Origin of the sequence: Streptomyces albiaxialis (assembly GCF_039530985.1) — a bacterium.
GTDB classification, from domain to species: Bacteria; Actinomycetota; Actinomycetes; order Streptomycetales; family Streptomycetaceae; genus Streptomyces; species Streptomyces albiaxialis.
Window position 1 is genome coordinate 1 of sequence record NZ_BAAAPE010000028.1, and the last position, 226103, is coordinate 226103.

A 226103-nucleotide genomic window follows, 5' to 3' on the forward strand; every position below is an offset into this window, starting at 1 on the left:
CCGGCCCGCCGACGCCGACGAGGCCCTCACCCGCGTCCAGGCCCTCATCGACGGCACACCAGAACCCGAACCGGCGAAGCAGGAGCCCGAGCCGGAATCCAAGGCGGTCGCCGCGAAGTCCGACGCGGACGAGAAGCCCGCACCGGTGGCGCGGAAGGCCACGACCCCCGCCTCCTCCCCGTACGCGCCCCAGCCGCGCCCGGCACTGGCCCCCATCAACCCGCCGCCGCCGATCCCCGACCAGCCGCGTCCGAACCGGGGCAAGGTGCTGTTCGGCGGCGCGCTCGCCGGGGTCGTCCTGGTCGGCGGCATAGGCGTCGCGCAGATAGACGGCGATCCCGAGCCACGCCCCGCGCCGCACCCGCTCCCCACCTCCTCGACCGGCTCGCCGACGCCCCCGTACAACGGCTACACGATCGCCGTCGCGTACGAGGAGGACGCCACCGGCACCGAGGTCGGCGGCGAGCAGCGGGCCCGCGTCGTCCGCGCGGCCCTCAAGGAGGCCACGAAGGACGAGAAGAAGAAGCTCCCCGTGCGGGTGGTGCCGGTCAAGACCGGTTACTCGGGCACCACGGCCAGTTCGCTGCCGGACGGCACCATCGCGGTCGTCGGCGCGGCGAGCGACCTCGACCTGTCCCTGAGCACGAGCGACCCCGGCCGGGAGATGGCGTCCCTCGACACCTGTTCCGCCTCGCGCTACAGCAACGACGACTTCTCGACCCTCGCCGGGGCCCGCGAGCTGGGCAAGCAGGAGGGGCGCTACCTGAAGCAGGTGAAGGGCGTCTCCCGGGTGCTCGTCGGCGCCGAGGACGACACGGAGATCGACGACGGCGAGGGCACCACCGCGGGCCTCAAGGACGGCGGCATCACCTACCGCGAACCGAGCGGCGAGGGCGGTGAGATGGAGGCGGACGCGGTCGCGCAGGACCTGCGCGACAAGCGGGCCGAGGCCGCCACGCTCCCGGTCTCCTCCGACACCTGGGTCGAGGCGCTGAAGAAGGAGGACCGGCTGGCCGTGGTCGAGCCCGCGCTCGGCGACCTGTGCGATCCGGCGGAGCAGCGCATCACGGGCGAGGACGCGGCACGCGACCTGCCGGAGGGCTCGCTCCGCTTCCGCCAGTACCGGGACGAGACGCAGAAGCCCGACTGCGAGCGGATGCCCAAGCTGTGCGCGGTCCCGGCCGACGTCAAGCCGCTGCTGCGGCACCGAGGCGCGGCCGAGCTGTACGACGCGACACTCGTCCTCGCCCAGCGCCTCCCGGCCGTACTCAAGGGCGAAACGAGCGTCGGCGCCGTCCAGCGCACCCTCCGCGCCGAGTTGGAGGGCAGCACCACGAACGGGCTCCTCGGCCGCTACGAGTTCCGCAACCACCGCGCCCAGGACCGCCCGGTCTGGGTCGACGAACGCCGCGACGGCAAGTGGAAGGAACTCGGCACGGTCCAGGGCATCCTGGGCGATTAGGCCCGGGACGATCGATTCCTGTCGGTCTTGTGCGGCGATCCGATCATCTAAGGTGACCGCATGTCGCTGGTGGGGAGAGATGTCGAGCTGGCGCGGATCCGGCGCCTGCTGACGGACGCGCGCGACGCCCGCAGCGGTGTGCTGGCGCTGCGGGGCGCGGCGGGCATCGGGAAATCGGTCCTCCTCGACCACGCGGTGGCGGCCGCCGGGGCCGAGGGCGGCATGCGCGTGGTGCGCGGGGCGGGGGTCGAGTCCGACTCCGAGCTGGCGTACGGCGGTCTGCACCAGCTCCTGTTCCCGCACCTGGGCCGGCTGGACGCCCTGCCCGCTCCGCAGGCCACGGCGCTGCGGTGCGCCTTCGGCCTGGCCGAGGGGGACGAGGCCAACCGGTTCCTGATCTCCGCCGGCACCCTGTCGCTGCTCGCCGACCTGGCCGAGGAAGCGCCGCTGCTGTGCGTGGTCGACGACCTGCAATGGCTCGACCAGGGCTCCGTGGAAGCGCTGTTGTTCGCGGCCCGCCGCTTCGTGGCCGACCCGATCGCGATGCTGTTCGCGGTGCGCGAGACGTCGGCGCCGCTCGACATCGCGGGCGTCGAGGCCGTGGACCTGTCCGGCCTCGCCGCGCCCGATGCCGCCCGGGTGCTGGACGACCACGCGCCGGAACTCGTCGAACCGGTGCGGGCCCGGGTCCTCGCGGAGTCCGGCGGCAACCCCCTGGCGCTCATCGAGCTGGGGTCGTCGCGGCTCGCGGCACGCGATGCCGACGAGCCCGACCCGGCCGAGCAGGTCGGCCCGCTGCCGGTGACCCGCCGCGTGCAGGAGGCGTTCCGCCGCCAGATCGTCGAGCTTCCCGAACCCACCCAGCGCGCGCTGCTGGCGGCGGCTGCCGACACGGCGGCGCCGCTCGCGACGATCCTGCACGTGATCGAAGCCCTCGGCGGCGCTCCGGACGACCTGGCGCCCGCCGAACGCGACCGGCTGCTCCGGATCGACAGCCGGATCACGTTCCGCCACCCCCTGGTGCGGGCGGCCGCCTACCAGGACGCGCCGCTGCACCGCCGGATCGAGGTACATCGCGCGTACGCCGACGCGCTGGCCGCGGAGGCCGAAGCGGACCGCCGGGCCTGGCACCTCGCCGCCGCCACGACCACCCCCGACGAGGCGGTGGCCGCCGAACTCGAAGACGCGGCGGAGCGGGCCTGGCACCGGGGCGGCGCGATGGCGGTGTCCGCCGCCTACGACCGCGCGGGGCGGCTCAGTACCGACCGGGAACGCAAGGCCCGGCGTATCGCCCGGGCCAGCCAGGCCGCGTTCGACGCGGGCAAGGCCGACCGCGCCGCCCGGCTCGCGGCCGAGGCGCTCTCGCTGACCACCGACCCCGGCGTCCGGACCGACGCCATCTATACGCGCAGTGCCGTGGAGTACGAACGCACCTCCCCGCGGGCCGACGCGGAGCTGGCGGTCGAGGCCGCCGCGCTGGTGCGCGACAGCGATCCGGAGCGCACCGCGCTCACGTTGTTCGAGGCCGCGCACGCCGCCCGGCACGGAGCGGCGCACGACCTGTTCCAGCGTGCGGCGGAGCTGATGCGCGGGTTCACCCCGCCGGAGGACTGGGCACCGGTTGTCGCCGCCCTTCTCGGGTGGGCGGAGCTGTTCGACGGGCGCCCGGAGCTGGCCGTCGGCCCGATGCGCGCCCTCCGTACCGCCGTCCGCACCGCCCCGCGCGGCGGCGGGAACGACCTGATGCACCGCATCACGCTCGGGTTCGGCGGGCTCATGATCGCGGACGACGACGGCGTCGTCGCCGGGATGGAGGACATGCTGGCCGAGGTGCGGGCCACCGGAGCGCTGGGGTGGGTCCCGTACACCCTGAACGTGCTCGCCGTGGCGCGGATGTTCCGCGGCGAGTTCGCGGACGCCCGCGCGTGCGTGGCGGAGGGCGCGTCCGTGAGCGCCGAACTCGGGAACACCACCGAGCACTTGGCGCACCGGTCGGTGGAGGTGTGGCTGCACGCCGTGTCGGGCGACGAGCCGCGCTGCCGGGCCCTGGCCGAGGAGGTGCTCCCCCGGGTCCGCGCCCGGCACCACGTCAACGCCGAGATCGCGGACTGGGGGCTCGGCATGCTCGACCTGTCCGCCCGGCGATTCGGCGAGGCGTGCGACCGGCTCGAAGGAGTGTGCCGGGGACCCGCGAGCCGCGACCTGCTGGTCCGGGCGGTGCCGGACCTGGTGGAGGCCGCCGTGCGCGGCGGCGAGCCGGACCGCGCCCACGGACCGCTGGCGGCGTTCCGGCACTGGGCCGAGCCCGTCGACCGCCCGGTCGCCGCCGGGCTCGCCCTGCGCTGCCGGGCGCTGCTGGCCGACGACGGCGACGCCGACGCGCTGTACGCCGAGGCGCTGCGGCTCCAGGAGCGGCACGGCGGCCCCTACGAGCGTGCCCGTACGCAACTGGTCTACGGCGAGTGGCTGCGCCGCCAGCGCCGCCGTACCGAGGCCCGCGCCCATCTCGCGGCGGCCGTCTCCGCGTTCGAGGGCATCGGCGCGGAGCTGTGGGCCGCGCGGGCGCGCGGCGAGCTGGCCGCCTTCGGCGAGCGGAGCGACGAGCCCCGGAGCAGCGGCCCGCTCACCCTGCTGACCCCGCAGGAGCTGCAGGTCGTACGGCTGGCGGCCACCGGTCACACGAACAAGGAGATCGCCGCGCAGCTCTTCCTCAGCCCGCGGACCGTCGGCCACCACCTCTACAAGGCGTATCCGAAACTCGGCGTCACCGCTCGCGCCGAGCTGGCCGGCCTCGTCTGACGGCCGACGCCAGTCATCGGTGACCGGACACCGGTCACGATGACCGATACGCCGTGGGGGAGCCCCCGCATAGCGTTTCCGTCATCGAGAGCAACACCGATGACGAGGAGACGACGATGCCGAAGTACTTTCTGAGCCTTCCCCACGACGCCGCCGACGAGCCGACGATGGAGGACATGGACCCCGCGGAGCTGCAGAAGCTGATGGCCGAGGTCGGCGCGTTCAACACCGCCGTCCAGGAGGCGGGCGCGTTCGTGTCCGCCGGCGGTCTGCAGCCGCCGTCGACCGCGACCACGGTGGACTACTCCGGCGACAGCCCCGTCGTCACCCCCGGCCCGTTCGTCGAGGCCAAGGAATACCTCGGCGGCTTCTGGATCATCGAGGCCGAGAACGACGACGTCGCGCTCGAATGGACCAAGCAGGCCTCGCGCGCGCTGCGGAGCAGGGTCGAGGTCCGTGCGCTGCAGGAAGAGCCGCAGGGCTGAACGGCACACCGGCCCTCCTCAGGGGCGGGGGAAGCGGGCGCGCGGGGCGTCGACGCAGGTGTCCCGGGACGTGGGGCCGCCGAAGCGGAGGCGGTCGTACCCGGTGAACTCCGGTACCAGGGCGTCGAGTTCGTCGACCAGGGCGTGCAGGCGCTCCAGTCGGCGGGCCGAACCCGCGTCCGCCTCGTCCACCGCCGCGCCGATCGCGGCCGTCAGGTGGTCCTTGCGCCGGATGGCGGCGGGGGTCACCGAGCGCAGGCACACGTACCGCCCGCTGAGGTACGCGTTCCACTCCGCCTTTCCGGCGGCCGGGTCGGCCCAGTGCGCGGTGAACCACGCTTCGAGCCGCTCCACCCCGCCGGCCTCCTCGGCGAGGGCGAACAGGTCGGCCGGCACCATCTCCGCGCCGTCGGAGCGCAGATAGCCCGGGAGCGGGAGCCGGTGTCCCAGCATCAGCTCGCGGACCGCGTCGGCGTCGCGGCCGTGCTCCGCGCACAGGTCCTCCAGGACGGCGTACTGTGCGCTGACGTACGCGTCGTCGGCGTCCGTCATCGGATGGTCGCCGTTGACCTCGCGGAACCGCTCCGCGAGCTGCCGCCTCAGGGCCGTGTCCGTGTCCGGCATGCGGGCCGCCTCCCGTGTCACCGGCGCGGGCACCTCCCGCGCGGGAACCGGCACGCTACCGACCGGACGGTTCGGCGCCCGCCGAACCGAGCGCGCCGCCACCGCCTCCCACGGGTCTTGACAGCGGTCGCCCCGCGACGGTCGCCTGTCCCTCTGCGGAGGAGGTGGGCCATGCTGCGGGTGTACTTCACGGCCGAGGACCTGGCGCGGGTGCGGGTCGCCGCCGGGCCGGATCACCTGTGGGAGATCAGCAACAGCGTGCAGACGCTGCAACGCACGGACGGTACGCGGGTGTTCGGCGAGTGGCGCCGCTGGGCGCGGCCCCGGCTGCCGGAGAGCTGCCGCCTCCTCTCGCCCCTCCTGCCGCCGCACGGCTGCTCGCCGGACTTCCTGACGCCCGCGCACGGCGAGCGCCGGTCGCTCCAGGCGGCCGTGGAGGCGCTCGTCCGTACGCCCCGGCCCCGGCTGCGTGCCGACCTGTCGCGGGTGGCGGCCTCGCGGCGGCTCCCGGGGTGGACCTCGGCCCTGGCCGACGGGGACGGCGCCGCGCTGCGGCGGCTGGGGGAGGTGCTGGGCGCGTACCACCGCCAGGTGCTGGCGCCCTTCTGGCCGCGCGTGCGCGCGCACATCGACGCCGACCGCGCCCTGCGGGCGCACGGCCTCCTCGACGGCGCCGTCGAGGGGCTGCTGGCCGGGCTCGGCCCCCGGTTCCGCTGGCGGCCCCCGGTGCTGGAGGCCGACTATCCCGTCGAGCACGACCTGCGGCTGAACGGGCGGGGGCTCCTGCTCCAGCCCTCGTTCTTCTGCTGGCCCACGCCCATCACGCTCGCGGACGGCGCGCTGCCGCCCGTGCTGGTGTACCCGATCGACCACGCGCGGGACTGGTCCCGGCCGGGGCTTCCGGGAGCCCCGGCAGCCCCGGCAGCCCCGGGCCGTACGGACGGGGGCGGGGCCCTCGGGCAGCTCATCGGGCACACCCGCGCCGCGGTCCTGCGGGCGGCCCGTACCGGCGCCTCCACGGTGGAGCTGGCCCGGCTGCTGGGGGTCACGCATCCGGCCGTGAGCCAGCACGTGAAGGTGCTGCGCGCCGCGGGCCTGGTCACGACGGTGCGCCGGGGCGGACGGGCCCTGCATCTGGCGACCGCCGAGGGGCGGGCGCTGCTGCGGAGCGGCGAGCGCGGCGGGGGAGCGGTGTAAGCCTGGGCTTTCGGGCGTTGCCTCTGTCATGCCCATGCGAGGAGCCTGTTCGGGCCGTCGTGCACCCCACCCACGACCCCCACGAAGGAGCTGGCGTGCGCACCCACCTCACCCGCCCCGCCGTCCTGGCCGTCTCGCTCGTCGCCGCGGGGACGCTGCTCGCCGCGCCGGGCACGGCCCAGGCGTCGTCCGCCTCCCCCTCGGCCGCGCAGGAGTCCGCCCGGGAGGGCGGCCACGGCCTGAAGAAGTTCCAGGAACGGCACGGCCTGCCCCGTACCGGCACCGTCGACAGGGACACCGCCAAGGCCCTCGACCGGGCCTCCGACGCCGAGCTGCGCCGGACCTTCCGCACCGCCGCCGACCTCGGCCCCGAGGAACTGGCCAACGCGCGCACCGTCATCGGCGTCGGCAAGGGCGCGGGCATCCCCGAACAGGGCCAGGTCATCGCGCTGATGACGGCCATGCAGGAGTCGAAGTTCGTCAACTACCTCACGCCCGTCGACCACGACTCCCTCGGCATCTTCCAGCAGCGCCCCAGCACCGGATGGGGCACGCCCGAGCAGATCACCGACGTGCCCACCTCGTCGAAGTCCTTCTACGGGGTGGCCGACTTCGGCAGCAACCCCGGGCTGATCCAGATCGCCGGCTGGGAGACCATGCCGCCCGGCGAGGTCTGCCAGGCCGTGCAGGTCTCGGCCTACCCCGACCGGTACGCCCAGTGGGAGCAGTTCGCGCGCGACCTGCTCGCGCAGGAGGGCCCGACGGTCCCGCCGATCCCCTGACCCGCGTGCTCCCCAGACAACGAGTTTCCCCCCACCCCTTGTCCTCCCCTCCAGGAGTCCGTATGCGCAAGAGACTCGTCTCGACGGCCGTCGCCGTCGCCGCCGCGGGTGTCCTCGTCACCCCCGCCGTCGCCCAGGCGGACAGCGGGCCGGCCGCCGCCCCCGCCCCGGCCCCCGTGCAGGTGCTCGGCGGCGGTACGGAGTCCGGCACCGCCGTCGTCAGCGGGCGGAACGGGCCGGGGACCCGGCTGAGCGTCGAGGGCGCGCGCACGAAGAGCGCCCACACCCTGAAGGTCGACTACCAGGTCCAGGAGACCGGTTACTGGTGCGGTCCCGCCGCCACCCGTATCGCGCTCTCCGCGCGCGTCGCGCCGCCCAGCCAGGGGGACCTCGCCGCGCAGCTCGGCACCCACGAGGGCGGCACGGACCACATCGGCCAGGTGACCGGCGTCCTCAACAACAACCTCGGCACCGGCTGGTACGAGACCAAGGAGATGCCGGACGACCCGCCCACGCAGGCCCAGAAGGACCTGCTGTGGAACGACATCGTCAAGGACGTCGACAACAACTACCCGATCGTCGCGAACATCGTCGCCCCGCCCGGCAACCAGCCGCCCGGCTATCCCGGCGACCAGACGATCTACCACTACTTCACGGTGATCGGCTACGACGACGCCAACCGCACCGTCCTCATCGCCGACCCCGCCTCCTTCGGCGGCAACCAGATCTACTGGCTCTCCTTCGACCAGTTGGCCAGCCTGATCCCGCCGAAGGGCTATGCCGCCTGACCGACCGGCCGGCTCACCGGGCCCGGCGGCCGCCATCCCCCTCGGCGGCCGTCACCACCGCGGCCCCCGATACGTCCTGCCGCCCCTCCTGGGGAGCTTGGCCGGGACGTCGTCGGGGGTCGCGAGGGTCTCCGCCGCGAGATGCAGTTCCGCCCTGACCGTGGGCGAGGACAGATCGAGGTCCAGGAGACGGCCGCACTTGGCGAGCCAGGCGGTCAGCGTCTCGCGGTGCACGCCGAGTTCGGCCGCCGCGGGCGCCGTACGGCCACGGTGCCGGAGCCAGCAGCGCACGGCGATCCGGAGCTGCGTGTCCAGCGGCGACAGCAGCGTGGTCGCCCAGCGCGCGGCCTCCTCGGGGCTCAGGAGCCCGGCGGGGAGCGGTGGTTCGGGTGCCGGGCGCACGGTCGGCGCCGACGGGGCCGCCGGTGCGCGCAGGGCCAGCAGGAGCTGGGCCTGCACGGTGGGGTGGTCCAGGTCGGCCGCGAGCAGTGAGGCGATCACGGGCAGCCGGGCGCGGACCGTGCCCTCGGAGACGCCGAGCACGGGCGCGGCGGCGTGGGCCGAGCCCGCCCTGAGCCAGGCCTCCAGCGTCCGGCGCTGCTCGCGGTGGAGGGGCATGAGCACGGCGCCCGACCACGCGGCGAGCCGGTCCGCGGGGACGACGTGCAGCAGTTCGTGAGCGCCCAGGCTCGTCGTGAGGCAGCCCACGGCGGCGCTGTCGCGCGCGGTCCCGGCCTCCGCCCACGCCGTGCCGATCATGTCGAGCGGCGCCGGGTCGGACACGCCGCCGGTCAGCTCGTGCCGGTCGGCGGCGCGGGCCATGAGCGAGAGCATGGCGTGCTGTTCGTCGTGCGCCCCGTGGAGCGCGACGACGACCAGTTCGTCCGTGCCGTACCGGCAGACCAGCGCCGGTACGGGGCCCGTGCTCGCGCCCGTGCCCGCGCCCGGCAGTGCCTCGCGCCACAGCTCCCGGTGCGCGGCCCGCACGGCGTCGCCGGTCAGCCGGTAGACCGTGGCGTGCGTCGCGCTCGTACCGCCCAGCAGCTCGGCGGCCAACTGCCGCTGGCCGCGCAGCAGGAGGCGCAGTACCGCCGAGTGCAGCCGCTGCTCGGCGTCGTCCGCGCGCCGCGAACGTACGCGCAGCAGGTCGGCCGCCGTGTCCGCGACGAGCGCGGCGTCCGCGGGGTCCGAGGCGTGCGGGACATGCGCGGAGTGCGAGGCGTGCGCCGTGGCGCCGGGGCCGAGCACGAGGACGGCCCCGGCCACCTGGCGGGTGAGCAGCCGCGGGTAGGCGTGCGGACGCGTGGCGGCGCCCACGGCGGCGGGGCCCGCGCCGCGCGGGGAGCTGTGCACGGTGCCGTGCAGGGGGTTCACGACGGCCGCCCAGCCGTCGACCAGCGCGGCGGCCTCCGCGAGCAGCGCGTCCTGGGACTCGGCCGCCGCCCGCGTGAGCCGCCGCACGACGCCGAACCCGCCGTCCCCGGGGGCCGCCGGGGACGGCGCCGTCGCGGCGGAGGCGGACGCCGGCTCCGCACGCCGCGCGGAGGACGCGCGCTGCGTACGGCGCCGCGCGTCGCTCGTCACGGGATCCGTGCGACCGCGCCCCACCCCGCACGCTCGGTGGTGCGGCCCGTGGTCGGGTCCGGGCGCCAGTTGGGCCACGACACCATGCCGGGCTCGACCAGTTCGAGGCCGTCGAAGAACGCCTTCGTGACCTCCGGCTCCCGGAAGATGTACGGGATCGCGCCCGAGCTGTTGTACTCCTCCTGTACCGCGCGGTGCTCCTCGTCCGAGGCCGTCGAGTGGCTCAGCGACAGATAGCTGCCCGAGGGCAGCCGGTCCGTCAGCCGCCGCACCAGGGACAGCGCGTCCTCCCAGTCCACGATGTGCCCCAGCACGTCGTTGATCACGAGGGCGACCGGGCGGTCCATGTCCAGCGTCTTCGCGGCGCCCTCCAGGACGGCGTCCGTGTCGCGCATGTCCGCCTCGACGTAGGCGCTGGCGCCCTCGGGGGTGCTGGTGAGCAGCGCGTGGACGTGGAGCAGGACGAGCGGGTCGTGGTCGACGTACACCACGCGGGACTCGGGGGCGATGCGCTGGGCGACCTCGTGGGTGTTGTTGCTGGTCGGTAATCCGGCGCCCAGGTCGAGGAACTGCCGGACCCCGGCGTCCCGCGCCAGATAGCTGACGGTGCGCCGCAGGAAGTCCCGCGACTCCTGGGCGAACTGGGTGATCAGCGGGTACTTGCTGGCGTACGCGTCGCCCGCGGACTTGTCGGCGGGGAAGAAGTCCTTGCCGCCGAGCCAGTAGTTCCACACCCGGGCGCTGTGCGCCACGGTCGTGTCGATCTGGTGGGGCTGGTCCGGGGATTGCCGCTCGGTCATTCGAGAGCCTCTTTCGACGTGTCGGGATGGGGTGCGCGCGTGCTGGAGGAGTCCATCAGCAGGCGGTAGTTGGTGACGGTGGTCGCCGCCGTGTCCGTGTCCCAGACGTCGGCGGTGCCGACGGGCCCCGCCTCCCGCACCATGCGGTCGGGGATCTCCGGCGACTCGACCCGGTAGAGCGTCAGCGCCGGGATGCCGGTCAGGGCGTGCGGGGGACCCGTCAGGGGGTGGATCTGCAAGGTGAGCCCGGGCCGTTCGGCCTCGGCGCGGAGGACCTTGCGCTGCTCGGCCATGACCTCCTCGCCGCCGACCCGGGTGTGCAGCGCGGAGGCCGACATGAGCGCCCAGATACGGGTCCGCTGCGCCCGTAACCGCTCCTGCCGCGCCATCAGCAGCTCGGTCCGCTGCTCCATCTCGGCAGGGGCGAGATCCGGCCGTAGCGCCTCGTCGAGGGCGCGGGCGTACGCCGGGGTCCGTAACAGCGCAGGTACGAGGGCCGGTTCCCAGATGCGGATGATGCGCGCGGCGGACTCCACGCTCATCAGGTCCCGCTGCCAGGTGTCCATGACGGCGCGCCACGGGTGCCACCAGCCCGGCAGGCTGGCGGCGGAGAGCTTCCCGAGGAAGTCCTCGATCTCCTCTGCCCCCGCGCCGTACGCCGTCAGCAGCGTGTGCACCTGCCCCGCGTCCAGCGACGTCTTGGCCTGCTCGATACGGCGGACGGTGTCCCCGTGGGCACCGAGCGCGTCGGCCGCCTGCTGGGGCGAGAGACCCGCCGCCTTACGGAGGATCCGCAGCCGCGTGGCCAGAACGACGTGCGCGAAGTTCGGGCCGGACCGTTCGCGGGCCAAGCGCACCTCCCTCTGGCTGTTTCCGTCCGACTTTGGCCGGACCTCCTCCGGCATTGTCCGCAGGTTGCGGATCATGCACACCTTGCTGCTTGCATTCGCTGCGGGCGACCCGTTGAGTATGTTCCGTCACGCAGAAGTGAGCAAGCCGTTCCCGACCGTTACGGGGGGATGGTCGGTACGGCTGCCGGGCGTGCGCGGCACGCCCGGCTCGGCGTGTGGATCCCTTGGCACCTGACCTGCGATAACGCGTCCGGGCACGGGGGTTCCGCGCACCCCGCGGGCAGTGGAGAAGGGGGAGTTGTCGTGTGGCGCCGTCGAGACCCCGGCCGGGAACCGCGTACGCCGCGCGGCCGGCGGGCCGTCCGCCTCCCGGCTCCCCGGCGCCCGGTCGGGGACACCGTCCGGGACGCCCTCGGTGACCAGGGCCGCACGGCGGCGCCCGTCACGGACGAGGGCCCGCGGCACCGGCGTTCGGTCCTGGTCACCGAGGGCGACACCGGCATCGGACTGGCCGTCGCGCGCCATCTCCAGGCGGCGGGCGACCGGGTGGCCGCGACCTACCGCGGAGTGCCGCCCGACGGCGAGGAGTTCCTCGCACTCCGGTGCGACGTGACCGACGCCCGCCAGGTCCGGGGGACCTGGCGGGCGGTCGAGGAACGGCACGGCCCGGTCGAGGTCCTCGTCGCCAACCCGGGCACGGGCGACACCCTGCTGCGCGACGACGGAACGTTTCCCTCGTCCGTCGTACGGGAGTCCCTGTACGGCATGCTGCGGGGCGAGTTCGGCCGCATCATCCTCATGGGCGGCGCCGTCGCGGGCTCCGCCGAGGGCGACTCCGTCCACCGCGCCACGTCCAAGTCGGCCCTGCTCGACCTGGCCCGCAGGCTCACCGTGGTCTACGGCTCGCACGGCATCACCGCCAACGTCGTCGCCCCCGGCCTGCCCCTCGCCCACGCCACCGCCCGCCTCACCGCCGACGAGCGCGCGGTCCTGACCCAGCAGATCCCTCTCGGCCCCCTCGCCCGGCCGGAGGACATCGCCCACGCCGTCCACTGGATCTCCACCACGGACGCCGTCTCCGGCGCGGTGATCCCGGTGGAGGGCCCGGTGGAGGGCCCGGTGGACGGCCACGGCCTGGAGCACTGACCGGACGCCCGGTGTCGCCCGGCGCCCCCGGGTGTCAGCCTGGACGCATGACGGCGAAGCCGAACGCGGCGCGGCGGAAGGCACCTCCGGTCCGGCTGACGGCCGGCGCGCCGTCGTGACCGGGCCCACGGTGGGGCTGGAGGAGGAGTACCTGCTCGTCGACCCGGTGACGCGCCGTGTGGAGCCGCGCGGGCAGGACGTCGCGGCCATGGCCGCCTCGGACGGGCTCGGGGACCGCGCCGTACCGGAGCTGACGCGCTATCAGGTCGAGGCGCGCACCGTGCCGCACACCGCCGTACGGGAGCTGGGCGAGGAGGTCCGCGACCTGCGGGTCGGCGTCGCGCGGGCGGCGGCCCGCCGGGGCCTGTGCATCGTCTCCAGCGGCTCCCCGGTCCTGGGCCAGACCGTGCCGCCGCCGATCTCGGAGGGCGCCCGGTACGCGCGGAGCGTCGCGACGTTCCGCGCCCTGGACGACGAGCAGACCGCCTGCGGCTGCCACATCCACGTCGGCATCCCCGACCCGGCCCGCGCCCTCCGGGTCAGCAACCATCTGCGCTGCTGGATCCCGGCGCTCATCGCGCTGTCGGCCAACTCGCCGTACTGGCAGGCGACGGACACCGGGTACGCCAGTTGGCGCACGATGACCCTGGCCCGCTGGCCGGTCGCGGGTCCGCCGCCGTACCTGGAGTCCCCCGCGCACTACGAGGAACTCGTGGGCCGTCTCGTCGAGACCGGGGCGCTCATGGACCGGGGCGGCGTGTACTGGGACATCCGGCCCTCCAGCCATGTGCCGACCCTGGAGTTCCGGGCCCCCGACGCCCTGGCCACCGCCGAGGAGGCCACGCTGCTGGCCGCGCTCGTCAAGGCGATGGCGGCGACCGCGCTCGCCGCCGTGGCGGCGGGGGAGCCCGCGCCGCGCCCGCAGCAGGAACTGCTGCGCGCGGCCTGCTGGCGGGCGGCGAGGGACGGCCTGTCCGGGCAGAGCGTCGACCTGCCCGCCAGCAGGCTCGTACCCACGGCCGTACGGCTCGACCGGCTCCTGAACTGGGTCGCGCCCGCGCTGCGCGCGCACGGGGACCTGGACCTGGTGTGCGGGGCCTGGACGCGGCTGCGCCTCGGCGGGAACGGGGCCGACCGGCAGCGGGCCGCCTACCGGCGCGGCACCCGCCTGCCCGGCGTGGTCGACCACCTCATCGAGGCGGCCACCCCCGCCAACCGGCGGGTGGACGAGCACTGAGCGAGAGGCCCCACGGGGGCGAGGGCCCCTCGCTCGGTACGTGTTCACGCTACGGCCGCGGGGACCGGCACGGCGTCGGTCCACAGGCTGATCACCCTCTCTAACCAGAGATAGAGCCCCGCCCCGTCCCCCACACCGGCCCCACTCCCGTCCCCAACTCCCGCCCCACGCACAACCATTCGCACGCCTGAACGGTCTGAATCCCGGCACCACCACCCACCCGGCTCACCCGTCTCACAGAGAGCGAAGAGGATCCGTATGCGCATTCGTACGTTCGTCACCGCGGCGACCCTGACGGCCCTCGCCGCCACCGGTCTCGGGGTTCCCCTCGCGACCGCGGGACCGGCGGCGGCCGCGCCCTCGGGGCAGCGCGAGGACTTCAACGGCGACGGCTACACCGACGTGGCCGTCGGCGTGCCGAAGGCCGGCGGGAAGACCGGAGCCGTCGTCGTGACGTACGGCTCGGCGTCCGGCGTCTCCCCGTCCCGCTCGGTGCGGATCACCCAGGACAGCGCGGGCGTGCCCGGGAAGGCCGAGGCGGGCGACCAGTTCGGCGAGAACGTCACCAGCGGCGACGTTGACCACGACGGCTACGCGGACCTCATCGTCGGCTCCCCGTACGAGAAGGTGGACGGGAAGCCCGACGGCAGCGTCACCGTCCTGTGGGGCGGCGCGAAGGGGCTGACCAAGGGCGGCATCGCGCTCGACGCCCCCACCGCCGGGGACCGGAACTTCGGCCAGGGCGCCTCCTTCAGCGACCTCGACGGGGACGGCACCCCGCAGCTCCAGATCGTCAGCGGCCGTCACTTCTGGTGGTACTCGGAGGCGGTGCCCAAGGGTGACGGCACCGATGTCGCGCTCGGCCTGGAGGACGACTTCCTCCCCGAGGACGTCCAGCTCGACGGCGTCGCCGCCGGGAACTTCACCGGCGGCCCGGCGGGCGACTTCGTGGTCTACGGGCAGCGCGGGGACGGCGACGGCGACTACCTGGCGACCTTCCGCGGCGGGCCCGGCGACATCGGCTACCAGCACACCGTCCTGTCCGACGGCGGCACCGAGCTGCGCTCCGTCGCGACCGGCGACATCGACAAGGACGGCAGGGACGACCTGGTCACCGGCGAGCCCGTGGGCGGCCGCGAGGCGGGCTCCGTCACCGTGCGGTGGGGCGCCCGGGGCGGCCTCGGCACCGGCAAGGAGACCGTCGTCCTCGACCAGAACAGCCCCGGCGTGCCCGGCACCGGCGAGACCGGCGACAGCTTCGGCGCCGATGTCTCCGTGCGGGACGTGACGGGCGACGGCCACGCGGACATCGCCGTCGGCGTCCCCCACGAGGTCGTACGCGGCACCGACGCCGGAACCGTCGTCCTCCTCAAGGGCTCGGCGAACGGCGTCGCCGCCACCGGCGCGCAGACCTTCCACCAGGAGACGACCGGCGTCCCCGGCGTCGGCGAGTCCGGCGACCGCTTCGGCTCCGCCGTGCACCTCGCGGACATCGACAAGAATGGCAAGGCCGACCTGTTCGCCGCCGCCGACGGCGAGGACATCGGCACGGTGCCGGACGCGGGCGCGGTCTGGGTGCTGCGCGGCGCGTCCTCGGGCCTGACGACGGACGGCGTCACCTCGTTCAACCCGGCCGACTTCGGCTTCACCGACACCGCGGGCCTCACCTTCGGCGAGGTCTTCGACCACTGACCGGCGGCAACCGCCGCGAGGTCAGCGCGGGCATCCCTCCGGCAGCACGTGCCCTTCGGCATGCAGGTGCCGGAGGGCGGCGGCGAAGGAGTGGCAGTCGAAGAGCGCCGAGTGCTCGCTCCCCGCCATGGGCCGCGGCAGTCCGAGCGCCTGCCACAGGCGGCCCGAGTCCGCCGTCGCCGTGTCCGGCGCGACCGCGTTGAGCCAGGGGCGGATGTTGAGGAAGGCCGCGTCGAGGAAGCTGTGCTTGAGCTGTTCGCCACGGGAGCGGACCCAGCCCATGTTCTCGCCGAGCACGACCATGTCGTTCCCGTACGAGAGGACCGTCTGGTCGCGGCAGAAGCCCAGGAACTCGCCCAGCGCCTCGGCGGGGCAGGCCCCGTCCCGGTCCACGGCCTCCTGGCCGATCCCGGTCAGCCCGGTGAAGTACGGCGACAGCTCCGGGTTCACGACCGGCCGGACCAGCGTCTCGAACTCCTCGACGACCGCGCACTCCGCCGTCAGCCGCAGGGCGCCGATCTGCACGATCTCGCGGAACTGGCCCGGCTCGCCCCAGTCCCGCTCAAGTGCCTCCGGCCACGAGGTGAATTCCAGGTCGAAGACCACGAAGGTGGACAAGATCCGCACGCTCCTTGCCTCGCGGGGAGGGGAGTGGAGTCTACCGAGCCGCGCCCCGGGCGGCCCGCCCGGCGGCCTGGCATAGGCTCGCGCCAGGAGCACCGGAGGAGAACGCGTGACCGAACGAGACGCCCGCCGTGAGCGCTACGCGAGGGCGCTGTACGCGACGCTCGGCTTCAGCGCCGAGCGCCACCCCTGGGAGGGCCTGGCACCGGCCAGACGGGAGGTCTGGTACGCCCGCGCCGACGCGGCGATGGGCGTGGCGGACGAGGAGATCGCGGAGGCGCTGCGGGCGGCGCGCGGCTGAACCGGTGCGTCCGGCCCCGGCGTTCAGCGGTCGGCCCCGCTCCGGCCCAGGCCCCGGCGCAGGGCGCGGACGCACCAGTGGATGAGGGCGGCGTTCACCAGCGCGCCGAGGCCGACGGCGAGGTAGAGCGCGGACGCGTGGTCCGGCAGCACGAGGAAGACCAGGCTCGCCGGTGCGGTCGCGAGCACCGGGATCACCCCGGCGAACGACGCGTCGGGGTTGTCGCCGTTGCTCACCACGACGGCCCAGATGAGCAAGGCGGCGCAGACGACGAGATAGCCGCCGGCCAGCGCCGAGCCGAGCGCGTCACGGCTGTCCCGGCTGTCGCGGACCTCGCGCCCGTCGCGGGCCTCGCGGACCCCGCGCCCGTCGTTCCCGCCCCCGGAGCGCCGGAGGCGCGGGAACGGGCGGGCGGAGCCGGAGCGGGCCATGAAGTCGGCGTCCTCGTGCGCGGTGCTCATGATGGGGGGTTCCTCTCGACGGCGTCGGACGGCGCGGGCGGCGGTGCGTTCGCCCACGTACTCAGGCTAGGAACCCACCGGCCCCCTCAGCATCGGGCGTGAGAGCGAACGGCGTCTCCAACCAGAGATAGAGAACCGGAACCCCTGCCATAAGGTCATGCGCATGCTGAACGGGATCGACGCGCTGGACTGGGCCGCACTGGAACACGCGTACGGTCCGGCCGACGACATCCCCGCCCTGCTGCGGGCGGCCGCCGGGCCGGATGTGGCCGCCGAGGTCCGGGACGAGGCGCTGGACGAGCTGTTCTCCTCGCTCTGCCACCAGGGCTCGGTCTACTCCGCGACGGCCGCGGCCGTGCCGTTCGTCGCCCGGCTCGCGCGGGACGCCGGGCCCGGCGTCCGGCTGCCCCTGCTGTGGCTGCTGCACGGCGCGGCCGACGGCACCGGCCCCGAACGCCCGCGGGTGCGCCGCGCCGTGGCCGGGGCGCTCCCGGGCCTGCTGGACCTGGCGGCGGACCAGGACCCGTCCGTGCGGAGCGCGTTCGTCCGGACCGTCGCCGCCTGCGAGGAGGCGTCCCTGCCGCTGCTCCCGCTGCTGCGCGCCCGCTTCGACGAGGAGGACGACACCGGGGTACGGGCCGACCTCGTCACCGCGCTCGGCCTGCTCGACGTCTCGCCGGACGCCGCGCGGGCCCGCAACCGCGCCCTGCTGTCGGCGCCGCCCGAGGTGCGCAGGGCCGCGGCGGCCGAACTGCTGCGCACGGCCCCGCTCCCGCTGCCCGCCGACCTGGTGGAGGAGGCGCTCGACGCGCACGAGGCGGCGCCCGGGGACGACACGGACCACCCGTGGCCCGCCGCCCATGTGCCGCTCACCGAGCGGCTGATGGACGACCCCGAAGCGGCGCTGCGCGCCGTGACGCGCGGACTGCCGCTCGCCCGGGAGCTGACCGAGACCTGGCGCGACCGCGAGCAGGACGTCCTGCCGTGGCTCGCGGCGGAGGCCGCGGACGCGGAGGACCTGTGCGGGGTGGCGCGCGTGGGCGCCGCACTGGAGGGCGGCGAGCCCGCGCCGTGGCTCGCCCCGCACCTGGCCTCCGAGGACCCGGCCGTACGGGTGGCGGCCACGCACTGCGCCGTACGGCTGCGCGTACCGGGTGCCGTCGGGCTCGTCCTGCGGCTGATGGACGAGCTGCCGGAGGAGGCGCGCACGCTCGGGCCGACGCCGTTCGCCGGGCCCGGCCTCGCCGTGACCGCGGCGGTGGAGGTGTTCGGCACGGCGGCCGAGCCGGTGGCCCGGCGCGTGGCCGAAGACCCGTGCGCCGCGTGGCTGGAGGCGCTGACGCCCTTTCCCGCCCTCGCGGCGGCCCGCGTGGCCGAACTGGTGGACCTCCTGCCCGCCTCGGCCGGAGCGCTGGCCGCCCTCGGCGGGGCCGCGGGTCCCGTCGCGGCACGGGCCCTGCGCGTACGGGCGGGCGCGGGCGACCTCGCGGCAGCGGCGGCGCTGGCGCGCGTCACGGGCGAGACGGGGCCCGCGCTGGACGCCGTACGGGCGGCATGGGGCGACGTCGCGCGGCGCGGGGAGGCCGTACGGGTGGCGGGCGGGCTCGGGCCTGCCGCCGCGCCGCTGCTGCCCCTGCTGGAGGAGCGGCTGCGGGCACCGGCCCGCGAGAGCCGCGCGGACGCGGCCGCCGCGATCTGGCGCGTCACGGGCCGCGAGCGGGACACGGCGCCGGTGATCGCCGATCAGCTCGCCCGCGCGGGCGACGTGCACGAGCCGTACCCCGGCGCGCTGCGCGCCCTGGCCGCCATGGGACGGCTCCCGGCGGCGGCACGCCCGGCGGTCGAGCGCTGCGCCACGTCCCCGCGCCGCGTCGTCTCCGGCTTCCCGTGCGACGGCACGCCGCACCCGGACCTGGAGGTGAGGAGGCTGGCACGCGCCCTGCTGGCGGTGGCCGGCTGAGGAGGGGGCTGAGGGACGCTCAGGCGGCAGGCGGCGCCTGGATCCCCCGGAGCAGCAGCTCGATCAGGCGCCGGGGGTCGTAGCGGGGGTCGGTGTCGCCTCCGACGCAGAGATTGCCGATGCCGCGCATCAGCTCGTAGGGCTGCGTGCCGGGCCGGACCTCGCCCGCGTCCACGGCGGCGCCGAGCAACTGTTCGGCCACGGGCAGCAGACGGTCGAGGAAGTAGGCGTGCAGCGAGGCGAAGCCCTCGGCCTCCGAGTGCAGCGCCTCGGCGAGCCCGTGCTTGGTGACCAGGAGGTCGACGAAGAGGCCGATCCAGCGGCGCAGCGCGGCGAACGGCGAGTCCTCCTCGGCCAGCAGCCGCGGACCGGCCTCCGCGCACTCCTCGACCTGGTGCCGGAAGACGGCGATGACGAGGTCGGCGCGCGTGGGGAAGTGGCGGTAGATCGTGCCCATGCCCACGCCCGCCCGGGACGCGATCTCGCGGATCGGCGCGTCGACGCCGGAGCTGACGAAGACCTCGGCGGCCGCGTCCAGCAGCTTCTGCTGATTGCGCCGTGCGTCGGCCCGCTTGGCCCGCGCGGGCGTCTGTGGGGACTGCTCCACCCCGGCCACCCCGTCTCCCTCCGCGTCTCCCGGCATCCGAACGGAGCGCCGCTCCGCTTTCCCAGCCTAGCGGAGGGGCGGCCCGGCCCGGCACGCGGAAGGCCCCGCTCCACGGGGAAGCGGGGCCTTCGTGCGGTGCCGGAGCGCCGGGCTCAGTTGCTGCAGACGCCCTTGCCCAGCAGGCCGATGCCGCACAGGACATTGAGCCCGATGCCCGTCGGGCCGTCGTCGGTCACGGTCACCGGACGGTGCTTGACGAAGTTCTCCGGGCCGTCGGCCGCCACCGCGGCGGAACCGGCACTGAGCACCAGGGCGCTCGCCGCCACAGCCGCGGCAATTCCGGTACGGATACGCATTGCGCCTCCAAGGGAAGGTTGTGCTGACAGTAAAACGATCACGGCCGTCCCCGGAGCGCGCGATTTGTGATGCTCCGATCGAGCCATCGACGGAAACAGGACCAGAGCGCCCGCCCCGTCGCGTCGTCCCGCGCACTCCTCCTCCGGCTCCCGGACACCGGGGGCTCAACCCAGTGGAGCGGGGTCGGGCCACCGTGTGATGAGGGCGCGGGCCTTGTGGAGGGTGGCGCTCTTGTCGAAGCCGGCGGGGGCGTCGGAGCGGGGCGTGTGCCAGGTGGTGGCGCGCAGGGTGCCGCGGTCGCGGTACGCGCGCATGATCCGCCGGTGGTCGGGGCGCGCCACGAAGCGCCGCAGGTCCTCCTCGTCGTGCCAGAGGGAGACCGACCCGGTGCGCGGGCGCAGCAGCCCGGGGACGGTCCAGAGCCAGAGGCCTATCGCGCCCTCGACGTCCGGCCAGGCGCGGCGCAGGGCGAGCCCGGCCCTGGTGACGCCGACCGCGTGCCAGGGCCGGTGCGGGGCGAACTCGGTGAGGCTGACGACGAGGGGACCGGGCCCGTCGTGAGCCGCGGCGGGCCCGGGCTTCCACGCGGCGAACCGGACTGCGGGGGACGGCATGGCACTCTCCTCGTTCTCTCAAACAATATGCACGACCGTTCGGTTAAATGTAGCAGGGCGGCGGCGTGCACCGGGTCGAGTAACCTCGTCGGCGCCAGGAGGACGGCCCAGGAGAGCGGGTGGACGAGGGCGTGGCAGGCACAAAAGGCGAAGGGCGGGTCGACGGGCGGGTCGCACGGGGGAACGAGACGCGGGCGCTGATCCTCAAGCGCGCCGTGGACCTCGCCTCCGTCGAGGGCCTCGAAGGGCTCTCCCTCGGACGGCTCGCGGGCGAGCTGAAGCTCAGCAAGAGCGGCGTCTTCGCGCTGTTCGGCTCGAAGGAGGACCTCCAGCTCGCCACCGTCCGCGCGGCCGTCGAGGTCTACGTACGCCATGTGGTCCGGCCCGCCGCCGAACTCCCGCCCGGCGTCGGCCGCCTGTGGCACCTGTGCCTCAACTGGCTGGCGTACTCCCGCGACCGCGTCTTCCCCGGCGGCTGTTTCTTCTACGGGGCCGCCGCCGAGTTCGACGCCCGCGAGGGCAAGGTCCACGACGCCCTGGCCGCCGCCCGCGCCGACTGGCGCGCGTACGTCGAGGAGACGGTGCGCGAGGGCCAGGCGGCCGGTGAGATCGACGCGGGGACCGACGCCGCCCAGCTCGGGTTCGAGCTGCTCGCCTTCCTGGAGATGGCCAACGCCGAATCGGTCCTCCACGACGAGTCCGGCAGCTACGACCGCGCGGCCACGGCCCTCCTCACCCGCCTCCGCGCGGCCACCACGGACCCCTCCCTCCTCCCGGACGCCCCGTGAGCCCGTTGAGGGGCCTGACGGAACTGTGGGAGGACCGGTGGGGGGAGTGCGCGCCCGTGGCGCATCTGCTGCGGGGGCCGTACCGGGACGTGTGGGTACGGTTCCACTCCCTGCCGGGCTCGAAGCGGTACCCGGAGGACGAGCGTGAGTACGGGATCGCGCTGGACCGCTACAACACGGTGCTGGACGAGCTGTTCGCCGGGCAGGACGTGTACGTGATCGCGCCGGTGTGGACCGACGGCCCGCGCGTCCCGCACGGCGGTCAGGGCGGCGGCCCGGGCGGCGTCCCCGGTGCCGTCCACTGGCGGAGCCTCCCCTTCACCGACGACCCCGACCCCGAATTCCACGTCCACTGCCACCTCTTCGCCGCCCGGCGCCCCTGGCGGCGCGGCTGCGTGGACGGGCTGCTGCGGGACGTCGCCGACGACCGTACGGCGGACGTCATGATCGCCGACACCGGACTGCGGCGCGTCCACCACCCGTACGACGGCGGCGCGGACGTCTTCCTCGCCTCGGCCGGGGAGCGGGACCGGATGCGGGAGCGGCACGCGGAGTGGCTCTCCTCGCACCCGGCAGGCCTCTGAGCGAGCCGATGCCGAAGGAGAAGCCGACGTAGAAGACGCTCAGCCCGGCGACCGCGAGGTAGCCGGTCGCGGTGGTCTGGTCGGGCTGCGCGAGGACCAGCGCCATCGTCAGATGGCCGACGACCATGGCCGTGGTGCCGAGCAGCAGGGGACGGCGCCGCCCCCCCAGCGGTCCACGACGAGCATGGACAGCACGACGCCCAGCGCGGCCACGGCCTGGACGAGGGCGGAGACGAGGAGGGAGTCGGACTCGCCGCTGATGCCCGCTGTCCTGAAGATCGTGGGGCCGTAGAACAGCACGGTGTTGTTGCCGGTGATCTGGACGAAGAAGCCGAAGGCGATGACGAAGAACGTGGCGCGGGCGTAGCGCCTGGTGAACATCTCCCGGAAGCGGCCCTGTTCGCCCCCGGCCAGGTCCGCCTCGATGGCGTCGAGCCGGGCGCGCGCGTCGCCCCGGGGATCGACGCGGCGCAGGGTGGCCGGCGCCTCGTCGTACCGGCCCTTCGGGACCGCCGCTTTCCCGGCCGCCGCGCAGGCTCCGTCCAGGGCATCGGCTCGGTCCCGGGCCCCGGGCCCGTAGATCACCAGATCTCGACGAGCCAGCCCAGGAAGAAGACGGCGAAGCAGACGACGATCACGGCGATCAGGGCGACCGGTGCCTTGCTCCAGCCCTTGGCCGGGTTGTGGGACTCGTCGGGGCCCGCGTCCGGGGTGCTGCCCTCCGCCGGGGGCGTCTCCCCCGGGGGCACCTGGCCGCCGCGCTCCAGACCGGGGGTCCGGTCGGGGTCCGGGTCCGCTTGTCGGGGTGTCATGCCCGACGGGTGGACCCCCACACGCCGCGCAAACGTCCGTACGGAACGCCTGTACGGGACGTTCCGTAACGGTGCCGCCGCGTCACGTTTCGCCTCCGTGCCGTGGGCACCCGGCGGGACGGATCCTGGATGGTCCACCGGGGACGAGGCGCCGGGCCGGCGGTCACCGCATGTCAGCGGTCCGTGGGTCGGGCGCCTCGACGCGGGTGTGACGGGAGCGCACGGTGGTACTCGCCTTCATCCGGATCCGCGAGATGCTGATGCGCTCGCGATCGCCCACGATGGGAGGAGCGATCGATTCCGCACGTTGACGAGCGCGCTCCGCGAGGCCCGCAGCACGGCGTTCCACGGCGAGCGCCCTTCCGCAACCGGCCCCGAACGAGGAGGTGAGCGCTGTGACCTGCACTTCCCAGCCCCCGTTGTCCGGTCGACGCCCCCACCCCGACACCCCCGACACCTCCGCCGAGTTCGCCGAGCTGGCCCGGCTCGGTGACGGGCCGGCCAAGCGCACCCTCCAGGACGAGGTGGTGGCCGCGTGGCTGCCGCTGGCGCACCGGCTGGCCCGCAGATTCCGCAATCGCGGCGAGTCGCTGGAGGACCTGGAGCAGGTCGCGGCGCTCGCCCTGGTGAAATCCGTCGAGCGTTACGACCCGGAGCAGGGGACCGGCTTCCTGTCCTTCGCGCTCCCCACCATCCGGGGCGAGCTGAAGCGGCACTTCCGGGACTACATGTGGGAGGTCCACGTCCCGCGCCGCGTCCAGAACCTGCGCAACCGGGTCCGCAACAGCATCCGCGAACTGGAGGCGGCCACCTCCCGTCCACCCACGGTGCGCGAGGTCGCCGAGCACAGCGGCCTCCCCGAGGACGACGTACGCGCCGGTATGGAGGCCCTGCACAGCTTCACCTCGCTCTCCCTGGACGCGTCCGCGGCGACGGGCGACGAACCCGGGGGCCGGGAGGGGCAGTTGACCGAAATCCTGGGCGAGGAGGACCCCGGCTACGACACCGCGGTGGACCGCGAGGCGGCCAGAACGTATCTGAGCTGTCTGCCCGAGCGCGAGCAGCGCATCCTCTACCTGCGCTTCTTCCAGGGCCTCTACCAGCACGAGATCGCCGAGATCCTCGGCATCTCCCAGATGCACGTCTCCCGCCTCATCACCGGCGCCTGCCGCCAGGTCCGCGAGGCCGTCGACAACGACGAGCCCGCGACGCGGTAGGGGGCGGCCGGGCCGACGTCACAGTGGTTCGACGAGCCCGTGCGGGGTTGTCCACAGGGCTACCGGGCTCGGCCGCGCGGCCATACCGTCGTGCTGGACGGGAAGACAACGGGGACAAACGGGGGTAGTCATGCACGGAGTGGTGATGGACGACAAGGCGGCCCAGGTCCTGGCCGGACTGCCCGACGACGCCGCGTGGCACGAGGTCGCCGAGCTGTTGGCCGACGTGAGGGCCCGGCCCAGGGCCCATCCCGATGTGCGGGAGATCGTGGGCGCCGAGGTGCGGGAGGCGTTCTCCGCCTTCGGCTGGGTGCAGTACGCGGTGCGGGACGGCGCCGTCGCGGTGCGCGACATCGGCTGGACCGGCTGAGAGCCGGAGAGCCGGAGAGCCCGGAGTTGACCTTGACACGGTGACAAGGTCTTCACTGCGTGCCGAGGAGGTGGTCGTCGTGACGGTCACGGGACAGGGCACGCGGGCGGAAAGGGCGCTCCGGGGGCTGGAGGACGAGCGGGCGTCCGTGAGGCTGAGCGCCGCGCTGGCGGTCGGATCGGCACCCGACGGGCGTTACGTGGAGGTGCTGGTCGAGCGCTGCGCGGTCGAGCCCGAATTCTTCGTGCGGGACATGCTGACCTGGGCGCTCACCCGGCACCCCGTGTCCCTGACGCTTCCGGCGCTGCTCCGCGAGGTCCGTTCGGAGCGCACGCAGGCGCGGAGCCAGGCGTTGCACACGCTGTCCAAGCTCGGGGACCGACGGGCGTGGCCCGCGCTCACGCCGGAGCTGCTGTGCGACGCCGAGGACGAGGTGGCCCGGAGCGCGTGGCGGGCCGCGGCCGTGCTCGTACCGGACGGTGAGGAGACCGCGCTGGCCACGGTGCTGGCGACGCAGCTCGGCCGGGGCGGCCAGGAGACACAGCGCAGCCTGAGCCGGGCCCTCGTCGCCCTGGGCGAACCCATCGAGCCCGTCCTCCACGCCGTGATGACAACGAAGACGCCGCCGCCACCCCCGGACTCGGGCCCAGGCTCGGATGCCGGGTCCGGTTCGGGCCCCGGCCCCGGCCCGAACCCAGCCCCCGGCTCGGGCGTCGGCCCCGGCCCCGGCTCGGGCCCCGGCTCTGGTTCTGGCGCGGACCCCGACTCCGGACCGTGCCTCGGGGCACCCGCGTACGCGGGTGCGTACGCGCATGCGCTCGCCACGCGGCGGCTGCTGCGCGACCCTGACATCGGGTTCGCGTTCGCGATCGAGGAGGCGAAGCGCGTGGTGGCCCTCGGGGGGTCGGGTCGGGGGGAAGATTAGGGCGTGTTGATCGGTGAGGTGGCGCGGCGGTCCGGGGTCAGCGCGCGGATGCTGCGGCACTACGAGTCGCTCGGCCTGGTGCGCCCCTCGGGGCGCACCGGTTCCGGGTACCGGGCGTACGCGCCGGAGGACATCCGGCGGATCTTCCACATCGAGAGCCTGCGCTCGCTCGGGCTGCCGCTGCGGGAGATCGGCCGCGCGCTCGACGAGCCCGGATTCGAGCCCTCCGCGCTCGTCGGCGACCTCATCCGGCAGACGCGCGAGCGGATCGCCGCGGAGACCGAGCTGCTCACCCGGCTGCGCCGGATCGACGCCGCGGGCCCCTCGGGCTGGGAGGACGTCCTCCAGGTCGTCGCGCTGCTCCAGGCGCTCCAGTCGAAGAGCGCCGGTACGCGCCAGCGCGCGGCTCTCTCCTCCGCCGACGAGGCCCCGGTCCCGGTGGAGGCCCTGGCCGAGGCGGCACTGAGGGAGACGGACGCGAACGTCGCCGGGGCCCTGCGCTGGGCCCTGGCCCGGGCGGGCGACGGCGCCGCGAAGCCGCTGGCCGAGGGGCTCGGCTCGCCGGTCGCCGCGGTGCGGGTGCGCGCCGTGCGGTCCCTCGCCGAGATCCCCGGCGAGGAGGCCGCCGCGCGGCTGCGGGAGGCCCTCGCGCACCCCGACCGCGCGGTCCGCGGATACGCGGCGCTGGCCCTCGGGGCGCAGGGCGAGGCCGCGTCGGTGCCGCCGCTCGTCGAGATGATCGTGGACGGCATGAACGACACGGACGCCGCTGACGCGCTGAGCGTGCTGGCCGGCGACGCGGCGACGGCGGACCGGATCGCGGGCATGCTCGTCGACCGCCTCGCCCTCGACGGCACGGAGGCGCCCGCGCGCGGCCGCCTGACCCAGGCGCTCGCGGGCATCCCGGGAACGCGGGCGTCACATGCCCTGGCGGAGCTGGCCCAGGACCGGGACCGCGCGGTCGCGCTCACCGCCACGTATCTGCTGCGGCTGCGCGACGACGCGCCGGGGACGTGACGTCCCCACACCGACGGCCCCGGCCCGCCCCGCCCCGGCCCGCCCCGCTCAGGCCCGGTCCGCTCAGGCCCGGTCCGCTCGCGCGCGGAGGCCTGCCAGGACGGTGTCGAGCATGCGGTCGAACTCGGCCCGCGAGCCGAAGCCGCCCAGGCGGTGGGCGAGGGAGGCCAGCGTCGGGTGCGTGCCCGCGTCGATCGTGGGCACCGCGTCCGGCCCGGTCTCCCCGCCGCTGGTGCGGGCCAGCAGGAGACCGTTGAGGAAGCTGATCAGCACCATGGGCGCGTCCGCGGCCAGTTCTTCGTCCAGCCCGGCGTCCCGCATCGCGGTGAGCAGCCGTTCCAGGGCGGAGACGAGCGCGGGGGAGGTCTCCGAGAGCGCCGCGGGTGAGGTCTGGGCGTGCGTGAGGAGGAGCGGGAAGATCCGCGGATGGCGGAGGGCCATCTCCCGGTAGCTGTAGGCGAGCCGACGGGCCAGTTCCTCCCAGCCCTCCGGCGCCCCCGTCCCCGCCCCCGTCCCTGTCCTCGTCTCCGGGCTCTCGCCGCCGTCCGCGATGCCGACCTCGGCGAGCACCGCCTCGCAGACGGCGTCGAGCAGCGCCGCCTTGCCCTTGATGTGGTGGTAGATCGACATCGGGTCGACCCCCAGCTCGTCCGCCAGCCGCCGTACCCCGAACCGTTCCGGGCCGTCGCGGTCGATGAGCGCGACCGCGGCCTCCGCGATGCGTGTGCGGTCGAGCCCCGCCGAGGTGCCTCGTGCCCGTCGTGCCACGTCCACGTCCTTTCCGTCCCGCGTCCGCCCGCGTTCCCGCTTGCCAAACCTACGACGTAGAACTTACCGTGCAAGCGAAACCTACGCCGTAGGTTTGACACGGAGGGGAGGAGGTGGGGTGCGGTGAAGGAGCTGGTGCGGCCGTATCTGCCGGGGTTCGCGGGCGTGGTCGTCCTCCAGGTGGCGGGCGCCCTCGCGGGGCTGGCGCCGCTGCTCGCCGTCGTCGAGCTGGGCCGCACGCTGCTGGCGCCCGGGCCCGCCGACCGAGGGCACGTCTGGACGGTCGTCGCGCTCGGCGCGGCCGGCCTGTTCGTACGGCTCGGGTGCACGGCGGCGTCGTCCGGGGTGGCGCATCTGCTCGACGGGCGGGTGCAGTTGGCGCTGCGGCGGCGGCTGGCGGCGAAGCTGGCGCGGGTGCCGCTCGGCTGGCTGGCCGGGCGGCGGACCGGCGAGCTGAACAAGGTGGTGGGCGAGGACGTGGGCGCCGTGCACCCGTTCCTCGCGCACGCGCCGGGCGAGCTGGCCGCCGCGTTCGTGGTGCCGCTGGTCTCGGCGGTGTACCTGTTCACCGTCGACTGGCGGATGACGCTGATCACCCTCGTCCCGGTCGTGCTGGCGCTGGCCCTCGTGCCGCTGATGACGACCTCGGCCCGGCAGCGCGAGCAGCGCGATTTCGACGCGGCCATGGCCCGGATCGCCGATACGGCCGTCGAGTTCGTACGGGGCATCGCGGTGATCAAGGCGTTCGGCGGGGGAGAGCGCGCCCACCGCGCGTTCCTCACGGCGACGGGCCGCTTCGCGGACGTCTTCGGCCGCTGGGTGCGCGGCATCTCCGCCCCCGCCGCGGGCATGCAGCTCGTGCTCTCCCCGCCGTTCGTCCTGCTGGTGGTCGTCACCGGAGGCGCGGCCCTGATCACCGGCGGCTCGCTGGCCCCGGCCGATCTGCTGCCCTTCCTGCTCCTCGGCCTCGGACTGACCGCCCCCGTCGCCGCGCTCGGGCACGGCTTCGACGATCTGCAGGCGGCCTGGCGGGCGCTCGGCCGGATCCGCGAGGTGCTCGCGGTGCCGCCGCTGCCCGAACCCGCGCACCCCGCCACGCTCCCGGCCGCGCCCCGGGGGCCCCGGGGGCATCGGGCCCACCGGGTGGAGCTGAGCGGCGTCCACCACGGCTACGAGCCCGGGCACGAGGTGCTGCGCGGCGTCGATCTCACCCTGGAGCCGGGCACGTTCACCGCGCTCGTCGGCCCCTCGGGCAGCGGGAAGTCCACACTCGTCCAGTTGCTGCCGCGGTTCTTCGACCCGACGCACGGCACGGTCTCCCTGGGCGGCGTCGATCTGCGCGAGCTGAGCAGCCGCGAGCTGTACCGGCACGTCGCCTTCGTCTTCCAGGACGTACGGCTGCTGCGCGCCCCGGTCGCCGACAACATCGCCCTGGCCGTGCCCGACGCCGGACGCGAGGCCGTCGAACGGGCCGCCCGGCAGGCGGGCATCCACGAGCGGATCCTCGAACTGGAGCGCGGTTACGACACCGTGCTCGGCGAGGAGGCCGCCCTCTCCGGCGGCGAGGCCCAACGCCTCGCGCTGGCCCGCGCGCTGCTCACCGAGGCACCGGTGCTCGTGCTGGACGAGGCGACCGCGTTCGCCGACCCGCTGACCGAACGCGCCGTGCGCGAGGCCCTGTCCGCGCTGCGCGGCACACGCACCCTGCTGGTCATCGCCCACCGCCTGGAGACCATCGCCGACGCCGACACGGTCCTCGTCCTGGAGGACGGCGTGATCACCGAGCGCGGCCGCCCCGCCGAACTCCTCGCCCGAGGCGGCCCGTTCGCCGCCCTCTGGCAGGCCCACCGGTCGGCGGCGACGGACACGGGAGAGGCGGCGCAGACCCTGACCGCCGCCCCCGGAAGCACATCCGACGAGATCCCGCACGCCGTACGGCAAGGAGGCGAGCCGCGATGATCCGCACGCTGCTGCGCGTACTCGGCCCCGAGTACACCCGCCCGGTGCGCCGCACCGTGGCCCTCATGACCGCCGCCGCCCTCGCCGAGGGGCTGTCCTGCGCGCTGCTGGTGCCGGTGCTGCGGGCCCTGTTCGGGTCCGAACCCGGGGACGTATGGCCGTGGCTGGCGGCGTTCGGCGCTGCCGTCGCGGGCTGTGCGGCGCTGCGGTACGTCGCCGACCTGTCCGGGTTCCGCGTGGGGACGACGATGCTGCGCGGCATGTACCACCGGCTCGGCGACCATCTGGCCCGGCTGCCTCTCGGCTGGTACGGCGCGGGCCGTATCGGCGAGGTCTCGGTGCTGGCCAGCCAGGGCGTGCTCCGGGCGATGAGCGTGCTCGCTCACGTGCTGGGCCCGTTCCTGTCCGCCTGTGTGACCCCGCTGACACTCGTCGCCGTGTTGCTCGGGTTCGACTGGCGGATGGGGCTCGCGGCGCTGGTGGCCGTGCCGCTGGTGGCCGCGGTCCAGGCGTGGTCCGGCCGTGCGACGGGCGAGGCCGACGCGCGGCGCGCCGCGCACGAGCGGCAGGCCACCGCGCGCGTGCTCGAATATCTCGGGGCGCAGCCCGTCCTCCGGGCCGGGGGCCGCGCCGACGAGCGCTTCGAGCTTCTCGACGCGGCGCTGCGGGACATCGAGCACACCTCGCGCCGCCTCACGCGCGCCACGCTGCCGGGGGTCCTGGGCCTGACGCTCACCGTGCAGGCCGTCTTCACGGCCCTGCTCGCCCTGGGCGCGTTCCTCGCACTCGGCGGAGACCTCGGTACCGCGGACGTGCTGGCCCTGCTGGTGCTGGCCGCGCGCTGCGCCGACCCGCTGCTGTCCCTGGCCGACATCGGGGGCCGGATCCGCGCCGTCCGCGCGGAACTGGGCCGGCTCGACACGGTGCTGCGCACCGAGCCGCTGCCCGAGCCGTCCGACCCGGTACGGCCGGCGGGCCACGGCCTGGAGTTCGACGCCGTCACCTTCCGGCACGGCGACGGCCGTACGGTGCTCGACGGCGTGTCCCTGACCGTCCCCGAGGGGCAGCGGCTCGCCGTCGTCGGCTCCTCGGGCGCGGGCAAGAGCACCCTGCTCCAGCTCCTCGCGCGCTTCCACGACCTGGAACCCGGCTCCGGCGCGGTGCGTATCGGCGGCGCCGACGTGCGGACGGTCGCCTCCGACGACCTGATGGCGCGGATCGCCCTGGTCTTCCAGGACGTCTACCTCTTCGACGGCACCATCGAGGAGAACGTACGCCTGGGCCGCCCCGAGGCCACCGGGGCGCAGGTGCGGGAGGCGGCGGCCGCGGCGCGGCTGGACGAGGTCGTCGCGCGCCTCCCGGACGGCTGGGCCACCGGCGTCGGCGAGGGCGGGGCCCTCCTGTCCGGCGGCGAACGCCAGCGCGTCTCGATCGCCCGGGCCCTCCTCAAGGACGCCCCCGTCGTGCTGCTGGACGAGGTGACGTCCGCACTCGATCCGGTGAACGAGGCAGCCGTCCACGAGGGCATCGAGCGCCTCATGGCGGGCCGGACCGTCGTGATGGTCGCCCACCGCATGCGCACCGTCCACCGCGCCGACACCGTCGCCTTCCTGGACGGCGGCCGGGTGGCCGAGCAGGGCACACACGAGGCCCTGCTCGAACGGGACGGCCGCTACGCCGAGTTCTGGCGCCTGTCCCGGGAGGAACCCCGCCCGTACGTGTGAGCGGCGGCGGCCAGCACCTCCAGCGTCTCCGTCCGCTCCTCGCCCCACGGGACCGCGATGAGATCGGTCGCGCCCGCGTCCCCGTACCGTTCGAGCGCGCGGAGCACCTCGGACTCCGAGCCCACGACCGCCGTCTCCGCGACGTTCGTCAGCCCGTCGCGCTCCAGGACCGCGCGGTACGCGGGCATGGCCGCGGCGCCCCCGAACGCCGCGGCCAGCTCGTCCCGCACCCGGTCCGGCTCGGCGGTGACCGCGACGAAGGCCGAGACCACGACGCGCGGCGCGACACCCGGCGCGGCCCCCGCCCCGACTCCGGGCACCAGATGACGGGCGATCAGGCCCGGCCGTACCCAGGTCGCGAGCGTGCCGTCCGCCAGCTCGCCCGCCAGCCGCAGCATCCTCGGGCCGAGCGCGGAGAGCAGCACGCCGGGCGCCCGCGCGGGGGGCACGCCGGAGCCGCCGCCCGGCACGTCGAGGCGCGTGACCGCCGTGAGCCGTTCGCCCCGGTGCTCGACGGCCTCGCCGCGCAGCAGGGGCCGCAGGATCTCCAGATACTCCCGGGTGTGCGCGACCGGCGCCTCGTACGGGATGCCCCACTGGCCCTCGACGATGCCGGGATGGCTGGGTCCGATGCCGAGGGTGAGCCGCCCGCCCGTGAGCGACTGCACGGTCAGCGCGGCGGCGGCCAGGTTCACCGGGTGCCGGGGGTACGTCGGCACGATCGCCGTCCCCAGCTCGACGTCCGGCGGGCCCGCCGCGCCGACCGCCGCCAGCACGCCCAGCGGATCGTGGCCCGTGGGCCCCTGGTTGACCCAGGCGTGCGCGAAGCCGCCCTCGGCGGTACGGCGCACGGCAGCGACCGCCTCGGGGGCGCTCAGTCCCGTGTCCATGGTGTGGATTCCGACTCGCATGGTGACGAGTCAAGCCCGGGAATGCGGGCCGAACCAGACGCGTTCGCCCTGCGCAGTCATCACGTCCCGTGATGAGTGAGGGAGGGGTCGGTCGCCCATGGAGCTGCGCGCGCTGCGCTATTTCGTCGTCGTCGCCGAAGAGCTGCACTTCGGGCGGGCCGCCGAGCGGCTGCACATCGTCCAGCCCGCCGTCAGCCAGCGCGTCGCCCGGCTCGAACGGGAGCTGGGCGTCGGCCTCTTCGACCGCTCGACCCGGCACGTCCGGCTGACCGACGCCGGGCACCGGCTCCTCCCGCACGCCCGCGAAGCGCTCGCCGCCGCCGAACGCGTCCGCGCCACGGCGGCCGAACTCGCCTCGGAGCAGTGCGGCGTGATGCGCATCGGCACGGGTTCCGGTTTCGGCGCCCGCCTGGCCCACGGCGTACGCGCGCTGCGGCACGCCCACCCCGCGGTCGAACCCGTGCTCGTCGACCGCCCCGTGGCCGCCCGCCTCGACGGCGTACGCCGCGGCGAGCTGGACTTCGCGCTGGCTCTGGGCGTACGGGAGGGCACGGGAGAGACGCGCGGGCTGCGCGTCCTGCCGGTGTGGAGCGAGCCGCTCCACGCGGTGCTGCCCGCCGGGCACCCGCTGACCGCCGAGCGCGCGCTGCCTCTCGCCCGGCTCGCCGCGCTGCCGTTCCGCTTCCCCTCGCGGGAGCGGGACGCGCCGCTCCACGCCATCGCCACCCGCGCCTTCCACGCCGCGGGCGTCCACCCGACGCTGGGCCGCCCGGCCGGAACGGTCCAGGACACCCTCCTGGAGATCGGCACCAGCGCCGACACCTGGACCCTGGCGACCCCGGGCATGCTCGCCTCGGCCCCGTTCCCCGCCGCGTCCCAGGTGACCGGTGTCCCCCTCACCTCCCCGCCGGAGGTACCGGGCACCCTGGTCGCCCCCGGACAGCTCACCGAACCCTGCGCCCGCGCACTGGTCCGCGCCTTCTCCGGCCGGGGCGGAGCCGGGGCCGGGCCCGGGGGCGCGGGGGCTGCCGGGGTCAGCCCTGAAGACGGGCGCCGATCCTGAGGAAGGCCTGGACGAGAGGGGCCTGGGGGAGGGACGGGGAGACGATCTGCGAGGCGTAGTGGACGACGACCAGGTCGAGGGCGGGGGAGACGAAGAGCCGCTGGCCGTGGATGCCGCTGGCCATGAAGGAGCCGTACGGATCGTTCGGGACCCACCACAGGTCGTGGTAGGAGAGGGTGGCGGGCGCGTCGGGCGGGGCCGCGGGGAAGCGGACGCGGCGCGGGTAGCCGTCGGGCACGCCGGAGACGATCGTGGAGGCGACGGCCTCGGGGACGATCTGGCGGTCGCCGAGCGCGCCGCCCAGCCGGACCATCTCGCCGAACCGCGCCAGATCGCGGGCGGTGGCGCTGAATCCGCCGCAGGCGGCCTCGGTACCTTCCCCGTCGAGCACGTAGTAGGCGTCCTCCTCGGCGCCGATCCGGGACCAGATCATCTCGGAGAGCAGCGCAGAGGTGGTGGTGCCGGTGACGCGCCGCAGCACTTCGGCGAGGGCCTCGACGTTGCCGTTCTCGTAGCGGAACTCGACGCCCGGCACGCCCGTCGCGCGCGCCGTGGCGAGGTGTTCGCGGATGGTGGCGGGGCCGGTGTAGCCGTACGGGCGCAACCGGGGCGCGAGCACGGCGAAGTAGCGCTGGGCCTCCAGCGCCTTGTCGTACGGGCGGCCCGCGTAGCTCATCCGGGTGCCCATGTGGAGCAGGTGGTCGACGCGTGCCTCGCCGAAGGCGGTGCCGGCGAGTTCGGGGACGTACTTGGTGACCTCCGCGTCCCGGTCGAGCGCGCCCTCGTGGGCGAGGACCGCGGCGACGAGGCCCAGATAGGACTTCGCGGCCGAGGCGTTGAAGTGCGGTACGTGCGGCTCGTACCCGTGCAGGTACCGCTCGTGGACGAGCGTCCCGCGGTGCAGGACGAGCAGGGCGTCGGTCTCGGCGCCCGCGAGCAGCTCCGCGAGGGAGAGCGAACGGCCGTGCGGGCCCTCGAAGTCCAGGCCGTCGAGCGCGTCGGGTGCCTCGGGAGAGCCCGCCTCCTGCCGCCCGCGCGATGACGGCGACGGCACCGGCGACGGTGACGGCAACGGCTCCGGCGTCCCGGAGCCCCGCCAGACACGGCAGCTCGGCAGCAGCTCCCGGCCCGAGGTCGTGTGCCATCGGGCCCAGGCCGGGTCGGTGTATCCCCGCGCCCAGGCGAGGTCGGCCAGGGGAGGCGTACCGGTCATGCGTGCGCTCCGCTCGTGATCGTCGGCCATCGCCGTCGTCCGTCGCTGAGCTCGTTACCGTACATTGTGTTCGGTAACTCGACCAGAGTGCACCCTCAGGGCGTGAGGTCGAGGGCCCCGGGGGCGTCGGAGGGGGTGAGTCCGGTGGCCCAGACGCGGCCGTAGACGGACAGGTCGCGCAGGTGGGCGGTGATCTCGGCGGCGCTGTACCCCGTGTCGTTCTCGACCCACCAGGTGAGCAGGCCGATGAGTTCGCCGGTCCACGCGCGGGCGACGACGTCGAGGGGGATCCGCGGCACGACGCCCAGTTCCTCGGTGCGCGCGCGGAACGCGGACTCGGCGTGCGCGCAGATCAGGTCGGTGAACTCACGCAGGGCGCGCCCGTCGCCCTCGCCGCGCAGCACGACCCGGTAGACGGCCTTCTCCTGCTCGGCGTGTTCGAAGACGTACTTCACCGGCAGGCCCGTGAAGCCCTCGGCGTGCGCCTGCCGCACGGCCGGCAGGAGGCGTTCGCGGTCCTCGGCGAGGTCCCGGACGATGCCGACGAGCAGGTCCTCCTTGTCGCGGTAGTGCGCGTAGAAGGTGGCGCGGCCGACGTCGGCGCGTTCGGTGATCTCCTCGACCGTGATCGCCTGGAACCCCCTGTCCAGGACCAGTTCGACCAGGGCCTGGCGCAGTGCGGCGCGCGTCCTGCGGACGCGGCGGTCTCCCGCGGGCTTCGTGTCCACTTCGCTTCCTTCGTCTCCGGGTCCCCGTCCTCCGGACCGTTGACCTGACCCTAACGCTGGCCTTACGTTGCCGCACACCAAGCTAGTTACTGGACATGTTGTTCAGGAACGAAGGAGTGTCGCCATGAATCTCGGGCGGTACGTGCGCCGGTCTGCCGGTCACCACCCCGATGCCGAAGCCGTGGTCTGCGGCCCCGTACGGCTGACCTACGCGGAGCTGGACGAGAGCAGCGACCGGCTGGCCGTCGCGCTGCGCGGCCTGGGACTGGGCCGGGGCGACCGCGTGGCCACCCTCGCCGCCAACCGCGCGGAGCTGGTCGTCACCGAAGTCGCCCTCTACAAGGCGGGGCTGGCCCGCGCGCCGATCAACGCCCGGCTCGGCACCGCGGAAGTCACCCACCTGCTCACGGAGTCGGACGCCCGGGTCCTGCTCGTCGACGCCGCCCACCTGGAGGCCGCCCGCGCCGCGGTCCCCGGCACCGGCGTGAAGACGGTGCTGGGCTACGACGGCGCGAGCGACCTCGGCCCCGGATACGCGGAGACGCTCGCCGCCACCGCCCCTGAGCCCGTCGAGGCGGACTGCTCCGAGGACGACATCGCGGTCCTGCACTTCACGTCCGGCTCCACCGGCAAGCTCAAGGCGGCGGTCCAGACGTACGGCAACCGGCTCGCGCTGCTGCGCAAGTCGGTGATGAGCGCCGCCACCCGCGTCGGCCCCGGCGACCGGCAGATCCTCGCGGGCCCCGTCACGCACGCCTCGGGCATGCCGCTGCTGGGCATCTTCTTCGCGGGCGGCTGCGCGGTCGTCCTGCCGCGCTGGGACGCCGAGGAGTTCCTCGCGACCGTCCAGCGCGAGCGCGCCACCCACGCCTTCGTCGTGCCCACGATGGTCAACACGCTCCTCGCGCTCCCGGCCGCGCGGGACTACGACGTCTCCAGCCTGCGCCAGCTCATCTACGGCGCCGCGCCCATGTCACCGGCCCGCATCCGCGCGGCCTGGGACCTGTTCGGGCCCGTGCTCTCGCAGGGCTTCGGCTGCGGGGAGACCACCTCGGGCGTGCTCTTCCTCACCACCGAGGACCACCGGCGCGCGATCGAGGACGGGGACGAGGAGCTGCTCCTGTCCTGCGGACGGCCGCTGGCCGAGGCGGAGGTGCGGATCGTCGACGAGAGCGGGACGCCCGTTCCCGACGGGGAGATCGGCGAGATCGCCGTCCGCGGCCCCGACGTCGTCCCCGGCTACCACAACGCGCCGGACCTCACCGCCGAGTCCTTCCACGACGGCTGGTTCCGCACCGGGGACCTCGCCCGCCGCCGTTCCGACGGATACGTGTTCATCGTCGACCGCAAGAAGGACATGATCATCTCCGGTGGCTTCAACATCTACGCCGTGGAGGTCGAGTCCGTCCTGCACCAGCACCCGGGGGTGTACGAGGCCGCCGTCGTCGGCGTCCCCGACGCGCGCTGGGGCGAGGCCGTCCACGCCGTCGTCGTGCCGCGCGACGACGCGCCCCTCGACGGGCCCGCGCTGATCGACTTCTGCGCCGGACGCCTCGCCCGGATGAAGAAGCCCCGCTCCGTCGACGTCGTGGACGCCCTGCCCCACAACCCCAACGGCAAGATCGACCGCCGCGCGATCCGCGAGCGCTACTGGGCGGGCACCGAGCGCCGCGTCCACTGACCCCCGCACAGGCACAGAGAAGGAATCCCGCCATGCCCTACACCCTCGAACCCTCCTACGACGACAACCCCCGCCTCCAGGACCTCGTCGAACGGCTGCGCGCGTACCTGACCGGCGAACTCCTCCCGTACGAGCAGGCGCACGGCATCACCGCCGAGAGCGCGCTCGACCGCCCCACGCTGGAGCACGTCTGGAAGCGCAGCGCGGAACTCGGCTTCTACGGCATCAGCCTGCCGCCCGAACTCGGCGGCCAGGGCCTGAGCTTCACCGAGCTGTGCGCGCTGAAGGAGGAGCTGACCGCCTCCGGGGCCGCCCTGTCCCACTCGGTGCTGGGCGACATGGGAGGACCGCTGCGCGTCGGCGCGCTCATGAAGTACGCGACCGAGCACCAGCTCGACCGCTACCTGATGCCCGTCGTCCGCGGCGAACTCGCCTGCTGCTTCTCGATCACCGAGCAGGACGCGGGCTCCGACGTACGCAGGATGCGTACGACCGCGACGCCGGACGGCGACGACACATACGTGCTGGACGGGCACAAGGTCTTCTCCTCCGCCGCGCCCTTCGCGGACTTCGCGATCGTCGTCGCGCGCATGGCCGGTGCGGAGGAGGAGTACAGCGCGTTCCTCGTCGACCTCGACACCCCCGGCTGCCGGGTGCTGGAGGGCGAAGTGCCCATGTCGGGCCAGCGGATGGAGGGCGACCTGGTCTTCGAGGGCTGCCGGATCCCCGCCGCGAACCTCCTCGGCGAGATCGGCCAGGGGCTGCGCATCGGCATCGGGCGCATCACCCTCAACCGGCTGCTGCACTGCCCCTCCCTGATCGGCGCCGCCCGGCGGGCCTGGGACCTGTCCGTGGCGTACTCCAAGAGCCGCGTCGCCTTCGGGCAGCCGCTGCTCGCCCTCCAGTCCGTGCAGCACAAGCTCGCCGACATGGCCACCGAGCTGTACGCGGCCCGTTCCATGGTCATGGCCGCCGCCGCGCGCGCCGACGGCGGCGAGAACATCGCGGTCGAGGCCAACATGTGCAAGCTCTTCACCTCCGAGGCCTGCTTCCGCGTCGCCGACCAGGCCGTACAGCTCCACGGCAAGGCGGGTCTGACCCGCGGCCACGAGGTCGAGCGGATCTTCCGCACCCTGCGGATGTTCCGGATCGTCACCGGCACCACCGAGATCCACAAGAACGCCATCGCCAAGGCCCTCGTCTGAGCCAGGCCCGCGTGCGGCGTGCGTCAGCCCCGTACGGAGCCGGGCCCTACCCGCAGGAGTCACCCATGGCTTCCCAGCCCTCCGCGCCGCCCACCGGCCTCCCCGCCGCAGAGACGGCCGCCCCTCCGCCGTACGACCGGGTACGGGCCTGGCTCGTCACCGCCATGATCGTCACCTTCATGGTCGTCAACTTCGCCGACAAGGCCGTCCTCGGCCTCGCCGCCGTGCCGATCATGGACGAACTCCACATCAGCCACGGCACGTACGGGCTGATATCCAGCTCCTTCTTCCTGCTGTTCAGCCTCGCCGGGCTCGTCGTCGGCTTCGTCTCCTCCCGCGTGTCCAGCCGGACGCTGCTCTTCGTCATGACGCTGACCTGGGCCGTCGCCCAACTGCCCGTCCTCGTCGTGGCGGCCGTGCCCACGCTGGTCGCGGGCCGCGTCCTCCTCGGCGCCGCCGAGGGTCCGGCCGCCTCGATGTCCATGCACGCCCTCTACAAGTGGTTCCCTCCGCACCGCCGCGGGCTCCCCTCCGCGCTGCAGATCAGCGGCGCCGCGCTCGGCACGCTCGTCTCCGCGCCCGTCCTCACCTGGCTCATCACGGCCCACGGCTGGCGTTCCGCGTATGTCGCGCTCGCCGTGGTCAGCGCGACCTGGGCGCTGGTCTGGTGGCACGTCGGCCACGACGGCCCCTTCGACGACGCCCGCCCGGCGCGCGCGGCACGACGACGGGACGTGCCGGACGTGCCGGACGTGCCGACCTCGCCGGACGTACCGGACGCGCCGAAGGCGGCCGCGCGCGTGCCGTACCGCAGGCTGCTGCTCACCGGCACCGTCCTGGGCAGCGTCTCCAGCGCCTTCGGCGCCTCCTGGGCGCTCTCCCTCAGCCAGGCCTGGCTGCCGTCCTACCTCCGCACCGAGAGGGACATGACCCCCGGCGCCGCCGCGAGCACCATCAGTGCCATCGCGGCCTTCAGCCTCGTCCTGCTGCTGACGGTGTCCCCGCTGATGGACGTGCTCAAGGCACGAGGCGTCACCAGCCGCTGGTCCAGCGGCGCCACGCAGGGCATCGCGGTCTGCGTCGCGGGCTGCGCGATGGCCGCGTTCCCCTTCACCGACGCGCCCCTCGTCCAGCACCTGCTGATCGGGCTGGCCTTCGGCACCGGCGCGGTCGCCGTCCCCCTCCACTACATGACCGCCGCCGAGGTCGTCCCCGCGGCCCAGCGCGGCGCGCTCTTCGGCATCGTCGCCGCCACCGGCACCCTCCCCGGACTCGTCGCGCCCGCCCTCACGGGCCACCTCATCGACGCGGCGGACACCACGGCCTCCGGCTACACGTACGCCTTCCTCATCAGCGCCGCCGTCATGCTCCTCACCGGCCTGCTCGCGGTGGCCTGTATCCGGCCGGAGCGCGACGCGGCACGCCTGGCCCCGTACGTCTGAGGCTCAGGCCGCGGTGACGACGAGGGAGACGTTCTGGCCGCCGAAGCCGAACGAGTTGCTGAGCACGGCCTCCTGGGGGACGTCCCGCCGCTCCGTGACGACGTCGAGGGCGATGCCGGGATCGACCCCGGCCGCGGCGAGGTTACGGGTCGGCGGAACGACCCCGTGCTCCACGCTGAGGACGGCCACGAGCGCCTCGATCGCACCGGCGGCGCCGAAGAGATGGCCCAGCGACGCCTTGGGGGCCGTCACGGTGGCGCGGCCGAACAACTCGCCGACCGCGTGCGCCTCGGCGGCGTCACCGACCGGGGTCCCGGTGGCGTGGGCGTTGATGTGGCCGACGCGCGCGGGGTCCAGCTCCGCCTGGGCGAGCGCCTTCCGCATGGCCGCGAGCTGACCGGCGCCGTCCGGCGCGGGTGCCGTGATGTCGTGGGCGTCGGCGGCGATACCGGTGCCCGCGAGCACGGCGTGGACCCGGGCACGCCGTGCGGCGGCGTGCCCGGCGCTCTCGAGCACCACGACGGCGGCGCCCTCGCTCAGCACGAACCCGCTGCGGTCGGCGGCGAACGGCCGTGACGCCGAAGCGGGTTCGGCCGTGTGCCGCGACAGCGCCCGCGCCTGGGCGAACCCGGCGACGGTGATCGGAGTGATCGCGGCCTCGGTCCCGCCCGCGATGACCACGTCCGCCTCCCCGGCACGGATGAGCCTGGCCCCGAGGGCGAGCGCCTCGGCGCCCGAGGAGCAGGCCGAGACGGGGGTGTAGGACCCGGCCCGTGCGCCGTACTCGATGCTGATCAGCGCCGCGGCGGCGTTCGGCATGAGCATCGGGACCGTGCGCGGCGAGACCCGCCGGGCCGTCCCGGCCGCCTCCAGCGCGTCGTCCTCCTTCAGCAGCGTACGGACGCCTCCGATGCCCGTGCCGATCGCCGAGGCGAGCCGGTCCGGGTCCACCTCCGGGGCACCGGCGTCCGCCCAGGCCTCGGCCGCCGCGGTGAGCGCCGCCTGCTGCGCGCGGTCGAGCCGCCTGGCCCGCACCGGCGGCAGCGCACCGGCGGGGTCGGCCGCCATCGTCCCGGCGACGGTCCCGGGGAGTCCGGCGTCCCTGATGCCGGACTCGCCCGCGAGCAGGGCGTCCCAGGTGGACTTCACGTCCCCGCCGAGCGGCGTGATCGCGCCCAGTCCGGTCACGACGACTTCTGTCCGGTGCATGTGTTCCGCCCCTTCTTGTATGCGATACAAGCGAACGGCTTTGTTGTATCACATACAATTCCGGTGTGAGGAACGAGGAGAGCGCGAGCGGGGCGAGCGCGACAGAGGAGAGCAGGAACGAGGAGAGCCGGAGGGCGGACGCCGCGCCCCCGGCCCCGCCCGCGCCGCCCGCGCCGCCCGGGCGTGGGCACGCGACGAAGCGGCGGCTCGTCGAGGCCACCGCCCGGCTCTGCGAGAAGCACCCCGGGGGGCAGGTGAGCGTCGCGGAGATCGCGAAGGAGGCCGGGGTCTTCCCCAACCAGGTCACGTACCACTTCGGATCCAAGGACTCGCTGCTCGTGCACGCGGCCTTCCTCGGCCTGCTGCACGACACCCGGCGCATCGAGCGCATCGGCCGCCAGGCCCCCGACGCGGCGGCCTTCCGGCGCAACATCGCCCGGGCCGTCCTGGCCCTGCCCTCGCTCCCGTCGGTCGCGCACGCCCTCGCGACCGGAATCTCCAAGCCCGAGCTGGCCCCCGTGGTCGACCAGCACCTCCAACTGCTCTTCCGGCAGTCCGAGCGGTTCGTGAGCCGCCTCGTCGAGGCCCGTGGCTGGCACGCCCGCAGACCTCTCGCCGTCGAGGTCCGTACGTTCTGGAGCACCGCGCTCGGTGCGGTGCTGCTCGTCCGCGCCGGGGCCCACGGCACGGGCGCCGACCTCGACCTCGCCGGATCGCTGACGATCCACGACGACGGCCCCTGATTCCCCGCTGGTTCCCTTACGCGAACGGCGGGGTACGCCGCGCTCCGGTGCGCGCGGCGTACCCCGCCGTGGCCGGTCCGGTCCGCGTCAGGCGGCCGGCGCGTCAGTCGCCCGGCAGGTCGGGCTGGACGTCGACGCAGTTCAGGGCCACGTAACCCTTCTTGCCCTTGTACGAGACCTTGACCCACTTGCGGGAGTTGATGGTGCCCTTGCTGCCGCAGTGGTTGTGCGTGCCGCCCTTGTAGACCCGCATGTTGTCGGAGCCGGACCAGTTGGCGGCCTTGCCCATCGCCTTCTTCGGGAAGAGACCGACGGCTGTGCTGCTGAGCTTCGTGCTGGTCCGGAGCTTCACCGACTCCGTGGCCTTGACCGGGGTGGTCCCGGCGGCGGAGGCCCCAGGGGCCTGCACCAGGGCGAAGGACGCGGCGGCGGCGACTCCGACCCCGACAAACGTGGCGATCCTGCTCTTGCGCACTCGTGCTCCATGAGATGTGTGTGACGTGCGTGCCGGCCGGAGCCGGTCTCGGTCAGTGGCGCTCCGCGCGCGGGGACGTGCGCCGCGGCGTCGGGCGTTGGCGCGTGGCGCTCGGCGCGCGAGGCGAACCGCTCACGATTCTGCACACGGTTCGCCGCGCCTCCGGCCCTGTCGCCCTTCAGGAACGTGCAGTGCAGGAATACGCAAGCGGGGCACAGGAGGGGCGTCGCGGGGGGGATTCATCAACCCCACTCACCTCACTGGCCACACGTGGCACGATCCCCCCTGCACAACAAGCCTGCACAACAAGCCTGCACAACAAGGAAGCCAGGAACGGAAGTTGAGAACGGGGAACGCCATGCGCGTTTGCAGGACGGCGGCCTGCCTGGCCGCCGCGGCGGCACTGATGGCCGGACTGACCGGCTGCTCGGACGACGGCGGCTCGGGCGGCGGGAAGAAGTCGCGGGGCGCCGGGAGCGAATCGGGCACTGACACCGGGGACGGGGCGGACGGGAAGATCACCGTCGAGTTCCAGCTCACCGGCGACTCGCCGACCAGCGTCTACATCCCGGGCATCGTCTACAAGAACGGCCAGTTCGAGGATTACGACGTCGAGAAGGTCAAGACGCCCTGGAAGAAGAAGTTCAAGGTCGACCCGGGCAGAACCCTGTCCATCCAGTCCGGGCCCGAGAACCCGAAGCGGTCCATCGGCTGCAAGGTCATCGTGAACGGCGAGGTCAAGGACCAGGAAACGCGGCGGTACAAGGAGGGCTCCACCCTCACCACCGGCTGCACGACGTCCTCCTAGGCGGGCGTCCCGCTGCTGAGCGGGCCCCCGAGAGCGCGCGGTCCGGCCCCGGGGCATGCGCCCTCGGGGCCGCGACGGCTCACCTCGCGGACGTGCGGGAGGGGCGGCCTCGTCGGCGTGCGGGACGGTTGCGCCGTGCCTGTTGCGAGGGGCCGGTGCGCTGGGGCGGCTGGGTGTCGGCGGCGGTGAGGGGGATGCCCGAGGGCGCCTGAGCTCCGGTGATCCGGTTCAGTTCGGCCTCACCGGGGTGGATCCGGGTGTGCTGGGCGGTGATGGCGGCGTTCGCCATCAGGCGGTTCATGTCGCGGCGTTGACCGGGGAGGACGAGCGTGGCGACGGTGCCGGACTCGCCGGCACGGGCGGTGCGCCCTCCGCGGTGGAGGTAGTCCTTGTGGTCGGTGGGCGGGTCGACGTTGACCACGAGGTCGAGATTGTCGACGTGGATGCCGCGGGCCGCGACGTTGGTGGCCACCAGAACGTTGGTGTGGCCGGACTTGAACGCCGTGAGGGTGCGAGTGCGCTGGGACTGCGACTTCCCGCCGTGCAGGGCCGAGGCCCGTACGCCGCTCCTCAGGAGGTCGGCCGTCAGCCGGTCCACCGCGTGCTTGGTGTCCAGGAACATGATCACCCGCCCCTCGCGGGCGGCGATCTCGGTGGTCGCCGCGCGCTTGTCGTCGGCGCCGTTCACGTGCAGCAGGTGGTGCTCCATCGAGGTCACCGCGCCTGCGGAGGGGTCGACGGAGTGGACCACCGGGTCGGTCAGATAGCGGCGTACGAGCAAGTCGACGTTGCGGTCCAGGGTGGCGGAGAACAGCAGCCGCTGTCCCCCGGGGCGCACCTGGTCGAGCAGATGGGTCACCTGGGGCATGAAGCCCATGTCGGCCATCTGGTCGGCCTCGTCGAGGACCGTGACGGCCACCTGGTCCAGACGGCAGTCGCCGCGTTCGACGAGGTCCTTGAGGCGGCCCGGCGTGGCGACCACGACCTCGCTGCCGGATTGCAGGTCACGGGCCTGGCGGGCGATCGACAGGCCGCCGACGACCGTGGCGAGTCGCAGCTTCAGCGCGCGGGCGTAGGGGGTGAGCGCGGCCGTCACCTGCTGGGCCAGCTCCCGGGTGGGGACCAGGACGAGGGCCAGCGGTTGCCTCGGCTGGGCGTGCTGCCCCGCGGTACGGGCCAGCAGCGCGAGGCCGAAGGCGAGGGTCTTGCCGGAGCCCGTACGGCCGCGCCCCAGGACGTCCCGGCCGGCCAGCGCGTTGGGCAGCGTCGCGGCCTGGATCGGGAACGGCGCGCTCATGCCCTGGGCGCGGAGTGTGGTCTTCAGCCGGTCGGGCATGTCGAGCCCGTCGAATGTCTCGACCGGCGGCAGCGGAGGAGTGCGGCTGACCGGCACGGCGAACTCCCTCGGAGCGCCCGCGCCCCCGCCTCCGCCGCGCCTCTGCCCCTGCGGCGGGCGCGTGGCCGTACGGGATGTTCCGCCGCGGCGGTTGGTCTGGGGGTGACGGCGGCGGCCGGAGCCGTGGTCGGCGTTGCCTGCGGTGGCGGGAGCGGTGCGAGTGGTGCGGTTCATACAGAACCTCCTTGATGCGGCATGTGCCGAGGAATTCGCCGTCGCGCGGCATTGAGCCGCACGCGAATTCACAGGACTGAGCCGAAGGAAAATACGAAGCAAAACCGGGGGTCATTTATGACCGACGGAGCTTCACGAAAACGCACCAGGCTGCCGCCCACGGAGACCGGGGCCGAGACAGGGGTGCGGGGGAGCCGTGGAGACGGGCGGGGAACAGCGAAACGAGCTGGGGCCCGCACGCCGTGCGTGCCCCAGCTCGTCGAACGCGTCAGCGTCAGGCGGGAACGATGTTCTCCGCCTGCGGGCCCTTCTGGCCCTGCGTGACATCGAAGCTTACCTTCTGGCCTTCGAGCAGCTCACGGAATCCGGAGGCGTTGATGTTCGAGTAGTGGGCGAACACGTCTGCGCCGCCGCCATCCTGCTCGATGAAGCCGAAACCCTTTTCCGCGTTGAACCACTTGACGGTACCAGTAGCCAAAATACATCTCCTTCAGGGGCGGTACCCGGCATCCGCACTGCGCGGGCGCCGGAGCTGCCGCGATGATCGCCCTCCGGAAACACCGAAATACACAAGAATCCCCCGCTGGGAAGCGGAGGGAGCTCTTGAAGTCTGGGGAACCACAACTGCAACTGGCGTAACCGTAACACGGAAATTTCCGAGCGGGCGACCGTTCCGCTGTTCCGGTACGGGCGGGAGAAAACTTCTTACCGCGCATTGCTCGTATTTCTGTGGCGGCGAAAAGAGATTTCCCTGCCTCTGGGCAGCACTCTCGGACCCGGCCGGCACCGGTCAGGTGTCGGCGGGCGGCTCCGGGGGCACCCCCGTCTTGCGGAGCTGCTCGTTGATGCGCTTGGCCTCTTCGAGCTGGTCTTCCAGGATGATGATGCGGCAGGCGGCCTCGACGGGCGTGCCCTGGTCGACCAGTTCCCTGGCCCGGGCGGCGAGCCGGAGCTGGTAGCGGGAGTACCGGCGGTGCCCGCCTTCGGAGCGCAGCGGCACGATCAGGCGCGCCTCGCCGATGGCCCGCAGGAAAGCGGGCGTGGTGCCGATCATCTCGGCGGCCCGCCCCATGGTGTAGGCGGGGTAATCGTCGTCGTCGAGATTGCTCGACAGGGTGGACGGGTTGTCTGCGGCCACTGGCACCTCTCGGGAAACGCGTCGAGGGGCCCTGGTGCCGCACGGCACCAGGGCCCCGAAGGGGTCAACACCATCTACCGGCTATCTGTGCCGGTTTCCTCTTTCGCACCACCGCCTGGGAAGACGGGTGCGGGGATCGCAGTTGCGTGACCGGGGACCACCTTCCAATCCGGGGTCTGCGGTACCCGAGCGGAGCGTTCCCGCCCGGGCGATCCTGATGGCGTCTTCCTCCTTCTCCTCTTCTTCTCTACTGCTCTGTCATGCACTGCTCGACCTGCGGGGCCACGTGCGCCCCTCGGGGCGCACGGCCCGCGAGGCAGTTCGTCATCTGCCTCGCCCTCTTGATCTCTGCGAGTACGAGAAAAACGGTACTCCCGGCAAGCCCCAATGTCTACTCCGGCGATGACAGATTTTCTCCGTGGGGCAGGGCCGCCTGGACAGTGAGGTGCTGGGCGGAGCGGCGGATCCCGTTGCCGGGGCGGTTCGGTGACGGCGCCGCCGGGCTTCAGCCCTTGTGCGCACGGGAGAGGCGCTTGCGCAGACGTGAGTCGTCCTCCAGCGCGGAAGGGACTTCGCTCGTGTGGTCGAGGCGCGCTTCGAGGAGCTGCTCCACGCTCACCCGGGCCGGCTGTTCGGGTGCCGGGGCCTTCGTGCCGGAGCCGTCGTTCTTGTCGTCGTCCTTCGGGGGGCGGCACGCAGCCGGGCGCCGCGCAGGTCCGCGCCCTTCAGATCGGCGTCGGTGAGTCCGGCGCCGCGCGAGCGTCTCGAACGCCGCCTGCACATCCGGCGCCGGGCGCCCCGAGGCGTCCCGCTTTGGCCTTGCCGCCCCGGCGGCGGGCGCGTGCGTGCGGACGTACGCCGAGAGGACGTCGACGACGGCGGGCTGGTCGCGGGGCGAGTCCTCCATGATCCGGCGCAGGGCGAAGATCCCCCCGAGCCGGACTTCGTCCGCCTTGTCGCCGAGGTTGTCGACCGCGTTGTTGAAACGGTCGGTGATCTGCCCCTGCCGGGTCACGTCCACTTCCTTGCGGTTCTGCCGGTCCTGCACCTGGAGCGCGACCACGGCGGCGACGGCGGAGAAGAGCGTCGCCATGCCCGCGGGCACCGCCCCCGTGACCTCGGTCCGCCGAGTCCAGTCGGGACGCGGCTCGGTGGCAGCCGCGCCGCCCGAACTCCCCGTGCCCTCGTCGGCCGGTGACGCCTCCGCGCCCGTCGGATACGCGGAGGTGGGGGACGCGGTGCGGGCCCTCTACACCGACGGCATCACGGCCCGCCGGGGCGCCTTCGCCCCGGAATGGGCGGACCGGGTCCGCGAGGACATCGAGCAGGCCTTCGAGGAAGCGCGGCAGCGGCCGGGCGGCGCGGTGGGGCGGGGCCCGAACCGTTACTACGTGGAGATCCATCCGGAGCAGCTCCGGGGCTTCGTCGACCTCGTCGACCATCCCTGGGTACGTGCCGTCAGCGAGGCGGTCCTCGGGCCGGACTACCGCATCGTCGAGCTGGGCTTCGACATTCCGTTCGCCGGAGCGGTCAACCAGCCCTGGCACCGCGACTTCCCGCCTGGAAGCCGGGCCAGCACTGTGGGGCACCGCACCGAGGGGTGACACCCCCTTGCCGAGGTGCGGCTGACGCGAAGCACGAGGCCCGGCAGCGCGGCAGCGCTGGTGAAGCATGCCCGTGAACACGTACGGACACCGTGTGCGGACAATTGTTCGGCGCTGGAAGAGGCAGTGCTCGGCCGGATGACGCGAAGGGACGACCGTTACGACGCGGCGCCTGCGATCAGGGGAGTGCGTTCGAGGCCTGCGTCGAGGTCTGGACGAACCGTGCGCGCCAAGCATTGGCAGACCTGAGTGACTGCCCGCTGGAGCCGTGCTGCGGGTGAGCCGTCACGAAGCAGTTCTTGCCCACTGTTGGCCGTGGGCTGCGTTCGACCAGAGCGCAGGCCGGTTGGTGTCTTACTCGACCACGAGGTGGAAATTTCCGAATCCTCGTTAGTTGCTCAGAACGGCTTCCCGGCGTGGTAAACCACCAGGTCAGCGAGACTGCTCCCCGCGCACGCGGGGTGGGCCCGATTACCGACTTACTGTGGCGGTCGCGTCCTCTTCTCTCCGCGTGCCGAGAGCGCGGAGCGGCATGTTGCTGTGCCGGCCCGTTCGATGTTCTGCCCCTGCTCGTGTGGAGATCAGCCTCCATCGAGGCGTGGAGAGGGACGGGAGCGGGATGGCTGATCGGCGAGTGAGGGAAGGGCGGTCGGAGGGCGAGGCGGGAGTCAGCGGTTGATGGACTGGACTTCCTGGACGGTGACGGGCTGTTCGTTGCCGAAGGTGCCGTCCGGGAGGGTGTCGCTGGTTCCGTCGGACCCTTTCCAGGCCGCTTCCCAGACAACGGAGGCCTGAAGGGTGTAGGTCTCGCCCTTGGGGGTGGAGCGCAGGTAGGTCAGGCCGCAGGGCGGGGTCTTCTTGGCGTTTCCCTTGGTGTAGGGGGTGCCGATGGTGCCGCTCTCTTTCGCCGGGCACTTCCCGGAGGCGGGGTGGAGCTTCGCGTCCTCGGTGCCGGGGTCGAGGTTGAGGGCGCCGGGTTTGGCGGTGGTGGTGGCGGAGAGCTCCTCGCCGCCGCCGAGGTCGACGGAGGCGGTCACCGAGACGGGCTTGAAGGTGGCTTTGTCGAGCCAGGTCCAAGTGGGCAGGCGGACGGTCTGCTTGTTCTTGGGGTTCAGCTCGACTTCGGTGTCGGGGACCTCGATGGCCTGGTAGGCAAGCGCTGCGAGGATCTTGGTGTCGATGGCGCCGGGCACGTCAGGCTGTTCGCCGTTCTTCACCCAGAAGGGCAGCTCGGTGCAGGACTGGGCCTTGGCCTTGTCGGGCTCGTTGGGATTGGGGACGGCGGCCCAGAACATGCCGTCGCCCTGCTTTTTGAGGTTGAAGTTCTTGTAGTCGCCCTTCGTGTACTTGTCGCGGATGGAGCCGTCGACGTCTTCCTTCTTCCGTCCGTTGTCGGGCCGCTGTCCGGTCAGTTCGTAGGGGGAGGCGTCGACTTCCTTCTTGAGTTCCTTGGGGGTGTATTTGGGGGCGTACCAGCAGGGCGGGGGCTCCCAGTTCGCGGCGGGGACGGAGAGGTTGCCGCCGCCTCTCGCCGAGCCCTCTTGGCCTTGGGCGTCGCCCTTGAGGGAGACCTGGCCGGCGGAGGCGGAATACCGCTTGCCGTCCTTCTGGCCTGACGCCTGGTCTGAAGCCTCTTGGACCGCGCCCCAGCCTGACGGGTCCTCGTCCGCCAGTGCCGGCGAACCAAGAGCGACCAAGGCCAGGGCCGGGGCGGTGGAGACGATCGTGCACCGTGCGGCTACTTTGCGCATTCCTTCACCGCCTTCGTCGTCAACTCGATGGTCTTCGCACGCCAGATGCTCTTCTCGTCCGTTCCCTTCTGCATGACCAGCGAGAAGTGAAGGTATCGGCCGGGTCCGGGCTTGGTGCGCAGGATCTTTCCGCTCTCGACGTCCTTGCTGAAGTACCTGGACTGGTCCGCGCAGAAGGAGACTTCGGCCAGATTTCCTTTCACCACATCACCCACGTTGGCGCGGTAGTGGTGGAAGGTGCCCGTCACCGTCTTCTTGGACTTCATCCCTGCACGGGCCTTGGCGGATGCTGCCGCCTGAGCGCTCTGCAGAGGTACGGAGTGCTTGGCGATCAACGGGTCCTTGGGGTCCAGCGTGGCGCTGCTGTGCATCATGGCTCGCACGTAGTCAGCGGCTCCATCCAGCGCCGCGGCCTTGGCCGGGTCCGATGGCTTGTCCCAGTCGTAAGTGAGCTTGAGGTCCTTCGGCAGCTTGATGTCGGCCGTGCCGAAGTTGTCCGCTGCGCTCGCCCGTTCACCCGTTGAGGACGAAGGGGAAGCCTTCTTCCCGTTCCCGGCTCCCTGGATCTTGTCACTCTTACCGTCGCCTCCACCCCCGCCGTCCCCGCCGCCGCACCCGGCGAGTACGAGCGCCGATGCGGTGGCGAGTGCGGCCAACGAGACAGCGATACGGCGGCGTTGCATGGTGGGTGCTCCCTGTGGGGCGGGGGTGACGGGCGTGGAACTTGACGCGTACCCGACCGTAGCAACTGTAGTGAAGGGATCACAGTCAGTTCCGATAAGGGGCGTGGGAGCGCTACCCGACTACCTCTTGCGATCTGACGGTCGCGTAGAGATACGGTACTCGCTCACCGAGACGAGGGAGGGAGAGGCGGACTCGTGGGTGACGCGGGCGACTTGCAGGTGGACGAGTCCACGGTCAGGACGCTCACCAAGGGCATCAACTCCGCGCTGGACGAGCTGCGTGAGGTCGGCACGGCCACGGACGCCGCACAGGGCAGCGGGTTCGAGGAGATGAAGCTGACGAAGAAGCAGGCGGGGGACAAGGCGCTGTCCGACGCCTTCGAGGGCTTCTGCGAGGAGTGGGAGTGGGGCGTGCGCGGCCTGATGGCGGACGCGGACGAGATCGCACAGGCCCTCGGGCTGGGCGCGGGGATGACGTGGGAGGAGGACCGCTACCGCTCGACGACGATCAAGCAGGCCGCACAGGCGCTCTCTCCCGCGGCCAACCCGCACACCACCGAGGACGAGCTGGCCGAGCAGGGGTACGGGGACGCGGCGTTCGGCCTCTTCGACTGAGACGGCTGAGACGGCTGATGGGACAACGGCCGCAGGGGCGGCCGGGGGGTTGACGGGTGGGTTGGAAGGACAAGCTCGGCGACGGCCTGGGCAAGCTGGGCGACGGCGCGAAGGACCTGTACAACGACACCGCGCCCGACTGGGTCAAGGATCCGGTCGAGGGAGCCGTCGAGGCCGGTGGGGAGCAGCTGCGTAAGGGTACGGACGCGGCGGCCGGTCAGATGGATGAGTGGGGCTGGCACAAGGCCGCGGATGTCACGCGGGGGTTCGGCGAGGGCGTCAACAACCGCACCGGCGGCGACGTGCCGGAGCGGGAGCTGGGCGAGTCGGAGTCGGCGAAGGACCTGATCCACGGCAGCCCGTCAAAGCTGCGCTCCACCGCCCGTTATCTGAAGGATTTCGAGAAGGCGTTCAACGCGGTCGGGCGCGGGATGCGCGGCCTGGACTCGCGCCATTTGAGGGGTGAGGCGGCCAACGCGTTCCGGGAGAAGGCGGATGTCCAGCCCCGGCGTTGGTTCAAGGCGGCGGACGCGTGTGAGAAGGCGGGCAAGGCGCTGGACGACTTCGCCGGGACGGTGGAGTGGGCGCAGCGGCAGGCAGGCGACGCGATCCGGGCGTACCGCAAGGGGCAGTCGGCCTCGGCGGCGCACGGGCGGGCGGCGAAGTTCTACGCGGACGCGCTGGCGGCGTACAAGGAGCTGCCGAAGAAGGACCGTAAGAAGGGGATGCTGCCGGACAAGCCGTCGGCCGAGGACCCGGGCGAGGCGGGGATGGCCGAGGCCCGCGAGACGCTGGCCGAGGCGCGTCGGCAGCGTGACGAGGCGGCCCGCGTGGCGACGGCGGCGGTGGAAGCGGCGCGGGAGGCGGCCCCGCCCAGGCCCTCGTATCTGGCTCGGGCACGCAGCGGCGTGAAGGGCTGGGCCCTGAACGCGGAGCATGGGATGGCCGGGGCGGTGAAGGCCGGCTCGGGCATGGTGAATTACGGCAAGCAGACCAGCCTGGTCAATCCGTACAACCTCACGCACCCGGACGAGTACGCCACCCGCCTCAACGGCATGGCGAGCGGCATGCTCGCCTCCGCGCAGGACCCAATCGGCATGGCGAAGGGCGAGTGGCGCTCGTTCATCAAGGACCCGCAGGAGTACCTGGGCACCTTCTCCGTCGACGCGCTCATGGGCGGTGCGGGCAAGGCGGGCGGCACGGCGAGCAAGGCGGCCCGCGGCGCGGAGCGGGCGGAGGGCGGAGCCGCGCGGCGGGCCGGGCGCGAAGCGGCGGAGAAGGAGCCGCACAACGGGAGCAGGCCCGAGGAGTCCAAACAGGTCGGTGAGGATCCAGTCGACTTCGCCACCGGCCGGATGCTGATGCCGCAGACGGACTTGACCCTTCCGGGCGTACTGCCGCTGCTGGTACGACGGCAGTTCGAGTCCTCCTATCGGGCGGGGCGGTGGTTCGGTCCGACCTGGTCCAGCACCTTGGACCAGCGCCTGGAGATCGACGCGGAGGGCGTCGTCCTGCACGGGGAGGCGAACCTCCTCCTCGCCTTCCCGCACCCGGCACCGGGCGTGCCGGTCCTCGCCCGGACGGGGCCCTGCTGGGAACTCGCCCGTACGGCCGATGGCGACTACACGGTCACCGAACCGGACTCCGGCCGTGTCCTGCACTTCACGGGCCCCGCCGGGGATCCGGCCTGCGACGGGGTCGCGCTGCTCGCCGAGATCTCGGACCGGAACGGCAACGAGATCACGTTCGAATACGACGGGGACGGCGCCCCGCGTGCCCTCGTCCACTCCGGCGGCTATCACGTGAAGGTGGCGACGGCGGACGGCCGCATCACCTCCCTGTCGCTGGCGGGCGCGGCGAAGGACGGCAGCGATCAGCCGGTCGTCCACTACGGCTACGACGCGGCCGGGAACCTGGCCGAGATCACGAAATCCTCCGGCCTCCCCCTGCGCTTCGGCTACGACGCGCAGGGCCGCATCACGTCCTGGACCGACACCAACAACTCCCACTACCGGTACGCCTACGACGAGCACGACCGCTGCGTATGGCAGTCCGGCGAAGAGGGCCACATGCAGGCCACCTTCACCTACGACCAGCGGGACGCCGCAACAGGGCACCGGGTCACGACGGTCACCAACTCCCTCGGGGCGCGGACGCGGTACCTGGTCAACGACCGCAATCAGATCGCCACCGTCATCGACCCGACGGGCGCGATCACCCGCACCGAACACGACGCCCATCACCGAGTGCTCGCGCGCACCGACGCGCTCGGCCACACGACGCGTGTGGAACGCGACGCGGAGGGCCGCCCGACCGCCAAGACCGCGCCGGACGGCACACGGACGAGGGTGACGTACAACGCCCTGGGGCTCCCGATGGAAGTGACGGGCCCGGACGGCGCGGTCTGGCTCCATACGTATGACGAGCGCGGCAACCGCACGGCGACCACGGATCCGGTCGGCCACACGACGCGCTACGCGTACACGCCGGAGGGCCACCTGACCGCGGTCACGGACCCGCTGGGGCACACGACACAGGTGCGGTGCGACGCCGCCGGCCTGCCGGTCGAGATCACAGATCCGCTGGGCGGACGCACGACGTACCGCCGCGACGCCTTCGGCAACCCGACCGCGATCGTCAACCCGCTCGGCGATACGACCCGCCTGACCTGGACGGTCGAGGGCAAGCTCGCGCGCCGCGTCGGCCCGGACGGCGCGGAGGAGCGCTGGGAGTACGACGGCGAGGGCAACTGCACCCGTCACATCGACCCGGTCGGCGGCGCAACAACGTACGAGTACACCCACTTCGACCTGCTCACCGCCCGCACGGGACCCGACGGTGTCCGCTACACGTTCGCGCACGACTCCCGGCTGAGACTCACACAGGTCCGCAACCCCCAGGGACTGACGTGGAGCTACTCCTACGACGACGCGGACCGGCTCGTGGGAGAGACCGACTTCGACGGACGCACCCGGCGCTACGACCTGGACCCGACAGGCCGCCTGTCTGCCACGACGACCGCGCTGGGCGAGCGGATCACGTACGAGCGGGACGCGGCGGGCCGTCTCATACGCAAGGACGCGGCGGGCGCGATCACGACGTACGCCTACGACCCGGCGGGCCGCCTGACCCAGGCGACCTGCCCCGACACCGACCTGATCCTGCAACGCGACCGCATGGGCCGCGTGAAGACGGAACTGATCGACGGCAGGGCCACGACCTTTGTGTACGACGCACTGGGCCGCGCAAGGCGTCGTGAGACGCCCACGGGCGCGCAGACGACTTACGCATACGACGCGGCTGGCAACCGCACTAGTCTCACTACACAGGGCCGTACGCTCACCTCGGTGTACGACGCGGCGGGTCGCGAGCGAGACCGCCGAATGGAGGGTTCGCCTCTGCTGTCCCAACGCTGGGACCCGACAGGTCGCCTCACACATCAGAACGTGGCCGACATCCAGCAGCGGACCTACTCCTATGGGCCGGACGGCAATCTGTTGGAGGTCCGGGACAGCCTGAACGGAACGCGCCGCTACGAGCTGGACAGTGCAGGCCGTGTCACAACAGTGCGGGCGCGTGACTGGGCGGAACGCTATGCGTACGACGAGGCAGGGAACCAGACAGAGGCAGTCTGGCCGTCAGGACTGGCCCCTGCGCAAGCCGCGGGAGCCCGAACCCACACCGGCACGAGAATTCAATCGGCGGGTCGTATCCACTACGAACACGATGGCGCGGGCCGCTTGGTCCTTCGCCGGAAACGCCGACTTTCGAAGAAGCCGGAAACGTGGCGTTACGAATGGGATGCGGAAGACCGGCTCCGGCGAGTCGTGACCCCGGGCGGCACAGAGTGGACGTACCGCTACGACCCGTTGGGCCGCCGGATATCCAAGGAATCTGGTCGGGAACGCGTTGACTTCACGTGGCATGGAGCCACACTCATCGAACAGACCACCATGGGCCCGAACCCGAACCCGGTCACGCTCACATGGGACCACCAAGGCTTCACGCCCGTCGCACAAACAGAACGCGTCACCCGCGACTCCTCCCAGTCCGAGATCGACTCCCGATTCTTCGCCATCGTCACGGATCTGATCGGCACACCAACGGAGTTGATCTCAGAAAGAGGGGACCTGGCCTGGCACGCCCGAACGACTCTGTGGGGCACGACGACGTGGAACGCCGACGCCACGGCGTACACACCCCTGCGCTTTCCGGGCCAATACGCTGACCCGGAGACGGGGCTGCACTACAACTGCTTCCGCTACTACGATCCGGAGACGGCGCGCTACGCATCTCCCGATCCCCTGGGCCTGGCCCCTGCTCCGAACAGCGCGAGCTATGTTCACAACCCGCATACCTGGGCCGACCCTCTTGGGCTGGGGCCGTATCGCGACTTCGCCCACGGCACCACGCTGGCGCACGCGGAGAGCATCGTCAGAGACGGCCTGAATACGGACGCGGCCCGGGCTGCCACCAATGGAGGCTCACTGAGCAGGCCAGGTCACTTCTCTGTGCACGAAGTGGCGGGTCCACAGTCACCGGGGTTCCAGGCGGCCTACGAATGGGGGCTCCGAGTGGACAACCATGCGCCATCAAGCGTTGTCATTGCGCGCATACCGGAAGAGGTGTATGAAAAGCTGGTGAATGAAGGGAAGGTGGCGACAAGGGAGGTGGGTGAAGATGTGCCGACGGAAATAATATTCCATCCGGATTCCTTCGAAGAAATAAACAGGGTTGTGAAATGGATCGGTCCGATAACTCCATGAGTGAAGCGCCGGACGAATATTCGGTGTCGTACCTCCGGAAGACGAAGTGGGGTGACGTCAGAAAGCTGGAGGATGGCTCGTGGGAGACCACTTGGAGCCTCACCCTCAAACAAGCTGACGCTCAGGTGTGCGAATCCGTCGTCCTCAGTGACCCCAGGATCGGTTTTGAATCGCATCTCGCGGTGGTGAGCCCCCAGGATGTCAGGCTGGTAGTGATCACCAGTGAGCACGCGATGTCAGCAGTGAATTATCAGCCCACGTACTCTTCGCTGCGTATCGTGAACGACGATATTGCTGAAATCGAGTCCATCCAGGGCCTGCCGAAGAATTGGTACGCGCCCTTTCGGTAAGCGGATCCCGACGGGCGCGGAGCCGTCGACTCTTCGGTATCCTCCAACCCGCCCGTGACGGGTTGGCGAGGGGGCGAGAAATTCGATGCCGGCGGCCTGACACGGAGGTCTTCGGCGAGGACTTTGCGGGACAACCCTGCAGGCGCGGAGAACACGTTCGCCACGAGACCACCGACCTCCCGGCCGTCGCCCGGTGGAGCAACGAGGTGCAGACCGAGCCCGCTGTCACCCAGGCGTGGTTTGCCTCTGTGGAGGCGGCGTCCGCTCGTCGAATCATCAATGGGTGAGCTCCGGAGCCTCGTCGAGGTTTGGGTAGCGGCGGTGGGTGCGTATTCCTCGTACGTGTATCGGCAGGGGTTCGCATTGCGGGGTGGGGCGGAGCCGGCCGGCGAGCGCGTCGTGGTGGCCGTTGGTGGCGGACTGGCCTCCGGTGGCGCTGCCGCTGGCGGTTGAGCTGCTCGTCCACCGCGCTCGGGCCCCATGCGAGGGGGCTTTGGCTCTGGGGGACGTGGGAGGCGGGGACGGATGGTCGGGTGAGGGTGATCCCTCGCTGGGGGAGGCGCTGGCGAGGGATTCGCGGCACCGTGAGGTGCACCAACGTCCTGTCTCCGCGGAGACTCTGCGGAGGGACCTGCATATCGGTGCCCGTCGGGCCCGTGAACTCGTGGCGGCTGTGCGAGTCGACGATCCGCGGTTGCCGTGAGGGCATGGAGGCGTTGGGGTGCGTGCCAAGCGTCAGCCGGTCTGGACGGGTTGCTCTTCTGGAGCTGGGTTGTGGTTGCGGCTGAGTCGGGAGGGCTTATGGCTCGGGGCGTCTCGGTGCTCCTCACGGCCGGAATCTGCTCCCCGCGCACGCGGGGATGGACCCGACTCCGGATTCTGGGACTCCTGGCGCACCGACTGCTCCCCGCGCACGCGGGGATGGACCCACGGGGAGAGGTGCTGCCGCCCTCTTACGTGCTACTGCCGCACAGTGGATACGACACGCTCCCGGAAACGAATGAAGGGCAGCGCCACAGTCGTTCGTGGCGGTTGCGCGCCATACGGCACGGACGACGTGAGCGATGACGTCACGCAGGACTCGGCGCTCATCTTCGCAAAGCGACTGCGCGTGATCATGAGCACGTGCGATGTCGCCGCTGTCTGGGTGGAGTCAGGAGAGCCGTGCGCGTGGCAGTACGTCAAGCGCAACGGGGAAACCCCTGTAGTGGATCGCCGGACGATGCATCACTGAGCTGTTTGCGACGCGGCGGCCCGTAACAGCTACCGGCTGGACGTGCGCCCCGACGAGACGGACAGCACACCAGGGGCGCAGTTCGTAGGCGGGATTCCCCACGCGGACAGCTTGGCCACCCTCGCGGTCGTTCCATATCTGAACGGAAACAGCGAAGCGATCTTCCGGTCCGCCTCGGGCGACGGCTCGGAGTACCCAACGCTTCGGGGTCTCCGTGCCATCGGCGACCAAGCAGGTGATCTTGGGCGTGAAGGCGTCAGTAGCCGCCAACCTCCTCCTCCACCAGCTCCACGACCACCTCACGGCCCTACCCCGCACCCTCCGCGCAACCCCTGACCCGCACCGGCCCGCCCTCTACGCTCCCTGTACAAGGACACCCTGGACCGGCAGCCAGAGGGGGGAGCCGTGCACACCGCAAGCCCCGAGACAGGTCCGGCACGATGACCCCGGAGACCGAGGAACTGCTGCTCGACGTCTCCGCCCGCCTGGAGTGGGCCGTCACCGCCCGCGACTGCCCAGCCATCGTCTCCATCCGCGGCACTCGCCAGTGGACCATGTCCGATTACGACTACCTGCGCGACGACGCCACCGCAGCGGCCTTCGAGCAACACGCGGCCCACAAGGCCCGCACCGTCGAGGCCAGAGTCTGGGTGTTCATGGTGTCCATGGTGGTGGTCTTCCAGGACGACTGCGTTCTCGGCCGCCCCGTGGCCAACCTCCCGCTGCGCGAAGGCGAGCAGGAAGCCCTCATGTGGACCAGCTACCACGCCACCGACGGCATCGACTTCGGCATGGTCCCCTACACCCGCTGCCCCAGCGGCGAACCCGTCTACGACGACCCGGAAGTCTTCGAAGACCCGATCCGGGCGGAAGACGCCGACCCAGGGCGGCTCATGCGGGCCACCTTCCTGGCCGGGGAGCCGGAGGCGTAACACAGTCTGAATTCACCGGGGTTGCTGTCTTGACGGGATCGACACAGGTGCTCGACCTGGTCCTCTGTCTTGAGGGCGGGGGCCCGCTGTTTCGGACTGTGACTAGACGGTCACGGATCCTCTTGTGTCGTCAGTTGCGGGCTCATAGGGTCGTGTTCCGCTATGGGATTGTTGCGTCTGTTGTTCAAGCGAAGCTATGCGAAACGACCTCCCGAGGGCGTTGATCCATGTTCTTCGGAGGAGGTACGAGCTGCTCTGCTCGGCCTCAACGGTCCGGACGTCCCCTGGGCCGTGCGCGACGGTACCCCGGAGGGCGCCGACCTTGTGGCGGAGTGGCGTCTCGCGGAGCCGGCAGGGCGGAACTTCTTCATCCGGCATCAGCTCGACCGTACGCTCACGATCCGGATGCGCTTGTCTGCCGAGGAGCGCGAGGTGCATGCCATTGAGGAGCAGCGGGAGGTCACCTGGGCCGGGGACCCGCCCAGGGCGCAGGTAGGACGTCAGTGGAGCCGGGGGCCGGCGAGGACGGTTTCCAAGAAGTGGGCTATCGAGCGGGGGCCCGATGGTCGTCGGCGCCTCCGGGAGTCGTTCAGCTTTGACAGCGCGGATATGAAACAGCCCGTGCAGGATGTGGTCCTCAAGGCGGGATGGGCCTGGCGCAGCGTAGTACCGAAGGATTTCTGACCGGGTGAGCTGTTTCCGGCCCTGGTCAGATTGATGGGTGCAGGGGGGAATATATGTCATCGGATGCGGGCTCGCCCCACTTTCAGCAGAACCGGCCGCCTTACCCGCCTGGGGGCGGTGGTCAAGGTCCCGTCAGCATGGCGTCGTTGGAGAGTTCCAAGAGGCGGGCGGCGAAGTATCTCGAAGAACATCTGGCTCCCGATACGAAGAGGGTCGGCGGGCATGCCGACCTTGAGACGTCCGGCGTCATCGGTGCGTCGCAGGGGCAGGGGGTACCGATGAGCCCTTCGGGTACTACCGGTGACAGCGTGTTCACGGGCGGCCAGTTTCAGGGGTGGGAGATATCGAAGGGGTTGTCCGACGCGCATACGGTGTGGGAGCGGCAAGTGAAAAACCTGCTGGACCGGCTCACTTCGGAGAGGGATGCCCTGCGCGGAGCGAAAAAGCTGATTCATGGGAATGATGCCGGTACGGAGCGGAAGATTCGGTCGGTAGCGCCGGAACCCTCCCCCTACAGCAAGATTAACAATCTCTGAGGCATGCCGACGGGGACGTCATGACGCTCACTTACCACGACATCATGCACGTGAACCTGTCCTCCCTGTTGGATGCCTCGCGGGCATGGAAGAGGATGGGGGACAAGTTCCGCGAGCTGCAGGGCCGATACAGCGACCATGTGCGCGGTCTGTCGGACGACTCCTGGCGGGGAGCGGCCTTCGAACTCTACGGATCGGCTTCGGACAACACTCATTCCGAGTTCGGTGCGGCGAAGAACGAGGCTCACGCCATATCCAAGATTCTGCGCGACGCCCATGCGCAACTGACGGATTCGAAAGGGGCACTGTCCGACTACATTGAGGATCTGCGCACCAGGGGCTACACGGTGAGTTCCCAAGGGGAGGTCTTCTTTGAGCCTGACGGTCCGGAGGAGAAGCGGTCACTGGTGCAGTCGGGCAGTTGGCAGGCCGTCATGGACGAAGTCGCCGACGCCAACGCCGAGATCAAGAAGTACGTCAAGAGCATCAATGAATTCGACGTGGGGGTCAAGACCGCGCTCGAAGCGGCCGTTGTGGAGAAGGAGGACAAAGGCGCGCCCGGGGGGTTCAACGCTGACGCCAAGGACGTGATCCCGGAACCGGCGGCACAGAATGGTGGAAATAAGAAGGACAAGACGTCCACGACTTCCGGTGGGTGGCACGCAGAGGGCAGTCTCAAGGGGAACGGGCTGGACGCTGGTCGCTCTGCCAGCGGCGTTGGTTACGGCCGGCAGGGGATGGCCAAGGCGTACATCGACCTGGCCCATACTACTGCGGAAGGGTCCGTGTCCAACGGCGACGTGAAGCTCTCCGGACTCGCCGACGGCTATGTGGGCGGAAAGACCTCCGCGAACTTCGGGGTCACCGAATCGGGAATTGACGCCGAAGCCGAGGCGTCCGGGGGTGTACGAGGGCTGGCCGAGGGGCGCATGGAGGCCGGATATTTCGGTGCCTACGGTCGCGGCGGCTACTTCGCCGGCGCGGAGGCCAAGGGCACCGCCGCCGTCGGCGCGCCGCAGACCGGACTCGGCGGGAAGGCGTTCGCCGGGGAGAAGCAGACCGCGGCGGGCGGCGTGGAGGCGGGAGGCATCGGGATCGGCGGGACGGCCGAGACCTGGGAAGGCGAGGGGGTGGAAGCTTTCATTGGAGTGGAAAAAGACGACAACGGCACGTGGCACGTCGGAGGCAGAGCGGGGGCAACTCCCGTGCTCCCCGTTGGTGGCCTGGTGGGCCTTGAGATAACCGTCGACCCCGGCAAGGTGGCCGACACCGCGAAGGATTGGGGCGGGGCTGTGGCCAGCGGAGCCGGAAAACTCAAGGACGGAGTCACGGGCGCGTTCTGAAGATCTGTTCTGAGGTGATGCCCCGGAAGGAGGGCGTGAGATGCCCACGACACTGCCGGTTCCCGTCGTGTTCCGGCTGCCGGAGGGGTGGAGCCCCGCGGACCCTGACAAGGTCGGTGCGCCCGGCGTGGCCTTCGCCGCGTTGTACCCGGAGCTTGACGACGGCTTCAGGGCCAGCATCACTATCGATGGTGAGTACCGGCCGGACGTGGCGTCGCTGGCCGAAATCGCCGATGAGTCAGTACAGCGGATGCGTGAACTCGCCGATTCGGTCGAGGTGGTCGACCGTGCGGAGGTCGGATCCCCTGACGCCCCTGGTCTGACACAGGTGATGAGATTCTCGGCTCAGGCAGGGGGCGCGCGTCGCGACCTTGTCCAGGTCCAGGCATACCTGGCCATGCTCGACGTCAACACCCCCAACAAACGAGCGGTGATCCGCGTGGCCCTGACCGCCACTGCGGCCCAGACGGACGCTGTCATCGGCGACTTCCAGGAGTTTCTGGGTACCGTTCGCCCGGACACCGGAGCCGAGTCCTAGCGTTGGCAGCAGGAACGGCTGTCCTCGTCCTCGGTACGGTGAACTCATCGCCTGCCAGCCGCGACACTCTCCGGCCCTGCTCAACGCCCCGGCCACGAAGGTCCGTGGTGATGTCGCTGCTGCGGTTTCACTGCGGCTTTTCGTCGACCTTGATGTCGAAGTTCGCTTTCTTGCCGCTCTGCACGCTGCTAACCGTGACGGTGACCCCATAGCGGGGCCCTTCCGGGGTGGTGAGCGTGCACCGGGTCTCTGCGCCCTTCTCAGCCTCTAGCTCGTCGGGACAGTCGACCTTCTTCGGAGACTGGCCGACCTTCTGGGTCAGCGCCTGATTCACCTGCTTCTCCAACTCCGGTGTCGCTACGGAGGAGTTGGATGACCCGGAACCCACACTACAGGCGGTCAAGGCCAGGGCGGTGACACTCAATGCCACTGGTATCCGGATGAAGCTGCGCATAAGTCCCCTGCCATCAGTTGCCTCGATCATCACTGCGCGGCGCTGGCAATGCACGCCCATTCCAGGCCCGCGTATCCGGTCAATTCGACGAGCGAGCCCTCGGGCGCGGCACCACGCGACCGTACCAGTGGGCGGACGCCGTGCCGTCATGCGATGGCGAAACCGCACGGCATAGCCGAGGACGCGTGATCTTGCCCTGGGATCCAGGTTGACCCTTTGGCTCGCACCCAGGATTCCCGTAGACGGCCCGCTGGCCGCCGGACCACCCTCAAGCTGGTCAGGGCGTCTTCCGGCTGCTCCGCCAGGGCGACCCCGAGTGGGCTCTTGCAGCGATCACGGGGAGTCGTCACTAGGAGCCGTCCCGGCCGGTGAGGATGCTGTCCGATGAGAGGTGAGGGCGATCGGTGGGGCGGGTGGTTCCCCAGTACCGGGTTCTTGGTAGTGCTCGGTCCGGATGGTGGCGCCTGGCTTCGGGGCGTGGATCATCTGGCCGCCCCCGGTGTAGAGGCCGACGTGGTGGATGGTGCCGGGGTGTCCGTAGAAGACGAGGTCTCCGGGGCGCAGGGGGTCTGCGGCGGGGACTTCGGTGGTGGCGGGGTATTGGTCCTCGGCTACACGGGGCAGGGGGATTCCTGTGGCGGCGTAGGCGGCTTGGGGCAGGCCGGAGCAGTCGAAGCCGCCGTCGGCGGGGCCGTTGCCGCCCCAGCGGTAGGGCTGGCCGAGGTGCGCGCGGGCGAACGCGATGGCGCGCGCGGCCCTCGGGTTGGAGGCGCGGGCGGGTGCGTGGCGGTAGCGGCGGGCGGTGGCCAGCACCTCGCGGACGTAGGTGGGGGAGTGGTTGTAGGCGTAGAGCGCTTTGCGGAGGTTGTGCTTGTCGCGGGCGCCGCTGCTGCACAGGTAGGCGGCTGCGGCCGGGATGGCGTCGGCCGGGTCGTCGGGGGAGAGGGACCCGCTCTCGCGCAGGGTGGGGCGGTTCGCGACGACGGTGTCGAAGGTGGGCTGCAGGAACTGCATGGGCCCTTGACTCCGGCGGAGTTCGTACCGGAGCGGACGCCGGGGAGGCGGCTGTGGCCGTGGTTCGATTCGATCTTTCCGACGGCGGCGAGGACACTCCAGTCCAGGCCGGGGCAGGTGCGGGCGGCCTGCTGGTAGAGGGTCAGGTACCGGGGCGGATGTCCGTGCGTGCGTGGCTGCTGGGGCGGGTGCTGCTTGTGCCGGTGAGCGCTGAGGGGGCGCCGCCCGTGCTCGCGGCGAGGAGCACCAGGACCAGGAGGAGCGCGGCGAGCCCGGCGCCGATCACAGCCATGGGTCACCCCCTGCTGATGAACGGGTCCGCAGTCAACCGGCACCGCAGCGGTATCGCCTGGTCCAAGAGCGCGATCCGCGTGATCCTCACCAACCCGCGCTACACCGGGCACCAGGTCTGGAACCGGCAGCGCAGGCAGGAATCCCTCATCGACGTGGAGAACGTCGCCCTCGGCCACCAGAGCAAGCAGTTCTGGAACGCCAAGGAGGCGTGGATCCGCTCCGAGTACCCCGCCCACACCGCATTGATCAGCCAGGACATCTTCCAGCAGGTCCAGGACCGCATGGCCTCCCGTTGCCCCGCGTCCACCGGACGGGAAGTCGTACGCACCCGGCATCCCCGCGTCTTCAAGGGAATGATCATCCGCGAGTTCTGCCAGCGGCGGATGCAGGGCAACTGGAGCGGGGGAGTCACCCGCTACCGGTGCCGTTTCCCCGAGGAGTATGCCTTGGCCAACCGTATCGACCGCCCACTGAGCGTCTCGCTGCGCGAGGACGTCCTGGTCGGACCGGTGGACGCCTGGCTGGCTGGTGCCTTCGCCCCGTCCTCGATCGAGCACTCCCTGGCTGCGTTGGAAGAGGCCCAGCCGGACACCAGCCCTACGGCGGAGAGCGCCCGGCAGGCGCTCAAGGAGTGCGATCGGAAGCTCGGGCGCTACCGCGCGGCTCTGGCGGCGGGGGCCGACCCGGCGCTGATCGCCGAGTGGAGCGGGGGGCCCAGGCGGCCCGTGCCGCCGCGACGGAGCGCTTGAGGGAGCTCACTTCTCCGAAGGGACCGAGCCCACGGATGGGCCGGAGTGATCTTCGTGCCCTCATCGACTCACTCGGTGGCCTGCTCTCCGCCCTCCGCCGGGCTGACCCCGACGACAAAGCCGAGGTCTACGCCAGGCTCGGGCTCCGCCTCACCTACGAGCCCGCACAACAACTAGTGCGGGCCGAGACTCATCTCGACCCGCACACGTCGGGATTACCGTCTGTGTCGGGAGGGGGACTTGAACCCCCACGCCCTGTAAAGGGCACTAGCACCTCAAGCTAGCGCGTCTGCCATTCCGCCACCCCGACTGGTGGGCCGCCCGGCGCCGTGGCCGTTGCGACGGGGTAAACCTTAGCACTGGTTCGGGGTGTGGATCACCCGGCTCTTGGGGCGGGGGACGGGGAGCGGGAGGATGGGGGCGAACCCGCGAGACGAGGAGGCAGTGTGAGCGCCGAGAGCAGCCCCCAGGGCAGCGCCGAGAGCGAGGTCGTCGAGCTGTGCCGCGATCTGATCAGGATCGACACCAGTAATTACGGCGGCAATGAGGGACCGGGGGAGCGCGCCGCCGCCGAGTACGTGGCGGAGAAGCTCGCCGAGGTGGGGCTGGAGCCGCAGATCATCGAGTCGCGCCCCGGGCGGGCCTCGACGATCGCGCGGATCGAGGGGGAGGACACGTCCCGGCCCGCGCTGCTGATCCACGGGCACACGGACGTCGTGCCCGCGAATGCCGACGACTGGACGCACCACCCGTTCTCCGGCGAGATCGCCGACGGGTGCGTGTGGGGCCGGGGCGCCGTCGACATGAAGGACATGGACGCCATGACCCTCGCGGTCGTACGCGAGCGGCTCCGGAGCGGGCGTAAGCCGCCGCGGGACGTCGTACTGGCGTTCCTCGCGGACGAGGAGGCCGGCGGGGTCTACGGGGCGCGGCACCTGGTCGACAACCACGCGGACCTCTTCGAGGGCGTGACCGAGGCGATCGGCGAGGTCGGCGGCTTCTCGTTCACCGTGAACGAGGACCTGCGGCTCTATCTGATCGAGACCGCCCAGAAGGGCATGCACTGGATGCGGCTCACCGTGGACGGCACGGCCGGGCACGGGTCCATGACCAACAACGACAACGCGATCACCGAGCTGTGCGAGGCCGTCGGCCGGCTGGGCCGGCACAAGTTCCCGGTGCGGGTGACCAAGACCGTACGGTCGTTCCTGGACGAGCTGTCGGACGCGCTCGGCGTCGAGCTGGACCCCGAGGACATGGAGGAGACCCTCGCCCGGCTCGGCGGCATCGCGAAGATCATCGGGGCGACGCTCCAGAACACCGCGGCGCCCACGCAGCTCGGTGCCGGGTACAAGGTCAACGTGATCCCCGGGCAGGCGACCGCGCACGTGGACGGAAGGTTCCTGCCGGGGCACGAGGACGAGTTCCTCGCGGACCTCGACCGGATCCTCGGGCCGCGCGTACGGCGCGAGGACGTGCACGCGGACAAGGCGCTGGAGACGTCGTTCGACGGCGCGCTCGTCGAGGCCATGCAGTCCTCGCTGAAGGCCGAGGACCCGATCGCGCGGGCCGTGCCGTACATGCTGTCCGGTGGTACGGACGCGAAATCGTTCGATGATCTGGGTATTCGCTGCTTCGGGTTCGCGCCCCTCAAGCTTCCCCCGGAGCTGGATTTCGCGGGAATGTTCCACGGGGTGGACGAGAGGGTGCCGGTCGACGGACTTCAGTTCGGGGTCCGCGTGCTGGACCGATTCCTGGACCAGTGCTGACGCCCCTCGGGTGCCTTCCGGGGGCCTGTTGGAAGCCTTTCGGGTGTCCCTCCGCGTCGACCGCGGAAACGGAACTTCACTATTCGCCAGGGTGTGCCCATTCGACTGAGAAGAGTGAATGATTCCATAGTCTCGTAGCCCAATTCCTCCGTCCTCGTTACAGGTGATGCGGTCCCCGTTGGGGGGCCGCATTGCCTACTAGGAGGAACAATGCTCAAGAAGGTCGTCGCCGCTGCGGCCGCCACCGGCGGTCTGGTGCTCGCGGGCGCGGGTGTGGCCGTTGCCGATTCCGGTGCGCAGGGTGCTGCCGTCGGTTCCCCGGGCGTCCTGTCCGGCAACAACATCCAGGCGCCGATCCACATCCCGGTCAACGCCTGCGGCAACACCGTTTCCATCGTCGGTCTGCTGAACCCCAGCTTCGGCAACACCTGCGTCAACTCGTGATGTCGCGCATCGCATAGAGGTCCGATGCGACTGATGAGGATGTGAAGCCCGAGCGGCCCCGGAGCGCGTGCCATGCGCTCCGGGGCCGTCGGGTCTTCGAGGGGGCGGGAGTGCGAACAGGGCCTCCCCCTGAGAATTCGTACGGCACATCGCGAGGCAATCGCGGGGCAGGGGAACCAAGCATGCGACAGGTCACCAAGAAGGGCCTGATCACGGTGGCGGCGGCGAGCGGGGTGCTCGCCATGACGAGCGGTACGGCGTTCGCGGACTCGGACGCGCGGGGCGGGAGCGAACGGTCGCCCGGGGTGCTGTCCGGCAACTCGGTGGAGCTGCCGGTGAACGCGCCGGTCAACGTCTGCGGCAACTCCGCCGACGTCGCCGGGGTGCTCAACCCGGCGGCGGGCAACGGCTGCGCCAACGGCGGCGGCCAGGACTCCGGCGGGAGCGACGCCCACGCGCACGGCGGCACCTCGGACTCGCCGGGCGTCGGCTCCGGTAACGACGTCCAGGTCCCGATCGACCTGCCGGTCAACGTCTGCGGGAACAGCGTCGACGTGGTCGGCATCGGCAGCCCGGCGACGGGCAACGGGTGCGGAAACGAGGAATCCCCGGGAGGGGGCGGGGAGAGTCCGGGTGAGCCTGGCGGGCCGGGTGGGCCCGGTGGGCCTGGCGGGCCGGGTGGGCCCGGTGACTCGGATACGCCCGGCGGGCCTGGCGGTCCCGGCGGTCCCGGTGGGCCCGGCGAGCCGCACTCGCCGGAGCAGCCCGGCAGCCCCGGCAGTCCCGGCACTCCCGGCCAGCCTCACGATCCGCCCCGCGGGCAGACGCCCGGTTCGCCCGGCGGGCCGGAGCAGCCGCTGCCCTGGGAGACGCCGGGCGACGACGACGTGGTCCGCGGCTCCTCGCAGCCCGAGGCACCGGCGCGCGCCGCGTCCGCCACGCACGTCGTGGACGCCGACGGCGCCGCCCCCGAGGCCCGGGCCGCCGCGCCGCGCGGCGAGCTGGCGCAGACCGGCTCCGGCCCGGAGCTGGGGGTCGTCGCTCCGTTCGGCGCCGGGCTGGTGCTCGGCGGCTACGTGCTCTACCGGCGCTCGCGGCCCGCCGCGCGCCGCTGAGCCACGGCACGCGACCCCGCCGCGCCCCGTACGCGGAACGGAGCGGGCCCCGTGCACAGCGCACGGGGCCCGCTCCGTCGTACATCGGCCCGCAAGGCGGTCCGGAAGGTCACCAGGTGGCCCGGAGCTGGCGGATGATCCGGCGGCGCAGCCGCACGCGTCGGCTGCCGTCGGGGTACAGCCGGGTACGGGCCAACTCCCACTGCCCGTACTCGGCATGGTCGGTCAACAGTCGCGTCGCGGCCTTGCGGGAGACACCGCGAGGGACATACACATCGCGAAATTCGTATTCCGGCATCTCATCTATTGTGCGGGCAGTGCCCGTCTGCGGATAGCGTCTGCACTATGTCTGATGCTGCGCAGCCCACCGCTGCCGACGTACGCGCCGCCGCCGAGGCGGTCAAAGCCGCGCTGGACCGGCACCTCGAAGCGGTCGAGCGACGGGCGGGGGAGTCCGGCGACGCCGAACAGCGGGAGGCCGCCGCGCTCGACTCCGCCGTCTACGCCGCGTTCGACGAACTGGCCGCCGCGGGCGAGGCGTACGACGAGCTGCTCTACGAGGTCTACGACGAGGTCACCCCCTTCGAGATCCCCAGCAGCGACACCCTGCCCGCCTATTCCGGGCCCGAGTCGCCGAGCGCGCTCAGCGTGCTGCTGCGGCGGGACTACACCGTCTCGGAGCCGCACCGGCTCCTCGCCCAGGCCCAGCGGGTCGCCGACCTCGACCCGGAGTCGGCGGACGACGACGGGGGTGAGGGGCCCTCGGCCGGGAGCAGCGTGCACGCGGCGCTCGGCGTGCTCTTCGGTGAGTACGAGGCGGACGAGATCGCCACGCGGCACAAGGAGTTCGGCCTGGAGGAGGGCGACTCCACGCTGTGGGTGCTGGCGGGCGACGAGCCCAGCGAGCCGGGGGAGTGGCTCTCCGCGCCCTTCGAGCAGGTCGATCCCCAGCGCGTGGTGTGCCGCTTCGACGTCAGCTCGGTCTTCGACGAGGGAGACCTCGGGCCCGACACGGGGCTGGACCTCGACGACGAGCCCGTGGACGAGGACGGCGAGGACGAGGACGTCGACGAAGAGGTCGAGGACGAGCTGGAGGAGGTCGTCCTCGACGACGACCGGGACCGCTAGCCGCTAGCCGCTGGTCCCGTCGGCCTGCCCGCAGGCCCGGCTCCGCCCCGGCCCCGCTAGCTCTCCGTCGGGGTGTCGTCCTGCTCGCGGGCCGACGCGGCCGCCGCCTGCTCCGCCTCCTCGCGGAGCGCCGCCTCCAGCAGCGTGCGCAGGCGGGTGGTGCGCTCGGGGGCGTGCACGGAGGCGACGGCGCGGGGGAGGGCCTCGCCCGCGCCGTGGACGACCGACAGATGGCGCTCGCCGCGGCCGAACGCGGTGTAGACCCACTCGCGGGTGAGCGCCCCCGTCGCGTCGCCCGGGAGCACGACGACGGCCGCGGGCCAGCGCATGCCCGCCGCCTGGTGCGCGGTGACCGCCCAGCCGTGCCGCACCGTCTCGGCGACCCGCTCACGGGGCACCGTGACGGTCTGCCCGGCGCAGTCCAGGTGAAGGCCGGCCTCGTCGGCGGAGACCACCGCCCCCATCGTCGTACGCCCCGGGGAGGGGGAGTGGGCGACGCGATCGCCGGGGTCGAAGCCGCCGAAGCGGCCGGGGCCCGGGTTGAGCCGCTCCTTCGCCGCCGCGTTGAGCGCGCGGGTGCCCGCCGCGCCGCCGTGGCCCGGGGTGATCACCTGCGTGTGCTCGGCGGGCACGCCGATCGCGCGGGGCACGGAGTCGGCGAGGAGCTGCACCGTGCGGTGCACGGCCTCTCCCGCGTCCCGCACGGGGACGATCACGACCTCCTTGCCGGGGGCCTCGACCTGGTTCAGCTCGCCGATACCGATGCCCGAGACCAGCTCGCCGACGGGCCCCGGATCCGGCGTACGGGAGACGACCTGGGCGCAGAAGCGGGCGGCGAGCAGGTCCTTGAAGACCTGCCCGGGACCGGCGGAGCCGAGCTGCGCCGGGTCCCCGCTGAGGACCAGCCGGGATCCGTCCCGGAGGGACTCGACCAGCATCGCCGCCGTCTCGGTGTCGAGCTGCGGGGCATCGCAGACGACGAGCAGGTCGAGGTCCCAGGCGCCGTCCTCGTCCCTCCCCGGCCCCTCGCGCCCGGCCAGCAGTCCGGCCACGGTCACGACATCCGAGCCCGCACCGACGTTCTCGGCGCCCGTTCCGGCCCCGTCGTCTTCGGGAGCGGGCTCCCGAGGCGTCAGCTCCTCCAAGCGCGCGCGCCCGTTCTCCGTGTGCGCCGCCCCGTACGCCCGTACGCCCAGGGCACGGGCCGCGGTGAGCAGCGCGGCGGGCTCGGCGCGGGCCGCCTCGCCGCCGGTGTGTGCGACGAGGCCGTGGCGGGCGGCGGCCGTGATCAGCTCGGCGGCGGAGGGCGAGGGGGCGGAGCGCGCGGCCTCGGCCCAGCCCTCGTCCTCCTCGGCGGAGGGCGCGAAGGTGCTGGTCAGACGGGCGAGGCCGTCGGCGAGGCTCTCCTCCGCCAGTGCGTACCTGTCCAGGCCCACCAGCATCCTGACCGGGGTCTCCGGCTCGCCCTCCCCGTCCTCGCCCTCCTGCGGGGCCGGGGGTGCGGGGACGGGGCCCGCGTCCAGCGCGTCCTCGAAGACGAGCACCGCGCCCGCCTCGATGGCGCCGCGCACCGCCTCGTCCGGCTCCGGGACCGCGTGCTGCGCGAGGCCCTTGGCGAGGGCGTCGGGCTCCAGCGCCGTGTGTCCGGAGAGGGCGGCGCGCTCCAGGAGATGGACGACGAGGGCCTCGGCGCGGCGCGGGTCCCCGGGACTGCAGTCCTCGCCCAGCAGGGCGCGCGCGAAGCCGTCCGCCTGCTCGGGGCGCACGCCCGCGACGGCCAGCAACTGCCAGGGGTCGGCCCGCAGCAGCTCGGCCGCGCCCTCGCCCAGGGCCTCCGCGACCCGGCGGCCCAGCGCCTCGGGCGCGCCGCCCTCGGTGAGCACCGCGCGCACCTCGTCGGGCACGGTGACGGTACCGGCCGCGGCGGCCCCCGGGCCGCCCGGCGGCGGGACCGCGGGGCGTGCCGACGGCGCCGCGGGGCGGCCGGGGCGCTCGGTTCCGGGGCGCTCGGGGCGCGACGGCTTGGGCTCGGCGAAGAACGAGGCGGCGGAGCGCTCGCCGCTCTCCACCGCCCGGACCGCCGCGAGGAGTTCCGCTGCCTTGTCGTTCGTCACAGCTCGCTCCAGTCGTGGTCGGGGTAGCGGTGCACGGGCGCCGACACGTCGTCCAGCGCCTGGCAGATTTCTTCAGGAAGACTAAGACCCTCCACTGACAATGCCGCCGCGAGCTGCTGCGACGTCCGCGCGCCGACGAGCGGCGCGGCGACCCCCGGGCGGTCCCTGACCCAGGCGAGCGCCACCTGGAGCGGGGGCAGCGCGAGGCCGTCCGCCGCTATCATCACCGCGTCCACGATCCGCCCGGCCGTCTCGTCGAGGTACGGCTCGACGAACGGCGCGAGGTGCTCCGAGGCCCCGCGCGAGCCCGCGGGCGGCGGGCCCGCCTGGCGGTACTTGCCGGTGAGCACGCCCCGTCCGAGCGGCGAGGACGGCAGCAGCCCCACGCCCAGGTCCAGCGCGGCGGGCAGCACCTCGCGCTCGATGCCGCGCTGGAGCAGGCTGTACTCCATCTGCGTGCTGGCCAGCCGGGTGCGCGTGCCCGGCACCGCGAGCTGCCAGGCCGCCGCCTTCGCGAGCTGCCAGCCGGAGAAGTTGGAGACCCCCGCGTAACGGGCGCGGCCGCTGCTCACCGCGATGTCGAGGGCCTGGAGCGTCTCGTCCAGCGGCGTGACGGGGTCGAAGGCGTGCACCTGCCACAGGTCCACGTGGTCGGTGCCCAGGCGGTCCAGCGAGGCGTCGAGCGCGGCGAGGAGATGGCCGCGCGAGCCGTCGAAGCGGCGGTCGGGGTCGGGCACGCTGCCCGCCTTGGTCGCGATCACCAGGTCGCGGCGGGGCACCAAGTCGTGCAGGAGCCGTCCGAGCAGGTATTCGGCGCCGCCGTCCGCGTAGACGTCGGCGGTGTCGACGAGGGTGCCGCCCGCCTCCCAGAACGTCTTGAGCTGGTCGGCGGCGTTCTGCTCGGCCGAGGTGTGGTCGCCCGTGCCGCGCGCCCAGTTGAGAGTGCCGAGTCCGATCCGGGATACGCGCAGGCCAGTGCGGCCGAGGTGCCTTAGCTCCATGGGCGTTGAGCGTACTTGCGGCGGGCGCTAGAGTCCGAGGGGTCAGGGACATTACTGATCAGTAAGGGGAGCCGGATGCAGATGCGGCTGGGCATCAACCTGGGCTACTGGGGCGCGGGCATGGACGCCGACAATCTCGCCGTCGCGCAGGAGGCGGACCGGCTCGGCTACTCGGTCTGCTGGGCCGCCGAGGCGTACGGCTCGGACGCGGCCACCGTCCTCACCTGGGTCGCGGCGCACACCGAGAACATCGACATCGCGTCCGGCATCTTCCAGATCCCCGCGCGCACCCCCGCGATGACGGCCATGACGGCCGCCACGCTCGACTCGCTCTCCAAGGGCCGCTTCCGGCTCGGTCTGGGCGTGTCGGGGCCGCAGGTGTCCGAGGGCTGGTACGGCGTGAAGTTCGACAAGCCCCTGGCCCGCACCCGGGAGTACGTCGAGATCATCCGCAAGGCCATGTCCCGCGAGCGCCTCAGCTACGAGGGCGAGCACTGGACGCTCCCGCTGCCGGACGGGCCGGGCAAGCCGATCAAGCTGACGGTGCACCCGGAGCGCGAGGAGATCCCGCTCTACATCGCCGCGATCGGGCCGAAGAACCTGGAGCAGACCGGCGAGATCGCCAACGGCGTGCTGCTGGTCTTCTTCTCGCCCGAGCACGCCGAGGAGACCACCCTCAAGCACCTGCGCGCCGGGCGCGCCTCCGCGGGGAAGACCATGGAGGGCTTCGACGTCTGCCCGACCGTCCCGCTGGCCGTGGGCGACGACATCGACGCGCTGGCCGACCTCTTCCGCCCGTACACCGCGCTGTACGTCGGCGGCATGGGCAGCCGGAAGCAGAACTTCTACAACAAGCTCGCGCAGCGCATGGGCTACGAGAAGGCCGCCGCCGAGATCCAGGACAAGTACCTGGCGGGCGACAAGGAGGGCGCCGCGGCCGCCGTGCCGCAGGAGCTGATCGACTCCACCACGTTGCTGGGTCCGGTCGAGCGGCTCTCGGACCGGATGCGCGCGTACGCCGAGGCCGGGGTGACCACGCTGTCGCTGGCCCCGGCGGGCTTCTCGCTGGACGAGCGGCTCGCCTCGCTCCGCGCCGGGATGGAGGCCCTGGAGCGCGCCGGGCTGGCCTGATCCCCGCTTCGAGGGGCCCCGGGCGCGCCCCGGACATGCCTGCGGCCGTGGTGGGGGCTCGGGGGTCTTCCCCGCCACGGCCGTCACCGAACACAACGCGCGGCGGCCGCCCGGGGTTACGCGCCCGTCGGCACCTGCCCGGTCCTTCTTTCGGCGCAGATCCGCGCCCTAGCTGTTGCCGGAACGCGTGTCCCGCATTTGACTCGTTCTTTGCGGATGTCGTGTACGGAGGTGGCAGTGATGCTCTCGGCGAAGAGTCTGTTCCAGGAGATCCACGACAACGACGAGTCGTTCCGGCTCTTCTGTTCCATCGCGGCCAGCGGTGAGGCGCAGGGTGGCTGGGAGAACGGCCGCATCGCGGCCCTCATCCCGGACAGCCGGCGGCACCTCGCGCCCAAGGTCGTGCGGCACGGTGCCGACGAGGACAAGCACGGCCGTATCTTCACGGCCCTGCTGCGCAAGCGCGGCCTGGAGCCCTCCGAAGTGCCGGAGGACACCGACTACACGATGCTGCTGGAGGGCCTCGGCATCGGCCTGGCCCACGAGAAGCTGCGGGCCGACGAGTCGCTCTCGGAGCGCGACATCATCACGTACCTCGCGCACAGCCGCGTCACCGAGCAGCGGGCCTCCGAGGAGATGGTCATGCTGCTGAAGGTCTTCGGGGACCACCCCGAGATCGGCCGCGCGGTCCGGATGATCTCGAACGACGAGGACAACCATCTCGCGTACTGCCACGAGGAGTTGCTGCGCCTCGCCCGCGAGGGACACGGCCGTACCATCCAGGCGCTGCTGCGCGAGTGCGCCCTCGCGGAGATCAGGGTCTACCGCGACGTGAGCCTCGCCGTGATGGGCCGTATGGGCACCATCCTCGGCTGGTCCCGGCTCAGGGCGGGCCTGCTGGCCCTCGGCATCCACGGCCGGTACGTGTACGAGCGGCTGGGCGGCTGGCGCCGCATGGTCAGCCTCAAGATGCCCGAGCGGCGCGACGCGCTCGGCGGCCGTACGGGAGGACCGGCGCCGGAATTCGCGTGACCGCCGCCCACGGGGACGTACGCCTCAGATCCAGCCGCGCCGTTTGAACACCCGGTACAGCACGAAACAGACCGACACGATCAGCAGCAGCACGGCCGGATAGCTCCACGTCCAGTGGAGTTCCGGCATGTGGTCGAAGTTCATCCCGTAGATCCCGGCGATGGCGGTGGGCACCGCGAACATCGCGGCCCAGGCCGAGATCTTGCGCATGTCGTCGTTCTGGCGCACCCCCATCTGCGCCAGATACGCCGACAGGACGTCCGACAGCAGCCGGTCGATGTTCTCCACCTGGTCGTTGACCCGCGTCAGATGGTCGCTCACGTCCCGGAAGAACGGCCGCGAGCTCTCGTGCACATACGGCACCCCGCCGCCCGCCAGGCGCGCCATGGGCTCGCTCAACGGGCCCGTGGCGCGGCGGAATTCCAGGGCCTGCCGCTTGAACGCGTAGATACGGCTGGCCGTTCCGGCGTCCACGCGGCGCTGCTGCGGCGCGAACACGTCCTCCTCCAGGCCGTCCAGGTCGTCGTGGAAGGCCGCGGCGACCTCCAGGTAGTTGTCCACCACCGCGTCGCTGACCGCGTACATCACGGCCGTCGGCCCGTGCTGGAGGACGTCCGGGTCCTCCTCCAGCCGCTTGCGCACCTCGCCCAGCGGATTGGCCTCGCCGTGCCGCACGGTCACCACGAACGAGTCGCCGACGAACAGCATCAGCTCGCCGGCCGAGACGGCCTCCTCGCTCTCCTCGTACGCGACCGGCTTGAGGACGAGGAAGAGGGAGTCCGCGTACACCTCCAGCTTGGGCCGCTGGTGCGCGGAGAGCGCGTCCTCGACGGCCAGCGGGTGCAGGCCGAAGTCGCGGGTGACCCGGGCGAACTCCTCCTCCGTCGGCTCGTAGAGCCCGATCCACAGGAAGGCGCCGGGCCGGGCGCGCGCCGACTCCAGCGCCGCGGAGTAGTCGCTGGGGCGCTCCGTGCGGTGCCCGTCACGGTAGAGGGCACAATCGACGATCACCCTCGCCATTGTCGTACGCCCGCGCCGGGGCACAAGTGGACGAACGGCACCACAGGTCCCGCCTCGCTTAGGGTGGCAGCCATGCCCACGCTGATCCTCGTACGGCACGGCCGCTCCACGGCGAACACCTCCGGGGTGCTCGCGGGCCGCACGCCCGGTGTCGCCCTGGACGAACACGGCCAGGAGCAGGCCGCCGCGCTGCCCGCCAGGCTCGACGGGCTGCCCCTCGCGGCGGCCGTCAGCAGCCCCCTCCAGCGCTGCCAGGAGACGCTGGCCCCGCTGCTCCGCACGCGCCCGGACCTCCCGGCGCACACCGAGGAGCGGATCACCGAGTGCGACTACGGAGAGTGGAGCGGGCGCAAGCTCGCCGAGCTGAACGACGAGCCGCTGATGACGACCGTGCAGCAGCACCCCTCGGCCGCCGCGTTCCCCGGCGGCGAGTCCCTGCGCGCGATGCAGAACCGCTCGGTGGAGGCCGTACGGGACTGGAACGCGCGGATCGAGGCGGAGCACGGGCCCGACGCGCTCTACCTGATGTGTGCGCACGGCGACATCATCAAGTCCGTCGTGGCCGACGCGCTCGGCATGCACCTCGACCTCTTCCAGCGGATATCCGCAGGGCCCTGCTCGCTCACCGTCATCGCCTACACCCCGCTGCGCCCCTTCCTGCTGCGGCTGGGCGACACCGGAGAGCTGCGCTCGCTGGCCCCGCCCGTCGAGCGGGGCGACGCCGACGGCACCGCGGGGACCACCGACGCCGAGCGGGGCACCGCCGCCGTGGGGGGCGGAGCGTAGGCGTGATGATCGTCGCGCAGTAGGGTGCCAGTGTCCGGATCCCCAAGCACCACTCATCGTCGACTTCAACGGAGCAGGACGTGTCCCGTCAGGTGTTCCTGTACGACCCGCCCGACCGGTTCATCGCCGGCACGGTCGGGTTGCCTGGCCGCCGCACCTTCTTCCTCCAGGCCAGCGCGGGCGGCCGCACCACGAGCGTGGCACTGGAGAAGGCACAGGTCGAGGCGCTCGCCGAGCGGATCGACGAACTTCTCGACGAGGTGGTGCGCCGATCCGGCGGCAACGCCCCGGTCCCGGCCGTGGCGCCCGCCGAGGTGGACGACACGGAGCCGCTGGAGACCCCCGTCGAGGAGGAGTTCCGGGTCGGCACCATGGCCCTGGCCTGGGACGGCGAGGGCGAGCGGATGGTCGTGGAGGCCCAGGCCATCGTCGAGCTGGAGCCCGACGCCGACGAGGACCTCGCGGACGCGGAGGAGCGGCTGCTCCAGGACGACGAGAACGGGCCGCCGATGCTCCGCGTCCGCATCAGCGGCAGCATGGCCCGCTCGTTCGCCAAGCGGGCCCTGGAGGTCGTGAACGCGGGACGTCCCCCGTGCCCGCTGTGCAGCCTGCCGCTCGACCCGGAGGGACACGTATGCCCGCGCCAGAACGGATACCGCCGCAGCGAATGAGCGGCGGGGGAGCGGTCGGCATATGAGCGGGGGCGGCGGAGCGGAGCCGGCGGGGGAGGCCACGCGGACCTTCCTCGCCGAGGGCACGCTCACGGTGCGCGGCCGTATCAGGGACGCCTCGAACGCGGTCCTGTACGGCGTGGTCGAGCGCGGCGGCGAGAGCCTGCCGTGCGTCTACAAGCCGGTGCGCGGCGAGCGCCCGCTCTGGGACTTCCCCGACGGCAATCTGGCGATGCGCGAGGTCGCCGCGTACGAGGTCTCCCGCGCGACCGGCTGGGACCTGATCCCCGCGACGGTGCTGCGCGACGGGCCGTACGGCGAGGGCATGTGCCAGGTGTGGGTCGGGGCCCTGCCGGACGCGGAGCCGGGGGACGCGGAGCCCGGGGACGGCGAGGAAGGCGGGGACGGCGAGGCGGGCGACGGCGAGGCGGGCGACGGCGAGGACGAGGAGGAGCCGCTGCTCGCGCTCGTCGAGGCCGAGGAGCCCGAGGAGGGCTGGAAGGCCGTCGGCTTCGCGGACGTCGGCGGTGGCAGGACGGCGCTGCTGGTGCACGCCGACGACGCGCGGCTGCGCCGCCTCGCGGTCCTCGACGCCGTCCTCAACAACGGCGACCGCAAGGGCGGCCACCTGCTCCGCCCGCCCGGCGGGCGGCTCTACGCGATCGACCACGGCGTCACCTTCCACGTCGACGACAAGCTGCGCACCCTGCTGTGGGGCTGGGCGGGGGAGGAACTCACGGCCGAGGCCGTCGAGGTGCTCCGCGGGCTGTCCGGCGCGCTCGCCGAGGGCGCCCCGCTCGCCACCCGGCTGGCGGAACTGCTCACCGGGCCCGAGGTCGACGCCGTACGCAAGAGGACCGAGGCCATGCTCAGCTCCGGGCGGCACCCGCTGCCCAGCGGGGACTGGCCCGCCATCCCCTGGCCGCCGGTGTGAGCACGGCCGGACGGCGATGAAACCCCGAACGGGGCACGTGTAGATCACACACATCCGGCCCGTATACAGAACAGCCGTCCGGGTTAGGCTCATGACATGCATGCCTGGCCCGCTTCCGAGGTCCCCGTCCTGCCTGGCCAGGGCCGCGACCTCGACATCTTCGACACCGCGACCGGCGGACGGGTGACCCTCGCCCCCGGTCCTGTCGCCCGTATCTACGTCTGCGGCATCACGCCGTACGACGCGACCCATCTGGGGCACGCGGCGACCTACAACGCGTTCGACCTCGTGCAGCGCGTGTGGCTCGACAACAAGCGGCAGGTTCACTACATACAGAACGTCACCGACATCGACGATCCGCTCCTGGAGCGCGCCGTCGCCAACGGTGACGACTGGACCGACCTGGCCGAGCGCGAAACGGCCCTGTTCCGCGAGGACATGACGGCCCTTCGGATGCTGCCGCCGCGCGCGTTCGTGGGCGCCGTCGAGTCCATCCCGAAGATCGTGCCGCTGGTCGAGCGGCTGCGCGACATGGGCGCGGCCTACGAACTGGAAGGCGACGTCTATTTCTCCGTCGAGGCCGACGCCCACTTCGGCGAGGTCTCGCACTACGACGCCGAGACGATGCGGCTGCTCTCCGCCGAGCGCGGCGGCGACCCCGAGCGGCCCGGCAAGAAGAACCCCCTCGACCCGATGCTGTGGATGGCCGCGCGCGAGGGCGAGCCCTCGTGGGACGGCGCCTCGCTGGGGCCCGGGCGGCCCGGCTGGCACATCGAGTGCGTCGCCATCGCCCTCGGCCATCTCGGCATGGGCTTCGACGTCCAGGGCGGCGGCTCCGACCTGGTCTTCCCGCACCACGAGATGGGCGCCTCGCACGCGCAGGCGCTCACCGGGGAGTTCCCCTTCGCCCAGACGTACGTGCACGCGGGCATGGTCGCCCTGGACGGCGAGAAGATGTCGAAGTCCAAGGGCAACCTGGTCTTCGTCTCCGGGCTGCGGCGCGAGGGCGTGGACCCCGCCGCGATCCGCCTCGTGCTGCTCGCGCACCACTACCGGGCGGACTGGGAGTACACGGACGCGCTGCTGGAGGAGGCCACCGCGCGGCTCGCCCGCTGGCGCGCCGCCGTCTCGCGGCCGGATGGTCCGGCCGCGGAGGGTCTGTTGGAAGAGGTCCGGGCGGCCCTCGCGGATGACCTCGACACGGCTTCCGCTCTCGCGGCGGTCGACCGCTGGGCGGCCTCGCAGGAGCGGAGCGGCGGCGACGACGAGGGAGCGCCGGGTCTGGTGTCCCGGACCGTGGACGCGCTGCTGGGCGTGGCGCTGTAGCCCTCCGCAGCCGGGGAAGCCTCTGCTCTGTCTTTGCTGCTGAGCAGAGGCCCCTCACCCCTGACGGGGCACTTTCGCTTTTCCCTGCTGTGCTTGCCGCTGAGCAGGGGCTGCCCCGCGCTGTGCTTCGCAGGCCGCGCCGCCGTCGTGGCCGGTCGCGCGGTTCCCCGCGCCCCTGACGGGCAAGCCCCGACGCCTAATCGTCCCCGTCGTCGGATTCGTCGGGTGACTCGGGGCCCAGCTCGGGTTTAGGGGGCTCACCGGACGGTTTGGGGGAGCCGTCGCGGCGGCGGAGGTAGCGTTCGAACTCCTTCGCGATGGCCTCGCCGGACGCCTCCGGGAGTTCGGCCGTGTCCCGGGCCTCCTCCAGCGACTGCACGTACTCGGCGACCTCGCTGTCCTCGGCGGCCAGTTGGTCCACGCCGAGCTGCCAGGCCCGGGCGTCCTCGGGCAGCTCGCCCATGGGGACGCGGATGCCGAGCAGGTCCTCCAGCCGGTTGAGCAGGGCGAGCGTCGCCTTCGGGTTCGGCGGCTGCGAGACGTAGTGCGGCACGGAGGCCCAGAGGCTGGCCGCGGGGACGCCCGCGTGGGTGCACGCCTCCTGGAGGATGCCGACGATGCCCGTCGGGCCCTCGTAACGGGACTCCTCCAGGCTCATCGTGCGGGCCAGGTCGGGATCGGAGGTCACGGCCGTCACCGGCACCGGACGGGTGTGCGGGGTGTCGCCGAGCAGCGCGCCCATGACCACGACCATCTCGACGCCCAGTTCGTGCGCGAAGCCCAGGATCTCGTTGCAGAACGAGCGCCAGCGCATGCTCGGTTCGATGCCCTTCACCAGCACCAGGTCGCGCTGGCGGCCCTGGCCGTCCGCGTCGTCCACGCGGACGACGGAGAGCCGCGTCGTGGGCCATGTGACCTTGCGGACGCCGCCGTCCAGCCAGACCTGCGGGCGGTTGACCTGGAAGTCGTAGTAGTCCTCCGCGTCGAGCGCGGCGAAGACCTCACCCTTCCATTCGCGTTCCAGATGGCTGACCGCGGTGGAGGCGGCGTCACCGGCGTCGTTCCAGCCTTCGAACGCGGCCACCATGACTGGGTCGACCAGCTCGGGAACCCCCTCCAGCTCGATCACCCAGCGCCTCCTTCCGGCCGGAGGAGAGCCCCTCGCTCCGCCCCCGGCAGCCGTTCTCAGTTCCTGCTGACCTACGCGGTCGTTCCGTGCGGGCCCAGCCTACGGCGTGACCGTGCCCCCGCCGCAGCCCCCGCACGCGTCCCGATTCCTGTTGCACACCCCTGGACGCCGTGGAGGTGACGCGGCTATACATCGGACCTATGAACAGAGGTCCGATGTATCGCGTCACCGGGGTCGAGGTCCACGACATTCGTTTCCCCACCTCGGAGCAGCTCGACGGCTCGGACGCCATGAACCCCGATCCCGACTACTCCGCCGCCTATGTGGTCCTGCGCACCGACGCGCCGGACGGCCACGAAGGGCACGGGTTCTGCTTCACCATCGGCCGCGGCAACGATGTCGTCGTCGCCGCCATCGACGCGCTGCGGCCGTACGTCGAGGGGCGCGCGCTGGACGCCGTCACCGGCGATCTCGGCGGCCTGCACCGGGAGTTGACCCACGACTCGCAGTTGCGCTGGCTCGGGCCCGAGAAGGGCGTGATGCACATGGCGGCCGGCGCGGTCGTGAACGCCGCGTGGGACCTCGCCGCCAAGCGCGCCGGGCAGCCGCTGTGGGCGTACCTCGCCTCGCTCAGCCCCGAGGAGCTCGTCGGCCTCGTCGACTTCCGCCACCTCACCGACGCGCTCACGCCCGAGGAGGCGCTGGAGCTGCTGCGCGCCGCCGAGCCCGGCAGGGCGGAGCGCGCCGCCGCGCTGCGCGCGCACGGCTACCCGGCCTACACCACCTCGCCCGGCTGGCTCGGCTACTCGGACGAGAAGCTCGTCAAGCTCGCCCACCAGGCCGTCGCCGACGGCTTCACCCAGATCAAGCTCAAGGTCGGCGCCGACCTCGACCACGACATCCACCGGATGCGGCTCGCGCGCGAGGCCGTCGGGCCCGGCGTCCGTATCGCCGTGGACGCCAACCAGCGCTGGGACAGGGACGAGGCCGTGCGCTGGATGAGCGCGCTGGCCGCGCACGACCCGTACTGGATCGAGGAGCCCACCAGCCCCGACGACATCCTCGGCCACGCCGCCGTGCGCGCGGGGCAGCCCGTGAAGGTCGCGACCGGCGAGCACGTGGCCAACCGGATCGTGTTCAAGCAGCTCCTCCAGGCGGGCGCCGTGGACTTCGTCCAGATCGACGCGGCCCGCGTCGCCGGGGTCAACGAGAACCTCGCGATCCTGCTGCTCGCCGCGAAGTTCGGCGTGCCCGTCTGCCCGCACGCGGGCGGCGTCGGCCTGTGCGAACTGGTCCAGCACCTCGCGATGTTCGACTACGTCGCCGTCTCGGGCACGACCGAGAACAGGGTCATCGAGTACGTCGACCATCTGCACGAGCACTTCACCGACCCGGCCGTCGTACGGGACGGGTGCTACCAGGCGCCCTCCGCGCCCGGGTTCTCCGCGCGGATGCGGCCCGCATCGGTCGAGGCCCACCGCTATCCCGACGGCGCGGTCTGGCGCGAGCGCGCCCGGAGCGGCCGGCACGGCGGGCACACCCAGCACGACGAACCGGAGGTACGCCGATGACGCCGACGAACCAGCACCAGCACCCGCACTCGCACGCCGCCCAGGACTTCGACGGTGTCCCCGCGCTCGTCACCGGCGGCGCCTCCGGCATCGGGGCCGCCGTCGCCGCGCTGCTGCGCGACCGGGGCGCGCGCGTCGCCGTGCTCGACAGGGAGCCGTCCGGGGCACCCGGGGGCACCCTCGCGCTCAAGGCGGACGTCACCGACGACGCGGCCGTACGCGCCGCCGTGGACCGCGCGGCGGCCGAGCTGGGCGGCCTGCACGTGGTGGTGGGCAACGCGGGCATCGGCGCCGTCGGCACCGTCGCCGACAACGACGACGCCGAGTGGCAGCGCGTCCTCGACATCAACCTGATGGGCCTGGTCCGTACGGACCGCGCCGCGCTGCCCCATCTGCGCCGCGCCGCCGCGGAACGGCCGGGGCGCGTCTCGATCACGCACACCTGCTCGATCGCGGCCACGGCCGGGCTGCCGCAGCGCGCGCTGTACTCCGCGAGCAAGGGCGCCGTCCTCTCGCTGACCCTCGCCATGGCCGCCGACCACGTGCGCGAGGGCATCCGCGTGAACTGCGTGAACCCCGGCACCGTCGACACCCCCTGGATCGGACGGCTGCTCGACCAGGCCGACGACCCGGCCGCCGAGCGCGCCGCGCTGGAGGCCCGCCAGCCCACCGGGCGGCTGGTCGGCGCCGACGAGATCGCCGACGCCGTCGCGTATCTGGCGAGCCCCCGCTCGGCGGCCGTGACCGGCACCGCGCTCGCCGTGGACGGCGGCATGCAGGGGCTGCGGCTGCGCCCGGCCGGGCCGGACAACTGACAGACAGCACCACGCGACACCCCCCCCGAGGACCCCGAGGACAGGACGACCTCATGCGACCGCACACGCGCACCCCTCGTACCGCCCGTACGACGCGCACCCTCCGCACCACCGGCGCCGTCTCCTGCGCCGTGCTCCTGGCCGCCGCCGCGCTCGCGGGCTGCAACCGGGGCAGCGAAGGCGGAGCCGCCGCCAAGGGCAAGGTCGGCATCGACATGCCGCGCACCGACACCGACTTCTGGACCGCCTACCAGGGCTACGTCAAGAAGGGCGTCGGCAAGGGCACCGTCGACGCGCTGCCGCTGTCCAACTCGCAGAACGACGTCTCCAAGCTCGTCACCAACGTCCAGGCGTTCAGCGACCAGGGCGCCAAGGCCGTCGTGATGGCGCCCCAGGACACCGGCGCGATCTCCTCCACCCTGGAGAACCTGGAGGAGAAGGACATCCCCGTCGTCAGCGTCGACACCCGCCCCGACAAGGGCAAGGTCTACATGGTCGTGCGCGCCGACAATCGCGCGTACGGGCGGAAGTCCTGCGAGTACCTGGGCGAGAAGCTGGGCGGCAAGGGCCGCGTGGCCGAACTCCAGGGCGACCTCAGCTCGATCAACGGGCGCGACAGGTCGCAGGCCTTCGCGTCCTGCATGAAGAAGAAGTACCCGAAGATCAAGGTGCACGAGCTGCCGACCAACTGGGACGGCAAGGAGGCCTCCGGCAAGCTCCAGAGCCTGCTCGCCCAGCACCGCGACCTGGACGGCATCTACATGCAGGCGGGCGGCGCCTTCCTCCAGCCCACCCTCGCGCTCCTGGAGCAGAAGAAGCTCCTCAAGAAGGCGGGCGACAAGGGCCACATCACGATCATCTCCAACGACGGCATCCCCGAAGAGCTGGACGCCATCCGCGAGGGGAAGATCGACGCGACCCTCTCGCAGCCCGCCGACCTCTACGCCAAGTACGCCCTGGAGTACGCCAGGGACGCGCTGGACGGCAAGAAGTTCAAGCCCGGCCCGACCGACCACAAGTCGAAGATCATCAAGCTGGAGAACGGCCTGGAGGACCAGCTTCCCGCGCCCCTCGTGACCAAGGAGAACGTCGACGACAAGGGGCTGTGGGCCAACCAGTTGGAGAAGAAGAAGTGACCGGGCCCGGCTCCCGGACGGAGGGCACGCCCCCGGCCGTGCACGCCGAGGGCATCGTCAAGCGGTACGGCGCGACGCTCGCCCTCGACGGCGTGGGCCTGACCGTACGGCCCGGCGAGGCGCACGCCCTGGTGGGACGGAACGGGGCGGGCAAGTCCACTCTCGTCTCCGTCCTCACCGGCATGAACCGCCCCGACGAGGGACGGATCACCTTCCACGGCGAACCGGCCCCGCACCACGGGGACACCGAGGCGTGGCGCTCCCGCGTCGCCTGCGTCTACCAGCGCTCCATGGTCGTCCCCGAACTGACCGTCGCCGAGAACCTCTTCCTCAACCGCTTCCCCGGCGGTCCCCGCATCCGCTGGCCCGAGCTGCGCGCGCGGGCCCGGGAGCTGCTGGGGGAGTACGGCGTGGAGGTGGACCCGGCCGCGCGCACCAAGGACCTCGGCGTCGAGCAGCGGCAGTTCGTGGAGATCGCGCGTGCCCTCTCCTTCGGCGCCCGTACGGTCATCCTGGACGAGCCGACCGCGCAGCTCGACGCGGGCGGCATCGAACGGCTCTTCGCCAAGCTGCGGGAACTGCGCGAGCAGGGCGTCGCGTTCCTGTTCATCTCGCACCACCTCCAGGAGGTCTACGAGCTGTGCGACACGGTGACCGTCTACCGTGACGCCCGCCATGTGCTGACCGCACCCGTGGCCGAGCTGCCCCGCCGCGACCTGGTCGCCGCGATGACGGCCGAGGAGGCCGAGGAGGGCGAGGAGACCGAGGAGGCCGACGGCGCCCCCGGGCGCGCGGGAGGCGCCCCGCGCGCGGAGGGCGGCGCCGTGGCGCCCACCTTCCAGGCCGAGGGCGTCTCCGCCGACGGCGGCCCCGTGCTGCGCACCCGAGGGCTCGCCCTGGAGGGCGAGTTCGAGCCCGTGGACCTGACCGTCCGCGCGGGCGAGGTCCTGGGCCTCGCCGGGGCCACCGCGAGCGGCAACACCGCGATCGGCGAGACCTTGGCCGGGCTGCGCCGCCAGAGCCGCGGGACGGTGACCGTACGGGACCGCGCCGTACGGCCCGGGAGCGTGCCGCACGCGCTCGACGCGGGCATCGGCTACGTCCCCGAGGACCGGCACATCCAGGGCCTCGTCCCGCAGCGCAGCGTGGCCGAGAACGCGACGCTGACCGTCGCCGACCAGCTCGGGAAGTGGGGCGCCGTACTGCCGTCCCGTACGCGGGAGTTCGCCCGCAAGATGATCACGTCCCTGGACATCAAGACGTCGGGGCCCTCGCAGCCCGTCTCGGGACTCTCCGGCGGCAACCAGCAGAAGGTCGTCATCGCCCGCGCGCTCGCCCGCGACCCGCGCGTCCTGGTCGCCGTCCGGCCGACCGCCGGGGTGGACGTGAAGTCCAAGGACGCGCTCCTCGGCGTCGTCCGCGAGGTCGCCGACCAGGGGCGCGCCGCGCTCATCGTCTCCGACGAACTGGACGACCTGCGGGTGTGCGACCGGGTGCTCGCCCTCTTCCACGGGCGGGTCGTCGCGGAGTACGGCACCGGATGGAGCGACCAGGAGCTGGTCGCGGCGATGGAAGGCATGACGGAACAGCAGGAACGGCGAGAGCCGCGAGAGGGTCAAGAGGGGAACGCATCATGACCGACACCGCCCAGCCGTCGGCCCGCGAGCTGGCGGACGGCCTCGACAGAGCACAGGAGGAACGTGCCCGGCCGAAGCTCGACTTCGCCCGGTGGCGCGACCTGTCCCTGGTGCCGGTCATCCTCGTCCTCGGACTGATCGGCTTCATCGTCTCGCCCGCCTTCCTCACGACCGACAACCTCGTCGGCGTCGTCCAGCAGTCCACCGAACTGGGCCTGCTCGTCCTCGGGCTCGCCCTGGTCCTGATATGCGGCCGCATGGACCTCTCGCTGGAGTCCACCCTCGGTGTCGCGCCGGTCGTCGCCATGTGGCTGGTGCTGCCCGCGGAGGGCAACAGGTTCCACGGGCTCGGCCTGTTCCCGACGTGGATGGCGATCCCGCTCTGTCTCGCCGTGGGCGCGCTGATCGGAGGCACCAACGGCTTCCTGATGCTGAAGCTGCGCGTCAACGGGTTCATCGCGACCCTCGGCATGCTGACCATGCTGCGCGGGCTGCACGTCGGCATCTCCGAGGGACAGTCGATCGTCAACGTGCCCGACTCGTTCCGCTACCTCGGGAAGGCCGACTGGCTGGGCGTACCGGCGGCCGTATGGCTGTGCCTGCTGCTGTACGCGGCGGCCGGGCTCTTCCTGGCGTACATGCGGCACGGGCGCGCCCTCTACGCGATCGGCGGCAACCCGGAGGCCGCCCGCGCGGCGGGCATCCGTACGGACCGCATCACCTGGATCGTGCTCGCCCTGGCGGGCGTCCTGGCCGCCTTCGCCGGGATCCTCTACACGGGCCACTACGGCTCGGTCTCCGCGAGCCAGGGCGACGGCTGGATCTTCCAGGTGTTCGCCGCCGCCGTCATCGGCGGCATCGGGCTGCGCGGCGGCCGGGGCACGGTCTTCGGCGCGCTGACGGGCGTGCTCACCCTGCAGCTCGTCGTCAACGTGATGACGCTCGGCGGGGTGCCGCCGCTGTGGAACCAGTTCCTCAACGGCATGATCATCATCGTCGCGCTGATCATCTCCCGGTTCGCCAGCGGCGAGCGGCAGGAGTGAGCGGCCGATGGCGAACCCTCCGGTGACCCCGCCCGGCACGCCGTCCGGCGCCCAGCTCGGCTCCCCGCTCGGCACCCCACGCCTGGGCCTCGGCTGCGCTCAGCTCGGCAACCTCGCCGCGCCGATGCCGGACGAACGGGCGGAGGCGATCGTGCACACCGCGCTGGAGCTGGGCTGCACGTACCTCGACACCGCGCCGCACTACGGCGTGGGCCTGTCCGAGGAGCGTCTGGGCCGGGCCCTGGCCGGTGTGCCCCGCGACACGTACACGCTCTCGACGAAGGTCGGCCGCCGGCTGCGCCCCCTCTCTCCGGGGGAACGGCCGCCCGCCGAGGGCTTCGTGGACACCCCCGCGCGCGCCCGCGAGTGGGACTTCACCGCCGACGGCATCCGCCGCACCCTGGAGTCCTCCCTCGAACGCCTCGGCACGGACCATGTCGACATCGTCTATCTGCACGACGTCGAGAACCATCTGCCCGAGGTGTACGGGACCGGGTTCCCCGCGCTCGCCGCGCTGCGCGACCAGGGCGTGGTGCGGCACATCGGCTTCGGCATGAACTTCAGCGACGTCCTGGCCCGCCTGGTCGCCGACCTGGACGTGGACGCCGTGCTGTGCGCGGGCCGCTGGACGCTGCTCGACCGCCGCGCGTACGACGACCTGCTGCCCGTGTGCGCGCGGCGCGGCACGGCCGTCGTGGCGGGCGGCGTCTACAACTCCGGGCTGCTCGCCGACCCGCGCCCCGGAGCGCACTACGACTACGCCCCGGCCGCCGCACCGCTGGTGGACCGGGCGGCGCGGACGGCCGAGGTCTGCGCCCGCCACGGCGTGCCCCTGCGCGCCGCCGCGCTGCGCTTCCCCTTCGCGCACGCGGCGGTGGCCTCGGCCGTGGTGGGCGCCTCGACGCCGGACGAGGTGCGTGACAACGTGCGCCTGTCGGGGCTGACCGTTCCGCACGCGCTGTGGCGGGACCTGGTCGCCGAGGGCCTGCTGGACGACGATCTGCCGCTGCCGGGGGAGGCTCCGCTGACATGAAGGACCTGCTCACATGATCCGTATCGACGCGCACCACCACCTGTGGGACGTCGACCGCCGCCCGCTGCCCTGGATGGACGGCCCCTGGGCCGACCCGGTCAACCGCACCTGGACGGAGGAGGACCTCGCGCCCCATCTCGACACGTACGGGATCGACGCCACGGTCGTCGTCCAGGCCTGCCACTCGGTGGAGGAGACCCGCGAACTCCTCGCCCTCAAGGAGCGCTCCGAACGGGTGGCGGCCGTCGTCGGGTGGGCCGACCTGACGGCACCGAACGGTCTCGAACTGCCGCCGGGCCTCGCCGGGATACGTCACCAGACCGAGGGACTTGACGATCCGGACTGGCTCGGCAGGGCGGACGTGCGCGAAGGTCTCGCCCGTCTGGCCCGCGAGGGCCTGGTGTACGACCTTCTGGTGACGCCAAGGGAGCTACCGTCGGCCGTGGCGGCCGTACGCGCCCTTCCGGAACTGGAGTTCGTCCTCGACCACGCGGCCAAACCGCGTGTCGCGAGGGGGGAGTGGCAGCCCTGGGCGGACCTGCTCGCCGAGCTGGCCGGGCTGCCCAATGTGAGCTGCAAGCTCTCCGGGCTGGTGACCGAGGCCGACTGGAAGACCTGGACGCGCACGGAGATCCTCCCGTACGCGCGCCACGTCCTGGAGACGTTCGGGCCCGACCGTGTCCTGTTCGGCTCGGACTGGCCGGTGTGCACCCTGGCCGCGAGCTACGACGAGGTGGCTGTCCTGGCGGAGGAGGCCACCGCGGACCTCACCGCGCGGGAGAGGGAGGCCGTCTTCGGCGGCAACGCGGCCCGCGTGTACGGCATCCCCGTGTAGGCATCCCTGTGGACGGGATCCCCATGACCCGGCCCTCCGGGGACCGTTCCTAGGCCACGTACGAGTCCAGCACCCGCCGCAGCGCCCGGTCGAATCCCGCCTCCAGGTCGATCGGGCCGTTGTCCTCCGCCAACGCCGCCGACATCCGGGGGTGTTCGCCCCCGGCGAGCTGGCGGATGAGGTAGGCGCCGCGCACGGCCTGCTCCTGCTCCTCGCTCCAGGGGAGGGAGCGGGTCCGTTCGGCCGTGGCCAGCTCGTTGGAGACGAACGTGGTGACCATCCCGTTGAGCATGGCGAGCAGCTCCAGCTTCGCTCCGTAGGTCACCTCCAGGCTGTCCATGCAGCTCAGGGCGTGCTCCAGATACCGCAGCCCGTTCGGGCTGAAGCCGTGGACCGGCGACATCATGCGCGGCAGCCAGGGGTGGCGGTGCATCAGCGCGCGCGTGCGGTAGGCCATGTCGAGCAGGTCGGCCCGCCAGTCGCCCGAGGGCTCCCGCGAGAGGTCGTACTCGCCGATGACGGCGTCGGCCATCAGCTCGTGCAGGTCCTCCTTGCGCGGCACGTAGTTGTAGAGCGACATCGTGCCGCAGCCCAGCTCCGCCGCGACGCGGCGCATCGAGACCGCGTCGAGACCGTCCGCGTCGGCGATCCGGACGGCTGCCCCGGCGATGTCCTTCCGCGAATACGCGGGCCGGGGCCCGCGGCCCGTCCGCTCGGGACGGGACCAGATCACACCGGGCTCGGCGGTACGCCCTGACATTGCTCATCACCTCGGGACCATCCTAGTTACGTACACCGTACGTAGTGCGCTATGGTGAGCGCATGTCTACTACGTACGCCGTACTTAGTGACGGCCTGGAGAAGCGCTTCGGGGCCGTGCGCGCGCTGCGCGGCCTCGACCTGGCCGTGCCGGAGGGGACCGTCCACGGCCTCCTCGGCCACAACGGGGCCGGGAAGACCACCGCCGTCCGCCTGCTCACCACCCTGCTCGCCCCCGACGCGGGCACCGCGCGCGTCGCCGGGCACGACGTCGTCCGCGCGCCCCACGCCGTCCGCGCGCACATCGGGGTCACCGGACAGGACGCCTCGCTCGACGTCGACCTGACGGGCCGCGAGAACCTGCGGCTCTTCGCCCGTCTGCGCCGCCTCCCGGGCACCGAACGGCGCCGCCGCGCCGACGAGCTGCTGGAGCGCTTCGAGCTGACCGACGCCGCCGACCGGCCCGTCGGCACCTGGTCCGGCGGGATGCGCCGCCGCCTCGACCTCGCGGCGAGTCTCGTCACCCGGCCCCGGGTCCTCTTCCTCGACGAGCCGACCACGGGCCTCGACCCCGCGAGCCGCCTGCGCATCTGGGACGCCGTCGCCGAACTCGCGGAGCGCGGCACCACCGTGCTGCTCACCACCCAGTACCTGGAGGAGGCGGACCGGCTGGCCCACAGCGTCACCCTGGTCGACCAGGGACGCGCCACGGTGACCGGTACGCCCGCCGAGCTGAAGGCCCGCGTCGGCAGCTACGCGGAGGTCGTCGTCCCCGACGGCGCCTCGCTCGGGCCCGCCGCGCACACCCTCGCCTGCCTCACGGGCAGCACGCCCGTACGGGACGAGGAGAGCCGGACCGTGCGGGCCCGGCTCGCGGACCGGCGGAGCGAACTCACCCTCCCCGGACTGGTCCGCGAACTCGACGCCGCCGGAGTCCCGGTGAGCGACGCGGGCCTGCGGGCGCCCAGCCTGGACGAGGTCTTCCTGCGCCTGACGGGCGCCGAGGAAGGGGACGACGAGACGAAGGAGCGAGCGGCATGAGCGCGACCGACGCGGCGGCGGCGACCGAGGGACGCGGCCCGTTCGCGGCCGTCGCCGACGGCTGGGCCATGCTCGGACGGCAGCTCCAGCGCGTCCGGCACAACCCCGGGCTCCAGATCCTCTCCCAGACCATGCCGATCACGATGCTGCTCTTCTTCGGGTACGTGTTCGGCAGCGCCGTCGCCATGCCCGGCCAGGAGTACCGCGCGTATCTGGTGCCGGGGCTGCTGTCGGCCACCGCGCTCGGCGGCATCATGACGGGGATGTTCCAGGCCGCGCAGGACACCCACCGCGGCGTGACGGACCGCTTCCGTACGCTGCCGATCAGCCGCTCGGCCGTCCCCGTGGGGCAGACCGCCGCCGACCTGGTCACCTCCGCCGTGGGCCTCGTCCCGCTCGTGCTGGTCGGCCTCGCCGTCGGCTGGCGGATCGAGGGCGGCGCCGGGGAGGCCGCGGGCGCGTTCGCGCTGCTGCTCCTCTTCCGGCACGCGGCGACCTGGACGGGCACGTATCTGGGGCTGCTGACGCGGAACGAGGAGGCGGCGGGCCAGTTGGGCGGCGTGACGTTCATCCTGCCGCTGCTGTCGAACGCGTACATCCCCTCCGAGGGCCTGCCCGGCGGCCTGCGCACGGTCGCCGAGTGGAACCCGGTGAGCGCGGTGACGGCGGCCCTGCGCGACCTGTTCGGCAACGCGCCCGCACCCGCGGACGCGGCCTGGCCCGTCGCCCACCCCGTCGCGGGCAGCCTGGCCTGGTCGGCGCTGCTGCTCGCGGTCTTCGTCCCCCTGGCCGTACGGCGCTACGCGCACGGCGGACGGTGACCGGGCCCGCCCGCCCCGGTGCTCACAGCGTCGAGCGCAGCCACTGCTCCACGCTCGCGATGTGCACCGTCGACCACGAGCGGGCGGCCTCCGTGTCGCGGGCCCGCAGGGCGCCGAGGATCTGGCGGTGCTCGTAGAGGGTCCTGCTGACCGCGTCCTCCTGGGTCAGGCCGCGCCACACCCGGGCCCGCGTCGTCGGCCCGGAGAGGCCGTCGAGGAGGGAGCACAGCACGGAGTTGCCCGAGGCGGCCACGATGCGGCGGTGGAACTCCAGGTCGGCGGCGACCAGTTCCTCCACGGACGGCTGCTCGCCCAGCGCGTCGAGCTGCGCCTCCAGCTCCTCCAGCTCGGCCTCCGGGATCCTGGACCCCGCCATCGCGGTCGCGGCGGGCTCCAGGATGCGGCGCACCGCGAGGAACTCCAGGACGGTGTCGTCGCGGTGGAAGTCCACGACGAAGCTCATGGCCTCCAGCAGCAACTGCGGGTCCAGGCTCGTGACGTACGTGCCGTCGCCCTGGCGCACGTCGAGGATCCGGATCAGGGAGAGGGCGCGCACCGCCTCCCGCAGGGAGTTGCGGGACAGGCCCAGTTCGGTGGCCAGCTCGCTCTCCTTCGGCAGCCGGTCGCCGGGGCCCAGCGCGCCCGAGACGATCATTCCCTTGATCTTCTCGATCGCCTCGTCGGTAACCGCCACTGTGCCTCCCTGGCCCGCAATCCCTGATCCCTGACGCCGCAGACATCCGATGTCTGCGTCCACATTATGACCCGGAACCCCCGGACCAGCCCCTCCGGTACGCCTCCCAGTCGCCGTCGGCCGCCGCGAAGTCGGCATACAGGGCGAGGCCGGACGGCCGTCGCTCCCGGCCCTCACCGGCCGGCCCGCCGTACAGGCTCTCCAGGGGCAGCGCCGTGTCGTACGACATCACCGCGACCTGGTCGACGCGCCGCGCGACCTCGCCGGAATACCGCTGCGACCACCACGTGGGCCGCCCCGTCAGGGCGCCCGCCGCCGAGTGCGGCCCCGGCAGCGGGTCGATCTGGTGCGTCGCGACCGACAGTACCCCGCCCTCCCGGTGGACGGCGGGCCGCAGCCGGTCCAGCGGGCGCAGACAGTCCCAGGCCGGCACGCGGACGCCCGGCAGCTCCCGCTCCACCGCGCGCAGCGTGCCGTCGTGCTCCAGCGGCCCGGCGTGGACGTAGAGGTCGCGTATCCCGGTCCCGGCCAGCTTCCGCTTGAGCGCCGCCCGGATTGTTGTCCGTACCGTCGCCCGTAACGCCCCCGTGCGCCCCTCAGCGCCGGGAGCACCCCCGTTCCTCATGGGAGAGGAGGATGCCACGCGCCGGAGTCTCCCGCGTCGGCAGGGAGCGGCGCCTGCGGACCGGCGAGAGGAACACCGGCAGGAACGCCAGCGCCATGCAGCAGCCGCCCACCCAGAGCGCGGGCCGGAGCCCCGCGAACTCGCCCAGTACGCCCGCCGCCGCGGACCCGAGCGCCACCGCGCCGGTGAGCATGAAACGGAACGTGGCGTTCATACGGCCGAGCAGCGGCCCGGGCGTCAGCCGCTGGCGCAGCGTCACGCCCAGCACGTTGTCGATGCCCATCTTCGCGGCGACCAGCAGCCATCCGGCGCCCGCCAGCCACAGCCAGCCGCCCCGGCCGATCAGCGGCACCAGCAGAGCGGCGGGCGCCACGCACAGGCCCGCGAGGCCCAGCGTCCGCCCGAAGCCGAGCCGCCCGGCGAGGGGCTGGGCGGTCCGTGCCCCCAGGAAGATCCCGGCGCCGCCCACGGCCCAGTAGAGACCCAGGACCCCGGCGGACAGGCCGAGTTCGCGGGTGAAGAGCACGGGGAGCAGCGTATTGACGATCTGCGAGCCGAAGTTGGTGAGCGAGGCCGTGAAGGCGAGGGCACGCAGCTCCGCGTCCCCGAGCACATGCCGCAGCCCCTCGCCGATCCGCGCCCACAGGCCCGGTTCCGCCCGCCCGTCGGCCCCGCCTGTCCCCTTTTCCGCATTCGAGGCCGAGGCCGAGTCCGAGTCCGATTCCGCGGTCCGGCCCCGGGCCCGTATGCCGAGCAGGCGCATCGCCGACGCCAGATAGAGCACGCCCACGCCGATCACGGCGACGGGCGCCGTCAGGAGCTGCACGAAGCCGCCGCCCGCGCCCCGGCCCGCGACGTTGCCCGCCGCCTGGAGGCTCACCACGGCGGCGTTGGCGCGCACGAGCCCCTCCCGGCCGGCCAGCGTCGGCAGGAAGCTCTGCGAGCCCACGTCGAAGAAGACCGTCGCACAGCCGTTCAGCAGGACGACCGCGTAGAGCTGCCCGAGCGTCAGCGCGTCCAGCGCCCAGGCCACCGGGACGGAGGCGAAGAGCGCGGCCCGCGCCGCGTCCGCCGCGATCAGCACCCGGCGGTGGCGCATCCGGTCCACCCACGCCCCGGCGGGCAGCCCGATGACGAGGAACGCCAGCGTGCTCAGCGTGGCCAGCAGCCCGACCTGCCCCGCGCTCGCGTCGAGCGAGGAGACGGCGACCAGCGGAACGGCCACGTAGCCGACGTTGGTGGCGAGCTGGCTGAGCGCCGAGGCGGTGAAGAGCGTACGGAAGTCGCGTACGCGCCAGGGACTTGTGGCCGATCTTGTCGCGGGCATGGCCGGTACGGTGCCGCCCCGCGCACGGCGGGACCAATGATTTAGCCTCAGCCGAATGGTGCGCCGTGAGCAGTCAGGGAATCCATTGGAGATCGCGTTCTCGGCGGAGGACATGGCCCGTACGCGCTTCGCGGTCTCCCCGCTGTGGGAGGTCGTGGCCAGCGTGCGGGTCCTCAAGGGCGCGGATCCGGGCGGGCTGCACCGCCGCTGGACCGAGCGCGTACGGCCAGCGCTGGCCGCCGCGAAGCTCGACCTCGCGCCCCTGTTCGACCTGATCGCCGTGCCGACGCGCGGCATCCCCGGCTTCCTCGTCCCGCCCCCGACCACGCCGCAGCCGTCCCTGGAGGTCGAGCTGACGACGCTGCGCGCCACCCCAGAGGCCGAGCTGCGCCGCACCACCACCAAGGCGGCGCTGCCCCGCGTCGAGGCGCTGTGCGCCGACCCCGACCGGGAGCTGGGCCGCCTCGCCGAGGCGGTCGCCGCGTACTGGGAGGTGGCGCTCGCGCCGCACTGGGCCCGTATCCGCGCGCTGTGCGAGGGCGACATCCTGTACCGCGCCACACGCTTCGCCGACGGCGGCGCGCGCCGCCTCTTCGCCGACCTGAGCCCCCAGACCGCCTGGGACTCCGGCACGCTCCGCCTGGAGCACCGCTTCCTGAGCGGCCGACGGGACCTCGCGGGCCGGGGGCTGCTGCTCTGCCCGTCCGTGTTCGTCTGGCCCCGGATCTTCGTCACGCTGGAGGACCACGAGCCCCAGCCCGCCCTGCGCTATCCGCCGCGCGGTGTCGGCACCCTGTGGGAGCCGCGCCCCTGCCGCAGCACCCGGGTCCTGGCCGCGGTCCTCGGGCGGACACGGGCGCTGCTGCTGGCCGAGCTGGCCGAGCCCGCGTCCACGACCGACCTCGCGCACCGCATGGGCCTCTCGCCCGGCGCCGTCTCCCAGCATTTGACGGCCCTGCGCGACGCGGGGCTGGTCAGCGCCCACCGCACGGGCCGCGTGGTGCTCTACGCCCGTACGCGCGTGGCCGAGGCGCTCGTGGAGGGCGAGCGGCGCTGAATCCGGCCCGCGACGGCGAGCACGACGGGCGCCGCGAGCCAGGACAGATACGCGCCGGTGCTCGTGGTCAGGAACGCGACGGGGACGGACAGCGCGAACACCGAGGCCAGGCAGAGGCTGCGCACCCGGTTCTGGGCGAACGCCCGGGGCGGGACGTCGGCGCGGTACAGGTGCGCCCGCCGGACCTCCCGGATGATCAGCGCGAACGTCGCCGACGCCAGGACCTGCGTGAGCGCGTACAGGCTGAACCGGGGCGGGAAGGCGCCCTCGGCGGTGATCACCCGGGTCGCGAAGGGCATCAGGACCTGTATGAACAGCCAGGCCAGGGTGAGGCTGGTCAGGCGGCTGCTCAGCGCGCGGACGTGCTGGAAGATCTCGTGGTGGGCCCGCCAGTGGGCGGCGATCACCACGAAGCTGACGGCGAAGGCCAGGTACTCCCTGCCGTGGTCGGACACCGAACGCAGCATGGCGTCGGTGCTGTCGCCGGAGGGGACGGGGAGGTCCAGCGCCAGCAGGGTGAGCGCGATCGCGACGGCCGCGTCCACGAACGCGGTGAGCCGCGCGGTGGCGGCCGCCCGCACTTCCTCGGTCCCGTCGTCGGGCGTGTGGCCGTGAGGAGTCGTCATGGTGAGGATCAGCTCCAGCGGTGTCAGGCGGCGATTTCCGCGGCGGGCCGGGGCGCGGGCCCCAGGCGCCGGGAGCGCACGGCCAGGATGATCATGACTGCGGGGAGCAGCAGGTCGGTGACGAGGACTCCGCCGGTGTTGCCGGGGGCGTGGTCGCCGCCCGCGAACCACTGGTAGACGTGGCCGACCAGGGCTCCCCAGAGGAACATCCCGCCGCCGAGCCCGATGGTGATGCGCTCGCGGGCGGACGCCGAGGCCGCCCGGAAGCCCATGACGGCCAGCCCGAGATTGGCGAAGGCGATCTCGAACATGAAGGGCGTCCGGTCGAAGCCGATCGCTGTGGACATGACGTCCGGGGCGGCGAGGAACGCGACGGTCATCCACAGGCTTCCGCAGCCGAAGGCGCCGATGGCCCACCAGCGTTGCCAGGTCTCCAGGGCCTGCTGGGGCGACTCGGCGCCGCGGGTCCTCAGGAAGGCCCCGAGGGCCGGGACCACGATCCAGACCAGCGGGGAGATCTGCTGCACCGCGTGATGATGCTGATGGGCGAGGCGGCCCGACGGCGCACCGACGACAACGACGGCCTGACCTACAGCCAGATACGGCTTCTGGGCACGCTCGAAGAGATCGAGCCCGTGACGCAGCACGGGCTCGCACAGGCGCTGTCGGTGTCCGACCCGGCGATCAGCCGGGCGCTGGGACCGCTCAAGGCGGACGGCCTGGTGCGGGTCACCGTCGATCCCGAACACGCGCGGCGGCGGCTGGTCCGCCTCACCGAGGCGGGCCGCACGTCCTTCCACGCCACGGGAAAGCCGCTCGACGAGGAGTTCCGGACCGCGCTCCTCGCGGCCGGTTTCCCCTACGACCGCTACCTCGAGGACACCCTCCGGCTGGCCGAAATCCTCGCGTCCGACGAAGGCCCCGGGGCGTCCGACGAAGGCCCCCGGCCGGCGGAGGCGGGCTGAGAACGGGAACCGCGGGCCGAGAAACGGGAACGGCCCGCCCGCCCCGGGGGAGCGGGGCGGACGGGCCGTGTGCGCGGCGGCGGGAGGGTCAGCCCCGCCGCTCCGAGAGGATCTTCTCCACGCGCTCGCGGACCTCGGGTGTGTCCAGGCCGCGGATGGTGAGCGTCATGCGGCGCCGGGCCACGTCGTCGACCGTCTCGGCCCACTCGTGGTCACGGGCGTAGACGACCTGGGCCCAGATCTCCGGGCCGTCCGGGTGAACGCGCTCGCCCAGCGAGGGGTCCTCGTTCACCAGACGGGCGATGTCGAAGGAGAGCGAGCCGTAGTGCGTCGCGAGCTGGCGGGCCGTCAGCGGGTCCATGCGGACGCCCGGCTCGCGGTCGACCAGCAGCCGGTGCGCGACCGCGTTCGGGTTCGAGATGCCGGGCAGCGGGGTGCGCCGCACCAGCTCCTTGACCGGCACCGAGTCCTCGGCGAGACCGCCGCCGGGCAGCTTCTCCAGCTTGTTCATGACGGTGCGGCCGATGTGCCGGTACGTCGTCCACTTGCCGCCCGCGACCGAGAGCATCCCGCCCCGGCCCTCGGTGACGACCGTCTCGCGCTTGGCGGACTCGACGCCGCCGGGGCCGCCCGGCAGCACGCGCAGCCCGGCGAAGGCGTACGTCATCAGGGAGCGGTCGAGATCCGCGTCCTGCACGGAGAACGCCGCCTCGTCCAGTATCTGCTGGATGTCGGCCTCGGTCGCCCGTACGTCCGCCGGGTCGCCCGTGTACTCCTCGTCGGTGGTGCCCAGCAGGAGCTGGTCCTCCCACGGCAGCGCGAACGTGATGCGGTACTTGTCGATCGGGGTCGCCATCGCGGCGCGCCACGGCGACTTCCGCTTGAGCACGATGTGCGCGCCCTTGGACAGCCGGATGGACTGGGCGGCGCCGCCGTCCTCCATCCTCCGCAGGTGGTCGACCCAGGGGCCCGTCGCGTTGAGCACCAGGCGCGCGTTCACGCCGAACTCGGTGCCGTCCGTACGGTCCTTCAGCTCCGCGCCCGTCACCCGGCCGCGGGTGAAGCGCAGCCCGGTGACCTCGGCGTGGTTGAGGACGACCGCGCCCGACTCGACGGCCGCGCGGACCGTCATGACGGCCATCCGGGAGTCGTTCATCTGGTGGTCGCCGTAGACCGCGACCGCCTTCAGGTTGTCCGTCCGCAGCGCCGGGTTGTCGGCGGCGGCCTTCGCGGGGGAGATGACCCGGCCCACGCCGTCGCCGAAGGCGGACAGCGCGGAGTACGCGAAGACGCCCGCGCCCAGCTTGGCGGCGCCGTGCGGGCCGCCCTTGTAGACGGGCAGGTAGAAGGTGAGCGGGTTCACCAGGTGGGGCGCCACGTCCTTGGCCAGCACCCGCCGCTCGTGGTGGTTCTCCGCGACCAGCTTGACCGCGCCGGTCTGCAGGTAACGCAGGCCGCCGTGCACCAGCTTGGAGGAAGCGGAGGAGGTGGCGCCGGCGAAGTCGCCGGCGTCCACCATCGCCACCCGCAGTCCCGACTGCGCCGCATGCCAGGCCACCGAGGTGCCCAGGATGCCGCCGCCGATCACCAGCAGGTCGTACGTCGCGTTCGCGAGCAGCTCTCTGGTCTCGGCGCGGCCAGGGTTGCTGCCGGCAGCCGGGTGCGTCCCGAGGGTGGGGACGCTCTGCAGGGTGTTCATCTCTATCAGTTCTCCTCTTCGATCCAGCCCATGGTCCGCTCGACGGCCTTGAGCCAGCTCTTGTATTCCCGCTCGCGGGTCTCCGCGTCCATGCGGGGGGTCCATTCGGCGGCGCGCTTCCAGTTGGCGCGCAGCTCGTCGGTGTCCGACCAGAAGCCGACGGCGAGACCGGCGGCGTAGGCGGCACCCAGGCAGGTGGTCTCGGCGACCATCGGGCGGACGACCGGGGCGTCCAGCACGTCCGAGATCGTCTGCATCAGGAGGTTGTTGGCCGTCATGCCGCCGTCGACCTTGAGGGCCGTCAGCTCGACCTCGGAGTCCTTCTGCATGGCGTCGACGATCTCGCGCGTCTGCCACGCGGTGGCTTCCAGAACCGCACGGGCGAGATGCGCCTTGGTGACGTAACGGGTGAGACCCGCGATCACACCCCGCGCGTCCGAGCGCCAGTACGGCGCGAAGAGCCCGGAGAACGCCGGCACGAAGTACGCGCCGCCGTTGTCCTCCACGGAGCTGGCCAGCGTCTCGATCTCGGCGGCGCTGTTGATCAGGCCCATCTGGTCGCGCATCCACTGGACGAGCGAGCCCGTGACGGCGATCGAGCCCTCCAGCGCGAACACCGGCTCCTGGTCGCCGATGCGGTAGCCGACGGTGGTGAGCAGGCCGTTGTACGAGTTCACGGGCTCGTGCCCGGTGTTCATCAGCAGGAAGGTGCCGGTGCCGTAGGTCGACTTGGCCTCACCGGTGGCGAAACAGGTCTGGCCGAAGAGCGCGGCCTGCTGGTCGCCCAGGGCCGAGGCGACGGGCAGCCCCTCCAGGCCCTCGCCGACGGCCTCGCCGTACACCTCGGCGGAGGAACGGATCTCCGGCAGGACCTCCATCGGGATGCCGATGGACTGGCAGATCTTCTCGTCCCACTGCATGGTGTGCAGGTTCATCAGCAGCGTGCGGGAGGCGTTGGTGACGTCGGTGACGTGCCGGCCGCCGTTCGGGCCGCCGGTCAGGTTCCAGATCACCCACGAGTCCATCGTGCCGAAGAGGATCTCGCCGTTCTCGGCGCGCTGCCGCAGGCCGTCGACGTTGTCGAGCAGCCAGCGGATCTTCGGGCCCGCGAAGTACGAGGCGAGGGGGAGGCCCGTCTCGCGGCGGAAGCGGTCCTGGCCGACGTTGCGGCCCAGCTCCTTGCAGAGGGCGTCGGTGCGGGTGTCCTGCCAGACGAGGGCGTTGTGCACCGGCTTGCCGGTGGACTTCTCCCACATGACCGTGGTCTCGCGCTGGTTGGTGATGCCGAGCGCCAGGACGTCCTTCTTGGTGATCCCGGCCTTCTCCATCGCACCGGTGACGACCTGCTGGACGTTGGTCCAGATCTCCGTGGCGTCGTGCTCGACCCAGCCCGGCTTCGGGAGGATCTGCTCGTGCTCCTTCTGGTCGACCGAGACGATGCGGCCGTCCTTGTCGAAGACGATGCAGCGGCTGGACGTGGTGCCCTGGTCGATGGCCGCGATGAACGGTCCGCCGCCGTGCGCGGAGGCCGTGGTGGTGTGTGCGTCGCTCATGCTGTGCTCCTGCTCCGATGGTCCGTAGGGTCGGTCGGCCGTGCTGCTGCGCTCATCCCCAGGCGAGGTTGTAGACCCCGCCGGCGATCGCGGCCCCGAGGAGGGGACCGACGACCGGGACCCAGGCGTAGGTCCAGTCGCTGCCGCCCTTGTTGGGCAGCGGCAGCAGTGCGTGGACGATACGCGGTCCGAGGTCGCGAACGGGGTTGATCGCGTAACCCGTCGGGCCACCCAGGGAGAGGCCGATGCCGACGACGACCAGCGCGGTGATGAGCGCGCCCATCTTGCCGAGGCCGACGGTGCCGTCGGCGTCCTTGACCAGACCCTGCGTGAGGATCGCGATGATCAGCACGAAGGTCGCGATGACCTCGGTGAGCAGGTTGAGGAACGGCTTGCGGACCTCGGGGGAGGTGAAGAAGACGCCGTGCACCTGGCCCGGGTTCGCGGCCTTCTGCTCAGCCGCCTCCGGCGTCTTGAGCGTGGCCTCGAACTGAGCGTAGTAGGTGATCCACACGAGGATCGCACCGGCCATGGCGCCGAGGATCTGCGCCCCGACGTAGACCGGGACGTCGCTCCAGTCCGTGTCGCCCTTGATGGCGATGCCGAGCGTGACCGCCGGGTTCAGGTGCGCGCCGGAGGTCTGGGAGATGTACGCGCCGGTGAGCACCGCGAAACCCCAGCCGAAGGCGACGGCGACCCATCCGGCTTCGAAAGCCTTCGACCGCTTGAGATTGACGGCGGCGCACACGCCACCGCCGAGGAGCACCAGCACCATCGTGCCGATGAACTCGCTCGTGAAGATGTCGGAGCTGGACACCCGCGACTCCTTTGTCCTTTTGCCCAGATGGATAGGCGGGCCGGGTAACGTCCGGTGTTCGACATTGTCGACCGCCGAACGGCAGTTTTCTCCCTGGTAGAGATCTCGTCAAGGGGTTGTGACGGATGACTCCTGGGAGCCCATCCTGGTATCAAGTGGCCCAGTTGGCACGTTGGCGGCTTTTCACACCGTTCGCCCCTGGCCACAGGCGGGCCGGGGGGGGGGCCAGGGGCGGCGCGGGCGGCCCTCAGAAGCGGCGCAGCGCCCCGAGGTCGCGCGAGACGGCGCGGGCACAGTCCCGTACGGCCGCCACGAGCCGCGGATGCAGCTCGCCGTCGGCGCACACACGCTCGACAGCGCCGGTAATGCCGACCGCGCCCACCGGCATCCTCCGGCGGTCGTAGATGGGGGCCGCGACGGACGCGAGCCCGTTCCAGGTCTCCTCGACGTCCGCGGCCCAGCCCCGGGCCCGGACCAGCTCCAGCAGCTCCTCGAACGAGCGGCCCTCGGTGACCGTCCGCTCCGTGAATGCCTGCCGCTCGCCGTCCACCGCCTCACTGTGCGCCACCGGGTCGTAGGACGCCAGCACCTTGCCCAGCGCCGTGCTGTGCAGCGGCTGCATGGCGCCGACCTCCAGCACCTGGCGGCTGTCGTCGGGCCGGAAGACGTGGTGGACGATCAGGACGCCCTGCTGGTGCAGCACGCCGAGGTAGACGCTCTCGCCGCTGGAGCGCGCCAGGTCGTCCGTCCAGACGAGGGCGCGGGCCCGCAGCTCGTGCACGTCCAGATAGCTGTTGCCCAGCCGCAGCAGCTCGGCGCCGAGCTGGTACTTGCCCGTGGCCGCGTCCTGCTCGACGAATCCCTCCTGCTGGAGTGTCCGGATCAGCCCGTGCGCCGTACCCTTGGCGAGATCGAGTGCCGTGGCGATCTCGGAGAGTCCGAGCCGCCGCTCACCACCCGCCAGCAGCCGCAGCACCGCGGCGGCGCGCTCCAGCGACTGGATGGACCGGGCCATCAGTACCTCCGTGCTCTGCAGTCCTGAGGTGTTCTTTCCGTGTTCGACAATGCCGAACGGTATCGCTTCATGCCGACCACGCGGTAGTCGGGTTTGAGCCGGGAGCTGTCCATCCAGCGGAATGTCGACGGGCGCTCTTGCGCAGGCCCTATACGCTGACCGGGTGCGCTGTCTCCGAGAGGGCGGCGCAAAGCCGACAGCCGTCGCATCCCAGGGAGCTCTTCCATGGCCTCGTCGCCGAGCAGTACGTCCGTACCCACGAACCCCACCCGGGCCGACGCCCTCCGGCAGGCGCTCGCGGAGCGAGTGGTCGTCGCCGATGGGGCGATGGGGACGATGATTCAGGCGCAGGACCCCACTCTCGATGACTTCCAGCAGCTCGAAGGCTGCAACGAGATTCTGAACGTGACGCGTCCGGACATTATCCGCTCCGTCCACGAGGAGTATTTCGCCGCGGGTGTGGACTGCGTCGAGACCAACACCTTCGGCGCGAACCACGCCGCGCTCGGCGAGTACGAGATCACCGAGCGGATCCACGAGCTGTCCGAGAAGGGCGTGGCCATCGCCCGCGAGGTCGCCGACGAGTTCGGCGCCAAGGACGGCCGCCAGCGCTGGGTCCTCGGCTCCATGGGCCCCGGCACCAAGCTGCCCACGCTCGGCCACGCCCCGTACGCCACGCTGCGTGACGCCTACCAGCAGAACGCCGAGGGCATGATCACGGGCGGCGCCGACGCGCTGCTGGTCGAGACGACCCAGGACCTCCTCCAGACGAAGGCCTCGCTCATCGGCGCCCGCCGCGCCATGGAGGCCCTCGGCGTCGATCTGCCGCTCATCTGCTCGGTGACCGTCGAGACCACCGGCACGATGCTCCTCGGCTCGGAGATCGGCGCCGCGCTCACCGCGCTGGAGCCGCTCGGCATCGACATGATCGGCCTGAACTGCGCCACGGGCCCGGCCGAGATGAGCGAGCACCTGCGCTATCTGGCCCAGCACTCGCGCATCCCCCTGTCGTGCATGCCGAACGCCGGTCTCCCGGTCCTCGGCAAGGACGGGGCGCACTACCCGCTCACCCCCGGCGAGCTGGCCGACGCCCACGAGGGCTTCGTACGGGACTACGGGCTCTCCCTGGTCGGCGGCTGCTGCGGCACCACCCCCGAGCACCTGCGGCAGCTCGTGGAGCGCGTCAGGGACGCCGAGCCCACCCCGCGCGATCCGCGCCCCGAGCCCGGCGCTGCCTCGCTCTACCAGACGGTGCCGTTCCGCCAGGACACCTCGTACCTCGCCATCGGCGAGCGGACGAACGCGAACGGGTCCAAGAAGTTCCGCGAGGCCATGCTGGAGGGTCGCTGGGACGACTGCGTGGAGATGGCCCGCGACCAGATCCGCGAGGGCGCCCACATGCTCGACCTGTGCGTCGACTATGTCGGCCGGGACGGCGTCGCCGACATGGAGGAGCTGGCCGGACGCTTCGCCACCGCCTCCACCCTCCCGATCGTGCTGGACTCCACCGAGGTCCCCGTCATCCAGGCGGGCCTGGAGAAGCTCGGCGGCCGCGCGGTCATCAACTCGGTCAACTACGAGGACGGCGACGGCCCCGAGTCCCGCTTCGCCAAGGTCACCTCGCTGGCCAGGGAGCACGGCGCGGCCCTGATCGCCCTCACGATCGACGAGGAGGGCCAGGCCCGTACGGTCGAGCACAAGGTCGCCATCGCCGAACGCATCATCGACGACCTGACCGGCAACTACGGCATCCGCGAATCGGACATCCTCATCGACACCCTGACCTTCACCATCTGCACCGGTCAGGAGGAGTCCCGCAAGGACGGCATCAACACGATCGGGGCCATCCGGGAGCTGAAGAAGCGCCACCCGGACGTCCAGACCACCCTGGGTCTCTCCAACATCTCCTTCGGCCTCAACCCGGCCGCGCGCATCGTCCTGAACTCCGTCTTCCTCGACGAGTGCGTCAAGGCGGGCCTCGACTCGGCCATCGTCCACGCGAGCAAGATCTTCCCCATCGCCCGGCTGGAGGAGGAGCAGGTCACCACCGCGCTCGACCTGATCTACGACCGCCGCAGCGAGGGCTACGACCCGCTGCAGAAGCTCATGGAGCTGTTCGAGGGCGCCACCGCGAAGTCCATGAAGGCCGGCAAGGCCGAGGAGCTCGCGGCCCTCCCGCTGGACGAGCGGCTCCAGCGCCGCATCATCGACGGCGAGCGCAACGGCCTGGAGGCCGACCTCGACGAGGCGCTGACCGAGCGCCCCGCGCTGGCGATCGTCAACGACACGCTGCTGGCCGGGATGAAGGTCGTCGGCGAGCTGTTCGGCTCCGGCCAGATGCAGCTCCCGTTCGTCCTCCAGTCCGCCGAGGTCATGAAGACGGCGGTCGCCCATCTCGAACCGCACATGGAGAAGTCGGACGACGAGGGCAAGGGCACGATCGTGCTCGCCACGGTCCGCGGCGACGTCCACGACATCGGCAAGAACCTGGTGGACATCATCCTGTCCAACAACGGCTACCAGGTCGTGAACCTGGGCATCAAGCAGCCCGTCGCCGCCATCCTCGACGCCGCCGAGGAGCACAGCGCCGACGTCATCGGGATGTCCGGGCTGCTGGTGAAGTCCACGGTGATCATGAAGGAGAACCTGGAGGAGCTGAACGCCCGCAAGATGGCGGACGACTACCCCGTGATCCTCGGCGGCGCCGCCCTCACCCGCGCCTACGTCGAGCAGGACCTCCACGAGGTCTACGAGGGCGAGGTGCGCTACGCGAAGGACGCCTTCGAGGGCCTGTCCCTGATGGACGCCCTGATGGACGTCAAGCGCGGCGTGCCCGGCGCGACCCTGCCCGAGCTGAAGAAGCGCCGGGTGCCCAAGCGGGAGCTGGACATCCCGGAGCCCGAGGTCAACGACGGTTCCGTACGCTCCGATGTCGCGGTCGACAATCCCGTCCCCGAGCCGCCGTTCTGGGGCACCCGGGTGGTCAAGGGCATCCCGCTCAAGGACTACGCGTCCTGGATCGACGAGGGCGCGCTCTTCAAGGGCCAGTGGGGCCTGAAGGAGGCCCGCAAGGGCGACGGGCCCTCGTACGAGGAACTCGTCGACACCGAGGGCAGGCCCCGGCTGCGCGGCTGGCTCGACAAGCTGCACACCGAGGGCCTCCTGGAGGCCGCCGTCGTCCACGGCTACTTCCCGTGCGTCTCCAAGGGCGACGACCTGATCCTCCTGGACGAGCAGGGCAACGAGCGCACGCGCTTCACCTTCCCGCGCCAGCGCCGCGGACGGCGGCTGTGCCTGGCGGACTTCTTCCGCCCGGAGGAGAGCGGTGAGACCGACGTCGTCGGCCTCCAGGTCGTCACCGTCGGCTCGAAGATCGGTGAGAAGACGGCCGAGCTGTTCGCCGCCGACGCCTACCGCGACTACCTCGAACTGCACGGCCTGTCCGTCCAGTTGGCCGAGGCGCTGGCCGAGTTCTGGCACGCGCGCGTCCGCTCGGAGCTGGGCTTCTCCGGCGAGGACCCGGAGCAGATGCAGGGCATGTTCGACCTGAAGTACCGCGGCGCCCGCTTCTCGCTGGGCTACGGGGCCTGCCCGAACCTGGAGGACCGGGCGAAGATCGCCGAGCTGCTGGAGCCCGAGCGGATCGGCGTCCAGCTCTCCGAGGAGTTCCAGCTCCACCCGGAGCAGTCCACCGACGCGATCGTCCTTCACCACCCCGAGGCCAAATACTTCAACGCCCGCTAAGCGAGCGTCGTACACTATTCGGTCCGGTACAGGCCGGTCGTCCCTTCCCGCCGGGAATGGGCGACCGGCCTTCTTGTCCCTGAAGGAGGTGTGCGGATGACCAGCTCTCTACCCGCCGTCGGCACTCTTACGGCCGAGGGCTCAGCTCTCCAGGGTGTGCTGCTCGACATGGACGGCACCCTGGTCGACACCGAGGACTTCTGGTGGGACGCCGAGGTGGAGGCCTTCGCGGAGCTGGGGCACGAGCTGCGCGACGAGTGGCGCCACGTGGTCGTGGGCGGTCCCATGTCCCGCAGCGCCGGATTCCTCATCGAGGCGACCTCGGCGGACATCGCGCTGGACGAGCTGAGCGTGCTGCTGAACCGCAAATTCGTGGAGCGGCTGGAGCGGGGCGTCGCGCTGATGCCCGGGGCCCGGCGGCTCCTCACCGAGCTGGCCGCGCACGGGGTGCCGGCGGCGCTCGTCTCGGCCTCGCACCGCGTCGTGGTCGACCGGATGCTCGTCTCGCTGGGCCGGGAGAACTTCGCCTTCACCCTCGCGGGTGACGAGCTGCCGCGGACCAAGCCGCACCCGGACCCGTACCTGACCGCCGCGAGGCGCCTGGGGGCCTCTCCTGAGCGCTGTGCGGTCCTGGAGGACACGGCGACGGGGGTGGCCTCCGCCGAGGCCGCGGGATGCCCCGTGGTGGCCGTCCCGTCGCTCGCCCCGATCGAGCCCGCGCGGGGGCGTACGGTCGTCGGCTCGCTCGAAGAAGTCGATCTCTCATTTCTCCGTTCCCTGATCTTGGTTTCCCGGTGAGAGCGGCCCCGCCGCAAAGATCATCCCCACCGGTAATAAAGAACGGGGACGCAGGGCGTCGGAGCGCTCATTTTCCGTGACCGCGCGGGCCGCCGAGAACCCCAATTCCGGTGTCCGGTCCGCGAATTGACGGCGTGACGTTCGTCACGCGCGCCGGGGTCGACAGAACCTCCGGGGTGTGGTGGAGCGGTGGCTCCGGCGTGGCTTCATGTTCCTTTGTGTCCGCATTGATTGAGGGAAGTGTCGTACGTTCCCCCGTCCGGATAGCGGACAGCATGCCTCTGGTTTCTGTGTGTGAAAGGGAGAGCCCGGAGGCCCCTCGGGAATGACGGTTCGGGACGATTAATGTCTGTGCACCGGCCATCTGACCTTCCGCAACAAACCCGGCCGGATGAGGAGACCGTCGACCATGAACCGTAGAACTGTGGTGCTGCCCGCGCTGGCAGGGCTGCTCGCTCCCGTACTCGCCGCATGCGGGTCGGACGCCTCGGGCGGCGGCGACGGTGATCCCATCGTCGTCGGCACGACGGACCACTTCGTGGCCAACAAGGACACGCCGGCCCCCTTCGACCCGGCCGCCGCCTACGACGTCGCCGCCTGGAACGTCATGCGGAACACCTTCCAGACCCTCGTGCGCCTGCCCCGCACCGGCACCGAGCCCGAGATGGACGCGGCCCGCAAGTGCGGCTTCACGGACGCGCAGAACGAGCAGTACCGCTGCACCCTCCGCGAGGACCTCGCCTTCTCCAACGGGGACGAAGTCGACGCGAAGGACGTGGAGTTCTCCATCAAGCGCGTCATCGGCATCAAGCACCCCGGCGGCCCCTCGTCCCTCTTCGCCAACGTGGACCAGGTCGAGGCCATGGGCAAGCGCGAGATCGTCTTCCACCTCAAGTCGCCCGACGCCACGTTCCCGTACAAGCTGAGCACCCCCGCCGCCGCGATCGTCGACAGCGAGGTCTACCCGAAGAACCGTCTCGCCAAGGGCTTCAAGGTCACCGGCTCCGGCCCGTACGCGCTGGACGAGTTCCGCAACGGCTCCAAGAAGGCCGTCCTCACCAAGAACTCGCACTACGGGGGCGGCCTGGAGATACGCAACGACAAGATCGAGATGCGCTTCTTCGACACCCCGGCCGGCATGGAGAAGGCCCTCCGGTCGAAGAAGATCGACGTCATGGGCCGTACGATCTCGCCCGGCCAGGTCCAGAAGCTCGACCTCGCCACGGACAAGGGCATCAAGCTCGTCGAGCAGCCCGGCCAGGAGATCCGCTACCTCGCCTTCAACACCGAGCACCCTGTCGCGGGCAAGCAGGCGGTGCGCCAGGCCATGGCGGAGCTGGTCGACCGCAAGAAGATCGTCACCGACGTCTACTCCGGCAGCGCCGAGCCGCTCTACAGCCTGGTCCCCGGCGGCCTCCCCGGCCACCGCAACTCCTTCTTCAGCCGCTACGGCGAGCCCGACGAGGCCTCCGCCAAGCGCACCCTCGCCAAGGCGGGCATCAGCACGCCGGTGAAGCTCACGCTCACCTACACCAAGGACCACTACGGCGAGGCCACCGCCAAGGAGTTCGCGGCCCTCCAGCGGCAGCTCAACGACAGCGGGCTGTTCGAGGTGAAGACCCAGGGCAAGATGTGGGACAAGTACCGCCCGGCCGCGACCAGCGGCAAGTACGCGGTCTACGGCTACGGCTGGTACCCGGACTTCCCCGACGCCGACAATTTCATCGCCCCCTTCTTCCAGGACGAGAACTTCCTCGGCACGCCGTACCGGAACAAGGAGATCGACAAGATCGTCCCGCAGACGCGGCGGCAGACCGAACGTTCCCGCACCGCCACCGCCTTCGGCCGCGCGCAGGACATCGTCGCCCGCGACGTCCCCGTCCTCCCGCTGTGGCAGGGCAAGCAGTACATCGCGGCGCGCGACGACATCACCGGCGTCGAATGGGCGCTCAACTCGGCCTCCGTGCTCCAGTTCTGGGAGCTGGGCCGCGGCGCCAGCGACTGACGCCTCCGCCTCACACGCCTGAGCGCCCGTACGTCACGGTGACGTACGGGCGCTCACGCGTACGGGGCCCGCAGGCCCGGCACACCGTGCGCGGGTGCGCGTCACGGATTCCCGGGCCTGACCAGTCCGCTCTCGTACGCGTACACCGCGGCCTGGACGCGGTCGCGCAGGCCCAGCTTGGTCAGCACATGCCCGACGTGCGTCTTGACCGTCGTCTCGCTGACGAAGAGGTCGGCGGCGATCTCCGCGTTCGACAGGCCCCGGGCCACCAGTTTCAGCACCTCGACCTCGCGCTCGGTGAGCTGGTGCAGCGTGTCCGGCACGGGATCCTCGCCCGAGGGCAGCTTCCCCGCGTACTTGTCCAGCAGACGGCGCGTGATGCTCGGGGCCAGCATCGCCTCGCCCGCCGCGACCACGCGGATGGCCTGCACCAGCTCGCCCGCGGGCGCGTCCTTGAGCAGGAAGCCGCTGGCCCCGGCGCGGAGCGCCTCGACCACGTACTCGTCCAGGTCGAACGTCGTGAGGACCAGCACCTTCGCCGGGCCGTCCTTCGCGGGGCCCGTGATCCGGCGGGTCGCCTCCACGCCGTCCATCCGCGGCATGCGGATGTCCATCAGCACCACGTCGGGCTGGAGCGCCCGCACCTGGTCGAGCGCCTGGAGGCCGTCCCCGGCCTCGCCCACCACCGCTATGTCCTGCTCGGCCTCCAGGATCATCCGGAAGCCGGTGCGCAGCAGAGGCTGGTCGTCGACCAGCAGTACGCGGATTGCCACGGAAATTCCTCCAGAGGGGCGCCGGCGGGTGCACCCTCCCGGCCCGCACCGGGAAGGGTGGGCCCCATTCTTGCCTAAGCCACCGGACCGGACCCGGCGGGCCCTCCGGACCCGGCGGCGTCGGCCGTATCCGCGTGGGCCGTATCGGTGTCGGCCGCACCCGCCTCGTCCGTGCCCGCCTCGTCCGTGCCCGCCTCGTCCGTGCCCGCCTCGTCCGGCACCCTCGGCTCCGGCAGCCGCGGCTGGATGGTCAGCGGATACGGCGGGGGAGTGCCCCCGAACTCCGGACAGTGCGCCTGATGGTCGCACCAGTCGCACAGCCTGCTGCGCTTGGGCCGCCAGTCCCCGGACTCCGTCGCCCGGCTGATCGCGTCCCACAGCGCGAGCAGCTTCCGCTCGACGCCGCGCAGGTCGCCCTCGTCCGGGTCGTACGTCAGGACGTCGCCGCTGCCGAGGAAGACGAGCTGGAGCCGCCGGGGCACCACCCCGCGCAGCCGCCACAGCACCAGGGCGTAGAACTTCATCTGGAAGAGCGGGCCGTCCGCGAACTCGGGCCGCGGGGCCTTCCCCGTCTTGTAGTCCACGATGCGGACCTCGCCCGTCGGGGCGATGTCCACTCGGTCGATGATCCCGCGCACCCGGAGACCGGACTCCAGCCGCGCCTCGACGAACAGCTCGCGCTCCGCGGGCTCCAGCCGCGTCGGGTCCTCCAGCGAGAACCACCGCTCGACCAGCGCCTCGGCCTCCGCCAGCCAGCGCGCCAGCTCGGCCCCGTCCTCGGTGTCCTCGGCGAAGAGCTCGGCCAGCTCCGGGCGCTTCGCCAGCAGCCGCTCCCACTCGCCTGCGACCATGGAACGGGCACGCGGCGCACTGCGCTCACCCGCCGGTGAGTCGAAGAGTCTTTCCAGCACCGCGTGCACCACCGTGCCCCGGGTGGCGGCGGCGGAGGGCTTCTCCGGCAGTTTGTCGATCACCCGGAAGCGGTAGAGCAGCGGGCACTGCATGAAGTCGCTTGCCCGGGACGGCGACAGCGAGGTCGGCGGTGTGGCCGCGCGCGTTCTCATGGGGTAAGACCCTACGGCCCACCACTGACAACGGACACTTACCATCGACGGCAGACGCTCCCGCATCGCATGATCACCGGAACCGCGCGGGACGCGGGGTGCGAGGGCAGCAGCAGAGGGGAACCCGTGGCGGACACGGACAACGACGGGAAGCCGCGGACCGACGGCTCGGACGAGGACAGCGGCGAGAGCCGCCCCGCGCCCGCGCCCGCACCCGCGGACGAGCCGGGGCCCGACGCCGGGAAGGACGGCGCCACGGAGAAGCGGGACGCGCGCGACGACCGGGACGAGCGCGACGAGCGCGACGCGGCGGAATCGGATGCGGATGCGGATACGGATGGCGACGCGGTCGCGGACACAGGCCCCGACAGCGGCGACGCCGAGCACCCCGAACGTACGACCGACGCCCCGCGCCGGGCCCCGGACCCCTCGGACGCGCCCGTAGAGCTGCGCAAGGCCGACGAAGCGCCCCGTAAGGCCGCCGACGACACGCCTCCGCCCCCGGCCCCCGCCTCCCCCCAGGAGAAGACCAGGAGCGGCGACGCGGCCAAGGACACCGAGCGCGCCAAGCCCGTCGGCGGCGGCATCCTCATGGGCCGCCCCTTCGGCGTGCCCGTCTATGTCGCGCCCTCCTGGTTCCTCGTCGCCGCGCTCATCACCTGGGTCTTCGGCGGCCAGCTCGACCGCGTCCTGCCCCACCTCGGCGGCGCCCGCTACCTCATCGCGCTCTTCTTCGCCGTCGCTTTCTACGCCTCCGTGCTGGTGCACGAGCTGGCCCACGTCGTCGCCGCGCTCCGCTTCAAGCTGCCGGTGCGCCGCATCCAGCTCCAGTTCTTCGGCGGCGTCTCCGAGATCGAGAAGGAGTCGGAGACCCCCGGCAGGGAATTCGTCCTCGCCTTCGTGGGCCCGCTCTTCTCGCTCGTCCTCGCCGGGGTCTTCTTCGTCGGGATGCGCGCCGTCGAGCCCGGCACCGTGCCCGGCGTGCTGCTCGCGGGCCTGATGATCTCCAACCTGATCGTGGCCGTCTTCAACCTGCTCCCCGGCCTGCCCCTGGACGGCGGACGCATGCTCCGCGCCGTCGTCTGGAAGATCAGCGGCAAGCCCATGACCGGCACGATCGCCGCCGCCTGGACGGGCCGCGCGCTCGCCATCGCCGTCCTGATCGGTCTGCCCCTGGCCACCCACGCCGGCGGGGTCAACCGCGACGGCCTCAGCGGCATGGACTCGCTCACCGACGCCCTGCTCGCCGCGATCCTCGCCGCCATCATCTGGACGGGCGCCGGGAACAGCCTCAGGATGGCCCGGCTGCGCGAGCACCTGCCCGAGCTGCGCGCCCGCGCACTCACCCGCAGGGCCGTCCCCGTGGAGACGGACACGCCCCTCTCCGAGGCCCTGCGCCGGGCCAACGAGGCGGGGGCCCGCGCCCTCGTCGTCGTGGACGCCAAGGGCGAGCCGCTCTCGCTCGTCCGCGAGGCCGCCATCGTCGGCGTCCCCGAGCACCGCCGCCCCTGGGTCGCGGTCAGCACCCTCGCCCAGGACCTCAAGGAGGGCATGCGCGTCCCCGCCGAGCTGGCCGGCGAGGACCTCCTCGACCACCTCCGCGCCACCCCCGCCACCGAGTACCTGGTGGTCGAGGACACCGGCGAGATCTACGGCGTGCTCTCCACCGGCGACGTCGAGCGCGCCTTCGTCGCGGCCATGGCGAAGCCCTCGGCGTAATCCGGACCCCGCGAACCCGCTAGGCTGTGCGTATGTCCGAACCGACCGGTGCCGCCCGCCGTCGCGGGCCCTTCAAGGTCGGGGACCAGGTCCAGCTCACCGATCCCAAGGGACGCCACTACACGATCACCCTCGAAGAGGGAAAGAGCTTCCACACCCACAAGGGAGCCTTCCCCCACGACGAGCTGATCGGAGCTCCCGAGGGCAGTGTCGTCCGTACCACGGGAAACGTCGCCTACCTCGCGCTGCGCCCCCTGCTCCCCGACTATGTCCTGTCCATGCCGCGAGGCGCGGCCGTCGTCTATCCCAAGGACGCGGGCCAGGTCCTCGCGATGGCCGACATCTTCCCCGGCGCCCGCGTCGTCGAGGCGGGGGTCGGCTCCGGCTCGCTGAGCACCTTCCTGCTCCGCGCCATCGGCGACCAGGGCATGCTGCACTCCTACGAGCGCCGTGCCGACTTCGCCGAGATCGCCCAGCAGAACGTCGAGCGGTACTTCGGCAGCCCGCACCCCGCCTGGACGCTCACTGTCGGTGACCTCCAGGACAACCTGTCCGACACGGACGTCGACCGCGTCATCCTGGACATGCTCGCCCCCTGGGAGTGCCTGGAGGCCGTCTCCAAGGCCCTCGTGCCCGGCGGCATCCTCTGCGCGTACGTCGCCACCACCACGCAGATGGCCCGCACGGTCGAGTCCATCCGCGAGTTCGGCACGTTCAACGAGCCGCAGGCGTGGGAGACGATGGTGCGCAACTGGCACGTCGAGGGCCTCGCCGTCCGCCCCGACCACCGCATGATCGGCCACACCGGCTTCCTGCTCACCGCGCGTCGTCTCGCCGACGGCGTCGAGCCGCCCCTGCGCCGCCGCCGCCCCGCCAAGGGCGCCTACGGCGAGGACTACACCGGCCCCGGCAGCCAGTCCGGCGGCAAGGCCTAGCCCCGGCCGACCGCCCGACGTCGCACGATCCCGTACGGCCCCGCCGTCCCGTTCGCCCCGCGCGAACCGGACAGCGGGGCCTTCGTGTTGAAGCGGCCCTGGACAGGGCCCCGGCGTTCCGCGCCGGTGTGACGTATGGCACGATGCTGGGCACCTCACCTTGCCACCGCTCTCACAGGAGTCGCCCGGCGTGACGGAACTGCCGCACACCCGCACCCGCACGGTCCACTGGGTCGCCACGGCGGCCGCCCTCGCCGCCCTCCTCGGTGCCTCCGCCCTGATTCAGCCATCCGACGCCACCGCGAACCCCACCGCCACCCGGGCCCCCGCGAGCACCGCGCCCGATGCCGCCCGGGCCGAGTACCCCATGCGGTGCGCCCCCGGCGGCCCGGCGAAGGCCCAGGGCAAGCAGGTGCAGGTCGTCGACAAGGGAACGGCGGACTTCGACGGGGACGGCACCGCCGAGACGGTCGCCGTGGTGCGCTGCCGGGCCGAGGGCGGCACCCCGCCCAGCGCGGTCTTCGTCCTGACGGCACCGGAGGACCGCGGCGGGCGCCCCGACGTCGCCGCGACCCTCGTGCGGCAGAAGGAGGGCATGACGGTGAAGGGGCTCAAGGTCTCCGGCCGCACGATCTCCGCGACCCTCGTCGGCTACTCCTCGCCCGACGTCCCGCGCTGCTGCCCGGACAAGCAGCGCAAGGTCAAATGGGAATGGAAAGACGGGAAGTTCGCCCTCACACCGGGCCCCGTCGCGGGCAGCGCCAGCGTCTGACCTTGGCCGAAACCCGATGCCCTGAATCGCGCGTCCCCGGGCACACGCTCGTGGCGGAATAGGGCACGCCTCGAAGGGTGTTGGACGTACGGGTAGAGCAACCGGTCGCTTTCAGATGGTGATGGGTGGGTATTCCCCAGTCGTGAGGGAGTGCGCAAGGGTGAAGATCGGACACACCCCGACCGTCTTTGTGATCTAGGGGTTTCAACCTGCACCGGCCCAGGTAGGGTCGAAGCGTCCAGCTCCCCCTGGAGGAGGTGAGGACCGTGGCAGCCCACGACGACGACATGAACCGCGGCATCCGGCCCGGTCGGGGTTCCGACGACCCGTCCGGCCAGATCGCCTATCTAGAGCAGGAAATCGCCGTCCTGCGCCGGAAGCTCGCCGATTCTCCGCGGCACACTCGAATTCTTGAGGAGCGGATCGTCGAGCTGCAGACCAACCTGGCCGGAGTCTCAGCGCAGAACGAGCGGCTCTCCAACACTCTCCGTGAGGCCCGCGACCAGATCGTGGCCCTCAAGGAGGAGGTCGACCGGCTGGCTCAGCCCCCCGCGGGCTTCGGAGTCTTCCTGCAGGCCAATGAGGACGGCACGGCCGACATCTTCACCGGCGGCCGCAAGCTCCGGGTGAACGTCAGCCCCAATGTGGAACTCGACGAGCTCCAGCGCGGCCAGGAGCTGATGCTCAACGAGGCGCTGAACGTGGTCGAGGCCATGGAGTTCGAGCGCGCCGGTGACATCGTCACCCTCAAGGAGGTCCTGGAGGACGGCGAGCGCGCCCTGGTGGTCGGCCACACGGACGAGGAGCGCGTGGTCCGGCTTGCCGAGCCGCTCCTGAGCACCACGCTCCGCGCGGGCGACGCCCTCCTCCTGGAAGGCCGCTCCGGGTATGTGTACGAGGTCGTGCCCAAGAGCGAGGTCGAGGAGCTGGTCCTCGAAGAGGTCCCCGACATCGACTACACCAAGATCGGCGGCCTGACCGGCCAGATCGAGCAGATCAGGGACGCGGTCGAGCTGCCGTACCTCTACCCCGACCTGTTCCGCGAGCACGAACTGCGGCCCCCGAAGGGCGTGCTGCTCTACGGCCCGCCCGGCTGCGGCAAGACGCTCATCGCCAAGGCCGTGGCCAACTCGCTGGCCAAGAAGGTCGCCGAGGTCACCGGCAAGCCCCAGGGGAAGAGCTACTTCCTCAACATCAAGGGCCCCGAGCTGCTGAACAAGTACGTCGGCGAGACCGAGCGGCACATCCGCCTGGTCTTCCAGCGGGCCCGCGAGAAGGCCGGCGAGGGCACCCCGGTCATCGTCTTCTTCGACGAGATGGACTCCCTCTTCCGCACCCGCGGATCCGGAGTCAGCTCGGACGTGGAGAACACCATCGTCCCGCAGCTCCTCTCCGAGATCGACGGCGTGGAGGGCCTGGAGAACGTCATCGTCATCGGCGCCTCCAACCGCGAGGACATGATCGACCCCGCGATCCTCCGCCCCGGCCGGCTCGACGTGAAGATCAAGATCGAGCGCCCGGACGCCGAGGCCGCGAAGGACATCTTCTCGAAGTACCTCACCGCGAACCTCCCGCTGCACTCCGACGACGTCTCCGAGCACGGCGGCAGCACGGACGCCGCCGTCGAGGCGATGATCCAGTCCGTCGTCGAGCAGATGTACGCGGAGTCCGAGGAGAACCGCTTCCTGGAGGTCACCTACGCCAACGGTGACAAGGAAGTCCTCTACTTCAAGGACTTCAACTCCGGCGCCATGATCGAGAACATCGTCGGCCGCGCCAAGAAGATGGCCATCAAGGCGTTCCTCGACCACAACCAGAAGGGCCTGCGCGTCTCCCACCTCCTCGCCGCCTGCGTGGACGAGTTCAAGGAGAACGAGGACCTGCCGAACACGACCAACCCGGATGACTGGGCCCGGATCTCCGGCAAGAAGGGCGAGCGGATCGTGTACATCCGTACGCTCGTCACCGGAAAGCAGGGCGCGGACACCGGCCGTTCCATCGACACGGTCGCCAACACCGGTCAGTACCTGTAGCGAGGAAGCGAGTCCGGCTGCGGGTTCCCGCGAGGGCACCCGCAGCCGGATTGTTTCCCCCGGCGCAACTCCGCAGAAGGAAGTCCGCAGAGTGATCTCCCCACTCCAGCCTGTGCGTCATAGGCTCTTCCGTACCGCCGCCACGCGCAGTGCGGATGAGGGGACCGCATACGGGCCGGATGCGCAGCGGGACTTGAGCGGTGGTCCAACGGCGGGCCGCCGTCAGGCAAGGAGGGCCGCATGACCGTACGGCGAGTAATGGGCATCGAGACCGAGTACGGGATCTCCGTGCCGGGCCACCCCAACGCCAATGCCATGCTCACCTCGTCCCAGGTCGTCAACGCCTATGCGGCGGCGATGCACCGGGCGCGACGCGCCCGCTGGGACTTCGAGGAGGAGAACCCGCTGCGGGACGCCCGCGGCTTCGACCTCGCGCGCGAGGCCGCCGACGCCAGCCAGCTCACCGACGAGGACATCGGCCTGGCGAACGTCATCCTCACGAACGGCGCCCGGCTGTACGTCGACCACGCCCACCCCGAGTACAGCGCGCCCGAGGTCACCAACCCGCGCGACGCCGTGCTCTGGGACAAGGCGGGCGAGCGCATCATGGCGGAGGCCGCCGAGCGCGCCGCCGAGGTCCCGGGCGCCCAGCCCATCCACCTGTACAAGAACAACACCGACAACAAGGGCGCCTCGTACGGGACGCACGAGAACTACCTGATGAAGCGGGAGACCCCGTTCTCGGACATCGTGCGCCACCTGACGCCGTTCTTCGTCTCCCGCCAGGTCGTCTGCGGCGCCGGTCGCGTCGGGCTCGGCCAGGACGGCAGCGAGCACGGCTTCCAGCTCAGCCAGCGCGCCGACTACTTCGAGGTCGAGGTCGGCCTGGAGACCACCCTCAAGCGCCCCATCATCAACACGCGGGACGAGCCCCACGCGGACGCCGAGAAATACCGCCGCCTCCACGTCATCATCGGCGACGCGAACCTGTCGGAGGTCTCCACCTACCTCAAGCTCGGCACCACGTCGCTCGTCCTGTCCATGATCGAGGACGGCTTCATCGCCGTCGACCTGGCCGTCGACCAGCCCGTCCGCACGCTCCACCAGGTCTCGCACGACCCGACGCTCGGCCGCCTGATCACGCTCCGCAGCGGACGCACACTCACGGGTGTCCAGCTTCAGATGGAGTACTTCGAGCTCGCCCGCAAGTACGTCGAGGAGCGCTGGGGCGCCGACGCCGACGAGCAGACCAGGGACGTCCTGGCCCGCTGGGAGGACGTGCTCAACCGGCTGGAGCGCGACCCCATGAGCCTCAGCGGCGAGCTGGACTGGGTCGCCAAGCGCGAGCTGATGGAGGGCTACCGCCGCCGTGACCAGCTCGACTGGGACGCGGCCCGCCTCCACCTGGTCGACCTCCAGTACGCCGACGTGCGCCCCGACAAGGGCCTGTACAACCGTCTGGCGGCCCGCGGCAAGATGCAGCGCCTCACGACCGAGGAGGACGTCCGCAGGGCCGCCGCCAAGCCCCCGGAGGACACCCGGGCCTACTTCCGCGGCCGCTGCCTGGAGCAGTACGCGGACGACGTCGCCGCGGCCTCGTGGGATTCGGTCATCTTCGACCTCCCAGGCCGTGACTCTCTGCAACGGGTCCCCACCCTGGAGCCCCTGCGCGGAACGCGCAATCACGTCAAGGAGCTGCTGGACCGCTGCCGTACGGCGGAAGAGCTGGTGAAGGTCCTGTCCGGCGGCTAATCGACGCGGCTTCCGGGAATCATCGAGGTGGCTTCCGGACGTTGTAGCAAGGAAAGAGCCGATGTCAGTCCCGGCTTGTAGGGTCTGATCTTGTACGTCTCGCGTACACACCGAACCGAGCGGGGTGAGGGAAATGGCGACCAAGGACACCGGCGGCGGACAGCAGAAGGCCACGCGCCAGACCGAGGAAACCGACGAGCAGGCACAGGACGCACAGGTCTCCGAGGACCTCAAGGAGCGCCAGGAGGCACTGTCCGACGACGTGGACTCCGTTCTGGACGAAATCGACGACGTACTCGAGGAGAATGCTGAGGATTTCGTTCGAAGCTTCGTTCAAAAAGGTGGGCAGTGACGTGCATTTGCCTTTGAATCGAAGGTTCGGAGGCTGACGACTTGTCTGGCGTCAGCGATTCGAAGCGTTGCACTGGGTGCGGAAGGACGCTGTCGCTCGCTTCGTTCGCGGCGGATCGCAACCGCGGTGATGGGCTGCAGGTGAGATGTCGGGAGTGCGTGGCGGCTTATGGCGCCGCGTACTACCGGCGCCGCCGAGAGGCCATGGGCAAGACAGTTCGCGAGAAGGTGGACGTGCCGGCAGGCCACAAACTGTGCCGTCGCTGTGAGGAGATCAAGCCTCACAGCGAATGGCACAGGAACTCGTCGGCGTCCGACGGACTGGCGACAAGTTGCAAAGCCTGTCGGGCCACTGCGGGGCGAGCCGGACACCTCAAGCGTCAGTACGGCATGACTGTCGACGAGCGGCAGGCGCTCGTCGACGGTCAGTTCGGTATCTGCCCGATCTGTCTGCGGCCCGACCCGGAGCACGTGGATCACGATCATCGAACGGGTAGGGTCCGAGGCGCACTGTGCTTCAACTGCAATGCGGCCATCGGGCATTTGCGGGACGATCCCGCGCTGATGCGCCGGGCCATCGGATATGTGGAAGGAATCTCGTGGAAGCCAAAACAAGCGGCACCGGGCGTCTACCTGCTGCCTTCCTGACCCCGGGGTCCTCGTCGTTCATGGACTTCCTGTCGGCGCACGCTCCGGAGCAGCTTCCGGGGAACCGGCCGATGCCGCCCGTGGAGGGTGCCGTGCAGGCGCCGCACGGGACGACCATCGTCGCGGTGACCTTCCCCGGCGGTGTCGTGCTGGCGGGCGACCGGCGGGCGACCATGGGCAATGTCATCGCCCAGCGGGACATCGAGAAGGTGTTCCCGGCCGACGAGCACTCCGCGGTCGGTATCGCCGGGACGGCCGGACTGGCCGTCGAGATGGTCAAGCTCTTCCAACTGGAGCTGGAGCACTTCGAGAAGGTCGAGGGTTCCCAGCTCTCCCTGGAGGGCAAGGCCAACCGGCTGTCGACGATGATCCGCAGCAATCTCGGCATGGCCCTTCAAGGCCTCGCCGTCGTGCCGCTGTTCGCGGGATTCGACGTGGACCGCGGCAAGGGCCGCATCTTCTCCTACGACGTCACGGGCGGCCGTTCCGAGGAGCTGGGGTTCGCCGGCGTCGGTTCCGGCTCGGTCTTCGCGCGGGGCTCGCTCAAGAAGCTCTACCGCGAGGACCTCACCGAGGAGCAGGCCGCCACGGTCGTGCTCCAGGCGCTCTACGACGCGGCGGACGACGACTCCGCGACCGGCGGCCCGGACCTCACCCGCCGTATCTATCCGATTGTCACGTCGATCACCGAGGACGGTTTCCGTAAGCTGACCGAGGCGGAGGTCTCCGAGCTCGCGCGGACGGTGCACGAGGGCCGTCTCGATCTGCCCAACGGGCCGCAGGCACCCCTTAGCTGAGCGCATTACGTACAGGACAGGAAGGGACGGATAGCCGGTGTCGACGCCGTTCTATGTCTCACCCCAGCAGGCCATGGCGGACCGTGCCGAATACGCCCGCAAGGGCATCGCGCGGGGCCGCAGCGTGGTCGTGTTGCAGTACGCCGACGGCATCGTGTTCGTCGCCGAGAATCCCTCGCGCGCACTGCACAAGGTCAGCGAGATCTACGACCGGATCGCCTTCGCGGCGGTCGGGAAGTACAACGAGTTCGAGAACCTCCGCATCGGCGGCGTCCGTTACGCGGACCTGCGCGGGTACACCTACGACCGCGAGGACGTCACGGCCCGCGGCCTCGCGAACGTCTACGCCCAGACGCTGGGCACCATCTTCTCGGCGAACGCCGAGAAGCCGTACGAGGTGGAGCTGATCGTCGCCGAGGTGGGCGCGGCCCCCGAGGACGATCAGATCTACCGCCTCCCGCATGACGGTTCGATCGTGGACGAGCACGGTTCGGTCGCCGTCGGCGGCAGTTCCGACACGATCGGCTCGTATCTCGATCAGCGGCACCGGGACGACATGTCGCTGGGCGAGGCCGTCCGGCTGGCCAAGGAGTCCCTGGGCCGGGACAACAACGGCGGGGAGCGCACGCTGACCGCCGAGCAGCTCGAGGTCGCGGTCCTGGACCGGACGCGGCCGCAGCAGCGGAAGTTCAAGCGGGTGCCGGGCCGTCAGGTCGCCCGTCTGCTGGAGGAGGGCGCCTCCGACGCCGGGCCCGACGAGGCGGACGACGCGTCTGCGGACGCGTCCGCGGAGGGCTCGGACTCCGGTTCGAGTTCGGACTCCGGCTCCGGTTCGGGCTCGGACTCCGGCTCCGGTTCCGGTTCCGGCAAGGACAGCACCGACAAGTAGCCGTCCGGCTCACCCCGTCGGCGCGGGCCCCGTCGAAGCACGGGGGAGGAGGGTGACCGGGAGCACCGTCTCCCGGTCACCCTCTTTCTCTCCGTCCAGGACGCCCAGCAGGGCCCGCATCCCCGCGGCGCCCATCCCTGTGGCGGGCAGCCGCAGGGTCGTCAGCTCGGGCTCGACCGCGCGGGCGACGGCCACGTCGTCGATGCCGGTCACGGACACGTCTTCCGGGACCCGCAGCCCGAGCCGCCGTGCGGCTTTGAGCGCGCCCGCGGCCAGCAGGTCGTCGTCGCACACGAGCGCCGTCGGCGGCGCCGTGCCGCGCGGCGGCCGTCCCGCGTCGGGGGCCGCGCCGGTCTCCGTGAGCACCCGCGTGGCGGCCTCCAGGCCGCCCGTGACGGACAGCTCGCCGCGTTCGGTGCGGACGAGTGAGCCGCCGCCCTCGCGCACCGTCCGGGCGAGCGCGTGGGCGCGGACGGTGAACGTCCAGGAGTCCACGGCGGACGCGACGTGCGCGATCCGGCGGTGGCCGAGTCCCAGCAGGTGGCGGGCGACCTGGCGCATGCCGTCGGCGACGTCGAAGTTGACGGCCGCGTCGGCGTCCGAGGCGTCGCTGTCGAGCATCACCAGGGGCAGTCCGCCCGCGCGCAGCTCCGCGAGGGACTCGACGGCCATGGACGAGGCGATCACCCCGTCGAGCGCGGCGCGCGCGGAGGCGAACGGGTCGCGCGCGGGCGCCGTGCCCTCGGGCGAGGGGTAGAGCACGAGCCCGAAGTCGTGCGCGGAGGCGACCTCGACGGCGCCCGTGTAGACGCCCGCGAAGAAGTCGTTGGTGAGCGCGGGGACGACCAGCAGCGCGGTGCGGGCGCGGCCGGTGCGGAGGCTGCGTGCGGCCAGGTTGGGGCGGTAGCCGAGCGCGCGCGCCGCCTCGCGGACGTTCTCGGCCGTGCGGGGCGCGACGCGGCCCTGCCATTTGCCGCCGAGGACGAGGGAGACGGTGGCCTGCGAGACGCCCGCCGCGCGCGCCACGTCATGTCCGGTGGGCCGCCCCTCGGGCTCGTCCCTGCCGCTCTTCGCCACGCGTCACCCGCTTCCTTCGCCCTTCACCGCGACTCGCTCCGCATGGTACGTATAACCCCGGAAGTTATACGTACAACGTGTGCGTGGGCGGGGTTCCCGCCGGAGGGGGAGTGGGCGGATGACGAACGGCTACGCGGAGCTGCTGCGGGCCAAGTACGCGATGAGGCTGCTCGCCGGAACGCTCCTCGGCAGGCTGCCGAACGCGACCGGGCCGCTCGCCATCGCCCTGTTCGTGAAGAGCGACGGCGGCGGCATCGCGCTGGCCGGGGCGCTCTCCGCGGTCTACGGGCTGGCCACGGCCCTGGGGCAGCCGCTGCTCGGGCGGCTCGTGGACCTCTACGGGCAGCCGCGGGTGATGTTCCCCGCCGTCGTGCTCTCCGCGCTGGGCGCGGGGACGCTCGCCGTCGGCGGTGTCGGCTCGCTGCCGCTCGCCTGTGCCGCCGTGGTCGTCGCGGGGGTCTTCACGCCGCCGCTGGAAGGCGGGCTGCGGGCGCTGTGGCCGGGGGTGCTCAAGCGGAAGGAGCGCGTGCACGCGGCGTACGCGCTGGACGCGGTGGCCCAGGAGGTCATGTTCGCGCTCGGCCCGCTGCTGGTGACGCTGCTCGTCGCGTGGTGGAGCGAGACGGCCGCGCTGCTGGTGCTCAACGCCGTCGGGGTGCTCGGCGCGCTCTCCGTCGTGGTCTCGCCGCCCTCGCGGGCCTGGCGCTCCTCGCCGCGCACGGCGCACTGGCTGGGCGCGCTGCGCTCGCCGGGGCTCCTGGCGCTGCTGTGCGCCTTCTTCTTCGTCGGCATCGCCCTGGGCTCCACGGCCCTGGCCTCGGTGGCGTACGCGGACGATCACGGCGACAAGCTCATCTCGACGTATCTGCTCTCCGCGCAGGGCGGCGGCGCGCTGGTGGGCGGGCTCGTCTACGGCGCGCGGCAGTGGCCCGGCGTGGTCGAGCGGCGGCTGCGGCTCCTGTGCGTGCTGCTGGCCGCGGGCTATCTCCCGCTGGCGCTGGTGCCCGGGCCGGGCGCGATGACGGCGCTGATGGGGCTCTCCGGGGTCTTCCTGGCGCCCTCGCTGGCCTGCGCCTTCGTCGTCGTGGACCGGCACGCGCCGCCGGGGACGGTCACCGAGGCGTTCTCCTGGCTGGTGACGACGGTCGGGGTCGGGATGTCGGCCGGCACGGCCGCGACGGGGCCGGTCGTCGAACGGGGCGGAACGGGCGCGGGCTTCGGTCTCGCGGGCGCGGGCGGGGTCGTCGCGCTGCTCGTGATGGTGGCGGCCGCACGGGTCATGACGCTCCCCGGCGAGACGACCTCGGAGGGCCTCGCCGCAGGTCCCGAGGGTGTGTCAACCCCCGTCGGGGGTGCCGAAAATGATCGCAATGGTGCCGCCGAACCCGGTTTCAGAACTGGGCATCAGGCGTAATGTTCAGTCATGGACCGCCGAATCTTCGGGCTGGAGAACGAGTACGGCGTCACGTGTACGTTCCGGGGTCAGCGGCGGCTGTCCCCCGACGAAGTGGCGCGGTACCTCTTCCGCCGTGTTGTGTCATGGGGCCGCAGCAGCAATGTGTTTCTGCGGAACGGCGCGCGCCTCTACCTGGACGTGGGCTCGCACCCGGAGTACGCGACTCCGGAGTGCGACAGCGTGACCGAGCTGGTCACCCACGACAAGTCGGGCGAGCGCATCCTTGAAGGCCTCCTCGTCGACGCCGAACGCCGCCTGCACGAGGAAGGAATCGCGGGCGACGTCTATCTCTTCAAGAACAACACCGACTCGGCGGGCAACTCCTACGGCTGCCACGAGAACTATCTCGTGGCCCGCCACGGGGAGTTCTCACGCCTCGCTGACGTCCTGATCCCGTTCCTGGTGACCCGGCAGCTCGTCTGCGGCGCGGGGAAGGTGCTCCAGACCCCGCGCGGCGCGGTCTACTGCGTCAGTCAGCGCGCCGAGCACATCTGGGAGGGGGTCAGCTCGGCGACGACGCGCTCGCGCCCGATCATCAACACCCGCGACGAGCCGCACGCGGACGCGGAGCGCTACCGCCGGCTGCACGTGATCGTCGGCGATTCGAACATGTCCGAGACGACCATGCTCCTGAAGGTCGGCGCGACCGATCTCGTGCTGCGCATGATCGAGGCGGGCACGGTCATGCGGGACCTGACGCTGGAGAACCCGATCCGGGCCATCCGCGAGGTCAGCCACGACATCACGGGCCAGCGCAAGGTCCGGCTCGCGAGCGGGCGGGAGGCCTCCGCGCTGGAGGTCCAGCAGGAGTACTTCGACAAGGCGCTGGACTTCTGCGACCGCCGGGGTATCCGTACGGGCCGGGTCGAGCAGGTCCTGGAACTGTGGGGCCGCGCGCTCGACGCGATCCGCGAGCAGGAGCTGGACAAGATCAACACCGAGATCGACTGGGTGATGAAGTACCAGCTCATCGAGCGGTACAGGAACAAGAACAACATCACCATGTCCCACCCCAGGATCGCCCAGATAGATCTCGCGTACCACGACATCCACCGCCGCCGGGGGCTCTACTACCTGCTGGAGCGGAACGGCAAGGCGGCCCGGATCTGCAACGACCTCAAGATCTTCGAGGGCAAGTCCGTCCCGCCCCAGACGACCCGCGCGCGGCTGCGCGGGGACTTCATCCGGCGGGCCCAGGAGCAGCGCCGCGACTTCACGGTCGACTGGGTGCATCTGAAGCTGAACGACCAGGCGCAGCGGACCGTGCTGTGCAAGGACCCGTTCCGCTCGGTCGACGAGAGGGTCGAGAAGCTGATCGCGGGGATGTGACCCCGGGGCAGCCGGGGTGTGAGCCGGATCCCACCGTCCCCCGTCCCGGTCAACGGCGCCACGGCGCGTTGACGGGGCGGGGGCGGATTCGTGTCGCAGGTGGCCGGGGCGCGGGGGCGTAGTCGTAGGCTGTCAGGACTGCCCGGACCTACCCCTACACAGCGAGTTGGACACATGCTGCATCTCTCCGGGGGATCGACCCCCCGCACCCCCCGCGTCTCCAGGAACTTCTCCGCGAAGTTCGCGCGTCGCACCGCCGCCGCGCTTGCTGTTCCGCTGCTGATCACCTCGGCTGCGGCGTGCGGCAGCGAGGACAGCTCGTCCGACTCCAAGGGGGGCACCCCCGCCGTCAGCGGGCCGCTCGGCAAGAAGCCCAAGATCGAGAAGGGCGAGGGCGACCCGCCGAAGAAGCTGGGCGTGAAGGTCCTGAAGGAGGGCAAGGGCCAGGAGGTCAAGAAGGGCGATGCGCTGAACGCGCACTACCTGGGCCAGCTCTGGAACGGCAAGGAGTTCGACAGTAGCTGGAAGCGCGGTCAGCCCGCGACGTTCCAGATCGGCACCGGCAAGGTCATCAAGGGCTGGGACGAGGCGCTGGTCGGCAAGAAGCTCGGCAGCCGCGTCGAGATCGTCGCCCCGCCGGCGAAGGCGTACGGGAAGCAGGGGCAGCCCCCGACGATTCCGGGGAACTCCACCCTCGTCTTCGTCGTGGACCTGAAGAAGATCATGCCGAGCCAGATCGACGGCAAGCCGACCGGGAAGCAGAACCCGGACCTGCCCAAGGTCGACGACAAGGTCGAGAAGAACAAGGCGCCGTCGATCACCATGCCCAAGGGCAAGGAGGACGCGCCGGAGAAGCTGATCAGCGAGACCATCGTCCAGGGCGACGGCAAGGCCGTCGGTGACAAGAGCACCGTCCTGTCGAACTTCACGGCGAAGCTGTGGAAGGGCGGCAAGCAGCTCGACAACACCTGGGCGCAGGGCGGCCCCCAGGAGATTCCGGTCAGCCAGATCCCGGGCTGGAAGGAAGGGCTCAAGGGCGCCAAGGAGGGGAGCCGCGTGGTGATCTCCGTGCCCAAGAGCAAGTTCCCCAAGGAGCAGCAGAAGCAGTTCAAGTCCGGCGTGGTCTTCTCCGTGGACGTGCTTGACGTGAAGTGACCGCTTCCGTGGCAGACTGGCGCGGTTGTCCTCAAGATTCGTTCGTAGGAGCATTTTCGTGAGCATCGACAAGCCCGAGGTCGACTTCCCGGAGGGCGAGCCGCCGGCAGACCTGGAGATCCAGGACCTGTGGGAGGGCGACGGTCCCGTGGCCAAGGAGGGGGACAACGTCTCCGTCCACTACGTGGGTGTGTCCTTCTCCACCGGTGAGGAGTTCGACGCGAGCTGGAACCGGGGCCGTCCGCTCCAGTTCCAGCTCGGTGCCGGCCAGGTCATCGCGGGCTGGGACCAGGGCGTCCAGGGCATGAAGGTCGGCGGCCGCCGCCGGCTGACCATTCCGGCGCACCTCGCCTACGGCGAGCAGGGCGCGGGCGGGGGCAGGATCAAGCCGAACGAGACCCTGATCTTCGTCTGCGACCTGGTCTCCGTCTGACGCACGCGCGTCGTCCGCGTACGTTGTCCGTACGCGCCGAGAGCCCTGCCGCCCGGCAGGGCTCTCGGCTTTTGCGGTCCGCGCCCAGGGCGGTACGGTCGACCATCTATACAGCTTGAGAGAGGGCAAGAGGGAACCCATGGCGATTGCCAAGGCCGAGCGGCTGATGAATCTGGCGCTGTGCCTCCTGGGAGCCCGGCGCCCGCTCACCAAACGGGAGCTGCGCGACTCCATCGAGGCATACGTCGAGGCCTTCGGGCCGGGGAACAGGGCGGCCTTCGGGCCGGGCCACAGGGCGCCCTTCGGGCCCGGCGACCACGCGACCGGCAGAGACGAGTCCTTCAACCGCATGTTCGAGCGGGACAAGGACGACCTTCGTGAGCTGGGCCTCGTGATCGAGACCGTCGAGAACCTCGACGGCGAGACCGGGTACGTGGCCCGCCGCGACAGCAACCGGCTCCCGCCCATCACCCTGGACGCCGAGGAGGCCACGGCCCTCGGCGTCGCGGCCCGCGTCTGGCAGCAGGCCCGGCTCGCCGGGGCCGCGAGCGGCGCCCTCCAGAAGCTGCACGCCGCGGGCGGCATGCCCGGCGAGGAGCAGCGTGTCGAGGGCGAGGCCGGCCAGTACGGGACGACGCTGGAGCCGCACATCCCCGCCCGCGAGGCCGCGTTCGAGCCGCTGATGCTGGCTTGCCGCGACCGCAGGCCCGTCGTCTTCGACTACCGCAAGTCCAACGCGGCGCGCGCCGAGAAACGCCAGGTCGAGCCGTGGACGCTGGAGTGCTGGCGCGGCCACTGGTATCTCGCGGGGTACGACAGGGACCGCGCGGCCGAGCGCGTCTTCCGGCTCTCCCGGATCACCGGCACCGTGCGCTCGCGCGCCGCCGCCTTCACCGTGCCTGTGCCCGACCAGGTCACCGTCCGCGAGACCGTCGAGCGCTGGGCGGGGGAGAGCGCCACCAGCAGCGCCCGTATCCGGCTGCGCTCCGGCGCGGGCTATCCGCTGCGCGCCCGCGCCACCGAGGTGCGCGAGCTGGACGGCGGCTGGGACGAGCTGGAGATTCCGTACGGGCACGGACTGGACGCCTGGCTCGTGGAGTTCGGGCCCGACGTCGTCGTGCTGGAGCCCGCCGAGCTGCGGGCCGACGTGGTCGACCGGCTGCGCGCCGTCGCCAAGGGCTGAGGGGGAAGAGCGCACATGGCCGCGAACGCCATCGACCAGACCCGCAGGATGCTCTCGCTGGTCACCTATCTCAAGGACCGGCCGGGGGCCCGCGTCGACGAGGTCGCGCGGGCCTTCGGGATCACCAGCGACGAGCTGATCTCGGACCTGAACGTGCTGCCGATGTGCGGCACCAGCTTCCGGGGCGGGGACCTGCTGGAGATCGACACCGACGGCGAGCGCATCTGGTGGCGGAACGCCGACGCGCTCGGCAGCGACACCGCGCAGCCGCTGCGGCTGGCCGCCGACGAGGCCACGGCGCTGCTCGTCGCCGCCCGTGCCGTCGCCACGCTGCCGGGGCTGCGCGAGAGCGACCGCGACGCCCTGCAGCGCGCCACGGCCAAGCTGGAGAACGCCGCGGGGGAGAACGCCGGGGCCAGCTCCCGCCTCTCGGTCACCTTCGAGTCGGAGAGCGGCGTCTTCGCCGACGTCGACCGCGCCATCGCCGAGCGCCGCAGGCTGTGGCTGCGCTACTACTCCCCGGCGCGGGACGAGCTGACCGAGCGCGAGGTCGATCCGATCCGTCTCTTCGCCGTCGGCCACACCTACGTCGAGGCCTGGTGCCGCCTCTCCGAGGCCCGCCGGACCTTCCGGCTGGACCGGATCGCCGAGATAGAGCTGCTCGACGAGCGTGCCGACCCGCCGCCCGTGGAGCCCCGCGACCTGAGCGCGGGGCTCGTGCAGCCCGCCGCCGAGGACCCCGAGGTCGTCGTCGAGGTCGGTCCCGGCGGGCGCTGGGTCGCGGAGTACTACCCGTACGACAGCGCCGAGGAGCTGCCCGACGGGGGGCTGCGGATCACGCTGCGCACCCCCGACCCCGCCTCGCTGCGCCGCCTCGCGCTGCGGCTGGGCAGGGACGGGCGGATCACGGAGCCGCGCGAGCTGGCGGACAGCGCGCGGGACGCGGCGCGCAAGGCGCTCGCCGCGTACGGCGAGTAGCGCCCGACGGACCACCCCGTACCGAGCCCCGTACTAAGGTCGCCCCATGCTCTGGCCCATGTTCTTCCTCACGCTCGCCTTCTGCGGGATCGCCGTGCTCGGCGTCCTCGCCGTCCGGGTCGGCCTGGAGGTGCGGCGCTTCTCCCGGGCGGTGGGCGACAGCTCCGAGCGCATCACCAGGGCGGCGGAGAACCTGGAGCGGGCCGCGATGCCGCTCGCCGGCCGGGCCGCCGCGAGCGCCGGGAACCGGCCGGGGGACGAGCGCGACGGTCAGCGGGGGTCGTGAAGGCGGTCTCCTGGTACGGACATCGGAGGGGTAGGCTTCCAGATGCTGCGTCGCTGCGGAGTACGTGCGCAATGTGGAGGACGCACGGGGATTGCCTGACGTTCACTCCACAGGGTTACGATCGCTGCCAGCACGTCAGCACCGCGCAGCCCGTCCGATTCACACGGCAGGCAAGGACACACGCCGCCCCGGCGAGAAGGTAGTGGCACATGATCGGCAACCTGAGGCCCATGGAGATCGTACTGATCCTCCTTGTCATCCTGCTGCTGTTCGGCGCCAAGAAGCTCCCGGACATGGCCCGTTCACTCGGCAAGTCGGCCCGCATCCTCAAGAGCGAGGCCAAGCAGATGAAGAAGGAGGGCTCCTCGGACGAGGCGGACACCTCCAAGACCGCCGAGTCGCAGCAGGCGGCCCCCAAGACGATCAAGGCCGCCCCCGGTGACGTCAGCAGCTCCCGTCCGGTCAGCGAGCCGGAGCAGCAGTCGAAGCAGAGCTGACCAGAGCTGAACCCGGGCCCGTGACCGGGCCCCGCTCAGCCACCAGTCCGAACCGACACTTCGAGACCGAGGACGAGGGTGCTCAAGTCCGCCCGCAAGCAGGGTAAAGAGGGGAAGGACCCCAAGGATCCCGAGGGGCGGATGCCGCTTGCCGATCACCTGCGGGAGCTGCGCAATCGCTTGATGAAGTCGGTGCTGGCCGTCCTGGTCGTCACCATCGTCGCGATGTTCTATTACCAGGAGATCGCGGCCTTCCTCATGGACCCGGTGCGCGAGTCCGTGGGCTGTCCCGAGGGCTTCATGCAGGCCTCCAAGGACAGCGAGACCTGCGCCGAGATCACCATCAACGGCCTCATCGCACCCTTCACGATCATGCTGAAGGTCGCCCTCACGGCGGGCGTCGTCGTCGCCTCGCCGATCTGGCTCTACCAGCTCTGGGGCTTCCTCGCGCCCGGCCTGCACAAGCACGAGAAGAAGTACGCGCGCGCGTTCGTCGGCGCCGGTGTGCCGCTCTTCGTCGCGGGCGCTGCGCTGGCGTACATGATCCTGCCGAAGGCCGCCAAGACGCTGCTGGACTTCAGCCCCGAGGGCGCGGGCAACCTGATCCCGCTCGACGACTTCCTCGACATCGTCACCCGTCTGGTGATCGTCTTCGGCCTCGCCTTCGAGCTGCCCCTGCTGCTCGTGATGCTCAACTTCGGCGGGATCCTCACCGGCAAGCGGCTGCTGGGCTGGTGGCGCGGCATGGTGTTGGGCATCACGGTCTTCTCCGCCGTCGCCACCCCGACCGGTGACCCGCTGACGATGTGCGCGCTGGCCGCGCCGATCGTGCTGCTCTACTTCGGCTCGGTCGCCATCTGCCTCTTCAACGACCGCCGCCGCAGCCGCCAGGATCCGTACGCGGAGCTGGACGACGACGAGGCGTCACCGCTCGACCACAGCCCGGAGACCGTCGGCGCCTCCGACTCCGTCCCGTCGCCGCGCTCGGTCTCGGACGACACCGACGGTGACGAACCGCCCCGGCGGAACGGTTACGACGACGCGACCTGACCGGTTATCGTCCGCCTGTGACCAGCGAGATCACTCTCTTTGTCAATCCGACAGCCGGACGCGGACGTGGCGCGCAGGCCGCCCAGCCCGCCGCGCGTGCCCTGCGTGACGCGGGATTCGCCGTGCGCACCGTCGTCGGCAGCGACGCGGACGACGCGCTCGTACGGGCCCGCGAGGCCGTCGCGGGCGGCACGGGCGCCCTCATAGCCGTCGGCGGCGACGGCATGGCCTCGCTCGCCCTCCAGGCCGTCGCGGGCACGGACGTCCCGCTGGGCGTGGTGGCCGTCGGCACCGGGAACGACTTCGCGCGCGCCACGGGCCTGCCCGTACGGGAGCCCGCACGGGCCGCCGGGGTGATCGCCGAGGCGCTGAAGGCGGGGAGCGGCAGGCCCCTCGACCTCGGGCAGGTGAACGACCGCTGGTTCGGCTCGGTCCTCGCCTCGGGCTTCGACTCGCGGGTCAACGAGCGCGGGAACAGGATGAGATGGCCCACGGGTCGGCTCAAGTACGACCTGGCCGTGCTCGTCGAACTCGCCGCGCTGCGCCCCATCGCGTACCGCCTCACGCTCGACGACGGGGAGCCCCTCGACGTCGACGCCACGCTCGTCGCGGTCGGCAACGGGCCCTCGTACGGCGGCGGGATGCGGATCTGCGAGGGTGCCGTCATGGACGACGGGCTGCTGGACGTCACGGTGGTCGGGCCGTGCTCCCGCGCCACGCTGCTGCGGGTCTTCCCCCGCGTCTACAAGGGCACGCATCCCAGCCACCCCGCCGTCACCACCCACCGCGTACGTGTGGTCACGCTGGAGGCGCGGGGCGTGACGGCATACGCGGACGGGGAGCCGGTGGGGGAGCTGCCGGTCACCGCGCGTGCCGTCCCGGCTGCGGTCCGTCTGCTGGCGCGGGGCTGAGCACGCAGCCGGCACAGAGGGGCTGACCAGCGCGGTCGTGCCATGAGCCGGTAAAGATCGTGAGTTCTGTCAGGGGTGGCCGGTAGTCTCGTAGACACGATGACCGAGGACCTGTCCCCCGCAGAGCGATACTCGGCCGCCCGCCAGCGCGCCGCCGAGGAGGCCACCGCTCTCGCCCCCTTCCGTGACCTGTACGACTTCGATCTGGATGCCTTCCAGATCGAGGCGTGCCAAGCCCTCGAAGCAGGAAAGGGAGTGCTGGTCGCCGCGCCGACCGGCTCAGGCAAGACGATCGTCGGCGAGTTCGCCGTCCATCTGGCCCTCACGCAGGGCCGCAAGTGCTTCTACACCACCCCCATCAAGGCGCTCTCGAACCAGAAGTACAGCGATCTGGTGAAGCGGTACGGGCCGTCCAAGGTCGGCCTGCTGACGGGGGACAACAGCGTCAACTCCGAGGCGCCCATCGTCGTCATGACGACCGAGGTCCTGCGGAACATGCTGTACGCCGGGTCGAAGTCGCTCCTCGGCCTGGGCTATGTCGTCATGGACGAGGTGCACTATCTCTCGGACCGCTTCCGCGGCGCCGTATGGGAGGAAGTGATCATCCACCTCCCCGAGTCGGTCACGCTCGTCTCCCTCTCGGCCACGGTGTCCAACGCCGAGGAGTTCGGCGACTGGCTGGACACCGTGCGCGGCGACACCCGGGTGATCGTCTCCGAGCACCGCCCGGTCCCGCTGTGGCAGCACGTGCTGGCGGGCCGCCGGATGTACGACCTGTACGAGGAGTCCGGCGACAAGCGCGAGGTCAACCCCGACCTCGTCCGCATGGCCCGGATGGAGAACAGCCGCGTGGGCCACCCCCGCGACCGCCGCAGGGGCCGTCCCAAGCGGGAGGCCGACCGAGAGCGGGAGCGCCGCCAGCGGTCGCGGATCTGGACGCCGAGCCGCCCGGAGGTCATCGACCGGCTGGACTCCGAGGGCCTGCTGCCCGCCATCACGTTCATCTTCAGCCGCGCGGGCTGCGAGGCCGCCGTCCAGCAGTGCCTGTACTCGGGCCTGCGGCTCAACGACAGCGCGGCGCGCGCCAGGGTGCGCGAGATCGTGGAGGAGCGCACCGCCGACATCCCCGACACCGACCTGCATGTGCTGGGCTACTTCGAGTGGCTGGAGGGCCTGGAGCGGGGCATCGCCGCGCACCACGCGGGCATGCTGCCGACCTTCAAGGAGGTCGTCGAGGAGCTGTTCGTCCGCGGCCTCGTCAAGGCCGTCTTCGCCACGGAGACCCTGGCCCTGGGGATCAACATGCCGGCGCGCTCGGTGGTGCTGGAGAAGCTCGTCAAGTGGAACGGCGAGCAGCACGCGGACATCACCCCGGGCGAGTTCACGCAGCTCACGGGCCGGGCCGGGCGGCGCGGCATCGACATCGAGGGCCACGCCGTGGTGCTGTGGCAGCGCGGCATGGACCCGGGCGCGCTGGCGGGTCTGGCGGGCGCGCGGACGTATCCGCTGCGCTCCTCCTTCAAGCCGTCGTACAACATGGCGGTCAACCTCGTCGCGCAGTTCGGGCGGCACCGCTCGCGGGAGCTGCTGGAGACCTCGTTCGCGCAGTTCCAGGCCGACCGCTCCGTCGTCGGCATCTCCCGACAGGTGCGGAAGAACGAGGAGGGCCTGGAGGGTTACCGGGCCTCGATGACCTGCCATCTCGGGGACTTCGAGGAGTACGCGCGGCTGCGCCGCGAGCTGAAGGACCGCGAGACCGATCTGGCCAAGCAGGGCGCCACGCAGCGCCGCGCGCAGGCCGCCGCCGCGCTGGAGAAGCTCAAGCCGGGCGACATCATCCACGTCCCCACGGGCAAGTTCGCGGGGCTGGCGCTGGTGCTGGACGCGGGCGTGGGCGGGCGCAGCCCGGCCCACCACCGGGGCATGGAGCACGAGGGGCCGCGCCCGCTGGTGCTGACCGCGCAGCGGCAGGTGAAGCGGCTGGGGTCCATAGACTTCCCGGTCCCCGTCGAGCCGCTGGAGCGGATGCGGATCCCCAAGTCCTTCAACCCGCGCAGTCCCCAGTCCCGCCGGGACCTCGCCTCCGCGCTGCGCACCAAGGCCGGGCACTACGAGCCGCCCAGGCACCGCAGGCAGCGTTCCGCGGCGGCGGACGACACCGAGATCAACCGGCTGCGTGCCGAGATCCGCCGCCACCCCTGCCACGGCTGCGACGAGCGCGAGGACCACGCGCGCTGGGCCGAGCGCTACCACCGGCTCAGGCGCGAGACACGCCAGTTGGAGCACCGCATCGAGGGCCGGACGAACACGATCGCCCGCACCTTCGACCGGGTCTACAGCCTGCTGTCCGAGCTGGAGTATCTCGACGGGGACCAGGTCACCGAGGACGGGCGCGTGCTCGCGCGGCTCTACGGGGAGCTGGACCTGCTCGCCTCCGAGTGCCTGCGCGAGGGCGTCTGGGAGGGCCTGCCGCCCTCCGAACTGGCCGCGTGCGTCTCGGCGCTGGTCTTCGAGTCCCGCTCCGGGGACGACGCGCTGCCGCCGAAGCTCCCCGGGGGCAGGGCCCGTGCCGCGCTCGGCGAGATGGTGCGGATCTGGGGCCGGCTGGACGCGCTGGAGGAGGACCACCGCATCACCGCCGCCGAGGGCGTCGGCCAGCGCGAGCCGGACCTCGGCTTCGCCTGGGCGGCCTACCGCTGGGCGGACGGGCACCCGCTCGACACGGTGCTGCGCGAGGCCGACATGCCCGCGGGCGACTTCGTGCGCTGGTGCAAGCAGGTCATCGACGTGCTGGGCCAGTTGGCCGCCGCCGCGCCGGACAGCGGGACGGTCGCGAAGAACGCCCGTAAGGCGATCGAAGGGATGCTGCGCGGGGTCGTCGCGTATTCGAGCGTGGGCTGACGAAGAGACGGCGGCGCGGCGGCGCACGCCGTTCCGGACGCCCGTTCCAGGGGACGGGCGTCCTGACCGTCACCACGCCGCGTTCGCCCACGCCATCGCCGAGGCCGCGTACGTCCCGGCCCGCGGGCGGTGTTGACCCCCGCCGTGGGGGCGGGCATGTTCAGGCGTGCGTCAACTGGCGGGCACGTGCGAGCCGTACGGGCCCGCCAGTGTGTCGTGTGACCGGCGCGCTCGCCGCGCGTTCCGTGCTCGACAGGAGGCCGATGTGCGCACGACGACCACGAGAAGGACGACCACGGGAAGACCGCTCCGGACCCGGATCCGCCGATGGGCCTCCGCCGCGACAGCGCTCGCCGCTGTCGCGGCGCTCTCGTCCACCGCGCAGGCCGGGGCGCAGGGGCAGGGCCAGCGCCACGACCCCGCGGGGAAGCTGAGGCTCACCCAGGTCCAGTCGATGGCCACCCACAACAGCTACCACCGGGAGGTGTCCTTCCCGGAACAGCAGCTCATGTCCCAGCACGACCCCAACTGGCAGACGCTGCTCTACAGCCACGCCTCGCTGCCCACGCAGTTCGAGCGCCAGCGGGCCCGCGGCATCGAGCTGGACGTCTTCCCCGACCCGCGGGGCGGGCTGTACGCCGATCCGCTGATCCGGAAGCGCGCCGGGCTGCCCCCGATGGCTGACCCGGACTGGAAGAAGCCCGGCTTCAAGGTGCTGCACTGGGCCGACTTCGACTACCGCACCACCTGCGTGACGCTCAAGGGCTGCCTCACCCAGGTCAAGGAGTGGTCCGAGAGGCAGCCGGGCCATGTCGCCGTGCCCATCCTGCTGGAGCTGAAGTCGACCGACCCGCGCCTGGAGGAGCAGGGCGGCGCGAAGAGCCCCAAGTGGGACACCGCGATGCTGGACGCGCTGGACGAGGAGATCCGGTCCGTCTTCCCCGACGAGGAGACCGTCACCCCCGACGACATCCGGCGGCCGGGGAGGACGCTGGAGCAGTCGGTGCTGAAGTACGGCTGGCCCAAGGTGCGTGACACGCGCGGCAAGACGATGTTCTTCATGGACAACGACGGCAAGGAGATCCAGGACGCCTACCGCGCCGGGGGCCGCGAGAGCCTCCAGGGCCGCGTGCTGTTCACGGACTCCGAACGCGGGCGTCCCGACGCGGCGTTCATGAAGGAGAACGACCCCACGGGCCTCAACAAGGCGAAGATCCAGGACCTCGTGAAGCGCGGCTACTACGTGCGGACCCGCTCCGATGTGCCGCTCGTCCAGGCGACGAGCGGCGACACGACGATGCTGCGGGACGCGCTGGAGTCCGGCGCGCAGATGGTGAGCACCGACTTCCCGGTGCCCGGCCTCGCCGCGCGCTACGGCTCGGACTACGTGGCGGAGCTGCCGGGCGGGAAGACGACCGTACGGTGCAACCCGGTGACCGTACGGCACTGTCCCGCGCCGGAGCTGGACCGCTGACGCGAGGCCGGGGCGAGGGGCGTCACGCCGCGGGCTGGCGCTCCTGCTCCGCCTCCACCTGCGCGTTCCACTCCTTCTTCGAGGCCTGCCAGCCGTCCTCGTCGGCGCCCAGCCGCCAGTAACCGGAGATGGAGAGCTGCTCGCGGGTGACGCCCCGGTCGAGGCGGAGGTGGCGGCGCAGCTCCTTCACGAAGCCCGCCTCGCCGTGCACGAAGGCGTGGACGCGGCCGGGCGGGAACTCCAGCTCGCGCACGGCCTCGGTCAGCGGCTCGCCGACCCGCGCCGTGCCGCGGTGCAGCCAGGTGACCCGGGCGCCGAGCGGGGCGCTGAGCTTCTGCTCCTCCTCCGGGCCCGCGACCTCGATCAGCGCGTGCACGGGCGCGCCCGCGGGGGCCCGCTCCAGCGCGGCGGCGATGGCGGGCAGGGCGCTCTCGTCGCCCGCGAGCAGGTGCCAGTCGGCCTCGGGGCTGGGGGAGTAGGCCCCGCCGGGGCCCATGAAGCGGATCTCGTCGCCGGGGCGGGCGGCCAGGGCCCAGGGCCCGGCGAGGCCCTCGTCGCCGTGGACGACGAAGTCGACGGTCATCTCGCGGGCCGCCGGGTCCCAGTGACGGACGGTGTACGTCCGCATCGTGGGCCACTGGTCGCGGGGCATCTCGGCCCGGATCCGCGCTATGTCGAACGGCTGCGGATACTCCACGCCCGGGATCGGGAAGAGGAGCTTGACGTAATGGTCGGTGTGCTCACCGGCCTCGAACTCGGCCAGCCCGTCCCCGCCGAGGACGATCCGCACCATGTGCGGCGTGAGCCGCTCGGTGCGGACCACCCGGGCGTGGTGGAGCTGGGGCGTCTTGCGGGCCGGACGGTCTGCCACGGCGGCCTCCCTGGAGCACGTGCTGCGACGGGCGCTGGTTGCTACTTAGGATTGCCTAAGCTAACAGATCAGCCCGCAAGGGTGGAGAGAAGCCTGCGCAGAGATCCGCCCAATCCCCAGTGCTCCGCGAGGCGTTCGACGCCCTCCGGGTCGCGCGGGGCGCGGGGGAGGGTGGCGTCGAACGGCGGGAGCGCGACGTCGTCGGCGACGCGGACCACCGTGGGCGCGACCTTCAGATAGTCGGCGGCCTCCTCGAACTTCTTGCGCTGGGCCGGAGTGATCTTCGTCGTCGGGTCGAGGACGGCCCGGACGATCCCGGCCAGGTCCCCGTACTCGGCGAGCAGCTTCGCGGCGGTCTTCTCGCCGACGCCGCGCACGCCGGGCAGGCCGTCGCTGGGGTCGCCGCGCAGGGTGGCCAGGTCCGCGTACCCCGAGCCGTCCACGCCGTACTTCTCGCGGAGCGCCGCCCCGTCGTAGACATCGAGGCTGCCGACGCCCTTGACCGGGTAGAGCACCCGGACCCCGCGCGCGTCGTCGACGAGCTGGAAGAGGTCGCGGTCGCCGGTGACGATGTTGACCGGGCCGCCCGCGCGGGCGGCGAGGGTGCCGATCACGTCATCCGCCTCGTACCCCTCGGCGCCGACGCGGGCGATGCCGATCGCGTCGAGCACCTGCTCGATCACCGGGACCTGCGGGGAGAGGGTGTCCGGGGTCTCCTCCGCGTCGGGGCCGCCCTCGACCTCCTCGGCGACGCGATGCGCCTTGTACGAGGGGATCAGCTCGACGCGCCACTGGGGCCGCCAGTCGAAGTCCATGCAGGCCACCAGGGAGTCCGGGCGGTGGTCCTGGACGAGGCGGGCGATGAAGTCGAGCAGGCCCCGGACCGCGTTCACGGGGGTGCCGTCGGGGCTACGGACCGTGTCCGGGACGCCGAAATAGGCGCGGAAATAGAGCGAGGCCGTGTCGAGGAGCATCAGGCGGCCCTGAGGTGCGTTCCGAGATGCGTTCTGAGCTGCGTTCTCTGTGGGAAGGGTCACGCCCCGATGATGCCGCACGGCACCGACAACGGCTGACGCATCCCGGTACCCGCCGGTACAGGCCTTGGATTCCAGAAGTGCACCTATGAACAGGATCACGACCGGTTTGAGATCGCGAAAAGTGAGCAGCAGCTCTCGAAGCGGGGCTCTGGTGTAGGCTGCATCTTTCTGGTATGCGCCGTTTCGCACCTTCTGTAGTGCTCTGCTCACGCGCGCGGGGGATGCCGGTTACCTGTAGTCGATCCAAGAGGTGAATGTGTCAAGGCTGAGAGCCGAGCACTTGTACAAGGTGTTTGGAAGGAGACCAGACCAGGCGGTTTCGAGGCTCGAAGCCGGTGCCGACCGCGAGGAGCTGCGCGCCAAAGGCACGACCGCGGCCGTGATCGACGCCTCCTTCGAGGTCGGCGAGGGCGAGATATTCGTGGTCATGGGCCTGTCCGGTTCGGGCAAGTCCACGCTGCTGCGGATGCTCAACGGACTGCTGGAGCCGACGTCGGGCCGCGTGCTCTTCGACGGCGACGACATCACGGCCCTCAAGCCGCGTGAGCTGCGCGAGGTGCGCTCGAAGAAGATCAGCATGGTCTTCCAGCACTTCGCCCTCTTCCCGCACCGCAGCGTGCTGGAGAACGCGGCCTACGGCCTGGAGGTCCAGGGGATACCCAGGGAGGAGCGCGACAAGCGCGCCACCGAGGCCCTGGAGCTGGCCGGCCTCAAGGGCTGGGAGACCTCCTGGCCCGACGAGCTGTCCGGCGGCATGCAGCAGCGCGTCGGCCTGGCCCGCGCGCTGGCGACCGACGCCGACCTGCTGCTGATGGACGAGTCCTTCAGCGCCCTGGACCCGCTGATCCGCCGCGACATGCAGGACCAGCTCCTGGAGCTCCAGAAGACGCTGAAGAAGACGATCGTCTTCATCACCCACGACCTCAACGAGGCCATGCGCCTCGGCGACCGTATCGCCGTGATGCGCGACGGCCGGATCGTCCAGATCGGCACCGCCGAGGACATCCTGGTCCGCCCGGCGACGGACTACGTCGCGTCCTTCATCCAGGACGTCGACCGCTCCCGCGTGCTGACCGCGGGTTCGATCATGGAAGACACCAAGACCGACGCGGCGGCGCTGCGCGACGGCGACCTCGACGACGCGTCGACGGTCACCGCCGAGACGCCGATAGCCGAGCTGTTCACGCCGTTCTCCACCAGCGAGGACGCGATGATCGTCACCGACGACGACGGCACGCCGGTGGGCGTCATCGACCGCGAGCGGCTGCTGTCGGCCCTCGCCGAGGAGCCGCATGTGGACGGGGAACCCGGCCCGGAAGCGAACGGCAAGGCCGGACGGAACGGCAAGGGCGAGGACACCGCTGGGGTGACGGCACGTGCCTGAGTTCCACCCCGGTAACTGGGTCGATTCGGCCGTCGACTGGCTCCAGAAGCACCTCGGCTGGCTGTTCGACTTCATCAACTCGGTCCTGACGGGCCTGTACGACGCCATCAACGGCGTGCTCGGCGGCGCCGAGCCGCTGCTGCTGGCGGGCATCTTCGCGGTCCTCGCGTTCTGGCTGCGCGGCCTCGTCGCCGCGGTGGTCACCTTCGCGGGATTCGCGCTGATCGACTCGTTCGAGCTGTGGACCGAGGCGATGCAGACGCTGTCGCTCGTCCTCGCCGCGGCGGTGATCACCATCGTGATCGCGGTGCCGCTGGGCATCTGGGCCGCGCGCTCGAAGTCGTTCAGCACCTTCATGCGTCCCGTGCTCGACGTGATGCAGACGATGCCGGCGTTCGTCTACCTGATCCCCGGCGTCATGTTCTTCTCCGTCGGCACGACCCCCGGTCTGCTGGCGACCATCGTCTTCTCCATGCCTCCGGGCGTCCGGATGACCGAACTGGGCATCCGGCAGGTGGACGGCGAGCTGGTCGAGGCGGCCGAGGCGTTCGGCACCAGCCCGAAGCACACGCTCACACGCGTGCAGTTCCCGCTGGCACTGCCGACGATCATGGCCGGTATCAACCAGGTCATCATGCTCGCGCTCTCGATGGTCGTCATCGCCGGTATGGCCGGTGCGCCCGGCCTCGGTGAGCGGGTCTACGCGGCCGTCACCCAGGTCCAGGTCGGCCTCGGTGTCGAGTCCGGCATCGGCGTGGTCATCCTCGCCATGTACCTGGACCGCATGACCGGCGCCCTGAACGCGCGCGTCTCCCCGCTCGGCCGCCGCGCCGCCGCCAAGGCGACCGCCGCGCTCGGCCGGATGAAGTTCGTCCGCTACAAGCCGGGCACCGCCGTCGCCATGGTCGGCGTCGTCGTCCTCGCGCTGATCGCGGGCGGCATGAACTTCGCGGGCGGCGACGACGACAAGGCCACCGCCTCGACGAACGTCGGCAAGGGCGAGAAGGTCAACATGGGCTACATCCCCTGGGACGAGGGCATCGCGACCTCGTACCTGTGGAAGGAGATGCTGGAGCAGCGCGGCTACAAGCCGAACCTCAAGCAGCTCGACGCCGGCCCGCTCTACTCCGGCATCGCCCAGGGCGACGTCGACTTCCAGACCGACGCCTGGCTGCCCACCACGCACCAGCAGTACTGGGACAAGTACCACTCCAAGCTGGAGAAGCTGGGCGACTGGTACGGCCCGACCTCCCTGGAGCTGTCCGTCCCCTCGTACGTGAAGGGCGTCAAGTCCCTGGAGGACCTCAAGGGCCAGGGCAAGAAGTTCAAGGGCAAGATCATCGGCATCGAGTCCAGCGCCGGTGAGATGAAGATCCTCAAGGACAAGGTCCTCAAGGACTACGGCCTGGAGGGCGAGTACAAGGTCGTCTCCTCCAGCACCTCCTCGATGCTGGCCGAGCTGAAGCGCTCCATCCAGAAGAAGGAGCCGGTCGTCGTCACGCTCTGGTCGCCGCACTGGGCGTACAACGCGTACGACCTGACCAAGCTCGACGACCCCAAGGGTTCCTTCGGCAAGGGCGAGAAGCTCTACAACGTCGCGAACAAGGACTTCTCCAAGAAGAACCCGACGGTCGCGAACTGGCTGAAGAACTTCCATCTCACCGAGAAGCAGCTCACCTCCCTGGAGAACGAGATCCAGAAGGCCGGTCAGGGCAAGGAGCAGGACGCCGTCCGCACCTGGCTCAAGGACCATCCCGGCTTCGTCGACAAGTACGCCCCGGTCCCCGGTGGCGACAAGAAGGACGGCAAGGACGCGGGCAAGGCCGTGAAGATGGGCTACTTCCCCTGGGACGAGGCCATCGCCACGACGTACCTCTGGCAGAACATCCTGGAGGACCGCGGCTACAAGCCGACCACGAAGCAGCTCGACCCCGGTCCGCTCTACACGTCCCTGGCCCAGGGCCAGATGGACTTCCAGACGGACGCCTGGCTGCCGACGACGCACGAGCAGTACTGGAAGAAGTACAAATCCAGACTGACCGACGTCGGTGCCTGGTACGGGCCGACCTCCCTGGAGCTGTCGACGCCGAAGTACGTCAAGGGCATCGACTCCATGGAGGACCTGAAGGGCAAGGGCGACAAGTTCGACCACAAGATCACCGGCATCGAGTCCAGCGCCGGTGAGATGAAGATCCTCAAGAGCGTGCTCAAGGAGTACGGCCTCGACAAGGAGTACAAGGTCGTCTCGTCCAGCACCTCTTCGATGCTCGCGGAGGTCGACAAGTCCGTGAAGCAGAAGAAGCCCGTCCTGGCGACCACCTGGTCCCCGCACTGGGTGTACAGCAAGTACCCCATGAAGAAGATCAAGGACCCGAAGGGCGCCTGGGGCAAGGGCGACGAGATCCGCATCACCGCCAAGAAGGACTTCAAGAAGGACTTCCCCGAGCTGTACGGCTGGCTGAAGAACTTCAAGATGTCCGAAAAGGACCTCGGCTCTCTCGAGGCCGAGATCCAGAAGGGCGGCAAGGGCAACGAGAAGGAATCCGTCCGCACGTGGATGGACTCCCGCCCGGGCCTCGTCGACAAGCTGGCCCCGGTCAAGTGACCCGGGTCAGGTGATCCCGGCCGGGGGAACTGAGCCCGCGAGCCGATGACCAGCGGCGTGCCCCCGCTCTCCGAACGGAGAGCGGGGGCACGCCGTTTATTCGGGTGACGCCTCCGACCGCCCGCCCCTACAGTCGTGGACGTGAACGAACGCACCTCCCGGTGCGAAGGCGACGGTTACTTCGGTAACCCGTTATTCACGGTCAGGTTCAAGTCCTGTGCGCCGTCGCCGCTCCGATCTCGGGAGGCGTGCTCGGCACACCGGAACGCCCGGTGCGAAGGCGACGGATACTTCCTTCTCAGAAAACACCGCCGCCTGCCCTGAGATCTCGGGCGTCTCCGGAATTGCCGCGCGCCTTCCCCCAGTTCATCCACAGCTTTCCGTACCGCTCAATTCGGGGGAATCATGAGCAAGTTCAACCGCAGCGTGAAGAAGCCCGCGCGCAACGCGCTGACCGTCACCCACGAGGGCGGCAAGGCATACGTCCGCGACGCGAAGTCCGACCTCGTGCTGCTCGCCGTCGTGAACATGGTCGGCGAGGACACCTTCTACGAGAAGGCCGCCGACCGCGACGACCGTTACGCGAACCTGGTCCGCACCGTCGCCGTCGAGGACGGCGAGTGGACCGCGCGCTTCGTCGCGTGGCTGCGCGGCGAGGCCCAGATGCGCTCCGCCTCGCTCGTCGCCGCGGCGCACGCCGTCCACGCGCGGCTGCGGGCCGGGCTGCACGGCGGCAACCGGCAGCTCGTCGACGCCGCCTGCGGCCGCCCGGACGAGCCCGGCGAGTTCCTGGCGTACTGGACCGGCACGTTCGGCCGCGCCCTGCCCAAGCCCGTCAAGCGCGGCGTGGGCGACGCGGTGCGGCGGCTCTACGGCGAGAAGGCCCTGCTCAAGTACGACACCGACAGCAAGGGCTTCCGCTTCGCCGACGTCCTGGAGCTGACCCACGCCGCGCCGGACCCGGAGAAGCCGTGGCAGGGCGAGCTGTTCCGGCACGCGCTGGACCGGCGGCACGGCCGGGACGAGACGGTTCCGGAGACGCTGCCGACCGTACGGGCACGGGCCGAGCTGATGGCGATGCCCGAGGTCGAGCGGCAGCTCGTGCCGGCCCAGCCGGACGCCGCCGAGGTCCTCGCCCGCGCGGGCATGACCTGGGAGGCCCTCGCGGGCTGGCTTCAGGGCCCGATGGACGCGGCGGCATGGGAGGCCGTGCTGCCCTCGATGGGCCTGATGGCGCAGATCCGCAACCTCCGCAACTTCGACGAGGCCGGCATCAGCGACGAGGCCGCGCAGCGGGTCCTCGACCGGCTGCGCGACCCCCAGGTGATCGCGCGCTCGCGGCAGTTCCCGTACCGCTTCCTGTCCGCGCACCGCGCGGCGCCCTCGCAGCGCTGGGGCCACGCCCTGGACGCCGCGCTGACGGCCGCCACGGCCAACGTGCCCGCGCTGCCGGGCCGGACGCTGGTGCTGGTCGACACGTCGGCGTCCATGACGGGCCGCGTCTCCGGCCGCTCGCAGGTCACCCACGTGGACGTGGGCGCCCTGTTCGGCGCCGTGCTGGCGGCGCGCGGCTGCGACGTGGACCTGGTCGGCTTCGCCAACGGCCACTTCCGGCACGCGCTGACGCACGGCGGCTCGGTCCTGCGGGACATCGACGCGTTCTGCGCCCGGATCGGCGAGGTCGGCCACGGCACGGAGACGGTGCGGGCGCTGCGCGAGACGTACGACGGGCACGAGCGGGTCGTCCTCATCTCGGACATGCAGGCGTTCCGGTACGACGGCCGTGAGAGCCGGGGCGTCTCGGTCTCCGAGGCCGTGCCGCCCGAGGTGCCGATGTTCGGCGTCAACACCACCGGCTACGCGCCGTCCGCGCTCGACGGCACGCGGCCCGGCCGCCACGAGATCGGCGGCTTCTCGGACAAGCTGTTCACGATGGTGAGCCTGCTGTCCGCTGGCCGCGGGGCGTCGTGGCCGTGGGAGCGCGCCGCCTGAACCTGGCGGGGCCGGTGAGCCACGGGGGTGCCCACCGGCTCCGCCGCCTTCGCCGAGCGCAGGAGGGTGTCCGATTAAGGGGCGCGGGGCAGCCCGTACCCGGGTCTCGTGCGCGGGGACCCGGCGTGGGGGCTGCGCTTGCCAGCCCTGCTCCCCCAAGCTCTTCGAGCAGGGGGGACCCCCAGCGCAGACTTCCCGAGCTTCGCGGGAGGGAGAAGTGCAGACCTCCCAAGCACAGTAGGCCGACGTGAAGCGAACCCTCTGCCAGTGCGGCCAAGTACCGTTGGCGCATGGTCGTGCGTTCCGTTGTCTCCCTCGTGCCGTCTCTGACCGAGGCCGTGGCCGCGACAGGGCCAGAGCTGCTGGTCGGGGCCACCGACTGGTGCAGTGAGCCCGGGGATCTCGACGTCACGCGCGTGCGCGGCACCAAGAATCCGGACGTCGAGAAGATCGTGCGGCTCGCGCCCGATCTCGTGCTGGCCAACGAGGAGGAGAACCGTCCCCCGGACCTGGAGGCCCTCAAGGGCGCCGGGCTCGATGTGCTCGTCACCGAGATCCGCACCCTGGACGAGGGGTTCGGGGAGCTGGACCGGGTGCTCACCCAGGGGTGCGGGCTCCCGCGCCCGCCCTGGCTCGACGAGGCCGAGACCGCCTGGCGCGAGGCGCGCGCCGAGTTCGACGTCCGCGCCGTCGTGCCCGTATGGCGGCGGCCGTGGATGGTGCTGGGGCGTGACACGTTCGCGGGGGCGCTCCTCGCGCACCTCGGGGTGCGCAACGCGTACGCCGCGCACCCCGAGCGCTATCCCAAGGTCCCCGTCGAGGAGCTGAACGAGCCGGGCCGCGCCGACCTCGTCGTCCTTCCCGACGAGCCCTACGCCTTCTCCGCCGAGGACGGCCCCGAGGCCTTTCCGGGCCTGCCCGCGGCGCTCGTCAGCGGGCGCCATCTCACCTGGTACGGGCCCTCGTTGAGCGAGGCCCCGGGGGTCATTGGCGCGGCGCTCCGAGCAGCGCTCCGCTGAGGAGCCCGCCCGCTGTGCGTACGGACGCCGCCGCCCAGGCCACCACGAGGCCGATGTACAGCGCGACCGACAGCCACGTGAAGGCGTCCAGCCCGGTGTGCTCGGCCAGCGAGGCCGAGCCCGTGACGCAGGTGCCGACGGGGAAGGTGAAGGCCCACCACGTCATCGCGAAGCCCATTCCGCGCCGTGCCGCGCGTACGACCATCGCGACCGCCAGCGCCAGCCACATCAGCGCGAACCCGATCACCGGCACCCCGTAGAGCACCGCGAGCGCGCCGAAGTCGCCGGGCGCGGCGTCGGCCAGGTTGCCGAGCGCTGTCGTGGACTGGCCGAGCGGCCCGAGGACGAGGAAGAGCGTGGGGGTGAGGGCGAGCGGCAGCGGCCCGTAGTGCGTCAGGCGGGAGAAGACCACCGGCAGGATCAGCAGCGTCGCCAGCAGGCTCAGCCCGAACATCGCGAAGCTGCCCAGCAGCATCGTCAGCCGCGGCTGCCCCTCGGGGAGGTGCGCGGCCAGTGGCGGGCCGAGCGCCGCCGACACCATCGGCGCGACGACCGGCAGCAGCCATACGGGACTGGCCGTGCCGGGCGCTATCTCGTGCCGCGCGACCATCAGATACGGCACCGCGACGGCCGCGGCCAGCCCGATGGCCGTACCGGCCGACCACAGCACCCAGTCCAGCGCGACGCCGCCGGGCACCTCCAGCGCGAGGGCCCCGCCGCCGACGGCGAGCAGCGCCATCGACAGACAGCCGTAGAACGGGGCGACCGCCGGGTCCAGGAGGTGCGTGCGGGCCTGGTCGGTGTGGTGGATCCAGTGCGCCGCGCGGGCCACGAGCAGCACGGCCAGCATCGCCGCAGACAGTGTCCACACGGCCAGCAGCGCGGGACGGGGGACGTGCACGGAGAGCGCGGCACCGGCGTTGGCGATGATGGCGGTGCCCATCACGGAGGCGTACCAGTTGGGACCGAGGGCGCGGAGCGGGGAGGACGGCGCTGAGGGCGGCGCGGAGGCGGCGGAGGGAGGGGCTGCGGAGCGGTCCCCGGCGGGGGCGGTGGCGTGCGCGTCAACGGTCATGGCCTCAGGCTCCGCCCGCTCAGGACGTCCCACCAGGGAGGCTGTCCCTATGAGGGCATAAGCTGGACCTATGACTGAGCCAGCGGGTGCCACGGGTGTCCCCGATCCGGCGCTCGCGCACCGCGTGCCCGAGCTGGGAGCGCTGGAGCTGCTGCTCGCCGTCGCGCGCCTGGGCAGCCTCGGGCGGGCCGCGCGCGAGACGGGCGTCTCGCAGCCCGCCGCCAGCGGCCGTATCCGCTCGATGGAGGCGCAGCTCGGCGTGACGCTGCTGGAGCGCTCGCCGCGCGGCTCGCGCCTCACCCCGGCGGGCACGCTGGTCACCGACTGGGCGCGGCGGATCGTGGAGGCGGCCGAGGCGTTCGACGCGGGCGTCGCCGCGCTGCGCGACCGGCGCGACTCGCGCCTCACGGTGGCCGCGAGCATGACCATCGCCGAGTATCTGCTGCCGAGCTGGCTGATCGCCCTGCGCACGGCCCGCCCCGACACGGCGGTCTCGCTGCGCGCGGGCAATTCCGCCGCCGTCGCCGCGCTGCTCCTCGGCGGCGAGGCCGACCTGGGCTTCGTCGAGGGCACGGGGATTCCGTCCGGGCTCGACGGCACGGTCATCGCGCACGACCGGCTGCTCGTCGTCGCGGCGCCCGGCCACCCCTGGGCCCGCCGCCGCAAGCCGCTCGCGCCCGCCGAGCTGGCCGGGGCCCGGCTCATCCTGCGCGAGCCCGGCTCCGGCACCCGGCAGGTCCTGGACGTCGCGCTCGACGCGTACGGCGGGCTCGCCGCGCCCCTCCTCGAACTCGCCTCCACCACCGCCGTCAAGGCCGCCGCCGTCAGCGGCGCGGGCCCCTCCGTGCTCAGCGAACTCGCCGTCGGCGACGAGCTGTCCGCCCGTCAGCTCATCGAGGTCCCCGTCGACGGGGTGGAGCTGAGCCGCGCGCTCCGCGCCGTCTGGCCGAAGGGCGCGCGGCCCACGGGCCCCGCGCGGGAACTGCTCACGCTGACCCGCGCGCGCCGCTGACGGCCGCGCCGACGGCGGCCTCCACCAGCGCTTCCGTCAGCCGCAGGTCGTCGCCCTCCTCCGGGTGCCACTGCACGGCGAGCACGAAGCCGTCGGCGTCCGGCAGTTCGAGGGCCTCGACGGTGCCGTCCTCGGCGTAGGCGGAGGGGACCAGCCCCGCGCCGGTGTCCGCGACGGACTGGTGGTGGTACGTCGGTACGTCCACCGGCTCCGGCAGCACCCGCTCCAGCAGCGTGCCGGGGACGGGCTTGACCGGGTGCGAGGTGAACACGCCGTCCGCGGCGCCCCGGTGCCCGTCCATGTGCTGGACGAGGGTGCCGCCGAACGCCACGTTCAGGATCTGCATCCCCCGGCAGATGCCGAGCAGCGGCTTGCCCTGCTCGATGGCCGCCCCGGTCAGGGCGATCTCCCAGGAGTCCCGCTCCGGGTACGCGGGCCCCGTACGGGGGTCGCGCTCGGCGCCGTACCGCCCGGGATCGACGTCGGGGCCGCCCGCCGTGATCACGCCGTCGAGCCGCCGCACGAGCGCGTCGGCGGAGCCCGGGTCCCCGTCGGGCGGCAGCAGGACGGCGTGGGCGCCCGAGCGCTGGACCATGCGGTGGTAGCCGGAGGGGAGGAGCGCGGCGGGCTTGTGCCACACACCCCACCGGGCGCCGGGTTCGAGGTAGGTGCTGATGCCGATCAGGGGGACGGGGTGGGGCATGGGGTGTCTCCGGTGCTCGCTGTGTCGTCGGCTTCCAGTCTCAGTCCCGTGACAGCTCCGCCTCCGCTTCCGCCAGGGCGGCGAACTCCTCCTCCGGGGCGGCGGCCACCAGCCGGTGACGGGAGTACAGCGCGAAGTAGGCCACCGCCACCGCGTACACGCACAGCGCGATGAACGCCGCCTGCTTGTCCACCAGGAACGTGGCGACCAGCGCCGCGCACGCCAGCACGAAGGCGATCGACGACGTCATCACGCCGCCCGGCGTACGGTACGGCCGCGGCAGATGCGGCTCGCGCTTGCGCAGCACTATGTGCGAGAGCGACATCAGGGCGTACGAGATGGTCGCGCCGAACACCGCGATGTTCAGCATCTTCGCGCCGTCCCCGCTCCCCGCCGCGAGCGCGAAGCCGAGCGCGCCGGGCAGCAGCAGCCCGAGGTACGGGGCCTTGCGGCGGCTGGTGAGGGAGAGGAAGCGCGGCAGGTATCCGGCGCGGGAGAGCGCGAAGAGCTGCCGCGAGCCCGCGAAGATCAGCGAGAAGAAGGAGGCCACGAGCCCGGCCAGGCCCGCGTAGTTGACGACGCGGGAGAGGGTCGTCGCCTTCCCGTCCGGCTGGAGGGCCTCCACCAGCGGGTTGCCGACGCCCTGGATCGCGGAGGAGCCGCGCGCGCCGGTCGCCGCGAGGAACGTCAGCAGCGCGAGCAGCAGCAGGATGCCCATCGACCAGGCCATGGCCTTCGGCAGCGTACGCGCGGGATCGCGGGTCTCCTCCGCCGCCAGCGGCACGCCCTCCACGCCGAGGAAGAACCACATGCCGAACGGGAACGCGGCCCAGATCCCCAGCAGCCCGAACGGCAGCCACGAGCTGGAGCCTACGGCGTCCGGGTCGGCCTTGATGTCGTCCAGGTTCGCCATGCTGAAGTCGGTGAACGCGCCGAAGACGAAGACGAGCAGCGCGGCGACGGCGATCGCGGTGATGACGAGCGAGAAGCGCAGCGCCTCGCCGACGCCCCACAGATGGACGCCGATGAAGATGACGAAGCAGACGAGGTAGACGGGCCAGCCCGACTCCAGGCCGAAGAGGTTCAGGGACTCGACGTAGTCGCCGATGAAGCAGACGATCGCGGCGGGCGCGAGGATGTACTCGATCAGGATCGCCGTGCCGGTGAGGAAGCCGCCCCAGGTGCCGAGCGCTCGCCGCGCGAAGCCGTAGCCGCCGCCGGCGGTGGGGAGGATCGCGGACAGCTCGGCGAGCGCGAACACCATGCACGTGTACATGAGGCCCATCAGGACCATGGCGACGGCGAGCCCGCCGAAGCCGCCCTCGGCGAGGCCGGGGTTCCAGCCGGAGTAGTCGCCGGAGACGACGTAGGCGACGCCGAGCCCGGTGAGGAGGAGCGGGCCCGCGTTGCCCCGGCGCAACGTTCTGCGCTCCAGGTACTCCTGGGTTTCCTCGGACATGTGCCACGCTCCTGCCGCCTCGGCCATTGGTGTGCGGCCATACCTTTGTGCTGGAGACTGCTTCTCCGCAACCCTCGTGCGTGAATTCCGTGTTACGGGATGCGGATTCCGGGGTGCCCCTTGCCCGCCGCTGCCGAGTGCGGCTGTCGCCGTGGCCGGTCGCGCAGTTCCCCGCGCCCCTGGGCGTTACGCCAAGAAGCCGCGCAGCAGGGCCGCCGTGCCCGCGCAGTGCTCCCGCATGATCTCGCGGGCCCCGTCCGGGTCGCCCTCCAAGATGGCGTCCGCCAGCGCAGCGTGCTGGTGCTGGGCGTGTTCGAGGTTGCGGACCAGGAGGGGGATGCGGCCCAGCAGATCGTTGAGGGAGGCGCGGACCGCCGCGTACTGGGCGGTGAGCGAGGGCGAGCCCGCCAGCTCGGCCAGCGTGAGATGGAAGAGCGTGTCATGGCGCCGGTAATCCGGCAGCGCCGAGTCCCGCGTCGCGTCGAGGGACTTCAGCAGCCGGGCCTCCTCGTCGTCCGTCAGGCCCCGCGCCGCGCACAGCCCCGCCGCGCCCGTCTCCAGCACCTCGCGGAAGAGGAGCGTGTCCTCCAGGTCGATGTCCGGCGCGGGCGCCGCGGACCCCGGGGTGCGCTCCCGTACGAACGTGCCGCCGTACCGGCCCCGTCTGCTCTCCACGAGCCCCTGGTCCGCGAGGACCTTCAGCGCCTCGCGCAGGGTGACCCGGCTGATGCCGAGCCGCTCGGCCAGTTCGCGCTCGGCGGGCAGCCGTTCGCCCTCCGCGACCAGGCCGAGGCGGACGATCTGCAGTATCTGCTCCAGCGCCTCCTCGAAGCCGTTGCCCGCGCGGACGGGGCGCAGCACAGTGGCCAGCCGGTCGCCGCCGTCCCGCGCGGCGTCGTGCCGTTCGTTCATCGGAACCCCTTCCCGAACAATGGTCTTCGTGACTACCTTATGGCTCCCGGCAGCGCGACAGGAGGCCCACCCGTGGCAGACCGCACACCCCCGCTCGCCGTCGACGAGCTGCGGAGACTCGTCGACGCGGGCGAGATCGACACCGTCGTCCTCGCCTTCACCGACATGCAAGGGCGGCTCACGGGCAAGCGCTTCGCCGCCCCGTTCTTCCTGTCCGACGTGCTCGACCACGGCAGCGAGGGGTGCAACTACCTGCTCGCGGTCGACGTCGACCTCAACACGGTCGACGGCTACGAGATGTCGTCCTGGGAGCGGGGATACGGGGACTTCGCGCTGCACGGCGACACCGCCACCCTCCGCCGCGTCCCCTGGAACGAGGGCACCGCGCTGCTCACCGCCGACCTCGCCTGGCACGACGGCTCGCCGGTCGTCGCCTCGCCGCGGCAGATCCTCCAGCGCCAGCTCGGCCGGCTCGCCGAGCGCGGCTGGAGCGCGTACGCGGGCACCGAGCTGGAGTTCATGGTCTTCCAGGACACCTTCGAGCAGGCGTGGGACGGCGGCTACCGCGAGCTGACCCCCGCCAACCAGTACAACGTCGACTACTCCATCCTCGGCACCGGCCGCGTCGAGCCCCTGCTCCGCCGGATCCGGAACGAGATGGCCGCCGCCGGGATGACCGTCGAGTCCGCCAAGGGCGAGTGCAATCTCGGCCAGCACGAGATCGCGTTCCGCTACGCCGACGCGCTCACCACCTGCGACCAGCACGTCATCTACAAGACGGGTGCCAAGGAGATCGCCGCGCAGGAGGGGCAGTCGCTCACCTTCATGGCGAAGTACGACGAGCGCGAGGGCAACTCCTGCCACATCCACCTCTCCCTGCGCGACGAGGCCGGGCGCCCCGTGCTCGCCGACGAGGACGGGCCGTACGGGATGTCCCGCACGATGCGGCACTTCCTCGCCGGCCAGCTCGCCGCGCTGCGCGAGCTGACGCTGCTCTACGCCCCGAACATCAACTCGTACAAGAGGTTCCAGCCCGGCTCGTTCGCGCCGACCGCCGTCGCCTGGGGCCCCGACAACCGGACCTGTTCGTACCGCGTCGTCGGGCACGGCCAGGGGCACCGGATGGAGAACCGGGTGCCGGGCGGCGACGTCAACCCGTACCTCGCCGTGGCCGGGATGATCGCCGCCGGGCTGTACGGCGTGGAGCACGAGCTGGAGCTGCCCGAGGCGTGCACCGGGAACGCCTATACGGGCGACGCCGCGCATGTTCCCGGCACGCTGCGGGAAGCGGCGGAGCTGTGGGCGGCGAGCGACGTCGCGCGCGAGGCCTTCGGCCCCGAGGTCGTCGCGCACTACCGGAACATGGCCCGCGTGGAGCAGCGGGCGTTCGACACCGCCGTGACCGACTGGGAGCGCTTCCGCTCCTTCGAACGCATGTGAGGACCGAGTTGCTGAAGGAGCACGACGCGTACGAGCGCGAGCTCGACGTCATCAATCCGGCGACCGAGAAGCTGATCGGCAGCGTCCGGGCCGCCTCGCCCGCCGACGTGGACGCGGCCGTGGCGCGCGCCACCCGTGCGCAGGCGGAGTGGGCCGCGCTCGCCCCCGCCGACCGCGCCCGGCTGCTGCGCCGTTTCGCGTCCCGCGTGGACATCACCACCGAGGCCCTCGCCCGGATGGAGGTCCAGGAGGCGGGCCACCCGATCGGCAACGCCCGCTGGGAGGCCGGAAACTTCCGCGACCTCCTCGACTACTGCGCCGGGGGAGTCGAACGGCTGACCGGCAGCCAGATTCCCGTCGCGGACGGCGTGAACCTCACCTTCGCCGAGCCGCTCGGCGTCGTCGCGGTCATCGCGCCCTGGAACTTCCCGATGCCGATCGCCGCCTGGGGCGTGGCCCCCGCGCTCGCCGCGGGCAACGCGGTGCTGCTCAAGCCCGCCGAGACCACGCCGTACACCTCGAAGCGGCTGGCCGAGCTGGCGCTGGACGCCGGGCTGCCCGAGGGGCTCTTCCAGGTGCTGCCGGGCGAGGGCCCGGTCGCCGGGAACGCGCTGGTCGAGCACCCCGGTGTGGCCAAGGTCGTCTTCACCGGCTCGACCGCCGTCGGCAAGCGGATCATGGCCCAGTGCGCCGCGCGGGTGAAGCGCGTGACCCTCGAACTCGGCGGCAAGAGCCCGAACATCGTCTTCGCCGACGCCGACCTGGAGCAGGCCGCCGCCGCGGCGCCCGCCTCGTTCCTCGACAACACGGGCCAGGACTGCTGCGCCCGCAGCCGCATCCTCGTCCAGCGGTCCGCGTACGACCGCTTCCTGGAGCTGCTGGAGCCCGCCGTGCGGGGCTTCGCCGTCGGCGACCCGGCGGACGAGGACACGCAGATGGGCCCGCTGATCTCCGCCGCGCAGCGCGAGCGCGTACGGGCGTACGTCCCCGAGGAGGCCCCGGCGCTCATCCGGGGCAGCGCCCCCGACGGACCCGGGTTCTGGTACCCGGCGACCGTGCTGGAGGGCGTGCCCGGCGACCGTACGACTGTCGAGGAGATCTTCGGGCCCGTCGCGGTCGTGATCCCCTTCGAGGACGAGGCCGACGCGGTCCGGCTCGCCAACGACACGGAGTACGGACTCGCGGGCTCCCTCTGGACCCGGGACGCGGCCCGCGCGCTGCGCGTCTCCCGGGCCGTACGGGCGGGGAACCTCTCCGTCAACTCGCACAGCGCCGTGCGCTACGCGACTCCCTTCGGCGGCTACAAGCAGTCGGGGCTGGGCCGTGAACTCGGGCCCGACGCGCTCGCCGCCTTCACGGAAACGAAGAACGTCTTCATCAGCACCGTCAGCAACGCAGCAGGGGAGCAGCAGTGACACAGACCTCCGGCACCGCCGAGTGCCGCCGCCTGGTCGGACGTACCGCCGTCGTCACCGGCGCGGGCAGCGGCATCGGCCTGGCCACCGCACGCCGACTCGCCTCCGAGGGCGCCCACGTCGTCTGCGCCGACATCGACGACGAGCGCGGCAAGGCGGCGGCCGAGGAGACAGGCGGGCTCTACGTCAAGGTCGACGTGACCGACCCCGAGCAGGTCGAGGCGCTCTTCCGCACCGCGTACGAGACCTACGGCTCCGTCGACGTCGCCTTCAACAATGCGGGCATCTCGCCGCCCGACGACGACTCGATCCTGGAGACCGGGCTCGAAGCGTGGAAGCGCGTCCAGGAGGTCAACCTCACCTCGGTCTACCTGTGCTGCAAGGCGGCGCTGCCGTACATGCGGGAGCAGAGCCGCGGGTCGATCATCAACACGGCCTCCTTCGTGGCGGTGATGGGAGCGGCCACCTCGCAGATCAGCTACACCGCGTCCAAGGGCGGCGTGCTCGCGATGTCCCGCGAGCTGGGGGTCCAGTTCGCCCGCGAGGGGATCCGCGTCAACGCGCTCTGCCCGGGGCCGGTCAACACCCCCCTGCTGAAGGAGCTGTTCGCGAAGGACCCCGAGCGTGCCCAGAGGCGTCTCGTCCACGTGCCGGTGGGCCGCTTCGCGGAACCGGAGGAGATCGCGGCGGCGGTCGCGTTTCTGGCCAGCGACGACGCGTCCTTCGTGAACGCTGCCGAGTTCTTGGTGGACGGCGGCATCGCGGGTGCGTACGTCACGCCGGTGTAAGAGGGCACACCTATGTCCACCTGCTGTGCTTGGGAGGTCTGCGCATGGGGGTACCTCCCTGCTCGAAGAGCTTGGGGGAGCAGGGCTGGCAAGCGCAGCCCCGATGCCGGGTACGGCTGCGCAGGGGCCGGGTTCGGGGTGCCCCGTTCCCGATTTCGCGGGGCGCGCCCGCGTCGTGGCTGGTCGCGCAGTTCCCGCGCCCCTGGCGCGAAGGGGCGCACCCCCTTCGCGCTCCCCAGGGCGACAGGGCCAGGGGGCAGTTGTAGGTTGCAGCCATGTATCGCAGAACTGTTCTCACCGGCGTGGCGCTCACCGCCGTGGCCGCCGCCCTGACGGCGGCCCCGGCGCAGGCCCACCCGCAACAGAGCCAGCAGCACCGCCACCACTGCCCCCAGCTTTCGAAGAAGCTCACCTGGTTCGGCGACAACCGCGCCAAGCTCCAGCGGACCATCGACGAGCGGGGCATCTGTTCGGACGGCTGGCGCGGCGGCAAGCACCGCCCCGTCGCGGCCTTCGACTGGGACAACACGGTCGTCAAGAACGACTCGACCGACGCCACCATCGTCTGGGCCCTCAAACACGACAAGATCCTCCGCCCCAAGAGCTGGTCCGCCACCAGCAAGTGGCTCACCCCCGCGGCCCACCGCGCCCTCACCGAGGCGTGCGGCACCGACGTGCCCGTGGGCCGCCCACTCCCGACCTCCACCGACAAGGCCTGCGCCGACGAGATCCTGGAGGTCCGCGGCGAGGCGAAGACGATGAGCGGCGAAGAGGCGTTCGAGGGCGACTGGAACCACCGCCGCACCGTCCCCGAGTACGCCTGGGTCCCGCAGCTCTTCGCCGGGCACACCGTCGCCGAACTGCGCTCGTACGCCCGCGCGGCCCGCGACGAGGCCCTCGCCGCGCCGGTCGGCAGCGAGCAGAAGATCGGCACCCACACGGTCCCCGCGTACAGCCGCTACTACGCGCAGCAGAAGGACCTCATCCGGACCCTCAAGAAGGCCGGGTTCGCCACCTACATCGTCTCGGCGGGCTCGGAGCCGGTCGCCGAGGAGTGGGCGAAGGGCGTCGGCATAGACCGTAAGCACACCATCGCGATCCGCAGCGTGATCAAGCACGGCCGGATCACCACCGCCATGGAGGGCTGCGGCGACGTGCCCGCGGGCCAGGGCGAGGCGATCCCGTACATGGACGGCAAGCGCTGCGTCATCAACGAGCAGATCTTCGGCGTCGACGGCGACGACGCCTGGGAGAAGCAGAAGCCCTCGCGCCGTATCGCGGTCGGCGGCGGCGACGCGGACACCGACGTCACCTTCGTCGGCGACGCGACGGGCACCCACCTCGTGCTCAACCGCAACAAGCCGGAGATCATGTGCCGGGGCTACGACGACGCCGACGGGCGCTGGGCCGTGAACCCCATGTTCATCGAGCCGCTTCCGGCCAAATCCGAGCCGTACCGCTGCGCGACGGAGGGCTTCACCAACCCCGACGGCAGCCTCGGTCCCGTACGCCGTGACGACGGCTCGGTCATTCCCGACCAGCGGGACACGGCGCACGCCTGATTCTCGTACGCGTGTTGGCCTAGGGTGCGTGGGGTGAGCATGACGACCCCGCCCGGTTGGTATCCGGACCCCGGACAGATACCCGGCCATCCGCCCCAGGAGCGCTGGTGGGACGGCTCCGCGTGGACCGAGAACCGGCGCCCCGCCGCCGGGTTCCCCGCCGTGCCCCCGACGCAGCCTCCGACGCGGCCCCCGGCCTCGCCCCCGCCCGGCAGCCCCGGACGGGGGCGAGGGCCGTTGATCGCCGGTCTCGTCGGTGCCGTCGTGCTGGTCGCGGCCCTCACCGTCGGCGCCGTGCTGCTCCTCGGCGGCGAGGACGACGACTCCGGTGACGAGTCGAAGGCCCGGCCGCGCTCCTCGCAGTCCGGGAAGCCGCCGCGACCGTCCGAGGAGGAGCCCGAGTCCTCCACACCCCCGGGCGCGCCGAAGGTGAACCCGGCGATCGGCGTCCACCTCCCCAAGCTCAAGGGGTGGGAGCGGGTGAAGGATTCGGGCGGCACCGCCGTGACGACCCGCCCGTACGACTGCCCCGGCGCGAAGGGGAAGGTCTGCATGCGCGGCGGCTCGACGATCCTCACGTCCCCGGGCGGCACGGCCGTGCGGAGGACCGCCGAGGCGGACATCGGGATGCACGCCAGGTCGGCCTACTCACGGGACAGCTATGGCGGCATCACCTCCCGCCAGGTCATCAAGAAGGGCAAGGTGACGGTCGCGGGGAAGGACGGCTACCGCGTCCGCTGGAAGATCGAGAACAAGCGGAAGCCGGACGCGTACGTCGAGTCCGTGGCCTTCAAGCACCCGGACGGCACCGGCAGGACGCTCCTCGTCCGCACCAGCCTCGACATCCACGAGGACGCGCCCGGGCCACGGGAGATGGACACCCTGGTCGACGGCGTGCGCAAGGGCCATCCCGACGACTACGACACCGCCTGAACGCGACCGGAATCACTACAGGTCGCACACCTGTTGCCATAGGGTGCGTGGGGTGAGCATGACGACCCCGCCCGGCTGGTATCCCGATCCCGGGCAGATACCCGACCACCCGCCCCAGGAGCGCTGGTGGGACGGCTCCGCGTGGACCGAGAACCGGCGCCCCGCCGCCGGATTCCCCCCGGTGCCGCCCCCGCCGCCCGGCCGCGCCGGGCGGGGACCGCTGATCGCCGGTCTCGTGGGCGCCGTCGTGCTCGTCGCGGCCCTCGCCGTCGGCGCCGTGCTGCTGCTGGGCGGCACGGACGACGATTCCGGCGGGGACGAGGCCCGGCCCGGGTCCTCCGCGCCGAAGATCCCGAAGGACAAGGAACCGGCCCCCGACGAGGAGCCGCCCGACGAGGAGCCGCCCACCGGGGAACCCGAGCTGCCCACCACGCCGCCGGACGCGGACCGGCCGGCCCCCGCCGACGGCGTACGCCTCCCCAAGCTCAACGGCTGGGAGGGCTCCGGCGGTTCGGTCATGATCGGCACCTACGACTGCCCCGGCGACGCCCACGAGAAGTGCCTGCGCGGCGGCTCGTCCATCGTGGAGGCCGAGGGGAAGGGCCCGGCGAAGGAGATCGCCGAGACCGACGTCGAGCGGAACGCCAAGTCGGCCTACAACGCGGACACCTACGGCGGCATCACCTCGCACAAGGTCATCGAGAAGGGCAAGGTGAAGGTCGCGGGGGAGGACGGCTACCGCGTCCGCTGGAAGATCAAGAACAAGATCAAGCCCGATGCCTACGTCGAGTCCGTCGCCTTCCCGCACCCCGACGGCTCCGGCGAGATGCTCGTCGTCCGCTCCGGTTTCGACATCCACAAGGACGCGCCGCCGCTCAGCGACATGGACAAGCTCGTCGACGGCGTGAGCCGCGGCTCCGCCCAGGACGACGGCTCCCGCGAGAACGTCTGACCAGGGGGCGGGCCGACGGGGCGGGCTAGGGCCCTTCTGATGGATCAGGCTGGATCAGAAGGGCCCTACAGGAACGTCTGGCCCTCGCCCCGGTACGTCGGGACCGTCTCCTCCACCCGGCTGCCCCGGATCAGGTGCAGCCGGTCGAAACGCTCGCACAGCTCGCCCGACTTGGCGTGCCGGAACCACACCTTGTCGCCGATCAGCAGATCGTCGGCGGGCTGGCCCAGCAGCGGGGTCTGCACCTCGCCGGGGCCCTCCTGCGCGTCGTACCGCAGGCCCTGCGGCAGGAACGGCTGCGGCAGCCGGTCCTTGCCCGCGACACCGGACGCCGGATAGCCGCCGCCCAGCACCGTCACCACCCCGACGCCCGGCCTGCGCACGACCGGCATCGCGAAGAGCGCGGCGGGACGGCCCGTGAACGAGCGGTAGTTGTCGAACAGCCGCGGCACGTACAGCCCCGAGCCCGCCGCGATCTCCGTGACCGCCGCCTCGGCGGCCGTGTGCTGCACGCTGCCCGTGCCGCCGCCGTTCACGAACTCCAGGTCGGGGGCGACCGCGCGCACCGCCCGTACGGCCGCCGCGCGCCGCGCCGCCAGCTCGCGCCGGGCCGTCGCCTGCATCAGCCGCACCGCCCGCGAGCGCAGCGCCGCGCCCGGCACGGCGTCGCCGACGCCCGCGATGTGCCCCTCGTACGCCATCAGCCCCACCAGCCGGAAGCCGGGGCGGCGGCGCACCGCGCGGGCCAGCTCGGCGAGCTGCGCGGGGGAGTGCAGCGGCGAGCGGCGCGCGCCGACGCGCACCCGGCCGCCCAGCAGCCGCAGGGAGGTGTCGAGTTCGAGACAGACCCGGATCTCCTCGGTGCCCCCGTCGCGCGCGCCGTCGATCAGGGCGAGCTGCGCCACGTCGTCCACCATCACCGTCACGGACGCGGCGAGCTTCGGGTCGGACGCCAGCTCTGCGTACGCCGCGCGGTCGGCCGACGGGTAGGCCAACAGCACGTCCGTCACGCCGGAACGGGCCAGCCACAGCGACTCGGCCAGCGTGTAACTCATCACGCCGGAGAAGCCGTCCCGGGCGAGCACGCGCTCCAACAGGGCGCGGCAGCGCACCGACTTGCTCGCGACGCGAATGGGCTTTCCGGCGGCGCGGCGCACCAGATCCTCCGCGTTCGCCTCGAACGCGTCGAGGTCCACGACGGCCAGCGGGGCGTCGAGATGGGCGGTCGCGCGGTCGTACCGCACGCGGACTGCGGCCAGGTCGGCAGTGGTGTCGAACACCCTCGCAGCTTGCCAGAACCAGCCGTTCCGGCACAGCCCCCGGCCCCGCGGGCGATCATCCGCCGGGTTGCCGTCCCTCCCGGTCGGCACCGTAGAGTGACGCAGCACGCCGTCCGGGACGGCAGGCGGCGTGCGGTCCTGGACGAACCGGCCTGCCCCGAGAAGCCCTTCGCGCGGGGAAGCCGCCGCGTGGGAGGGGGTGCACGTGAGCACGGACGCCGACCGTGCGGACGTCCCGCCGCCGCCCTCCGAACCCCCGCGCCCTCCCGGGCCGCCGCGCCCCTCCGTGCCGCCGCGTCCCGGCGTTCCCCCGAAGCCCGCGTCTCCGCCGCCCTCCGAGCCGGACGGGGAGCCGATCCCGGAAGACGAGCCGAGCAGACCGATGCCACATTCCAGGGGAGCTTCCAGGGGAGCGGAGGAGGGCAGGGACGCGGGGTCCGCCGCCGGGCCCCGGGTGCCGAGCCCGCGCGACCGTTCGCGCTCCCGCCCCCGACCGCCGGTCCCCTCCCACCCGCCGCAGCCCGCGCCTCCCACCGGCGAGCCGATCACCGCGCCCCGTGCCCGTACGCGCCCCGGGGCGAACCCGCGTACGGCAACGGGCGGCGAGGCGACACGCGGCGAGGCGACGCGCGGTACGGGCCGTGATGCCCGAAAAGCCGGGAAGAAGGCGCCGTCGGGGTCCCCGGACGCCACGCACCCGCAGTCCCCGGACGCCACGCACCCGGAACCGGGCACCGCGCACCCGCAGTCCACGGGCGGCGCCGCGCGCCGGGAGGCGGCCGGGGCCGCGCATCCCGCGGACTCCATACGGCCCCCGCACCACCCCGCGCCGCCCCCGCCCGACCTCCCGCCGTCCCCCGCCGCCCCGCCGGCCCCCGACTTCCCGCCCCCCGCCGGGCGCACCCCGCTCTCCGCCCGTACGGTCGCGGCCGCCGCCTGTCTCGTGCTGGGCGTCGGGCTGCTGGGCGGCGCCGGAGCGGGCGCCTGGCTCAGCGACGACGACGGCGGGCCTTCCGGCGGCAAGGGCTTCGAGCCCGCGCGTGCCGCCTGGCACGAGGTGCCCGTCGACGAGCTGTTCCCCCGCACCCTCAAGGGCAAGGCCGCGGGCCCCGGCGGCGCGGACCGGCGCTGGACGCGCGTGGCCGTCGCCCCCGACAGCGGCTGCGCGCACGCCTTCGACCCCACGCTCGCCAAGGCCCTCTCGCCCGTCGGCTGCAACCGGCTGCTGCGCGCCACCTACGCCGACGAGACCACCAGCAGCGTCACCACCGTCGGGCTCCTCTTCACCAAGGGCGACCAGGAGGCCATGCGCGGACTGCGCAAGCGCTTCGCCGTCGAGAACCTCGGCGAGCGCACCGACCTGATGCCCCGTCCGTACGCCGCGCGCGGCACCGTCGCCGCCGACTTCGGCGACGCGCAGCGCGCGAGCTGGACGGTCCGCGTCCTCTCCGACGCGCCCGTCGTGGTCTACGCGGTCAGCGGCTTCGCCGACGGACGCGTCGTCACCGACCCCCAGGCCGCCGCCGACGCGACCCGCAAGGGCGAGACCTCCGCCCCCGCCCAGGCCGGGCTCGGCCACGACGCGCAGGGCATCGCCGACCGCGTCGAACGGGGCCTGCGTCGCTCCGCCGTGGACGGCGACGAGAAGAAGGGGGACGACCGGTGAGCGGGCCGAAGGGGCCCCGGACGCCCGCGCGCCGGGCCAGGAGAGCCGCGGCCCGCGCCATCACCCTCCTGCTCTGCGCCCTCCTCGCGCTGCTCCCCGCCGGACCGGCGGCCGCGGAGGGCGAGGGCGTCCAGGACCAGGAGTGGGGCCTCAAGGCGGTCAACGCCAAGGAGGCGTGGAAGACCACCAAGGGCCGGGGCGTCACGGTCGCCGTCCTCGACACGGGCGTCGACTCCGACCACCCCGACCTGCGGAACAACGCGCGCGGCGGCAAGGACCTGCTCCGCATGGGCGCCGGAAAGGGCGACCGCGAATGGGCCCGGCACGGCACCGCCATGGCCGGGATCATCGCCGGGCACGGCCACGGTCCGAACGGCCGCGACGGCGTCATCGGCGTCGCGCCGCAGGCCCGCATCCTGCCCGTCCGCGTCCTGCTGGAGGACTCCGACCCGCAGCGCCGCAAGGCCCGCAAGGCGCGCGGCGCCGCCCTCGCCGACGGCATCCGCTGGGCCGCCGACCACGGCGCCGACGTCATCAACCTCTCCCTCGGCGACGACAGCCGCTCCGCGCACCCCGACGCCCGCGAGGACGCCGCCGTCCGCTACGCCCAGCGCAAGGGCGCCGTCGTCGTCGCCTCGGCGGGCAACGGCGGCGAGGACGGCGACCACGTCTCCTACCCCGCCGCCTACCCGGGCGTGATCGCGGTCGCGGCCGTCGACAGGTACGGCGCGCGTGCCGCGTTCTCCACCCGCCGCTGGTACGCGACGGTCGCGGCGCCCGGCAAGGACATCGTCATCGCGGACCCGGACCGTACGTACTACGAGGGCTGGGGCACCAGCGCCGCGTGCGCCTTCGTCTCCGGCGCCGTCGCGCTCGTCCGCGCCGCGCACCCCGAACTGAGCCCGGCCCAGATCAAGGAGCTGATCGCGGACACCGCCCGCAACACTCCCGAGGGCGGGCGCAGCGACGCCGTCGGCACAGGCGTCGTCGACCCGTCGGCGGCGATCGAGATGGGCTCGCACCTCAAGCCCCGCAAGCAGCGGCCCCGCGTCCACTCCTACGCCGAGGAGCACTTCGGCACCGGGCCCGGCGGGGGCGGCGGCAGCTCGGGCTGGGTCGCCACCGGCGCGGCCGTCCTGGGGCTGCTGCTGATCGCCTGTGCCTTCGCGATCCGGAGCGGGCTCAGCCTCCGCCATCTGCGGCTGCTGCGGCCGCGCCCGACGGGCCCCTCGGCGCACTCGGCGGTGTGGCGCCACGACGGGAGCGGAGGCTCGCGCTCCGAGGACCGGGAGGACGGGCGGCCAGCGTCCTGACGGCGGCCCGCGCCGCCCGCTCCACGGCCGCGACGCCGTCCTCCTTCGTGGCGTGCCCGTCCGAGAGCACGGCCAGCAGCACCGGACGCCCGCCCGCCGTCACCCGGCCCACGCTGTGCACGACCCACAGCCCGGTCGCGTCGCGCGGCATCCACCCGTTCTTGAGCCCCTCGGTGACCCCGCCCGCCGCGGAGACGCCCCACCGCTGGCCCTCGACCACACGGGCCATGCGCTCCTGGACGTAGGTGCGCGCCGCCTCGTCGAGGGGCGAGGGCGCCGTCCCGTACAGGCTCCGCAGCAGGGTGAGCTGGTCGGCCGCCGTGGTGCGCGTCAGGCCCCAGTAGCCCCCGTCGCCGCCCTCGGTGCGGGGGAGCCCCAGACGCCGCGCGGCCCGGTCCAGCCCCGTACGGCCGCCGACCGCGCGCCACAGGGCGCTCGCCGCGTCGTTGTCGCTCCGCTCGATCATCGCGGCGGCGTGCGCGTGCTCCTCCTCGTCCAGCTCCCGCCCCGCCGCCCGCGCCTGGAGCAGCAGCGCGGCCAGGATCGCGGCCTTCACGACGCTCGCCGTCACGTACGGGCGCGCGTCGCCGCAGAGGAGGGTGCCCCCGCCCACCTCGCGGGCGGCCACGGAAATCCGCACAGGTAACCTCGACTCGTGGCGCTCAAGAACATTCCGGAACACACCTTCTCGCAGGACGACGGCTCCGCCGACCCCGCCCTCGCCGCCGCCCTCGCGGCCTGGTCCGAGGACCGCGCGGCCGAGCCCCGCGTGCTGGCGGCCCTGCCCCACGCGCGGCTGCTGGTGCCGGTCGTCGCCGTCCTCACCGAGTCCGAGACCGGCGAGGACGGACTGCGCCGCGACAAGACCAGCGAGATGGCCGTCCCCACCCTCCAGGCCTCCGGCGGGCGCAGCGCCCTGCCCGCCTTCACCTCCACCGCCTCGCTCGCCCGCTGGCGCGCCGACGCCCGCCCCGTCGCCGTCGGCTTCGCGCAGGCCCTCCAGGCGCTGGCCCACGAGCGGGCCGACGCGCTGGTCCTGGACGTCGCGGGCCCGGTGACGTACGAGCTGAGCGGCTCCGCGCTCTACGCGGCGGCGGAGGGCCGTACCGACACCCGTCCGGCCGCCGACCCGGCGGTGACGGACGCGCTGCGCGCCGTCCTCGCGGCCGAGCCGGAGATCCTGGGCGCGCACCTGGCCCCGGGAGCCGGGGGCGGCACGGACGGGACGCTCGCCCTGGCGCTCGCCGAGGGCGCCGACGTCGCCGCGGTGGCCCAGCGGACCGCGGGGGCGCTCGCCGCCGACGAGGCGCTCCGCGCCCGGCTCGTCCACGGCCTGGACCTGGCGCTCCTCCCGCCCGGCACGGCGCTGCCGGAGCACGCGCTCTACCGCCGCTGAGGGCGTCGGCGCCGCGTTCGAGGTGCGGACCCGCTGATCACGGCGGACACTCGGGAAGTGCCGGGGGAGACCGGCCCCCGGTGCCTCCTATCGACCCCCACGGGAGGTCGCCATGCAGGTCAAGTCGCCGGAATTCAAGGCGCCTGAACTGAAGGACCTGGAGGAGAGCCCGCAGCCGCTGGCCGCCGAGTTCCTCGGCACGCTGCTGCTGGTCTTCTTCGCCGTCGGTGCCGCGGTGCTCGCGGGCGAGTACATCGGAACCCTCGGCATCGCGCTGGCCTTCGGCTTCACGCTGCTCGCCCTGGCGTACACCATCGGGCCGATCTCCGGCTGCCATGTGAACCCCGCCGTGACCCTCGGCATGCTGATGGCACGGCGGCTCGATCTGGAGACGGCCGTCAAGTACTGGATCGCGCAGATCGTCGGCGGCATCGCGGGCGCGGCGCTGCTCTTCCTCGTCGCCAAACAGGTGCCGGGCCTCAAGACCAGCGAGGCGTTCGGCAGCAACGGCTTCGGCGACCGCTCCGCCGTGCACATCAACACCGGCGGCGCCTTCGTGGCGGAGCTGGTGCTGACGTTCCTGCTGGTCTACGTGGTGCTGGGCGTGACCCACAAGGTGGCCGTCGTCGGCTTCGACGGGCTGCCCATCGGCATCGCGCTGGCCACCATCCACCTGGTCGGCATCCCGCTGACGGGCACCTCGGTGAACCCGGCGCGGAGCATCGGCCCCGCCATCTTCGCGGGCGGCGCCGCGCTCTCGCAGCTCTGGCTGTTCATCGTGGCCCCGCTGATCGGCGGCGTCCTCGCGGCGGTGGTGCACGCGATCACCCACCCGCAGCCGAACGTCGCCGCCGAGGCCGACAGGGCCGGGCGCACGCCCGACGTGAGGTGAGCCGCCGGGTCAGCCGAAGACGGGCCCCGTGTACTTCTCGCCGGGGCCCTGGCCCGGCTCGTCCGGGACGACGGACGCCTCGCGGAAGGCGAGCTGGAGCGACTTCAGCCCGTCGCGCAGCGGCGCCGCGTGGTACGAGCCGATCTCGGTGGCGCTGGCGGTGATCAGCCCGGCCAGCGCCTGGATGAGCTTCCGCGCCTCGTCGAGGTCCTTGTGCTTCTCGCCCTCCTCGGCGAGGCCGAGGTTCACGGCGGCGGAGCTCATCAGGTGCACCGCGACGGTGGTGATCACCTCGACCGCCGGCACGTCCGCGATGTCGCGGGTCATGCTGTCGAAGTCGGGGGACTGTCCGGAGGGCCCGGTGGCTGCGGCGTCGCTCATGCGGGCCAGCCTAATGCCGCCGCCCTCGTACGGGCGTACGGCCTTGGGGGACGCACTTTCCGCCACCCCTGGTATGCTCGGATATCGACCGGCTGAAGTCTCACCCTCGATGGTGGTCCTCAGCCCGCAAGTGGAGGCTCCGATCTCCCACCTGGCGGCTGTCCAAGCCGCGGGTCAATGGTCAGGCTGCGCCCCGCGGTGACTCCGCGGCGGTGCTCCCGGTCTGTGAGGAGCCCCGCCTGTGTCCCGTCTGGGGCGTTTTTTGCGTCCCGCCGACGGTGGTCACACTTTTACAGACTCAGGCGCGGCTGTCCGCCAGACGGCCGCGCGGTGTACCCGAGGAGGCCCCATCAGCGCCGAGCCCCGCATCAACGACCGGATTCGCGTCCCCGAGGTGCGACTCGTCGGTCCCAGTGGCGAGCAGGTCGGCATTGTGCCGCTTGCCAAGGCCCTGGAGCTCGCACAGGAATACGACCTCGACCTGGTCGAGGTGGCGGCGAACGCCCGTCCGCCGGTGTGCAAGCTCATGGACTACGGAAAGTTCAAGTACGAGTCGGCCATGAAGGCCCGTGAGGCGCGCAAGAACCAGGCGCACACGGTCATCAAGGAGATGAAGCTCCGGCCGAAGATCGATCCGCACGACTACGACACCAAGAAGGGTCACGTCGTCCGGTTCCTCAAGCAGGGTGACAAGGTCAAGATCACGATCATGTTCCGTGGTCGTGAGCAGTCCCGCCCCGAGCTGGGCTTCAGGCTGCTCCAGCGGCTCGCGGACGACGTGGCCGACCTGGGCTTCGTGGAGTCCAACCCGAAGCAGGACGGCCGCAACATGATCATGGTTCTCGGTCCGCACAAGAAGAAGACCGAGGCCATGGCAGAGGCCCGCGAGGCGCAGGCCGCCCGCAAGGCCGGGCGTCAGCCGGAGGCCACCTCCGCTGAGGAGCCCGCCGAGGAGCCTGCCGAGGCGTGAGCCCTCCCGGGGCACCACGCCCCGGTACCCCTATACGAACCAGATGGCGCTTCGGCGTGCCGGCATCCGGCCGGACCGCACGGGGCGCCACCGACGAGGAGAGAACGGCGACATGCCGAAGAACAAGACGCACAGTGGCACCCGCAAGCGCATCAAGATCACCGGTTCCGGCAAGGTGATGCGCCAGCGCGCCGGTCGCCGCCACTACCTCGAGCACAAGCCGTCCACGCTGACGCGCCGCCTTGCCGGCAAGACCGAAGCGGCCCCGGCCGACGCCAAGAAGATCAAGAAGCTTCTCGGCCTGTAAGACCCCGCACGACCGGGTCCCCATCGATCTCGGGCCGGGCGCCTGACCGCGCACGGTCCCCGTACAAGGAGTCAACAAGTGGCACGCGTCAAGCGGGCAGTGAACGCTCAGAAGAAGCGCCGGGCGATCCTGGAGCAGGCCAGCGGCTACCGCGGCCAGCGCTCCCGCCTCTACCGCAAGGCGAAGGAGCAGGTCACCCACTCCTACGTCTACAACTACAACGACCGTAAGCGCCGCAAGGGCGACTTCCGGCAGCTCTGGATCCAGCGGATCAACGCCGCCGCGCGTGCGAACGGCATCACGTACAACCGCTTCATCCAGGGTCTGAAGGCCGCCTCCATCGAGGTGGACCGCAAGATGCTGGCCGACCTCGCGGTCAACGACGCCGCCGCCTTCACTGCCCTCGTCGAGGTCGCGCAGAAGGCCCTGCCGAGCGACGTGAACGCGCCGAAGGCCGCCTGAGCGGTTCTCCGAGCCGTCTCTCCTCTCGCCGTCGTGGTCCGACCGCGGCGGCGAGTTGTTTTGCCCCTCCGGAAGATGGTGCGCCCCCTGTGTCCCCCGAGCCCCGCGAGACTCCTGAGCTGACCTCCACGCGGTCCGCGCGCGTCACCGCCGCGCGCAAGCTGCACAAGCCGAGCTTCCGCCGCAAGGAGCGACGCTTCCTCGCCGAGGGACCGCAGGCCGTCCGCGAGGCCGTGGAGCACCTCGTCGAGGTGTACGTGACGCCCGAGGCGGCCGTCCGGCACCGGGACATCCTGGACGCGGCCCGCGCCGCGCGGGTGCCCGTGCTCACGGCCACCGAGGAGGTCGTGGCGGAGATGGCCGACACCGTCACCCCGCAGGGCGTCGTCGGCCTGTGCCGCTTCCTCGACGTCCCGTTCGCCGAGGCCCTCGCCGCCCGGCCCCGCCTCGTCGCCGTCCTCGCGCACGTACGGGACCCGGGGAACGCGGGCACCGTCCTGCGCTGCGCCGACGCGGCGGGCGCCGACGCCGTCGTCTTCACCGACGCCTCCGTGGACGTCTACAACCCCAAGGCCGTCCGCGCCTCCGCCGGATCCGTCTTCCACCTGCCCGTCGCCGTCGGCGTCCCCGTCGAGGAGGCCGTACGAGGGCTGCGCGAGGCCGGGACGCGGGTGCTCGCCGCCGACGGCGCGGGGGAGCGCGACCTCGACGACGAGCTGGACGACGGCACCATGGGCCGCCCCACCGCCTGGGTCTTCGGCAACGAGGCGTGGGGCCTGCCGGAGGAGACCCGCGCCCTGACGGACGCCGTGGTGCGCGTCCCGCTCCACGGGCGCGCCGAGAGCCTCAACCTCGCCACGGCCGCCGCCGTGTGCCTCTACGCGACCGCACGCGCCCAGCGCCCCCGCCGGGAGTCCCGCGCGCTCCCGCCGACCTAGTAGGGTGTCCGCCCAGCGCGTGCACTGGGGAGAGGGCACGGGGAGGAGGGGTGGAACGGGGATGGAAGCAGCCGCGCACCTGGGCGGACTCCACCCGGACGACCTGCCGGACGGCCTGGTCGTCGCCGACGCCGGGGGACAGGTCGTCTGTTTCAACGCGGCGGCGGTCCGTATCACCGGAACCCCCACCGACAAGGCGCTCGGCCGGCCCCTGCACGCGGTGCTCCCGCTGGAGGACCTCGACGGGCGGCGCTGGTGGCAGCTCACCGATCCGTACGCGGGTCTCGCGGTCCGCACCGGCCAGCCCGAGCGTAATCTGCTGCTGCCCGGCGGCCGGGAGGTCCTGGTCTCCGCGCGCTACGTCCGCGCGCGGCGCGGCGGTCCCGTGGACCGCGTCGTCGTCTCGCTGCGCGGCACCGAGGCCCGGCGGCGCAACGAGCGCAGCCACGCCGAGCTGATCGCCACCGTCGCGCACGAGCTGCGCTCGCCGCTCACCTCCGTCAAGGGCTTCACGGCGACGCTGCTCGCCAAGTGGGAGAGGTTCACGGACGACCAGAAGCGGCTGATGCTGGAGACCGTCGACGCCGACGCCAACCGCGTCACCCGCCTCATCGCCGAGCTGCTCGACATCTCCCGTATCGACTCCGGGCGGCTGGAGGTGCGCCGCCAGCCCGTGGACATGGCCGCGGCCGTGCGCCGTCACGTCGAGGCCCACACCGCCGCCGGGCAGCCCGCCGCGCGCTTCGTGACCCGCATCGCCGAGCCGCTGCCCACGCTCTGGGCCGATCCGGACAAGATGGACCAGGTGCTCGGTAATCTGCTCGAAAACGCGGTGCGGCACGGCGAGGGAGCTGTCACCATCGAGGTGGCACCCGCACAGACCCGGTATCAGAGTGAAGGAACGGCTGTCACCGTGAGCGACGAAGGGCCCGGCATCCCCGAGGAGTCGATGAGCCGCGTCTTCACGCGTTTCTGGCGCGGCAGCCGGCGCGGCGGCACGGGCCTGGGGCTCTACATCGTCAAGGGCATCGTCGAGGCCCACGGCGGCACCATCAGCGTGGACCGCTCTCCCGTCGGAGGGGCCAGGTTCCGATTTATCCTGCCCGTGGGCGCCCCGGCCTTCATGGCCTGAGCACGGGCGGCGCGCACGGGCTTTCCGGACAGCGGGGACAGCAGCGTCCGTCAGCGGCACCGTCCGCAGCACTTGTCCGCGTACATCCGCGTACGAGAGATCACGCGCACCCCCTTAGACTCGACCTTTGGCACGCAGTCGTGGGGCAGAGCGCAGCCAGCCGAATCGGAAGCACGGGAAGAGATGTCCGCACCCAATAAGTCGTACGACCCTGTCGAGGTCGAGGCACTGAAACCGGAAGAGATCGACCGGGCCAGGGACGAGGCGCTCGCCGCCGTCGCCGCGGCCGGAGATCTCGACGCGTTGCGCGAGGTCAAGGCCGCCCACGCGGGCGACCGTTCCCCCCTCGCGCTCGCCAACCGCGAGATCGGCGCGCTGCCGCCGCACGCCAAGGCCGAGGCCGGCAAGCGTGTGGGCCAGGCGCGCGGCGCCGTGAGCAAGGCCCTCAAGAGCAGGCAGGAGGAGCTGGAGCGGGAGCGCGACGAGCGCGTGCTGGTCGAGGAGGCGGTGGACGTCACGCTGCCCTACGACCGCGTGCCCGAGGGCGCCCGGCACCCGCTGACCACGCTCTCCGAGCGCATCGAGGACATCTTCGTCGCGATGGGGTACGAGGTCGCCGAGGGCCCCGAGGTCGAGACCGAGTGGTTCAACTTCGACGCGCTCAACATCGGCCCCGACCACCCCGCGCGCTCCATGCAGGACACCTTCTTCGTCCAGAGCGAGGACGCGGAGAAGAAGGGCGAGGAGTCCGGCGTCGTGCTGCGCACCCACACCTCACCGGTGCAGGCCCGCTCGCTGCTCGACCGTGAGCTGCCGGTCTACGTGATCTGCCCGGGCCGCACCTACCGCACCGACGAGCTGGACGCGACCCACACGCCGGTCTTCAGCCAGGTCGAGCTGCTCGCCGTGGACGAGGGCCTGACGATGGCGGACCTCAAGGGCACCCTCGACCACATGGTCCAGGCGCTCTTCGGGGAGGGCCTGAGCACGCGGCTGCGACCCTCGTACTTCCCGTTCACCGAGCCGTCCGCCGAGATGGACATGGTCTGCTTCGTGTGCCGGGGCGCCTCCGTCGGCGACCCGGACCGCCCGTGCCGCACCTGCGGCAGCGAGGGCTGGATCGAGCTGGGCGGCTGCGGCATGGTCAACCCGCGGGTGCTGACCGCCTGCGGCGTCGACCCGGAGAGGTACAGCGGATACGCCTTCGGGTTCGGCATCGAGCGGATGCTGATGTTCCGCCACAACGTCGAGGACATGCGAGACATGGTCGAGGGTGACGCGCGCTTCACCCTGCCGTTCGGGATGGAGATCTGATGCGGGCCCCGCTTTCGTGGCTCCGGGAGTACGTGGACCTGCCGGCCTCGGAGTCCGGCCGTGACGTCGCGGCCCGGCTCATCTCGGCCGGTCTCGAAGTCGAGACGGTCGAGCAGCTCGGCGCCGGGCTCAAGGGCCCGCTGGTCGTCGGCAAGGTCCTCGCGATCGAGGAGCTGACCGAGTTCAAGAAGCCGATCCGCTACTGCCAGGTGGACGTCGGCCAGGCCAACGGGACCGGCGAGCCGCAGAACATCATCTGCGGCGCGACCAACTTCGCCGTCGGCGACAAGGTCGTCGTCGTCCTGCCGGGCGCCGTGCTGCCCGGCGACTTCGTGATCTCCGCCCGCAAGACGTACGGGCACGTATCCGAGGGCATGATCTGCTCCGCCCGCGAGCTGGACATGGGCGACGACCACGACGGCATCATCGTGCTCCCGCCCGAGCACGAGGCCGGCACCGACGCGATCGAGCTGCTGGAGCTGGTCGACGAGGTGCTGGACATCGCCGTCACGCCCGACCGCGGCTACTGCCTCTCGATGCGCGGCCTCGCGCGCGAGACAGCCACCGCGTACGGGCTGCCGCTGCGCGACCCCGCGCTGCTGGACGTCCCCGCGCCCAACGCCCATGGCTACCCCGTGCGGGTCTCCGACCCGCGCGGCTGCGACCGCTTCACCGCCCGTACGGTGACGGGCCTGCGGCCCGAGGCGCGCTCGCCGCTCTGGCTCCAGCGCCGCCTGCAGAAGGGCGGCATGCGCCCGGTCTCGCTGGCCGTCGACATCGCCAACTACGTGATGCTGGAGCTGGGCCAGCCCCTGCACACCTACGACCGCTCGCGGGTCCAGGGCGCCATCGGTGTGCGCCGCGCCGAGCAGGGCGAGAAGCTGACCACGCTCGACGGCGTCCAGCGCGTCCTGGACGCCGAGGACCTGGTCATCACCGACGACCGGGGCCCCATCGGCCTCGCGGGCGTCATGGGCGGCGCCAACACCGAGATCGCCGACGTCGAGGCCCCGGGCGGGATCACCGACGGTCCGACGACGGACGTCGTCGTCGAGGCCGCGCACTTCGACAGCGTCTCGATCGCCCGCTCCGCGCGCCGCCACAAGCTGTCCTCCGAGGCGTCCCGCCGCTTCGAGCGCGGTGTCGACCCGGAGGCGGCGGCAGCCGCGGCGCAGCGCACCGTGGACCTGCTGGTGCTGCTCGCGGGCGGCACGGCCGAGGCGGGCGTCACCGAGATCGCGACGCCGTCCGGCCCCCGCACGATCAAGCTCGCCGACGGCCACCCCGACCGCGTCGCGGGTGTCGTCTACGGCCGCGAGACCGTCGTACGCCGCCTTCAGCAGGTCGGCTGCGATGTCTACGGAGATGCTGCCGCGCGAAGCGCGTCCTTGGGGGGTGGTGGTTGGGCGACGGGCGGGCAGGACGAGCTGACCGTGACGGTGCCCTCGTGGCGGCCCGACCTCACCGACCCGAACGACCTCGCGGAAGAGGTCATCCGGCTGGAGGGGTACGAGAACCTGCCGTCCACGCTGCCCAAGCCCCCCGCGGGCCGCGGTCTGACCGAGCGGCAGCGGCTGCACCGCCGGGTGGGCCGGGCGCTGGCGGGCGCCGGGTACGTCGAGGCGCTGAACTACCCGTTCGTCGGCGACGCCGCCCTCGACCAGCTCGGGATCGCGCCGGGCGACGCCCGCCGCGACACCGTCAAGCTCGCCAACCCGCTCTCCGACGAGGAGCCGGGCCTGCGGACCTCGCTGCTGCCGGGCCTGCTGGCCGCGCTGCGCCGGAACCACGGCCGGGGCGCCCACGACCTCGCGCTGTTCGAGACCGGGCTCGTCTTCCTGCGGACCGGCGAGGAGACCCCGGCCGTGCGGCTGCCGGTCGACCGCCGTCCCACGGACGCGGAGATCGCCGCGCAGAACACCACGCTGCCCCGGCAGCCGCGGCACGTCGCCGCGGTGCTCGCCGGAGCCCGCGAGCGGGACGGCTGGTGGGGCAAGGGCCGCCCGGCGCAGTGGGCCGACGCGGTCGAGGCGGCCCGTACGGTCGCGCGGCAGGCGGGGACCGAACTCCTTGTCGAGAACGCCCGGTTCGAGCCCTGGCACCCGGGCCGGTGCGCGGCGCTCCACGTCGAGCTGGACGGGGACCGCGTCCTCGTCGGCCACGCGGGCGAGCTGCACCCGCGCGCCCTGAAGGCCCTCGGGCTGCCGGACCGCACCTGCGCGATGGAGCTGGACCTCGACCTCGTCGAGCGTGCCGGGCGCGGGAACGTGTCGGCGCCGCACGTGTCCACCTTCCCGGTGGCCACGCAGGACGTCGCGCTGGTCGTGGACTCCTCGGTCCCGGCTGCCGACGTCGAGGCGGCGCTGCGCGCGGGCGCGGGCGAACTGCTCGAATCGCTGCGCCTGTTCGACGTGTTCACGGGCGAACAGCTCGGCGAGGGGCGCAAGTCGCTGGCGTACGCGCTGCGCTTCCGCGCCCCCGACCGCACGCTCAAGGCCGAGGAGGCCAGCGCGGCGCGCGACGCCGCCGTGGCCACCGCGGTCGAGCGCACGGGAGCGGTGCTGCGCGGGGCGTGATGTCCCTCGGGGGTCCCTGGTGACGTCTGGTGACGCCTGGTGACCCCCGCCCTCCGTCGATCGGGGCCCGGCCGGATGCGGCCGGGCCCCTTCGCGTGTCGACATCCGTGTCAGCAGAAACGTCAACGCAGGTGTTCACACGGCCCGCTTGTCACACGATGGGGTGAGTGGACCCCGGAGCCTGGTCCTGTGTGGCCATGCCGTCCAGCACCATCGTCCTGGTCGTGGCCTGGACGGGACGGGGGCCCGACCACCTCGTCGGGCCGGAGGGGGCCGTCCGCATGATCCAGGGGAAGAAGCGCCGCCGTGCCGTGGGACTCGCGGTGCCCGCGCTGTGGGTGCTGGCCCTGCTGGCCTGGGAGCGCAGCGCGCTGCCCGCGCACGTGCCCCCGCTCCTCGCGGTCACCCCCGCGCTGGCCTGCGCCGTCACCGGGCGGCGCACGGGCGTGGTGGTCGCCGGGGCGTGCGCCCTCTTAGCGCTGGTGCCGATGGGCGTGGGCGCGCGGGAGGGCGAGGGCATGGGCGCCAGGCTCCTGGTCAGCGGCCTGGCGACACTCGGCACGCTCGCCGCCGGTTACCGCATCGCGGCGCGGCGGCGGCTCCTCCAGCGCGATCTGGGGCGCGCTCTCGAAGTGGCCGCCGCCGCGCAGGACGCCGTGCTCCATGCGCCGCCCCCGCGCCTGGGCGGGGTGGCGCTCGCCGCCCGGTATCTCTCGGCGGCCCGCGGCGCGGCGGTCGGCGGCGACCTCTACGACGCGGTGGACACGCCGTACGGGGTGCGGCTCGTGATCGGTGACGTGCGCGGCCACGGCCTCCGCGCGATCCGTACGGTCTGCGCGGTCCTGGGCACCTTCCGCGAGGCGGCGTACGACGAGAAGGAGCTGGGCGGCGTGCTCGGCCGCATGGAGCGCGGGTTCGCGCGCCGCCGGGTGCACGGGACGCGCCACGGGGGCGGCGAGGCGGGCGGTGAAGGGGGCGGCGAGGAGGAGGGGGAGGAGTTCCTGACGCTGCTGCTCGTCGAGATCCGCCCGGACGGCGTGGTCTCGCTCCTCAACTGCGGGCACCCCTGGCCGTACCGGCTGCCCGCCACGGACACCGTGTGCCGGTACGGCCAGGGACGCCCGGCGGTTCCCATGGCCGCGCCGCTGCAGATCTCGGACGCCGAGCCGCTGCCGCCGCTCGGGCTCTTCCCGCTGCCCGTCCCGCTGCCCGAGCCGAGGCGGCTGCGGCTGGGCGCGGGGGAGGGGCTGTTCCTGTGCACGGACGGCGCGGCCGACGCCCGCGACGCGCGCCGCGCGTTCTTCCCGCTCGACCGCGTGCTGCGCGAGGCGGGCGCGCGGGCCGATCCGGAGCGCACCGTGGAGGACGTACGGAAGGCGCTGCTGCGGCACACCGGAGGGCGGCTCGGGGACGATGTCGCGCTGCTGGCGGTGCGCAGGGAGCGGCGTCCGCAGCCCCTTTCGAGTGACTGCGGGCACGGGGATGTCCGGGGCGCGGGGGTGCCTGGATAGACGTGACCGGGTGGCAGCCGAAGCCGGGCGCTCAGCGCCGCTCCGCAGTCTGATCCCCGCCCGGATCGACCGTATGCCGTGGTCCGGGTTCCCCACGGAGACGGTCGCGGCGCCGGGCCGCGCGTGGCTCCTCGACGGGCCGGAGATCACCGTCGCCGGCCCGGTGACCTCGGCGCTCACCCGCGCGGACACCCTCGCGCTCTCCTCCGGCGGCGCGTCGGCCGTGCCGCCGGCCGCCACGGTGGCCCGGCACGCGCGCGAGGGCGGCGTGACCGAGGCGCTGGCCCCGCTGCCGACCCGCGGCGGGGCGACGGTGGCCGCCGTGGGCGGACGGCCCGTCTCCGTATGGCCGTACGCGGAGGGGAGCCGGGCCGACCGCGACGACCCCGCACGGCGACTACTACCGGGGCAACCCACGGGGGTTCACCGACCCGTGGGCCACGGACCTGACCGAGGCGCTGGCGTTCGTCCGTACGTACGCGGAGGCGGGCGGCACGGCGGGCCCGCTCACGGAGGAGGACCTGGCGCAGCTCGTCCGGCACCGGCACCGGCACCGGCTGCGGTGCGAGGCGGCGGCGTACGAGCGGGAGCGCGCGCGGGACGCGGGGCCGGACGCGGAGGCGGACGATGTGGCGTACCACGAGCGGCGCCTGGAGCTGTACGGGAAGCTGCGGCCGTAGGCGCCGTAGGTGCCGTAGGCGGTCGCGCGGGCTCAGTCGAAGGGCGGGCCGGTGCGGGCGACCTCGTGCTTGAGGACCTGGTCGCTCTTGAGGGAGATGCTGACGGCGGGGACGGGGGAGATCGCGCGCCAGGCGTCGAGGGTCTCGACCGAGTCCCAGTACTCGTAGATGTTCACACGGCCGGGGTCCAGGGGGTCCGGTGAGATCGACACGTCGAGGCAGCCGGGGTGCGCGCGGGCCCGGGCGACGATCTCCTGATGCCCCGCGACGAAGCGGTCCCTCTCCTCCGGGGCCACGTACACCGCTCCGGCGACGATCACTGTCATGACAGGAGTCCCTCCACTGGTCTGTTCGTGTCACCCGTACAGACCGGGAGGGACTCCGGAAATCATCGCCGCGTGCAGGGAGCGCCGCCGAAGGCGCCGCTCAGGCGTAGGTGTAGAAGCCCGCGCCCGCCTTGCGGCCCAGGCGGCCCGCGTCGACCATGCGCTGGAGCAGCGGCGGCGCGGCGTAGAGCGCTTCCTTGTACTCCTGGTACATCGAGTCGGCCACCGAGGCGACCGTATCGAGGCCGATGAGGTCGGAGAGCTTGAGGGGGCCCATGGGGTGGGCGCAGCCCAGCTCCATGCCGTTGTCGATGTCCTCGCGGCTGGCGATGCCGGACTCGAACATGCGGATGGCCGAGAGGAGGTACGGGATCAGCAGCGCGTTCACCACGAACCCCGAGCGGTCCTGGGCGCGGATCGTGTGCTTGCCGAGAAGCTTGCCGACGGCCTCCTCCGCGCGCTTGATCGTCTCGTCGCTCGTGGTGAGGGCCGGGATCAGCTCGACCAGCTTCTGCACAGGCGCCGGGTTGAAGAAGTGGATGCCGATGACCTGGTCCGGGCGGGACGTGGCCACGGCCAGCTTCACCAGCGGGATGGAGGACGTGTTCGAGGCCAGGATCGCGTGCGGGCTGGTCACGACCTGGTCCAGCACCTGGAAGATCTCGGTCTTGACCCCCTCGTTCTCGATCACCGCCTCGATCACCAGGTCACGGTCGGCGAAGTCGCCCAGGTCCGTGGTGAAGGTCAGCCGGTCCAGCGTCGCGTCGCGCTCCTCCTCGGTGATCTTGCCGCGCTCGGCGGCCTTGCCGAGGGAGTTCACCAGCCGGGTCCGGCCCAGCTCCAGCGCCTCGCCGTTGGTCTCCGCGACCATGACCTCAAGTCCGGACCGGGCGCACACCTCGGCGATGCCGGCGCCCATCTGGCCACAGCCCACCACTCCGACGCGTTCCACGCCGGCTACAGAGTCCGTCACCTCGTGCCTTTCGCTGATCCTCAACGGTTTCGCCGCCCGACGTTACCCGTGCGGACGGGGCGCGCGGAGGGCGGGTGCGAAAGGTCACGTATGGGCGGGCTTCAGCGCTGGTTCCCCTCCTGGACGACGGAGTCGGGCCCCGGGGAGAGCACCGCCTCGTGACCGTCCTCGAAGCGGACACGGTACGGCGGCTCGCCGTCCGTGCCCAGGACTTCCAGGATCTCCGCCACACGGTCGTGCTGGCCCACGACCCGCCCGTGCATCAGCAGACGGTCGCCTGTGTTCGCTCGCATCAGGAGTGCCCTCCTGTTCGCAGGTGGTACGTCATCTGTGCCGTATACCCGTTCGGTGTGGATAAGTCTACGGCCCGTGTGCGAACTTGGTCCCTTCGTGTCAGGCCCGGGTCCGCTGGACCACCGCGATGCAGACGAGGACGGCGACGGCCGCCGCCGGGGCGGCGGGGGAGAGGTGCTCGCCGAGCAGGAAGACCGACCAGAACAGCGTGAGCAGCGGCTGCGCGAGCTGCACCTGGCTGGCCCGCGCCACCCCGGCCAGGCCCATCGCCCGGTACCAGAACAGCAGGCCGAGGAACTGCGAGCCCGTCGCGTTCCACAGCAGCCCCGCCACCGCGTGGCCGGTGAGGTGCACGGGCTCGTACGCCAGCGCGAGGGCCGAGCCGGCGACCGCGAGCGGCAGGCACCCCACCAGCACCCATCCGATGACGTGCAGCGCGGGCAGCTCACGGGCGAGCCGCCCGCCCTCCGCGTACCCGGCGGCGCAGACCAGCAGCGCCCCCAGCAGATAGAGGTCGCCCAGCGAGGGCGCGCCGCCGCTCTGGTAGAGAGCGAAGGCGACGACCACGGCGGCGCCCGCGAGCGCGGCGGCCCAGAAGAGGGGCGAGGGTCGGGAGCCCGTACGTACGGAGGAGTAGACCGCCGTGGTCAGCGGCAGCAGGCCCACGACGACGGCCGCGTGCGACGTGGTGGACGTCTGCAGTGCCAGCGTCGTCAGCAGCGGAAAGCCGATCACCACGCCCGAGGCGGCCACCGCGAGGCCCGCCCAGTGCCGCCGCTCGGGCACGGGGACGCGCAGCACGGCGAGCGTCCCGCCCGCGAGGATCCCGGCGAGCAGGACCCGCAACGCGGTCGCCGACCAGGGGCCGAAGCCCTCCAGGGCCCACGCGGTGGCGGGAAAGGTGAGCGAGAAGAAGGCGACACCGAGAACGGCGAGGAACGCGCCGGTACGGGCGGTGCCGGTGCCGGGGCGAGGGCGGGTGCCGGTGCCGGGGCGGGAGCTGGTGCCGGGCCCGGGTCCGGAGGCGGCCCCGATGCCGGGGCGCGGGCTGGTGTCCGTGCCCGCGCCCGGGTCTGTGCCCGCGCCCGGGCCTGTGCCCATGCCCGAGCCTGCGTCCGTGCCCGTCCCCATGCCCGTATCCGGGCCTGCGCCCGTAGCCGCGTCCGTGCCCGCGCCCGTGTGCGGGGTGGTGGCGGTCTGTGGTGCTATCGTGCCGGGGTCGATAGCGCTATCGTGTGCTCTCATGCATGAGCGTAGCAGTGTGGGTGATCTCGCCGCTTCCCTGCGGAGCGAGCTGGACCGCTACTCGCCAGGTGAGAAGCTGCCGTCCAGCCGGGCGCTCGTGGAGCGGTTCCGGGTCAGTCCCGTCACCGTCTCCCGCGCGCTCGCCGCGCTCGTCGCGGAGGGGCTGGTCGTGACGCGCCCCGGCGCCGGGGCGTTCCGTGCGGCGGGTACGGGGCCCTCGCCGCACGCCAGGGGCGACACCTCATGGCAGGAGGTGGCGCTGAGCGCCGACGCCTCCGCGGACCAGGCGCCCCGCAGTGTCGACGCCGGTGGCGTGCTCACCACGCTGGAGGCGCCGCCGCAGGGCGTCATCGAGCTGAACGGCGGCTATCTCCCGCCCGGGCTCCAGCCCGAGAGGGCTCTCGCCGCCGCGCTCGCGCGCGCCGGGCGGCGGCCGGGGGCCTGGGGCAGGCCGCCGGTGGACGGCGTGGCCGAGCTGCGGGGCTGGTTCGCCCGCGAGATCGGTGGCCCCTCGGGCATCGTCGCGCCGTCCGACGTGCTGATCACCTCCGGCGGCCAGAGCGCCCTCACCACCGCGCTGCGCGCCCTCGCGCCCCCGGGAGGCGCCGTGCTCGTCGAGTCGCCCACGTACCCCGGCATGCTCGCCGTCGCGCACGCCTCCGGGCTGCGCCCCGTGCCCGTACCGGTGGACACCGACGGGGTGCGCCCCGAGCTGCTCGCCGAGGCGTTCCGGGCGAGCGGCGCGCGGGTCTTCGTCTGTCAGCCGCTCTTCCAGAACCCCACGGGGGCCGTGCTCGCGCGCGAGCGCCGTGCCGAGGTGCTGCGCGTGGCGCGCGAGGCGGGCGCCTTCGTGGTCGAGGACGACTTCGCGCGCCACCTCGCGCACGAGGACGCGGGCCCGCTGCCCGCCGCGCTGTGCGCGGACGACCCGGACGGGGTGGTCGTGCACATCCGCTCCCTCACCAAGATCACCTCGCCCAGCCTGCGGGTGGGTGCTCTCGCCGCGCGCGGGCCCGCGCTGGAGCGGCTGCGGGCCATCCAGATCGTCGACAGCTTCTTCGTGCCCCGTCCGCTCCAGGAGGCCGCGCTCGAACTCGTGGGCGCACCGGCGTGGGGCCGTCATCTGCGCACCGTCGCCGCCGAGTTGAGGGCCCGGCGGCAGGTCATGCTCGGGGCGCTCGCCGGGGAGCTCCCCGGGCTCCCCCTCCGGCACGCGCCGCGCGGCGGATACCACCTGTGGCTGCGCCTCCCGGGCGGTACGGACGAGCACGCCCTGGCCGCCGCCGCGCTCCGCGCCGGGGTCGCCGTCGCCCCCGGCCACCCGTACTTCGCCGCGGAGTCGCCCGCGCCGCACCTGCGGCTGACCTTCGCCCCGGCGGCGGGGGAGAACGAGATCACCGAGGGCGTGCGGCGCCTGCGAAACGCGTGTGACGGCCTCGGGATCACGGGCTAGGGTGCCCGGCATGGCATTCCTTCCGATCTACGGCTGATCACGGCGGGGCCCCGCACCGGGGCCCGCGTTCCCGGTGCGCCCGCGTGCGACGCGGCCCGCGCGCCGGCGACGCGGCGTTCCCGTTCCCGTGTTCATCCGCAGACCGGAAGTGAGTGATCCCTGTGCGTACTCCCGCACGCCGCCGTGCCCATGTCGCGATGATCGGCGTCCCGATCGTCAGCCATGTGCTGCCCAGTCTGGAGGTCGTGCGCGCGCTCGTCGCCCGCGGCCACCGCGTGACCTATGCCAACGACCCGGCCGTGGCCGGTCTCGTCACCTCCGCGGGGGCCGAGTTCGTCCCCTGCCGCTCCACGCTGCCCGTCGCCACCGGCGACTGGCCGGACGACCCGATCGCCGCGGGCCGCATCTTCCTCGACGACGCGGTCCAGGCCCTTCCGCGACTGCGGGAAAGCTACGGACCCGACCCGGCCGACCTCTACCTGTACGACATCGGCGCGTACGCCGCCCGCGCGCTCGCCGAGGCGCAGGGGCGCCCGCTCCTCCAGCTCTCCCCGACGTTCGTGGCCTGGCGGGGGTACGAGGAGGAGGTGGCCGCGCACCTGCGCCGACTGCCGGGCGCCGACGCCTACCGGGCGGCCTTCGCCGACTGGCTCGCGCGCTGCGGCGCCACCACCACCGACCCGGACGTCTTCGCCGGGCCGCCGGGACGCTCCCTGGCGCTGATCCCGCGTGCCATGCAGCCGCACGCCGACCGGGTGGACACGGACGTGGTGACGTTCGTCGGGCTCTGCTCCGGGCCGCGCGCCACCCGCGAGAGCTGGACGCGTCCGGAGGGCGCCGCCCGCGTCCTGCTGGTGTCGCTGGGCACGCAGTACACCCGGCAGCCGGAGTTCTACCGCAACTGCGTGGCCGCCTTCGGCGGGCTGCCCGGCTGGCACGTCGTCCTGCAGATCGGCGAGCACACCGACCCGGCGGCGCTCGGGCCCGTGCCGGACAGCGTCGAAGTGCGCTCCTGGGTACCGCAGTCGGCGATCCTGGAGGAGGCCGACGCGTTCGTGACGCACGCGGGCATGGGCGGCAGCGGCGAGGGGCTGTGCACCGCCACGCCCATGATCGCCGTGCCGCAGGGCGCCGAGCAGTTCCAGAACGCCGACCGGCTGGTGGAACTGGGCGTGGCCTGCCGTATCGACACCCCGGACGCCACCCCCGAGGCCCTGCGCGCCGCGCTCATGGAGCTGACCGGCAGCGCCGAGGTGGCGCGCAGGGCCCGTGAACTCCGCGCGCACGCCCTCGCCGAGGGCGGCACCCCGCGCGCCGTCTCGCTGATCGAGGAGATGCTGCACGAGATGCCGGACAGCGAGTTGCCGCACGGGGAGATGCCGGGCGGCGAGTTGCCGCACGGGGAGATGCCGGGCGGCGAGTTGCCGGAAGGGGAGGGCGCGCGCGGTCGCTGACCGGCCTCAGCGCGGCGCGAAGACCGAGAGCCGGAAGGACGCCGTGGTGCGGTACGTGCCGTCCGGCGTACGCGGCAGCGTGCCCGCGCGTGCCCGGAGGCCGTCGGCGTGGTGGGCGTTGGGGCCCATGGTCACCAGGTCCACCACGTCGTCCTCCGCGAGGTCGAGCGCGAACTCCCGTACGGACGTGCCGACTTCGGTGAAGCCCCCGGCGAGCGCCCCGCGCAGCCGCTCCTCCTTCCCGGCGCCGACCGACAGCAGGCCCAGGTCCCGCCGCAGCTCGGCCAGGTGGCGTCCCGTGGGCGTGACGACCAGCAGCGCGCCGTCCGGCCGCAGAACGCGGCGGAACTCGGGAGCGTTGCGCGGCGCGAAGACGTTCACGAGCAGGCCGACCGAGCCCGTACGGACGGGCAGCGGGCGCCACACGTCCCAGCCGACGGCCCCGAGCCGGGGGTGCGCGCGGGCGGCGCGGCGCAGCGCGTACGGGGAGGCGTCCATGCCCAGGCCGACGGCGCCGGGGAGGGCGTCGAGGATCCGGGCGAGATGATGGCCGGTGCCGGTCCCGGCGTCGAGGACGACGTCCCGGCTCAGGGGCACGGGGAGCGCGGCGGCCCGTTCCGTGAGGGCGTCGGTGAGCGGGGCGTAGCGGCCGGAGTCCAGGAACGCGGCGCGCGCCCGCACCATGGGCGCGGTGTCGGCGCGGGGCGCGCGCGTCCCGCCCGGCAGGAGCGTGACGTGCCCCTGGCGGGCCACGTCGAAGGAGTGGCCCCGCGCGCAGCGCAGGGCGCCGTCGGCGGGCCGGAAGGGCTCGCCGCACAGCGGGCAGGACAGGACGGAGAACAGCCGGTGGCGCGGCGCGCACGCGGCGGCCCAGGAGTTCGCGGGCATGGGGGTTCCTCTGGGGTTCCTCTGAGGGCGCGGCGGCGGGCCGCGCCGCTCTCGTGCTTGCGACGGTTCACGAGGGCACGCCGAGAAGGGCGGCCGTCGGCCCGGGAACGGGCCACTGGCCGCCGCGGCGTGCGGACCGCCGCTCAGAGGAAGCGGTGGGGAACACCCGTGGGTCTCATGCCCCGAACCCTACCGACCCGGCCCGCGCCCCTCCCCTCCCTGTCGGGCGACGGTCCGGAAAGGCGGGTTTGCCGGGCACGTCCGGTCGAAGGCCGGGATTTCACCGGTCCGGGACGTCCCGGTGTGCCGGGGGCATGTGCTTTGGGGCTGTCGAACGGACGGCCGATCGCCCCTACGCTCGGCCCATGCACGTTCGTCTCACGCTGCTCGCGGCCGCGCGGAGCTCCTCCGTGCTCGATGTGCGCTTCGACGACGACCGTCCGCTGGACGCCGCGGGGTGGCAGGAGGTGCAGCGGATGATCCCCGCGCTCGCGCACCTCGCCGCCGCCGAGCTGCGCTACTGCTCGCCGTCCGCGCGCTGCCGCGAGACCGGCGACGTGCTGGGGCTGACGCCCCTCGCGCAGCCCGCGCTGCGCGACTGCGACATGGGCCGCTGGCGCGGCCGTACGCTCCAGGAGGTCACGGCCCTGGAGCCGGACGCCGTCGACCAGTGGCTCTCGGATCCGCGTGCCGCGCCCCACGGCGGCGAATCGCTCCTCGCGTTCATCCAGCGCGTGGGTGCCTGGCTGGACACGCGCCCGGTGCAGGACGGCGGCTGGGCCGTCGCCGTGACCGAGCCCTCGGTCGTACGGGCCGCGCTCTGCTACGTGCTCAGGGCGCCGCCCCACGCGTACTGGCACGTGGAGCCCCAGTCCCTCGCGGCCCTGACGGTGACGGGGCGGCCGGGGGAGTGGAGCGTCCACCTGGTCTGAGCGGGCCGTTCCTCACCTCCGCCCGGCGCGCTCCGCCGCGTCGTGGAGGGCGTGCAGCAGCCGGAAGCGGCGGATCTCCTCGGTGTCCTCGCCCGTCGTCATGGCGCGGGAGAGGCGGAACATCGGCGGCGGCCCGGCGGTCGTTCCCGCCCCCGTCCCCACATCCGTCCCCACATCCGTCCCCGCGCCCGCGTCCCGCGCGAGCAGATCGCCGAGCACCTGCCAGACCTCGGCCCGGAGCCCGGCGCCGTCGTGGGAGCCGCCGGTGCCGTCGGCGGAGCCGCCGTTCCGCTCGGCGGCGTACGCGGCGGCCAGCTCGGCGCGCAGCCCCTCGCGGCCCTCCGGCGGGCCGCAGCCGTCGAGGACGGCGAGGGCGAGCGTGCACAGCGGCTGCCGGGCGATCCCGTGGTGCACGGCCGCCAGCTCGACCGCGTCGCGCTCCATCGCCGCCGTCACGCCGGGCCCCAGCTCGGCGAGATACCGCGCGAACGGCTCCTCGCGCAGCAGCGGCGAGTCCTCCAGTCCCTGCGGCAGTACGGCCTCCGGCACCTCGTCGACCACGACCACGCGGTGCGGGCCCGCGGCCCACGCGGCGTCGAGCCGGGCCCCGGTCGCCCGTGCGACGGCGGCCACGCCGTCGCCCCAGCTCCCCCCGACGCCGAAGGCGAGCCCCTCCAGATACGCGTCCCAGGCCCCGGGGCGCTTCCCCTCCCGCTGTTCCGGCGTCAGCATCTCGAAGGAGGAGAGCACGGAACCGTCCTCGGCCAGGGCGAGTTCGGACAGCGCGTCCACGTTCCAGTACGCGCCGGCCGCCCGCCCGGCGCCCAGCCGGGACAGCGGGCGCAGCACCTCCTCGCGCACGCCCTGGAAGCCCTCGTACTCGACGACGACCACCGCAGGCCCCGCCGTCGAGACGGCGATGAGCTGCCGCTCGGAGAGGTCGGCCCTCTCCCCGAACTTCTCGCCCAGCCGCATCTCCTCGACGGCGTCCGGGTCGCCGCCGAAGCACCGGATCACCTCCGCCTCGTCCGCGCCCGCGACCGCGGTGACGCACGCGCCCTGAGCGAGCCCCAACTCGTCGAGAAGTCCGTCGTATCCGGTGTCCGTGCCGGTGTCCGTGCCGTCGGTCATGGCCCCGAGTATGGCCGTTGCCGCCCGGTACGGGCACGGTGGTGGGAGACGCGCGGCCCGCAGGGGAGCGGACGGCGTACGGGGGAGGGGCCATGACCGCGGAACAGGCACGACAATCGGGGCCGGTCGAACCTGCCGAGCCCGTGGCGCGTACGCCCGAGCGGCGGACCGAGCTGGACGCGCTGCGTGCCCTGGTCGTCGTCGGGCTGGTCTTCTTCCACTCCGCGCTGGTCTTCGACTCGCGGGACGACTTCTACGTCAAGAACGAGCAGACCACCGAGGCCACGATGATCGGCGCCGGGCTCGGCGTCGTCTGGGCGATGCCCATGCTCTTCCTCGCCGCGGGCCTCGGCACCTGGTACTCGCTGCGCCGCCGGGGCGCCGCCGGGTTCGTCCGGGAGCGGCTGCTGCGGCTGGCCGTGCCGCTGGTCTTCGCGGAGCTGACGCTCCTGCCCCTGCCGCAGTGGCTGCGCGAACGGGCGGCGGACCCCGGATACCGGGAGTCGTACGCCGACTTCCTGCCGCGCTACTACGACGTGCGGTTCGAGCCGGAGGAGTTCCCGTTCGTCGTGCAGGGCGAGGTGTTCGAGACCGGGCACCTCTGGTTCGTTGTGCTGCTGCTGGCGTTCTCGCTGATGCTCGTGCCGTTCGTGTCGCTCCTGCGCGGGCTGCCCGGCGGGCGGGCACGAGGGGCGCGGGCGGCGCGCGAGCGCCTCGGCTCGCTCGTGGCGCGGCGGCGCGGCGCCGTGGTGCTGCTGCCCGCGCTGCCGCTCGCCGTGGTCAGCCCGCTGCTGGGACTGGAGGAGGACTACGGCGGCTGGCACCGGTGGGCGTATCTGCTCTTCTTCCTCTACGGGTTCGCGCTCGCCGCCGACCGGCGGCTGCGGGAGGCGATGCGCCGGGACGCGGGGCTCGCGGCCGTGTTCGGGCTCGTCCTGTTCGTCGCGGCGCTGCCCGGGTTCATGACCGCCGACGATCCCTTTGTCGACATGACGCCTGTCGCGCTCGCCTGCCGTACGGTCTACGGCGCCGCGGGATGGTGCTGGCTCGTCGCGATTCTCGGCCTCCTCGACCGCCGCGCCGTACGGAAGGCCGCGGCCCCGGGGACACGCGCGGCGAACGGCCGGGCCGGGCGGTTCTACGCCTACCTCGGCCCGGCCGTCCTCCCGCTCTACGTCCTGCACCAGCCCATCGTCGTCGCCGTCGCCTACGGCGTGGTCGGCTGGGAGACGCCGATGCCGGTGAAGTACCTGGCCATCGTGGCCCTCTCGCTCGCGGGCACCTTCGCCGCCTATGAGCTGCTGGTGCGCCGTACGCCCGTCACCCGCTTCCTGTTCGGCATGCGGGCCCCCGCGCCCCCGCGGGCCCGCGGCCGTCTCAGCGGTTGACGAAGCGGAGCGCGCCCTCGTCGTAACGTCCGCCCGCGACGGCCTCGCGCGGCGCTGCGGCGTCGATCGCGGCCAGGTCCTCGGGGGAGAGGGCGAGGCCGAGGGCAGCCACGTTCTCCACGAGGTACTTCTCGCGGCGCGTGCCCGGGATCGGCACGACGTCCTCGCCCCGGTGCTGCACCCAGGCGAGCGCGAGCTGCCCGGCGGTGACGCCCTTCGCGGCGGCCAGCTCGCGCAGCGTCTCCACGATCGCGAGGTTCCGCTCCAGGTTGCCGTCGGCGAAGCGCGGCTGGGTGCGGCGCACATCGGTCTCGTCCAGGCCCTCGACGGAGGTGTACTGCCCGGTGAGGAAGCCGCGCCCCAGCGGGGAGAACGGGACGAGCCCGATGCCGAGTTCGCGGCAGACCGGCGCGATCTCGTCCTCCAGGTCCCGCGTCCACAGCGACCACTCGCTCTGCAGCGCGCTGACCGGGTGCGTCGCGTGTGCCCTGCGGATCGTCGCGGCGCTCGCCTCGGACAGCCCGAGGTGGCGCACCTTGCCCTCCGCGACCAGCTCCGCCATCGCGCCGACGGTCTCCTCGATCGGGACGTCGGGGTCCACGCGGTGCTGGTAGTAGAGGTCGATGTGGTCGGTGCCGAGGCGGCGCAGGGAGGCCTCGCACGCCTGCCGCACGTACGCGGCGTCGCCCCGGATCTCGGTGGGCTCCCCGAGCCGGTTGGCGAAGCCGAACTTCGTGGCGATCACCGCCTCGTCCCGGCGCCCCGCGAGGGCCCGGCCGAGCAGCTCCTCGTTGTGCCCGCCGCCGTAGAAGTCGGAGGTGTCGAAGAGCGTGACGCCCAGGTCGAGGGCGCGGCGCAGCGTGGCGAGCGATTCCGCGTCGTCCGAGGAACCGTAGCCGTGGCTCATCCCCATGCAGCCGAGCCCCTGCGCGGAGACCGCCAGCGTGCCCAGATGCCGGATCGGGAGTGGGGACATGGTGCTACCTCCTGGCGGGAACCGCCTGGTCAGTGGATCGTTGCCACGACCGTACGAGTTGAAGCGCGCTCGAACGCAAACGCCCCGGGCGCGGTGTCCGGGGCGTGCGGGCGGACCGTCCGGGTCACGCGTCCTTGCGCCACACCAGGGCCGCCGAGACGGGATGGTTGCGGAACTTCTCCCACTTGGGCTTCACGGCCAGCCAGCGCTCGTCCACCACGCCCTCGCGCATCTCCGCCAGCCGCCACCCGGCGCCCAGCCCCGCCGACACATGGTCGCTCAGCAGGTGGATGTGGGTCGCGATGGCGATGGGCTCGCCGGACTCGCTGGTGAAGTGGGTGGGCATGCCCGAGGTCATGATGAAGTGCGGGTGGAAGGCGATCACCACACAGGCCGCGCCCGGCGCCGCGATCCGCCAGGCCTCCTCGTAGTAGGGCCGCAGGTCGGGCAGGTGCTCGTCGATGAGGGAGGAGATCACCAGGTCGTAGGCGCCCGCCTGCAGGCCGGTGGCGCGCACGTCACCCTGGGCGAGGCTGTCGTGGGCGCCGCGCTCGCGCGCCTTGTCGAGCATCTCGGGGGTGAGGTCCACGCCGTCGATCGACGGCACACCGTGGCGGCGCAGCCAGGCGCCCGTGCGGCCCGTGCCGCAGCCCAGGTCGGCGGCGCGGCGCACCGACCCCCAGGCGGGCGCGGCGAGTTCGTCGAGGAGGGCGATGTCCATCGCGTCCTCGACGGTGTCCTCGTAGGTGCCGACCCACTGGCCGTAGCCGGTGGCTACGTCCACGGTGCGGTAGCCACGGGTGTCGAAGTCTGTGAAATCCAGCATGCGGGCGAGTATCACGGCTCGACGCCGGGCGGGTCGAAGGAATTACGGGCCGCGTGTACCGGGATCGCGGGCCGCGCATGGGGATCGCGGGCCGCCTACGGGGACCACGGGCCGCTTACGGGGGAGGGCTGGCCCCACCTCCGGACGGCAGCCTGCTGGATCGCGCCGGTGACGTGGGCGGCGGAGGCTGGGGAGCGACCGCCTTCCCCCTCGTGAACCGGGAGCCGCCCGATGTCCTCCGTCCCCCGGCGCGCGCTGCTCGCCGCCGTGCCCGCGCTCGCGCTGACCGCCGCCGTGCCGTGGGCGGCCCGGGCCGCGGCCCCCGGAGGCGACGGCCTCGTCGGCGCGCTCGCCCGGGCCGCGCGCCCCCTGCGCACGACCGCCCCGCACGGGCCGCACGGCGATCTGCGGCCGCTGGGCGAAGCCCTCGGCGGGGTGCCCGTCGTCGCGCTCGGCGAGGCGGTGCACGGGGCGCACGAGATGTTCACGCTCAAGCACCGCGTCTTCCGCTATCTCGTCGAGGAGAAGTGCTTCACCACCTTCGCGCTGGAGACCGGATGGGGCGCGGGGCTGCGCCTCGACGCGTACGTCCGGACCGGCGAGGGCGACCTCCGGGCCCTGATGGAACGGGAACTCGGGGGCGGGGCCTGGCCCTGGCACGTCGAGGAGTATCTGGACCTCCTCACCTGGATGCGGGCCCACAACGTCCGCCACCCCGGCGCCCCGGTCCGGTTCATGGGCAACGACCTGTGCCATCCCCGTATCGACGGCGCCCTGTTCGCGTACGTACGACGGCACGTCGCGCGCCGCCACCCGGAGCTGCGGCGCGTGATCGAACCGCTCTACGAGGAGCTGCGCGCCCATGCCACGACCGCGTCCTTCAGCGCGCTGCCGCAGACCCGCCGCCGCGCCCTCGCGGAACGCGCGCGCCGCGCCGTACGGCTGCTCGCCGCGCGTCGCGGCACGGACGGCACGCACGGCACGCACGCGTGGGCCGTCCAGCACGCCCGCGTCATCGCACAGACCGTCACGCTGCTCTCGTACGACCTGGAGGACCCCGGCGAGACACGCGAGGCCATGCGCTACCGCGACGCGCTGATGGCCCGCAACACCGCCTGGTGGCACCGGCACACGGGCCACCGGATGCTGCTCTCCGCGCACAACGGCCACACCGCCTACGAGACGTACGACCCGGCGCACTACCCGGAGACCCAAGGGGCTTATCTGCGCCGCGCGTTGGGCCGGGACTATCTGAGCGTCGGCACGACCTTCGGCAGCGGCTCCTCCACCGTGCCGGACGACGAGGGCCGCTGGCAGACCGAGCGCCACGGCCCGCCCCGCGCGGGCAGCAGCGAGGCCGTCCTCGACGCGGCGGGCGCGGCCACGCCCCGCGGCGACTACGTGCTCGACCTGCGCACCGCCCCGCCCCGGGCCCGCGCCTGGCTCCACACGTCCCGGCCCACCCGTGACGTGGGCCCGCCCGGCGACCCGTACCGCCCCTACGTGCTCGGGCGCGGGCACGACGTCCTGGTCCACCTGCACCGGCTGCACGCTGCGCGGCCGCTCAGCGCAGCCGCCAGATCCAGCCCAGCGGGGTGAGGCCGAGGGTGCGGGCGACCGCGCGGGAGGCGTGGTTGTCCGCACCGGTGCTGTAGAAGAGCACCTCCCGCGCCGGGCGTTCGAGCGCCGCCCAGGCGGCGACGGCGGCCGGGGCGAGGCCGCGGCCCCGGAAGTCGGCGCGGGTCCAGATCCCGGCCTCGGCGGACAGCGCGTTGGACGCGGGGGTGTGGCAGACCGACACCGGCTCCGCGCGGTGGACGGCCATAGCCCACGGGCCGAGCCCGCCACGGATCAGCTCCGCCCACTCGTCCTCCTCCCAGTTCCCGGGCCGCCGCAGCCGCTGCGCCTCCCGCCGGCCCTCCGCGTCGGAGACGAGGAGGGGGAGGGGCGGTGCCGGGGGATCCGGGAGCCGCCCGGGGAAGACGAACGAGGGCCCGCCCTCGACCGTCACCGGGCGGGAACCCCCGGACGGCGCCCCGAGCGAGGCGGCGAGCCGCAGCAGCACGGCGGGCGGTTCGCCGGGCGAGGCGTCCCCTTGAGCCTCCGGCCCGGCCGCCGGGCGCGGCGGGGGCGGTACGTCCTTGCCGAGTGCCAGCAGGCTCGCCCGGGGCGTGCCCGCCCAGACGGCCCGGACGGTGGTGTCCCTGAGGCGCGGGGGCCCGCCGCCCCCGCCGGGGACGAGGCCGTGGATCGCGTCGGTCTCCAGGGCCAGCAGCCGTGCGTCGCGGAGGGTCTCGGTGGGCATGGCGCGAGGCTGACGGGGCGCGTGGGGCGGGATCACGGGATCACCCGGATTCCGCTCGCGGGGGCTCCGCCAGGCGCGCGGCGCGTTCCAGGAGCAGGCCGCGCTCGCGCGCGTTCCGCGTCAGCTCCGCCGCCCGTACGAACTCGGCGCGCGCCTCCTCCCGCCGCCCCAGCCGGGCGAGCAGGTCGCCGCGCACGCTCGGCAGCAAGTGGTAGTCCTTCAGGGCCGGTTCGTCGGCGAGCGCGTCCACCAGCGGCAGTCCGGCGTCCGGGCCCTCGGCCATGGAGACGGCCACCGCGCGGTTCAGCTCGACGACCGGGGACGGCGCCATCGCCCCCAGGCGGCCGTAGAGCGCGGCGATCGTCGCCCAGTCCGTCTCCTCGTAGCGGACGGCGCGCGCGTGGCAGGCGGCGATGGCGGCCTGGACGGCGTACGGGCCCGGGAGCCCGGGGCCCGCGCGGCGCAGGGCCTCGATGCCGCGGTGCATCAGCAGCCGGTCCCAGCGGGCGCGGTTCTGGTCCGCGAGCAGCACGGGCTCGCCGTCGGGCCCGGTACGGGCGGGGATACGGGACGCCTGCAGCTCCAGCAGCGCGGCCAGCCCGTGGACCTCGGGCTCCTCGGGCATCAGGCCCGCCAGCACCCGGGCGAGGCGCAGCGCGTCCTCGCAGAGGGCGGGGCGGAGGAGGTCGTCGCCCGCGGTCGCGGAGTAACCCTCGTTGAAGACGAGGTAGATGACCTCCAGGACGGAGGAGAGGCGGGCCTCGCGCTCCTCGCCGTACGGCACCTCGAAGGGCACCCCGGCGCGGGCGAGGGTCCGCTTCGCGCGGACGATGCGCTGGGCGACCGTGGCCTCGCCCGCGAGGAACGCGCGGGCGATCTCCTCCGTCGTCAGCCCGCCCAGCAGCCGCAGCGTCAGCGCGATCCGGCCCTGCGTCGGCAGGACGGGATGGCAGGCGGTGAAGATCAGCCGCAGCAGGTCGTCGTCGATGCCGTCCGGGTCGTCGAGGTCCTCGGGGCCCGGCGGCGGCACGTCCTCCAGGGCGCGTCCGACCTCGGCGAGCTTACGGGCGTAGACCTCCCTGCGGCGTACGAGATCGACCGCGCGGTGCTTGGCCGTGGCCATGAGCCAGGCGCCCGGCTTCTCCGGGACACCCGACTCCGGCCACTGCTCCAACGCGGCGACCAGCGCGTCCTGCGCCAGCTCCTCGGCGATGCCGACGTCCCGCACGATCCGGGCGGCCCCCGCGATGATCCGCGGGGACTCGATCCGGAAGACCGTCTCGACGGTCTCCACGGCCTCGACGGTCTCTACGGTCTCGCCCGTGGTGGCGCCTGTGCCTGTGCCCGTGCCTGTGCTCGCTTCCGTCACAGGCACCCATCAGACCAGCGGGCACGGCCCCGGACAAGCGAGGACGGTCAGCAGCCGGCGTCCTCGGAGATCTCGCGGACCTCGGCCGTGATGTTCCACTCCGGCGGGTGGATCTCCAGGAACCGCCGGGTCCACTCCAGCGCCTCGGCCCTGTCCTTGGCCTGGACGATGGAGTAACCGCCGACGACCTCCTTGGTCTCGGTGAACGGGCCGTCCGTGTAGCTGATCCTGCCGCCCGTCCACGAGGCCCGGACGCCCTCGGAGGTGGGCGCGAGGCCTCCCGTGTCGAGCATGACCCCGGCCTTGTTGATCTCCTCGAACAGCTTGCCCGCGCGCTCCTCGAAGTCCGGCGGGTTGTCGGCGGGCAGGTTGTTCTCCTCGATGCGGATCAGCGTGAGAAAGCGCGGCATGGTGACTCCTCGGTCGTGCGGCGGGGCCGTTCCCCGCCTCTCACCCCTGCGTCGAACGGGACGCGGCCGGATCGACACGTCCTCCGGATTTTCCCGGAGATTTTTTCCGGGGGCCCGCCGAGGCCCGCTCGGGCCGCTGCTCGGGCCCGCTCAGTGCCGGCGGCGCCGTGCCTTGACCGTGTAGTTCACGCGGACCGCCGGGCACCCGTCGGGGTCGGTCTCGGGGTGCTCGTGGGTGTCGCACACCAGCACCTCCCACTCCCCGCCGGGACCGTCCGCCAGCTCCAGGGAGTCCAGCACCTCCCGAGGGGACGGGAACTCGATGCCGGGACGCGGCTCGGTCTCCCAGGACGGGAAGCCCATGTGGCCGACGATCAGCAGCACTCCGCCGGGCGCGACCGCGTCGGCGGCCCGGCGCAGGATCCGCTCGCGCGGCATGTCGTGCAGGGAGTGGAAGAAGAGCGCGGACACCAGGTCGTAGGAGCCGGACGGGAACGAGCTGCCGAGGTCGTGGTGCTGCCAGTCGATCCGGTCCGCGACCCGGGCCTCGGCCGCGTGCGCCGCGGCGCGGTCCAGCGCGACGCGGGAGAGGTCGGCGGCGGTGACGCGCCACCCCTGGCGGGCCAGCCAGATCGCGTCGCCGCCCTCACCGGCGCCCAGGTCGAGGGCGGTGCCGGGGGAGAGGCCGTCGGTCTCGCGGACGAGCGCGGCGTTGGGCTCGCCGCTCCAGAGCCGGTCTCTCTGGCCGTAGCGCTCGTCCCAGAACTCTTCGGCGGATTCGGGGGTTTCGGGGGAGTCGGGGGTCAGGTTGTCCTGAGCCATGGTGCGTGCCTTTCGTCTCAAGGGGTCGGTGTACGGGGCGGGTCAGGAACCCGCCGGGGCCAGGGCGGCGCGGGCCTCGACGGCGCGCCGGGTCTCCTCGGCGACGAGGTCGGCGTTGAGCGCGGCGCCGGCGCGGGAGGCGGCGGCCGCCGCGCTGATCACCTGGCCGAGGGGGTCGGCGGCGTTCCCGGCGGCCCAGACGCCGTCCACCGGCGTACGGCCCGTCGCGTCGGCCGGGAGGTGCGTGCCGATCACGACGCCCTCCCGCTCGGCCTCGACGGGCTCCAGCCCGAGGGGCGCGAGGAATCCGGCCCGTACGGCGAAGCGCGGGGCGACGACCAGGGCGCGGCAGGCGACGACGGTCCCGCCGTCGAGCCGGACGCCGCTCAGCCGCCCTCCGTCCCGCTCCGTACGCTCCCCGGGCCCCGTACGCTCCCTGCTCTCCGTACGCTCCAGTCCCTCGACGGTGCCGTCCACGACGGCGATGCCGCGCGCGGCGAGCTGCTCGTACTCCTCGTCGTCCGGCTCGGGCCCGGTGTGCAGGAAGAGGGTGACGTCCTCGCTCCACTGCCGCCACAGCAGCGCCTGCTGCACGGCCAGCGGGCCGGTCGACAGGACGCCGACGGCCTGGTCGCGCACCTCCCACCCGTGGCAGTACGGGCAGTGCAGCACGTCCGTGCCCCAGCCCTCGGCCAGCCCGGGGACGGGCGGCAGCTCGTCGGTCAGGCCGGTCGCGACCAGCAGCCGCGCTCCGCGCACCGCTCTCCCGTCGGCCAGGACGACCCGGAATCCCGCGCCGTCCCGCTCGGCGGACGCGACCGTGCCGTCCAGGAACCGGCCGCCGTAGCGGCGGACCTCCGCCCGCCCGGTGGCGAGCAGCTCCGCGGGCGGCGTGCCCTCCTGCCCGAGGTAGGCGTGGATCCCGTCGGCCGGGGCGTTGCGCGGCTCGCCGCCGTCCACGACCAGGACCGCGCGCCGCGCCCTGCCCAGCGTCAGGGCCGCGCCGAGCCCGGCGGCGCCGCCGCCGATCACCGCGACGTCGTACGTGTCCTGGGCCGCGGATTCCCGCGTGTGCGTCATGTCGTTGCCTCCGTTCTGCTCTGTTCCGCTCCGTTCCGAGGCAACCGTGCTCCCGCCCTCGCGGCTTGACAAAGATATTTGCCGTAACGGCAAATGGAGGGATGAGCGAAGACGAACTGGCCCCCGTGCTCGACGCCGTCGGCCCCCGGCTGCGGAGCCTGCGGAAGGGGCGCGGCATCACCCTGTCCCAGCTCGCCGAGGAGACCGGAATCTCGCTGAGCACCCTCTCCCGGCTGGAGGCAGGGCAGCGCGAGCCGACCCTGAAGCTGCTGCTGCCGCTGGCGAAGGCGTACGGCGTGCAGCTCGACGAGCTGGTCGGCGCGCCCCAGACGGGCGACCCCCGCATCCACCCCCGCCCCTTCACCCGGCACGGCAAGACGTGGATCCCGCTGACCCGGCACCTCGGCGGCCTGCACGCCTACAAGCAGATCCTCCCCGTCGCCGCCGAGGCCCCTTCCGGAGCCCGCCCCGAGCAGGGCATGCACGAGGGCTACGAGTGGCTGTACGTGCTCTCCGGCCGTCTCCTGCTCGCGCTGGGCGAGCACGATCTCGTCCTCGGCGCGGGCGAGGCCGCCGAGTTCGACACCCGCACACCCCACGGCTTCGCCAACGCCGGTGACCGGCCGGTGGAGTTCCTCGCCCTGTACGGCGCGCAGGGCGAGCGCATGCACGTACGGGTACGGACCACCGCCTCCTGAACCCACCGCCTCCTGAACCCGCCGCGTCCTGACTCCGCCGGGCCCTGATCCGCCGCCGCCGCTCACTCCGGCAGCGCGGAGGCCTCGCCGACCGCGGCGAGGAGCTGGAACGGGAACTCGGTATCGGCCTGCCCTACGGTCAGCGCGAGCCAGCGCCCCGAGGACGGCGGCCGCCACACGCGCATGCTGCCCGCGACCCCGGCGAGGAGGCCGAGCGGCTCCGGTGGCGGGGGCGGCGCGGGCTCGTACGGCTCGTCCAGTCCGAGGTACGGCCACAGATCGACCGTCGCGGGCGTGCCCCAGCGGTCGGTGAGCGGCCCGGCCAGCGCGGCGAGCGCGTCCTCGGCCTCCTGCTCGGCGGCCTCCAGGACCTCCACGTCCCGGTCGTCCCAGAAATCGCGGGTCTCGTGGAGCACGGCCACGTGGTACCCGGGCCCGCTCCATCCGCCGTCCTCCCGCTGCGGCTTGTCCCGCGCGGGGAACGGCAGCGCGCAGAGCGCGTCCACGGCCGCCAGCCGCTCCTCGGCGGACACCACCGCCCGCCGCCCGCTCGGCCCGCTGAGCGCGCTCAGCCCACTCGGTTCGCTCAGCCCACTCGGTTCGCTCAGCCCGCTCGGTTCGCTCGGCTCACTCGGTTCGCTCAGCCCGCTCGGTTCGCTCGGCTCACTCGGCATGCCGGGAGCCTACGCACCGCGCGGGCCCCGGCGGCCGCGCGACCTGGCGGACTGCTCCCTGCGCACCCGGAGCGCCTCGTGGGTGAGCGCCCAGGCGTCCGCGACCGGGCCGATGTGCCCGAGCTTGTCGGGGTTGATGACGGAGCGGATCGTCTGGATCTGCCCGTCGAGGATGTCGAGGGAGAAGGCGTTGAGGACCCGGCCGTCCCGGTCCCGGAAGAGCGCGCCGGGCTGGCCGTTGACCCGGTGCGGCTCCACCACGACGCCGATGCGGTGGAACGGCTCGGTCATCGCGGTCAGCATCCGGGCCACCTTGTCGGGGCCGACGATCGCCCTGGCCCACTGCGGGGCCTTGCCGCCGCCGTCGCCGACCATGTGCACGTCGGCGGCGAGGAGTTCCCGCAGCCCGTCGACGTCGCCCTCCCGGAAGGCGTCGAAGAACCGCCCGGCCAGCTCCTCCCGCTCCTTGCGGTCGGCCTCGAACCGGGGGCGGCCCTCGTCCATGTGACGGCGCGCCCGTACGGCGAGCTGGCGGCAGGCCGCCTCGGAGCGGTCCACGGCGGAGGCGATGTCGGAGAAGCCGAAGCCGAAGACCTCGCGCAGCACGAAGACCGCCCGTTCGAGCGGGCTCAGCCGCTCCAGCAGGAGCAGCGCCGCCATCGACAGCGAGTCGGACAGCTCCGCCGAGCGCTCCGGGTCCTCGTACGGATCCTCCAGCAGCGGTTCGGGGAACCACGGCCCGACGTACTCCTCGCGCCGTACGCGCGCCGAGCGCAGCACGTCGATCGAGAGCCGGGTGACCACGGCGGAGAGGAACGCCTTGGTCGAGGCGGGCCGCGTCGGCGTGGACTCCCAGCGCAGCCACGCCTCCTGGACCGCGTCCTCGGCCTCGCTGACGCTGCCGAGTATCCGGTAGGCGATCGAGAAGAGGAGGGGCCGCAGCTCCTCGAACTCCTCGGTCCTGCTCGTGTCCTTCACGTCAGCCCCTCCCGGAATCCCTCGCGCCACGACGGGTACCGCGGCTCCCAGCCCAGCTCGCGTCTGGCCTTGGCGTTGGAGAAGCCGCGGCCCTCCGTCATCATCGTCACCGCGGCCCGTCCGGCAAGGAGCCGGGCCAGCCAAACCGGTATCCGCACCGGCGGCCTCGCGCCCGCGCACGCCGCCAGATGCGGCAGCCACGCGCCGGCCGGGGCCGGTTCGTCGTCGACGATGTTGAACACGCCGCGCGCCCCCTGCTCCACGGCCAGCACGGTCGCGCTCGCCGCGTCGTCGAGATGCACCCACGAGCAGTATCCGGTGCCGCCGCCGACGAGCGGAAGCTGCCGCCTGCGTACGAGCCCGAGCCGGTCGTCGAAGACCCCGGGCCCGTAGAGGCCGCCGTAGCGGAGGACCGCGCCGCCCGCCGCGAGCACGGCGTGCTCGACATGGCACAGCGCGGCGGCGCCCGCGCGGCCCTTCGTCCCGGTCCCCGGGTCCAGCGGGTCGTCCTCGGTCTTGATCCAGCCGCCCTCGCGCAGGCCGTTCCAGCTCGCGCGGCTCCGCACGACGACGTGGGACACGCCGGTCGCCTCGGCGGCGGCCAGCAGATGGTCCGTCCCCTCGGTGCGCAGCCGCACGGTCGTCGCGGACCGGCGGTCGGGGCGCCCGAAGCCGGGCCTGCCCGCGTGCGCCACGGAGAGCGCGGTCAACTGGTGCACCAGCGCGTCCGGCCGGGCCTCCGCCACGGTCGCGCCGACCGCCACCGGGTCCAGGCCGTCCATCACGACGGCCCGCGCCCCCAGCTCCTCCAGCATCGGCAACTCGGCCGCGCTCGTCGCCGTGGCCGTCACCCGGTGGCCGTTCGCCACGAGCCGGGGCACCAGCCGTCGCCCCAGCACCCCGCTCCCCCCTGCCACGAACACCCTCACCGCGCTCACCCGCTCGTCTCCGGAACCGCTTCCGGTCACGGGACGAGACGGCGCGCACGTCTGTGACACGGCCGTCGGCCCCGTCCGTCCCGCCAGCCGCGTCCGTCCCGCCAGCCGCGTCCGTCCCGTCAGTCCCGTCCGTCCGGTCCGGCGCAGAGGACGCAGCCGTCCCGGTACGGGAGCCGGCTCAGCAGCCGGTGGCGTACGCACGAGGCCACGGCTCCCTCGCCGGGCCCCGGGAAGCGGTCCTCGTCGGCCGGTGCCGGTGCCCGGTGCGGATCGAAGGAGGCGACCATGGCCGCGAATTCGCGTAGACAGCCCTCGGCGAACGGCGGGTCGTACCCCAGTTCGTCCCAGCGGTGGCGGCGCAGGGCGAGCGCGGTGGCGCGCAGCACGAAGTCCTTGGCCCCGGCCCGCTCGCGCCCGGTCGCGCCCCAGTCGATCTCCTCCAGGTCGAAGCCGACGTTCCCACGGCCCATGAGGTCCTGGTCCTGCCACGTCAGCAGCGCCGCGAACCGGAGGTCCCACGGCTCCTCCGCCAGCGCGGAGACCGCCAGCACCAGCACGTCGACGAAGACGTCCGTGCCGCCGTTCGACAGGTACAGGCGCCGCTCCCCGGCCCCGAACGCGTTCCCCACCGGGTCACCCCCCGGCCGTGCCGGAGGCGGTGGGCCGCAGCGCCTCCGCGAGCCCGGCCGCCGGTGCCGTGGGCGTCCGCGGGTGGAGGACCTCGACGCGGTGCACGAGCCGGGGCGCGGAGAGCGGGACGGCGACGACCCCCGCCACCCCGCGCGCCGCGTCCCGTGCCGCCGCCGCGAGACCGCCCCCGGCTGCGACCAGGGCGCAGAGTCCCCGGAAGTCGGCGCCCGCGTAGCCGAGCTGGGGCCCGAAGCCGTCGGTACGGGCCGCCGCGCGCAGCTCGTCCAGCGGTACGGCGGCGTCCGGCGCGTCGATCCAGCGCGCCGCGGCGAGGTCCGCGAGCCGCAGCGCGGGCCGCCCGGCGAGCGGGTGCCCGGCGGGCAGCAGGACAGCCAGCGGTTCCTGGGCGATGCCGAACGCCGTCAGCGGCGCGGCCTCGGGCAGCGGCAGCGGGTCGCTGGGCGCCACCGCGCCGTCGGCCAGGGCGAGATCGGCCGTGCCGGTCAGCGCCGCCTCCACCGCCTCGTCGCGCCCGCACACGCGTACGGAGACCGCGAGGCGCGGGGATGCCGTACGGACGCGGGTCACGGCTTCCGCGACGGCGGGCGTCAGCGCGCCGGGCGTACAGGCCACGGCGAGCCGTCCGGGACGGGTCCGCCGCAGCCGCCCGAGATCGGCGCGGGCCGCGTCCAGCCGGAGCAGCAGCGGGCGGGCGTGCTCCAGCAGCCGCCCGCCCGCCTCGGTCGGCGCCACCGGGCGGCGGGTGACGAGAGGTGCCTCCAGGTCCGCCTCCAGCGCGGCGATGTGCTGCGAGACGGCCGACTGCGTGTAGCCGAGGGCGCGGGCGGCGGCCGAGAAGGAGCTGTGATCGACCACGGCGACGAACGTCCGGAGCTGCTGCGGGTCCATGACCTCAGTGTTCCGCACCCTCCATCAGCGTCTCTGATGGAGGGTGCAGGAATCATCGTTGGACGCGATGCCGGGCGCGGACCCACGATGACCGCATGACCCACACCGCGCGCATCGCCCTGGTCGGGGACCGCTCCCCGCACGTCCGTTCCCATACGCGTATCCCGGTGCTGCTCGACGCGCTGCGCGAGCGCGACGGCCTGGACCTCGACGCCTACTGGATCCCCACCGAGGAGGCCGCCGACGCCGCCGACGCCACGGCACTCGCCGCGTTCGACGCGATCTGGGTGCTCCCCGGCAGCCCCTACCGCAGCGAGGACGGCGCCCTCGCCGCCATCCGTACGGCCCGCGAGTGGCACGTCCCCTTCCTCGGCACCTGCGCCGGGTTCCAGCACGTCCTGCTCGAGTACGCCCGTGCCGTCTGCGGCCTGGAATCGGCGGCGCACGCCGAGCGCGCGCCCGGCACCCCGGCCGAGGACGCCGTGGTCGTGCCCCTCGCCTGCTCCCTCGTCGGTCACGAGGGCCCCGTCACGCTGGCCCCGGGCTCCCGGGCCGAGGAACTCATCGGCGCCGAGCGGTCCGTCGAGCGCTACCACTGCGAGTACGGGGCGAGCCCCGGTCATATGGACCTGCTCGCCGCCCACGGCCTGCGCCCCACCGGCGCGGGGCCCGACGGCGAGACGCGCGTCGTGGAACTCCCGGACCACCCCTTCTTCCTCGCCACCCTCTTCCAGCCGGAGCTGGCGGGGGACGGCAGCCGCCCGCACCCCCTCGTCCGCGGCCTCGCGTCGGCCGCGGTCGCGCACGCCCGGGCGGCCGCACCCGACCCGTCGGTCACTCTTCGCATGTAAACAATTACCGTACGTCAGTACACTCGGCCCGTGCTTCCCATGATCGTGTGCGGCCTGGCCGTGATCCTGCTGTGGACCTTCGCCTCACGGCTGCTGCTCCGCGGGCATGTCTCGGGCCCGGTCGTCATGGTGGCCGGCGGCATCGCCGCGGGTTTCGTGTTCGGCGACGAGATCGGGAACCACCTCGACACCGACCTCGCCGAGCGGATCGTCCAGCTCATCCTCGCGCTGCTCCTCTTCGTCGACGCGATCGAGGTGCGCGGCGGCTTCCTCGCGGGCGAGCGCCGTACGGCCGCGCGGCTGCTCTTCCTCGCCCTCCCGCTCTCGCTCGTCGCCGCATTCGTGCTCGGCCTGCCGCTGCTCGGGGTCTCGTCGTGGGCAGCCGTCCTCGCCGCCGCCTGTGTCGTCATGCCTGCGGACTTCGCCCCCGCCGCCGAGCTTCTGCGGGACGAGAGGCTGCCCCGGGGCCTGCGCCATGTGCTGGCCGTCGAGAGCGGCTACAACGACGGCTTCTTCTCGCCCGTGTTCGCCTTCGCGCTCCTCCTGCTGGAGGCCTCCGCCGAGACCGCGGACCCGCTCTCGGCGCTGGAGCACGCCGTCCCCGCCGCGGCCTACGCGGTGCTCGTCGGCGTCGGGATCGGCGCGGTCACCGGGTTCGCGCTGCGCCTGTCCGTGGCCGCGGGCTGGACGGGCCTGGCCGCGATCCGCGTCGCCCTGGTCGTCGTCCCCCTCCTCACCTACGCCGTCGCGGTGCACGTCGGCGGAAACGGCTTCGTCGCCGCCTTCCTCGCCGGGCTCGCCTACAAGCTGGGCCGGAGGGGCCGCCGCGGGCTCCACGTGGAGAGCGGGGACGATCCGCACGAGGCGGCGGCGCGGGCCGAGCCGGAGGCCGTGGACGTCGTCACCGCCCTGGCGTCGATGCTCATGTGGTTCGTCTTCGGCGGCGTCGCCGTGCTCGTCCTCGACGTCGGCTTCGAGGGCCGGTGGATCCTCTACGGCCTGCTCGCCCTGACCGTCGCCCGCCTCGTCCCCGTGTACCTGGCGATGCTCCGCGGCCGTACGACCTGGGGCGAGCGCACCCTGCTCGGCGTGCTCGGCCCCCGGGGGACGTCGTCCATCGTGTTCGGCCTGCTCGCCTTCAACGCGATGCGGGACAGCGACGCGGTGGCCGTGCTCTACGTGATGACCGTCGTCATCATCGGGAGCATGCTCCTGCACGGGCTCCTCGCGCCGCTCTGCGTCCGCCGGTTCAGCGCACCCGGTCGTAGACCACGGCCATCTCGCCCAGATCGCCGGTCTCCTGATGGGTGATCTGCCACCGGGTGCCCGGCAGGCCGTCCTCGAACAGCCGGGGGCCGCCCCCGGCGATCTCGGGGCAGATCGTGAGGTAGAGCCGGTCGACCAGGTCCTCGGCGAGGAGCGCCTTGATGACGCTCGGGCTGCTGTTCGCGAGGATCTCGCCCTCGCCGGTGGCCTTCAGCTCGGCGACGACGTCGGCGACCGGGCCGTTCACGACGCGGGCGCGGTCCCAGGGGGCCTCCGTCAGGGTCGTCGAGAAGACGATCTTCTCCGTGTCGACCAGCCACTTCGCGTAGCCGCGGTCACGCGGGTCGGCGTCCGCGTCCTCGGCGACCGGCGGCCAGTACCCCAGGAACCCCTCGGCGTTGACGCGGCCGAGCAGCGCCGTCGTCGCGTTCTCCCAGATGCGGGTGAGCTGCCCGCGGGTCGTCTCGGTGGCCACGTACGGCGCGAACATGCTGAAGTCGCCGGGCCCGCCCGGGCCGTGGTACCGCCCGTCGAGGGACAGGGCGAGGTTCGCGGTCACCCTGCGTGCGGATGCGGTCGAGCCGGTCATGATGCGCTCCTTGCGTCGGTGCTGTCGGTGCTGTCGGTGGTGCCGTTGGCGTCGGTGCGCGCGGCGAGGTCCGCCGCGAGGTGGTCGAGGCACTGGCCGAAGCCGATCTCGATGCCCGCGACGAAGTCCGCCGAGGCGACGGTGCTGTCGCTGATCCGGTACCGGACGTCCAGCTCCGTCTCCGTCTCCGTCCCGGACCCCGAGGCGCCGAGCGTGAACTCGACGTGCGCGGTGAAGGCGGTCCCTCCGCCGGGGAGCAGCGGGGAGAGCCGATAGGCCAGGCGCTCGCCGGGCCGTGCGTCCTCGACCGTCCCCTCCGCGCGCCCGGCGACCGGGTCGGCGCCCGCGGCGTCCTCCGCATCCCGGTACTCCTGGACGATCCGCCCGCCGGGCCGGGCCTCGAAGGCCAGCTCGGAGACGCGCAGATCGTCCGGCGTCCACCAGCGGGCGAGCAGACCGGGCTCGGTCAGATGACGCCACACCAGTGCGGGGCTCCCCGCGAGGGACCGGTGGAAGGCGAAGGTGCGCCCGTCCGCCCACCCCGGCTCCTCCGCCGCGGCCCGCTCCTCGCGGAGCCCCGCGCCGTAACGCTCGAACGTGGCGCGCGGGCCGTCGGGGCGCTCCGCGGCCTCGGCGAGCCGGGTCAGCTCGGCCGCGAGGTCCCGGAGGGGCCCGGGCCGCAGGGCGTAGACCCGGCGCTGGCCGCTGCGCTGCGAGGTGACGACACCGGCGCGTTCGAGGGTCTGCAGGTGCTTGGTGGTCTGCGGCTGGCGCGCCCCGGCGAGCTGGGCCAGCACGCCGACCGGGCGCGGCCGCTCGGCCAGCAGGGCGACGAGCCGTCGGCGGGCCGGGTCGGCCAGCGCGGTGAGGAGTGCTTCCGGTGCGTCCATGGCCACAAGTATTCGTCACCACGAATATTCGTGTCAAGGAATAAATCGAGGAGGTGCGGGACTTTCGCCGTTGCATAGTTCTGCTGTCGTACGTATAGTCATGCCATCGAGGAGGAGGACTGATGACGGTGCGTGCGGCAGTGGCGGGGGCGAGCGGATACGCGGGCGGGGAGGTGCTGCGCCTGCTCGCGGGGCACCCCGAGGCCGAGGTCGGGGCCCTGACGGGGAACTCGAACGCGGGTCAGCGGCTCGGCGCGCTCCAGCCGCATCTCGTGCCGTTCGCGGACCGCGTGCTGGAGGAGACGACGACAGAGGTCCTCGCCGGGCACGACGTGGTCTTCCTCGCGCTGCCGCACGGACAGTCGGCGGCCGTGGCCGAGCAGCTCGGTGACGGCGTTCTCGTCGTGGACTGCGGCGCGGACTTCCGGCTCACGGACGCCGCCGACTGGGAGAAGTTCTACGGCACGCCGCACGCCGGGACCTGGCCGTACGGACTGCCCGAGCTGCCCGGGGCCCGCGAGGCGCTGAAGGGGTCCCGGCGCATCGCGGTCCCCGGGTGCTATCCGACGGCCGTCTCTCTCGCGCTCGCGCCCGCGTACGCGGCGGGGCTCGCCGAGCCCGAGGCCGTGGTCGTCGCCGCGACCGGCACCTCCGGCGCGGGCAAGGCCCTCAAGCCGCACCTGCTGGGCAGCGAGGTCATGGGCTCCATGAGTCCGTACGGGGTGGGGGGCGTCCACCGGCACACCCCCGAGATGGTCCAGAACCTGTCGGCCGCCGCGGGTGAGCGCGTCACCGTCTCCTTCACCCCGACCCTCGCGCCCATGTCGCGCGGCATCCTCGCCACGTGCAGCGCGAAGGCGCGGCCCGGCGTGACGGGGGAGGGCCTGCGCGCCGCGTACGAGAAGGCGTACCAGGACGAGCCGTTCGTCACGCTCCTCCCCGAGGGGCAGTGGCCCGCCACCGCCGCCGTGCAGGGCTCCAACTCCGCGCAGCTCCAGGTCGCGTACGACGAGTCGGCGGACCGCGTCCTGGTCGTCAGCGCGATCGACAACCTCACCAAGGGCACCGCCGGAGGTGCCGTGCAGAGCATGAACATCGCCCTCGGGCTCCCCGAGGGCCTGGGACTTTCCACGATCGGGGTAGCGCCATGAGCGTCACAGCGGCCAAGGGCTTCACGGCGGCCGGGATCGCCGCCGGGATCAAGGACAGCGGAGGGCCCGACCTGGCCCTCGTCGTCAACGACGGCCCGCGCCAGGCCGCCGCCGGGGTCTTCACCTCCAACCGCGTCAAGGCGGCGCCGGTCCTGTGGTCCGAGCAGGTCCTCAAGGGCGGCCGGGTCTCCGCCGTCGTCCTCAACTCCGGCGGGGCCAACGCCTGCACCGGCCCGAAGGGCTTCCAGGACACCCACGCCACCGCCGAGAAGGCCGCCGAGGCCCTCGAGCACAGCGCGGGTGAGATCGCCGTCTGCTCCACCGGCCTGATCGGCACCCTGCTGCCGATGGACAAGCTGCTCCCCGGCGTCGAGAAGGCCGCCGCCGAACTCTCCGCGCACGGCGGCGAGAAGGCCGCGCTCGCCATCAAGACCACCGACACGGTGCACAAGACCGCCGTGTACGAGAGCGCGGCGGGCTGGACCGTCGGCGGCATGGCCAAGGGCGCGGGCATGCTCGCGCCGGGCCTCGCCACCATGCTCGTCGTCCTCACCACCGACGCCGACCTCGAAGCCGGGGCGCTGGACGGGGCGCTGCGCTCCGCGACCCGTACGACGTTCGACCGGATCGACTCCGACGGCTGCATGTCCACCAACGACACCGTGCTGCTGCTCGCCTCGGGCGCCTCGCAGGCCGTGCCGGACGCGGACGAGTTCGCGGAGGCCGTCCGCGCCGTCTGCGACGACCTCGGCCAGCAGCTCATCCGCGACGCCGAGGGCGCCAGCAAGGACATCCGCGTCGAGGTCACCGGTGCCGCCACCGAGGACGAGGCGGTGACGGTCGGCCGTACGATCGCCCGGAACAACCTCCTCAAGTGCGCGATCCACGGCGAGGACCCCAACTGGGGCCGCGTGCTCTCCGCCATCGGCACCACCGACGCCACCTTCGACCCCGACGCGCTCGACGTCGCCATCAACGGCGTATGGGTCTGCAGGAACGGTTCCGTCGGCGAGGACCGCGAGCTGGTCGACATGCGGTACCGCGAGGTCCGCGTCACCGCCGACCTCGCGGCGGGCGAGGCGTCCGCCGTGATCTGGACCAACGACCTCACCGCCGACTACGTCCACGAGAACAGCGCGTACAGCTCATGAGCGACGGACCCGACAGCACCGGCAAGAGCACCCGCAAGCACACCGCCCTCCCCAAGGCCCGGACGCTCATCGAGGCGCTGCCCTGGCTGACCCGGCACCACGGCAGGACGGTCGTCATCAAGTTCGGCGGCAACGCCATGGTCGACGAGGACCTGAAGGCCGCCTTCGCACAGGACGTCGTCTTCCTGCGGCACGCGGGGCTGCGCCCGGTCGTCGTGCACGGCGGCGGCCCCCAGATCAGCAAGCAGCTCGACGCGCTCGGCCTGGAGTCCGAGTTCAAGGCCGGACTGCGGGTGACCACGCCCGAGACGATGGACGTCGTACGGATGGTGCTGGCCGGACAGGTCCAGCGCGAGCTGGTCAACCTGCTCAACCAGCACGGCCCGCTCGCCGTCGGCATGACCGGCGAGGACGCGCACATCATGGCCGCCACCAAGCACTACGCGGAGATCGACGGCGAGCGCGTCGACCTGGGCCGCGTCGGCGAGATCCACGCGGTGGACACCGGCGCGATCGAGGCGCTGCTGGACGACGGCCGGATCCCGGTGGTCTCGTCCATCGCGCGCAGCGCCGACGACGACCATGTGTACAACGTCAACGCCGACACCGCCGCGGCCGCGCTCGCCGCGGCACTGGGCGCCGAGACGCTGATGGTCCTCACCGACGTCGAGGGGCTCTACGAGGACTGGCCCCGCAGCGACGAGGTCATCAGCAGGCTCACCGCCAGGCAACTGGAGAAGCTGCTCCCGGACCTGGCCAGCGGCATGGTGCCCAAGATGGAGGGCTGCCTGCACGCCGTGCGCAACGGCGTCCACACGGCCCGCGTCCTCGACGGGCGCGTCCCGCACTCCATCCTGCTGGAGATCTTCACCGACGAGGGCATCGGCACGATGGTCGTGCCCGACCAGAGCCAGGAAGAGGGCCTCGCATGACGACGACGCACGACCACAACGGCAACGCGGCCCTCACCGCGCGCTGGCAGGGCGCCCTGATGAACAACTACGGCACCCCCCGCCTCCCCCTCACCCATGGCGAGGGCATGAAACTGTGGGACGCCGAGGGCAAGGAGTACCTGGACTTCCTCGGGGGCATCGCCGTCAACGCGCTCGGCACGGCGCACTCCGCCGTCGTCCGCGCCGTGTCCGACCAGGTCGCCACGCTCGGCCATGTGTCCAACCTCTTCCTGGCCGAGCCGACGGTCGCGCTGGCCGAGAAGCTGCTGGAGCTGGCCGGACGGTCCGGCGACGGCAAGGTCTACTTCTCCAACTCGGGCGCCGAGGCCAACGAGGCCGCTTTCAAGATCGGCCGCAGGACCGGACGTTCGCACATGGTCGCCACCCGGGGCGGCTTCCACGGCCGGACGATGGGCGCCCTCGCGCTCACCGGCCAGCCGTCCAAGCAGGAGCCGTTCGCGCCGCTCCCCGGCGAGGTGACCCACGTCCCGTACGGCGACGCGGAGGCGCTGCGCGCGGCCGTCACCGAGGACACGGCCTTCGTGATCCTGGAGCCCGTCCAGGGCGAGAACGGCGTGATCGTGCCGCCCGAGGGCTACCTCACGGCCGCCCGCGAGATCACCGCCGCCACCGGCACCCTCCTCGTCCTCGACGAGATCCAGACCGGCATCGGCCGCACCGGACACTGGTTCGCGTGCCAGGCCGAGGGCGTCGAGCCCGACGTCATCACCCTCGCCAAGGGCCTCGGCGGCGGCCTGCCGCTGGGCGCCACCCTCGCCTTCGGGCCCGCCGCCGGCCTCCTCGCCCCCGGCCAGCACGGCTCCACCTTCGGCGGCAACCCCGTCTCGTGCGCCGCCGGACTCGCGGTCCTGGAGACCGTCGAGACCGACGGCCTGCTCGACCACGTCAAGCGGATCGGGGCCCGGCTGCGCGACGCCGTACGCGAACTCGGCCACCCATTGGTCGCCGAAGTCCGTGGGGCGGGCCTGCTGCTGGGTATCGTGCTCACCGGACCCGTCGCGCCGCACGCCCAGCGCGCGGCACAGGACGCGGGTTTCCTGGTGAACGCCGTCGCCCCGGACGTCGTCCGGCTCGCCCCGCCGCTGATCATCGGCGAGGAGGAGGCGGACGCGCTCGTACGGGCGCTGCCCGCCGTCCTCGACGCCGCGACCGCCGTGGCCACGGAGGAGCAGGGCGGGCACCGGGACCGATGAGCACGAGACGCAGAGCAGCCGAAGGGACATGTGGACGATGACCGAGGAGCACCAGGGGGGCCAGGCCGTCCCGCAGACGCGGACGGCACGCCACCGCCGGATCGTCGACATCCTCAACCGCCAGCCCGTCCGCTCCCAGAGCCAGTTGGCGAAGCTCCTCGCCGACGACGGGCTGACGGTCACCCAGGCCACGCTCTCCCGTGACCTCGACGAACTGGGCGCGGTCAAGATCCGCAACACCGGCGGCGAGCTGATCTACGCCGTCCCCGCCGAGGGCGGCGACCCCACCCCCAAGGCCCCTCTCGGCGAGTCCGCGACCGAGGCCCGCATGGCCCGCCTCGCGGGCGAACTCCTGATCTCCGCCGAGGCGTCCGCGAACCTCGTCGTCCTGCGCACCCCGCCGGGCGCCGCCCAGTTCCTCGCCTCCGCGATCGACCAGGCGGGCGTCCACGAGATCATCGGCACCATCGCGGGCGACGACACGCTCCTGCTGATCAGCCGCGACCCGGTGGGCGGCCAGGCCCTGGCGGACCACCTGCTGGGCCTCGCGCAGAAGGAACGCTGAGCGTTTTCACGGACACGTCCGGGCGGGCTTGACGGTGACGGCCCCGCGCACCGTACGCCGCGTGCCGTCGTGGGTGCGGACGACGGCACGCTGCGGCGTGACGGACACGAGCCGCCCGCACAGCGCCTTGCCGGTGTCTTGAGGGGTGACCCGCACGAGGGCGGCGCGCTTGCCGCCCTTCTTCTCCGGCTTCTCCGGCGTGGCGGCCCAGGAGACGGCGACGGCGGCGGTGACGAGGAGCAGCCCGGAGAGGCAGAGCACGGCCGCCGCCCTGATGGACCCGCTCACCCGCACGCACTCGCGCTCGGTCCAGCGCCGCAGCGCCTGCCCCTCGTAGTAGATCTCCTCCCCGGGCAGCCCGTGCGAGGCCCGTACGGCGACGAGCGCGCCGATCACGAGGAGCACGAACGCGCCGAGCACCAGCCCCATCGCCAGCGCCCGGGCCCAGCCGGGGAGTTCGGCGAGGCTGTCGCGCCCCTTCAGCACGGCCAGCACGGCGACGAGCGCGGTGAGCCCCGTGAGCCCGGTCCGCCACCCCTCGGCCTGCCGCCGCAGCTCGGGCAACTGCTGGAACTCCAGCTCGCGGGCCATCTCCGCCCACCGCCGGTTCGCGTAAGCGCTCACGGCTCCCCGGTCCTCGTCCCGGTCTCGATCCGCCACTGGGCGCCGCAGCCGACGAAGGGCAGCGCGTCGGGCTGCCCCGGGTGCGGATGGCCGCACGCGCAGATGTGCACGGCGCCGCTGAGCGGATCGGGGGGCGGCTCCTCGGCTCTGTTCCGGGAGAACAGCCCCTTGGACCCGACGACGGCGAAGCCCCGCCGGTACGCCGAGACGTACGGCCCCTGACAGCGCGGGCACAGCCCCTCGACGCGCACCTCCTCGGCCGTCGCGTGCCGCGCGAACCCGTCCCGGGGGACGGTGCCCCACTCCTGCTCCTCGTAGCGCACCTCATGGTCATGCGCCGTCATCGGTGACCTCCAGCTCGAACATCGCCGCGTACACCCTGAGCCGCTCCCGCACCCACTCCGCCGTCTCCTCGACCCCTTCGGCGGCGAACGCGATGTGGGCACCGCTCACTTCGCCGGTGACGGCGGGCAGCATGCCGTCCAGGTGCGTGCTGAGGAGGGCGAGATCCTGCCAGCGGGGCAGCACGTCGGGGATGTGCGTGACGCTCGTACGGACCCCGAGGCACGCGTACGGCTCCATCCGCCGCCACGCCGCGCTCACGGGCTCGCCCAGGCGGGCCGCGATGCTCACGAGGTCGAGCGCGGTGAAGGGTTCGCCGGGTGGCGTCACCCGGTTCGTGTCCGCGAGCGCGATGACGGTGAGCCCGTCGGGGACGTGGCCGGGGAGTGCGGCGAGTTGCTCGCTCGTGAGCTCCGGGATCTTCGCGCCGAGGGCACGGAGGGGAGCCAGGTGCGCGTAGGCGTCGGCGGGGGAGAGACCGCGCTGGTGGGCGTAACGGACGAGACGTGCGGCGGTGAGGGGGGCCCAGTCCGGTGTGCGGTCCCAGTCGCGCCACGAGCCCGGGGCGACGCGGGAGAAGAGCGCGTCGAGGTAGTTGCCACGACTCGCCCCCGACGCCGACGGGGTGTCCGTGAGGCAGTCCAGGTCGGTGCGCGCGGGCCTGTAGTCCCGCACGGTGTCGGGGAGAGGCGGGACGAGCGCGGAGCGGCCGGGGAGGGCCGTGCGCGCCACGTGCCAGACGTCCGACAGCGGTTCCAGGAGGTCACAGGCCGCCGAGAACAGGGAGGCGCTCGTGAGCCGGTCCACCGGGCGGTGGGGAGACCTGTTGTCCGAGGAAACACCCAGAACCCGGCGCGTGCGCTGCGGCAGTTCGTCCCACTTCTCCAGGAGGGGCCACAGCGGAGCCACGGGCGCCCCCGCGGCGGCCAGTTCCCGGAGTCCGCCCGTGGGATCGTCGGAGTCGAAGGTCATGATGTCTCTCACGGAGATCTCGTGACGGCCGGACCATCGGACACGTGCCAGGAGGGAGGCCGCCTGGTGGGACGGGACCAAGTCGCCCCGCATGCCGCTCTCCCCGGACAAACGGGTGAACTCCACCGAGGACGCGGCGCACAGGGCCGCGAGTTCCGTCTCGGCGTCGGAGAGGGAGATCCCCCGTTCGGCCGCGAAGGACACGGCGGCCGAGGGTGTGAGACCTGCCCCTGCGCCCGACGGCCACTCCAGGTGGTTCCGTAGCCAGCCACGTAGTTCCCTGTCGGCCACCGGGCCGAACACCTCGACCGCGCGGGGCGCCTCCTCGAACGGGTCGGGCGCTTCCGGCCATAGCCAGCGAATGAGCGCCGCGCGTGCGGGCGTCCGGCGCTGCGCGTCCAGAGTGAACGGGAACTCCTGGTCGAGGGCGTAGGAAAGAGAGCTGAGAGCATGCGTGTCGTCGGGTGAGCAGACGTATGTGGAGAGTTCGGGCGGCACCGGGGGAAGAGGGCGGGGAAGGAACGGGGTGAAGGCCGCGAGGGTGCGGGCAAGGTCTCCCACCGTGCTCCCCGACCGCTGGGACGCGAAGATGATGCCGGTGAAGTCGTCGCGTGAGGTGTCGATGACAAGGGCGTCGAAGTCCGTGTCGACTCCCTGGAAACGGGATGAGCACAGCGCCGTCAGCAGCTCCCGTTCCCGGCGGGTGAGGCGCTGCCGCGCGGGGGACGAGGAGAGCGGGGGCGGGGCGAAGAGCGGGCTCATGGCCCGGAGCCGCCGCATGCGGATCAGCCCTTCCCCGAGGGTGAACCCTGCTAGGTCGAAGGAGAGCACGGCCGCGCGCCAGTCGGACGTGGGGCGCCGCGCCACGGTGCTGTCGCCCGGCCCGGCGAGGGGCAGGCCCTCAAGGCAGGCGGGGGCGTAGGGGAACGCCCGCGACTTCCGTAGTCCGAGCGCATGGGCACGCCACGGCTCGGTGAGTACGCCCGATTCCCTCAACGAGGGGTGGCCCGGTTGTTCGACGTCCTGGTCGCCCGCGAAGCACCCCGCGGAATCGAGGGAGACTCTCTCCTCCCGGCGGGGGCGGAAACTGACCGTCAGTCCTCTGCCCCGCAGGACCTCCCAGACCGTACGCAGCGCGGGCAGGCTCTTCTCCTCCATGGACCAGAGCCAGTCCATCGACAGCTCGGGCCAGTCCGGGAGGCATTCGGCGCCGGTACGCAGTATTTCGGCGGCCCACTTCTCGTCGTACGACTGGAGCCGCTTGCGGTCGACGCTGAGTTCGCCCGCGTGGTCGTCGGTCAGGTTGAGGACATAGCCGTACGGGCGCTCGTCCGTCATCACGCCGTCGCAGAGGACAGCCCCCTCCTCGGGCACCCACCACAGCGTGCCCGCCACCGCGCAGCGGGCCTTCTCCAGCGGTGCTCGCCTCCCGAGGTACAGCCGCCCCGGCTCCCACTCCTCCCGCCGCCGCCCGTCGTCCGCCTCCAACGCGAACTCGCTCACAGCGACAAGCTCACGCAGCGTCTTCGCGCACGAAAGCCCCGCCAAGTCCTCGTCGCCCCGCAGGTACAGCCGTACGCGCGTCCCGCCCTCCGGACACGTGTCCTCTCCCGCACCCTCCTCCTGCCGCCGGATCCGGAAAAGGGACCCGCTGCTCGCGATATCGACCCGGAGCGCATCGCGCACCGGACGTCCATCGACATCCACCTGGCGCGTCACCAGCGTCATCTCGTCGGCCAGCATGAAGTAGCTGAGGACGCCGATGCCGAAGCGGGAGTTGGGGTGGAGCTGGAGCGAGGGGTCGGCGCGGAGCCACTCCGTCTGTTCGCGGCGGAACGCGCGGGAGTGGACGAAGCGGCGGCCCGCCTGGGTGAAGGTCGATTCGAGCTGCTCACGGCCCATGCCGACGCCGTTGTCGCGGCACTCGACGTAGCGGCCCCGCGCGTCCTCGCCCTGGACGATGCTGATCCGGCCCTCCCAGGGTGAGGGCACAGGCCCGCCCCGCAGGGCCAGGTACCGGCCGCGCATCGCGCGGTACCGGCAGGCGTCCATCGCGTTCTGGAAGAGTTCGCGGAAGGCGAGCGCGGGGTCCCCGTACAGTTCGCGGCCCATGAGGAGGTCGCGGACCTCGGTCTGGGAGAGCTGGAAGCGCAGCAGTGGGACCTCGTACGCGGTGCCCGCCGCGCCTGGACGGAGCCCGCGGTCCGTCACGCGCGTCGGAACGGCAGCCAGCAACTCCGCCTCCCCGGCCGGCAGGCGTTCCGTCGCCCAGCCCCGCAGCAGCGCCGCGACCTCGTCGGCCTCGGCGGTGACCTCCTGCATGGCCGCGTGGACGGCCGGGTGCGGGCACGGCATGTCGAGGTACAGCTCGCCGCCCGCGCCGTCGGTGGTCCACGACAGCGCGCCGCGCATCGCGTCCACCGCGTCCGACGGCCGTACGGGGTCGGCGACGGCGAGGTGATCGGCGACGACCTCCGGCAGCGTACGGACGTCGGCCGCCAGTACGGCCGCGAGGTGCAGCAGCCCCGCCAGGGGGCGCAGGCGCATGCCGCCCGTCCGGCGGACCGGCGGGTCCTCCTCCAGCCCTTCCGGGCTGACCGCGCGGGCCAGCCAGCGCAAGGCGGCTGCCTGCTCGGCGAGCCGGTCGGCATTGGGCACGGCCTCGCCGCTCAGCTCGGCCGCGAAGCCCTCCGCCAGGTCCGCCGGTACGGTCGCGTCGCCCGGTCCCATGCGGTCCGCGATCCAGCGGTGGGCCAGCCAGAGGGCCACCGCCTCGGCGTCCTCCCTCCGCTCGGGGTCCCCGGCCAGGCCGCGCAGTTTGCGGGCGACCTGGGTGTGCTGGTCGCGCACGTGTTCCCAGTGGCGCCGCACGGGCCCCGCGTCCTTGCGGTGCCCGGCGTCCAGCACGTCCAGGTCCACGGTCCGGCTCAACTGGTCGGCCCACGCCGCCTCGTGCAGGAACGGTGCCGCGATCAGCGCCGCCACCTCCGCCACCGTCAGCGGCGTGCCCCCGGGGAGCAGCCGGGGGAGGCAGCGCCGCAGCAGCCGTACGGGGAAGTCGTCGTCGGCCCAGGGGTCGTCCCGGCGCGCGTGCGCCTTGTGGACGAGGGCCGCGCACCTTTCGGCGAGCGTCGCCAGACAGGACTGGAACCGCGCCACCCGTTCCGGCTCCGCGTCCCGCGCGGCCTCCCACAGCACGGGTTCGCGCGTCGCCGCGCTCCACTCCTCCGACAGCCGCCGCCCCTGGCAGATCTCCGTCGAACTGGTCGCGCGCCCGGCGTCCGTCCCGTAGTCGACGAGGGGCCGCTGCGGGGTGTGGCCCGCGCGCAGGGCGAGCCTGGGGGCGTGGGCACGTACGTGCTCGTACACCTGCTCAAGCGTCTGCGGCGAGGCGTACGGATGCAGGGCACCGGCGAGGGCGCGGCTGAAGAAGCTGCCCTCGGCCGTCGCGCCGCACCGTTCGCCGGGGGAGCAGCCGACCAGGACGGCGAGCTTGCGGCCGGGGCGCACGCCGACGCGGGTGGCGAACGCCGTCTCGCCCTCCTCCGCCGTGTCCCGGCACGCGTCCACCGCCCACAGCACGGTCTCCGCGCCCGACTCGGCCAGGTGCGGGGCGATGTCGGCGGGGATGAGGCCCTGCGTGTACGCCAGGGACCAGTGGCCGTCGGCGGGCACGCGGGCGTCGGCCGGGACGAGATAGTCGGTGCCGCCGAGCCGGATGCCGTGCCCGGTGAACGCGACCACGAACGTGCCTCCGGCGGGCACCGCGCGGGCGGCCTCGTCGAGGCGGGTGAGAATGCCGGTGCGGGTCGAGTCCTCCCCCGCGCACCGCTCGACCTCGTACCCCGACCCCTCCAGCGCGTCGCCCAGCAGCCGCAGATCGGCCCGCACGGCCTCGCGCAGCGACGGGAACGTCTCCGGTGCCCCGGGCACCTCGCCGACGCCGATCAGCAGGGCCCTGCGCGCGGGCGCCCCAGGAGGAAGGTCGGTGGTCATCCGCCTCATGATGCCATCCGGGGCCCCCAACGCCGGGCGGCGAGAGGGCGGTTGGCGGCGACGCGGCGGGTCCGCGGGTATTCCTCCGACAGGTCTGCACCATTACGCTCAACCGTAGCCAGGAGCACATCCACCCCCACCCACCGCTGCCTCCAGGAGGTTCACGGTGAAAGTTCGCATGGGCTCCCCCCGGATCGTCTCGGCGATCGTCGGTTCGTTCTGCCTCGTCGCGACGCTCGCGCTCCCCAGCGCGGCCGCCGGCGAGAAGGCGCCGCCCGAGAAGTCCGCGAAGAAGGCGGGCGTCGCGCTCAGCAAGGTCGCCACGGCGAAGAATCCCACCGCGGGAACGGCCGGTCCGGACGGGACCGTCTGGATCGCCGAACGGCCGGGAACCGTACGGGTCCTGAGCGACAAGGGACTCGGCGACCCCGTCCTCGACATCACCAAGGAGACGACGAACGACGGCGAGCGGGGCCTGCTCGGCCTCGCCTTCGACCCGGAGTTCGAGCACCTGTACATCGCGTTCACGAACCTCGAGGGCACCAGCACCGTCGACGAGTTCGCGGTGAAGGGCGGCGAGGTCCAGAAGGACACCCGCCGCACCGTCCTCACCCAGGAACAGCCCTACGCCAACCACAACGGCGGCGACCTCGCCTTCGGCCCCGACGGCATGCTCTACATCGCCTTCGGGGACGGCGGCAGCGGCGGCGACCCGCACGACAACGGCCAGAACCTGGGCACGTTCCTCGGCAAGATGCTCCGGATCGACCCGGGCAAGGGCGATCCGTACGCGATCCCCGAGGGCAACCCCTTCGCCGACAAGCCCGGCGCGAAGCCCGAGATCTGGGCGTACGGGCTGCGCAATCCCTGGCGCTTCTCGTTCGACGCGGCCAAGGGCGACATGCTCATCGGCGACGTCGGCCAGAGCAAGCGCGAGGAGATCGACTGGGCCCCGGCGAAGAGCGGCGGCGGCGAGAACTACGGCTGGTCCCGCATGGAGGGCACGCTGGCCTTCAACGGCGAGGAGCCGGAGAACCACGTGCCGCCGGTCTTCGAGTACGACCACACCCCGTCCCGCTGCTCCGTCACGGGCGGCTACGTCTACCGGGGTCAGAAGGTCAAGGCCCTCAAGGGCAAGTACGTCTTCAGCGACTACTGCGAGGGCGACATCCGCGCCCTGTCGATGAAGAACGGCCAGGTCACCGGCGAGACCAACCTCGGTGTCAACGGCGGCGAGGTCGTCGCCTTCGCACAGGGCGGCGACAAGGAGCTGTACGCCCTCGCGATCGGCGGCGACATCTACCGGCTGGACCCGGCGAAGCGCCCGTAGCCCCTCCGCTCACTCCTTCTCGGGCGCGGTGGCGCCGGGGCCGCGCCGCGCGAACCAGGCGGCGGCCAGCGCGCCCGAGACGTTGTGCCACACGGAGAAGACCGCGGAGGGCAGCGCGGCCAGCGGGCTGAAGTGCGCCGTGGCCAGCGAGGCGGCGAGCCCCGAGTTCTGCATGCCGACCTCGAAGGCCATGGCGCGGCCCGCCGGCTCGCCGAGCCGCGCCAGCCGCCCGGCGCCGTAACCGAGCGCGAGGCCGAGGCCGTTGTGCAGCACGACGGCGAGGAAGACCAGCAGCGCCGCCGACTTGATCGCGTCGGCGCTCCCGGCGACGACGATCGCCACGATCACGGCGATCGTCAGCGCCGACAGCCACGGCAGCACGCCCAGGGCACGCGTGACGTAACGCCCCGCGAGCAGCCGTACGAGCAGCCCGGCGATCACCGGCAGCAGCACGGTCTTCAGGATGTCGGTGACCATCGAGCCCGCGTCCACCGGCAGGTACTCGCCCGCGAGCAGCAGCGTCAGCGGCGGCGTGACCAGCGGCGCCAGGACCGTGGAGACGGTCGCGACCGAAACGGACAGCGCCACGTCGCCGCGCGCGAGATACGTGACGACGTTCGACGCGGTGCCGCTGGGCGCGCAGCCGACGAGGATGACACCGGCCGCGAGCTGCGGCGACAGGTCCAGCGCGTGGGCGATCAGCCAGCCGAGCCCCGGCATGATCACGTAGTGCGCGACGAGCCCCAGCGCGACGGCCCAGGGGCGCTGCGCGACGCCCTTGAAGTCCTGCGGCGTCATCGTCACGCCCATGCAGAACATCACCACACCGAGCAGATACGGCACCGCCTCGGCCCCGCCCGTGAACGTCCCGGGGCTGAGCAGCCCGAGCGCCCCCGCGAGAAGGACGAGCAGGGGGAAGAGGGTGACGGCGCGCCGGGCCCCACGGTCCGCTTCCGCGGGGGCGCTGCTCTGGGAGGACTCGGCCTGTTCGTTTCGCACCGCCTGATCGAACGCTTAGCTGGCCCTTACACGCAAGACCGTCTCAAAATGTGGTGCCTTCAACGAAGTGCCGCTCAGGGGCGCGGGGAACTGCGCGAACGGCCACGACGCGCCCGCGTTCGGCGACGCACGGGCAGGGGCTGCCCCTGTCCGTGTTCTCGCGGGCCGCGGGCACGTCGTGGCTTGTCGCGCAGTTCCCCGCGCCCCTGGAAGTGGGGCTCTCCTACCGAGGGCCCGGAGCTTTCACGGTCAGGATGCCCAGCGTGGACTGGGAGGGAAGCAGTCCCGAACCGACCACGGCCATAAGGGCTGGACCGTTCAATTCGGCGAGCCGGGCGCAGCCCTCCGCGCCGAGCGCCCGGTACGGCGCGGCGGCCAGCTCGTCGGTCGTCCGCTCGACGGAATCGCGGAGCCGGCGCCCCCGCTCCGTGGCGTGCCCCGCGCCGTCGACCAGGCCGCGTGCGGCGAGCCGCTCCCGCGCCGCGGTCCACTCGGCCTCGCTCCAGCCGCGCGAGGCGAAGTTCTCGACCGGCGCCGCGTCGACCGCGGCGAAGGAGACCAGTGCCTCGCAGCCGTCGAGCCCGGCGGTGAGCAGCGCGGCGAGATGGCCGTCGCCCCGGTGCTCGCGCAGCACGTTGCCCGCCTGCCACAGGACGAGGTGCGGCTCGTCGGGCCAGCCGAGCGCCGCGTTGGCGGCGGCGAGCGGGCGCCCGGCGAAGTCGCACGCCTCGGCGGCCGTACGCGCGAGGGCCGCGGTCTCGGCCAGTGCGGGGTCCGCGATCCGGTCGCCGAGGATCGCCCTGAGCGTCCGGTCGGCGCCGCGCAGCCGCGCGTCGAGGACGGCGGAGGGCGCGGCGACGTCCCACGCGGCGGGGACGTGCTCGCGGACCATGCGGGGGCTGAAGCTGTAGAACGCCGCGGCGACCAGCTCCGGGCCCGCCGGGCCGAGCGGGGCCGCGCGCAGCGCGAAGTAGGAGGGCCAGCGGGCGCCCGTGTCGTATCCGAGGGCCCCGGTCTCCTCGGCGACCTGGGGTGCGAAATAGACCGAGGCGTAGAGGGGTTCGAGCTGGTGCCAGGTCTGCCGGGCGAGGCTCGGGAAGTCAGTCATGGGCCCAGCCAACCCCACCAATGTGAACGCTGTCAACATGTATCCGGAGCCTTCCCCGTGCATGCTGGACGCATGGCTGCGAGCAAGCGCAAGAAGGGCATCGAGGTCCGGGTGCGGCGCGCCTATGAGGCGCCCGATCCGGCGCACGACGGAGCGCGGGTGCTGGTCGACCGGCTCTGGCCGCGCGGCCTGGCGAAGGCCGACGCGGAGCTGGACGACTGGGACAAGGAGGTGGCCCCCTCCCCGGAGCTGCGCAAGTGGTACGGGCACGACCCGGAGCGCTTCGAGGAGTTCGCGAAGCGCTACCGCGCCGAGCTGGACAGCGAGGAGGGCCGGGCCGCGCTCGACCGCCTCCGCGGTCTCGCGGACGGCGGCACGCTCACCCTGATCACGGCCACCAAGGACCTCGACCACGCGCACACGGCGGTGCTGGCCGAGGAGCTGAAGGGCTGACGTCCGGGCGCTCGCGCGGCCCCTCGCGGGTTGCGTTGACGAAACATACGGTGGAGTGCATACTTATACCTGTCAGCGCATGCACCGTAAGGAGAAGCCCGTGACCGAGCGCGTCGTACTCGCCTATTCAGGCGGCCTGGACACCTCTGTCTGCATCGGCTGGATCGCCGAGGAGACCGGCGCCGAGGTCGTCGCCGTCGCCGTCGACGTCGGCCAGGGGGGCGAGGACCTGGATGTCATCCGCAAGCGTGCGCTGGACTGCGGTGCGGTCGAGGCGGAGGTCGCGGACGCGAAGGACGAGTTCGCCGACGAGTACTGCCTCCCGGCGATCAAGGCCAACGCGCTGTACATGGACAAGTACCCGCTGGTCTCCGCGCTGTCCCGGCCCACCATCGTCAAGCACCTCGTCGCCGCCGCGCGCAAGCACGGCGCGAGCACCGTCGCGCACGGCTGCACCGGCAAGGGCAACGACCAGGTGCGGTTCGAGGCCGGCATCTCCTCCCTCGCGCCCGACCTCAAGTGCATCGCCCCCGTGCGGGACTACGCGATGACGCGGGACAAGGCCATCGCCTTCTGCGAGGAGAAGGGCCTCCCGATCGCGACGACCAAGAAGTCGCCGTACTCGATCGACCAGAACGTCTTCGGCCGGGCCGTCGAGACCGGCTTCCTGGAGGACATCTGGAACGCGCCGATCGAGGACGTCTACGACTACACGTCGAACCCCGCCACCCCGCGCGAGGCCGACGAGGTCGTCGTCACCTTCGACAAGGGCGTGCCGGTCGCCGTCGACGGCAAGCCGGTCACCGTCCTCCAGGCCATCCAGCAGCTCAACGAGCGGGCGGGCGCCCAGGGCGTCGGCCGGATCGACATGGTCGAGGACCGGCTCGTGGGCATCAAGTCCCGCGAGGTGTACGAGTCGCCGGGCGGCATCGCCCTCATCACCGCCCACCAGGAGCTGGAGAACGTCACGGTCGAGCGGGAGCTGGCCCGGTACAAGCGGCAGGTCGAGCAGCGCTGGACCGAGCTGGTCTACGACGGCCTGTGGTTCTCCCCGCTCAAGCGCGCCCTGGACGGCTTCATCGAGGAGGCCAACCAGCACGTCTCCGGCGACATCCGGATGACCCTGCACGGCGGCCGGGCCGTCGTCACGGGCCGCAGGTCCGAGCAGTCGCTCTACGACTTCAACCTGGCGACGTACGACACGGGCGACACCTTCGACCAGTCGATGTCCAAGGGCTTCATCGAGATCTTCGGCCTGAGCAGCAAGATCGCCGCCAAGCGTGACCAGGCGTAGGGCGTAACGGGCAGAATGTGACGGGCCGTCGTGCTGCCTCGCGCAGCGCGACGGCCCGTACGCGTACAACGAGACCGCACCACGCACCAGGAGCAGGCAAGCCGTGAGCAGCACCGAGAACACCGATCTCCGCCTCTGGGGCGGCCGTTTCGCCGACGGCCCCAGCGAGGCCCTCGAAAAGCTCTCCGCCTCGGTCCACTTCGACTGGCGCCTCGCGCCGTACGACATCGCGGGCTCCCGCGCGCACGCCCGGGTCCTGCACAAGGCGGACCTGCTCACCGCGGACGAGCTGGAGCGCATGCTCGCGGGCCTCGACCGGCTCGAAGAGGACGTGGCGGCGGGCGACTTCACCGGCACCGTCGCCGACGAGGACGTGCACACGGCGCTGGAGCGCGGCCTCCTGGAGCGCGTCGGACAGGACCTCGGCGGCAAGCTGCGCGCGGGCCGCTCCCGCAACGACCAGGTCGCCACCCTCTTCCGGATGTACCTGCGCGACCACGCCCGTACGCTCGGCGGGCTGCTCGCCGACCTCCAGGGCGCCCTCGTCGGGCTCGCCGAGGCGCACCCGGACGTCGCGATGCCGGGCCGCACGCACCTCCAGCACGCGCAGCCCGTCCTGTTCGCGCACCACGTCCTCGCGCACGCCCAGGCGCTCTCGCGGGACGCGGAGCGGCTGCGCCAGTGGGACGCGCGCACGGCGGTCTCGCCGTACGGCTCGGGCGCCCTGGCCGGGTCCTCCCTCGGGCTCGACCCGGAGGCCGTCGCCGCCGACCTGGGCTTCGAGCACGGCAGCGCGCCGAACTCGATCGACGGCACGGCGTCCCGCGACTTCGCCGCCGAGTTCGCCTTCGTCACCGCGATGATCGGCGTCGACATCTCGAAGATCGCCGAGGAGATCATCATCTGGAACACGAAGGAGTTCTCCTTCGTGACCCTGCACGACGCGTTCTCCACCGGCTCCTCGATCATGCCGCAGAAGAAGAACCCGGACATCGCCGAGCTGGCGCGCGGCAAGTCCGGGCGGCTGATCGGCAACCTGACGGGCCTGATGGCGACGCTCAAGGCGCTGCCCCTCGCGTACAACCGGGACCTCCAGGAGGACAAGGAGCCGGTCTTCGACTCCATCGACCAACTGGAGACCCTGCTCCCGGCCTTCACGGGCATGATGGCCACGCTCACCGTGCACGGCGACCGGATGGCCGAGCTGGCTCCCGCGGGCTTCTCGCTCGCCACCGACGTCGCCGAGTGGCTGGTGAAGCAGGGCGTGCCGTTCCGCGTGGCGCACGAGGTCGCGGGGGAGTGCGTGAAGGTCTGCGAGCGCGAGGGCATCGAGCTGGACGAGCTGACGGACGACCAGTTCGCGGAGATCTCCCCGCACCTGACGCCCGAGGTCCGCGGCGTGCTCAACGTGCCGGGCGCGCTCGCCGCCCGCGACGGGCACGGCGGCACGGCGCCCTCGGCCGTCGCCGAGCAGCTCGCCGCCTTCCGGAACGACCTGGAGACCCAGCGGGAGTGGGCTGCGGCGAAGAGCTGAGGCGGGCGGGTACGGTGGTGCGGCCCGTGAAAAGAGCCGACTGAGCTGGGAGATCCCCATGCCCTTCGCCCGCCTCGCCCAGGCGACGACCCCCACGGCCCATCTCGGCCTGGGCCTCGCCGCCGTCGGCCGCCCCGCCTACATCACGCTGGGCCGGGACGCCGAGCTGCCCGAGCGCACCCCCGAGGCCCTGCGTGCCCGTACGCACGAGCTGCTCGACGCCGCCTACGCCCAGGGCGTGCGGTACTTCGACACCGCACGCTCGTACGGGCGCGCCGAGGAGTTCCTCGCCGAGTGGCTGGGCGCGCACCCCGAGGCCCAGGACGTGGTCATCGGCAGCAAGTGGGGCTACACGTACACCGGCGAGTGGCGCATGGACGCCGAGGCGCACGAGGTCAAGGACCATGGCACCGCGGCGTACGACCGCCAGCTCGCCGAGACCCGGGAGCTGCTCGGCGACCGGCTCGACCTGTACCAGATCCACTCCGTCACCCCCGACAGCCCCGCGCTGACCGACACCGCGCTGCACGCCCGGCTCGCCGAACTCGCCGGGCAGGGCGTCACCGTCGGCTTCAGCACGAGCGGCCCCGCGCAGGCCGAGGCGATCCGCGCGGCGCTCGCCATCACCGCCGACGGCGGGCCCCTCTTCCGCACGGTCCAGTCCACGTACAACGTCCTCGAACCCTCCGCGGGCGAGGCGCTGGCGGAGGCGCACGACGCGGGGCTCACCGTGATCGTGAAGGAGGCCATGGCCAACGGGCGGCTCGCGGGCACGCACGCGCCCGAGGCGGTGCGCGAGATCGCCGGGGCCGCCGGGTCCACGCCCGACGCGGTGGCGCTGGCGGCCGTCCTCCGGCAGCCCTGGGCGGGCGTCGTCCTCTCCGGCGCGGCGACGGCCGCGGAGCTGCACACCAATCTGCTGGGCGCCGCCGTGGACCTCGACGGGGATCAGCTCGCCCGGCTCGCGGCCCTCGCGGAGGAGCCCGAGGCATACTGGCGGCACCGCTCCGGGCTGCCCTGGAGCTGAGGAGACGCCGCGCGCGAGCGGCTTGGGTGCATGACACAACGGTTTCCGGGCAGGTGCGCTTCCGCACCATCCACACCTGGGAGACCGAAAAATGAAAAGAGCGAAGAGCCTGTCGTCGGCCGCGGTGGCGGTCACTCTCTCCGTGGCGGCCGCCGCCGGCGCCATCGGCTTCACGGTCGGCGCCACCGGCGCCTCCGCCGAGAAGCGCCCGGAGCCCCGCGTCCAGGACTCGTTCGACCCGCTGGGCCCGCCGATGCACAAGCTGGAGCGCGCCGGCCGCACCGTCCACTACAGCGACACGGGTGACACCGGCAAGAGGGGCGCCCAGCCCGTCGTCTTCATGGGCGGCACCGGCACCACGGCACGCGCGGCCGGGATGACCGAATTCCTGCGCACCACCCGCGAGAACCTGAACGAGCGGGTCATCTCCGTCGAGCGCAACGGCTTCGGCGACACCGAGTACGACGGCAAGCTCGGCTTCGACGACTACACGGCCGACGTCAAGGCCGTCCTGAACAAGCTCGGCGTCAAGAAGGCCGCCGTGATCGCGATATCCGGCGGCGGGCCCTACGCCGCGCACTTCGCCGCCGACGCGCCCTCCCGCGTCGCCTCGCTCCACCTCGCCGCCGCGCTCCCGCCGTACGGCGCGAAGGCCGACTACTGCGGCAAGAGCGACGCGGAGCTGAAGAAGTACTTCGGCGAGCAGATCCGCGACCCGCGCAAGTGGTGGGGCTACCCCGACGACAGCCCCATGCACAAGATCCCCGGCTTCACGGACACCGCCGAGGAGGACGGCGCCCGCTCGTACTACCTGCGCGGCCAGAAGGGCGACCCCTCGGCCCAGGTGCACGAGCAGAAGCTCTACTGCGAGCGCCCCGGCCCCGACCTGTCGGACTTCAAGGCCCCCACGTACGTCTACACGGGCCTGAAGGACACCACCGTGCCGCCCGCCACGCAGGCGCTGTGGAACAAGGCGCTGCCGGGCGAGCCGGTCGTGCGGAAGTACGACGACAGCGGCCACGACGTGCAGTACCGGCACTGGGACCAGATCCTGCTTGACATGGGCGGCTACGCCGACCGCACGCCCGTCTGCGTCGGGAAGCGGACGAAGGTGCTGCCGGAGGACGCGGCCGAGCGCGCCGTCGAGAAGGGCGCGACACTGGGAAGCTGCGCCTGGCGCAAGTGAGCCTCTGACGAGAAGCGCCCCGCCGTCCGCACGGCGGGGCGCTTTTCTCGTGCTTCGTTTGCGACATTCATGTCTCACATGCTCTACTTGTGTCTCATGAGCGTCGATCGTGAAGAGCTGCTGAGCATGGCCGCCGACCTGCTGACCCGCAGGCCCACCTCGTCCATGGACGAGATAGCGAAGGCCGCCGGCATCAGCCGCGCCACGCTGCACCGGCACTTCGCCGGGCGCGACGCGCTGATCCGCGCCCTGGAGAACCTCGGGCTGCGGCGGCTGGAGGCGGCCGTGGACGCGGCGCGCCCCGAGGAGGGGGACGCGGCCGAGGCGGTCCGCCGGATCGTCGCCGAGGCCGAGCCCGTCGCGGGCTTCCTCGCCTTCCTCGTCACCGAGAACCAGCTCTTCGAGCCGGGGGACACGCACGAGGGCTGGGCCCGTATCGACGACAGGTTCGCCGCGCTCTTCCGGCGCGGCCAGGAGGAGGGCACGTTCCGCATCGACCTCACCGCGGCCTGGCTGACCGAGGCGCTCTACGCGCTGATCAGCGCCTCCGCGTGGGCGGTGCAGGACGGCAAGGTCGCGGGACGCGACGCGGTACGGATGACCGCCGAGCTGCTGCTCGGCGGGGCACGACGGAGCACGGAGCAATGAACAGCAAGATCGCAGAACCCCCCGGGACCCCCGCGGACACCCAGCCGCGGCGGCTGCGCTGGCTCGCGCTCGCCGTCCTCGTCCTGGCCGTGCTGCTCGTCGGCATCGACGCCACCGTCCTCGGCCTCGCCGCGCCCTTCCTCAGCGAGGACCTGCGTCCCTCCAGCACCCAGTTGCTCTGGATCGGCGACGTCTACTCGTTCGTGATCGCCGGACTGCTCGTGTCGATGGGCAGCCTCGGCGACCGGATCGGCCGCAAGAAGCTGCTGCTCACCGGCTCCGTCGCGTTCGGCGCGATCTCGGTCCTCACGGCGTACGCGCACAGCTCCGAGGCCATGATCCTGTGGCGGGCCCTGATGGGCGTCGCGGGCGCGACCCTGATGCCGTCCACGCTCGCCCTCATCCGCAACCTCTTCCACGACCCGCGCGAACGCAGCCTCGCCGTCGGCATCTGGGGCGCGATGACCGCGGCGGGCACGGCCGTCGGCCCGGTCGTCGGCGGCTTCCTGCTGGAGCACTACTGGTGGGGCTCGGTCTTCCTGATCAACCTGCCCGTGATGGCCGTGCTGGTGGTCGTCGGCATCAAACTGCTGCCCGAGTCGAAGAACCCGGCACCCGGCCCCTGGGACCTGCCGAGCGTCGGCCTGTCGATGGTCGGCATCATCGCCGTCGTCTACGCGGTGAAGGAGGGCGCGGCCTACGGCTTCCGCTGGGACGTGGCCGTCGCGGCCGTGGCGGGCCTCACGGCGCTGTGGGGGTTCGTCCGCCGCCAGTTGCGGCTGCCGCACCCCCTGCTGGACATGCGGCTGTTCGCCCACCGCGGCTTCACCGGCGCCGTCCTCGCCGACCTGCTGACCATCCTCGGGCTGTCCGGACTGGTGTTCTTCCTCTCCCAGTTCCTCCAGATGGTCCAGTCCCGCTCGCCCTTCGAGGCCGGTCTCGCCGAACTGCCCGCCGCGCTCGGCTCGGTGACCGCGGGTCTGCTCGCGGGCTGGGCGGCCCGGCGTACGTCCGTGCGGGCCGCCGTCTCGGGCGGGCTGGCGGCGGTCGGCCTCGCGCTGGGCGCCTGCGTCTGGCTCCAGGCGACGACGGGCTATCTGCTGCTGGGCAGCGTCCTGCTCGTCGTCGGCATCGGCGCCGGGCTCGCCTTCACCGTCACGGCCGACGTGATCCTCTCCAGCGTCCCCAAGGAGCAGGCCGGTGCCGCGTCAGCCGTCTCGGAGACGGCCTACGAGCTGGGGGCGGCGCTCGGCATCGCCCTGCTCGGCTCCGTGGTCACGGGCGTCTACCGCTCCTTCACCACCCCGCCGGGCGTCCCCGAGGCCACCGCCGAGCAGGCCCGCCACTCCCTCGGCGAGGCCGTGGAGACGGCACACCACGTGCCCGGCGCGGCGGGGGAGCGGCTCCTGACCGCGGCCCAGGACACCTTCACCGAGGGCCTCCGCCTCGGCGCGGGCGTAGGCGCCGCGATCCTCCTGGCGGCCTCGGTACTGGCCTGGTACCTGCTGAAGGGGCAGCGGCTCGGAGAAATCCCGGAGGAGGAGTGACCCGGCGGTCCACACGTGCCCGGCATGGGCGGCTGCGCTTGCCAGCCCTGCTCTCCCAAGCTCTTCGAGCAGGGAGGTGCCCCCATGCGCAGACCTCCCGAGCTTCGCGGAGCACCGGAGGGTGCCCCATCAGGGGCGCGGGGAACTGCGCGATCGGCCACGGCGAAAGCCGCGGTCTGCGGAGCGCGGCAAGGTGCAGCCCCTGCTCAGAACCCGAAAGAGGGCACGGGAACAATTCCGGTGAGCCCTCGCACGGTCAGGCGGCCTTGGCCTTGGTGGCGTACATGTCGACGTACTCCTGGCCGGACAGTCGCATCACGTCGCTCATGACCTCGTCCGTGACGGCGCGGAGGACATAGCGGTCGCGGTCCATGCCCTCGTAGCGGGAGAAGTCCAGGGGCTCGCCGAAGCGGACCGAGATGCGGCGGCCGCCGCCGATGCGGGGCAGGCCCTTGCCGCCCGGCTGCACCGTGTCCGTGCCGATCATCGCGAACGGCACGACCGGGGCGCCGGTCATCAGGGCGAGCCGGGCGATGCCCGTACGGCCGCGGTAGAGGCGGCCGTCGGGGGAGCGGGTGCCCTCCGGGTAGATCGCGAAGACCTTGCCCTCCTCCAGCACCCGGCGGCCCGTCATCAGCGCCGCGACACCGCCGCGCCCGCCGTCTCGGTCGACCGGGATCATGCCGACCCCGGTGAAGAACCAGGCCATGAGGCGGCCCTTGAGGCTCTTGCCCGTGACGTACTCGTCCTTGCCGATGAAGAAGACCTGCCGGTCGGTGACCAGCGGGAGGATCATCGAGTCGATGAACGTCAGGTGATTGCCCGCGAGGATCGCCGGACCCGTGTCGGGGATGCGCTCCGCTCCCTCGACCTTCGGCCTGAACAGCACGCGAAGAAGCGGGCCGAGCACTGCCTTGATCAGCCGGAAACGGGACAACGGACCCTCCGCCTTGTCGAAATCGGTCGTGCGCGGGAACGCGCAGTTGAGGACGATACTCGGCACTACCGGTGAGTTGCACACCGGGTTCACATGGTCGATACGAAGAGTTGACGTGGATTACGACCGCTTTGCCCGTACGACCACCCACACGCTCCGTCCCGAGCGCCGTCCCACGCCACGCGTGTTTCCCTGCTGTTCGGACATATGTCTCCCCGGTGTACCGCGCATGGATCTACGATCGGCGCGTTCTGTGTCAGGTCGTGCCGGATCCCCGGCGCCACGGAGTGGAGGAGAGCCCATGGACCAGGAGCAGCAGCCGGGCCGGAGAACCCTGCTCGGAGCGGCCGTGCTGGGCGCCGCCGGAGTCGGCGCCACCGCGCTGGGCACCGGCTCGGCGCAGGCGGCGGGCGAGCGGAAGGCGGGCGGCAAGGGTGGCGGCAAGGGGGACCGCCACGAGCTGCCCGTACCCCTCGTCGTGGCCCACCGCGGCACCAGCGGCTACCGCCCCGAGCACACCCTCGGCTCCTACCAGCTCGCGCTCGACATGGGCGCCGACGTCATCGAGCAGGACCTCGTCCCCACCAAGGACGGCCACCTGGTCTGCCGTCACGAGAACGACATCACCGCGACCACCGACGTCGCCGACCACCCGGAGTTCGCCGCCCGCAAGACCACCAAGAAGGTCGACGGCACGGACCTCACCGGCTGGTTCACCGAGGACTTCACCCTCAAGGAGCTGAAGACGCTGCGCGCCAAGGAGCGCATCCCCAAGCAGCGCCAGCACAACACGCTCTACGACGGCCGCTGGGAGGTCCCCACCTTCGAGGAGGTCCTGGAGTGGGCCGAGAAGGAGGGCCGCAGGCGCGGGCGCCGGATCTGGCTCCACATCGAGACCAAGCACCCCACGTACTTCCGCAAGCTCGGCCTCGGCCTGGAGAAGCCGCTCGCCAGGCTGCTGCGCCGGTACGGCCGCCACAAGGCCCACTCGCCGAACTTCGTGCAGTCCTTCGAGCCGAGCAGCATCGAGCAGCTCAGCAAGCTCGTGGACTGCCCCGGCGTGGTGCTCCTGTCCACGCTGACCTCCCGCCCCTGGGACTTCGTCGAGGCGGGCGACCCGCGCACCGTCGCCGACCTCGTCAAGCCCGAGGGCCTGAAGTGGATCGCGAAGTTCGCGCAGGGCATCGGCCCCACCCTCGACCTCGTCATCCCGCGCAAGTCCGACGGCACGCTCGGCGAGGCCACCACCCTGGTCCGCGACGCGCACGCGCAGAAACTGGTGCTGCACCCGTACACGATGCGCAACGAGAACAGCTTCCTGCCCGTCGACTTCCGCAAGGGCAGCAACCCGAACGACTACGGCGACGCGTTCGGCGCCTTCAAGCGGTACTTCGAGACCGGCATCGACGGCATCTTCTCGGACAACCCCGACACCGCGCTGCTCGCGGCGGCGGACTTCCGCGACCGCGACTGATCCCCCGGGGACAGACCGCATACGGGTGACGTGCCGCCCGCTCCGCAACCGGGGGCGGGCGGCACGCGTACCCCGTCGTATGACGGAACTCACCCTCCTCGACCCGCACTTGGCGGCCCTGCTGGACGCCGAGTGCGAGGCCGAGGCCGCGGCCTGCCCCGGTACCGAGGCCGAGGACCTGCGCCAGGGCGTCTGGCTGCGCTGGCTGCGGCGGGTGCGCGAGGAGGGGCCGCCCCCGGCGCCCGCCGCCTGGCTGGGCGCGGCCGTACGGGCGGAGGCCGAGGCCGGACCGTCGCCCCTGCCGCCCCGCGTGCCGCTCCAGCGCCGCGTCACGGCCGCCGACGGACTCGCCGACGCCGCCTCCGAGGCCGAGGCGGCGGTGCTCGTCGCCGAGCGGCGCCGCGCGCTCGCCGCCGCCGTCGCCGGACTGCCGGGGCGCTGCCCCCGGGTGCTGCGCGCGATGCTGGCCCGCGCGGACCTCACCTACCCCGAAATGTCCCGTGAGTTGGGAATCTCACAGGGCAGCCTGGGGCCGCTGCGTTCCCGTTGCCTGGCCCGCCTGCGCAGAATGCTCACGACGGAGGTTGCGGCACCCGGACTTAGGGGAAGGGTGCGAGAGGCAACCGGCGTCACCAGGGCAGAAGGCCCGGGCGCGAAACCCTCACTCTCGCGTGCCCGGCCGCACACAACTTGGGGAGGCATGCGCACATGGGCATGAGCGTGACCATCTCTGCGGCGACCGAGCAGGACGCCGAACAGATCCTGAAGCTCCAGTACCTCTGCTTCCAGCGGGAGGCCGAGCTGTACGGGGACTACGGCATCGAGCCGCTCACGCAGACCCTCGACGACTTCCGAGCCGAACTGGCCCGCTGCTGCGTGCTGGTGGCCCGGCTCGGCGAGGAGGTCGTCGGCTCCGTGCGCGGCACGGTCGACGACGACGGGACCGCGCGGATCGGCAAGCTCATCGTGCACCCCCGCCTCCAGCGGCACGGCCTCGGCGGCCGGCTGCTCGCCGCGGTCGAGGACCGCCTCGCGCAGGAGTGGGCCGCCAAGCGGTATCACTTGGTGGCCGGTGACAAGAGCGAGGGCAATCTCCGGCTGTACCGGAAGAACGGGTACGCGCCGGTCGGCACCGAGAACGACCGCCGGGTCACGCTGATCGCCCTGGAGAAGGAAGCGACGACCTACGCCACGAGCGCGTAGCCCCCAACGCCGCCCGTCCTGCGAGGAGAGCTCAACCCCTCCTCGCAGCACGGGCGGCACTTCTCGGCTGCGCCTGGCCTGCGGCCTCCGTGCCGGCGCCCGGCGCTTCTCGGGCTGCGCCCGGGGTGCCCCTTGCGGTGCTTCGCAGGGTGCGCCGCGCGCTGTGGCCGCTCGCGCAGTTCCCCGCGCCCCTGAGCGGGGCACTCTCTAGTCGGACGCCGACCGTGCCCGGCGGAGCCACAGCAGGCCCGTGACCGGGAGGATCACCGGGAGGAAGAGGTAGCCCATTCCGTAGTCCGACCAGACCGTCGCGTCCGGGAACGCGGAGGGTTCCGCCAGGGTCCAGGTGCCGACGACCAGGACGCCCGCCAGCTCCACGCAGCAGCACACCAGCGCCGCCTTGCGCGCGCCCTCGCCGCCCCGTACGAGCGAGACGGTGATGAAGGCGTACACGAGGGCCGCCACCGCCGAGAGGACGTACGCGAGCGGCGCCTCGTCGAAACGGGTCGTGAGCTGGACGATCGAGCGCGAGGCCGCGCCGACCGTGAAGATGCCGTAGAGCGTCACCAGCAGCTTGCCGGGTCCGCTCGCGATGCCGCCGCGCGGGGACTTCCGCTCGGCCGCGGTGTCGGCGTCAGGCACCGGTTCCGCCTCCCCAGATGTCATGCAGCCGCACCTCCAGCACGGCCGCCACCACCGCGCCCGCCACCACCGTGAGCGAGCCCCACTTCGTGCGCTCCGTCAGCGAGATCAGGCCCACGACGGGCACGCACGCCACCACGCCGATCAGGTACGACACGAAGATCACGGCCCCGTCGGCGGGCTCCTCGCCGCCAGCGAGCTTCACGATCCCCACGACGAGCTGGACCAGCGAGAGCACCGTGACGACGGCCATACCGATGAAGTGCCAGTCCTTGGTGGGCTGGTCCCGGTAGGCGGCCCAGCCGCACCACGCGGCCAGCGCGAGCGCGGCCACGGCGAGCGCGACAGTGAGCGGGGTGAGCATGGACGGAAGTCTAGAAGGGCTCCGGCCCCCGGGAGGCGTCGGCCCCCGCCCGTGCGGGCCCGCGCACGTGCTCCCGTACGCTGGCGAATCATGAAGATCAGCCCGGACGCTCTCCTTTTCGACAACGACGGCACCCTGCTCTCCTCCATGGAGTCCGTGGTCCGCTGCTGGACCGCCTGGGCCCGTGAGTACGGGATCACCGAGGAGGAGTTCGCCGCCGTCGAGCTGCACGGCCGTCCCGCGGCCGAGATCGTGGCCGACCTGGTCCCCGCCGCGCGCGTGCCCGAGGCGCTCGCCCGGATCGAGCGGCTGGAGGTCGAGGACGTCGCGGGCGGCGTCCATCTGCTGCCCGGCACGGCCGAGCTGCTGCGCGCGCTGCCCCGGGAGAGCTGGGCCGTCGTCACCTCGGCCACCCGCGAGCTGGGCGAGGCCCGGCTGCGCGAGGCCGGTATCGACGCGCCGCTGGTCATCGCCGCGGACGACATCACACGCGGCAAGCCCGACCCGGAGCCGTATTTGCTGGCCGCCCGCAAGCTGGGCGTCGACCCGGCCCGCTGCGTGGTCTTCGAGGACGCCCCGGCCGGGCTGGAGGCGGGCCGCCGGGCGGGCATGACGACCGTGGGCTTGGCCACAACCCACACCCGCGACGAGCTGGCCGCCGACGTGGTCGTCGGCAGCCTCGCGGACGTAACCGCGCAGGTCACGGCGGGTGGACTGCAGATCACGGCGGAGGACTGAGCCGCCCGCCGCGGGGGTGCCGAAGGGCCCGGAATCCCACGGGGGTGTCCGTCATGCGGACACCCCCGCCCTCATCCGACCCTCCTTCTGCTTTACTGGCGACCATGAACACGACGAGCTGCCGCACCCTTGCGACCGAGGCGAAATACGCGCCCGGTGCTCGTTGTATGCGCATGCGCGCCATGCGGCGAATGTGTGCCCTCTGAGGGCCCCCGCCTGAGCAGCGCCGCATAGCAGGCTCGCGCCCCGAAGCGAGCCACGAGCCCCGCGTGCTCCGCAGAGCCGTACATCCCCGTACGAAGCACCCTTCCGCCGCCGGACCGGTCCCGGCGTCCCACGCCCGCGCCCGTTCCCGCGCGGCGGCGGCCGTACGCGCCCTGCCCTGCCCCTGACTCCGACCCGTGCGCGTCCCCCGCACGGGGCCCCGCCCGGCGCCGCCCCCGCGCGCCGCGGCCTCCACTCACGACAACCACGGAAATCCTGTGATCACGACTACGGACCTGACCAAGGTCTACCGCACCCGGGACCGCGAGGTCACCGCCCTCGACGGCGTGAACCTCCATGTCCGCGAAGGCGAGGTCTTCGGCGTCGTCGGACAGAGCGGCGCCGGCAAGTCCTCCCTCATCCGCTGCGTCAACCTCCTCGAACGCCCGACCTCGGGCACCGTCACCGTCGACGGCCAGGACCTCACCGCCCTCGCGGGCAACGGCAAGGGCCACCGCGCCTCCCGCGAGCTGCGCGAGGCCCGCGGCCGTATCGGCATGGTCTTCCAGCACTTCAACCTGCTCTCCGCACGCACCGTGCGCGGCAACGTCGAACTGCCGCTGGAGATCCTCGGCCTCTCCGGCCAGGAGCGCACCCGCAAGGCCAATGAGCTGCTCGACCTCGTCGGCCTCGCCGACAAGGCGGGCAGCTACCCCGCGCAGCTCTCCGGCGGCCAGAAGCAGCGCGTCGGCATCGCCCGCGCGCTCGCCGGAGACCCCAAGGTGCTGCTCTCCGACGAGGCGACCTCGGCGCTCGACCCCGAGACCACCCGCTCCGTCCTGCAGCTCCTGCGCGACCTCAACCAGCAGCTCGGACTGACCGTCCTGCTGATCACCCACGAGATGGACGTCGTCAAGGCCGTCTGCGACTCGGCCGCGCTGATGAAGGGCGGCCGGGTCACCGAGTCGGGCACCGTCGCCGAGCTGCTCGCCACGCAGGGCTCGGAGCTGGCCCGCGAGCTGTTCCCGGTGGGCGGCCAGCCCTCGGAGCCCGGCCGTACGGTCGTCGACGTCACGTTCCACGGCGAGACGACGACCGAGCCGGTCATCTCCAAGCTCTCGCGCACCTACAACGTCGACATCTCGATCCTCGGCGCCGCCATGGACACCGTCGGCGGCAAGCAGGTCGGCCGGATGCGCATCGAGCTGCCCGGCAGTTTCGACGACAACGTCGTGCCGATCGGGTTCCTGCGCGAGCAGGGCCTGACCGTCGACGTGGCCGCCGTGGCCGGGTCGCCCGCCGTCCCCGCGCCGGAGGGGCGCAAGGCGGAGGAGAAGCAGGACGAACTCGCCGAGGAGGGTGCGAAATGAGCTGGTCCGAGATACAGCCCCTGCTGTCCGAGGGCTTCCTGGACACCCTCTACATGGTCGGCTGGTCGGCCCTCGTCGCGCTGATCGGCGGCCTCCCGCTGGGCGTGCTCCTCGTCCTCACGGACAAGGGCGGGCTCCTCCAGAACACGCCCGTCAACAAGGTCGTCGGCGCGATCGTGAACGTCGGCAGGTCCCTGCCGTTCATCATCCTCCTCATCGCGCTGATCCCCTTCACCCGCCTCGTCGTCGGCAGCTTCATCGGCCCCACGGCAGCGATCGTGCCGCTCGCCATCGGCGCGATCCCCTTCTTCGCGCGGCTCGTCGAGACGGCCGTGCGCGAGGTGGACCGGGGCCTGGTCGAGGCCGTGCAGGCGATGGGCGGCGGCACGCCCACCGTCGTCTTCAAGGCCCTGCTGCCGCAGGCGCTGCCGTCCCTGGTCGCGGGCCTGACGACCACCGTGATCGTCCTCATCGGCTACTCCGCGATGGCGGGCACGGTCGGCGGCGGCGGCCTCGGCTCGGTCGCCGTGCAGTACGGCTACCAGCGTTTCGAGACGACCGTCATGGTCGCCACCGTGGTCGCGCTGATCGTCGTCGTCACCGCCGTCCAGATCATCGGCGACGCCGTCGTCCGCGCGCTCACCGCGCGCCGGGGCGGCAGCGGCGCCGACTCCGGCGCGGGCAAGAGGCTTGCGCGCCTCGGCCGCGGCCGTACGGTCGCCGTCGCCGCCGCGGTCGTCGTCCCGCTCGCGCTGATCGGCTACGGGCTCGGCTCGGGCGGCGACGACAAGCAGACCCTGAAGATCGCCGCGTCGCCGACCCCGCACGCCGAGATCCTGGAGTACGTCGAGAAGAACC

General features: G+C 72.5%; 207 protein-coding genes, 1 tRNA gene and 5 pseudogenes (1 of these 213 running past the window's edge). 131 read left to right on the plus strand and 82 right to left on the minus strand.

Features of this window, described 5'->3' with window-relative positions; genetic code table 11:
- From ABD343_RS37235 to ABD343_RS37245, 3 genes and pseudogenes are all read left to right on the plus strand, one after another.
- Positions 1 to 1462, plus strand: a pseudogene (locus tag ABD343_RS37235) (hypothetical protein); the annotation flags it as partial.
- 60 nt (positions 1463 to 1522) lie between these two features.
- On the plus strand, positions 1523 to 4261 hold the full coding sequence (locus tag ABD343_RS37240) for an AAA family ATPase (RefSeq protein WP_344534868.1): 2739 nt from the start codon (positions 1523 to 1525) through the stop codon (positions 4259 to 4261).
- 116 nt (positions 4262 to 4377) lie between these two features.
- Positions 4378 to 4746 (plus strand): YciI family protein, encoded by a 369-nt coding sequence (locus tag ABD343_RS37245; protein WP_344534870.1) that lies wholly within the window; start codon positions 4378 to 4380, stop codon positions 4744 to 4746.
- A gap of 18 nt (positions 4747 to 4764) precedes the next feature.
- Here ABD343_RS37245 and ABD343_RS37250 read toward each other — a convergent pair whose 3' ends face one another.
- Complete coding sequence (locus tag ABD343_RS37250; RefSeq protein ID WP_344534871.1) at positions 4765 to 5370, minus strand: DUF6058 family natural product biosynthesis protein; 606 nt, start codon at positions 5368 to 5370, stop codon at positions 4765 to 4767.
- 171 nt (positions 5371 to 5541) lie between these two features.
- Here ABD343_RS37250 and ABD343_RS37255 point away from each other — a divergent pair, with 171 nt between their 5' ends.
- The 3 genes from ABD343_RS37255 to ABD343_RS37265 all read left to right on the plus strand — a co-directional run bounded on the left by ABD343_RS37255 (position 5542) and on the right by ABD343_RS37265 (position 8137).
- The gene (locus ABD343_RS37255; RefSeq protein WP_344534872.1) at positions 5542 to 6567 is read left to right on the plus strand and encodes an ArsR/SmtB family transcription factor; all 1026 of its coding nucleotides are present in this window, start codon (positions 5542 to 5544) and stop codon (positions 6565 to 6567) included.
- 95 nt (positions 6568 to 6662) lie between these two features.
- A complete protein-coding gene (locus ABD343_RS37260) occupies positions 6663 to 7349 on the plus strand; it encodes a peptidoglycan-binding domain-containing protein (RefSeq protein ID WP_344534874.1) in 687 nt (228 codons plus the stop codon).
- 62 nt (positions 7350 to 7411) lie between these two features.
- Positions 7412 to 8137 (plus strand): C39 family peptidase, encoded by a 726-nt coding sequence (locus ABD343_RS37265; RefSeq protein WP_344534875.1) that lies wholly within the window; start codon positions 7412 to 7414, stop codon positions 8135 to 8137.
- Between the two features lie 51 nt (positions 8138 to 8188).
- On the opposite strand, the gene ABD343_RS37270 is transcribed toward ABD343_RS37265, so the two are convergent.
- Genes ABD343_RS37270 through ABD343_RS37280 form a run of 3 tightly spaced genes read right to left on the minus strand, consistent with a single transcriptional unit; the run spans position 8189 to position 11372 of the window.
- Complete coding sequence (locus tag ABD343_RS37270) at positions 8189 to 9721, minus strand: helix-turn-helix domain-containing protein (RefSeq protein WP_344534876.1); 1533 nt, start codon at positions 9719 to 9721, stop codon at positions 8189 to 8191.
- Positions 9718 to 10521, minus strand: a complete 804-nt coding sequence (locus ABD343_RS37275; protein WP_344534877.1) for an SAM-dependent methyltransferase — start codon at positions 10519 to 10521, stop codon at positions 9718 to 9720. The genes ABD343_RS37270 and ABD343_RS37275 overlap by 4 nt, the downstream gene beginning before the upstream one ends.
- Positions 10518 to 11372 (minus strand): helix-turn-helix domain-containing protein, encoded by an 855-nt coding sequence (locus ABD343_RS37280; protein WP_344534879.1) that lies wholly within the window; start codon positions 11370 to 11372, stop codon positions 10518 to 10520. Before ABD343_RS37280 ends, ABD343_RS37275 begins: the two co-directional genes overlap by 4 nt.
- Before the next feature lie 303 nt (positions 11373 to 11675).
- Between ABD343_RS37280 and ABD343_RS37285 the strand changes: the two genes are divergently transcribed.
- The 3 genes from ABD343_RS37285 to ABD343_RS37295 all read left to right on the plus strand — a co-directional run bounded on the left by ABD343_RS37285 (position 11676) and on the right by ABD343_RS37295 (position 15447).
- On the plus strand, positions 11676 to 12518 hold the full coding sequence (locus tag ABD343_RS37285; RefSeq protein ID WP_344534881.1) for an SDR family oxidoreductase: 843 nt from the start codon (positions 11676 to 11678) through the stop codon (positions 12516 to 12518).
- Positions 12519 to 12633: 115 nt separating this feature from the next.
- Positions 12634 to 13755 (plus strand): carboxylate-amine ligase, encoded by a 1122-nt coding sequence (locus ABD343_RS37290; protein WP_344534883.1) that lies wholly within the window; start codon positions 12634 to 12636, stop codon positions 13753 to 13755.
- A gap of 258 nt (positions 13756 to 14013) precedes the next feature.
- Entirely contained in the window at positions 14014 to 15447 is a 1434-nt protein-coding gene (locus tag ABD343_RS37295) for a hypothetical protein (protein ID WP_344534885.1), read from the plus strand.
- Between the two features lie 21 nt (positions 15448 to 15468).
- On the opposite strand, the gene ABD343_RS37300 is transcribed toward ABD343_RS37295, so the two are convergent.
- Positions 15469 to 16065 (minus strand): exonuclease domain-containing protein, encoded by a 597-nt coding sequence (locus ABD343_RS37300; RefSeq protein WP_344534886.1) that lies wholly within the window; start codon positions 16063 to 16065, stop codon positions 15469 to 15471.
- Positions 16066 to 16180: 115 nt separating this feature from the next.
- Between ABD343_RS37300 and ABD343_RS37305 the strand changes: the two genes are divergently transcribed.
- Complete coding sequence (locus tag ABD343_RS37305; RefSeq protein WP_344534888.1) at positions 16181 to 16372, plus strand: hypothetical protein; 192 nt, start codon at positions 16181 to 16183, stop codon at positions 16370 to 16372.
- Between the two features lie 23 nt (positions 16373 to 16395).
- On the opposite strand, the gene ABD343_RS37310 is transcribed toward ABD343_RS37305, so the two are convergent.
- Complete coding sequence (locus ABD343_RS37310) at positions 16396 to 16833, minus strand: SCO4225 family membrane protein (RefSeq protein WP_344534890.1); 438 nt, start codon at positions 16831 to 16833, stop codon at positions 16396 to 16398.
- Positions 16834 to 16996: 163 nt separating this feature from the next.
- Between ABD343_RS37310 and ABD343_RS37315 the strand changes: the two genes are divergently transcribed.
- The gene (locus ABD343_RS37315) at positions 16997 to 18793 is read left to right on the plus strand and encodes a hypothetical protein (protein WP_344534892.1); all 1797 of its coding nucleotides are present in this window, start codon (positions 16997 to 16999) and stop codon (positions 18791 to 18793) included.
- A gap of 19 nt (positions 18794 to 18812) precedes the next feature.
- On the opposite strand, the gene ABD343_RS37320 is transcribed toward ABD343_RS37315, so the two are convergent.
- From ABD343_RS37320 to ABD343_RS37330, 3 genes are all read right to left on the minus strand, one after another.
- Entirely contained in the window at positions 18813 to 19436 is a 624-nt protein-coding gene (locus ABD343_RS37320; RefSeq protein ID WP_344534894.1) for a TetR/AcrR family transcriptional regulator, read from the minus strand.
- Positions 19437 to 19552: 116 nt separating this feature from the next.
- Entirely contained in the window at positions 19553 to 19756 is a 204-nt protein-coding gene (locus ABD343_RS37325; RefSeq protein WP_344534895.1) for a hypothetical protein, read from the minus strand.
- Between the two features lie 165 nt (positions 19757 to 19921).
- Positions 19922 to 20371 (minus strand): hypothetical protein, encoded by a 450-nt coding sequence (locus tag ABD343_RS37330; RefSeq protein WP_344534897.1) that lies wholly within the window; start codon positions 20369 to 20371, stop codon positions 19922 to 19924.
- A gap of 131 nt (positions 20372 to 20502) precedes the next feature.
- On the opposite strand from ABD343_RS37330, the gene ABD343_RS37335 reads away from it, so the two are divergent.
- Both ABD343_RS37335 and ABD343_RS37340 read left to right on the plus strand, forming a co-directional pair.
- The gene (locus tag ABD343_RS37335; protein WP_344534899.1) at positions 20503 to 21159 is read left to right on the plus strand and encodes a TetR/AcrR family transcriptional regulator; all 657 of its coding nucleotides are present in this window, start codon (positions 20503 to 20505) and stop codon (positions 21157 to 21159) included.
- The gene (locus ABD343_RS37340) at positions 21156 to 21743 is read left to right on the plus strand and encodes a DUF3885 domain-containing protein (protein ID WP_344534900.1); all 588 of its coding nucleotides are present in this window, start codon (positions 21156 to 21158) and stop codon (positions 21741 to 21743) included. The genes ABD343_RS37335 and ABD343_RS37340 overlap by 4 nt, the downstream gene beginning before the upstream one ends.
- A 108-nt stretch (positions 21744 to 21851) precedes the next feature.
- Here ABD343_RS37340 and ABD343_RS37345 read toward each other — a convergent pair whose 3' ends face one another.
- Positions 21852 to 22328, minus strand: a complete 477-nt coding sequence (locus ABD343_RS37345; RefSeq protein WP_344534902.1) for an MFS transporter — start codon at positions 22326 to 22328, stop codon at positions 21852 to 21854.
- Positions 22325 to 22555: a DUF6480 family protein gene (locus ABD343_RS37350; RefSeq protein ID WP_344534904.1), complete on the minus strand. Its 231-nt coding sequence runs from the start codon at positions 22553 to 22555 to the stop codon at positions 22325 to 22327. The genes ABD343_RS37345 and ABD343_RS37350 overlap by 4 nt, the downstream gene beginning before the upstream one ends.
- A gap of 395 nt (positions 22556 to 22950) precedes the next feature.
- Between ABD343_RS37350 and ABD343_RS37355 the strand changes: the two genes are divergently transcribed.
- From ABD343_RS37355 to ABD343_RS37370, 4 genes are all read left to right on the plus strand, one after another.
- Positions 22951 to 23772, plus strand: a complete 822-nt coding sequence (locus tag ABD343_RS37355) for a SigB/SigF/SigG family RNA polymerase sigma factor (RefSeq protein ID WP_344534906.1) — start codon at positions 22951 to 22953, stop codon at positions 23770 to 23772.
- Positions 23773 to 23902: 130 nt separating this feature from the next.
- Entirely contained in the window at positions 23903 to 24142 is a 240-nt protein-coding gene (locus ABD343_RS37360) for a hypothetical protein (RefSeq protein WP_344534908.1), read from the plus strand.
- 40 nt (positions 24143 to 24182) lie between these two features.
- Positions 24183 to 25067, plus strand: a complete 885-nt coding sequence (locus ABD343_RS37365) for a HEAT repeat domain-containing protein (RefSeq protein WP_344534910.1) — start codon at positions 24183 to 24185, stop codon at positions 25065 to 25067.
- A gap of 3 nt (positions 25068 to 25070) precedes the next feature.
- Positions 25071 to 26084, plus strand: a complete 1014-nt coding sequence (locus ABD343_RS37370; RefSeq protein WP_344534912.1) for a MerR family transcriptional regulator — start codon at positions 25071 to 25073, stop codon at positions 26082 to 26084.
- Between the two features lie 63 nt (positions 26085 to 26147).
- Here the strand turns inward: ABD343_RS37370 and ABD343_RS37375 are convergent, their stop codons facing one another.
- Positions 26148 to 26852, minus strand: coding sequence for a TetR/AcrR family transcriptional regulator (locus ABD343_RS37375; RefSeq protein WP_344534914.1), 705 nt, complete (start codon positions 26850 to 26852; stop codon positions 26148 to 26150).
- A 123-nt stretch (positions 26853 to 26975) separates the two neighbouring features.
- Here ABD343_RS37375 and ABD343_RS37380 point away from each other — a divergent pair, with 123 nt between their 5' ends.
- Both ABD343_RS37380 and ABD343_RS37385 read left to right on the plus strand, forming a co-directional pair.
- Positions 26976 to 28811 carry an ABC transporter ATP-binding protein gene (locus tag ABD343_RS37380; protein WP_344534915.1) on the plus strand — a complete coding sequence of 612 codons (1836 nt, stop codon included), beginning with the start codon at positions 26976 to 26978 and terminating at the stop codon, positions 28809 to 28811.
- On the plus strand, positions 28808 to 30535 hold the full coding sequence (locus ABD343_RS37385; protein ID WP_344534917.1) for an ABC transporter ATP-binding protein: 1728 nt from the start codon (positions 28808 to 28810) through the stop codon (positions 30533 to 30535). Before ABD343_RS37380 ends, ABD343_RS37385 begins: the two co-directional genes overlap by 4 nt.
- On the opposite strand, the gene ABD343_RS37390 is transcribed toward ABD343_RS37385, so the two are convergent.
- Complete coding sequence (locus ABD343_RS37390; RefSeq protein ID WP_344534919.1) at positions 30484 to 31446, minus strand: TIGR03564 family F420-dependent LLM class oxidoreductase; 963 nt, start codon at positions 31444 to 31446, stop codon at positions 30484 to 30486. The two genes, ABD343_RS37385 and ABD343_RS37390, sit on opposite strands and share 52 nt — an antisense overlap.
- Positions 31447 to 31543: 97 nt before the next feature.
- Between ABD343_RS37390 and ABD343_RS37395 the strand changes: the two genes are divergently transcribed.
- Positions 31544 to 32509, plus strand: a complete 966-nt coding sequence (locus ABD343_RS37395) for a LysR family transcriptional regulator (protein ID WP_344534921.1) — start codon at positions 31544 to 31546, stop codon at positions 32507 to 32509.
- On the opposite strand, the gene ABD343_RS37400 is transcribed toward ABD343_RS37395, so the two are convergent.
- Complete coding sequence (locus ABD343_RS37400) at positions 32481 to 33722, minus strand: serine hydrolase domain-containing protein (RefSeq protein WP_344534923.1); 1242 nt, start codon at positions 33720 to 33722, stop codon at positions 32481 to 32483. The genes ABD343_RS37395 and ABD343_RS37400 overlap by 29 nt on opposite strands.
- 95 nt (positions 33723 to 33817) lie before the next feature.
- Complete coding sequence (locus tag ABD343_RS37405) at positions 33818 to 34450, minus strand: TetR/AcrR family transcriptional regulator (protein ID WP_344534924.1); 633 nt, start codon at positions 34448 to 34450, stop codon at positions 33818 to 33820.
- A gap of 124 nt (positions 34451 to 34574) precedes the next feature.
- Between ABD343_RS37405 and ABD343_RS37410 the strand changes: the two genes are divergently transcribed.
- The 3 genes from ABD343_RS37410 (at position 34575) to ABD343_RS37420 (ending at position 38778) form a co-directional block, all read left to right on the plus strand.
- Complete coding sequence (locus ABD343_RS37410) at positions 34575 to 36131, plus strand: acyl-CoA synthetase (RefSeq protein ID WP_344534926.1); 1557 nt, start codon at positions 34575 to 34577, stop codon at positions 36129 to 36131.
- Positions 36132 to 36163: 32 nt separating this feature from the next.
- Positions 36164 to 37336 carry an acyl-CoA dehydrogenase family protein gene (locus ABD343_RS37415; RefSeq protein WP_344534928.1) on the plus strand — a complete coding sequence of 391 codons (1173 nt, stop codon included), beginning with the start codon at positions 36164 to 36166 and terminating at the stop codon, positions 37334 to 37336.
- A gap of 65 nt (positions 37337 to 37401) precedes the next feature.
- Positions 37402 to 38778, plus strand: a complete 1377-nt coding sequence (locus ABD343_RS37420) for an MFS transporter (RefSeq protein WP_344534930.1) — start codon at positions 37402 to 37404, stop codon at positions 38776 to 38778.
- A 3-nt stretch (positions 38779 to 38781) separates the two neighbouring features.
- Here the strand turns inward: ABD343_RS37420 and ABD343_RS37425 are convergent, their stop codons facing one another.
- Positions 38782 to 39987, minus strand: a complete 1206-nt coding sequence (locus ABD343_RS37425) for a beta-ketoacyl-[acyl-carrier-protein] synthase family protein (protein ID WP_344534932.1) — start codon at positions 39985 to 39987, stop codon at positions 38782 to 38784.
- Between the two features lie 65 nt (positions 39988 to 40052).
- Between ABD343_RS37425 and ABD343_RS37430 the strand changes: the two genes are divergently transcribed.
- Positions 40053 to 40730, plus strand: coding sequence for a TetR/AcrR family transcriptional regulator C-terminal domain-containing protein (locus ABD343_RS37430; protein WP_344534934.1), 678 nt, complete (start codon positions 40053 to 40055; stop codon positions 40728 to 40730).
- A gap of 103 nt (positions 40731 to 40833) precedes the next feature.
- Here the strand turns inward: ABD343_RS37430 and ABD343_RS37435 are convergent, their stop codons facing one another.
- On the minus strand, positions 40834 to 41205 hold the full coding sequence (locus tag ABD343_RS37435) for a hypothetical protein (RefSeq protein WP_344534936.1): 372 nt from the start codon (positions 41203 to 41205) through the stop codon (positions 40834 to 40836).
- 358 nt (positions 41206 to 41563) lie between these two features.
- On the opposite strand from ABD343_RS37435, the gene ABD343_RS37440 reads away from it, so the two are divergent.
- A complete protein-coding gene (locus tag ABD343_RS37440; protein WP_344534937.1) occupies positions 41564 to 42013 on the plus strand; it encodes a hypothetical protein in 450 nt (149 codons plus the stop codon).
- A gap of 79 nt (positions 42014 to 42092) precedes the next feature.
- On the opposite strand, the gene ABD343_RS37445 is transcribed toward ABD343_RS37440, so the two are convergent.
- The 4 genes from ABD343_RS37445 to ABD343_RS37460 form a co-directional block, all read right to left on the minus strand.
- Positions 42093 to 43583: a DEAD/DEAH box helicase gene (locus tag ABD343_RS37445; RefSeq protein WP_344534939.1), complete on the minus strand. Its 1491-nt coding sequence runs from the start codon at positions 43581 to 43583 to the stop codon at positions 42093 to 42095.
- A gap of 274 nt (positions 43584 to 43857) precedes the next feature.
- On the minus strand, positions 43858 to 44061 hold the full coding sequence (locus ABD343_RS37450; protein ID WP_344534940.1) for a cold-shock protein: 204 nt from the start codon (positions 44059 to 44061) through the stop codon (positions 43858 to 43860).
- A gap of 312 nt (positions 44062 to 44373) precedes the next feature.
- Positions 44374 to 44721 carry a MerR family transcriptional regulator gene (locus ABD343_RS37455; RefSeq protein WP_344534942.1) on the minus strand — a complete coding sequence of 116 codons (348 nt, stop codon included), beginning with the start codon at positions 44719 to 44721 and terminating at the stop codon, positions 44374 to 44376.
- Positions 44722 to 45226: 505 nt separating this feature from the next.
- A complete protein-coding gene (locus tag ABD343_RS37460) occupies positions 45227 to 45814 on the minus strand; it encodes a hypothetical protein (RefSeq protein ID WP_344534943.1) in 588 nt (195 codons plus the stop codon).
- An 85-nt stretch (positions 45815 to 45899) separates the two neighbouring features.
- Here ABD343_RS37460 and ABD343_RS37465 point away from each other — a divergent pair.
- Positions 45900 to 46280 (plus strand): annotated as a pseudogene (locus ABD343_RS37465) (phytanoyl-CoA dioxygenase family protein); the annotation flags it as partial.
- A 713-nt stretch (positions 46281 to 46993) separates the two neighbouring features.
- Here the strand turns inward: ABD343_RS37465 and ABD343_RS37470 are convergent.
- Both ABD343_RS37470 and ABD343_RS37475 read right to left on the minus strand, forming a co-directional pair.
- A complete protein-coding gene (locus ABD343_RS37470) occupies positions 46994 to 48076 on the minus strand; it encodes a hypothetical protein (RefSeq protein ID WP_344534944.1) in 1083 nt (360 codons plus the stop codon).
- Complete coding sequence (locus ABD343_RS37475; protein WP_344534946.1) at positions 48064 to 48759, minus strand: hypothetical protein; 696 nt, start codon at positions 48757 to 48759, stop codon at positions 48064 to 48066. Before ABD343_RS37475 ends, ABD343_RS37470 begins: the two co-directional genes overlap by 13 nt.
- A gap of 195 nt (positions 48760 to 48954) precedes the next feature.
- Here ABD343_RS37475 and ABD343_RS37480 point away from each other — a divergent pair, with 195 nt between their 5' ends.
- From ABD343_RS37480 to ABD343_RS37515, 8 genes are all read left to right on the plus strand, one after another.
- Positions 48955 to 49374: a hypothetical protein gene (locus tag ABD343_RS37480; RefSeq protein ID WP_344534948.1), complete on the plus strand. Its 420-nt coding sequence runs from the start codon at positions 48955 to 48957 to the stop codon at positions 49372 to 49374.
- 56 nt (positions 49375 to 49430) lie between these two features.
- Positions 49431 to 54140, plus strand: coding sequence for a putative T7SS-secreted protein (locus tag ABD343_RS37485; protein WP_344534949.1), 4710 nt, complete (start codon positions 49431 to 49433; stop codon positions 54138 to 54140).
- Positions 54137 to 54490 (plus strand): hypothetical protein, encoded by a 354-nt coding sequence (locus ABD343_RS37490; protein WP_344534951.1) that lies wholly within the window; start codon positions 54137 to 54139, stop codon positions 54488 to 54490. The genes ABD343_RS37485 and ABD343_RS37490 overlap by 4 nt, the downstream gene beginning before the upstream one ends.
- 1674 nt (positions 54491 to 56164) lie before the next feature.
- The gene (locus ABD343_RS37495) at positions 56165 to 56656 is read left to right on the plus strand and encodes a hypothetical protein (RefSeq protein ID WP_344534953.1); all 492 of its coding nucleotides are present in this window, start codon (positions 56165 to 56167) and stop codon (positions 56654 to 56656) included.
- Between the two features lie 162 nt (positions 56657 to 56818).
- On the plus strand, positions 56819 to 57340 hold the full coding sequence (locus ABD343_RS37500; RefSeq protein ID WP_344534955.1) for a hypothetical protein: 522 nt from the start codon (positions 56819 to 56821) through the stop codon (positions 57338 to 57340).
- A gap of 137 nt (positions 57341 to 57477) precedes the next feature.
- Positions 57478 to 57876 carry a hypothetical protein gene (locus ABD343_RS37505; RefSeq protein ID WP_344534957.1) on the plus strand — a complete coding sequence of 133 codons (399 nt, stop codon included), beginning with the start codon at positions 57478 to 57480 and terminating at the stop codon, positions 57874 to 57876.
- Between the two features lie 20 nt (positions 57877 to 57896).
- The gene (locus tag ABD343_RS37510; protein WP_344534958.1) at positions 57897 to 59219 is read left to right on the plus strand and encodes a hypothetical protein; all 1323 of its coding nucleotides are present in this window, start codon (positions 57897 to 57899) and stop codon (positions 59217 to 59219) included.
- 40 nt (positions 59220 to 59259) lie between these two features.
- Positions 59260 to 59757 carry a hypothetical protein gene (locus ABD343_RS37515; protein ID WP_344534959.1) on the plus strand — a complete coding sequence of 166 codons (498 nt, stop codon included), beginning with the start codon at positions 59260 to 59262 and terminating at the stop codon, positions 59755 to 59757.
- 127 nt (positions 59758 to 59884) lie between these two features.
- On the opposite strand, the gene ABD343_RS37520 is transcribed toward ABD343_RS37515, so the two are convergent.
- The 3 genes from ABD343_RS37520 to ABD343_RS37530 all read right to left on the minus strand — a co-directional run bounded on the left by ABD343_RS37520 (position 59885) and on the right by ABD343_RS37530 (position 61517).
- Positions 59885 to 60361, minus strand: coding sequence for a DUF4333 domain-containing protein (locus ABD343_RS37520; protein WP_344534961.1), 477 nt, complete (start codon positions 60359 to 60361; stop codon positions 59885 to 59887).
- Between the two features lie 183 nt (positions 60362 to 60544).
- Complete coding sequence (locus tag ABD343_RS37525) at positions 60545 to 61225, minus strand: C40 family peptidase (RefSeq protein ID WP_344534962.1); 681 nt, start codon at positions 61223 to 61225, stop codon at positions 60545 to 60547.
- Between the two features lie 142 nt (positions 61226 to 61367).
- A complete protein-coding gene (locus tag ABD343_RS37530) occupies positions 61368 to 61517 on the minus strand; it encodes a hypothetical protein (RefSeq protein ID WP_344534964.1) in 150 nt (49 codons plus the stop codon).
- A gap of 16 nt (positions 61518 to 61533) precedes the next feature.
- Here ABD343_RS37530 and ABD343_RS37535 point away from each other — a divergent pair, with 16 nt between their 5' ends.
- Positions 61534 to 62268, plus strand: a complete 735-nt coding sequence (locus tag ABD343_RS37535) for a recombinase family protein (RefSeq protein ID WP_344534966.1) — start codon at positions 61534 to 61536, stop codon at positions 62266 to 62268.
- A 225-nt stretch (positions 62269 to 62493) separates the two neighbouring features.
- On the opposite strand, the gene ABD343_RS37540 is transcribed toward ABD343_RS37535, so the two are convergent.
- Positions 62494 to 62578 (minus strand) — tRNA-Leu (locus ABD343_RS37540).
- A gap of 136 nt (positions 62579 to 62714) precedes the next feature.
- On the opposite strand from ABD343_RS37540, the gene ABD343_RS37545 reads away from it, so the two are divergent.
- From ABD343_RS37545 to ABD343_RS37555, 3 genes are all read left to right on the plus strand, one after another.
- Entirely contained in the window at positions 62715 to 64037 is a 1323-nt protein-coding gene (locus ABD343_RS37545) for a M20/M25/M40 family metallo-hydrolase (protein WP_344534968.1), read from the plus strand.
- A gap of 210 nt (positions 64038 to 64247) precedes the next feature.
- Positions 64248 to 64481 (plus strand): chaplin, encoded by a 234-nt coding sequence (locus ABD343_RS37550; RefSeq protein ID WP_344534970.1) that lies wholly within the window; start codon positions 64248 to 64250, stop codon positions 64479 to 64481.
- Between the two features lie 182 nt (positions 64482 to 64663).
- Complete coding sequence (locus tag ABD343_RS37555; RefSeq protein ID WP_344534972.1) at positions 64664 to 65596, plus strand: chaplin; 933 nt, start codon at positions 64664 to 64666, stop codon at positions 65594 to 65596.
- 109 nt (positions 65597 to 65705) lie between these two features.
- Here the strand turns inward: ABD343_RS37555 and ABD343_RS37560 are convergent, their stop codons facing one another.
- Positions 65706 to 65894, minus strand: a complete 189-nt coding sequence (locus ABD343_RS37560; protein WP_344534974.1) for a DUF5703 family protein — start codon at positions 65892 to 65894, stop codon at positions 65706 to 65708.
- 47 nt (positions 65895 to 65941) lie between these two features.
- Here ABD343_RS37560 and ABD343_RS37565 point away from each other — a divergent pair, with 47 nt between their 5' ends.
- Positions 65942 to 66724, plus strand: coding sequence for a hypothetical protein (locus ABD343_RS37565; RefSeq protein WP_344534976.1), 783 nt, complete (start codon positions 65942 to 65944; stop codon positions 66722 to 66724).
- 56 nt (positions 66725 to 66780) lie between these two features.
- On the opposite strand, the gene ABD343_RS37570 is transcribed toward ABD343_RS37565, so the two are convergent.
- Positions 66781 to 68838, minus strand: coding sequence for a helix-hairpin-helix domain-containing protein (locus ABD343_RS37570; protein ID WP_344534978.1), 2058 nt, complete (start codon positions 68836 to 68838; stop codon positions 66781 to 66783).
- Positions 68835 to 69839 (minus strand): aldo/keto reductase, encoded by a 1005-nt coding sequence (locus tag ABD343_RS37575; protein ID WP_344534980.1) that lies wholly within the window; start codon positions 69837 to 69839, stop codon positions 68835 to 68837. Before ABD343_RS37575 ends, ABD343_RS37570 begins: the two co-directional genes overlap by 4 nt.
- An 81-nt stretch (positions 69840 to 69920) precedes the next feature.
- Between ABD343_RS37575 and ABD343_RS37580 the strand changes: the two genes are divergently transcribed.
- Positions 69921 to 70970, plus strand: a complete 1050-nt coding sequence (locus ABD343_RS37580; protein ID WP_344535449.1) for an LLM class F420-dependent oxidoreductase — start codon at positions 69921 to 69923, stop codon at positions 70968 to 70970.
- A 240-nt stretch (positions 70971 to 71210) separates the two neighbouring features.
- On the plus strand, positions 71211 to 72002 hold the full coding sequence (locus tag ABD343_RS37585; protein ID WP_344534982.1) for a ferritin-like domain-containing protein: 792 nt from the start codon (positions 71211 to 71213) through the stop codon (positions 72000 to 72002).
- Between the two features lie 24 nt (positions 72003 to 72026).
- Here ABD343_RS37585 and corA read toward each other — a convergent pair whose 3' ends face one another.
- The gene (gene corA / locus ABD343_RS37590) at positions 72027 to 73022 is read right to left on the minus strand and encodes a magnesium/cobalt transporter CorA (RefSeq protein WP_344534984.1); all 996 of its coding nucleotides are present in this window, start codon (positions 73020 to 73022) and stop codon (positions 72027 to 72029) included.
- 72 nt (positions 73023 to 73094) lie between these two features.
- Between corA and ABD343_RS37595 the strand changes: the two genes are divergently transcribed.
- The 4 genes from ABD343_RS37595 (at position 73095) to mshC (ending at position 76739) form a co-directional block, all read left to right on the plus strand.
- Positions 73095 to 73808: a histidine phosphatase family protein gene (locus ABD343_RS37595; RefSeq protein ID WP_344534986.1), complete on the plus strand. Its 714-nt coding sequence runs from the start codon at positions 73095 to 73097 to the stop codon at positions 73806 to 73808.
- A gap of 80 nt (positions 73809 to 73888) precedes the next feature.
- On the plus strand, positions 73889 to 74479 hold the full coding sequence (locus ABD343_RS37600) for a DUF3090 domain-containing protein (protein ID WP_344534988.1): 591 nt from the start codon (positions 73889 to 73891) through the stop codon (positions 74477 to 74479).
- A gap of 22 nt (positions 74480 to 74501) precedes the next feature.
- Positions 74502 to 75413, plus strand: coding sequence for an SCO1664 family protein (locus tag ABD343_RS37605; RefSeq protein ID WP_344534990.1), 912 nt, complete (start codon positions 74502 to 74504; stop codon positions 75411 to 75413).
- A gap of 96 nt (positions 75414 to 75509) precedes the next feature.
- A complete protein-coding gene (gene mshC, locus ABD343_RS37610) occupies positions 75510 to 76739 on the plus strand; it encodes a cysteine--1-D-myo-inosityl 2-amino-2-deoxy-alpha-D-glucopyranoside ligase (RefSeq protein WP_344534992.1) in 1230 nt (409 codons plus the stop codon).
- Between the two features lie 196 nt (positions 76740 to 76935).
- Here the strand turns inward: mshC and ABD343_RS37615 are convergent, their stop codons facing one another.
- Positions 76936 to 77868, minus strand: coding sequence for a PAC2 family protein (locus tag ABD343_RS37615; RefSeq protein WP_344534994.1), 933 nt, complete (start codon positions 77866 to 77868; stop codon positions 76936 to 76938).
- A 200-nt stretch (positions 77869 to 78068) separates the two neighbouring features.
- Here ABD343_RS37615 and ABD343_RS37620 point away from each other — a divergent pair, with 200 nt between their 5' ends.
- From ABD343_RS37620 to ABD343_RS37650, 7 genes are read left to right on the plus strand one after another with little or no spacing between them, the layout of a single operon-like run.
- A complete protein-coding gene (locus tag ABD343_RS37620; RefSeq protein WP_344534996.1) occupies positions 78069 to 79439 on the plus strand; it encodes an enolase C-terminal domain-like protein in 1371 nt (456 codons plus the stop codon).
- Positions 79436 to 80254, plus strand: a complete 819-nt coding sequence (locus ABD343_RS37625; RefSeq protein WP_344534998.1) for an SDR family NAD(P)-dependent oxidoreductase — start codon at positions 79436 to 79438, stop codon at positions 80252 to 80254. Before ABD343_RS37620 ends, ABD343_RS37625 begins: the two co-directional genes overlap by 4 nt.
- Before the next feature lie 53 nt (positions 80255 to 80307).
- On the plus strand, positions 80308 to 81390 hold the full coding sequence (locus tag ABD343_RS37630; RefSeq protein WP_344535000.1) for a sugar ABC transporter substrate-binding protein: 1083 nt from the start codon (positions 80308 to 80310) through the stop codon (positions 81388 to 81390).
- Positions 81387 to 83027 (plus strand): sugar ABC transporter ATP-binding protein, encoded by a 1641-nt coding sequence (locus ABD343_RS37635; protein WP_344535002.1) that lies wholly within the window; start codon positions 81387 to 81389, stop codon positions 83025 to 83027. Before ABD343_RS37630 ends, ABD343_RS37635 begins: the two co-directional genes overlap by 4 nt.
- Positions 83024 to 84070, plus strand: coding sequence for an ABC transporter permease (locus ABD343_RS37640; RefSeq protein WP_344535004.1), 1047 nt, complete (start codon positions 83024 to 83026; stop codon positions 84068 to 84070). Before ABD343_RS37635 ends, ABD343_RS37640 begins: the two co-directional genes overlap by 4 nt.
- A gap of 7 nt (positions 84071 to 84077) precedes the next feature.
- Positions 84078 to 85103, plus strand: a complete 1026-nt coding sequence (locus ABD343_RS37645) for an aldo/keto reductase (RefSeq protein WP_344535006.1) — start codon at positions 84078 to 84080, stop codon at positions 85101 to 85103.
- A gap of 13 nt (positions 85104 to 85116) precedes the next feature.
- Positions 85117 to 85938, plus strand: coding sequence for an amidohydrolase family protein (locus ABD343_RS37650; protein ID WP_344535008.1), 822 nt, complete (start codon positions 85117 to 85119; stop codon positions 85936 to 85938).
- Positions 85939 to 85987: 49 nt separating this feature from the next.
- Here ABD343_RS37650 and ABD343_RS37655 read toward each other — a convergent pair whose 3' ends face one another.
- On the minus strand, positions 85988 to 86698 hold the full coding sequence (locus ABD343_RS37655) for a TetR/AcrR family transcriptional regulator (RefSeq protein WP_344535010.1): 711 nt from the start codon (positions 86696 to 86698) through the stop codon (positions 85988 to 85990).
- A gap of 62 nt (positions 86699 to 86760) precedes the next feature.
- Between ABD343_RS37655 and ABD343_RS37660 the strand changes: the two genes are divergently transcribed.
- On the plus strand, positions 86761 to 87738 hold the full coding sequence (locus ABD343_RS37660; RefSeq protein ID WP_344535012.1) for an ATP-binding cassette domain-containing protein: 978 nt from the start codon (positions 86761 to 86763) through the stop codon (positions 87736 to 87738).
- The gene (locus ABD343_RS37665; protein ID WP_344535014.1) at positions 87735 to 88559 is read left to right on the plus strand and encodes an ABC transporter permease; all 825 of its coding nucleotides are present in this window, start codon (positions 87735 to 87737) and stop codon (positions 88557 to 88559) included. Before ABD343_RS37660 ends, ABD343_RS37665 begins: the two co-directional genes overlap by 4 nt.
- A 22-nt stretch (positions 88560 to 88581) precedes the next feature.
- On the opposite strand, the gene ABD343_RS37670 is transcribed toward ABD343_RS37665, so the two are convergent.
- The 3 genes and pseudogenes from ABD343_RS37670 to ABD343_RS37680 form a co-directional block, all read right to left on the minus strand.
- A complete protein-coding gene (locus ABD343_RS37670; protein WP_344535016.1) occupies positions 88582 to 89253 on the minus strand; it encodes a FadR/GntR family transcriptional regulator in 672 nt (223 codons plus the stop codon).
- 64 nt (positions 89254 to 89317) lie between these two features.
- A pseudogene (locus tag ABD343_RS37675) lies at positions 89318 to 89800 on the minus strand (hypothetical protein); the annotation flags it as partial.
- 49 nt (positions 89801 to 89849) lie between these two features.
- Entirely contained in the window at positions 89850 to 91205 is a 1356-nt protein-coding gene (locus ABD343_RS37680) for an MFS transporter (protein ID WP_344535018.1), read from the minus strand.
- A 55-nt stretch (positions 91206 to 91260) separates the two neighbouring features.
- Between ABD343_RS37680 and ABD343_RS37685 the strand changes: the two genes are divergently transcribed.
- Positions 91261 to 92262: an ArsR/SmtB family transcription factor gene (locus ABD343_RS37685; RefSeq protein WP_344535019.1), complete on the plus strand. Its 1002-nt coding sequence runs from the start codon at positions 91261 to 91263 to the stop codon at positions 92260 to 92262.
- Here ABD343_RS37685 and ABD343_RS37690 read toward each other — a convergent pair.
- Positions 92211 to 92888, minus strand: a complete 678-nt coding sequence (locus tag ABD343_RS37690) for a TMEM175 family protein (protein WP_344535020.1) — start codon at positions 92886 to 92888, stop codon at positions 92211 to 92213. The two genes, ABD343_RS37685 and ABD343_RS37690, sit on opposite strands and share 52 nt — an antisense overlap.
- A 23-nt stretch (positions 92889 to 92911) precedes the next feature.
- On the minus strand, positions 92912 to 93415 hold the full coding sequence (locus ABD343_RS37695; RefSeq protein ID WP_344535021.1) for a DUF6790 family protein: 504 nt from the start codon (positions 93413 to 93415) through the stop codon (positions 92912 to 92914).
- A gap of 6 nt (positions 93416 to 93421) precedes the next feature.
- On the opposite strand from ABD343_RS37695, the gene ABD343_RS37700 reads away from it, so the two are divergent.
- Positions 93422 to 93853 (plus strand): MarR family winged helix-turn-helix transcriptional regulator, encoded by a 432-nt coding sequence (locus ABD343_RS37700; protein WP_344535450.1) that lies wholly within the window; start codon positions 93422 to 93424, stop codon positions 93851 to 93853.
- 88 nt (positions 93854 to 93941) lie between these two features.
- On the opposite strand, the gene ABD343_RS37705 is transcribed toward ABD343_RS37700, so the two are convergent.
- The 4 genes from ABD343_RS37705 to ABD343_RS37720 form a co-directional block, all read right to left on the minus strand.
- A complete protein-coding gene (locus tag ABD343_RS37705) occupies positions 93942 to 95552 on the minus strand; it encodes a glycerol-3-phosphate dehydrogenase/oxidase (RefSeq protein WP_344535023.1) in 1611 nt (536 codons plus the stop codon).
- A 5-nt stretch (positions 95553 to 95557) separates the two neighbouring features.
- Complete coding sequence (gene glpK / locus ABD343_RS37710; RefSeq protein WP_344535025.1) at positions 95558 to 97105, minus strand: glycerol kinase GlpK; 1548 nt, start codon at positions 97103 to 97105, stop codon at positions 95558 to 95560.
- A 52-nt stretch (positions 97106 to 97157) separates the two neighbouring features.
- A complete protein-coding gene (locus tag ABD343_RS37715; RefSeq protein WP_344535027.1) occupies positions 97158 to 97922 on the minus strand; it encodes an MIP/aquaporin family protein in 765 nt (254 codons plus the stop codon).
- Positions 97923 to 98169: 247 nt separating this feature from the next.
- Positions 98170 to 98937 carry an IclR family transcriptional regulator gene (locus ABD343_RS37720; protein WP_344535029.1) on the minus strand — a complete coding sequence of 256 codons (768 nt, stop codon included), beginning with the start codon at positions 98935 to 98937 and terminating at the stop codon, positions 98170 to 98172.
- A gap of 225 nt (positions 98938 to 99162) precedes the next feature.
- Between ABD343_RS37720 and metH the strand changes: the two genes are divergently transcribed.
- From metH to ABD343_RS37735, 3 genes are all read left to right on the plus strand, one after another.
- On the plus strand, positions 99163 to 102681 hold the full coding sequence (gene metH / locus ABD343_RS37725) for a methionine synthase (RefSeq protein ID WP_344535031.1): 3519 nt from the start codon (positions 99163 to 99165) through the stop codon (positions 102679 to 102681).
- A gap of 96 nt (positions 102682 to 102777) precedes the next feature.
- Positions 102778 to 103479 (plus strand): HAD family hydrolase, encoded by a 702-nt coding sequence (locus tag ABD343_RS37730; protein ID WP_344535032.1) that lies wholly within the window; start codon positions 102778 to 102780, stop codon positions 103477 to 103479.
- Between the two features lie 409 nt (positions 103480 to 103888).
- Positions 103889 to 105484, plus strand: coding sequence for an ABC transporter substrate-binding protein (locus tag ABD343_RS37735; protein WP_344535034.1), 1596 nt, complete (start codon positions 103889 to 103891; stop codon positions 105482 to 105484).
- A 101-nt stretch (positions 105485 to 105585) separates the two neighbouring features.
- Here the strand turns inward: ABD343_RS37735 and ABD343_RS37740 are convergent, their stop codons facing one another.
- Entirely contained in the window at positions 105586 to 106257 is a 672-nt protein-coding gene (locus tag ABD343_RS37740) for a response regulator (RefSeq protein ID WP_344535036.1), read from the minus strand.
- A gap of 74 nt (positions 106258 to 106331) precedes the next feature.
- Positions 106332 to 107321: a RecB family exonuclease gene (locus ABD343_RS37745; RefSeq protein ID WP_344535038.1), complete on the minus strand. Its 990-nt coding sequence runs from the start codon at positions 107319 to 107321 to the stop codon at positions 106332 to 106334.
- A gap of 69 nt (positions 107322 to 107390) precedes the next feature.
- Between ABD343_RS37745 and ABD343_RS37750 the strand changes: the two genes are divergently transcribed.
- From ABD343_RS37750 to prcA, 9 genes are all read left to right on the plus strand, one after another.
- Entirely contained in the window at positions 107391 to 109040 is a 1650-nt protein-coding gene (locus ABD343_RS37750; protein ID WP_344535040.1) for a site-2 protease family protein, read from the plus strand.
- A gap of 32 nt (positions 109041 to 109072) precedes the next feature.
- Complete coding sequence (locus ABD343_RS37755) at positions 109073 to 109975, plus strand: tRNA (adenine-N1)-methyltransferase (protein ID WP_344535042.1); 903 nt, start codon at positions 109073 to 109075, stop codon at positions 109973 to 109975.
- A 190-nt stretch (positions 109976 to 110165) separates the two neighbouring features.
- A complete protein-coding gene (locus ABD343_RS37760) occupies positions 110166 to 110747 on the plus strand; it encodes a hypothetical protein (RefSeq protein WP_344535044.1) in 582 nt (193 codons plus the stop codon).
- Positions 110748 to 111013: 266 nt separating this feature from the next.
- The gene (arc, locus tag ABD343_RS37765; RefSeq protein WP_344535046.1) at positions 111014 to 112780 is read left to right on the plus strand and encodes a proteasome ATPase; all 1767 of its coding nucleotides are present in this window, start codon (positions 111014 to 111016) and stop codon (positions 112778 to 112780) included.
- Positions 112781 to 113020: 240 nt separating this feature from the next.
- Positions 113021 to 114532, plus strand: coding sequence for a depupylase/deamidase Dop (dop, locus tag ABD343_RS37770; protein ID WP_344535048.1), 1512 nt, complete (start codon positions 113021 to 113023; stop codon positions 114530 to 114532).
- Positions 114533 to 114665: 133 nt separating this feature from the next.
- On the plus strand, positions 114666 to 114884 hold the full coding sequence (locus ABD343_RS37775; RefSeq protein ID WP_344535050.1) for a ubiquitin-like protein Pup: 219 nt from the start codon (positions 114666 to 114668) through the stop codon (positions 114882 to 114884).
- A 203-nt stretch (positions 114885 to 115087) separates the two neighbouring features.
- The gene (locus ABD343_RS37780) at positions 115088 to 115531 is read left to right on the plus strand and encodes an endonuclease VII domain-containing protein (RefSeq protein ID WP_344535051.1); all 444 of its coding nucleotides are present in this window, start codon (positions 115088 to 115090) and stop codon (positions 115529 to 115531) included.
- Positions 115483 to 116328: a proteasome subunit beta gene (gene prcB, locus ABD343_RS37785; RefSeq protein ID WP_344535053.1), complete on the plus strand. Its 846-nt coding sequence runs from the start codon at positions 115483 to 115485 to the stop codon at positions 116326 to 116328. The genes ABD343_RS37780 and prcB overlap by 49 nt, the downstream gene beginning before the upstream one ends.
- A 37-nt stretch (positions 116329 to 116365) precedes the next feature.
- On the plus strand, positions 116366 to 117217 hold the full coding sequence (gene prcA, locus ABD343_RS37790; protein WP_344535055.1) for a proteasome subunit alpha: 852 nt from the start codon (positions 116366 to 116368) through the stop codon (positions 117215 to 117217).
- A 9-nt stretch (positions 117218 to 117226) separates the two neighbouring features.
- Here the strand turns inward: prcA and ABD343_RS37795 are convergent, their stop codons facing one another.
- Entirely contained in the window at positions 117227 to 118294 is a 1068-nt protein-coding gene (locus tag ABD343_RS37795) for a LacI family DNA-binding transcriptional regulator (protein ID WP_344535057.1), read from the minus strand.
- 118 nt (positions 118295 to 118412) lie between these two features.
- Here ABD343_RS37795 and ABD343_RS37800 point away from each other — a divergent pair, with 118 nt between their 5' ends.
- The 12 genes from ABD343_RS37800 to ABD343_RS37855 all read left to right on the plus strand — a co-directional run bounded on the left by ABD343_RS37800 (position 118413) and on the right by ABD343_RS37855 (position 131947).
- Complete coding sequence (locus ABD343_RS37800; protein WP_344535059.1) at positions 118413 to 119708, plus strand: MFS transporter; 1296 nt, start codon at positions 118413 to 118415, stop codon at positions 119706 to 119708.
- 9 nt (positions 119709 to 119717) lie between these two features.
- Positions 119718 to 121079, plus strand: coding sequence for a Pup--protein ligase (gene pafA, locus ABD343_RS37805; protein WP_344535061.1), 1362 nt, complete (start codon positions 119718 to 119720; stop codon positions 121077 to 121079).
- A gap of 174 nt (positions 121080 to 121253) precedes the next feature.
- The gene (locus ABD343_RS37810; protein WP_344535062.1) at positions 121254 to 122234 is read left to right on the plus strand and encodes an FKBP-type peptidyl-prolyl cis-trans isomerase; all 981 of its coding nucleotides are present in this window, start codon (positions 121254 to 121256) and stop codon (positions 122232 to 122234) included.
- 58 nt (positions 122235 to 122292) lie between these two features.
- Entirely contained in the window at positions 122293 to 122667 is a 375-nt protein-coding gene (locus ABD343_RS37815; RefSeq protein ID WP_344535064.1) for an FKBP-type peptidyl-prolyl cis-trans isomerase, read from the plus strand.
- 139 nt (positions 122668 to 122806) lie between these two features.
- Positions 122807 to 123850: a helix-turn-helix transcriptional regulator gene (locus tag ABD343_RS37820; protein ID WP_344535066.1), complete on the plus strand. Its 1044-nt coding sequence runs from the start codon at positions 122807 to 122809 to the stop codon at positions 123848 to 123850.
- Positions 123851 to 123865: 15 nt separating this feature from the next.
- Entirely contained in the window at positions 123866 to 124828 is a 963-nt protein-coding gene (locus ABD343_RS37825) for a helix-turn-helix transcriptional regulator (RefSeq protein ID WP_344535068.1), read from the plus strand.
- Positions 124829 to 124874: 46 nt separating this feature from the next.
- Positions 124875 to 125114, plus strand: a complete 240-nt coding sequence (locus ABD343_RS37830; protein ID WP_344535070.1) for a hypothetical protein — start codon at positions 124875 to 124877, stop codon at positions 125112 to 125114.
- Positions 125115 to 125323: 209 nt separating this feature from the next.
- The gene (gene tatA / locus ABD343_RS37835) at positions 125324 to 125611 is read left to right on the plus strand and encodes a Sec-independent protein translocase subunit TatA (protein WP_344535072.1); all 288 of its coding nucleotides are present in this window, start codon (positions 125324 to 125326) and stop codon (positions 125609 to 125611) included.
- Positions 125612 to 125689: 78 nt separating this feature from the next.
- Entirely contained in the window at positions 125690 to 126661 is a 972-nt protein-coding gene (gene tatC, locus ABD343_RS37840; protein WP_344535074.1) for a twin-arginine translocase subunit TatC, read from the plus strand.
- 17 nt (positions 126662 to 126678) lie between these two features.
- A complete protein-coding gene (locus ABD343_RS37845) occupies positions 126679 to 127572 on the plus strand; it encodes a diacylglycerol kinase (protein ID WP_344535076.1) in 894 nt (297 codons plus the stop codon).
- Positions 127573 to 127671: 99 nt separating this feature from the next.
- Positions 127672 to 130473 (plus strand): DEAD/DEAH box helicase, encoded by a 2802-nt coding sequence (locus ABD343_RS37850; RefSeq protein ID WP_344535078.1) that lies wholly within the window; start codon positions 127672 to 127674, stop codon positions 130471 to 130473.
- A gap of 265 nt (positions 130474 to 130738) precedes the next feature.
- On the plus strand, positions 130739 to 131947 hold the full coding sequence (locus tag ABD343_RS37855) for a phosphatidylinositol-specific phospholipase C1-like protein (RefSeq protein ID WP_344535080.1): 1209 nt from the start codon (positions 130739 to 130741) through the stop codon (positions 131945 to 131947).
- A gap of 22 nt (positions 131948 to 131969) precedes the next feature.
- Here the strand turns inward: ABD343_RS37855 and ABD343_RS37860 are convergent, their stop codons facing one another.
- Together ABD343_RS37860 and ABD343_RS37865 are read right to left on the minus strand one after the other, a co-directional pair.
- A complete protein-coding gene (locus ABD343_RS37860) occupies positions 131970 to 132818 on the minus strand; it encodes a siderophore-interacting protein (protein ID WP_344535082.1) in 849 nt (282 codons plus the stop codon).
- 68 nt (positions 132819 to 132886) lie between these two features.
- A complete protein-coding gene (locus tag ABD343_RS37865; protein ID WP_344535084.1) occupies positions 132887 to 133792 on the minus strand; it encodes a 5'-3' exonuclease in 906 nt (301 codons plus the stop codon).
- Positions 133793 to 134111: 319 nt separating this feature from the next.
- Here ABD343_RS37865 and ABD343_RS37870 point away from each other — a divergent pair, with 319 nt between their 5' ends.
- From ABD343_RS37870 to ABD343_RS37885, 4 genes are all read left to right on the plus strand, one after another.
- Positions 134112 to 135239, plus strand: a complete 1128-nt coding sequence (locus tag ABD343_RS37870; RefSeq protein ID WP_344535086.1) for a quaternary amine ABC transporter ATP-binding protein — start codon at positions 134112 to 134114, stop codon at positions 135237 to 135239.
- Positions 135232 to 137844: an ABC transporter permease/substrate binding protein gene (locus ABD343_RS37875; RefSeq protein WP_344535088.1), complete on the plus strand. Its 2613-nt coding sequence runs from the start codon at positions 135232 to 135234 to the stop codon at positions 137842 to 137844. The genes ABD343_RS37870 and ABD343_RS37875 overlap by 8 nt, the downstream gene beginning before the upstream one ends.
- Before the next feature lie 405 nt (positions 137845 to 138249).
- Positions 138250 to 139836: a TROVE domain-containing protein gene (locus ABD343_RS37880; protein ID WP_344535089.1), complete on the plus strand. Its 1587-nt coding sequence runs from the start codon at positions 138250 to 138252 to the stop codon at positions 139834 to 139836.
- Positions 139837 to 140126: 290 nt separating this feature from the next.
- A complete protein-coding gene (locus ABD343_RS37885; protein ID WP_344535091.1) occupies positions 140127 to 140855 on the plus strand; it encodes a helical backbone metal receptor in 729 nt (242 codons plus the stop codon).
- Here ABD343_RS37885 and ABD343_RS37890 read toward each other — a convergent pair.
- On the minus strand, positions 140821 to 141930 hold the full coding sequence (locus ABD343_RS37890) for a TDT family transporter (RefSeq protein WP_344535093.1): 1110 nt from the start codon (positions 141928 to 141930) through the stop codon (positions 140821 to 140823). The two genes, ABD343_RS37885 and ABD343_RS37890, sit on opposite strands and share 35 nt — an antisense overlap.
- Positions 141931 to 142000: 70 nt before the next feature.
- Here ABD343_RS37890 and ABD343_RS37895 point away from each other — a divergent pair, with 70 nt between their 5' ends.
- On the plus strand, positions 142001 to 142942 hold the full coding sequence (locus ABD343_RS37895; protein ID WP_344535095.1) for a LysR family transcriptional regulator: 942 nt from the start codon (positions 142001 to 142003) through the stop codon (positions 142940 to 142942).
- Here the strand turns inward: ABD343_RS37895 and ABD343_RS37900 are convergent.
- The 3 genes from ABD343_RS37900 to ABD343_RS37910 form a co-directional block, all read right to left on the minus strand.
- Positions 142917 to 143645 (minus strand): gamma-glutamyl-gamma-aminobutyrate hydrolase family protein, encoded by a 729-nt coding sequence (locus tag ABD343_RS37900; protein WP_344535097.1) that lies wholly within the window; start codon positions 143643 to 143645, stop codon positions 142917 to 142919. The genes ABD343_RS37895 and ABD343_RS37900 overlap by 26 nt on opposite strands.
- A gap of 40 nt (positions 143646 to 143685) precedes the next feature.
- On the minus strand, positions 143686 to 145104 hold the full coding sequence (eat, locus tag ABD343_RS37905; RefSeq protein WP_344535098.1) for an ethanolamine permease: 1419 nt from the start codon (positions 145102 to 145104) through the stop codon (positions 143686 to 143688).
- Positions 145105 to 145290: 186 nt separating this feature from the next.
- Positions 145291 to 146016 (minus strand): FadR/GntR family transcriptional regulator, encoded by a 726-nt coding sequence (locus ABD343_RS37910; RefSeq protein WP_344535100.1) that lies wholly within the window; start codon positions 146014 to 146016, stop codon positions 145291 to 145293.
- Between the two features lie 72 nt (positions 146017 to 146088).
- Here ABD343_RS37910 and ABD343_RS37915 point away from each other — a divergent pair, with 72 nt between their 5' ends.
- The 6 genes from ABD343_RS37915 to ABD343_RS37940 all read left to right on the plus strand — a co-directional run bounded on the left by ABD343_RS37915 (position 146089) and on the right by ABD343_RS37940 (position 153106).
- Positions 146089 to 147456 (plus strand): glutamine synthetase family protein, encoded by a 1368-nt coding sequence (locus ABD343_RS37915; RefSeq protein ID WP_344535102.1) that lies wholly within the window; start codon positions 146089 to 146091, stop codon positions 147454 to 147456.
- Positions 147457 to 147464: 8 nt separating this feature from the next.
- Positions 147465 to 148871 (plus strand): aldehyde dehydrogenase family protein, encoded by a 1407-nt coding sequence (locus ABD343_RS37920; protein ID WP_344535104.1) that lies wholly within the window; start codon positions 147465 to 147467, stop codon positions 148869 to 148871.
- Positions 148868 to 149659: a 3-oxoacyl-ACP reductase gene (locus ABD343_RS37925; RefSeq protein ID WP_344535105.1), complete on the plus strand. Its 792-nt coding sequence runs from the start codon at positions 148868 to 148870 to the stop codon at positions 149657 to 149659. Before ABD343_RS37920 ends, ABD343_RS37925 begins: the two co-directional genes overlap by 4 nt.
- A gap of 275 nt (positions 149660 to 149934) precedes the next feature.
- On the plus strand, positions 149935 to 151221 hold the full coding sequence (locus tag ABD343_RS37930) for an HAD family hydrolase (RefSeq protein WP_344535107.1): 1287 nt from the start codon (positions 149935 to 149937) through the stop codon (positions 151219 to 151221).
- 39 nt (positions 151222 to 151260) lie between these two features.
- A complete protein-coding gene (locus ABD343_RS37935) occupies positions 151261 to 152154 on the plus strand; it encodes a DUF2510 domain-containing protein (RefSeq protein ID WP_344535452.1) in 894 nt (297 codons plus the stop codon).
- Between the two features lie 58 nt (positions 152155 to 152212).
- Positions 152213 to 153106, plus strand: coding sequence for a DUF2510 domain-containing protein (locus tag ABD343_RS37940; RefSeq protein ID WP_344535453.1), 894 nt, complete (start codon positions 152213 to 152215; stop codon positions 153104 to 153106).
- Positions 153107 to 153171: 65 nt separating this feature from the next.
- Here ABD343_RS37940 and ABD343_RS37945 read toward each other — a convergent pair whose 3' ends face one another.
- The gene (locus ABD343_RS37945; RefSeq protein WP_344535109.1) at positions 153172 to 154386 is read right to left on the minus strand and encodes an amino acid deaminase/aldolase; all 1215 of its coding nucleotides are present in this window, start codon (positions 154384 to 154386) and stop codon (positions 153172 to 153174) included.
- 382 nt (positions 154387 to 154768) lie between these two features.
- On the opposite strand from ABD343_RS37945, the gene ABD343_RS37950 reads away from it, so the two are divergent.
- Together ABD343_RS37950 and mycP are read left to right on the plus strand one after the other, a co-directional pair.
- Positions 154769 to 156052, plus strand: coding sequence for a hypothetical protein (locus ABD343_RS37950; protein ID WP_344535111.1), 1284 nt, complete (start codon positions 154769 to 154771; stop codon positions 156050 to 156052).
- Positions 156049 to 157365 carry a type VII secretion-associated serine protease mycosin gene (gene mycP / locus ABD343_RS37955; protein ID WP_425578367.1) on the plus strand — a complete coding sequence of 439 codons (1317 nt, stop codon included), beginning with the start codon at positions 156049 to 156051 and terminating at the stop codon, positions 157363 to 157365. The genes ABD343_RS37950 and mycP overlap by 4 nt, the downstream gene beginning before the upstream one ends.
- Before the next feature lie 124 nt (positions 157366 to 157489).
- Here mycP and ABD343_RS37960 read toward each other — a convergent pair.
- Positions 157490 to 157831: pseudogene (locus tag ABD343_RS37960) on the minus strand (serine hydrolase); the annotation flags it as partial.
- 189 nt (positions 157832 to 158020) lie between these two features.
- Here ABD343_RS37960 and ABD343_RS37965 point away from each other — a divergent pair.
- Entirely contained in the window at positions 158021 to 158761 is a 741-nt protein-coding gene (locus ABD343_RS37965) for an SseB family protein (protein ID WP_344535113.1), read from the plus strand.
- Positions 158762 to 158873: 112 nt separating this feature from the next.
- Positions 158874 to 159653 (plus strand): MIP family channel protein, encoded by a 780-nt coding sequence (locus tag ABD343_RS37970; protein ID WP_344535115.1) that lies wholly within the window; start codon positions 158874 to 158876, stop codon positions 159651 to 159653.
- A 9-nt stretch (positions 159654 to 159662) separates the two neighbouring features.
- Here ABD343_RS37970 and ABD343_RS37975 read toward each other — a convergent pair whose 3' ends face one another.
- Entirely contained in the window at positions 159663 to 160034 is a 372-nt protein-coding gene (locus ABD343_RS37975) for a DUF1844 domain-containing protein (RefSeq protein WP_344535117.1), read from the minus strand.
- A 349-nt stretch (positions 160035 to 160383) separates the two neighbouring features.
- Here ABD343_RS37975 and infC point away from each other — a divergent pair, with 349 nt between their 5' ends.
- From infC to ABD343_RS38015, 8 genes are all read left to right on the plus strand, one after another.
- Complete coding sequence (infC, locus tag ABD343_RS37980) at positions 160384 to 161004, plus strand: translation initiation factor IF-3 (protein WP_344535455.1); 621 nt, start codon at positions 160384 to 160386, stop codon at positions 161002 to 161004.
- 112 nt (positions 161005 to 161116) lie between these two features.
- Entirely contained in the window at positions 161117 to 161311 is a 195-nt protein-coding gene (gene rpmI, locus ABD343_RS37985) for a 50S ribosomal protein L35 (protein WP_344535119.1), read from the plus strand.
- A 78-nt stretch (positions 161312 to 161389) separates the two neighbouring features.
- Positions 161390 to 161773, plus strand: a complete 384-nt coding sequence (gene rplT / locus ABD343_RS37990) for a 50S ribosomal protein L20 (protein WP_344535121.1) — start codon at positions 161390 to 161392, stop codon at positions 161771 to 161773.
- 89 nt (positions 161774 to 161862) lie between these two features.
- Positions 161863 to 162711 (plus strand): TrmH family RNA methyltransferase, encoded by an 849-nt coding sequence (locus ABD343_RS37995; RefSeq protein WP_344535123.1) that lies wholly within the window; start codon positions 161863 to 161865, stop codon positions 162709 to 162711.
- 61 nt (positions 162712 to 162772) lie between these two features.
- Positions 162773 to 163843 carry a sensor histidine kinase gene (locus ABD343_RS38000; protein WP_344535125.1) on the plus strand — a complete coding sequence of 357 codons (1071 nt, stop codon included), beginning with the start codon at positions 162773 to 162775 and terminating at the stop codon, positions 163841 to 163843.
- 183 nt (positions 163844 to 164026) lie between these two features.
- A complete protein-coding gene (gene pheS / locus ABD343_RS38005) occupies positions 164027 to 165157 on the plus strand; it encodes a phenylalanine--tRNA ligase subunit alpha (protein ID WP_344535127.1) in 1131 nt (376 codons plus the stop codon).
- Positions 165157 to 167733: a phenylalanine--tRNA ligase subunit beta gene (pheT, locus tag ABD343_RS38010; RefSeq protein WP_344535130.1), complete on the plus strand. Its 2577-nt coding sequence runs from the start codon at positions 165157 to 165159 to the stop codon at positions 167731 to 167733. The genes pheS and pheT overlap by 1 nt, the downstream gene beginning before the upstream one ends.
- Positions 167734 to 167930: 197 nt before the next feature.
- On the plus strand, positions 167931 to 169244 hold the full coding sequence (locus ABD343_RS38015; protein ID WP_344535132.1) for a PP2C family protein-serine/threonine phosphatase: 1314 nt from the start codon (positions 167931 to 167933) through the stop codon (positions 169242 to 169244).
- A 712-nt stretch (positions 169245 to 169956) separates the two neighbouring features.
- On the opposite strand, the gene ABD343_RS38020 is transcribed toward ABD343_RS38015, so the two are convergent.
- The 4 genes from ABD343_RS38020 to ABD343_RS38035 all read right to left on the minus strand — a co-directional run bounded on the left by ABD343_RS38020 (position 169957) and on the right by ABD343_RS38035 (position 172762).
- Positions 169957 to 170250 carry a putative quinol monooxygenase gene (locus tag ABD343_RS38020; protein ID WP_344535134.1) on the minus strand — a complete coding sequence of 98 codons (294 nt, stop codon included), beginning with the start codon at positions 170248 to 170250 and terminating at the stop codon, positions 169957 to 169959.
- A 100-nt stretch (positions 170251 to 170350) separates the two neighbouring features.
- Positions 170351 to 171223, minus strand: coding sequence for a 3-hydroxybutyryl-CoA dehydrogenase (locus ABD343_RS38025; protein WP_344535136.1), 873 nt, complete (start codon positions 171221 to 171223; stop codon positions 170351 to 170353).
- 101 nt (positions 171224 to 171324) lie between these two features.
- Positions 171325 to 171516 (minus strand): DUF1918 domain-containing protein, encoded by a 192-nt coding sequence (locus ABD343_RS38030; RefSeq protein WP_344535137.1) that lies wholly within the window; start codon positions 171514 to 171516, stop codon positions 171325 to 171327.
- A 100-nt stretch (positions 171517 to 171616) separates the two neighbouring features.
- The gene (locus tag ABD343_RS38035; RefSeq protein ID WP_344535139.1) at positions 171617 to 172762 is read right to left on the minus strand and encodes a DMT family transporter; all 1146 of its coding nucleotides are present in this window, start codon (positions 172760 to 172762) and stop codon (positions 171617 to 171619) included.
- On the opposite strand from ABD343_RS38035, the gene ABD343_RS38040 reads away from it, so the two are divergent.
- Both ABD343_RS38040 and ABD343_RS38045 read left to right on the plus strand, forming a co-directional pair.
- On the plus strand, positions 172761 to 174215 hold the full coding sequence (locus tag ABD343_RS38040) for an aminotransferase-like domain-containing protein (RefSeq protein WP_344535140.1): 1455 nt from the start codon (positions 172761 to 172763) through the stop codon (positions 174213 to 174215). The genes ABD343_RS38035 and ABD343_RS38040 overlap by 2 nt on opposite strands.
- Positions 174216 to 174412: 197 nt before the next feature.
- Positions 174413 to 175669, plus strand: coding sequence for a macrolide family glycosyltransferase (locus tag ABD343_RS38045; RefSeq protein ID WP_344535457.1), 1257 nt, complete (start codon positions 174413 to 174415; stop codon positions 175667 to 175669).
- 6 nt (positions 175670 to 175675) lie between these two features.
- Here the strand turns inward: ABD343_RS38045 and ABD343_RS38050 are convergent, their stop codons facing one another.
- Positions 175676 to 176557 carry a putative RNA methyltransferase gene (locus ABD343_RS38050; RefSeq protein ID WP_344535142.1) on the minus strand — a complete coding sequence of 294 codons (882 nt, stop codon included), beginning with the start codon at positions 176555 to 176557 and terminating at the stop codon, positions 175676 to 175678.
- Positions 176558 to 176922: 365 nt separating this feature from the next.
- Between ABD343_RS38050 and ABD343_RS38055 the strand changes: the two genes are divergently transcribed.
- Positions 176923 to 177489, plus strand: coding sequence for a histidine phosphatase family protein (locus ABD343_RS38055; protein ID WP_344535144.1), 567 nt, complete (start codon positions 176923 to 176925; stop codon positions 177487 to 177489).
- Between the two features lie 12 nt (positions 177490 to 177501).
- Here ABD343_RS38055 and ABD343_RS38060 read toward each other — a convergent pair whose 3' ends face one another.
- Positions 177502 to 178620, minus strand: a complete 1119-nt coding sequence (locus ABD343_RS38060) for a DUF6461 domain-containing protein (protein WP_344535146.1) — start codon at positions 178618 to 178620, stop codon at positions 177502 to 177504.
- A gap of 92 nt (positions 178621 to 178712) precedes the next feature.
- Between ABD343_RS38060 and ABD343_RS38065 the strand changes: the two genes are divergently transcribed.
- A complete protein-coding gene (locus tag ABD343_RS38065) occupies positions 178713 to 180008 on the plus strand; it encodes an acyltransferase family protein (protein WP_344535148.1) in 1296 nt (431 codons plus the stop codon).
- Here ABD343_RS38065 and ABD343_RS38070 read toward each other — a convergent pair.
- Entirely contained in the window at positions 179998 to 180984 is a 987-nt protein-coding gene (locus tag ABD343_RS38070; protein ID WP_344535149.1) for an aldo/keto reductase, read from the minus strand. The genes ABD343_RS38065 and ABD343_RS38070 overlap by 11 nt on opposite strands.
- A 124-nt stretch (positions 180985 to 181108) precedes the next feature.
- Entirely contained in the window at positions 181109 to 181810 is a 702-nt protein-coding gene (locus ABD343_RS38075) for a class I SAM-dependent DNA methyltransferase (protein ID WP_344535150.1), read from the minus strand.
- Between the two features lie 231 nt (positions 181811 to 182041).
- On the opposite strand from ABD343_RS38075, the gene ABD343_RS38080 reads away from it, so the two are divergent.
- On the plus strand, positions 182042 to 183409 hold the full coding sequence (locus tag ABD343_RS38080; protein WP_344535152.1) for an erythromycin esterase family protein: 1368 nt from the start codon (positions 182042 to 182044) through the stop codon (positions 183407 to 183409).
- Here the strand turns inward: ABD343_RS38080 and ABD343_RS38085 are convergent.
- The 5 genes from ABD343_RS38085 to ABD343_RS38105 form a co-directional block, all read right to left on the minus strand.
- A complete protein-coding gene (locus ABD343_RS38085) occupies positions 183375 to 184115 on the minus strand; it encodes a GNAT family N-acetyltransferase (protein WP_344535154.1) in 741 nt (246 codons plus the stop codon). The two genes, ABD343_RS38080 and ABD343_RS38085, sit on opposite strands and share 35 nt — an antisense overlap.
- Positions 184116 to 184155: 40 nt before the next feature.
- Positions 184156 to 185409, minus strand: a complete 1254-nt coding sequence (locus tag ABD343_RS38090; RefSeq protein WP_344535458.1) for an RNA polymerase sigma factor — start codon at positions 185407 to 185409, stop codon at positions 184156 to 184158.
- 122 nt (positions 185410 to 185531) lie between these two features.
- Entirely contained in the window at positions 185532 to 185894 is a 363-nt protein-coding gene (locus ABD343_RS38095; protein ID WP_344535156.1) for a YciI family protein, read from the minus strand.
- Between the two features lie 150 nt (positions 185895 to 186044).
- Positions 186045 to 186716 carry a class I SAM-dependent methyltransferase gene (locus ABD343_RS38100; RefSeq protein ID WP_344535157.1) on the minus strand — a complete coding sequence of 224 codons (672 nt, stop codon included), beginning with the start codon at positions 186714 to 186716 and terminating at the stop codon, positions 186045 to 186047.
- Between the two features lie 42 nt (positions 186717 to 186758).
- Positions 186759 to 187796, minus strand: coding sequence for an NAD(P)/FAD-dependent oxidoreductase (locus tag ABD343_RS38105; RefSeq protein WP_344535159.1), 1038 nt, complete (start codon positions 187794 to 187796; stop codon positions 186759 to 186761).
- 101 nt (positions 187797 to 187897) lie between these two features.
- Between ABD343_RS38105 and ABD343_RS38110 the strand changes: the two genes are divergently transcribed.
- Complete coding sequence (locus tag ABD343_RS38110) at positions 187898 to 188494, plus strand: helix-turn-helix domain-containing protein (RefSeq protein WP_344535160.1); 597 nt, start codon at positions 187898 to 187900, stop codon at positions 188492 to 188494.
- A gap of 62 nt (positions 188495 to 188556) precedes the next feature.
- Here the strand turns inward: ABD343_RS38110 and ABD343_RS38115 are convergent, their stop codons facing one another.
- The 5 genes from ABD343_RS38115 to ABD343_RS38135 all read right to left on the minus strand — a co-directional run bounded on the left by ABD343_RS38115 (position 188557) and on the right by ABD343_RS38135 (position 192623).
- On the minus strand, positions 188557 to 189168 hold the full coding sequence (locus tag ABD343_RS38115) for a hypothetical protein (RefSeq protein WP_344535161.1): 612 nt from the start codon (positions 189166 to 189168) through the stop codon (positions 188557 to 188559).
- A gap of 9 nt (positions 189169 to 189177) precedes the next feature.
- The gene (locus ABD343_RS38120; RefSeq protein ID WP_344535163.1) at positions 189178 to 190146 is read right to left on the minus strand and encodes an RNA polymerase sigma-70 factor; all 969 of its coding nucleotides are present in this window, start codon (positions 190144 to 190146) and stop codon (positions 189178 to 189180) included.
- Positions 190143 to 191063 carry an NAD-dependent epimerase/dehydratase family protein gene (locus ABD343_RS38125; RefSeq protein ID WP_344535164.1) on the minus strand — a complete coding sequence of 307 codons (921 nt, stop codon included), beginning with the start codon at positions 191061 to 191063 and terminating at the stop codon, positions 190143 to 190145. The genes ABD343_RS38120 and ABD343_RS38125 overlap by 4 nt, the downstream gene beginning before the upstream one ends.
- A 140-nt stretch (positions 191064 to 191203) precedes the next feature.
- Complete coding sequence (locus ABD343_RS38130) at positions 191204 to 191713, minus strand: hypothetical protein (RefSeq protein ID WP_344535166.1); 510 nt, start codon at positions 191711 to 191713, stop codon at positions 191204 to 191206.
- A gap of 4 nt (positions 191714 to 191717) precedes the next feature.
- Positions 191718 to 192623 carry a LysR family transcriptional regulator gene (locus ABD343_RS38135; RefSeq protein WP_344535168.1) on the minus strand — a complete coding sequence of 302 codons (906 nt, stop codon included), beginning with the start codon at positions 192621 to 192623 and terminating at the stop codon, positions 191718 to 191720.
- A gap of 95 nt (positions 192624 to 192718) precedes the next feature.
- On the opposite strand from ABD343_RS38135, the gene ABD343_RS38140 reads away from it, so the two are divergent.
- A complete protein-coding gene (locus tag ABD343_RS38140; protein ID WP_344535170.1) occupies positions 192719 to 193474 on the plus strand; it encodes a CTP synthase C-terminal region-related (seleno)protein in 756 nt (251 codons plus the stop codon).
- A gap of 39 nt (positions 193475 to 193513) precedes the next feature.
- Positions 193514 to 194785 carry a cation:proton antiporter domain-containing protein gene (locus ABD343_RS38145; RefSeq protein WP_344535460.1) on the plus strand — a complete coding sequence of 424 codons (1272 nt, stop codon included), beginning with the start codon at positions 193514 to 193516 and terminating at the stop codon, positions 194783 to 194785.
- Here the strand turns inward: ABD343_RS38145 and ABD343_RS38150 are convergent.
- A complete protein-coding gene (locus ABD343_RS38150) occupies positions 194724 to 195329 on the minus strand; it encodes a dihydrofolate reductase family protein (RefSeq protein WP_344535171.1) in 606 nt (201 codons plus the stop codon). The genes ABD343_RS38145 and ABD343_RS38150 overlap by 62 nt on opposite strands.
- The gene (locus ABD343_RS38155) at positions 195326 to 196219 is read right to left on the minus strand and encodes a metalloregulator ArsR/SmtB family transcription factor (RefSeq protein WP_425578368.1); all 894 of its coding nucleotides are present in this window, start codon (positions 196217 to 196219) and stop codon (positions 195326 to 195328) included. The genes ABD343_RS38150 and ABD343_RS38155 overlap by 4 nt, the downstream gene beginning before the upstream one ends.
- 122 nt (positions 196220 to 196341) lie before the next feature.
- Here ABD343_RS38155 and argC point away from each other — a divergent pair, with 122 nt between their 5' ends.
- Genes argC through ABD343_RS38180 form a run of 5 tightly spaced genes read left to right on the plus strand, consistent with a single transcriptional unit; the run spans position 196342 to position 201253 of the window.
- Complete coding sequence (argC, locus tag ABD343_RS38160; RefSeq protein WP_344535173.1) at positions 196342 to 197370, plus strand: N-acetyl-gamma-glutamyl-phosphate reductase; 1029 nt, start codon at positions 196342 to 196344, stop codon at positions 197368 to 197370.
- Positions 197367 to 198521 carry a bifunctional glutamate N-acetyltransferase/amino-acid acetyltransferase ArgJ gene (gene argJ / locus ABD343_RS38165; RefSeq protein WP_344535175.1) on the plus strand — a complete coding sequence of 385 codons (1155 nt, stop codon included), beginning with the start codon at positions 197367 to 197369 and terminating at the stop codon, positions 198519 to 198521. The genes argC and argJ overlap by 4 nt, the downstream gene beginning before the upstream one ends.
- Positions 198518 to 199453 (plus strand): acetylglutamate kinase, encoded by a 936-nt coding sequence (gene argB / locus ABD343_RS38170; RefSeq protein ID WP_344535176.1) that lies wholly within the window; start codon positions 198518 to 198520, stop codon positions 199451 to 199453. Before argJ ends, argB begins: the two co-directional genes overlap by 4 nt.
- The gene (locus tag ABD343_RS38175) at positions 199450 to 200688 is read left to right on the plus strand and encodes an acetylornithine transaminase (protein WP_344535178.1); all 1239 of its coding nucleotides are present in this window, start codon (positions 199450 to 199452) and stop codon (positions 200686 to 200688) included. Before argB ends, ABD343_RS38175 begins: the two co-directional genes overlap by 4 nt.
- A 37-nt stretch (positions 200689 to 200725) precedes the next feature.
- Positions 200726 to 201253, plus strand: a complete 528-nt coding sequence (locus tag ABD343_RS38180; protein WP_344535461.1) for an arginine repressor — start codon at positions 200726 to 200728, stop codon at positions 201251 to 201253.
- 6 nt (positions 201254 to 201259) lie between these two features.
- On the opposite strand, the gene ABD343_RS38185 is transcribed toward ABD343_RS38180, so the two are convergent.
- From ABD343_RS38185 to ABD343_RS38195, 3 genes are read right to left on the minus strand one after another with little or no spacing between them, the layout of a single operon-like run.
- Positions 201260 to 201877 carry a hypothetical protein gene (locus ABD343_RS38185; protein ID WP_344535179.1) on the minus strand — a complete coding sequence of 206 codons (618 nt, stop codon included), beginning with the start codon at positions 201875 to 201877 and terminating at the stop codon, positions 201260 to 201262.
- Complete coding sequence (locus tag ABD343_RS38190; protein ID WP_344535180.1) at positions 201874 to 202221, minus strand: hypothetical protein; 348 nt, start codon at positions 202219 to 202221, stop codon at positions 201874 to 201876. The genes ABD343_RS38185 and ABD343_RS38190 overlap by 4 nt, the downstream gene beginning before the upstream one ends.
- A complete protein-coding gene (locus ABD343_RS38195; RefSeq protein ID WP_344535181.1) occupies positions 202208 to 207187 on the minus strand; it encodes an HD domain-containing protein in 4980 nt (1659 codons plus the stop codon). The genes ABD343_RS38190 and ABD343_RS38195 overlap by 14 nt, the downstream gene beginning before the upstream one ends.
- Positions 207188 to 207365: 178 nt before the next feature.
- Between ABD343_RS38195 and ABD343_RS38200 the strand changes: the two genes are divergently transcribed.
- A complete protein-coding gene (locus tag ABD343_RS38200; RefSeq protein WP_344535183.1) occupies positions 207366 to 208517 on the plus strand; it encodes a PQQ-dependent sugar dehydrogenase in 1152 nt (383 codons plus the stop codon).
- 9 nt (positions 208518 to 208526) lie between these two features.
- Here ABD343_RS38200 and ABD343_RS38205 read toward each other — a convergent pair whose 3' ends face one another.
- Positions 208527 to 209516: a bile acid:sodium symporter family protein gene (locus ABD343_RS38205; protein WP_344535185.1), complete on the minus strand. Its 990-nt coding sequence runs from the start codon at positions 209514 to 209516 to the stop codon at positions 208527 to 208529.
- Positions 209517 to 209739: 223 nt separating this feature from the next.
- Entirely contained in the window at positions 209740 to 210624 is an 885-nt protein-coding gene (locus tag ABD343_RS38210; RefSeq protein ID WP_344535187.1) for an SCO6745 family protein, read from the minus strand.
- 72 nt (positions 210625 to 210696) lie between these two features.
- Here ABD343_RS38210 and ABD343_RS38215 point away from each other — a divergent pair, with 72 nt between their 5' ends.
- The 7 genes from ABD343_RS38215 to ABD343_RS38245 all read left to right on the plus strand — a co-directional run bounded on the left by ABD343_RS38215 (position 210697) and on the right by ABD343_RS38245 (position 218313).
- Positions 210697 to 211077 (plus strand): DUF488 domain-containing protein, encoded by a 381-nt coding sequence (locus tag ABD343_RS38215; protein ID WP_344535189.1) that lies wholly within the window; start codon positions 210697 to 210699, stop codon positions 211075 to 211077.
- A gap of 100 nt (positions 211078 to 211177) precedes the next feature.
- Positions 211178 to 212371, plus strand: a complete 1194-nt coding sequence (locus tag ABD343_RS38220) for an argininosuccinate synthase (protein WP_344535191.1) — start codon at positions 211178 to 211180, stop codon at positions 212369 to 212371.
- A 103-nt stretch (positions 212372 to 212474) separates the two neighbouring features.
- On the plus strand, positions 212475 to 213905 hold the full coding sequence (argH, locus tag ABD343_RS38225) for an argininosuccinate lyase (RefSeq protein WP_344535192.1): 1431 nt from the start codon (positions 212475 to 212477) through the stop codon (positions 213903 to 213905).
- Between the two features lie 58 nt (positions 213906 to 213963).
- Entirely contained in the window at positions 213964 to 214932 is a 969-nt protein-coding gene (locus tag ABD343_RS38230) for an aldo/keto reductase (RefSeq protein ID WP_344535193.1), read from the plus strand.
- Positions 214933 to 215023: 91 nt separating this feature from the next.
- Positions 215024 to 216118 carry an alpha/beta fold hydrolase gene (locus ABD343_RS38235; protein ID WP_344535194.1) on the plus strand — a complete coding sequence of 365 codons (1095 nt, stop codon included), beginning with the start codon at positions 215024 to 215026 and terminating at the stop codon, positions 216116 to 216118.
- Between the two features lie 96 nt (positions 216119 to 216214).
- Complete coding sequence (locus tag ABD343_RS38240; RefSeq protein WP_344535195.1) at positions 216215 to 216766, plus strand: TetR/AcrR family transcriptional regulator; 552 nt, start codon at positions 216215 to 216217, stop codon at positions 216764 to 216766.
- On the plus strand, positions 216763 to 218313 hold the full coding sequence (locus ABD343_RS38245; protein ID WP_344535197.1) for an MFS transporter: 1551 nt from the start codon (positions 216763 to 216765) through the stop codon (positions 218311 to 218313). Before ABD343_RS38240 ends, ABD343_RS38245 begins: the two co-directional genes overlap by 4 nt.
- Before the next feature lie 256 nt (positions 218314 to 218569).
- On the opposite strand, the gene ABD343_RS38250 is transcribed toward ABD343_RS38245, so the two are convergent.
- The gene (locus tag ABD343_RS38250) at positions 218570 to 219250 is read right to left on the minus strand and encodes a lysophospholipid acyltransferase family protein (RefSeq protein WP_344535462.1); all 681 of its coding nucleotides are present in this window, start codon (positions 219248 to 219250) and stop codon (positions 218570 to 218572) included.
- 301 nt (positions 219251 to 219551) lie between these two features.
- Between ABD343_RS38250 and ABD343_RS38255 the strand changes: the two genes are divergently transcribed.
- The 3 genes from ABD343_RS38255 to ABD343_RS38265 all read left to right on the plus strand — a co-directional run bounded on the left by ABD343_RS38255 (position 219552) and on the right by ABD343_RS38265 (position 221927).
- Positions 219552 to 220724, plus strand: coding sequence for a glycerophosphodiester phosphodiesterase (locus tag ABD343_RS38255; protein ID WP_344535199.1), 1173 nt, complete (start codon positions 219552 to 219554; stop codon positions 220722 to 220724).
- A gap of 79 nt (positions 220725 to 220803) precedes the next feature.
- Positions 220804 to 221442: an RNA polymerase sigma factor gene (locus ABD343_RS38260; protein ID WP_344535201.1), complete on the plus strand. Its 639-nt coding sequence runs from the start codon at positions 220804 to 220806 to the stop codon at positions 221440 to 221442.
- On the plus strand, positions 221433 to 221927 hold the full coding sequence (locus ABD343_RS38265) for a GNAT family N-acetyltransferase (RefSeq protein ID WP_344535203.1): 495 nt from the start codon (positions 221433 to 221435) through the stop codon (positions 221925 to 221927). The genes ABD343_RS38260 and ABD343_RS38265 overlap by 10 nt, the downstream gene beginning before the upstream one ends.
- Positions 221928 to 222134: 207 nt before the next feature.
- Here the strand turns inward: ABD343_RS38265 and ABD343_RS38270 are convergent, their stop codons facing one another.
- Positions 222135 to 222593 carry a hypothetical protein gene (locus ABD343_RS38270; protein ID WP_344535204.1) on the minus strand — a complete coding sequence of 153 codons (459 nt, stop codon included), beginning with the start codon at positions 222591 to 222593 and terminating at the stop codon, positions 222135 to 222137.
- Entirely contained in the window at positions 222562 to 222933 is a 372-nt protein-coding gene (locus ABD343_RS38275; protein WP_344535205.1) for a hypothetical protein, read from the minus strand. The genes ABD343_RS38270 and ABD343_RS38275 overlap by 32 nt, the downstream gene beginning before the upstream one ends.
- A gap of 90 nt (positions 222934 to 223023) precedes the next feature.
- Here ABD343_RS38275 and ABD343_RS38280 point away from each other — a divergent pair, with 90 nt between their 5' ends.
- The 4 genes and pseudogenes from ABD343_RS38280 to ABD343_RS38295 form a co-directional block, all read left to right on the plus strand.
- Positions 223024 to 223671, plus strand: coding sequence for an HAD family hydrolase (locus ABD343_RS38280; RefSeq protein WP_344535207.1), 648 nt, complete (start codon positions 223024 to 223026; stop codon positions 223669 to 223671).
- Positions 223672 to 224153: 482 nt separating this feature from the next.
- Entirely contained in the window at positions 224154 to 225245 is a 1092-nt protein-coding gene (locus ABD343_RS38285; protein WP_344535209.1) for a methionine ABC transporter ATP-binding protein, read from the plus strand.
- Positions 225242 to 225901: pseudogene (locus ABD343_RS38290) on the plus strand (methionine ABC transporter permease); the annotation flags it as partial. The gene ABD343_RS38285 and the pseudogene ABD343_RS38290, both read left to right, overlap by 4 nt.
- Before the next feature lie 96 nt (positions 225902 to 225997).
- A protein-coding gene (locus ABD343_RS38295) for a MetQ/NlpA family ABC transporter substrate-binding protein (RefSeq protein WP_344535463.1) crosses the window boundary here: on the plus strand, positions 225998 to 226103 show its 5' portion. It continues 668 nt past the right edge of the window; only the first 106 of its 774 coding nucleotides appear in the window; it begins with the start codon at positions 225998 to 226000; its stop codon lies beyond the right edge, outside the window.

Excerpts from the sequence above, each read along its gene's own strand:
- ABD343_RS37240 (WP_344534868.1), top strand. The coding sequence starts at position 1,523 with ATGTCGCTGGTGGGGAGAGATGTCGAGCTGGCGCGGATCCGGCGCCTG.
- ABD343_RS37245 (WP_344534870.1), top strand. The coding sequence starts at position 4,378 with ATGCCGAAGTACTTTCTGAGCCTTCCCCACGACGCCGCCGACGAGCCG.
- ABD343_RS37250 (WP_344534871.1), bottom strand. The coding sequence starts at position 5,370 with ATGCCGGACACGGACACGGCCCTGAGGCGGCAGCTCGCGGAGCGGTTC.
- ABD343_RS37255 (WP_344534872.1), top strand. The coding sequence starts at position 5,542 with ATGCTGCGGGTGTACTTCACGGCCGAGGACCTGGCGCGGGTGCGGGTC.
- ABD343_RS37265 (WP_344534875.1), top strand. The coding sequence starts at position 7,412 with ATGCGCAAGAGACTCGTCTCGACGGCCGTCGCCGTCGCCGCCGCGGGT.
- ABD343_RS37275 (WP_344534877.1), bottom strand. The coding sequence starts at position 10,521 with ATGACCGAGCGGCAATCCCCGGACCAGCCCCACCAGATCGACACGACC.
- ABD343_RS37295 (WP_344534885.1), top strand. The coding sequence starts at position 14,014 with ATGCGCATTCGTACGTTCGTCACCGCGGCGACCCTGACGGCCCTCGCC.
- ABD343_RS37310 (WP_344534890.1), bottom strand. The coding sequence starts at position 16,833 with ATGAGCACCGCGCACGAGGACGCCGACTTCATGGCCCGCTCCGGCTCC.
- ABD343_RS37315 (WP_344534892.1), top strand. The coding sequence starts at position 16,997 with ATGCTGAACGGGATCGACGCGCTGGACTGGGCCGCACTGGAACACGCG.
- ABD343_RS37320 (WP_344534894.1), bottom strand. The coding sequence starts at position 19,436 with ATGCCGGGAGACGCGGAGGGAGACGGGGTGGCCGGGGTGGAGCAGTCC.
- ABD343_RS37325 (WP_344534895.1), bottom strand. The coding sequence starts at position 19,756 with ATGCGTATCCGTACCGGAATTGCCGCGGCTGTGGCGGCGAGCGCCCTG.
- ABD343_RS37330 (WP_344534897.1), bottom strand. The coding sequence starts at position 20,371 with ATGCCGTCCCCCGCAGTCCGGTTCGCCGCGTGGAAGCCCGGGCCCGCC.
- ABD343_RS37350 (WP_344534904.1), bottom strand. The coding sequence starts at position 22,555 with ATGACACCCCGACAAGCGGACCCGGACCCCGACCGGACCCCCGGTCTG.
- ABD343_RS37360 (WP_344534908.1), top strand. The coding sequence starts at position 23,903 with ATGCACGGAGTGGTGATGGACGACAAGGCGGCCCAGGTCCTGGCCGGA.
- ABD343_RS37385 (WP_344534917.1), top strand. The coding sequence starts at position 28,808 with ATGATCCGCACGCTGCTGCGCGTACTCGGCCCCGAGTACACCCGCCCG.
- ABD343_RS37390 (WP_344534919.1), bottom strand. The coding sequence starts at position 31,446 with ATGCGAGTCGGAATCCACACCATGGACACGGGACTGAGCGCCCCCGAG.
- ABD343_RS37395 (WP_344534921.1), top strand. The coding sequence starts at position 31,544 with ATGGAGCTGCGCGCGCTGCGCTATTTCGTCGTCGTCGCCGAAGAGCTG.
- ABD343_RS37400 (WP_344534923.1), bottom strand. The coding sequence starts at position 33,722 with ATGACCGGTACGCCTCCCCTGGCCGACCTCGCCTGGGCGCGGGGATAC.
- ABD343_RS37410 (WP_344534926.1), top strand. The coding sequence starts at position 34,575 with ATGAATCTCGGGCGGTACGTGCGCCGGTCTGCCGGTCACCACCCCGAT.
- ABD343_RS37415 (WP_344534928.1), top strand. The coding sequence starts at position 36,164 with ATGCCCTACACCCTCGAACCCTCCTACGACGACAACCCCCGCCTCCAG.
- ABD343_RS37420 (WP_344534930.1), top strand. The coding sequence starts at position 37,402 with ATGGCTTCCCAGCCCTCCGCGCCGCCCACCGGCCTCCCCGCCGCAGAG.
- ABD343_RS37425 (WP_344534932.1), bottom strand. The coding sequence starts at position 39,987 with ATGCACCGGACAGAAGTCGTCGTGACCGGACTGGGCGCGATCACGCCG.
- ABD343_RS37440 (WP_344534937.1), top strand. The coding sequence starts at position 41,564 with ATGCGCGTTTGCAGGACGGCGGCCTGCCTGGCCGCCGCGGCGGCACTG.
- ABD343_RS37445 (WP_344534939.1), bottom strand. The coding sequence starts at position 43,583 with ATGAACCGCACCACTCGCACCGCTCCCGCCACCGCAGGCAACGCCGAC.
- ABD343_RS37460 (WP_344534943.1), bottom strand. The coding sequence starts at position 45,814 with ATGGCGACGCTCTTCTCCGCCGTCGCCGCCGTGGTCGCGCTCCAGGTG.
- ABD343_RS37470 (WP_344534944.1), bottom strand. The coding sequence starts at position 48,076 with ATGCGCAAAGTAGCCGCACGGTGCACGATCGTCTCCACCGCCCCGGCC.
- ABD343_RS37475 (WP_344534946.1), bottom strand. The coding sequence starts at position 48,759 with ATGCAACGCCGCCGTATCGCTGTCTCGTTGGCCGCACTCGCCACCGCA.
- ABD343_RS37490 (WP_344534951.1), top strand. The coding sequence starts at position 54,137 with ATGAGTGAAGCGCCGGACGAATATTCGGTGTCGTACCTCCGGAAGACG.
- ABD343_RS37495 (WP_344534953.1), top strand. The coding sequence starts at position 56,165 with ATGACCCCGGAGACCGAGGAACTGCTGCTCGACGTCTCCGCCCGCCTG.
- ABD343_RS37500 (WP_344534955.1), top strand. The coding sequence starts at position 56,819 with ATGGGATTGTTGCGTCTGTTGTTCAAGCGAAGCTATGCGAAACGACCT.
- ABD343_RS37505 (WP_344534957.1), top strand. The coding sequence starts at position 57,478 with ATGGCGTCGTTGGAGAGTTCCAAGAGGCGGGCGGCGAAGTATCTCGAA.
- ABD343_RS37510 (WP_344534958.1), top strand. The coding sequence starts at position 57,897 with ATGACGCTCACTTACCACGACATCATGCACGTGAACCTGTCCTCCCTG.
- ABD343_RS37515 (WP_344534959.1), top strand. The coding sequence starts at position 59,260 with ATGCCCACGACACTGCCGGTTCCCGTCGTGTTCCGGCTGCCGGAGGGG.
- ABD343_RS37520 (WP_344534961.1), bottom strand. The coding sequence starts at position 60,361 with ATGACGGCACGGCGTCCGCCCACTGGTACGGTCGCGTGGTGCCGCGCC.
- ABD343_RS37525 (WP_344534962.1), bottom strand. The coding sequence starts at position 61,225 with ATGCAGTTCCTGCAGCCCACCTTCGACACCGTCGTCGCGAACCGCCCC.
- ABD343_RS37530 (WP_344534964.1), bottom strand. The coding sequence starts at position 61,517 with ATGGCTGTGATCGGCGCCGGGCTCGCCGCGCTCCTCCTGGTCCTGGTG.
- ABD343_RS37535 (WP_344534966.1), top strand. The coding sequence starts at position 61,534 with ATGAACGGGTCCGCAGTCAACCGGCACCGCAGCGGTATCGCCTGGTCC.
- ABD343_RS37550 (WP_344534970.1), top strand. The coding sequence starts at position 64,248 with ATGCTCAAGAAGGTCGTCGCCGCTGCGGCCGCCACCGGCGGTCTGGTG.
- ABD343_RS37555 (WP_344534972.1), top strand. The coding sequence starts at position 64,664 with ATGCGACAGGTCACCAAGAAGGGCCTGATCACGGTGGCGGCGGCGAGC.
- ABD343_RS37560 (WP_344534974.1), bottom strand. The coding sequence starts at position 65,894 with ATGCCGGAATACGAATTTCGCGATGTGTATGTCCCTCGCGGTGTCTCC.
- ABD343_RS37565 (WP_344534976.1), top strand. The coding sequence starts at position 65,942 with ATGTCTGATGCTGCGCAGCCCACCGCTGCCGACGTACGCGCCGCCGCC.
- ABD343_RS37575 (WP_344534980.1), bottom strand. The coding sequence starts at position 69,839 with ATGGAGCTAAGGCACCTCGGCCGCACTGGCCTGCGCGTATCCCGGATC.
- ABD343_RS37580 (WP_344535449.1), top strand. The coding sequence starts at position 69,921 with ATGCGGCTGGGCATCAACCTGGGCTACTGGGGCGCGGGCATGGACGCC.
- ABD343_RS37585 (WP_344534982.1), top strand. The coding sequence starts at position 71,211 with ATGCTCTCGGCGAAGAGTCTGTTCCAGGAGATCCACGACAACGACGAG.
- corA (WP_344534984.1), bottom strand. The coding sequence starts at position 73,022 with ATGGCGAGGGTGATCGTCGATTGTGCCCTCTACCGTGACGGGCACCGC.
- ABD343_RS37595 (WP_344534986.1), top strand. The coding sequence starts at position 73,095 with ATGCCCACGCTGATCCTCGTACGGCACGGCCGCTCCACGGCGAACACC.
- ABD343_RS37605 (WP_344534990.1), top strand. The coding sequence starts at position 74,502 with ATGAGCGGGGGCGGCGGAGCGGAGCCGGCGGGGGAGGCCACGCGGACC.
- mshC (WP_344534992.1), top strand. The coding sequence starts at position 75,510 with ATGCATGCCTGGCCCGCTTCCGAGGTCCCCGTCCTGCCTGGCCAGGGC.
- ABD343_RS37620 (WP_344534996.1), top strand. The coding sequence starts at position 78,069 with ATGAACAGAGGTCCGATGTATCGCGTCACCGGGGTCGAGGTCCACGAC.
- ABD343_RS37625 (WP_344534998.1), top strand. The coding sequence starts at position 79,436 with ATGACGCCGACGAACCAGCACCAGCACCCGCACTCGCACGCCGCCCAG.
- ABD343_RS37630 (WP_344535000.1), top strand. The coding sequence starts at position 80,308 with ATGCGACCGCACACGCGCACCCCTCGTACCGCCCGTACGACGCGCACC.
- ABD343_RS37640 (WP_344535004.1), top strand. The coding sequence starts at position 83,024 with ATGACCGACACCGCCCAGCCGTCGGCCCGCGAGCTGGCGGACGGCCTC.
- ABD343_RS37645 (WP_344535006.1), top strand. The coding sequence starts at position 84,078 with ATGGCGAACCCTCCGGTGACCCCGCCCGGCACGCCGTCCGGCGCCCAG.
- ABD343_RS37650 (WP_344535008.1), top strand. The coding sequence starts at position 85,117 with ATGATCCGTATCGACGCGCACCACCACCTGTGGGACGTCGACCGCCGC.
- ABD343_RS37655 (WP_344535010.1), bottom strand. The coding sequence starts at position 86,698 with ATGTCAGGGCGTACCGCCGAGCCCGGTGTGATCTGGTCCCGTCCCGAG.
- ABD343_RS37660 (WP_344535012.1), top strand. The coding sequence starts at position 86,761 with ATGTCTACTACGTACGCCGTACTTAGTGACGGCCTGGAGAAGCGCTTC.
- ABD343_RS37665 (WP_344535014.1), top strand. The coding sequence starts at position 87,735 with ATGAGCGCGACCGACGCGGCGGCGGCGACCGAGGGACGCGGCCCGTTC.
- ABD343_RS37680 (WP_344535018.1), bottom strand. The coding sequence starts at position 91,205 with ATGCCCGCGACAAGATCGGCCACAAGTCCCTGGCGCGTACGCGACTTC.
- ABD343_RS37685 (WP_344535019.1), top strand. The coding sequence starts at position 91,261 with ATGGTGCGCCGTGAGCAGTCAGGGAATCCATTGGAGATCGCGTTCTCG.
- ABD343_RS37690 (WP_344535020.1), bottom strand. The coding sequence starts at position 92,888 with ATGACGACTCCTCACGGCCACACGCCCGACGACGGGACCGAGGAAGTG.
- ABD343_RS37700 (WP_344535450.1), top strand. The coding sequence starts at position 93,422 with ATGATGCTGATGGGCGAGGCGGCCCGACGGCGCACCGACGACAACGAC.
- ABD343_RS37705 (WP_344535023.1), bottom strand. The coding sequence starts at position 95,552 with ATGAACACCCTGCAGAGCGTCCCCACCCTCGGGACGCACCCGGCTGCC.
- glpK (WP_344535025.1), bottom strand. The coding sequence starts at position 97,105 with ATGAGCGACGCACACACCACCACGGCCTCCGCGCACGGCGGCGGACCG.
- ABD343_RS37720 (WP_344535029.1), bottom strand. The coding sequence starts at position 98,937 with ATGGCCCGGTCCATCCAGTCGCTGGAGCGCGCCGCCGCGGTGCTGCGG.
- metH (WP_344535031.1), top strand. The coding sequence starts at position 99,163 with ATGGCCTCGTCGCCGAGCAGTACGTCCGTACCCACGAACCCCACCCGG.
- ABD343_RS37730 (WP_344535032.1), top strand. The coding sequence starts at position 102,778 with ATGACCAGCTCTCTACCCGCCGTCGGCACTCTTACGGCCGAGGGCTCA.
- ABD343_RS37735 (WP_344535034.1), top strand. The coding sequence starts at position 103,889 with ATGAACCGTAGAACTGTGGTGCTGCCCGCGCTGGCAGGGCTGCTCGCT.
- ABD343_RS37745 (WP_344535038.1), bottom strand. The coding sequence starts at position 107,321 with ATGAGAACGCGCGCGGCCACACCGCCGACCTCGCTGTCGCCGTCCCGG.
- ABD343_RS37750 (WP_344535040.1), top strand. The coding sequence starts at position 107,391 with ATGATCACCGGAACCGCGCGGGACGCGGGGTGCGAGGGCAGCAGCAGA.
- ABD343_RS37755 (WP_344535042.1), top strand. The coding sequence starts at position 109,073 with ATGTCCGAACCGACCGGTGCCGCCCGCCGTCGCGGGCCCTTCAAGGTC.
- dop (WP_344535048.1), top strand. The coding sequence starts at position 113,021 with ATGACCGTACGGCGAGTAATGGGCATCGAGACCGAGTACGGGATCTCC.
- ABD343_RS37775 (WP_344535050.1), top strand. The coding sequence starts at position 114,666 with ATGGCGACCAAGGACACCGGCGGCGGACAGCAGAAGGCCACGCGCCAG.
- ABD343_RS37780 (WP_344535051.1), top strand. The coding sequence starts at position 115,088 with ATGGGCAAGACAGTTCGCGAGAAGGTGGACGTGCCGGCAGGCCACAAA.
- ABD343_RS37800 (WP_344535059.1), top strand. The coding sequence starts at position 118,413 with ATGACGAACGGCTACGCGGAGCTGCTGCGGGCCAAGTACGCGATGAGG.
- pafA (WP_344535061.1), top strand. The coding sequence starts at position 119,718 with ATGGACCGCCGAATCTTCGGGCTGGAGAACGAGTACGGCGTCACGTGT.
- ABD343_RS37810 (WP_344535062.1), top strand. The coding sequence starts at position 121,254 with ATGCTGCATCTCTCCGGGGGATCGACCCCCCGCACCCCCCGCGTCTCC.
- ABD343_RS37820 (WP_344535066.1), top strand. The coding sequence starts at position 122,807 with ATGGCGATTGCCAAGGCCGAGCGGCTGATGAATCTGGCGCTGTGCCTC.
- ABD343_RS37825 (WP_344535068.1), top strand. The coding sequence starts at position 123,866 with ATGGCCGCGAACGCCATCGACCAGACCCGCAGGATGCTCTCGCTGGTC.
- ABD343_RS37830 (WP_344535070.1), top strand. The coding sequence starts at position 124,875 with ATGCTCTGGCCCATGTTCTTCCTCACGCTCGCCTTCTGCGGGATCGCC.
- tatA (WP_344535072.1), top strand. The coding sequence starts at position 125,324 with ATGATCGGCAACCTGAGGCCCATGGAGATCGTACTGATCCTCCTTGTC.
- ABD343_RS37850 (WP_344535078.1), top strand. The coding sequence starts at position 127,672 with ATGACCGAGGACCTGTCCCCCGCAGAGCGATACTCGGCCGCCCGCCAG.
- ABD343_RS37865 (WP_344535084.1), bottom strand. The coding sequence starts at position 133,792 with ATGCTCCTCGACACGGCCTCGCTCTATTTCCGCGCCTATTTCGGCGTC.
- ABD343_RS37880 (WP_344535089.1), top strand. The coding sequence starts at position 138,250 with ATGAGCAAGTTCAACCGCAGCGTGAAGAAGCCCGCGCGCAACGCGCTG.
- ABD343_RS37885 (WP_344535091.1), top strand. The coding sequence starts at position 140,127 with ATGGTCGTGCGTTCCGTTGTCTCCCTCGTGCCGTCTCTGACCGAGGCC.
- ABD343_RS37890 (WP_344535093.1), bottom strand. The coding sequence starts at position 141,930 with ATGACCGTTGACGCGCACGCCACCGCCCCCGCCGGGGACCGCTCCGCA.
- ABD343_RS37895 (WP_344535095.1), top strand. The coding sequence starts at position 142,001 with ATGACTGAGCCAGCGGGTGCCACGGGTGTCCCCGATCCGGCGCTCGCG.
- ABD343_RS37900 (WP_344535097.1), bottom strand. The coding sequence starts at position 143,645 with ATGCCCCACCCCGTCCCCCTGATCGGCATCAGCACCTACCTCGAACCC.
- eat (WP_344535098.1), bottom strand. The coding sequence starts at position 145,104 with ATGTCCGAGGAAACCCAGGAGTACCTGGAGCGCAGAACGTTGCGCCGG.
- ABD343_RS37910 (WP_344535100.1), bottom strand. The coding sequence starts at position 146,016 with ATGAACGAACGGCACGACGCCGCGCGGGACGGCGGCGACCGGCTGGCC.
- ABD343_RS37930 (WP_344535107.1), top strand. The coding sequence starts at position 149,935 with ATGTATCGCAGAACTGTTCTCACCGGCGTGGCGCTCACCGCCGTGGCC.
- ABD343_RS37935 (WP_344535452.1), top strand. The coding sequence starts at position 151,261 with ATGACGACCCCGCCCGGTTGGTATCCGGACCCCGGACAGATACCCGGC.
- ABD343_RS37940 (WP_344535453.1), top strand. The coding sequence starts at position 152,213 with ATGACGACCCCGCCCGGCTGGTATCCCGATCCCGGGCAGATACCCGAC.
- ABD343_RS37950 (WP_344535111.1), top strand. The coding sequence starts at position 154,769 with ATGCCACATTCCAGGGGAGCTTCCAGGGGAGCGGAGGAGGGCAGGGAC.
- ABD343_RS37970 (WP_344535115.1), top strand. The coding sequence starts at position 158,874 with ATGCAGGTCAAGTCGCCGGAATTCAAGGCGCCTGAACTGAAGGACCTG.
- ABD343_RS37975 (WP_344535117.1), bottom strand. The coding sequence starts at position 160,034 with ATGAGCGACGCCGCAGCCACCGGGCCCTCCGGACAGTCCCCCGACTTC.
- rpmI (WP_344535119.1), top strand. The coding sequence starts at position 161,117 with ATGCCGAAGAACAAGACGCACAGTGGCACCCGCAAGCGCATCAAGATC.
- ABD343_RS38000 (WP_344535125.1), top strand. The coding sequence starts at position 162,773 with ATGGAAGCAGCCGCGCACCTGGGCGGACTCCACCCGGACGACCTGCCG.
- pheS (WP_344535127.1), top strand. The coding sequence starts at position 164,027 with ATGTCCGCACCCAATAAGTCGTACGACCCTGTCGAGGTCGAGGCACTG.
- pheT (WP_344535130.1), top strand. The coding sequence starts at position 165,157 with ATGCGGGCCCCGCTTTCGTGGCTCCGGGAGTACGTGGACCTGCCGGCC.
- ABD343_RS38015 (WP_344535132.1), top strand. The coding sequence starts at position 167,931 with ATGCCGTCCAGCACCATCGTCCTGGTCGTGGCCTGGACGGGACGGGGG.
- ABD343_RS38020 (WP_344535134.1), bottom strand. The coding sequence starts at position 170,250 with ATGACAGTGATCGTCGCCGGAGCGGTGTACGTGGCCCCGGAGGAGAGG.
- ABD343_RS38030 (WP_344535137.1), bottom strand. The coding sequence starts at position 171,516 with ATGCGAGCGAACACAGGCGACCGTCTGCTGATGCACGGGCGGGTCGTG.
- ABD343_RS38040 (WP_344535140.1), top strand. The coding sequence starts at position 172,761 with ATGCATGAGCGTAGCAGTGTGGGTGATCTCGCCGCTTCCCTGCGGAGC.
- ABD343_RS38035 (WP_344535139.1), bottom strand. The coding sequence starts at position 172,762 with ATGAGAGCACACGATAGCGCTATCGACCCCGGCACGATAGCACCACAG.
- ABD343_RS38045 (WP_344535457.1), top strand. The coding sequence starts at position 174,413 with ATGATCGGCGTCCCGATCGTCAGCCATGTGCTGCCCAGTCTGGAGGTC.
- ABD343_RS38050 (WP_344535142.1), bottom strand. The coding sequence starts at position 176,557 with ATGCCCGCGAACTCCTGGGCCGCCGCGTGCGCGCCGCGCCACCGGCTG.
- ABD343_RS38055 (WP_344535144.1), top strand. The coding sequence starts at position 176,923 with ATGCACGTTCGTCTCACGCTGCTCGCGGCCGCGCGGAGCTCCTCCGTG.
- ABD343_RS38060 (WP_344535146.1), bottom strand. The coding sequence starts at position 178,620 with ATGACCGACGGCACGGACACCGGCACGGACACCGGATACGACGGACTT.
- ABD343_RS38065 (WP_344535148.1), top strand. The coding sequence starts at position 178,713 with ATGACCGCGGAACAGGCACGACAATCGGGGCCGGTCGAACCTGCCGAG.
- ABD343_RS38070 (WP_344535149.1), bottom strand. The coding sequence starts at position 180,984 with ATGTCCCCACTCCCGATCCGGCATCTGGGCACGCTGGCGGTCTCCGCG.
- ABD343_RS38075 (WP_344535150.1), bottom strand. The coding sequence starts at position 181,810 with ATGCTGGATTTCACAGACTTCGACACCCGTGGCTACCGCACCGTGGAC.
- ABD343_RS38080 (WP_344535152.1), top strand. The coding sequence starts at position 182,042 with ATGTCCTCCGTCCCCCGGCGCGCGCTGCTCGCCGCCGTGCCCGCGCTC.
- ABD343_RS38085 (WP_344535154.1), bottom strand. The coding sequence starts at position 184,115 with ATGCCCACCGAGACCCTCCGCGACGCACGGCTGCTGGCCCTGGAGACC.
- ABD343_RS38095 (WP_344535156.1), bottom strand. The coding sequence starts at position 185,894 with ATGCCGCGCTTTCTCACGCTGATCCGCATCGAGGAGAACAACCTGCCC.
- ABD343_RS38100 (WP_344535157.1), bottom strand. The coding sequence starts at position 186,716 with ATGGCTCAGGACAACCTGACCCCCGACTCCCCCGAAACCCCCGAATCC.
- ABD343_RS38105 (WP_344535159.1), bottom strand. The coding sequence starts at position 187,796 with ATGACGCACACGCGGGAATCCGCGGCCCAGGACACGTACGACGTCGCG.
- ABD343_RS38110 (WP_344535160.1), top strand. The coding sequence starts at position 187,898 with ATGAGCGAAGACGAACTGGCCCCCGTGCTCGACGCCGTCGGCCCCCGG.
- ABD343_RS38115 (WP_344535161.1), bottom strand. The coding sequence starts at position 189,168 with ATGCCGAGTGAGCCGAGCGAACCGAGCGGGCTGAGCGAACCGAGTGAG.
- ABD343_RS38135 (WP_344535168.1), bottom strand. The coding sequence starts at position 192,623 with ATGGACCCGCAGCAGCTCCGGACGTTCGTCGCCGTGGTCGATCACAGC.
- ABD343_RS38140 (WP_344535170.1), top strand. The coding sequence starts at position 192,719 with ATGACCCACACCGCGCGCATCGCCCTGGTCGGGGACCGCTCCCCGCAC.
- ABD343_RS38145 (WP_344535460.1), top strand. The coding sequence starts at position 193,514 with ATGATCGTGTGCGGCCTGGCCGTGATCCTGCTGTGGACCTTCGCCTCA.
- ABD343_RS38150 (WP_344535171.1), bottom strand. The coding sequence starts at position 195,329 with ATGACCGGCTCGACCGCATCCGCACGCAGGGTGACCGCGAACCTCGCC.
- ABD343_RS38155 (WP_425578368.1), bottom strand. The coding sequence starts at position 196,219 with ATGGACGCACCGGAAGCACTCCTCACCGCGCTGGCCGACCCGGCCCGC.
- argC (WP_344535173.1), top strand. The coding sequence starts at position 196,342 with ATGACGGTGCGTGCGGCAGTGGCGGGGGCGAGCGGATACGCGGGCGGG.
- argJ (WP_344535175.1), top strand. The coding sequence starts at position 197,367 with ATGAGCGTCACAGCGGCCAAGGGCTTCACGGCGGCCGGGATCGCCGCC.
- argB (WP_344535176.1), top strand. The coding sequence starts at position 198,518 with ATGAGCGACGGACCCGACAGCACCGGCAAGAGCACCCGCAAGCACACC.
- ABD343_RS38175 (WP_344535178.1), top strand. The coding sequence starts at position 199,450 with ATGACGACGACGCACGACCACAACGGCAACGCGGCCCTCACCGCGCGC.
- ABD343_RS38180 (WP_344535461.1), top strand. The coding sequence starts at position 200,726 with ATGACCGAGGAGCACCAGGGGGGCCAGGCCGTCCCGCAGACGCGGACG.
- ABD343_RS38190 (WP_344535180.1), bottom strand. The coding sequence starts at position 202,221 with ATGACGGCGCATGACCATGAGGTGCGCTACGAGGAGCAGGAGTGGGGC.
- ABD343_RS38195 (WP_344535181.1), bottom strand. The coding sequence starts at position 207,187 with ATGACCACCGACCTTCCTCCTGGGGCGCCCGCGCGCAGGGCCCTGCTG.
- ABD343_RS38200 (WP_344535183.1), top strand. The coding sequence starts at position 207,366 with ATGGGCTCCCCCCGGATCGTCTCGGCGATCGTCGGTTCGTTCTGCCTC.
- ABD343_RS38210 (WP_344535187.1), bottom strand. The coding sequence starts at position 210,624 with ATGACTGACTTCCCGAGCCTCGCCCGGCAGACCTGGCACCAGCTCGAA.
- ABD343_RS38215 (WP_344535189.1), top strand. The coding sequence starts at position 210,697 with ATGGCTGCGAGCAAGCGCAAGAAGGGCATCGAGGTCCGGGTGCGGCGC.
- ABD343_RS38230 (WP_344535193.1), top strand. The coding sequence starts at position 213,964 with ATGCCCTTCGCCCGCCTCGCCCAGGCGACGACCCCCACGGCCCATCTC.
- ABD343_RS38235 (WP_344535194.1), top strand. The coding sequence starts at position 215,024 with ATGAAAAGAGCGAAGAGCCTGTCGTCGGCCGCGGTGGCGGTCACTCTC.
- ABD343_RS38240 (WP_344535195.1), top strand. The coding sequence starts at position 216,215 with ATGAGCGTCGATCGTGAAGAGCTGCTGAGCATGGCCGCCGACCTGCTG.
- ABD343_RS38245 (WP_344535197.1), top strand. The coding sequence starts at position 216,763 with ATGAACAGCAAGATCGCAGAACCCCCCGGGACCCCCGCGGACACCCAG.
- ABD343_RS38255 (WP_344535199.1), top strand. The coding sequence starts at position 219,552 with ATGGACCAGGAGCAGCAGCCGGGCCGGAGAACCCTGCTCGGAGCGGCC.
- ABD343_RS38260 (WP_344535201.1), top strand. The coding sequence starts at position 220,804 with ATGACGGAACTCACCCTCCTCGACCCGCACTTGGCGGCCCTGCTGGAC.
- ABD343_RS38265 (WP_344535203.1), top strand. The coding sequence starts at position 221,433 with ATGGGCATGAGCGTGACCATCTCTGCGGCGACCGAGCAGGACGCCGAA.
- ABD343_RS38270 (WP_344535204.1), bottom strand. The coding sequence starts at position 222,593 with ATGACATCTGGGGAGGCGGAACCGGTGCCTGACGCCGACACCGCGGCC.
- ABD343_RS38275 (WP_344535205.1), bottom strand. The coding sequence starts at position 222,933 with ATGCTCACCCCGCTCACTGTCGCGCTCGCCGTGGCCGCGCTCGCGCTG.
- ABD343_RS38280 (WP_344535207.1), top strand. The coding sequence starts at position 223,024 with ATGAAGATCAGCCCGGACGCTCTCCTTTTCGACAACGACGGCACCCTG.